This is a genomic window from Clostridium beijerinckii, assembly GCF_008705175.1.
In the GTDB taxonomy this organism is placed as follows: Bacteria; Bacillota; Clostridia; order Clostridiales; family Clostridiaceae; genus Clostridium; species Clostridium beijerinckii.
This window is the reverse complement of sequence record NZ_CP043998.1, coordinates 4592844-4823529: the sequence shown is the minus strand read 5'-3', so window position 1 is coordinate 4823529 and position 230686 is coordinate 4592844. Positions and strand designations below refer to the sequence as shown.

Here is a 230686-nt window from a genome sequence, read left to right as displayed (position 1 = left end):
ATTCATTTACTGGTCCTTTTAACATATCATATAGAATATATGCAGCTTGTGGTGAAAAAACTTTTGCTTGTTTTGGCGAAGTATTATCAAGTAAAACTTTACCTGTAGAATCAACTACTTTTGTATATAGCATAGGCTCTGTATATATACCGTTGTTACCAAAGCTGCCATATGCAGCAGCTAAGATAGATGTATTACCACCGTCCCTATCACTTGGAGAGTTATTGAATTGTCCTAAAGCAACAGCTGCCATTGATGACTTAGAAGCAGCGTTATACTTTAGACCAAGCTTTTCACCGTATTCAATACCAGTTTTCATACCGATCTTATCTTCTGTTAAAACTGCACCAGTATTCTTTGAATGCGTAAGAGCATCTCTTGAGGTCATAAGTCCTGAATATTCATTAGGGGAATTTAGAGGATTATAAGGACCATCTTTTGCTGGAGAATACTTCTTTCCGATTTCAGGAGGTATTGGTGCATCATTTATAGGTGTTGCAGCAGTTATAATTTTTTGATCTATGCCAGGACCATATACCGTTAATGGTTTTGTAGACGATCCGATAGGACGCAAATCATTATAAGCTCTATTTATTGATTGCGGACCTTGTTTACCACGTCCCCCAACCATTGCAAGAACATGACCATTTCTATAATCCATTATTGTTGCGGACGCTTGTAATAAAGGAACACCATCTTTATCGTAGCTTTCCTTGTTATTAATTCCTAAGTTTTTATAATTATCTAAAGTAGATTGGGTAAAATCTTGAAGATCTTTATCCATGGTTGTATAGATTTTAAGACCACCATTAACCATTAATTTAGATACTTCTTCATCTGAATATTTATATTTTTCCTTTAAGTCTTCTTTTACCTGAGACACAGCAGGATATACAAACCATTCATAATTTAATCTATAATCCTTTTTAATTGATTTAAATACTAGACCACCATTTTTAACATCGTTAGCGGCCTTATCATATTGAGCGTCATCAATATATTGAAGCTTATGCATCTGACTTAAAACGGTAAGTGTTCTGTTAATATAAGGACTTGGATCCTTTTGATTGTTATAAGCACTATATGAACTTGGAGCTTGAGTAATTCCGGCTAGATATGCACATTCAATCAAAGATAAATCAGGTGTGCTTTTACCAAAATATAATAAAGATGCAGCCTCTACTCCATACACATGACCACCTAGGGGGATTGTGTTCAAATAAGCTGTTAAAATTTGATCCTTTGTTAATGCTTTTTCTAAATTAATAGCTAAATAAGCTTCCTTTATCTTTCTTTCAATAGAAACATCATTAGTTAAAATTGTGTTTTTAAGTAATTGTTGAGTTAGTGTAGATGCTCCATGTAGTCCTTTTTGTCCAGTAACAAATCTCTTTGCATCTAAAAAAGCTGCACCTACAATTCTCTGAATGTCTATTCCATTATGTTGGTAGAATCTTTCATCCTCGATGGATACAAAAGCATTTTTTAAGTTAGATGGTATTTTGCTTGAATCTATAACGTAACGTTCCTCATCAGTCTGCATATTATCCATAAAGTCCCCAGCACTATCATATATACTGGAAGGTTGGTTTAAAGTTAATACAGCATCGACATTTAGAGGAGGCGTAGTTTTTATAATAGCAAAAGCATAACCTGCGCATACTACTAACATTGCAAGAAAACAAAATATAAAACCAAAACATATGCCCTTAAAAATTTTTTTTGATTTCTTTTTCTTCTTTTTAGATGGCTTTTTTTTTCGTGGGGCATTGTTTGGTTTTTTCACGTTATCATTAATTGCCATTTTATCCTCCTAAAATTACAAGGTATATAATTTAATAATATTCTATATCATTATAGCATAATTATAGTATGATTAAATAAATAACTCAATAATAAAGGTGTTGACAATGCAATATTATACAAGACGAAAAACGCATAAATACATATCATTTATAGTACTTATTATAGTTATTATTGTCATTTTAAACATAACTGTAATGTTTTTTGATCAAAGGGTCATGCCCTCTGTGACAGAAATAGCGACAATAATGGCAAAGTCCCAAACATTAGATATAATAAATAAAAAAAGTGTAGATATTTTATCAAAAGATTTTAAGTATGATGAGATGGTAAAAATTGAAAAAGACAACCAAGGCAATATAATTTTAATTCAAGCGGATACTGGAAAATTGAATTATATAGCAGCTGAATTGTCTACAGAATGTAATAAAGAATTAAGTGATATGAAGAACAATGCAATAAAAGTTCCTTTAGGCTGGATGAGTGATAAAAGTGCCTTTTATAATGTTGGCCCTAAGATAAGTGTTGAGATAGAGCCTATAGGAAATATAAGTACAAGTTATGAATCTAAATTTGAAAGTGCTGGAATTAATCAAACTAGGCATAAGATATACTTAAATGTTACAGCTAAAATCAGGCTTAGACTTCCACTAAGGAATCAAGATGCTGAGGTGAGCACACAAGTTCCGGTTTCAGACACAATCATAGTTGGAAAAATACCAAATACAACTCTTGGATTTCCTACAAATGATCAGAGCAAGAGTGGGGATACAAATTAAAGGTATAGATAAACATTATATAACCCAGACTTATGCTATAGCTTACCGAAATTATAAATGTTTTGATTCCGAAAAACTATGAAAATATCGCTGAAGGTTCTAAGTAGCAGGTTGTATCCACTTTAGCATGCTCCAACTTTAAGTGTGACAAGCTAAAATGGAACAACCTACTATTAAGAACCTTTAACAGCTCATTTTCAAATGTTTTCTTCACAAAAATATTTATAATTTCTAGTGAATATATAAACTTAGGTCTTAATTTGGATATCCATAGAAAAAAGGTTATAAGAATTCGCCTTATAACCTTTTTTCTTAAAATTAAATTGAATAGCCTTACCTATTTGTTTTTATTCCCAGTTAAATACGTAAGGAACATTTCTATAATAATCCCCGTAGTTTAATCCGTATCCAACTACAAATACATCGTCAATTTCAAAACAGCAGTAATCAGGTTGTATATGTACTTTTCTACGAGAAGGTTTATCAAGAAGAACACAAGTCTTTACAGAAGCTGGGTTCAAACCTTTTATGTAATTATAAACGAAATCCATTGTAATTCCAGTATCAACTATATCATCAACTATAAGAACGTCCCATCCTTCAATATTATCAGAGATATCATTAACTACTTTAACAGACCCAGAAGATGTTTCGCTATGTCCGTAGCTTGATGTAGTCATAAATCCTATTTTAGCATCTAAATCTATAGCTCTAGCTAAATCAGCAGCATAGATAAAACTTCCACGAAGTAAAGATAAAATGTAAAGTTTTTTACCTTTATAATCTTCAGCAATAGTTTTTCCTAATTCCTTTATTCTTGTATTAATTTGTTCTTCAGAAAAAAGAATGTTACGTTTCTTATCTTCCATGTTTAAAAAACTCCTTTTATATTTATTTTTCAAATGTACACATTTCCTTAAAAATACACAGCTTATTATTAGCATATAAGTTCTAAAATAATATAACTCATTCTATTTGGTTTACAATAACTGATAGTTTGAATTTATTTTTGATGAATTTAATTTTTTAGAATACATAATATATTATGTTGCAATTCACAATGCACATTTCACAATTCAAAATTACGGCTAAAATTCTTGCAATATTTTTAGAATTATGATGAAGAATTATTTTTGCAATATATATGATTACAGATAAAATACTCATAGGTATTTATAAATTGTTGCATATTTTTCAAGTTATGTGATAATTTACTCTAAATTTATAAAATGTATATTGTCAAGTGTAGATTATTAAAGTTATAATTAATGAATTAATAGTATAAAATTATATGAAAGTTGTCAAGATAGGGATATGAGGAAAATAGCGAGTTAAAGATGTAATGAAAAGTTCTTATGTGCAACATACAGGCTCTTTTCTAATATGTATATTTTGCGTCAGGAAAGTAGGAAGGTTTAACTTATAAAGAACTATCAAGGTAAACCTAACGATGCAGTATGACACGAGATAGATAAACATACTGGTTTGTTATTTTCTTAAATATCCCTTGGCTAATGTGAGGTGTTTATATGATATATGGAAATATTGAAGGAATTAGAAAATCTTTAATAGAAGAGTTAGAGAATATTTATTCTATAAGAAATTTAAAGGATGAAATATGTAATGAAGAAATTCTAAATATTATTTCTAGAGTTTCTAGTTTTATTGAAAGAGAAATCAGTGTAGCTATAAATAGAAAAGGTAATGTCACATCTGTTGCAATTGGAGATTCTACATCTGTTGAGGTTCCAATAATAGATATAGATGAAAAGAGATTATCAGGTGTTAGAGTTATACATACTCATCCAAATGGTTATTGTAATCTTTCAGCGCTAGATTTAACAGCTCTATTAAAATTAAAGCTAGATGCAATTATATCAGTGGCTATAACAGATGGGAATATAATAGATTTTTCTTTGGGAATGCTTAGTTTATATAACAATAAATTAGAAACAGAAGAAAAAAGTAATCTTTCTTTAAATGAAATTATGTCTATAAATATTTTAGATAGGATAAGATTTATAGAAAATTTAATTAAGAATAATGATGTCATAGAGGAAACAGAAGAAAAAGCAATATTAGTTGGTTCTGATACAAAAGAAAGTCTAGAGGAATTAGCAGAGCTTACAGAAGCCTGCAACATACCTGTTTTAAAAACTGTATTCCAAAGCAGAAGTAAAATTGATGCAGCATACTTTATTGGACGAGGTAAAGTGTTGGAAATTGCTTCTATGAGGCAGGTAGAAAGAGCTAATGTAATAATATTTGATGATGAGCTTTCAGGATCTCAAGTTAGAAATTTAGAAGCTGCATTAGGAGCCAAAGTAATAGATAGAACAACATTAATATTAGAAATATTTGCAACAAGGGCTAAAACTAAAGAATCAAAAATTCAAGTAGAGCTAGCTCAGTTGAAATATAGATTAGGTAGATTACAGGGACTCGGAACTATATTATCTAGAACAGGTGGTGGTATAGGAACTAGAGGACCTGGAGAAAAGAAGCTTGAAACAGATAGAAGACATATAATGGAAACAATATATGATTTAAAAGATGAGCTTAAGAAAATAAAAAGAACTAGAGAAGTACAAAGAGAAAAGAGAAGAAAAGAAAATATTCCTAAAGTATCTTTAGTTGGATATACTAATGCAGGAAAATCAACTTTAAGAAATACACTTTGTGATTTGGCAGCAAAAAATGAAAATAAAACTAAGGAAAAAGTATTTGAAGCAAATATGCTTTTTGCAACATTAGATACTACAACAAGAGCTGTAACTCTAAGTAAAAAAGGAGTAATAACTCTTACAGACACAGTTGGTTTTGTAAGGAAATTACCACATGATTTGGTGGAAGCATTTAAATCAACTTTAGAAGAAGTTATATTTTCAGATCTTCTATGCCATGTAATAGATGTATCTTCAGATAGTGCAATAGATCAATATAATGCTGTAAATGAAGTTTTAAGTGAGCTTGGGGCTATAGATAAAGAAACAATATTAGTTTTAAATAAAATAGATAAAGCTACTGAAGAACAAAAAGCGCGAATTAAAGAATTTGCAGTAGGAAATTTTGATGTAATAGAAATTTCGGCTAAAGAAAAAATAAATTTAGATAAATTGCTAAGTTTAATTGAGGAAAAATTGCCATATAATTATAGAAAAGTAGAGTATTTAATACCTTATGAGAAAGGCGATATTCAATCTTTCTTACATAGAAATGCTAGAATACTTGAAGAAGAATATAAAGATAATGGAACATATATGGTAGCAGAAGTAGATGATGAAGTTTTTAATAAAACTCAGGAATACGCTAAGATATAAGGTTAACTGATTAAATATAATAATAAATATAGTTCTTCCGTAATATACTTAAATAAGAATTGTTATAGGAGACTATAGTTTATGGAAACAAGTGGACCATTAAATCAATTAGATCCTAGAAGCGCAAGATCCCTAAGAACTGCTCAGAGGGCATTGAATCAGGGAAGTACAGGTGCTAATGCGACTGATGCCGCTGGTAATGAAAATGTATCATCGGATTTAAATAATGAACTAAGAGATATGCAGAATCAAGTATTAACGCAATTATCAAATATGAGTACAGCAATAGCACAAATAAGTGCAGCTCAAACTAATGTTGCTTCAATTAGAGTCGAGCAGATAAGTTTAACTTATTTTACTAGAGAGGTACGTCCTTTACTTGATGCATTATACTTTATCTCTATATCATCTTTAAATATAGCAGGAGTTGCACAGGTAATACAAAGTAATACTTTTGGTGAGAGAAAAGAACTAAGGGAATCATTGGAGCTTGTTTATGAAATGAATCACGAACTTAATCAGATATTAGAGTCATTAAGCAGGCGTTTGAAGATTTACATACATCAGATAAAGAAAATGGATAAAGATTGTCCGCCATTTGTGAATAGAACAGAAGATTCTTAGATATTATATTTAAGAATCTTTTTTTATTCGAATATTATGGATTTGAGTAGTACTGTAAAGTAGTACCTTTAAATAAATATTTCTTTACGTTATAATGTTAGTAAGTTTGTTATAAAGTAAAACTTTGATTCAGATGTGATTAAGCTTTATCTAGAATTTAATTGTACTTATGCCTTAAAAGGCAAGATCTCAAGAAGCTTGCAACTGTTATTTTTTAATTAAAATGAATAAATGCTTTAGGTGATAGCCATCTGATAAACAAAGTATACAATGTCTTAGTAAAAGAAGGTGAAATTAAGTGTCAAAATCCATATTAGAATATCAGAAATCCTCTGAAAAGTTAATAAATGTATTGAAGACCAATAAAAAAGTGTTGGCTATATTTGCATTTGGAAGCATAATTAGCGGTGATCTTTGGGAGGAATCTGACATAGATTTATTCATTGTATATAAGGATATATTTGATAATGTTAGAGACATATATTCTGAAATACTAGGGGTACCGGTACATATAAAGGTCCTAAATAAAGAAAGCTTTTTGGAACTATACGAAAGTAATGGGAATAAGGGAGTTATAAGGAACTTACTAATATCTTCTAAAATAATATTTTCAAGAGATGATGAAATTGAGAGCATTTTTAATAAAGCCAAATATAGTTTAGATAAATACAGAGAAACTTGGAACTTGGTGTATTTAGGTAATGTTATAAAAGATATTAGAGTAACTAAAAAGTATTTGCAAAACAATAGTGTTTTTACATCTTATGAAGTTTTAATAAGAGCTCTAGATAGTTTTGCTAAGTTATATTTAAATTTAAATGGATACACTGTAAGTAAAGACGCAGTAAAAATGGCTATAAACTTAAATAATAAATTTAATGTTATAGTTGATAATTTGTTTAATGATAAATGCGCAAAGGAAAATATACAAAACGCTGTAGATTATATCGAGAATTTTCTAGATGAAAATATAAATGAGGCAGCTAAGTCTTTACTAGACTATTTATATGAAAAAAATGCATTTTTAAGCTCCTTTGAGATAAAAAATAGTGATGAGTTCAAAGAATTTAATATAAAAATAGAAGATATACTAAAGGAATTATACAAGAGAAAATTGATAATGAAAGATACTAAAAATTTGGATTTGCCTTCTAATGAAAAATTAGTTAGAGAGAATGTGTATTCATACAAGAGTTATGAGGCACAATCAAAAAAATAGTCTTACAATCAATTAAAGGAGAGTTTTATGGATATTTATAAAGATTTTGCGTTTAAAGATGATGATATCCCTAAGTATATTCAAGTAGCTAATTATATAAAAAGTTTAATTGATAAAAGAAAGATAAAAGAAGGAGACAAACTTCCAACAATAAGAGAGCTGTCAAAAAAATTAGGCGTAAATAATGTTACTATAGTTAGTGCATACAATAAGCTTAAATCAGAAGGTTATGCCTATCAAAAGGTAGGAAGCGGTAGTTATGCAAAAAGAAAAGAAGTTGCTTCAAATTTTAGAAAAGAATATTCAAATGCATTAAAAAAGATATCCATGGGAGATTTAACTGATGTAATAGATTTTACTGGGGAGACTACAGGGGAAGTGCTATTCCCTATTGATGATTTAAAAGGAATTATAAATGAAGTTTTAGAAAGAGATGGAGCAAATGCATTACTTTCAGACAACAGAAATGGATATACTAATCTTATTTATACTATAAATAAAGTATTTTGGAATAATAAATTAAACAATGAAGACATAATAATTATATCAGGTGCTCAACAAGGAATTGATATTGCATCTAAAGGAATATTAAATATAAATGATAATATAATAGTTGAAAAGCCAACATATGTAGGAGCATTATCAGTATTTAAATGGAGAAAAGTTAATTTGTTTGAAGTGCCAATTGATGAAGATGGAATAAACTTAAATAAATTTGAAAAGATATTACAGAAAAACGAAATAAAGTGTTTTTATACAATGAGTTATTTTCAAAATCCAACAGGAGTAAGTTATAGTATAGAAAAGAAGAAGAGAATTTTAGACCTTGCAGAAATTTATGATTTTTACATAATTGAAGATGATTATTTATCGGAACTTATATATGAAAATTCATTAGAATATGTGCCGTTTAAATGGCTTGATAAAAATGATAGGGTAATTTATATAAAAAGTTTTTCGAAAATATTTCTTCCAGGAATAAGATTAGGATACTTAGTTGCACCAGAAGTATTCAGTGAAACTCTTCAAAATTCAAAGCACAATACAGATATAACTACTTCAAGTTTAATGCAGAGAGCCTTGGAATTATATATTTCGAGTAATAAGTGGAAAAAGAATATTAAAAATCTAAATGATGAATATATAAAAAGGTATACGCATTTAAAAACAATTCTAGATAGTGAATTTAAAGATATGTTAACCTACAATGATCCAAAAGGTGGATTGAATTTTTATATAACTTTAAAAGATGAGTTTAAGATTAATACTAAAGAACTTTTTATAAAACTTAAAAAGAAAAATGTATATATTACTCCAGGGGCTATGTTCTTTACATCACAAAATGATGGACAAGATTCTTTTAGGATAGCCTTTTATCAAACCGATAAGGAAAAGATTGAGAAAGGTATGAAAATACTTAAGGAAGAATTAATTTTGGCTAAGGAACTTAGATATGACAAGTTAAATTAACTAGTGAGAGATTTTATCGGATGTCTAGTACTGTAATATTCCCATATTCTATTAAAGTGGGAGATAACAGTGTGACACGCGACACTAGATAAGTTCAACTAACCTTCAGTGGTAGAGTTACCATCAAGGGGCACCTAAAAACTCCCTCTGAGGCTGAGTTTCACTTCATGTTAATATTCTTAAGAATTTTAGAATATATATTTTAAACAATATTAGAATATATATTCTGTACAATATATATTCTGTACAATATATATTCTTCAGAATATCCAGTGAAAATGCAGCATAGTAAGGTATCGTAATATTCTAATTATTTAAGTATGTATAAAGTTGTTTTAAATCAATATGCGTACTATATATTCTGATTTTAGATTGAAAAGGAGCTAGATTGATATGTCGTACATTACAGTAAAAGACTTTGGTGAAGATAGATTTGAAGAAAAAAAGTCAGAGTTTATTGGTTATGCAAAAAGGGTAGAAAATGAAGAGGAAGCTAAAGCTTTTATAAATGAGATAAAGAATATGCACAAGCAGGCAAGGCATAATTGCTCAGCGTATATAATCGGCAAAGACATGAATATTCAAAGATACTCAGATGATGGCGAACCACAGGGAACAGCAGGAATACCAATTCTTGAAGTGATGAAAAAAAGTAGGGTCACAGATTGTGCAGTAGTTGTTACGAGATATTTTGGCGGAATACTTTTAGGGGCAGGTGGTCTAACTAGAGCCTATACAAAAGGTGCTAGTATTGCAATAAAATCAGCTGGAGTTGTGGAAAAAGTTGAAGGCTTGAAATTAAGTTTTGAAATGGAATATGATCTTTTTGGAAAAGTTCAATATACATGCGGTCAAAATTCTTGGCATATAGAAGATACTGAATACAGCGATAAAGTAGTTGTTAATATATTAGCTGAAAAGTTAATGGCTGAAGATATAGAAAACGAGATCGTAGAAGTTACTAACGGAAAAGTAATAGTTAGAAAAAGTGAAGAGGACATATATTTTAAAGAGGGAAATAGATTATATTTGAGGATATAATTAGTATACTCATTATGGTTCGTTGCTTATATATAGACATCCAATTTTAAAATTATATTTATGCGTTAACTTACCGAAATCATAAATATTTTGATTCCGAAAAGCTATGAAAATATCGCTGAATGTTCTAAGCAGCAGGTTGTAGCCATTTTAGCATGCTCCAACTTTCAGTTTGACAAGCTAAAATGGAACAACCTGCAGCTAAGAACCTTTAACAGCTCATTTTCAAATGTTTTCTCCACAAATATATTTATGATTTCTAACGAAAGATAATCATTTATATATAGTAAATATGGAAATATGTTCACAGAATAAGTCTAATTAATAATTGCGATGTCTATAGTTACGTATTTAAAGCTCAACGAGACACTTGTAAAAGAATGAGAATACAAGCTAATTATAAAATTTATTATTCATGATTAACTACTACTGGAGGTTTTTATTTCAAAGTGAAAATGTAGTTTTAGCAATAAATTTTCTATAACATAGAACTTAGGTTTATATATGCTATAATGATAAATTTTCATTTAAATTCTAATGGATTAGATCCAAAATTGTGTTAAAAAGCTAGAGACTTGGCTGTAATATAATGTTATATTTTAATAAAGCTTATAGAAAATTATTTGGTGATAGGATAATTGTGAACTTATGTAAAATGTGGTATAATAGCTGTTGGATTTTGTATTTTAAAGAAAAAATAATTAATTAAATGAATAACTTGTAATAAGAATCGGTACAAATAGATATTATATATATTGTTAACATGAATCTATATTTAAAACTTTAGTAAGTTAAGTGCTAAAATAAGATCAAGATGTAGGGACTTAATTGCAATATATATTTATAAAAATAGAGATAATTATTACGAATAAAGTAAGGAGGAAAACATATGTCAGGACACTCAAAGTGGCATAACATTCAAGCAAAAAAGGGCAAGACAGATGCAAAAAGAGGTAAGATTTTTACTAAGATAGGTAAAGAAATTGTGATGGCTGTTAAAAATGGTGGAGCTAACCAGGATATAAATGCAAAATTGAGAGATGTAGTTGCAAAAGCCAAGGCAGCAAACATGCCTAATGATACTATTTCAAAAGCAATTAAGAAGGCATCTGGGGAATTATCATCAGTTAATTATGAAAATATAGTTTATGAAGGTTATGGACCTAGTGGAGTAGCTGTAATAGTTGAAACTCTTACTGATAATAAAAATAGATCTGCTGGAAATGTAAGAAGTGCATTTACAAAAGGCGGCGGAAACATGGGTACATCAGGTTGTGTATCATTTATGTTCCAAGAAAAAGGTGAAATTGTCATTGAAAAAGAAGATAAAGATGAAGATGAATTAATGATGATTGCATTAGATGCTGGTGCTGAAGATTTCGCATCAGAAGAAGAAGTATTTGTAGTAACAACTGCACCTGAAGAGTTCGGAACAGTTAGAGAAGCATTAGAAGCACAAGGCATTGAATTCTTAGAGGCTTCAGTTAAGATGATTCCGGATACATACACAGCAATAGATGAAGCAGATGCTAAGAAGTTCCAAAAGATGTTAGACTTACTTGATGATGACGATGACGTTCAAGAGGTTTACCACAACGCTGAATTCCCTGAAGGATGGGATGAATAATAGCTGAAGCTATTGCTATGACTTAGTTTCAGGAGTTTGTGAAAAATTGTAAAAACTGATATTGATTACGATGTACATTCAATTTTACATAATTTGATTGATGTATGTAGTATTTTAGAAACCATTTTCTATCTTAATTAGATAGGAGGTGGTTTTTTTGCTGTTAAAGGATATATTAGAGGAATTTATATTGGAATTACAGATACAAAATTATAATTTGAAACTGGTATTAGATGTTTAGAATTATGCTCAATTACAGATGGTGATGTAAAAAAACAGTTTAATTATAAGGTATGGAAAATATGGCATAAGAAATATGGAGTGATATATGATATAAGGGAAACGAGTAACAGAAAGGGGATTCCAGTAATGCAGATTTTTATTATTCGGGAGAAACGAAAACAGAAGAAGGTTCATATTGGATTGATTAGGATGAATCCTCTCCGTTTTAAAATTCACAAAACTCATAGTCCCCGATAGGAGATGTTTTTATCTAATAAAATCGATATTCTATAGTTATTAAAGGTTTAGGATAGTGAAGGGTGAACCATGCCATAGTAAAGAAGGTTTTTACTAAATTTTGATTGAATGTTTCGAGGAAAAATATACTGTAAGTGATATAAATTATTTAGATAGGACTTACTATTAAAAGTAAGTCCTTGATGCGTCTTAGCAGCTTGTTACGAATACATGTTATTCAAAAAAGCAAATTAGAGCAAAAGTTCGCCGCTTTACGATATTATTTTAATGAATTTTAAAAATAAATATCAGAAAATTCTACATTGGTAATCTCTATAAGACGGTTACCAAGTAGATCTATCATAGGTTTGTCGGTATTCTTTTCTACGAGTTTCTCGCAAGGAAGAAGGATGGTGAAGGTACTGCCCTTTCCTAATTTACTTTTAAGCGATATACTTCCACCTAAAGCTTCAACAAATCTTTTTACAAGGGATAAACCGATGCCTGCACCCTCAGCATATCTTGATATAGAACTATCAACTTGTCCAAATCTTTCAAAAATTAAATCTATCTTTTCCTCAGGTATTCCAATGCCTCTATCACTAACTTCAATGCATATGCTACCTCTTACAGAACGCATTTTCACAGTAATTGATTTTTCTTCTACTGAAAACTTAATAGCATTAGAGATAAGATTTAATAGTATTCTCTCATATTTCTCATCATCAATCCCTACTACCTTTTTAGTAATTGAAGATACAAATGTTACAGAAACACCTTTTTCCGAAGCATATATATTAACAGATTCAGTGATGGATTTTGTAAGGTGTACGATGTCGATATTTTTCTTATTTATTTTAATATTACCGGAATTGGCACGAGTAATATCAAGAAGGTTATTAACAAGCCTCATTTGTCTCAAGACATTTTGTTTTATCATTTTTACATAGTCTTTGGCTCTATCTGATAATTCATCTTTGCATATATAATTTATAGCCTGAATAGCTGAGTTAATAACATTCAAAGGAGTCCTAAACTCATGGGATATGATTGATAAGAACTCGTCTTTCATTTCTAATGATGCTTTTAGCGCTTCTGACTTCTCTCTCTCTTTTTTTAAAAGTAATTCTTGCTGTTCTTTAATAATACATTCCTTCCTAATGTCTTCTGTAATATCACGACTACGCACAATACTTAGTCGAACACTCTGGTCTAAGTTGTAAACTGGCCTACCTGAAATATTTATGTATCTAATAGTATCTCCTTGTACCATTTTTGCCTTGTAGTCATTTACAATGTGTCCTTTTTTTATCAATGGAAAAGGTCTTTCTTCTGGTGGTATTTCTGTATTATCAAAGGAAAAAAACTTTGTGTATGCATATCCATCACCATATTTTTTTAAGTTTTCACTAGGGAAGTAATCTCTCGCAGCTTTATTAAGTGTATAAAGATTTCCTTCTGTATCATAAATAAAAATTGCATCATTAATATTTTCAATTACTGCTTCAAGCTCGTCCTTTTGCTTTAGAATCTCTTTTCGATGAACAACTCTTTCAGTTACATCACAAGCATTACAAACAATGTATTTTACTCTTCCACCTTCAAATAATGGAGTTATGGTAGAGTCCCAATACGTTACACCTCTTTTATATTTATCATACATAAATTCTTTCAATACTTTAGTTTTTCCATTTGCAATTGTATCTTTCAACAAATTCTCAATAGAGCTGTCTTTAAATCCTGTAATAATATCATATATTGGCATACCCAATACATTTTCTTGCCTATTATATGGAGCCTCATAAAAATTAAGATATGTTTGATTAGCTTTTAACAGAGTAAAGTCTGGCGCACTATAAACAGCTATTCCGCTTAAATTGTCTGAGAGTATTTGGGAAAGATAACTAGACTCATCTTCAAATATTGACTTTACCTTTTCTTTAAAAATGTATATTTGTTTATCTATTTCTTTTATTACTTCAATATAAATAAATTTTACTTCAAGAGTTCTTGTAAATAAAAAATAATCAGATTTTACGTCGATATTTTCAATTTCAAAATTAGAACCAATCCTTAAAAATTTAAATAAGTCTGTAATATTTTTATTTAACAATTCATTCATTGAATACTCAGTTAAATTAGCGAAGAATTGGTTAACTTTAACAACAGTATCGTTACTAACAATTAAAAAAGATTGTTCATTCAGGTTATATAAGTGATCTTCATTATGCATAATGCTACCCCCAAGTACTAACTTCTTATGATTAGTGCTAAAGTGCACATAAGTTATATTTTAGCACATGGTATCATTATCTTCCAGTAAATATATTATTTGGGCGAGGTTTTAATACTTTATATTCAAAAATTATAATATTCTAAACAGTTTTACATTATTTTACTAGTTTGAATTAAATGTAAGGCAGAACTGGTCTGAAAAGAGAGTAAGAAATATAAATTATAAAATTGATATTTTATAGCAAGTGTATTCTTTGATTATTATAGAGACATAAGTTTAATTGTATAAAAAAGCACTATGTAATATAATACAATTAATATAATAACTGAGAGTTGAGAAAATAAAAATGGAAGAATGGAGACTTTAATAAAAGGAAAATACAAAACAAGAAGAATATATTTGCAGAATAGCAATTGTGCAAGAAAATTTATGGTTAATAGGAGATAAGGTTGTTATCTCATGTGATTTTGAAAATGAATTACCTAGAAAAGGTGGTTACGGATATGAAAAACGATAATATGAATTTAACAATTGAAGAAGCTTATAAATCAATGATAAATTTTTTAGAGAAGTATTATCAAAGAACTAATTCAGATGATATTGGTGGATTGCTAGGAGATATAATGCTTATAGATGAAGGTAGAACAGCAGACCCAGCATCTTGGCATGATTGGATTGAATCAGTGGAAAGAATGAAGAGTGAAAATAGATAAAGGAAAATGTAAGAGAACTTAGTATATACATTACTAGGTTATATTTTTATGAAGATGAATTAATGATAATTGCTTTAGATGCTGGTGCTGAAGATTCCGCATCAGAGGAAGAAGTATTTGTAGTAACAACTGCACATGAAGAGTTCGGAACAGTTAGAGAAGCATTATAAGCACAAGGTATCTAGTTATTAGAGTCTTCAGTTAAGATGATTCCAGATATATACACAGCAATATAAGAAGTAGATCCTAAGAAATTTCAAAAGATGTTAGACTTACTTTATGACGACGAAGAAGTTTACCACAATGCTGAATTACCAGAAGCAGAAGGATAGGGAGAAAAAAATATTTTAAGTTACTAAAAAATGCAAAACCACTGGATAATAATATATTCATTGAAATTATAACACTTCCGATATCGATATGCATAGTTAATTGATATTGGAGGTGTTTTTTTTGCTCACCTGTAGATTTATTAACTGTAAAGGAAAAGGATAGCTTGGCTGGTACAACAAGCTATCCCTAAACGGTTATTATATTTATTAATAGAAGGATAAATAATTAGTAAGAAATTATCTTACAAAGTTATTATAACAAACAATTATTACAAAATGATATTGAAAATGTTAATTGAGTATAAATGTTTTCTTAAATAAAATTAAGGAGTGGTAAACAATTAAATAAATAAAACGCATTTTCTTGTAAATTCAATTTTCTAATTCTTTTTAGATTGGAAACTAACATTTTTTAGTGTAGATATGTAAAACATGATTAACAATATTATTCAATAGTTGTAAAAAAATTGTAAACATGGTATTATGGAATAGAAATATATATGGCAATTATTCTAAATGCTTATATGAAAAGTGATAAAAAATATAGGATTGTCCAGTAAATAATTGCTAATAATATTTTAGAAGAAAAATTTTTGAACAAGATAGACCAAATAATGATCATTATGGTATAATTGCTATGGCATATATTGGCTACATTTAATATGTTATGCAAGAAATAAAAGAAATAACAAGTATATTTTGTCATAAGGAAACTTTGATCCATATATTTTAATTGGGCACTTTATATATGGTGAGTTAGTAGTGCAACCGACCTTTATATTTTATAAAGGCCGGTTTTTATATTTTTTAAAGAATTTGTAATATACTTACAAATATAGTAGGGATATATTGAAGAGATACTTTAGCTACCATGATTAAAATAAGAGAATGAATTTTTATTGTCTTAATGTAATTTTGATTAAATATTTTTGAAAAAATGAGAATAAAATACAAATTTGTACACAATAACGTTTACAAAAAAGTTAAATAATATTAAAATATACAATGAGAGGTGATTTTTTGGATTATACATTAATATGTATTTTAGGACTAGTTATAGGTAGTTTTTTGAATGTTTGTATTTATAGAATTCCTATAGAAAAATCAATTGCATTCCCACCCTCCCATTGTACAACTTGTAAACATAACTTAAATCCACTAGATCTAGTACCTGTATTTAGCTATATATTTCTTAGAGGAAAATGTAGGTATTGTGGCGAAAAAATCTCTATAAGATATCCTCTTATAGAAATCTTAAATGGATTGTTGTATTTAATTGTGTATGTAAAGTTTGGAGTAGATCTGATTACCTTAAAATATTGTATTTTGGTATCTCTTTTAATCGTAATTAGTGCTATAGATTTTGATACTCAGTTCGTATTTACAAGCACCACGATTTTTGGAGGAATAGTTGGCATTTTATTTATATTATTACAGTATGTTTTATATAAGAATAATGTTATAGATTTAATTCTAGGAGGAATACTAGGAGCAATAATCATAGGACTAATAGTGTTTTTAACAAGAGGAATGGGCGAAGGTGATATTGAAATAGCCGCTGTGTGTGGATTGTTCTTAGGAGTTAAAGGAATTTTATTAGGCTTATTTCTAGCAATTGTGCTAGGTGGAATAATAGGAATAATTGTTTTGATACTAAAATTAAAGAAGGCAAAAGAAAAAATAGCATTTGGGCCTTTCATAGCAATAGGAAGTTTGATTTCAATGTTCTACGGAGCAGAGATATTAAAAATGTATTGGGATTTGTTATTGTAAAGATACACTTTTTTACAATAACTTTACTTGTGAAAATCATATAGCAAACTTATACTAATTATAAGGTGCTATGCCGCATTTTATACATAATTCATAGGAAAGGTGAGACTCAGAATGGCAACTGAAAAAAGAAGACTAGGTAATATTCTTGTAAATGCGGGAAAAATTACAGGATATCAATTGCAAGAAGCATTAAAGTCTCAAAGGACACTAGGGAAGAAGCTAGGAGAAATACTACTCGATAGTAAAATTATAACTGAAGAAGACATAATAGAAGCAATAGAACAACAGACAGGAATTAAAAAAGTAGATTTAAATACAATAAATTTTGATAAAAAAGCTATAAGCATAATTCCTAAAAATTTATGTGATAAATATAATCTGATACCATTTGGATTTGAAAATAATAAAATTAAGGTTACGTTATCTGATCCTTTAAATATATATGCAATAGATGACGTTGCAATATCTACTGGGTTCGAAATAGAATCATACATATCTAAAAAAGATGACATAAAAAAGTTTATAGAAATATATTATAGCAGTCAGCAGGTTAGCTTGGCGGCTCAACAACTTTCAAAAGAAAGCTCTGAAGCAAAGAATTTAAAAGTTAATATAGATGAAATGGATAATGTTAGGAATGCACCAGTTGTAAAAATGGTAGAGTACTTATTTAAGAACTCCATAGAACTAAATGCATCAGATATCCACATAGAACCATTTGAAAATGAAGTGAGAATACGATATAGAATAGATGGTAAATTACAGACTGTAAATGTTATTAACATAGAAAGCTTAGGTCCACTAGTAACAAGAATAAAAATACTTGCAGGATTAAATATAGCAGAAAAAAGAATACCACAAGATGGAAGAATAATGACTAGTGTAGGAGGAAAAGAAGTAGACCTTAGAGTTTCAATACTTCCAGTAGTTAATGGGGAAAAAATAGTTATAAGAATACTTAACAAATCTATGGGAAATATAGGTAGAGATAAACTAGGAATGAGTAATGAAAATCTAGAGAAGATAGATAGAATTATTTCAAATCCACATGGAATAGTATTAGTTACAGGACCTACAGGGAGTGGTAAGTCTACAACATTGTATACAATTTTAAGCGAATTAAACAATGATCAAATAAATATAATTACTGTAGAAGATCCAGTTGAATATACGCTAAATGGAGTAAATCAAGTGAGTGTAAATAATAAAGCCGGATTAACTTTTGCAAGTGGACTTAGAAGTATATTAAGGCAAGATCCAGACATAATTATGATTGGTGAAATTAGAGACAATGAAACAGCGGAGATTGCTACTAAAGCGGCTATAACAGGTCACTTGGTTTTAAGTACACTTCATACAAACGATGCTCCGTCATCTATAATAAGGCTTGTTGACATGGGAATAAAACCATATTTAGTTGCTACGTCAGTAGTTGGAATAGTAGCTCAGAGATTAGTTAGAAAAGTATGTATGAATTGTAATGCTCCATATGAAGCTACGGAATATGAAAAAGAAATCCTTGGAATCGATAAGGACAAGCAGATAATTTTAAATAAAGGTAGAGGATGCGGATATTGCAATAACACAGGATATGTTGGACGAACTGGTGTGTATGAGGTTATGGAAATTACAAGGGAACATAGAGAAGCTATTAATCTAGGAAAAGATTCAGATATACTTAGGGATATATCAATAAAAAATGGAATGAATACATTAGTTGCTGAATGCAGGAAGTTAGTTATAGATGGTATAACGACAATGGATGAGCTTGCAACAATAACCATGACTAAGGAATAGACAGAAATTTATTCATACTAATTTTTGGGGGGGATAGAAGTGGCCAATTTTAAATACAGAGCAATGAATGCAGATGGAGAAAAAATTGAAGGTATGCGAGAAGCAGATTCCAAGGGGGAAGTAATAGATTTTATATCCTCAAATGGATATTACCCTTTAATGGTAGAGGAAGTAATTGAAAGCAGTAAAATAGAACTGAGCTTCAATGAGAAGGTTAAGATTAAAGATATCTCAATTTTTTGTAGGCAATTTTATACTATGCTAGATGCTGGAGTGCCTATATTAACTTGTTTAAATATATTATCTAAACAAACCCAGAAGAAAAAACTAAAGGAAGCAATTGTGGAAATTGAACAAGAAGTTCAAAAAGGTGGAGTTTTGTCTGAAGCAATGAAAAAACAAAAAAAGATATTTCCAGAACTTTTAGTTGGCTTGGTTGAAGCTGGTGAGGCTAGTGGTACATTAACTAGTATAATGCAAAGAATGGCAACTCATTACGAGAAGGAAAATAAAATAAATAATAAAGTGAAGAATGCTATGATTTATCCAATTATATTGAGCTTAGTAGCAGTAGTGGCAGTTGTGTTTATACTAACTTATGTTATGCCAACATTTAAAGGCATATTTGAACAAACAGGAACAGTATTGCCATGGTCCACAAGGCTTATACTTGGCAGCGGAGATTTCCTAAAAGAAAATTTTATATGGATTATAGTTTTTATAATATTAAGTTTTGTTGGTGTAAAATATTATTTTAATACAGAAAATGGTTCAATTGCTTTAAGTAGAATAAAGCTTAAACTTCCAATAATAAAAAAGTTTACTGAGATGGTTATAGTATCTAGGTTTACAAGAACTTTATCTACATTATTAGCAAGCGGATTATCTCTAATAAATGCAATAGATATTGTATCGCAAGTTGTGGAAAATAAAATAGCCGAAAAAGCGTTAAAAAAGGTTAAAGAAAGAGTAGTTAAAGGTGAAGAGTTAAATACTTCAATGAGGGAGTCAGGCATATTTCCAGAAATGCTTTATTCAATGATAAAAATTGGAGAAGAAACAGGATCTATTGATGAAATTTTAAATAAAACAGCGGATTTTTATGATGAGGAATTGGAAACTACAATACAGGCAACAGTTGCTTTAATGGAACCAATATTAATAGTAGTAATGGGACTTGTCATTGGATTTATTATAATGTCTGTAATGCTTCCAATGTATGATAGTTATACTAAAATTTAAAAAAGTTAAAATAATACACGTGTAAAACACAGTGCATTATAAAATATAAATTATATAAAAATTAGGAGGAATTAAGATGACTAGTTTATCAATCAGAAAAATGAATGAACTATCAAAGAAAAAGAAGAAAGGGTTTACTTTAGTAGAATTAATTATCGTTATTGCTATTATTGCAATATTAGCTGCAATTGCTATTCCAAAATTTGGTCAAATTACTAGAAATGCAAATATAAAGGCAGATATAGCTACTGCTAAGAATATTCACGGTATAGCAGCTGAGTTAGTTGCAGAGGGGACTACTCCAAGCGATACCAATATTCCTACTAAAATTGATGGAGCTGATTCAAATATGCCTCATACTAAGTTAGATCCTGATGTATCATTTCACGTTGAAGTTGAAGCAGATGGAGATATAGTAGTAACTGCTGGGACGGATGGAACAGAAATATATCCAAATTCTGAATCATACAGCTAATAGTAATATGTAGGTTAGGAAATTCAAGTTTGTTAAAAGTGTAAAGCTAAAATAAGCTTTACACTTTACTCTATACACTTAAAATATAAGGGTAAATAGGTGGGGGAAATAATGAATAGAATAAAAGAAAAAATTCATTTTAGTAATAGTAGCGAGTTTAAGAGAAAATTAGATTTTAACAAAATTAAAGAACTAATGAATCTTGACATTAAAGATATCAAATCTAAATTGTCGAAAAATAATAATAAAAATAAGAAGAAGTATTTTAAAAAGTCAGAGAAAAAGAGAAAAGTAGTGGCTTTTGATATTGGGAATAAAACTACTAAGATAGTTGAAGGAATTTATTATAAAGAGAATTTAACTATTAATAAATTTATAGAGGTTGCTACACCTAAGGGAGCAATTTTAGATGGAGCAATAGTTAATCAAGAAGCCCTTATTTCTAAGTTGAAGCAAGTTTTATCGGAAAATTCCATAACTGCTAAAGAAGGAATATGTACCAATAATTCTACTTCAATTATAAATAGAGAACTTACAATACCACAAGTAGAGAATGATGAAATTGAAACTGTAGTTAGGTATGAGATTCAACAATACTTACCTATAAATTTAGACGACTATGTTCTTCAAACTAATATTTTAGGTGAAGAAGAATTTCAGGACAATAAAAAGCTAAGTGTTCGTGCTATAGCATATCCTGAAAAAATGGCTAGGGGATATTATGAGCTTTTAGAAGCATTAAATTTAAAGCCATATGCATTAGATGTTAATTATAATGCATTAAACAAGTTAATTAATTATATAGATGCTATTAATGAATATGAATATAATTCTAAAGAATCAGTTGTTTTTATAGATATGGGAGCAACGAGTCTTGATGTTAACATATATAATGAAGGAATTTTGCAATTTACAAGAATAATAAAAACAGGTGGGACTGATCTTAACGAAATATTAGTTGAAGTGCTAAATCTTTCAGAAGATGAGATTGAACAATACAAAGAGAGAAATATAAACCTAAAAGAAGATAGGCTTGATACTCAAAATAAAGTCATAATAAACGAAATTGATGACTGGATTGATAAAATAGAAAAAGTAATACAATTTTATAAAAATAAAAATATGGGAATTGGTGTAGATAAGATATTTATTTATGGGGGTACATCTAAGATTAAAGGATTGTGCGAATATATGACATCGAAGTTATCAATAAAAGTAGTAAGAATTAAGAGTATAGCTAAAATAGATTTTAACACTACTAATGCGGCATATGAATCTATCGACAATTTTATTAATGCAATAGGTTCAATAATAAGATTGTAGAGGAGAGATTAAGAAGTGAAAGATATAAACTTTTTTAGTTATTATCAAGGAAAAAATCAAGAAAAAAAGGATGAAAAAATATACTTTTATATAGCTTACGGAATATTGACTTTAGTGATTTTAACAACAATTATTATAAATTCAGTTAAAATTTTTACTTTAAATAGTCAAATAAAAAATTATACTGAAAAATTAAATGCATCAGATATGCAGGAAAAACTTAAAGAAGCTGATGAAGTAAATGGACAAATAGAGACTTTAAGCAAATATGAAAACAAATTAGCAGATGTTGCAGGTTCTGTTGAAAAAAATGATATTGTAACAGATGATTTATTAAATGATATATGTGGAGCTATTCCAAGCGATATTTCTTTTAAAAATTTTAAAATTGAAGGATATGATGTGACTATAAGTGGAGTATCACATAGTAGGGCAGCCATCGGGGAATTTGAACATAATTTAAAGAATCTATCTAAAATAAAAAGTGTTCAAGTGGGGACAATTGGCAAAAGTAATACGGTAGGTGAAGATTACTCCTTTGAGATGACTTGTGTATTAAAGGAGGCTAAGTAATATGAAAATAAGTAAAAGAGAAAAAGTGATGTTGCTTATTTTAGGAATCTTAGGAATAGGTATTTTATATTACCAATTTGGATATACAGCCTTAGTTAAAAGTGTAGAAGAAAAAACTAAAGTTAAGAATGAAATTGAACAGAAATATAACACGGCAAGGAATACGATAGATTCTATGGAAAGCCAAAAGAGTAAGGTTAAGACATTAAAAGCAAAGATAACCGATCAAGCCGGACCCTTTTATCCAACTATAAGTCAAGAGCATATAATATTAGAACTTGATAAATTAATTAAAGAAAGTGGATTAGAAGGTGGCATGAAATTTGAGGCTACCGAGGTTAAAGGAATAGAATCAATAAAGAAATCAGAAAAAGATAAAGAGTTACCTGAAAGCTCACTCCAAGCTGATGCCGATGAGTATAATTATAAATATGGTGAAGCAAAGGGAGAAAAAAATGCTACAGCTGAAAATACTGACTCCAAAACTAATAATAGCAGTGAACAAAATTCAGCTAATGCAAGTAATACTGGCAGTAAAAAATCAACAAAGGACTCTAATTCCAATAAAGAGAATACTGTAACTCAATTAAAAGTTAATATTGATTTTAATGGAAGCTATGAAAATGTAGTTAAATTTTTAAAATCACTTGGAGATTATGAAAGGAAAATTCCAGTATATACAATTGATATGACCCAAAAAAATTTAGAAGAAGTGGCTGGGGCAGTTAATATAATAATATACTCGATTCCAAAAATTGATGATGAAACAAATAGATATTTAAAATGGGATCTTAACAATATGTATGGAAAGGCGCAACCTTTTAATGTTGGAAGTGCTGCCGGGACTGGAATAAAATCTGGTATAGATGTAAGTGACTTTATGGTTGGAGTAAAATCATCAACTTCAGAACTACCAACTTTGATGATAGGAAAGGCAAATGATGATTTGAGAACCACTTATGCTTATGGTGATGGAAATAACGAGCAAAATGCAGAGATTGTATTAACTAAAAGAGATGATAAGTATTATTATAAATATAAAACAAATATTGATAAAATTCCTGTTAGCTATAATGATCTAGGTAATGAATTTGTGCCAAACAGTGATAATATAGTTGTGAATATCTCTAGTGAAAGCAGAGTATCAGATGATGATAAATCAGGGGTGAAGTTAAAAATAATTAATAATACAGATAAATTGGTTAAGGTCAATGTAACTGGAGATGATATAAGGGATCCGAGAGTTTCAATTGATGGAGATAGTAAAAATGTGAGCGTAAATTAAAAGTGGGTGAAATTTGTGAAAATTAAATTAAAAAAACATAGAGGATTCACTTTAATAGAAATGATAATTAGTCTTGCATTATTTGCAATATTAATGACTCCAATATATTCAATGGTAATATTGACAATGAAACAGAATAATGATGGAGGAACCAAACAAACCGCCTCACTTAAAGGACAAGAACTATTTGAAAAAATTAAAAGTGGAGATATAGTTCCAGTTGAAGACAATTCAGGAAATATTACAGCCATTAAGATTGGCGATAAAGTTATCCAAGTCACATCCAATAAAATAATAGATGATCTGGGAGATGGTTATAAAGCTAAAATTGAAATTCAAAAAAATAGTTCAGTAAATCTCAATAAAGAGACAACAACAATTAGAACCAATAACTTTAATATTTCATTAAGTGGAAATAACAACCCAGTAAAAATTAAGTCGGATAATGAAAATGGGGAATTGAATTATAATAATTCAGATGACACTTTAGAACTTGTTATAAATACTAAGACAGGAGTAAATAGTAAGTTACTAGATATTAAAGACAAGTACAATAATATAATTTTACAAGATGGATGTTTTAATCTGAATGATACAGACAATGGCAGCCCAATAAAATTGATTTTGAATTTCGACGAATACAAAGTATTAAATGCATCAAATTCCAATAAATTGAAAAATGTTGATATAACTGTGTATAATCAAGATAGTATGCCTCTGAATTTATGTTTACAAAAGTCAAATGATTTGAATGTAAATATAGATGCTAAACTTGGAAATGTTAGAGTTTACGACAATCGTACAAAAAGTGACTCAAAGCTTGGAGGGTTGTATGACATAGATATCGTAGTGACTCAAACAATAGAAGGTGAAACAAAGACTATTTTTACTAGTAGAACTAGTCAAAATATAAATCAGAATTAGGCGGTGATTAAATGGTAAGAAAAAAAGAAGGATCTAGTTTAGTTACTGTGGCAATTATTTCATTTGTTTTAATCACAGTTGCAACTGCTATGGTATCTATGACAGTTGGTGATTACAAAATGAGAATGACAGAAAGTACAAGAATAAAAAATTTATATTCATCTGAATCAGGTTTAGATGTTGCTTATGATATACTGGTAAAAACTTTTGATGCAGCAACTATATATGGAACTAAGCAGACAGAAATATATAAAACATCGCCTGACATCACGGCCATAGATGATGAAATAAAAAGTATAAGAAAAGACGATTCAATCCATAACAAGGATGAACAAATAAAAAGCTTGGAGGCTCAAAAAAATGAAATGCTAGATAGCTATTTTAAAAGAATTTTTTATACTTTTATAGATGGTGGAGATCTACAGGAAAGTAGTGCCCCAAATAATGAAAATGAATTAAGAAAATCTATAAAAGGATTAAAGTATGTTGCTGTAGATAGTAATGGAAATGAGAGCTATGAAGGTGTAAGTATTAATACGGAAAATACAAGTGCAATTGATCTATTTGTTGGAGGACAAACTGTAAATGATGATGATGGAATCGGGTATGAAGAAGTACCTGCAAATCTACAGAATGGTAAGGAGTATTCAAGCAGGAACTATACAATAAAGATAACGTCACAGTATAGTACAGAAGATACTAATGGAACAACTAAAAGGAAGCTTCAGACAATTTATAACTTACTAGTTCCAGATTATAAAGATGTAGCATTTAGTGAGAGGAATACGGAACTGCCTAAGTATACATTTATGAATGATAAAGCTATTATTGTTGGAAAAAATATAAATGTAGACAATGCTAATTTTTCTGTTAAAGGTAACATCTATGTTGAAGGTGATGGTTATGAAGATTTAGATGGAAATGAAGAATCTCGAGCATATGATAAGTATATTGGAGGAGTGGTTCTAAATGCTGATTCTAATAAAGATATTGTATTTAACGGAGATGTTATTACGGGAAAAACTTTTAACATTAGAAATAATGTTAATGCAACCATAAATGGAAACTTGTATGCAATGAATGTTTATGCGGGCAATGAAAGAGCGGATGATCCACATTCTATGAATTCGACATTAGATGTTAAGGAAGTAGATGGCAATGGAGGAGAAGTTGTAGTGGATAACGACATGACTTTAAAGGCAGATAATACTGACATTACAATTGATAAATTTTATGGAGTTAATGATAAAAATATAAAGTATAATGATCAAACAGGAATTGATGGAACAAATAAAACTGACAAACCATTAGGGAGAACGTCTAGTTGCATCATAGTTAATGGAAATGAAAATTCCAATATAAAAATCAATAAGGAAGCTTATATTATGGGAGTAGCCCATATAAATACAACAAATGTATATAATACAGGTGAATCTGTAGGTGTCAAAGATAATTATATAGCATATTCAATTCCAGAAGAAGATGATGATAGCTTTAAAGAAGAGAAATTTAAGGATAAATCATCAGATACTGATGAATCATTACAATTGTTAGATGAAGATAATGTTATTAAAAAGAGTAATCATTTTGTAAAGTATTGGGGAGATAAACTAGAACTAGATAATGCAGGTGGAATTTATTTGCCAATAAAAACACCAGATCATCCAGAAAGAAATACTTATGCATTAGGAGCAATTGTATATTTATACAAAGATGGTACTTCAGAGGCGGAAGCGAAAGTTTTAGGAAGTAGTTATAGGTTAAATAATATTCCTACAATTGTAAGTGATAAGCAAAAAGAATTTGCTTCAAAAGTGTATAATGTTGGAGGAAAAAATTTAACAGAAGATCAAAAGAATAGTTTATATGAATCATTAGGAAATAACAAAGATAAAGTAAGTGAACTAATGAATATAGATGGCGTGAATGATGAATATAAGAATAAAAATAAGATTTTTTTTAAAGAATTTGATGATAGCTCAGATGAAGCACCAGATGAAGAAAGTAATAATGAGAAAGCTATATTTAGCGATAAAAATATAATAATTCAGTCTTCTAACAAAGATGAGATAGTTAAAGATGGAGAAGATATAATAATAAGTGTTAACAGTAATAATACTTTAAATGCATTTATTGCTACATCTGGAGATGTTACCATTAATGGAAATGTTGAAATTAAAGGGAATATAATTGCCGAAGGTAATATGAATATTGGTGGAGGAAGTGAACAAAAAAGTATACAGTATGATAATGAATTATCAAATAGAATACAAGCTGCGCATGTTGATCTTTTTGATTCTGTATTTGGACACATGAGGGATGATAGTAGCGAAAATCCATCAGGAGGCAATACGTCTAATTTAGTTGTGGAATATGATTTAAATAAGTTTATAAAAAATACTTTATGGAAGATAATTAAATAAAACTTGAATGAAGGTGTGAGAAAGATTTGATATTTTCTAGAAAGAAAAAAGGATTTACTGTAATAGAATTGATAATTGTGGTAGCATTAACAGTTGTTGTATTAGGAATAGTATGGCAAATGTTTGGGGTGACTAACAAAATAATTTCAGACGTAACTATCAAATCTGACTTGCAGAGAGAAGGACAATCTATTCAAGAAAAATTAAGTAATATTGGAATGCAGGCGACAGAAGTAAAAGAACTAGTTTATGCAGATGATGCGTCTGGGAGTATAAAGAAAATAAAAATTAATTCTTATGATAAAGATGGAAATAACAGGGACATTGAAGTTAATCTTAATGGTGAAATTTTAACTATAGATGGGCAAAGTGTTTCTAGTCATGTAAAAAGTATAAATGTGAATCCAGAAATTATAAGGGAAGATGATTTGAACAATGTTTCTTATATTGATTTTACAATTTTTCTAGGTGAAAAGAAGAATTATAACAGTGAAATTATAGAAAACCAAATAAAAGTAAGAACTGTATTTAGAAATAAACATTCTTAAGGAATGTGATATCAAATTGATTTTTTTAGATCCACCTTATGATTTAATTATAGAGAAGGGGGGAAATATATGATTAAGGATAAAAAGATACTTATAGGAAAATTGAGTTTTTTAATAATTATTGTTTTAATGCTCGGATGGATAAGTCTTTCTCGGTTTACTGTAAAGGCGGATGTTTCATCAAAACCAGCATTTACAGTTTCGATAGATTCATACACACCAACGAATCCAAGTGTGGGAGAAGATATAACAATACATGGAACAATAACCCCTCAGCCCTTTCAAATGGCCGTGCCAGCAAAAGAAATTGTGCTAGTTTTAGATACCTCTGGTAGTATGGCTGATCCTAAGACTGGGAATATTAATGATTCAAAAATAGAAAAACTGAAAGTTGCAGCTAAAAATTTTGTTGATACAATGAAAAACGAATCTAATTTGAAAATTGGTATAGTGACATTTTCAACAAATTCAAACATTAATGAAGCACTTATTCCGGCAAGTAATGTAACAGAATTAAATAGAGTAATTAATGGATTAAAGGCAAATGGTGGAACTAATACAGGAGAAGGATTAAGAAGAGCAGCATATCTTTTATATAGCAGTAATAATAGTGCAGCTAACAAAACAATAGTGTTTATGTCAGATGGTGAACCGACATACTATAATGGACAAACAAATAAAGGCGGATGGAAGTATGGTAATTATTCTGGAAAGTATTATGAATATTATGGATGGTATTTTTTAGGTGGTTCATACTTTATTGGCAATTATGGTTCAGATGATAATCATACACCAAGTGGATATGATTATAGAAAAGGTCCATATGAGGGAAATTATGAAGGTTACAAGTATCAAAATTCGTATAATAGTTATTATACAGATATTACAAAATCGGAAGCTGATGATAATTTATTAAAAGGAACTGGGTATTCGGATGACAATGGTTACTGTTTAGAATATGCTAAAGAAATTGGAGAAATAATTAAAGCAAGGGGATATAATGCATTTTCGATCAGTTATGGACTAGATGACTCGGGAAATGCAAAAATGCAACAAATTCATAACTCAATGAGCGGGAATAGTAGTAATTTTTTTACAACTGGTACTGATGCAATAAATGGCGTATTTAATACAATAGCGAGTACACTTAAAGATACCTACACTATTTCTAATATAAATTTTAATTTTAATTTTAATGATGGAGCAGTTATAGAAGCTGTTGGAGGAAATACAATTAGGCTTAATGATATTACTTATAAAAAAGGTCCTGAGAATAATGGCGTAAGTACCTATACATCACCACCAATACCATTTACAATAACAATAAAATCAAAAATACCTGGTGATGGAATACCAGTGCTTTCAAATTCAACTATAACATTTCCGTGGAATTCAGAAACGGTGACTACAAAAGTTCCGGCTACAACAATAAACGTGAAAGATAATAATCTTCCAGGTATAAATGTAGATTTAGCTAGTGTTGAGCAGAACCCATGCAAATTTGGAGATTCAGTTAAAATTACTTACAATATAATCCCTCAAGATTTTGTATATAGCGATATGTCATCACAATTGATTCCTAAAGATGTAGTTATATTATTAGATACTTCAGCTGGAATGAATGATGGAGATAAATTAGGTACGTTTAAAAATGCAGTATGGAACAATTTGTTAAATAATAGTATTTTTAATAATAAACCTATGAAGTATGGATTGGTAACTTATAATTCCAACGCAATAATTAATCAAGATTTGACGACTAATAAAACTCAACTTAATGATAATGTGATCAAAAATATTACCCTTTCAACTTCTAATGAGAGAAATATAGGATTAGCCTTAGAAAAGGCAAATGAGATTTTGCAAAAAGACACATCAGATGCTAAGAAATATATTATATTAATTTCATCTGGTAATGTTAATTATACTGAAACGCAAGTTAATAATATACGAAATAATGGATATAAGGTTTTGAGTCTCGCATTAGGAAACACTAATGATGTTAATACAGACCCATCACCGACTTTGAATCAATTAGCAACAAGTTTAGGTGGGACAAGTCAAGATTACTTTATTAGTGTGAAAGAGGGAAATAATAATGCAACGCAAAATTATGTGATGAACAATTTAGCAAATAGAATAAATGATGATTTTTATAAAACCTATAATTTTAGCGATATTAAATTAAATCTTGATTTAAATGGAAATTTTGATGCGGTAAGTGGGCTTTTGGGAAGTGGTGACAAAAGAAGTATTGCAGTACCTAACGTGGAATATAAAAATAATAATGGCGTTTGGCACGCAGAGTCTACAAGCATTTCATTTACTATTAAACCTAATAAACTTGGGCATTTAAGCTTTAAAGAAAATACTGATATTAATAATTTAGCAAATACCATAAGTTATACGGGAATAAATAAGGGTATAACTAGAGCGATAAATACACCAACTATTGATGTTATATCACCAATAATTGTGAATCATGGAATTTATGGTGGAATTGATAATGAGAGTAAGAATCCAATTATAGAGCCATCTAATGATAAAACATTTCCTAAAAAAGCAATTGTACCAATGGCAATAAGCTTTGATTTTTATACAAGTACAACTATAAAATTAGCATTAGATAAGAATAGATTAATTGATGGAAACATTAAGGTCTATAAAGTAAACGGTGGGACTTTATCAAAGATATCCGAGATTAATAATAATAATTCCAGCACTTATGATATACCAATTGGAGATGGACTGACAAATGGTGATAAAATACTAATATTATATAATTCCATATTACCAGATAGAGACGATTATTATACGAATTCGGTAACTGTAGGTTCAGCAAGCCCGGTTTATGCGATTCTAAATGTAAAAGGAAATCTGCCAGATTTGTTTTAGAGTAAGTTTATAAATGAGATGCATATAGAGCAGTATACAATATATAATTTAGAAATAGATATTTGGATTATATGTTGTATACTAAATTTGATTAAAAATCTTATTATGTTAAATCTAATAAAAATTTTAAATAAAGCATTATGATTATTGGGTAGCAGTTTTTAGTAAGGAATGAATTATAAAATGTAATTTAAAACATAAAAATTATATAAGGAATAGCTTAAAATTGAAAATAGAAACATAATTTTTATATATTGAAAGGCGGTTTCCTATTGGAATTAATAACTAACTTATCAAAAAAAACGCAAAAGATTTCTAGTGATATACATAAAATGAAGACAATAAGCGAACTCGTTAATTATATCCCAGAACAATTAATTGAAAGGTCAGCTCTTTTGCTACTTATTTTATGGGTATTATCACCATTAATTGTGATACTTTCTAATAATTTTGTAAATGATGTAGAGAAAACATATACACTTATGTTCAAACAACTATATTGGTATGAAATACTTCAAACGATTGGTTTCATTGGATGTATTCTGGGAATTATTACTTTTTCAAAAAGTATTTTACAAGCAAAAGTAGAGAAAGTATCTTTACAGAACTATATTAAAAGTAACCTATTTCATCTATTTTTGTTTATGATGCTTATTTGGAGCCTTATATCGTGCTTGAATTCAGATAATATTAATATTTCGCTTAATGGTACATTGTATAGAAAAGAAGGTATCATTACATATTTCACTTACTGCGGAATTTTTTGTTGTGGATATGTAGTAAGAAATAGACGATTAATAAAGATCATTTTCGAAATTTTTACTTTATGTGCAGTGGCATTATCGATATTGACTCTTGTTGATTCTAAGGAGTTAAATAATACATTGGGATTAACCTCTGATTCGTCTATCTTTTGTCAATTTAATCATTATGCATATTACTTGTGTATGTCTATAATGAGTGCATCGTTGCTATTTATTACAGAGAAAAAATCAATTCAAAAGCTGATTTTTAGAATCATAATATTTTCTGTTATCACAGCTGCCTTAATTAAAAATGGATCTTTTGGACCTTACATTGCTGTTATAGTAGGATTGATTTTTAGTATTATTTTTTCAATTCTGCTAGACAGAAAAGTTTTAAAGCGAGTAGCAATAGTTGCAAGTGTTTTTATAGCTATTACGCTAGGTATGAACATTTCAAATAGTCATACTTACAAGGATTTTTGGACATTAGGCGGAGATATATTTAAAATAGCAGAGAAATCTCCAGATGCCAATAAAGCAGGAACGGGTAGATGGATACTTTGGGTGAATGGAGTTAGATTCATTTCTGAAAGACCTTTATTTGGTTATGGAGCAGATAATCTTGGGGATCAATATGCTAAAGTTAATGTTAATACGGATCGTGCACATAACGAGATTATTCAATTTGCCGCAAGCCTAGGTATTCCAGCTGCACTTTTATATATTGCAGCGCTAGCAACTTATTTTATGTTTTTTATAAAGAAAAGGAAACAATTTTTGAGGCTAGATATCTGTATATTATGCATAGTAATTGCTTATTTAGCATCATCAATGTTTGGTAATACTATGTATTATACAAGTCCATTTTTCTTTATGATATTAGGAATTTCAAGCGGAAGACAAAAGTTACTTTTAAAAAGTTTCTCTAGTTATTCAAGAGAATCCGAGAATTTATTTTTAATAAAATCTTAATTTCCCTTTAGTAAATAATAATGATAGCAACATTGATATTGATTTTTTAAATAAAAAACTTCACTTAATTAAATGATGAGTGAAGTTTCTTATTTTAAGCAAATAGTTTATAGGATATAATATTAAAGAAAGAAAATGTAAATGAGTGGATATGTTTAGTAGGAAAGAAGGAGATTATTATTAAAAAGAAGCTGCCAATTGGAATAGATGATTTTAAAACGCTAATAGAAAATAATTATTATTTTGTAGATAAGAGCTTACTTATAAAAGAATTTATAAATAATTCTGCTAATATAATTTTAACTCCTAGACCAAGAAGATTCGGTAAGACTTTAAATATGAGCATGATTAAATACTTCTTTGATATAAATACTAAAGATGAGTCTGGAACATTATTTGATGAATTAAATATAAAAAAAGATAAGCAAATTATGGAGTTACAAGGAAAACAGCCGGTTATTTTTATAACACTTAAGGATACTAAATTTGCTAATTTTAGAGATTTTACATCAGCAATAAGAGGTCTTATGTCAGAAGTGTATAAAGAATATATATATGTTTTAGATAGTGATAATCTGTTAGATGCAGATAAAGAAGATTTCAACAAAATACTCTATAGTAAAGGTGATATTCCGCTGTTAACAAATTCAATAAAAAATTTGAGCAGGTATCTATGCAAATATCATGATAAAAAAGTAATATTACTTATAGATGAGTATGATGTGCCAATACAAGAAGCATATATAAATGGATATTATGATGAGGTAATATTATTTATGAGAAATTTATTAGGTTCGGTGCTTAAAGGTAATTTATATATAGAAAAAGCATTGCTTACTGGAATACTTCGGGTAGCCAAAGAAAGTATTTTTTCAGGACTTAATAATTTAGAGGTAGATACAATAATTAGAAACAAATTTAGTGATAAGTTTGGCTTTTTGGAAAGTGAGATAGATGAGATTTTATCATATTATGAAAATAACAATGTTAATATAGATAAGAATATGATTAAAGAATGGTACAATGGATATATTTTTGGAAACAATATCATATACAATCCATGGTCAGTACTAAATTATATTGATAATCGGGAAGAGGGATTTAAACCTTACTGGATCAATAGTAGTGAAAATGCTTTAGTTAAGAAAATTCTTTCAAATGGAAATGAGGAAATAAAGAAAGAATTTGAATATTTAATAGAAAATAAAACTATTGAAAAAGTTATAGATGATAATGTAATTATGGGAGAGATTGAAGGATCTAGTGAGAGCGTATGGAGTTTTTTACTTATGACAGGATATTTAAAGGTTGTCAAAAAAGAAAATATAGAAGGTATTTTAAAGTGTGATTTAGCAATTCCCAATAAAGAGGTTTATATATATTTTAAGAATATGATATTAAAGTGGTTTGATGATAGCTTAAGTATGTTAAAGTATAAAACTATGCTTAATGCTTTGGTAAATGGAGATATAAGGAACTTTGGAGCATTATTTAAAGGTTTTGTTATAAATAATGTAAGTTATTTTGATGTCTCAGGAAAGGAACCAGAAAAGGTTTATCATGCGTTTGTTCTTGGAATGTTAGTGTCACTTTCTGATAATTATGAAGTGAAATCAAATAAAGAAAGTGGGTATGGAAGGTATGATGTAATGATAATACCAAAGGATGCTTCAAAATATGGGATAGTAATAGAGTTTAAAAAGATAGATGAATTCTTAAGCGATACAATAGAAGAAGCAACGAAAGAAGCTTTAGAGCAAATAGAGAACAAAAAATATGCACAAGAGCTTTTAAGCAGAGGGATAAATAATATTATAAAACTTGCCATCGTATTTAAAAATAAAGAAGTAGAAATAACTCAAGGCAGTTAAAAATTTTATGAACTACTTGTTAGTCAAAATACACATTTTTTAATAAAATCTTAATTTCCCTTTACTAAATAATAATGTATAATAACCATATGTTATAAATTAATTAATATGTCGAAACATATGGGAGGAAAAATATGAATACAGTTACTTATTTAATTGATATATTCTTGCATCTTGATAAATATCTAGGATTCATAATAAACAATTATGGATTTGAAACATACTTGCTACTATTTTTTATAATATTTTTAGAAACCGGATTAGTAGTAACTCCATTTTTGCCAGGAGATTCGTTAATATTCGCTGCTGCTGCTTTTGCTGCTATGGGAATGCTTAATATATATGCATTATTAGGGCTTTTAATGGTTGCAGCAATCCTGGGAGATACAGTCAATTATGAAATAGGAAGAATTTTTGGTGATAAACTCATTAACATTGCTGGTGGGAAACTTATTAAGAAAGAGCACTTAGATAAAACTAATAAGTTTTATGAAAAGCATGGTGGAAAAACAATAATATTTGCAAGATTTATCCCAATAGTCCGTACGCTAGCACCATTCGTAGCTGGAATAGGAAAGATGCAATATAGGCACTTTATTTCATTTAATGCAATAGGCGGAATTCTATGGGTACTAGTAGTTTCAGCACTAGGATTTTTCTTTGGAAACATTCCAGTAGTTAAAAAGAACTTTGAATTTGTAATTATAGCAATCATATTTATATCTATTGTACCAGTTATCGTTGAATTCTTAAGAAGCAAGATGAAAAAGACTAATCAAACAGTATAAAAAAAGCCTAATTAGGGAGTGGAAAGACTCTTTAATTAGGCTTTTAAATTAATATTTTATAGAAAAGAACATTATTTATAGTTATAGATTAATAATTACATATTAAAATCATACATTATCAGAAAGAAGGATATACTTTTGTGGAGTGTTGTATTGAGAATGTGGCTTTAGGAGTTTCTCCATTGTTGCTTGTCCTTAGGAACTAAGGATCATGCAGGAATGGGCACAATTTCTAATGTTAGAAATCCAAAGTCATATTCTCTAGCAACCGGAACAAAAGTGTATCCTTCTTTCGGTTATATCTATTTTCTAATTAAATGCGTTATATATTGCAGCAATTCCTTTTTCAAAATCATCATTTTCTATACCAACTAGTATGTTCATTTCACTAGAACCTTGGTCTATCATTCTAATGTTGATTTCAGCATTTGAAAGAGCTGTAAATATCTTAGCAGCAGTGCCCCTTTGTTTAGCCATTCCACGTCCAACAGTAGCAATCATAGCTAAATTTGGATGGATTTCTATACTGTCTGGGTTGCATGCTCTTTTAATTTCTTCCACAACAACATCCTTTTTGTTCTTCAATTGAGTGTCTTGAATTACAAAGCATACTGTATCTATTCCAGAAGGCATATTTTCAAATGAAATATTATGCTGTTCAAGTATTGATAAAATCTTTCTACAGAAACCAAGCTCTGAATTCATTGAAGCTTTAGATATTGAAATAACTGTGAAATCTTTTTTACCAGCTATACCTGTTACAGTTGTTGGCTTCATTGAGCCATCTGTATTTTTTACGATAAAAGTACCTTCGTCTTGAGGTTTGTTTGTATTTTTTATATTTATTGGAATTCCAACTTCTCTTACTGGGAATATTGCATCTTCATGTAATACAGAAGCACCCATATAAGAAAGTTCTCTAAGTTCTGAATAAGTTATTTTGCTTATTGGTTTTGGATTATCTATTATTCTAGGATCTGCCATTAAAAATCCTGAAACATCTGTCCAATTCTCATAAAGATCAGCATTGATGCTTGAAGCAACTAAAGCTCCTGTTACATCAGAACCACCTCTTGAGAATGTGATTATATTTCCGTCTTTATCTGCTCCATAAAAGCCAGGAATTACAGCCTTAGAAATTTTAGATAATTTATAATGAAGGGCTGAATCTGTTGCTTTAGAATCTAAAGAACCGTCGCTATTAAAAACCATAACGTCTTTAGCATCAACAAATTGAAAGCCAAGATAGTTAGCAAGTATTAATCCGTTTAAGTATTCACCTCTACTTGCAGCATAATCACTTGAAGCCCCTTCTTCAAGATCTTTTTTTATGATGTTTAAATGCTCTGTAATATCAAAGTCTAAATTTAAATCTTTAACTATATTACAATATCTATCTGTTATATGATTAAAAACATCATCAAAAGATATTCCAGTAGAAACATGGGCGTGGCAAAGATATAATAAATCAGTAATCTTTGAATCTTTAGAATTTCTTTTTCCAGGTGCAGATGGCACTACATATCTTCTTTCTGGATTTGAAAAGATTATTTCTTTAACTTTTTTAAATTGAGTTGCATCTGCTAGTGAACTTCCACCAAATTTTGTTACAATTGTGTTCATAATTATAGCCCCCATATATATGTATTTTTACATATAAGATTGTAGCAATTTATCTAAAAATGTTCAAGTTAATTATTAATAATGCTAAATGATTATTTTCTCTTGAGCATTTGAGTATTATTTATAGAAAAGAACATATAATAAACTGCAAAGCAGATTAAGAAATGGATATAAAATAGATTTATTGTATAGAAGGTACTGAATTTTCCAAATATAAATCAAGTTATTTATTTCCCTATCTGTATAAAAACACATAGAATGCCTTTAAATATTAATGAAGAAAATTTGTTTAATATAATAAATTATATATACTACGAGAACTAATTCTTCATCGTGATTCTAAAAGTATTGCAATAATTTTAACCGTAATTGTGAAATGTGAATTATAAATTTTAAATTGCAATATATATATTCTATGAAAAAAATTTATCGTAGTTAAGCATATAAGTATGTTCCAATAGATAATTTACATTTAAAGTTTCAGTAAGCTGAGTTATTAGTTAAGACTAAAATTTAGAAATTTAATTTCAACATATATTATATGTAGAGAAAATAGTGAGTATTATTAATAACGTTTGACAGAGTAAATATTGATTTGTATAATAAAAATACCAAGTGAAACTTGATTATTTCTTGTTTTTAATTGAAATTCAACGTTGAATAAATCAATAAAAACAATATAGAAATAAAAAGTATGTTAACAATATGTTACTGGTAATTTATATCAAAATATTTTAATTATCAGGAGTTATATAGATAAACAAATTAAGAATTCGATTTATTAGATGAACATATTTACAAGGTTGCTAAAACCTTGAGTTAATGTCTTCACTAGAAATCATAAATATATTTGTGGAGAAAACATTTGAAAATGAGCTGTTAAAGATTCTTAAGCAGAGAACCTAAATCTTTGATTTAGTGAGAATCGCTTACTCAGCGAACGAACGTGAGTCGAGTTTCTGCTAATGGTTGTTCCATTTTAGCTTGTGAAGTGAGAGTCCAAAATTTTATTTTGGGTTCTCGAACTTCCTCAGCAAATGTAATGAGTCGAGCTTCCCTAGGAAAGTTGGAGCATGCTAAAGTGGAACAACCTGCTGCTTAGAACCTTCAGCGATATTTTCATAGTTTTTCGGAATCAAAATATTTATGATTTCGGGAAGTTACCACATAAATTTAGTTTTAAAGTTGGATATCTATATGTATTACAAATTTATATATACTTTGACAACGGAGTCATAGAATTAATAATTCAGATTGATTTCGTTTTTTTGTTATAAGTTATAAAATAATTTTCTGCAGAAGTTATTTTTTATATTTATCAATTTGATAAATATAAGCTTTAATTTTTAAAGAATATGGTATTAATTTCTTTAAAAATTAAAGTTTTTACCACAAAAATACTTACTTTTTTAAAAAATCTATTGATTTGTTAGAAACGGTGGTATATAATTTACTTATTAAATGAATTGAGCAAAGGCGTTCAATAGATGGTATACCGCTTCTATTGTGCGTCTTTTTTTAGAAAAAAAGGGGGTTTGTAAAATGGCAAAGTACACAAAGGAAGATATCATTAACTTAGTAAAGGAAAATGGAGTTAAATTTATAAGACTTCAATTTACAGATATCTTTGGAACATTAAAAAACGTAGCAATTACAGACAGACAGTTAGAAAAAGCATTAAATAATGAATGTATGTTTGATGGATCATCTATTGATGGTTTCGTTAGAATTGAAGAATCTGACATGAATTTAAGACCGAACTTAGATAGTTTTGTAATTTTCCCATGGAGACCGCAACAAGGTAAGGTTGCAAGATTAATCTGTGACGTTTATAAACCAGATGGAAAGCCATTTGAAGGTGATCCAAGATATATCTTAAAGAGAGCTATAGCAGATGCAGCTGAACTTGGATATACAATGAATGTTGGACCTGAATGTGAATTTTTCTTATTTGAAACTGATGAAAATGGTAATGCAACAACAAACACTCAAGATAAAGGTGGGTACTTTGATTTAGCACCTACAGATTTGGGAGAAAATGCAAGACGTGACATGACTTTAGCATTAGAAGAAATGGGATTTGAGATTGAAGCATCTCACCATGAAGTTGCTGAAGGACAAAATGAAATTGACTTTAAATATGGTGATGCATTAACTACAGCTGATAGTATTATGACATTCAAGCTAGTTGTTAAGTCTATTGCACAAAGACACGGATTACATGCATCATTTATGCCAAAGCCAATTTTCGGAATTAATGGTTCAGGAATGCATGTTAATATGTCATTATTCAAGGATGGAAAGAATGTCTTTGTTGATGAAAATGATAAGAATGGCTTAAGTCCAATAGCTTATAACTTTATAGCAGGATTATTAAAGAATATAAAAGGTCTTGCAGCTGTTACTAACCCATTAGTTAATTCATACAAGAGATTAGTACCAGGATATGAAGCACCAGTTTATTTAGCTTGGTCTTGTAAAAACAGAACAGCATTAATAAGAGTACCAGCAGCTAGAGGCGCAGGAACTAGAGTTGAGCTTAGATGTCCAGATCCAAGTTCTAACCCATATTTAGTATTAGCAGCTCTATTACAAGCAGGACTAGATGGTATTAAAAACAATCTACAACCACCAGCAGAAGTTGAAGCAAATATTTTTGCTATGACTGATGAGGAAAGAAAAGCTAACGGAATTGATAACTTACCTAATAACTTATATGAAGCAGTTCAATTCATGAGAGAAAGTGAGTTAGCTAAGTCAGCTTTAGGAGATCATGTATACAATAATTATCTTGAAGGTAAAGCAGCTGAGTGGGATGATTATAGAACTAAAGTACATGACTGGGAATTAGAAAACTATCTTAATAGATATTAATTTAGTAATACCAATTATTATTAATTAAGGTGGGGATTGCAATGGCTCAAGATGGAAGAATTATTATAGCTTTAAGCAATATTGAGACAGCAAAAAAATTAAAGAGTTTACTAATGCAGGAAGGCTATGAAATCATAGCATTATGTGCTTCAGGAAATGAATTAATTAGATTAGTTATGCAACATTCCCCAGACCTAGTCTTAGTAGGATATAAATTCAAGGATATGAGTTTACTAGATGTTTATGAAACACTAGTAGATGTAACTAGTTTTTTAGCTATCGTAAATGAGCCTTATAAATCATTTATAGAAGAAGATACTGATATATATTGTATTGGTACCAAAATCTCTAATGTTCTCTTAACTAATGCTATAAATTTAATTTTTCAAAGCAAAAAGAGAATCAAGAAGCTAAGGGATCAAGTTGAAAAGTTAGAACATACTCTAGAAGATAGAAAGCTTATCGAAAAGGCTAAGGGTCAACTCATGAAAACTTCAGGACTTACGGAGAATGAAGCGTTTAGATATATGCAGAAGATAAGTATGGATTCTGGGAAAAGAATGAAAGATATTGCGAGTTTAATATTAAGTGAAAATGAATAACTTGTAAAATTTAGCAAATACGCGAGTAATTATATTTCAAAAAAGGATGTATTTACTCGTTGTTTGCTACACATAAATGCAATATGATTGTTTTAAGGATAAATAGGTGCCTGATAGATAAATATTTAGGAAGGTACAAATGAATATATTATTATCTCAAGGGGGAATTTTAATGGAAAGAAATAATCCGAATGCACAGGGGTTATATAATCCATGTTTTGAACATGATGCTTGTGGAATTGGGACTATAGTAAACATTGATGGTGAGAAATCTCATGAAATATTATCAGATTGTTTAACTATCCTAGAAAAGCTAGAGCATAGAGGTGGTACAGGCGCTGATGAACATACAGGAGATGGAGCAGGAATATTATTTAATATACCACACAAATTCTTTCAGGAAGAATTGAAATCAAAAGGTATGACTCTCGGAAACGAAGGGGATTACGCTGTTGCTATGGTATTTTTACCACAAGAAGAAAAGGCAAGAAAAGAAGCTATGAGCCTTTTTGAAGATATATCAAAGGAAGAAGGACTTGAACTAATTGGGTGGAGAGAAGTTCAAACAAACCCTTCAATACTTGGAAAAGCATCGCTAGAAGCAATGCCTGCAATAATGCAAGCTTTTGTAAGAAGACCAAATGGAATAAAACCAGGAAAAGATTTCGAAAGAAATTTATATATTGTTAGAAGAAATATAGAAAAAAGAGCAGGATGGATAAGTAAATTCCTAAATGAAACTTTCTACATAGCGTCTTTTTCATCAAAGACAATAGTATATAAAGGAATGTTATTATCTACACAGCTTAGAGAATTTTATAAAGATTTAGAAGATGAAAGAGTTGAAACATCTTTGGCATTAGTACATTCAAGATATAGTACTAATACATTCCCAAGTTGGGAAAGAGCTCATCCTAATAGATTTATGATTCACAATGGTGAAATTAATACACTTCGTGGAAATGTTAATAAGGTTTATTCTAGAGAAACAAATGTTAAATCTAGAGCACTTGGAAAAGATTTAAACAGAGTGTTACCTATCATAAATAAAGAAGGATCAGACTCTGCGATATTTGATAACAATTTAGAATTCTTATATATGAACGGAATGGATTTAACTAGAGCTATTATGATGGCAATTCCAGAACCATGGTATAAGAGTAAAACTATGAGTAAAGAAATGAAAGCTTTTTATGAATATAATGCTACACTAATGGAACCATGGGATGGTCCAGCAGCTATCGTATTTACAGATGGCGAAAAAGTTGGTGCAGTTTTAGATAGAAATGGTTTAAGACCATCAAGATATTATATAACTAAAGATAGAAGACTTATTCTTTCTTCAGAAGTTGGTGCATTAGATATACCAGCTGAAATTGTTGAAAAGAAAGATAGATTAATGCCAGGTAGAATGTTACTTGTAGATACAGTTAAGAAAGAAGTTATAGATGACGAAGAATTAAAAAATTCTTATGCTAATCAATATCCTTATGGAGAATGGTTAAAAGAAAATCTGATTACTTTAGATAAAATGAATGAAAGTAAGAAGTTCAAGATTGAATATGATAAGGAAACTAGAAAGAAATTAGAAAAAGCTTTTGGATATACTTATGAGGAAGTAAAAACAACAATGCTTCCAATGGCTGAAACTGGAGCTGAACCATTAGCAGCTATGGGTGTAGACGTTCCTTTAGCAGTATTATCAAAGAATTCTCAACCGTTATTTAATTATTTCAAGCAGTTATTTGCACAAGTAACTAATCCTCCTATTGATGCTATTAGAGAAGAAATAGTTACAGCTTCTAATGTTTATCTTGGACCAGAGGGTAATATATTAGAAGATAAAGCATCAAATTGTGAGTTGATTAAACTCGATTCACCAATAATTAATGATGAAGAATTAGCTAAAATAAAGGCTTATAATAAAGGAAACTTAAAATCAAAAGTAATTGATATTGTATTTGATAAAGGTGGCTCTTTAGAGGAAGCATTAAATGAAACGTTTGAAAAAGCTCAAGATGCTTATGAAAAGGGATATACTATATTTATATTATCTGATAGAAATATAAGTGAGGCAAAAGTTCCTATTCCGTCATTACTTGCAGTATCAGCACTTCATCAATATTTGGTTAAAAAAGGAACAAGAACTTCAGTTGCTCTAATACTTGAAAGTGGAGAGCCTAGAGAGATTCACCATTTTGCTACATTGCTTGGATTTGGTGCTTCTGCTATAAATCCATATATGGCTTATGAAAGCTTAAGAGGATTAATTGAAGAAGGATTACTTGATTTAGAATATGATAAAGCTGTTTACAACTATAATAAAGCAGTGCTTAAAGGTATAATTAAAATACTTTCAAAAATGGGTATTTCAACAATACAATCTTATCAAGGAGCACAAATTTTTGAAGCTATAGGAATTGGAAAAGAAGTTATTGATAAATACTTTACTAATACTATAAGCAGAATCGATGGAATTGGACTCGCTGAAATTCAAAAAGAAGCAGAGATAAACCACAAAAATGGATTTAAAGAAAAAACTTATGCAGCAGACTTTTCGTTAGATTCTCCAGGATATGAAAAGCTTAGATCAGGAGAAGATAGTGGAGAAGAGCATTTATATAATCCATTAACTATTCATAAACTTCAAGAAGCTACTAAAACATCAAATTATGAATTATTTAAAGAATATACTTCTTTAATTGATGATGAAAAAGCTGAAATCACTTTAAGAGGATTATTAGAATTTAACTATAATTCTAAGGCAATTCCACTTGAAGAAGTTGAGCCAGTTTCAGAAATTGTTAAGAGATTTAAGACAGGAGCAATGTCTTATGGATCAATTTCTAAAGAAGCTCATGAAGCACTTGCTATTGCCATGAACAGAATTGGCGGTAAGTCTAACACTGGTGAAGGTGGAGAAGATAAGGATAGATGGACTAAAGATGCAAATGGGGATTCAAGAAGATCTTCAATAAAGCAAATTGCATCTGGTAGATTTGGAGTAACTTCAGAGTATTTAGTAAATGCAGATGAACTTCAAATAAAACTAGCACAAGGAGCAAAACCTGGTGAAGGTGGTCAATTACCTGGAACTAAGGTTTACCCATGGATTGCTAAAACTAGACATTCAACTACAGGGGTTGGTCTTATATCACCACCACCTCATCATGATATTTACTCAATAGAAGATTTAGCTCAATTAATATATGATTTAAAGAATTCAAACACTGGAGCTAGAGTATCTGTTAAGTTAGTTTCAGAATGTGGAGTTGGAACTGTTGCAGCTGGTGTTGCTAAAGGTGGAGCAGAAGTAATATTAATTTCAGGGTATGATGGAGGAACAGGTGCATCACCTAAAAACTCAATCAAAAATGCCGGACTTCCTTGGGAACTTGGACTAGCTGAAGCTCACCAAACATTACTTCTTAACGATTTAAGGGAAAGAGTTAGAGTTGAAGTAGATGGTAAGCTTATGAGTGGTCGTGATGTTGCTATAGCTGCCCTTCTTGGAGCAGAAGAATTTGGCTTTGCAACTGCACCATTAGTAACTTTAGGTTGTGTTATGATGAGAGTTTGTAATCTAGATACTTGTCCAGTTGGAGTTGCAACTCAAAATGAAGAGCTTAGAAAGAGATTTAAAGGAAAGCCAGAATATGTAGTTAACTTTATGTACTTTATAGCTCAAGAACTAAGAGAAATTATGGCAAGTCTTGGATTTAGAAATATTGATGAGATGGTTGGTAGAGTAGATAAACTTAAGCAGAGAGAAAATATTCATGGCTGGAAAGCTAAGAATGTTGATTTAAGCTCAATACTTTACACTCCAGATAAGTATAAAGGAAAAGTTGTTAAGTTTGATGAAACTAAGAAATACGACTTTAAATTAGAAAGAGTACTAGATCAAAAAGTATTCCTAAGCCAATTTAAAGACGCTATAGAAAAGAAAGAAAAAGTAAACTTTGAAATTGATATAACTAATACTGATAGAACACTTGGAACTATTCTTGGATCTGAAATAACAAGAGTAAATGGTTCAGATGGATTAACAGAAGATTCTATTACTATTAAGTGTAATGGAGCTGCAGGTCAAAGTTTTGGTTCATTCATTCCAAGTGGATTAACCTTTGAAGTTGAAGGAGATGCTAATGATTACTTAGGTAAGGGATTATCAGGTGGTAAAATTATAGTATATCCTCCAAAGAAATCAACATTTGTAGCAGAAGATAATATCTTGATTGGAAATGTTGCTTTATATGGTGCAACTTCAGGAAAAGTATTTATAAATGGTATTGCAGGTGAAAGATTCTGCGTTAGAAATTCAGGAGCGACTGCTGTTGTTGAAGGAGTTGGAGCTCACGGATTAGAGTACATGACAGGTGGTAAGGTTGTTGTTTTAGGTAAAACAGGAATTAACTTTGCTGCTGGTATGAGTGGCGGAATTGCTTACATTTATGAAGAGGATCCAAACTTTAGAATAAACTTAAATGAAGAAATGATTCTATTAGAAGAGTTAAGCTTAGAAGATGAAGAAGAATTAAAGAACTTAATTGAAGAACATGTGAAAGTTACAGGCTCTCCTAAAGGAAATAAAATATTATACAACTTTGAGACAGAAAAATCTAAATTCCACAAAATAATTCCAAAGGATTATAAGAGAGTATTGGAAACTGTTGAAAAGCATAAGAATCTTGGATGTGATGAGGATGAAGCATTAATTAAAACTTTCCAAGAAATTAAAGGAAATTAGGAGGGTTAGAAAAATGGGTAAACCAACGGGATTTTTAGAGTATGATAGAGAAGTAGGTAAAAATAGAGAACCTAAAGAAAGAATAAAAGACTATAAAGAATTTCATTTAAGTCTTCCAGCAGAAAAGCAAAGTATTCAAGGTGCAAGGTGTATGGACTGTGGTGTTCCATTCTGCCAATCAGGAGTATTATTCTCAGGTATGGTATCTGGTTGTCCACTTCATAACCTAATTCCTGAATGGAATGACTTAGTGTATAGAGGAAAATGGGATTTAGCTTATGAAAGATTAGATAAGACTAATCCATTCCCAGAATTTACAGGAAGAGTATGTCCAGCTCCATGTGAAGCTGGATGTACAGCAGGATTAAATGGGCCTTCAGTTGCTATAAAGGAAAATGAAAGAGCTATAATTGATACTGCTTTTAAAAATGGAATAGTTAAAGCTAATCCTCCAGCTAAGAGAACTGGAAAGAAAGTTGCTGTAATAGGATCAGGTCCAGCAGGACTTGCAGCAGCAGATACATTAAATAAATGTGGTCATAAAGTTACTGTTTTTGAAAGAAGTGACAGACCAGGTGGATTATTAATGTATGGTATTCCAAATATGAAGCTTGATAAAGAAGTTATATTAAGAAGAATAAATCTTATGGCGGAGGAAGGTATTAGATTTGTAACTAACGCTAATATTGGTGAAAATTATGATGCAAATGAAATATTAGATGAATATGATGCAGTAGTACTTGCAACTGGCGCATCTGAGCCTAGGGATCTTGTAGCAAAAGGTAGAGATGGAGTTAAAGGCGTACATTTTGCAGTAGATTTCTTAAAAGCTAATACAAAAAGTCTTCTAGACTCAAATCATGATGATAATAATTATATTTCAGCAAAAGATAAAAATGTAATTGTAATTGGTGGTGGAGATACAGGAACAGATTGTGTTGGAACTTCACTTAGACATGGATGTAAATCATTAGTTCAATTTGAAATAATGGGTGAACCTCTTAAAGAAAGAGGAGCTAATAATCCATGGCCAGAGTGGCCTAAAGTTCTTAAGGTTGATTATGGCCAAGAAGAATTTATAGATCTTTATGGCAAAGATCCAAGAGAATATTTAACTACAGTTACAGGTCTTAATACAGATAAAGATGGAAATCTTGAAAGTGTTGATACTGTAAAAGTTGAATGGAAGAAAGACGAAAATGGAAGATTTGGTCCAGTGCCAGTTGAAGGATCAGAAAAAACTTATCAAGCCGAACTTGTATTGCTTGCAATGGGCTTCACAGGTTCACAAAATTACATTAAAGAAGCTTTTGGTGTTGAATCAGATGCAAGAAGTAACATAAAAGCGAATGAAAAAGATTTTAAAACTAATGTACACAAAGTATTTTCAACAGGTGATGCTAGACGTGGACAATCATTAGTTGTTACAGCTATAAATGAAGGAATAAGAGCAGGAATATCTGTTAATGAATTCTTAAGAAAATAGCATATTGAAATGGGAGTGATATTCTAAGTATTTAGAAGTATCACTCCTATTTTTTGGATAAATTTAAATCTTAAATTTAGATACAGTAGGTGACAATAAGTAAGCACTAAATTCTATTAAGAATATTTTTATAACTAACATATTTATGAATAGTATGTATATTGCAAAAATAATTTTTCATAACGATTATAAAAATATTGCAAGAGTCTTAGCTGTAATTGTGAATTGTGAAATGTGCATTGTGAACTGTGAATTGTGAATTGTGAATTGTGAACTGTGAATTGTGAATTGTGAATTGAAATATATATATTAGGAAAGTAACGCCACACTCAGTATAGATTCGCATGAAATATATATTTTAATTAATAATTAAGAATATTTTCATGAATTTATATTAACTAGATATATATAATATAGAGGTGAATATTTTTTATTCTCTAGGAATTTATATTGAAGATAAATCTTCAGACATTATGCAAATTGAGGGGATAAATTATGAAAAAGGGTTGATTTAGAGATATATGTTTTAAAAGAGAATAAAATTGTAAAGAGAAATTGATTGGAGGATGTTAATGAGAATTTTTAGTAATGATCGTAAGCAAGTAAGATCTGGTTGGAAGATAATACTTGTTTTCGTATGTTTCTTTGTATCTACAACTATAATGTCGGTTGTCTTCAGTAATATATATAGTGCATTTGTTTTTATGACTAATCCAGCATTGCTGTCAAAACAAGATGAGGGTATAAGTTATATTACTGAGCAGCTCTTAAGTATGTCTTCTTTTCCAGGCGCATTTTTAAATTTGATACAATGCATACTAATGATATTCTTTGTAGTTTTATTCTGGAAAGTTCTAGATAGAAAAAAAGTGAAAGATATTGGATTAATTAATATAAGAAAAGGATGGAAAGATTTATTTTATGGCTTATTATTTGGCGCAATATCATTTACTATGGTTGCAATTATATTGTTATGTACTAAATCAGTTGAACTAGTGAATGGTTTTAATAGTCCAAACTTTTCAAGAACATTATTTTTACAGCTTATTGTTTTTATATTTGTTGGCATTAATGAAGAACTTTTTGCTAGAGGGTATTGCATGACTGTTTTAAAACAAACTAAAATAGCATGGATTCCTATTTTAGGATCATCCATAATTTTTTCACTAATGCATTCATTAAATCATGGAATCAGTTTACTTGCATACGTGAATTTGTTTTTATTCGGAATTTTTATGGGATATTTATTCATAAAGACTAAAAATATATGGATGTGTATAGGGTATCATATAACTTGGAATTATTTTCAGGGTGACATTTTTGGATTCTTGGTAAGTGGAAATATTACAGATTCTATATATACCATAAGAACTATTAATTCAAATATAGTTAATGGAGGAAGCTTTGGACCAGAAGGAGGAATAGTTGTTACAGCATTGCTTGTAGTAACGATTTTAATAACATATAGATTCATACCTTATAGAGCATAAAATGCATAAAAAACCTACACATATGAAAAGAGTGCGAAGCACAATACGGAACTTAACCAAAGTCGACTACGATTTTGTTATGTACATTGTAAATTTTATATTCATAAGGTATACTTAAGGTATGCTTTTAACTAAATGAGAAACTAAGTAATATAGAGGTTGAGTGTAATGAACAGAGAATTTAAAAGATATATGTATATTATAGGAACAATTTGTATAATATTTTTAGTAGGATCATTAATTCTACATATTCTTCCATGGCTTCTGATAGCAGGAGTAATAATATATATTGTTATGAAGATAGTGGGATTTTTTAAAGAAAAAAAGAGAAAGAAGAATTTAAATAACTATTATAATAATGATAGAGATAAGGAAGTCTACAGCACTCCTGTAGATGACTATACAACTGGAGAAATTATTGATGTTGAATATGAAGATGTAGACAAAAAAGAAAAATAATATTTTTATATTAAAGCTCAGTTTTGGTAACTGAGCTTTTTTGCTGTCTAAATAATTACGCATAACTTAGTTAGAAAATTATAATTTTGATAAAAAAATTTGTTAGAACCCTTTATATATTTCTTTTTTTGCGTATATATTAATTGGAAGGATAAATATGCACCGATAAAAAGAGCAGCTATGCACCTATAGAAAGAGCAGCTATGCTGCAATGTGGAACTTTTCTGCATATAAGAACGTTTTTTTTGAATTAATTAGTGGTATGTGAGTATGAGAGGAGATTGATGAGCATGAGAGAAAGAAAGTATGCACATTGAAAAAGAGCAGCTATGCTGCATATAATAACATTTTTGTGAATTAACTTGTTGGTATATAAATATGAAGGGAAATGATGAGTATGAAAGAGAGAAGATACGTGAGATTTAGAGTTGATATGTATGACGACACAAAATTTAAAATAATAGATAGAATGTCTAATAGAGATCTTATTCACTATGTTTGGAACAGGATGGTTGTTTTAGCTGGAAAGGTAAATCAAGAGGGAGAATTATATATGTCAAGAAATATTCCATACACAGTAGAGACCTTATCAATAGAATTTAATAGAGAGATAAGTGAAGTAAAAGCTGCGTTAGACGTTCTAGTGAATTTAGAAATGATCGAAATTGTAGATAATAATATATACAAGGTGAAAAATTTTGTAAAGCATCAAAATATCAAAGTCAAGGAAAAATCTGAAATTGTAAAAAAAGAAAATGAAATAGGAATTTTAGAAAAGACTGATATGGATAAAAATAAGAATACAGAAGTAAGTTCTAAAGATGCGACTAATATACAAGGAAAAGTAGATATTAAAGAAAATAAGAATGATGAGATAGCACTTTTAAAAGTAGATAATCCAAAACTAAATAGTGAAAATGAATCTGATAACAATAGTAATGTGACGGAAGTAAAGAAGGATGAGATTGATCAACATAATAATTCTCCTGTAATTTTTGAAGTTAAAAAAGATGTAGGTAAGAAGAGAAAAGTAAATAAAAAGAAAAATGAGAGTATTATAGAAGTGTATGATGAGGATGATTCTACAGATAATAGACATAGGGATGGTGCTATTTGCTGGCTTAGTGACGGTGATATTACTTTAGGAGAAGGAGAAACTATAATAGCTGAGTGGTCTTTTGAGTAATTGTAATATATGGCAATTCACAATTCACAATTCACAATTACGGTTAAAATTCTTGCAATATTTTTAGAAGTATCATGAAGAATTATTATATAGATTAAAATTGAGTTTCGATATTTTGCCTTAATTAAGTGCTTAGCTTATTAGAAATTTAAATGTGAATTTATTATTAAAACATATATAATAATGCTAATTGTTTGAAAATAGGGCGTTAATATTGTATAATTATTTATAGAAATTAAGATATCTAAAAGAAAAAAGAAAGTTAGTTTCTAAAGATTTTTAAAGTAAATATAAGCAATATAGGAGGCAATAAATATGGAAAAAATAAAAATGTCAACTCCGTTAGTTGAAATGGACGGAGATGAAATGACAAGAATTATTTGGGGCGCAATAAAAGAGGAATTATTAAATCCTTTTATTGAATTAAATACAGAATATTATGATCTTGGATTAGAGTATAGAAATGAAACTGACGATCAAGTTACTGTAGATGCTGCAGAAGCTATCAAAAAGTATAAAGTTGGTGTGAAATGTGCAACTATTACACCAAATGCAGCAAGAGTTAAAGAGTATAATTTAAAAGAAATGTGGAAAAGTCCTAATGGAACTATAAGAGCAATATTAGATGGAACAGTATTTAGGGCACCAATTATAGTAGAACCAGTTAAGCCATATGTTAGAACATGGAAAAAGCCTATTACGATAGCAAGACATGCTTATGGGGATGTATATAGGGATGTTGAAATGAAAATAGAAGGTAAAGGTAAATGTGAACTTGTATTTACCTCTGAGACTGGCGAAGAAAAAAGAGAGTTAGTACATAACTTTGCAGGTGATGGAGTAGTTCTTGGTATGCATAACCTTAATAAGTCTATTGAAAGTTTTGCAAGAGCTTGTTTTAATTTTGCACTAGATACTAAACAAGATCTATGGTTTGCAACTAAAGACACAATTTCAAAGAAATATGATCATACATTTAAGGATATTTTTCAAGATATTTTTGATGATGAATATAAAGCTAAGTTTGATGAGGCAGGAATTGAATATTTCTATACGTTAATTGATGATGTTGTTGCTAGAGTTGTTAAATCAGAAGGTGGAATTATCTGGGCTTGTAAGAACTACGATGGAGACGTAATGAGTGATATGGTTGCTACCGCATTTGGTTCACTTGCAATGATGACATCTGTACTTGTCTCACCAGAAGGAAACTATGAATATGAAGCGGCACATGGAACTGTTCAAAGGCATTATTATAAACACTTACAAGGTGAAGAAACATCAACAAATTCTATTGCAACAATATTCGCATGGTCTGGAGCATTAAAGAAAAGAGGAGAACTAGACAATAATGCTGATTTAGTTAATTTTGCAGACAAATTGGAAAAGGCCTCAATTAAAACAATTGAAGATGGAATAATGACTAAAGACTTATCGTTACTTGCTGAGCATGATAACATTCAAACATTAAATACATTTGACTTTATTAAAGCTATAAGAAAGACATTAGAGGAAATACTTTAATCTTATTTTGTGTGATTTAATATTTAAGAATGAGTGCACACAATGTTATATCTGTGTTTTAATAATAGATTTATATTTAAAGTCTAGCACAACAAGTGCTAAGTTATGTTGAAAATTTAGAAACTTAACTAATATATATAAAGTATAAATGAAAATAGGCTGTGCAAGATAGAATGTTTTTCTATTTTGGATAGTCTATTTTTTATATTCATTTTGAATAAAATGAATATAAAAAATATAGGAAACTTAGTTGATAACATTATGTATATATATGTTGCAATTTAGAATGTACATTTTACAATTCACAATAATTCTAAAAAAATTTTGCAATATTTTTAGAGTTATAATGAAGAATTATTTTGGTAATATATATTGAAATACACGGCATATGTTTAAGAATTCTAGTTAATAAAGTTTTTGAATAAGAGTAGATTCTATATATTTAGCTAATAAAATATATGATTCTATAGTAAGAATTCTTATTTTTTATGAAAAAGTTATTTGAATTATTGAAGTTCATAGAATCAAATAAAATATTAACAATTATAAATTTATTAAAATAATTAAGTAAATTTAACAAAAAAAGCAAAAATGCAATAATAAAACGTTACCAATTGATGAAAGCATAATTTTTAAAAAAAGTCATTGAAAATCATTTTCAATGAGAGTGAAAAGTGCTATTATTATTTATAGAGAAGTTAATTAAAATCATTATCAATTGATTGTGACTTTAATTGGCGATAAAATATAAGGAATTATACATAAATAATTTATGCAAAAATTAGTGAATCTAATTAAGGGGGAAAGCATTATGCCATTAATATTAGCTAATAAGGGAAATGAAATGAATATTAAAAAGATTACTGGAAATGATGAAACAAAAAGATTTTTAAACAGTTTAGGGTTTGTTACAGGTGAAACGGTTAAAATTATTTCTGAACTTGGAGGAAATCTAATAATAAATGTTAAGGATAGCAGAGTTGCATTAGATAAAAGAATGGCAAGTAGAATTATAGTTTAGGAGGATTTTTATAATGAACACATTAAAGGAGATTAAATGTGGACAAACTGTTAAGGTTAAAAAGGTTGATGGTTTAGGACCAGTCCGTAGACGTATTATGGATATGGGAATAACAAGAGGGTGTGAAGTGTATGTTCGTAAAGTGGCACCACTTGGAGATCCAATAGAAGTAACAGTTCGTGGATATGAATTATCACTTCGTAAAGCTGATGCAGAAATGATACTTGTAGAGTAATTCAATACAAAAAAATATATACCATAGTTCAGATTGATAAAGAAAGGTATATATAGTGATGAGGAGGAATAGAAATGTCAATTAAAATAGGGCTTGCAGGTAACCCTAATTGTGGAAAGACAACTATGTTTAATGAACTTACAGGTTCATCACAATATGTTGGTAACTGGCCAGGGGTAACTGTTGAAAAAAAGGGTGGTAAGTTAAAAGGACATAAGGAAGTTGAAATTGTCGATTTACCAGGAGTTTATTCTCTATCACCATATACACTTGAAGAAGTTGTAACACGTAATTTTATGATAAATGATAGACCAGACGCAGTAATCAATATTGTGGATGCATCTAATATAGAAAGAAATTTATATTTAACAACTCAGATTTTGGAATTAGGAATCCCTACCGTTATAGCACTTAACATGATGGATATTGTAGAGAGAAATGGGGATAAAATAGATATTAATAAATTATCAAAAACTCTAGGGTGTCCAGTAGTTGAAACTTCTGCACTTAAAGGAAATGGTGTTAAAGCAGCAGCGGAAAAGGCTATAGAAATAGCTAATTCAAAGAAAAAGCCAAATTTTCAAGTTCCATTTTCAAAAGAAGCTAGAGATGCTTTTGAAGAGATAGAAAAAATTGTCCAAGGTAATATACAAGGTAAAGATACTAATATTAATTGGCTTTCTATAAAATTATTTGAGCGTGATAAAAACATAATAGATAATTTAAAACTTCCAGAAAACATATTAAGTGATATAGAAGCAGTAATACAGAAATATGAAAATGAACTTGATGACGATAGTGAAAGTATTGTTACTTCAGATAGATATGCATTTATAGGAGATGTAGTTTCAAGTGCGATTAAAAAGAGCAGTAATGGAAGAGAAACAACATCAGACAAAATTGATAAAATTGTTACAAATCGTTTCTTGGCATTGCCAATTTTTGTGGTTATTATGTATGCAGTATATTATATTGCAATAACAATAGGGACAATAGGAACTGATTGGATTAATGATACATTATTTGGAGAGATAATTCAAGGAAGTGCTTCAGATTGGATGGCAAGTGCAAATGTAGCTGACTGGTTACAAGGATTAGTTATTAATGGAATAATTAGTGGAGTAGGTTCGGTAATTGGATTTGTACCACAGATTATACTTTTATTCTTATTCTTATCTGTACTTGAGGACTGTGGATATATGGCCCGTGTGGCATTTATTATGGATAGAATTTTCCGTAAGTTTGGTCTTTCAGGTAAGTCATTTATACCAATGCTTATTAGCTCTGGTTGTGGTGTACCTGGTATTATGGCAACACGTACAATGGAAAATGAGAGAGATAGAAAAATGACAATTATGTTAACTACATTTATTCCTTGTAGCGCTAAGTTGCCAATTATAGCTTTAATTGCATCAGCATTCTTTAATGATTCAGCTTGGGTAGCTCCATCAGCATATTTCTTGGGAATAATAATGATTGTTGTTTGTGGAATTATATTAAAGAAAACAAAATTATTTTCTGGAGATCCTTCACCATTTGTTATGGAATTACCACAATATCATATACCAAGCGCAAAAAGTGTAGTCATTCATATGTGGGATAGAGTAAAAGCATTTATAGCAAAAGCTGGAACAATAATTTTAGTTTCTTGTGCAGCAGTATGGTTCTTACAATCATTTAATTGGTCATTCGAAATGGTAGATGCAGATAATAGTATATTAGCAAGCCTAGGAAATATTATTGCACCTATATTTGCACCACTTGGCTTTGGAAATTGGCAATCATCAGTTTCAACAGTTACAGGACTTGTTGCAAAGGAAAATCTTGTTGGAACATTTGGTGTTTTATATGGAATATCAGATGCATCTGAAACTGATCCGACATTAATTAATAATGTTGGTGCAATGTTTACAGCAGCAAGCGGGTTTGCATTTATGGCATTCAATTTACTTTGTGCTCCTTGTTTCGCGGCAATTGGTACAATAAGACGTGAAATGGGAAATTGGAAATGGACATTTATTACTATAGGATTCCAGACAGCAACTGCATATATAGTGGCACTTGTTATTAACCAAGTTGGTAATTATATATTGGGGGTTGGAAGTTTAGTTGGAGCTGTAGTTTCAATTATAATTGCAGTAGCTGTAGTATTTATAGTTATAGCAACAGGAAGAAAGGGATCAAAAGAAAAAGTAGTTAATGCTAATTTAAGTTATACAAAATAATGTTTATACAACTAGATTTAAGTATAACGGTTTACTTAGATTAAGATTTGAGGAGTGATAATTATGGTGGCAACAATTATATTAGCTGGTATAATATTTGGATTTATTGCATTTGTGATAGGGAAGCAAATAAAAAAAGCTAAAAATGGAGAAAGTGGCTGCGGATGTGGATGCTCCGGTTGTTCATCAGCTAATGCATGCCACGGAATAAAAATAAAGCAAAAATAAAATGCTAATAATTAAATATGTTGCAATTATAAACCTATATTTTAGTATTAAATGAGAAATTGGCTTATTAATATATTAAATGTAAATATTGCGGCATATATGTTAAGTAGTTGTTTAAGGCAACTACTTTTTTTATTCTCCAGATTCTAAAGTCTCCTATGATTTTGTTCTTTTCTTGAAGTTTATATTTGTGGAGAGAAAACTGTGGGTACTGTGTTCTGTGTTAATAGAATTTTTTTGAATAAATGTATTGACAAAGTGAATAATATAAACTATAGTATAAATCATATAATTCCTATTGAAATAATAGGAATTAAAACAAATATCAGTATAACCAATAAAATAATACGAATTATTGATGTTGTTATAAATTCTTTAATTGAGATTTAGATAGGCAATTATAACTAAAAGCCTACTAAACATATATGATAAATAATGGATTTGAAAGGGGCAAATGTTATGAAGAAGAGAAGAATATTAAGTGTTACGCTTTCTATAGCTTTAATAATGGGGGCTTTTATAGGTTGTGGAAAGCAAGAAGCTAATAGTGAAAATTCGGACAGTAAAAAACCTGTAGAGCTTTTGAATGTATCATATGATCCAACAAGAGAATTATATACAAAATTTAATGATAGTTTTATAAAATATTGGAAGGATAAAACTGGACAAGATGTAACAATAAATCAATCTCATGGAGGCTCTGGTGCACAGGCACAATCAGTAATTGGTGGATTAGAGGCTGATATTGTAACCTTAGCACTAGGCTATGATATAGATGCTATAAGTCAAGCTGGTCTTGTAAATAGTGATTGGCAAAGTAAATTTAAAGAAAATAGTTCGCCATATACATCTACTATAGTTTTTCTTGTTAGAAAAGGAAATCCTAAGAATATAAAAGACTGGGATGATTTAACGAGGGATGGAGTTTCGATAGTAACACCAAATCCAAAAACATCAGGAGGAGCTAGATGGAACTACTTAGCAGCTTGGGCCTATGCATCGAAAAAGTATAATGGTGATGAAAAGGCTATAAAAGATTTTATGTCAAAGTTATATTCAAATGTAACAGTATTGGATTCAGGAGCTAGGGGAGCAACAACAAGTTTTGTTGAGAGAGGATTAGGAGATGTACTTATAGCATGGGAAAATGAAGCACTTTTATCACTTAATCAACTTGGAAAAGATCAGTATGAAATAGTAGTGCCATCATTAAGTATTTTAGCAGAACCTCCTGTTGCTGTAGTTGATAAAGTTGTTGATAAAAAAGGAACTAGGGAAGTTGCAGAGGGATATTTAGATTATTTATATACTAAAGAAGGACAAGAAATAGCAGCAGAAAATTATTACAGACCTAGAGATAAAGAAGTTGCTGAAAAGTATAAGAGCACATTTCCAGAAGTTAATTTAGTTACAGTAGACGGTGAATTTGGAGGATGGGCGAAAGCTCAGGAAACTCATTTCTCAGATGGAGGAACATTCGACCAAATTTATATTCCTAAAAAATAATGATTCAATAGTTAAATAATTTAATATTAATTTTATAATCATAGATACAAATTTTGGTGATTTCGAAATATAAATAATATTTTACAAAATAACAATTTCAAAAACTTACTGGATAAAATTTAACATTTTCATTTAGTAAGTTTGATTTTTGTTAAAAATTAATATTTTTGAGTTAATTTTATTGACAAAAACATAAAATTCCCTTATAGTATATTTCATATAAAGTTTATAAAATTAGTAGGAAATAAAAAACTTTATATATGATTAGCTAAACAGTGCAATCATCACATAAAGCATTATTTTATATAATAATTGAGATAAAGTTTTAATAATGTATGATTTAATTAGGTTTCTATACGAAAGTATGAAGTGGATCTTAGATTAATAAAACTTTAAGTGTAAATTTATTACTGCAACGTATACTAAAACTTGTTATTTTCTAGGATGTCATTTATTTAAAATCCTACTAAACATATATGAATATTGATTTTTTTACATATGAGCAATAAATATTTATGAAAAAAGATTGGGGAGAATATTGTGAAAAAAACTGGGATGTTATGTTTGCTGCTTTCTATTACGCTAATTACTGGGGCTTTTGTCGGCTGTGGAAAGCAAGGAACTAATGGCGATAATAGTAAGAAACCAGTGGAGCTCTTGAATGTATCATATGATCCTACAAGAGAATTATACACTAAGTTTAATGAAAGTTTCATAAAGTACTGGAAAGAAAAAACTGGACAAGATGTAACAATAGATCAATCTCATGGAGGATCTGGTTCACAAGCGCAGGCAGTTATGGGGGGATTAGATGCTGATATTGTAACCTTAGCATTGGGATATGATATTGATGCCATAAGCAAAGCTGGTCTCTTGAATAGTGATTGGCAAAGTAGTTTTAAAGAAAATAGTGCACCATATACTTCAACTATTGTTTTTCTTGTTAGAAAAGGAAATCCAAAGAATATAAAAGATTGGGATGACTTAACAAAGAATGGTGTTTCAATTGTAACACCAAACCCAAAAACTTCAGGTGGAGCTAGATGGAATTACTTAGCGGCCTGGGCTTATGCATCAAAAAAATATAATGGTGATGAAAATTCTATAAAAGAGTTTATGTCCAAGTTATATTCGAATGTAGTTGTATTAGATTCAGGATCAAGAGGAGCAACTACTAGTTTTGTTAGAAGAGGATTAGGTGATGTTCTTATAGCTTGGGAGAATGAAGCTATGTTATCACTACAACAGCTTGGAAAAGATAATTATGAAATAGTTACTCCATCTTTAAGTATTTTAACAGAGCCATCAGTTGCAGTAGTGGATGAAGTCGCTGATAAAAGAGGTACTAAAGAGGTCGCTGAAGGATACTTGGACTACTTATACACTAAAGAAGGACAAGAACTAGTAGCTCAAAACTATTACAGACCGAGGGATAAAGACGTTGCTGAGGAATATAAGGATACATTTCCTAAATTGGATCTTGTAAAAATAGATGATTCCTTATTTGGAGGATGGAAAAAAGCTCAAGAGACTCATTTTTCAGATGGGGGAACATTTGACCAAATCTATATTCCTAAAAACTGAGAATATTAGATTATAAAGTGATAATTAGCTCAAGTAGGGATATAAAAAGAAATTTTAGTTGGATCTATACCATCAAGGATAATCAAATCTGGGAGATTGCCAGTTTTATATCTAACTTAGATAAGAGGAAGATAAAAGTGGCTAGGTATCAGAGAAGTTTTTTAATATGGTAATTATTTTTTTAGAGTGGGGGATGAATATGAGCAAGACAAAAAGAGTTATTCCTGGATTTAGACTGACAATGGGTTTTTCTCTTGTTTACCTAAGCCTTATAGTTTTAATTCCTTTATCAGCTTTAGTCATAAAGTCAGGGGGAATGGGATTAGATAAATTTCTTAGTACAGTATTAAATGCTAGAACATTACACGGATACTTGGTGAGTTTTGGGGCTGCATTTATAGCAGCGATAATAAATAGCGTATTCGGGGTTATCTTGGCGTGGGTTTTAGTTAGATACGATTTTCCATTTAAAAGATTTATAGACGGAATAATTGATTTACCATTTGCACTACCAACAGCTGTTGCAGGTATCTCACTTACTACCTTATATTCTGAGAATGGTTGGATAGGAAAAATACTTTATTCATTTGGAATAAAATCATCATTTTCTATTTTAGGAATTGTTATAGCCTTAACATTTATAGGAATTCCATTTGTTGTAAGAACAATTCAGCCAGTTCTTGAAGATTTAGACGGACAATATGAAGAAGCGGCAGCAATGCTTGGAGCTAGTAGATTAAGAACTTTTTGCAAAGTAATATTTCCAGAAATATCAGCACCATTATTAACTGGATTTGGTTTAGCATTTGCAAGAGGTGTTGGTGAGTATGGAAGTGTAGTTTTTATCGCAGGAAATCTTCCAATGAAAACAGAAATTGCACCTCTTTTAATTATGTCAAGATTGGAGCAATACGATTATAGTGGTGCTACGGCTATAGCTTTAGTTATGTTAGGTGCTTCATTCTTAATATTATTCGTTATAAATGGAATTCAACTATACAATAGTAAATTAAAGCAGATATGAGGTGAATAGTAAGTGAAAAAAACATCAATGAATAGAAGTGAAAATAAATTCTTAAAATACGGTTTGATAGGTATAAGCATATTTTTTCTTATACTAATGCTTATTATTCCACTGATATCTATAATTTCTGAAGCTTTGGCTAAAGGGTTTGGTGCATATATTAAAGCAATTTCAGATGGATATACTTTTAAAGCTATGAACCTTACATTAATAGCTACGTTAATAGCAACAATCATGAATACCATATTCGGTATATGTGTTGCCTGGGCTATAACAAAATTTAAATTTAGAGGGAAGAACCTGCTAGGAACTTTAATTGATCTGCCATTTGCAATATCACCTGTTATTGCAGGATTAATATTCGTATTAACATTTGGAAAAGGGAGTTTTTTAGAAAATATTTTAGTTCAAAATAATATAAAAATAGTGTTTGCTGTACCAGGGATAATATTAGCAACAATATTTGTAACCTTTCCGTTTGTAGCGAGAGAAATAATACCTTTAATGAACGCTCAGGGAACTGATGAAGAAGAAGCAGCAGCGATGATGGGAGCTAATGGATTTAATATATTTAGAAAAATAACTCTTCCTAATATTAAATGGGGACTTATATATGGAGTAATACTTTGTGCAGCAAGAGCAATGGGAGAATTTGGGGCAGTATCAGTGGTATCTGGTCATATTAGAGGAAAGACAAATACTCTTCCATTACACATTGAAATTTTATATAACGAATATCAATTCTCAGCAGCTTTCGCAGTTGCTTCTATATTGGTAATTATTGCAGTTATGGTATTGATATTACGTAATATTGTGGAATGGAAAACTAAGAAGGGGGTCTAGTATGTATGTATGTGGAACTAAAGAATATTAATAAAAAATTCGGAGATTATAAGGCATCTGACAATGTTAGTTTTAGAATAGAGCAGGGAAAATTGATTGGCCTTTTAGGCCCAAGTGGAAGTGGTAAGACTACTATACTTAGAATGATAGCAGGTCTTGAAACTCCAGATGAAGGAGATATCATTATTAATGGAGTCAAAGTCAATGATATAGAACCAGGAAAAAGAGGAATTGGCTTCGTATTTCAAAGTTATGCTCTATTTCGTCATATGACAGTTTATGATAATGTAGCGTTTGGTCTTGTGGTACAAAAAGCTAAAAAAGATTATATACATGAGAGAGTTATGGAACTTATAGAACTTATTGGTCTTAAGGGGCTTGAAAAAAGGTATCCAGGTCAATTGTCTGGTGGACAAAGACAACGTGTAGCTTTTGCTAGAGCACTTGCCCCTAATCCACAGCTATTACTACTAGATGAGCCTTTTGCAGCAATTGATGCGAAGGTAAGAAAAGAACTTAGAAGATGGCTTAGAGAAACAATATCTAAATTAGGAATAACAAGTATCTTTGTAACCCATGACCAAGATGAAGCGGTAGAAGTAGCAGATGAAATAATAATAACGAATAGAGGGAAAATTGAGCAGAAAGGTAGTCCAGTTGAGATATATAAGAATCCAAAGACTCATTTCGTAGCGCAATTTATTGGTGAATCGAATCTAATAGATGATTATACTAAGCTAAAAGGATTTGAAGTTGTAAACCCTAAAGAAACAAAGGCAATAGTACGTCCTGAATTTATACAAATTGCTAAAAATGATAAGGAGATTTTGACTCCTCTTGCAGCAGAAAAAGGAATTGTAAAAGGTATTGCATTTAGAGGAAATAATCTTGAAATAGATGTACAGGTAGGGAATCAAATATTTTATGGATATCGTAGCCTGGAAGATGAAGAATTAAAAATTGGTGAAGAAGTTTTCGTTTTAATCCATAGAGTTTATGCATTTGATGAAAAAAGTGCAAATGTTGTGGAAAATAAGATTAAAACAGAAGAAATGTCTGTATTTATTTAAATATCATCCATGAATAAAGATTAAATATATTTGAGCTTTGTATAAATAAAAATCAGTGCTTAAAAATGCAGGGAATAATAATCTCTGTGTTTATTTAGTAAATATTGACCTTAAAAAAAGGAGATATGCTATGAGTAAGAACGTTCAAGTAAAACAATTAGAAACTGATATATTAATTATTGGAGGAGGCACTGCTGGGTGCTATGCGGCCTTAACCATACGTGAAAATTCTAATGCATCCGTACTTATACTTGAAAAAGCTAATATTAAGAGAAGTGGGTGCTTAGCAGCCGGAGTAAATGCAATCAATGCATACATAGTTAAAGGAAGAAAGCCTGAAGACTATGTGGATTACGCTAAAAAAGATGCAGATAATATTGTGCGTGAAGATCTACTTCTTACAATGTCACAAGGTTTAAATAAGGTAACAAAAAAGTTAGAGGATTTAGGGCTTGTTATCTTAAAAGATGAAAATGGCGAATATGTGGCTAGAGGAAATAGAAATATAAAAATTAACGGTGAAAATATTAAACCTATTTTAGCAGATGCAGTGCAGCAACTAAACGATGTTACTGTTATGAATCAAGTTAATGTTATTGATTATATTGTAAAAGATAATCAGATACTTGGCGCTTTTGCAGTTGGTGTAGAAGAAGAAATTCTATATGAAATTAAAGCAAAAAAAGTAATATGCGCAACTGGTGGAGCAGCAGGTCTTTATAAACCTAACAATCCAGGCTTTTCAAGACATAAAATGTGGTATCCTCCGTTCAACACTGGTGCAGGGTATGCTATGGGAATAGAAGCAGGGGCTGAAATGACTACTTTTGAAATGAGATTTATTGCTTTGAGATGTAAAGACACGATTGCACCAACGGGTACAATTGCTCAAGGTGTAGGCGCAAAGCAGGTAAATTCAAAAGGAGAAGTTTATGAAACAAAATATGGTCTAACTACATCAGAAAGAGTTTATGGAACAGTAAAGGAAAATCAAGAAGGAAGAGGGCCTTGCTATTTAAGAACGGAAGGTATTACTTCTGCTCAAGATGAAGAATTAAAGAAAGCATATTTAAACATGGCTCCTAGTCAAACTTTAAAATGGATAGAATCAGGAAAAAATCCAAGTGAGCAAAATGTAGAAATTGAAGGAACAGAACCATACATAGTAGGTGGACATACTGCTAGTGGATATTGGGTTGATACCAAAAGAGAAACTACAATAAAAGGTCTTTATGCAGCAGGTGATGTAGCTGGTGGATGTCCACAAAAATATGTTACAGGAGCACTAGTAGAAGGCGAGATTGCAGCAAAGGCAGTAGTTGAAGCAATAAATAATAGTGATAAAGATGTTGTTACTTTATCAACAACTGAAGAAGATTTACTTATAAAGAAAAAGAAATCAGAAGTTGAAAAAGTGCTAAACTCTGAAAATCAGATATTCAATTTTGAACAACTTGAAGAAGCAATGCAGAAGGTAATGGATACTTATGCAGGCGGAATTGGAAGTAGTTATCAATTTAATGAAAAGCAACTTGAACTTGCAATGGAGAAAATTGAGCAAATTGAGAAATTGAGTGAAAATCTTTATGCAGAAGATATGCATGAATTGATGTTTGTATATGAGTTAAAAGAGAGACTTACTCTTTGCAAATCTGTAATTGCCCATTTAAAAGCGAGAAAAGAAACTAGATGGCACAGCTTTGCAGAAAACCTTGATTATCCAGAGAAAAGCGATGAATGGTTAAAATATGTTAATTCGAAGCTTGTAGATGGCAAACTTAAAATGTTATATAGAGATTTAGTGGGAAGAGGTGAAACATATGAGCATAGCAATTAATAAAAATAAGTGCATAGGATGCAAAAGATGTTTAGCTGTGTGTCCAGGAAGTCTTATAAAATCAAATGAAGATGGCAAGAAAGTATATATAAAATATCCTAAAGATTGTTGGGGATGCTCTTCTTGCATAAAAGAATGCCCTACAGGTTCAATTTCATTATATCTAGGAGCAGATATGGGTGGAAGAGGAAGCAAGCTTACAGTTAAATTTAAAGATGATATTGCAGATTGGAAGATTGAAGAAACTGATGGAACAGAGCATTCTATCGAAATAAACCGTAAAGATTCAAATCAATATTAGAATCAATTCACAATGCACAATTATCAATGCACAATTAAGGAGGAAAAGCCTATAGGCTTTTCAGAAAAAATATACACATATAAAAAAAGCAGCTATGCTGCAACCAAGATCATTCATATAAAAAAAACAGCTATGCTGCAAATAAAAACACTTCACTTAGAAAAAGCCCAAAGCGTAATAAAGAACATTTGAATAAATTACGAAGTAATTTATTCCACAATTGTGCATTGCGAACTGTGAATTGTGAATTGAAAAGTATATTTAAAAATTTAAATTAGCAAATAGGGGGACTAATATATGAGCGAATTATCGCATCTTGATAAATTAGAAGCAGAAGCAATTTATATTATTAGAGAAGTAGCAGCAGAATGTGAAAAGCCAGTAATGCTATATTCAATTGGTAAAGACAGTTCAGTTATGTTACATCTTGCAATGAAAGCATTTTATCCTGAAAAGCCACCATTTCCTTTCATGCATATAGATACAACATGGAAGTTTAAAGAAATGATCGAATTTCGTGATAAGACAGCAGAAAAATTAGGAATTGAGATGATTGTCCATTCAAATGAGGAAGGTATAAAGCAAGGGATTAATCCTTTTGATCATGGCTCAGCTTATACTGATATCATGAAGACACAAGCTTTAAAACAAGGATTAAGTAAATATGGATTTACAGCAGCCTTTGGTGGAGGACGTCGTGATGAAGAAAAATCTCGTGCAAAGGAAAGAATTTTCTCTTTTAGAAATGAAGCACAAGCATGGGATCCTAAAAATCAAAGACCAGAAATGTGGAAGCTTTATAACACTAAAATAAATAAAGGTGAAAGTATGAGAGTTTTTCCAATTTCAAATTGGACTGAAAATGATATATGGCAATATATAAAGCGTGAAAATATTGATATCGTGCCTTTATATTTTGCAAAAGAAAGACCATGCATTGAGCGTGATGGCAATATCATTATGGTAGATGATGATAGATTAAAGCTATTACCTGGTGAGAAAGTTGAGCATAAAAAAATAAGATTTAGGACACTTGGATGTTATCCATTAACAGGCGGTTTTGAATCAGATGCAATTACTTTAGATGCGATTATTGAGGAAACCCTTAGTGCCGTATCATCTGAAAGAACAACTAGAGTTATAGATAGTGAAGCAGCAGGTAGTATGGAAAGAAGAAAGAGAGAGGGGTATTTCTAAGATGAAGAGCTTATTAAAGTTTATAACATGTGGTAGTGTAGATGATGGGAAATCTACTCTTATTGGGCATATTTTATATGATTCAAAGCTTTTATATGCAGACCAAGAAAAAGCTTTAGAATTAGATAGCAAAGTTGGAAGCAGAGGCGGAGCAATAGACTATTCTCTATTATTAGATGGTTTAATGGCGGAACGTGAGCAAGGAATTACAATAGACGTTGCATATCGTTATTTTACAACTGATAATAGAAGTTTTATAGTAGCAGATACTCCAGGACATGAAGAATATACTAGAAACATGGCAGTAGGTGCATCCTTTGCAGAGCTTGCTATTATATTAATAGATGCAAAGCAAGGAGTATTAGTACAAACAAGAAGACATGCAAGAATTTGTTCTTTGATGGGTGTAAAACATTTTGTATTTGCAGTTAATAAGATTGACTTAGTAGGTTACAGTGAAGAAAGATTTTTAGAAATTGAAGAGCAAATTAAAGAATTAGTAAATGAACTTTCATTAGAAAATGTTCATTTAATTCCTGTATCAGCTACGGAAGGGGATAACGTTACTAAGAAGTCAGAAAATACTCCATGGTATCAAGGGGAAGCGCTTTTACCATATCTAGAAAATGTAGAGATTGATAGTAAGTCAGAAGAAGGCTTCTATATGCCAGTTCAAAGAGTATGTAGACCTAATCATACGTTTAGAGGATTCCAAGGAGAAATTGAAGCTGGAAGTATTTCTGTAGGAGATGAAATTACAACACTTCCTAGCAATGAAAAAGCATTAGTAAAAAGTGTTCATATTACCGATAAGGAATCGCAAAGTGCTGGAAAAGGTCAATCTGTTACAATACAGCTTAATAAAGAAGTTGATGTATCAAGAGGCTGTGTACTTACAAAAGAAACTGATATTACTACAAGTAAGTTAATTAGTGCAAAGATTCTTTGGATGGATGACTCGGAATTAACGGCTGGTAAAGAGTATTTTGTAAAAGTAGGTACTAAGATGCTGACTGGTGTTGTTACAGATGTAAAATATAAAATTGATGTCAACACAGGAGAGCATTTACCAACTGGTTATTTAACAAAAAATGAAATAGCAGCATGTGATATTCTATTATCTGAAAAGATAGTTGTTGATAAGTTTGATGCACATAAAACATTAGGAGAACTTATTTTAATAGATCGTGTTACTAATATGACATCAGCTTGTGGTGTTATAGAAGATGTTCATAATAATGATACTAAAAATGCAAAATTTGCTTTTGAGTATAATGAATTAAAAGCAAGAGGAGATATTTTTGAAGAATTCTATTATGATACAGAAACTTTATCTATATTCAAATATAAACCAGAAGAAAAGACTTATACTGTAGGCGATGAGCTTCCAATAGAAGGTGATAGCTACAAATATCCAGATAACTTTGATTTACTAGTTCTTCGTGACTCAATAGTAATTGAAATACGTGATAAGAAAATTACAGATATTAAATCTATTGTCGATTATAAATATCAAGAAGTTCCAGTTATTAATGGCAGAGGATTTGAAGTTAAGGTAAATTCTAATGAAGAAGTTGTAAAATTCTTGAATGAATATAAAGAAGCTAACGAGAAAACTCTAGGAGATTTCTTAAATAGATGGGTTAGATTTGAGACTTATAGAAGAGTAGTTTTTCATAGTACTAAATAGAAAATGTATAAAGGTGTTGTCTTAAATACAGAATATAAAAAATAAATCAAAGAAGCCTTAAAAATGATTGGTAAATTATTTTTGAGGCTTCTTTTACTAACGTTTATTATTAATAAATGCAATTACTAGATTTTAAATTCGAAGTTATATAATGTATTATTATGTTATAATATTAGGAAAAATATACTATATTTATATTTGTTTTATTGAAAAAGGAATTATTTGATGATAAAGTTTAATGTAGGTAGATAGGGGTGATTAATTTTATGAAACATAAAATATTATTGTTTAATTGTAAACCTGGCATGATTTTGGCTGAGGATATAATATGTAATGGTTTAAAATTAGCGTCTAAGAATACAATACTCAATTCATATATAATAGATAAATTGATTAGTCTTGGAGAATATAGTGCTCATATCTATGTTTCGGGAGAAAACAATAGCTTGGGCAAAAGTAATATGGATAAAATTAAAGAATTTGAAGAGGATTATGATGCAAGTATATTCAATATTAAAGAATTAATAAGAGGATTGATTACAACAAATAAAATGAATTCTGAGAGTATTTCTAAAATATCTAAATCGATAATAAAGTATTTAGATGAGCCTAACATCATAATTAAGTGCTTAGTTGCGTTAAATAAAGCAGATGAGTATACTTATACGCATTGTATAAATGTAGCAATATATTCAATGCTTATAGCAAAATGGATGAATTTATCTTCAGGCACAGTTAAAGAAATTATTGAATCAGGACTTCTTCATGATATCGGCAAGATTAAAATAGATAATGAAATATTGAACAAGCCAGGTCAGCTAACAAGAGAAGAATTTGATGAAATTAAGAAACATACTATTTTAGGATATGATATAATAAATGATTATGATTATTTTAGTAGAAGTATAAAAGATGCAATACTTATGCACCATGAAAGAATTGATGGATCTGGATATCCGTTTGGAAAGTTAGGAATAGATATTACATTAAACGCAAAAATTGTTGCAGCAGCAGATACATTTGATGCAATGATATCAAATAGAGTATACAAGAAAGGCGTAACTCCACTTAAAATATTTCAAATGTTTTTGACTGAAGGAGTAAAATTGTATGATACTTCAGTTATTTTTACACTCTTAGAAAATATAAGCCCATATTATATAGGAATGAAGGCAAGGCTTGAGGATGGTAGGATAGGTGAAATTATGTATATACCTCCAAATGATATACTAAGTCCTATTGTAAAAATTAATGATGAACTTATTGATTTTTCAAGAAGAAAAGACTTGGATATAAGTGATATATTTGTATAACAGTTAGTAATATAGGAATGCGGAAATTTAAAACTTAAAAAAATACTGTTTGATATATATTGCAAAAATAATTCTTCATCATAATTCTAAAAATATTACAAGAATTATAGCTGTAATTGTGAAATGTGCATTGTGAATTCCAATATATATATAATAAAAGATATGCTAGTTAAAAATTCTATTGATTTTAAGATAAGTATAAAATAAAGTTTTAAAATTATAAAAAAACTGTGTGTATATGTCGAATCGTAATTCCATTTTTGGAAATAATATAGATAATAAAATTAGAATATTAGTATATCTAGATGAAAACTTTTATTAATGCAAAAAAAGCAAATAGAATATAAGTTTACAATTATATAGAGTATTTTTCGCCAAACATAGACTCGAAGTAGATTTTAAGCTACTTTGAGTCTGTTTTTTTGTAGAAATTTATAGAAAGGGCAAAATAAAATTTTAATATAAATAGATTATTTGATTATATAATTTAATAAAAATTATTAGATGATAATACCAATTAATGCAATATATTATTACATTAAACAATATAATATCATTATTGACAAATAAGACCAAAAATTATAATATAAAATTAATAGGAATTAATATTTTTTATAGTGAAGATAATAAAGTATTGTTTTTTAAAAAGTATATATAAAATTAAATTATAAAAAGTGAAAAAATAAAGAAATTTGTGCGTGGAGGAGTGGAGGCAAAAAGGATTCTTGGAATCTATAATTAATGGAGCTAGAGGATTCATTATAAAACCATATAAAGAAGATTACTTAGTTGATACTTTAAAAAATTATAGTGAATTTTACTAGAATGTTTGTGGAGGAAGATTATATGAATGATTTATTGGATATTCAACATATTGCTTTTGAATTAGCAAGTGAGAAGTATGCTCTTAAGATTAGTGATGTTTATGAAATTATTAGGCTGCAGCAAATATCTCCAACACATAATAGTAAATTCTTTCTGGAAGGCGTTATTAATTTAAGGGGAAAGGTAATTCCGGTAGTTAATTTACATAAAAGGTTTAAACTAATAGAATGCGCTAGAACTAAAGAAACTAGAATAATAGTGGTAAAAAGTAGAGAAGAAATGATTGGTATAATTGTGGATAAGGTTGATTCAGTCATACAATTCAATGATATTCAACCAACGCCAAAAGTTGTTGCAGGTATTGATGGAGAGTACTTTGAAGGAATAGGAATTACAGAAAATGGAGTGATAAGCTTATTGAATATAGATATAGTTCTTCATGATTAGGGGGTGTGAAATGTCTAATATATATGAAATGCCTGAAATGGTAAGTGCATTTTTGGATGAAGTGGAAGAGCAGATACAACTTTTAGAACAAGGAATTTTAGAATTAGAAAAGAAAGATGAAGTTAGCAAAGTTATACAAGATATTTTTAGGGTAGCACATACATTGAAGGGATCCTCTTCAGCTATGGGGTATGAAAAGATGAAATCGCTTACTCATGAGATGGAAAATGTACTTGATAAAATTAGGAATAATTTTATGGAAGTAACGAAGCCAATAATTAACGTTTTGTTTGAATGTACTGACTGCTTAACTTTATTAAAAAGAGATTTTATAGAGTATAAAAATGATACAGAAGTAGATATTGATGATATCATAGGAAAACTTAGGTGTATACAAAGTATTGATGTAGACAAAACTGAAGGCAATCAATTTATGGGAGTAAAAAGGGAAATTAGTCATGAAGTTGACAATAAGAGGATAGTATTTGAGCTAGATGATGATAAAAGATATACAATAGAAAATGAAAAGATAAATGGGCGCTCTTGTGTTGTTTGTGAGATTAAGATCTCAGAGGATAGTCTTATGAAAGCAACGAGAGCGTTTCTTATACTTAATTTGCTAAATGATATGGGAGAGGTCATAGGATCAAGTCCTAATGTATTAGAACTATTGGATGAAGATGAAAATATTACTACTATAAAATATTTATTAATTTCGGAATTAGGAACAAAGGAACTGGAGTCAAGAATTAAGCATGAATTAATGGATGTTGATGATGCTAATGTATTTGATTATGAATTTACAAAATTAGATAAAGAAAAGATAGATACTAAAGATATAGAAAATATAGCTAAGATAGAAGGAGAAATAGTAACGGATAAAATTGATGAGATAAATGGTAAAAAGAAAGTTATACAAGAGATTAAAAATGAAAAAAAATTATCACAAACTATTAGAGTCGATATAGAACGTCTTGAACATATGATGAATTTAGTTGGAGAAATGGTTATTGAACAGACTAGAATTGCTCAAGTAAGCAATATTTTACATAACAAATATATAGCTGATGATTCAGTTGAAGATTTAATTGGAATATCAAGTCGTGTATCAAGAGTAGTTAGTGAACTTCAAGAAAGCATAATGAAAGCTCGTATGGTGCCAGTGCAACAGCTATTTAGTAGATTCCCAAGGCTAGTAAGAGATCTTGCTAATTCATTAGGAAAAGAGGTGGAGTTGGTTCTTGAGGGCGGAGAGACAGAAATGGACAGAACTATAATTGAGGATATTACTGATCCTTTGATTCATCTTGTAAGAAATTCTCTAGACCATGGAATAGAAAAACCTAGTACTCGTATAGTCAAAGATAAGCCTTCAAAAGGAACATTGAGAATAAAGGCATTTCACCAAGAAAATCATGTCATTGTGACAATTGAAGATGATGGTGCTGGTTTAAATTTAGAAAAGATAAAGCAATCAGCAATTAAGAAAGAAGTAATTTCAGCTCAAGAAGCAGAAACATTATCAGAACAAGAGATAATAAATCTTATTTTTCAAACAGGGTTATCAACAGCTAATAATGTAAGTGACGTTTCAGGTAGAGGCGTAGGAATGGACATTGTTAGAAATCATATAGATAAACTAAATGGGATTATTGATGTAGAAACAAAAGAGGGAGAAGGAAGTAAATTTACGATTAAACTACCATTAACGCTTGCAATACTTGCAGGGTTATTAGTTAAAATTCATAATGAAATTTATGCTCTTCCAATGAGTAACATAATTGAGATAGTAAGAAAACCAAAGAATGAAATTGAATATATTAAAAATCAATCTGTTGTTGTGATTAGAGACAAAGTCCACCCCCTAGTGTGGTTGCATGACTATTTTAAGTTACCTAGAGAAAATAAAAAGAGGAATATATTTATTGTGGTTTTAGGTATTGCAGAAAAGAGATTTGGTATTGTAGTTGATGAATTAGTTGGAAATCAAGAAATAGTAGTTAAACCCTTAGGCTCTTACATAGGAAAAATTGAGGGGATATCGGGTGCAACAATACTTGGTGATGGAAGTGTTGCTCATATATTCGATGTAGTAGGAATATCAAGAATGATTAGTAACAAAAATACAAAAGATAGTGATAATTTTAGTAACAATGAGATTCAATAAGCAAAAGATCAGAAAGTGTGGAGGCGTATATAAATGGGTAGTTTTAAAAGAAATATTGGAATTAAGCTTATGGGAGGTTTAAGAAGTGTAGATAATACAGTTCTTGTATCTAAAAAACTCGATGAGAAATTAAAAGAATTATCAAGTATAAATGAACAAGTTAAAAAAGGAACAATTGATCAATCAGAAGCTGTAAAATCAGTAAATTCTCTTACAAGTGAAATGTCTAAATCTATAAATGGAGTTGTGATAAATGCAGAGCAATTAACGAATGCTGCTCAAAAGTCGCAAAGATCACTTGAAGAAATAGCTGTATCAGTAAAACAGGTCGCAGGTAATAGTGAAAGTGTATCCGGTTCAATTGAAGAAATATCAAATTCAATTGAGGAAATGGGTAAATCAATTAAAGTGGTCGCAGGAAATGCGGAAGAAATGACTGGATCAGCTAAGGAAGTTTCAGAATCAATACAAGAAATGGTGGCATCAATTCAGCAAGTAGCAGGGAATGGAGAGAGCGCATCAAAATCAGTAGAAGAAATCTCTTCTTCAGTAGAGCAAATGGGGAAATCAGTTAAAGGAGTAGCTGGAAATGCAGAAAGTTTAACTTCTTCAGCAAAAGAGGTGACTGTATCAATTCAAGAAGTAGTAGCATCAATTCAGCAAGTAGCAGGAAATAGTGAAAGCACAGCAAGTTCAGTAGAACAAATATCGGCATCTATTGAGGAAATGGGAAAATCAATACAAGGTGTTGCAAAAAATGCAGAGGGATTGAAGGATACTGCTGAAAATGCAGAAGCATCGGTGCAATCAATTGTAGTATCAATTGAAGAAGTGGCAAAAAATAGTGAAAGTACAGCAAGTTCAGTAGAACAAATATCATCATCTATAGAGCAAATGGGAAAATCAATAAAGGGAGTAGCAGGGAATGCCGAAAGTTTGAAAGGTTCTGCAGAAGAATCTACAATGGTGGTTCAAGAAGTAGTAGCATCAATTCAGCAAGTAGCAGGAAATAGTGAAAGTACAGCAAGTTCAGTAGAACAAATATCATCATCAATAGAACAAATGGGAAAATCAATAAAGGGAGTAGCAGGGAATGCCGAAAGTTTAAAAGGATCAGCAGAAGAAGCTACAGAAGCAGTACAAGAAATAGTAGCTTCAATAGAACAGGTAGCTGGAAATAGTGAAAGCACAGCAAAATCAGTAGAAGAAATATCAGTTTCAATAGAACAAATGGGAAAATCAATAAAAGGAGTAGCAGAAAATGCCGAAAGTTTAAAAGGATCAGCAGAAGAGGCTACAGCAGCAGTACAAGAAATGGTAGTTTCTATTCAACAAGTGGCAGGAAATAGCGAAAGTACGGCAAGTTCAGTAGAAGAAATATCATCATCAATTGAAGAAATAGGAGCTTCAATAAAAGGAGTAGCAGGTAATGCAGAAAATTTAAAAGGATCTACAGAAGAATCATCAGTTGCAGTTCAAGAGATGGTAGCATCAATCCAACAAGTAGCAGGAAATAGTGAAAGTACAGCAAGTTCAGTTGAAGAAATATCATCATCAATTGAAGAAATGGGTGTATCAATAAAAGGAGTAGCTACTAATACAGAAAGTTTAAAAGTTTCAACAGATGAATCAGCAGCGGCCATACAAGAAATGGTAGCATCAATCCAGCAAGTAGCAGGAAATAGTGAGAGCACAGCAAGTTCGGTAGAACAAATATCGTCATCAGTAGAACAAATGGGTAAATCAGTTAGGGGAGTAGCAGGAAATGCCGAAAGTTTAAGAGGTTCTGCAAATGAAGCTGCGGCTGCAGTTCAAGAGGTTGTAGTATCTATTCAGCAAGTAGCAGGAAATAGTGAAAGTACTACAAGATCAGTAGAAGAAATATCTGCGTCTATAGAAGAAATGGGAAAATCTATTCAAGGAGTAGCTAGTAATGCTGAAGAACTGCAAAAAGCTTCAAATGAAACTTATAAGACGGTTGAGGACATGGCGGCATCAATAAGTCAAGTGGCTCAAAATGCTCAAAATGTAAATTCATTAAGTGATGTAGTGAAATCAGATGTTAAGGATGGACAAACAGCTGTAGCTAATACATTAGTCGCTATAGGTGAAATATCGGAGGTTATCCATAAAGCAGAAAGTGTAATAACTAACTTAGGAAAGAGTTCTGATAAAATTGGAAGCATTATAGATGTAATAGATGATATAGCAGATCAAACAAATTTACTTGCTTTAAATGCTGCAATTGAAGCTGCAAGAGCAGGAGAACACGGAAAAGGATTTGCGGTAGTAGCTGATGAAGTGAGGAAACTAGCTGAGAGAACTGCTACAGCTACAAAGGAAATATCTGAACTTATAAAAGGAATCCAGGGAGAAACTACCAATGCAATTAAGGCGATAGAAGTTGGCACTGAGAAAGTTGAATATGGATCAAGATTAAGTAATGAAGTTGGGACTGTAATAGAAAAAATAGTTGGTGGAATAGAAAATGTGACTAATGAAATCAAAGAAATAACTTTGGCAACTGACAGTCAAAATAAAGGAAGTAGAGAAATACTCGAATCCATGAGAAATGTTACTAATCAAGCATCTATGGTTACACAAGCTACGAGGGAACAAGCTATAAGTGTAGAAAATGTAATAAAAGGTGTAGCAAATGCAAGAGAACAAGTAGTGCAAATTAATATAGCAATGAATGAACAATCTAAACAAGGACAAAATATTGTTGGAGCTGTCGAAAATGTAACAAATCAAGCCGATGAAGTTGCAATAGCAGTAAAAGAACAAGTTATTGGCATAGATGAAATAATAAAAGGTGTCGAAAATTCAAGAGAACAAGTAAGACAAATAACAGTAGCGGTAAAAGAACAAGCAAGTCAAGGGGGAAATATTAGTAAAGCCATAAATAACGTTGTTAATCAAACAAATGAGGTTACAATAGCAGTAAAGGAACAAGCTGCTGGCGTAGAGGAAGTAATAAAAGGTGTTGTAAATGCTAAGGAACAAGTAAGGCAAATAACAGTAGCAGTGAAAGAACAGGCAAAACAAGGAAAAAATATCGCTTTGTCTATAGAAAATGTTGTTAATCAAACAAATGAGGTCGCAGTAGCAGTAAAAGAGCAAGCAGCGGGAATTGATGAAGTAATAAAAGGTGTGGCGAATGCAAGAGAGCAGGTAAGACAAATAACAGTAGCAGTAAAAGAACAGGCAAAACAGGGACAAGATATTGTTGGATCTGTAGAAAATGTAACAAATCAAGCAGCACAGGTGACTACGGCTGTTAAAGAACAAGCAAATGGAGTAGATGAAGTAATTAAAGGCGTTGTAAATGCAAGAGAACAAGTAAGACAAGTAACGCTTGCGGTAAAAGAACAAGCAAAACAAGGTGGAGATATTGTAGCAGCGGTAGAAAATGTGACAGATCAAGCAGCTCAAATAGCTGTAGTAACTAATGAACAAACAATAGGCGTAGAAGAAATAGTTAAAGGAATAGTAAATGCAAGAGAGCAAGTAAGACAAATTACTGTGGCAGTAAAAGAACAAGCAAAGCAAGGGCAAAATATTGTTTCTTCTGTAGAAAATGTAACAAATCAAGCAACACAAGTGACTACGGCTGTAAAAGAACAAGCCAGTGGAGTAGATGAAATTATTCAAGGGGTAGTAAATGCAAGAGAACAAATTAAGCAAATAACTGATGCAATGATATCACAGACAATACAAGGAAAATCAATGACTAAGATAGTTGGAGAGGTTACAAGTCAAACTGCAGAAGTAACACAAGCTATGAAAGAGCAAGCAGGTGGAGTTGCTGAAATAGTAAAAGGAATAGAAAATGCCAGAGAACAAGTAAGACAAATAACAGTAGCAGTGAAAGAACAAGCAAAACAAGGGAAAGACATTGTGGTTTCTGTAGAAAACGTAGCAGAACAATCAGAGCAAGTGACAAGAGCAGTAAAAGAACAAGCTATAGGAGTTGAAGAAGTAGTTAAGGGAATAACTAATTCTAGAGAACAAGTAAGACAAATAGCTGTAGCAGTGAAAGAGCAGGCAAGGCAAGGAAAGAATATTGTAAATTCAGCAGAAAATGTTACAAAAGTGTCACAACAAGTTACAGAGGTATCTAAAGAGCAGGCATCAGGAGTAGAAAATATTATAAAAGGTGTAAGATGTTCTAGGGAAGATATGAAGCAGATAACTTGGGCCATGAATGAACAAACAAAATCTACTGATAGAATCACAGATAACTTTAAGAATGTTACGGAACAAGCAAATGAAGTAACAATAGCTACTAAGGTACAGGCAAGAGAAGTTGAAGAGCTTAGAAAACATATTGAAGATATAAATAATGTAGTTAACTTAAATGTAAGGGATGTTCAAAAAACTTCAAGTATTACTAGAGAACTTTCTGAGTATACATTAGAAATAAAAAAATCATTAGAGGAGTTAGTTGAATAATTTGAGAATAAATTGTGGTTTTAAATATAAGGAGGAAATTTTAAATTATGAGTATTATGGCATTAGAACAATTGGCGAGTTATATATATGAATTCTGTGGCATTGACTACTCCAAAAATCTTCCTTCACTTGAAAGTAAGATAACCTATAGAATTAAAGAACTTGGACTGAATATTTGGGAATATTGCGGATACGTTAAAATAGAAGAAAAAGAAAGAGATACATTAATTGAACTAATAACAGTAAATGAAACTTATTTCTTTAGAGAAGAAAATCTATTAAGAGAATTGCAAACTAATATTTTACCCAAATTTGAAGACTATTCAAAGGAAAAAACTTTTAGAATCTGGTGTGCGGCATGTTCAAGTGGGGAAGAACCATATACATTAGCAATGTTAATAAAAGAAACAATGCTTTTTGAAAAAAGTTCTGTTGAAATAATAGCCTCAGATATTAATAAAAAAGTATTAGATAAAGCTGAGAAGGGAGTATACAGTAGCAAATCTTTGTCCTTTAGGAAGATGCCTTATGGAATGTTAGATAAATATTTTGATAAAATTGAAGATGACTACAAGGTTAAGGATGAAATAAGAAAACTTGTAAAGTTTAAGAATTTAAATATGTTTGATAAAAATATCGAACAAGAAGTTGGAAGAGTTGATATAATACTCTGCAGGAATGTTTTGATATATTTTGATACAGAATTTACTAAAAAAGCTGCTCTTTCGTTTTACAATATTCTTAATGAAACAGGATATTTATTTTTAGGCCATGCAGAAACAGTTACTAATGTCAATCCAGGCTTTGATACTGTTTATACTCCATCGATCTTTTATTATAAGAAGGGAGAGAAAGCATGATGAAACAATATGGTGTTTTAGTTGTAGATGATTCTTCCTTTATGAGGAGATGTATAAGCCTTATTATAGAAAAAGATCCTCAATTTTTTATAATAGGAATCGCGAGAAATGGATTGGACGCAATAGAAAAGATACAAAGATTAAAACCTGATATAGTAACATTGGATGTAGAAATGCCAGAAATGGATGGAATAAGTGCCCTAAAAGAAATTATGAAAACTTGCCCTGTACCAGTTGTGATGCTGAGTAATCATACGGAAGATGGTACTAGGACAGCACTAAAGGCTTTAGAGCTTGGAGCAATCGATATTTTCTTAAAAGGTTCATTAGTAGGGGAGAACATAAAAGAGGAAACAATAAATGATTTTCTTAGTAAACTAAAAGTAATTGCAGACAGTAGTAAGGTACAAAAGAATAAAGAAGATAGTAATGCAGATTTAGAAAATATTAAATATGATAAACAGCAGATTAATTGTGGTGAAAAACTCATGAAGAGGGAGCTGCTTATTATTGGGTGCTCAACAGGAGGACCATCCGCACTTCAATCAATATTGCCAAGATTTCCAAAGGATTTATGCAGGCCAGTTATTGTAATCCAGCATATGCCTCCAGGATTTACTGGACCGCTAGCTGAAAGATTTGATACCATATGTAATCTACATGTTAAAGAAGTAGAGAATGGAGATATACTTGAGCGAGGAAAAATATATATAGCACCAGCGGGATTTCAAACACTATTAGAAAAAAGCCAGGATAATAGCATAGTTTTTAAAGTTGAGGATATGAAAAATGTAGACAGCCTATACAAGCCATCAATTAATGTTACTTTAAATTCGGCAGCGCCTATTTTTAAAGATAAGCTAGTCTCTGTAATTTTAACGGGAATGGGTAATGACGGGTTAGCAGGCTGCCAGAATGTAAAAAATAATAATGGATATGTTATAGTTGAGGCAGAAGAATCCTGTATAGTTTATGGCATGCCTAAAGTAGTGTTTGAAGCAGGTCTTGCAGATAGTCAGGTAGCACTAAGCGACATGTTTGAGACAATAATGTTAAACTTATAAATTTAGTTTAGATACATGAAAATAAATATCAAGTCCAATGTTGTCATGAATATTTTTCATTAGATACGGAGAGAAATTGACCTTATAGCGTGCATATTAGGTCAAATTACCGACGAATGATGATGGAAAATAGGTTGGTAAATGGACTTGTTATTTTTTGAATGTGAGTTACTTATTTAATGAAGTAACTTATAGCTTAATATAGAATTAAAGCAAATTTAAATGTTAATAAGCTAGTAATATATATGGCTAGCTTGCTAATATTTAAATTTATTGCTTTTAGACTTGTATATTAAAATAGGTAATTGATATAATGATTTATCAGAAGGAAAGAGTTAGTTTATAATGAATTATCATGTAAAGCACTCATATATTTAAAGTCATTTTTAGAACGGAAGGATAAAGTATTATGGAGATTATTTTTACAATAGTTGGACAAGTAAGTATCATGTACATATTAATGGCAATTGGCTTTATAGTCTACCGCAAAAAATTAATTAATGAAGATGGAGCTAAACAAATATCTAATCTTTTAGTTTGGGTTATCAATCCAATGATTATGTTAACACGCTATCAAATGGAATTTTCTATAGATAAGTTAAAGGAGCTAGGAATTTCTTTTTTTATTTCGTTATGTGCAATGTTAATAGGCTTTTTTGTGGGTAAAATTGTCTTTAAGAAAGATCAGAGAATAGATAAATTTGCAATCGGATTTGCAAATGCGGGATTTATTGGAATCCCACTAGTTACTAGCATAATGGGGATAGAAAAGGTGTTTTTTTTATCAGCATACCTAGTTTGTTTTAATATACTGAGTTACACTTATGGAATATATACAGTATCAAATAATAAAAGTTTAATTACCTTAAAAAGTGTTTTATTTAATCCTGGAATAATAGCTGTGGCATTTGGATTGCTTGTTTTTATTTCACCCGTAAAGATGCCAAAGCTTTTTTATGATGCGTTTAACTTAGTTGGACAAACCAATACGCCTATTGCTATGATTTTACTTGGTACGTATATTGCTAAGTCAAAACTAATTACATTATTTAATGATAAGCATGCTTACTTTGTAGCGTTTATAAAACTTATCGTTATTCCAGTTATAATAATGATATTATTTAAATTTTTACCACCATATTTAATAGAAATAAAAAAAGTTGTATTAATAGCTATGGCTACGCCAGTAGGTCTAACAGTACCAATGTTTTCTCAGATGTATGGAGGAGATTATGAGTATGGAGCTAAATTGGTTGGCTTAAGCACATTACTATCATTGATTACTATACCAATAATTTTGTATCTGGCAAATGCTATTTGGTAAGTGGAAATCTAATTAAGAATATTAGATTGTAGGCCGCTCTTTTATTATTTATAAAGCTATGTATTATAAAGAATTTTAATAAGGATACTGGAAGAAAGTGGCTATAAGCTTTTATGTTTATAGCTATTTTCTTTTAATATTCTTTAAAAGTGCAGCAATTAAGCTAGGGGATACAGAAATAAAAATTATAAGCAATATAACAAGTTCGAAATTATTTGAAACGAAAGGTATATTTCCAAAAAGATAGCCACCAATTATAAATAAAACTACCCAAGGTATGCCTCCAAGCATGTTATATGATATAAAGCTTATAAACTTAACATTTGCTGTTCCGGCAAGAAATGGAATAAAGGTACGTATTATCGGAATAAATTTAGCGATAATTATTGTTTTTCCACCATGAGTGTTATAAAAATTTTGTGCTCTAGTTATATGTTTCTTATTAAAAATTATAGAATTATTACTTTTGAAAATTTTAATGCCGAACTTTTTTCCAATGTAATAATTTACACATTCACCGATTATGTTCGCAATAGTTAATAATAACGTTATTTTTAAAATATCTAATAGTCCTTTTGAAGCTAATGTTCCAGCAACGAATAATAATGATTCCTCAGGGAGAAATGGCGCCATAAAAAGACCAGTTTCACAAAATACAATGGTAAATAGAAATAGGTAAGTGTAATCATTATAATTTGTTACGAAATTCGTGAGAAAAGTGTCAAGGGATAACGAAAGATTTAAACAATACAAAAACATTGCAAACTCCTTTATATTTACTTTGTTAATTTAATTAAATAAAAAGCGTATATAATTGGTATAAAAATAGAATTATAATTTATATTGTCATTATATAGTATTATACAATATAATATAAACTATATAATACAACATGTCCATATGCTAGCATTCATATTATTTTGAAAAATAATTAATGCAGATAATATATTTTATAAAAAGATACTTGGAGGAAACATGAAATATAAAAAATACCATATTCTTTCTGTTATTTCATTAATGATTATTTTGACCATTAGTGAAATATGTGATTTACTAGGCTATATTAATGATCATGGCAGATCATCAAAAATTAGTTATATATATATAATTAATTTAGTTTTATTGATAATTTCGTTTGGGTTTCTTATAAAGGGATTGCTTCAACGGTTTAGATGGGCATTGATAGTTAATATAATAATTTTATCGCTGCTGGTAGTAGCAAATCTTATGGGAGATACATACTTTGAATTCGACATATTTTTACTAAGCTATATATTATTATCTTTAATAATCCAGCGCAAATGGTTTAAAGCAAAATCTCACTTTATAAGATTGAAAATAGGGATTGGCCTAGCCTGTTTTTTGTTTGCTGTCAATATTATATTAAATGTGATTTTTATAAGTAGATTTAATGATATAAATATGCTTATAAATTTATGTTTATTTCTGATAATTATAAAGTTAACATTAAAGCCAAAGAACCTGAGAATAGAGCATACATATGAGGATAAATTAAAGGTTCAAGACTTATTAAGGAAATTTTCAACAAATCCCGTATCGGCAATAATTTTGGAAGATGATAAGCAATATTTTTTTCCTAGATTCTGTGAAGGTGTTATCGGATATACTGTAGTTAATAATATAGCAATTGTAGCAGGGGAACCGATATGTAGTGATAAAGAAATTGAGAATATTTTATCAGAATTCAAGAATTTTTGTTCAGATAATTCACTGTCAATTTGTTTTTGTCAAGTTTCTAAAAAGTGCATAAAGGCTCTGAAGAATGCTGGTTTTATTGTGCAAGAATATGGGAAAGAAGCTATTATCTACTTGGATACATATACGATAAGTGGTTCTAAAACTTCAAAAATTAGATGGGCAAATAATAAAATGGACAAACTAGGCGTTAAAACAACGGAATATAAGCCGCTTATTGAACGAAATCATCAAATTGAGGAACAAATAATGGATATTTCTAATGAATGGCTAGCTATGAAAAAAAGTGGGGAACTTTCATTTATGTTAGGAACTGTATCGTTTGATGAACCATTTGATAGAAGGTATTTTATAGCGTCTAATCAAGAAGGGGACATATTAGGTTTTGTAGTGTGTTTTCCATATGAGTCAAATAGAGGGTATTTTGTTGATATAACAAGAAGGAGTAAGGATGCTCCACTTGGGATTATGGAGAAGTTAACTATAGATATGTGCAAAATTTTAAAAGAAGATGAGGTTAAAGAAGTTAGTTTAGGATTAGCGCCTCTTGCAGATATTCAGGGGAATAGTTGTGTGGAGGGGATAATTATACATAAGATTTTTAAATTTATGTATAAATATATGAATTCCTTTTATGGATTTAAGGCATTATATGATTATAAGAAGAAATATAATCCATCGGCTTGGGATTCAAAATTTATAGCATTTTCATCTGAAGCATCTATTATATCAATAGGGTATGCTATGATAAAGGCTAAGCATCCACAGGGGGTAAGAAAACTTATATTTGACAGGTTACTGACATTTATTAAATAAGTAGTATTAGGTATTTTTATAATTAATAACTATATTAAATAGTTATTAATTATAGTCATTCGTATAGTAGTGTTGTACAGATTTATATATGAATGTGGCTTGGATGAATCAAACACTATGGAATCACCAGGAGTTAGGATATAAGTTATATTATCCACATTTAAAGATAACTCACCATCATAAACTATTATATATTCTTGAGTCTTTTCGCCATGGGAATTGGATTCATATGTGCTATTGCCATCTAGTTCTACAGTAAAAAGTTCAAAATTCCTATTTGAATTGCTTGCAAAATAGCAATAAACTCTATATTTATTATCAGGAGATTCTTGGTGCTTAGAATCTTCTTTTTTTATTAAAATATCATTTTTTATTGGCTCATCAATAAGGGATGTATATGGAACCCTAAGTCCACCAGCAATCTTCCATATTGTATTAATAGTTGGATTAGATTCACCACGTTCGATTTGCCCTAGCATTACTTTACTGACACCACAAATATCAGAAAGTTTGCTTAAGCTTAATTGTCTTTCATTTCTTAATCTTTTCAAATTCCCAGCAATAATATTATTTAAATTCATATTTTCACTCCTTGACAAATATAAAGTACAAATGTAAGATATAGCATAATATAAAGTATAACGTACAATGTATATAATATATATTACGGTTTTATACAAAAAGTATCAAGGGGGCATTTTATGGAATTGGGGAAAATACCAAATGATTCTTTAGAAATAAAGAATAAAAACAACTCGTATTATTTTATTCAGGGAGTGAAAGACTGTATTCCAACTATATTTGGGTACATAAGTTTAGGGCTTGCATGTGGAATTTTGAGTAAATCTTGTGGTTTGACAGTTTGGGAAGCAATGGGGATGAGTGCTTTTATATATGGAGGATCATCGCAATTTATAGCTTCGAGTATGATTTTATCATCCTCACCAATACCTAGTATAATATTTACTATTTTCTTTGTTAACTTTAGACATTTGTTTATGAGTGCGTCAGTAGCTCCATATTTCAAAGAAAATTCGGTCTTAAAAAACTTTTTTATAGGGATGCTTTTAACAGATGAAACTTTTGTAGTTGCATCAGCAGAGGGGTTGAGGAATAAGAAAATTAATAATTTATGGATTACGGGTTTAAACATTACTGCATATATAAATTGGATTCTTGCAACAGGAATTGGCGTTCTTATTGGCGGTTTTATTCCAGATTATAAGGCTTTAGGGTTAGACTTTGCATTAACAGCCATGTTTATAGGACTGCTAATTTCATCTGTAAAAGGAAATGTAAAGATAAGAAAAGCTTTAATAATTATTATTGTATCTTCCATAGTGTTAATAGTAAGTGCAATATATGTATCTACTAGTATTGGCATTATTATATCAGCAATTGCTGGTTCTTTAATTGGGGTGGTGATTAAAGAATGAATTCTTATGTATGGAGTGTTATCATAGGTGGTTGTATTGTAACTATGTTGCCGAGAGTTTTACCAATAACTATATTATCAAAGATAAAATTAAATAAGAAAGTGGAAGAGTTTTTAACATATATACCTATATCTATACTAGCTTCATTAATAGTGGCAGAACTTTTTATTACCGATAATAAATTTTTACTTCAAGGAAAATCTCCAGAATTGCTTGCTACAATACCAACAATACTGATTGCTCTTAAGAAAAATAATTTATTATTAACAGTATTAACAGGAGTTATTTCAATAGCAATTTTAAGATTAATATTTTAATTCGTAAAAACTTGAATTGACTTGATGATAATCTAAGCGTATTATTTTCTATAAATAAATTATAGAACAATAATGGATTTTCTTATATGGTGAAGGAACAAATATAATGATGTATAAAATTAAAATGACAGAGAGAACTAAGATTTGTTTAAAGAATAGTGTATTATTTTCTGTTCTGATAAGTATTTTTGCGCAAATATATATTTATCCATTTAATAGCAGGTTTGTTTTGGGAGTTGGAGTCATTGTAATTGGGCTTATATTTTCTACATCGGAAAATATATATCCTGTTTTAATTGGAATAATCACAGGAACTATAACTGCCTCTATTCGTAGCATTGGATTATTAATGTCATCTTCTAACTATTCAAATGATATTATAATGCAGTTTATGCCGGCAGCTATTTTTTATATTATTTATGGTATTTTAGGAACTATATTTCCACTAACTAGGAGAAATAAGTCTATAATACATTTATACTTGTCATTAATAAGCTTTGATATAATATGCAACACAGCAGAAATACTTGTTAGAAATATGTTTTCTATATCAACTATAAAAGTTATTATAGTAACAGCACTTGTTAGAGCATTTATACAATGTTCAGCTTTTTTAATATATAAATATCAAAAATTATATATTAAGACACTAGAGCATCAAAAACGTTATGCTGAATTAAATTTAATGGTGTCAAAAATATATGCGGAGGCTTTTTATTTACAAAAATCAACAAATGATTTAAATACTATAATGAGGGAAGCTTACAATTTGTATGAAATGAATAAGGATAAAGAAGAATTTTCAGTTAAGGCGTTATCACTTGCACAAAATGCTCATGAAATCCGTAAAAATAATGACCGGGTTCTTAGAGGAATCAATCAATTAGTACAAAATGTTGAGAAGGCGGAGTACATGTCTATGTCAGAGATTTTCTGCATAATATCTGATAATACAAAAAGACAAATAGATAATGTAAATTCTAATATATTTATAAAATTTAAGCTAGAAGAAGATTATTCGATAAAAAGATATTATGATATATTTGCTATTCTAAATAATTTAATTATTAACGCAATTGAGGCATGCAGTGGCGATAATATGATAAATGTGATTGGGGAAATTTCGCAAAAAGAATTACTACTTGATGTTTCAGATAATGGGACAGGTATTGATAAAGATGTACTTCCGTATATATTTAATATAGGATTTTCAACAAAATTCAATGAGGAGACAGGGGCGATGTCTACGGGGATTGGGTTATGTCATGTAAAAAATCTTTTAGAGAATTTGGGAGGAAGTATAGAAGTTGAAAGTGATATTGATAGGGGCACTAAGTTTTTAGTGAAAATACCGTTATCTAGTATATAAATTATTTTCATAATAAGGGGGCTATTTATGGAAACAACGTTTGTTATTATTGATGATGATATGGCAGTATGTAAAATATTAGAGCAAGCAATTAAAAAAAATAACTTTGGAAAAGTATTATCCATTTTAACGACAGGAAAAGATGCCAAAGATCAAATAATGAAATTAAAACCTGATATCGTATTAATTGATTTGCTACTACCAGAAGTAGATGGAATTGAAATTGTGAAAAGGACATTTAACAGTGGATATACTGGTAAGATCATAATGTTATCCCAGGTTGAAGAAGGAAAAATGATTTCAAATGCTTACAAAAGCGGAATACTTTTCTATATTAACAAGCCAATTAATATGATTGAAACAATTAGCATTATTAATAATGCTAAAAAACAGATTGAATTAGAAAAATCTATATCAATGATTAAAAGTGTAGTTTTTGAGGGCAATATTGAGAAAGATAAAAAAGTTGAGAATGAAGCGGAAATTTATTCTCAGGAAGAAAAGCTATTGCGCATATTTTCTGATATTAACATTATTGGCACCGCAGGAATAGAAGAATTAAAACTCGTAATACTGAATATCATTAATAAAAAGAAAATGAATCCATCTAAACCTTATCAGCTAAAAGAGATTTATATGGATGTGGCACGAGTTCTATATGGAGATTCATTAGCAGCTATTAATTGCAGATCTATGGAGCAACGTATAAGAAGAACTATTATGAAGGCTATGGATTCAATAGCTAGTTTGGGAAGTGAAGATAGCGATAATAGCATATATAGGGAATATTCAGCATCACTTTTTGAGATAAAGCAGGTTAAACAGGAAATCAAGCATTTAAAAAATCCAATATACAGTCAAGGAAAAATAAATACAAAAAAATTTATTGAGGGTATATTAATAAAAATTCTAGGTTAACACATATATAAACTACAGAAAACTACAGAAAACACAGTATGTTAAAATTCATTGACTAGTGAAATGGAAAAATATATAATTTAATAAAGATTTAAAAAAGCAATGGAGCTTTGGTATATATGCCAGGGCTCCTTTTTGTATTTCAAAATTTACAGAGTCGAAATCACTATTGAAATAGAAATATTAGATAAACAGAATCATCGAAAAAAATTAATAAAGCAAAAGTTGATTGATTTCTATTGAGTTAATATTGTGCCAAAATAGGGGGAGAATAAATGATTAAATTAGAGAATATAGTCAAGAACTTTGGAGATACTCATGTTTTGAAAAATGTGAATTTAAATATAAATGAAGGTGAAAAATTGGTCGTAATAGGGCCGAGTGGATCGGGAAAATCTACTTTGATTAGATGTATGAATTATCTTGAGGAGCCGACATCTGGGAAAGTAGTCATAGACGAATATGATTTAAGTCTGAAAAAAGATTTAGCTAAAGTTAGACAATCTACTGCAATGGTTTTTCAACAATTTAACTTATATCCGCATATGACAGTGCTTGAGAATCTTACTTTAGCACCAATAAAACTTCAAAAGGTAAGTAAAAAAGAAGCAGAGGAATCTGGATTGAAGTATTTAGAAAAAGTGGGATTAAAGGAAAAGGCCGATGCTTACCCTAATCAATTATCAGGAGGACAACAGCAAAGGGTAGCGATAGCAAGAGCACTTAATATGCATCCTAAAATAATGTTATTTGACGAACCAACATCGGCGTTAGATCCCGAAATGATACAAGAGGTATTGGATGTACTAATAGGATTATCTAAGGAAAATATAACAATGGTTGTCGTAACTCATGAAATGGGTTTTGCAAAGCAAGTTGCGGATAGAATTGTATTCATGGATGGAGGACAGATTATTGAAGAGGCTCATCCGGAAGAATTTTTTTCAAATCCTAAGAATGATAGGGCCAAAGCGTTCTTAAATAAAATTATAAGATAAGAAACATAATTCACGGTGCATAACGCATAATTAATGAAAAACTTCTACGAAGTTTTAAAAAAATTTAAATAGGGGGATAAATATATGAAATTGAGAAAATTATTTTTAGCGTTAGGATTAGGTGTATGTATGATGATGGCTGGATGTAGCTCATCAACACCAACAAATACAGGAGGAAATACTGCGGAAGCAAAAGAAATACAAGCAATAAAAGATAGAGGCGTATTAAAGGTTGGGGTAAAAGTTGATGTACCTAAATATGGTTACAAAAATCCACAGACAGGTGAAATGGAAGGTTTAGAAATTGATTTATCAAAAGCAATAGCGAAAAAAATATTAGGAGATGAAAGTAAAGTTGAATTTCAAGGGGTTACAGCTAAAACAAGAGGACCACTTCTTGATAATGGAGAAATAGATATGGTTGCTGCTACATTTACAATAACGGATGAAAGAAAAAAGAGTTATAATTTTTCAGATCCATATATAAAGGATGGAGTTGGATTACTTGTTAAGAAAAGCCTTGGTGCGTCTTCACTTAAAGATTTAGATGGAAAGACTATTGGAGTTGCTCAAAGTGCTACAACTAAAACTGCACTTCAAAAAGAAGCGGAAAAGGAAGGAATAACTCTTAAGTTTTCTGAGCTTGGTGGATATCCTGAACTTAAGGCAGCATTAGATTCAGGCAGAATAGATTGTTTTGCAGTTGATGCATCTATTTTGAATGGTTATGTTGATGATTCAACAGTAATATTAAATGATAGATATGATCCTCAAGAATATGGTATTGCAACTAAAAAAGATAATACTGAACTTGCGAAGGAAGTAAATGAAGTTATAAATGACATGAAGAGTTCAGGTGAAATAGATAAATTAATTGCAAAGTGGGATATTAAGTAATGAACGGACCTTTTGCAATATTTAAGTGGGAAGCACTTTTTAAAGATTTTAATATATTTCTTGAGGGATTCTTAACAACACTTGAAGTATCAATACTAGGGCTTATACTTGCCTTAATGCTTGGAATTATTTTTGGAGTACTTTCTACAAGCAAAATAAAAATTTTTAAGGTAATAAATAGAATATATGTAGAGGTGATTCAGAATACACCTCTTGTAATTCAGGTATTCTTTCTATTTAATGGATTACCATATATAAAGGTGGTATTACCGGTGTTTTTAATTGGAATACTTGGAGTAGGTGTATACCATGGAGCATATATATCAGAAGTTGTGAGAACTGGTATAACATCAATACCAAAAGGACAATTTGAGGCTGCAAAATCTCAAGGATTTTCTCATACTCAAACTATGAGGTATATAATATTACCTCAAACTGTAAAGATTATAATACCACCACTTGCGAATCAACTGGTAAATCTAATAAAGAATACTTCAGTATTAGCTATGATTGCAGGTGGAGATCTAATGTATACAGCTGACTCTTGGTCAAGTGCCAATATGTACTATGGACCAGCGTATGTTATAACTGGAGCATTATATTTTATAATGTGTTATCCATTAGCAATGATTTCAAGAAAGCTTGAACTTAGAGAGAAAAAGAAAGCATTAGTTGATATTGAAGATTCTATAACAGAACAATCCGTTGCAACAGAGGGAGGGCTATAATAATGTCAAGTGTATTTAATCAAGCAAATATGATGTTTCTTTTACAAGGAATGAAATTAACCCTAATTATAGCCATTATATCAATTGTATTGAGTATGTTTTTTGGAATAATTCTTGCCATATCAAGAAATTTCTCTAAGGGAATTATGGGGAGAATTGCAACAATATATATAGAGACATTTAGAAATACGCCTAATTTACTATGGATATTATCTATTAGGTTTTTGGTTCCAATAAAACCGATGTATTCAGGAATCTTATCTTTTACTTTATTTACTTCGGCGGTTATGGCAGAAATATTTAGAGGAGGAATGAATTCTGTAAGTAGAGGTCAATATGAGGCAGCATATTCTCAAGGTTTTACGAAGTTCCAAACATTAAGATATATAATACTACCTCAAAGCTTTAGGCGCTGCATTCCAACAGTTCTATCCCAATCAATTACGGTAATAAAAGATACATCTTTTCTATGGGCTGTTGGTATAGAAGAATTTACAGGAAAAGGTATGATTCTTATGGGAAGTTTTGTTTCATCATCTCAGATATTTTTATTGTTTGGAGCTATAGCTGCAACATATTTCATAATAAATTTTACAATATCGTGTTGCGTTAGAACAATTAAAACAGAGTACTAGATATAACCTAATTAATAGATTTGCAAATGTCTAACTTTAAATCTAGATTTATGAGTTCTAGTGAAGATATGAACTTAAAACTTTAGAAAATTTGCAAGTATTTTTTCTGATAAGTCAAAACCTTAAATTGAATAGAGATATAATTTTAGAGAATAATTTAAATTAGTCATTTAAATTATTCTCTTCTATTATTTGTATGCAAATAATGAAAACTATACTAAATAAATTAGTGCTTAGTATACATTTTTGTTATTAGGAATTTTATGCTAGAATTAGAAATAACTAAAATAAGATCTGATAATAAATTAAAGGTATTTTACAGATTATATTTAATTAACGATGAAGCAATAATTTTAAGGAGGATGTATATGCCTAAAATCATGATAATAGAAGATAATGAGAATATAAAAAAAGAGCTTGTAGAGTTTTTAAAAAGATATGGTTATGAAGCTTATGCACCAGCTAATTTTGAAAATATAGTAAAAGTAGCACTAAAGGATGAACCGGATTTAATTCTGTTAGATATAAATCTTCCATATTATGATGGCTATTATATCTGTAAGGAAATAAGGAAAGAAAAGAATATACCTATAATAATAGTAACTAGCAGAGATAGCGAGATGGATGAGATTATGAGTATGAATCTTGGGGCGGATGATTTTGTAACAAAGCCTTATAATACGCAAATACTTCTTGCAAGGATAACTGCTGTATTAAGAAGAACTCTAGGGAATAATTCAATTTCTGAGATAGTTGAACACAATGGTTTAAAGTTAAATGTCTCTAATGGAAGCGTGATATTTGGAGATGAAAAGATTGATCTTACTAAGAATGAATTTAGGATATTACTTTGCCTTATGAAAAATAAAGAGTGCATAGTTAGCAGAGAAGATCTAATGGATTATTTGTGGAATTCGGATCTTTATATTGACGATAATACTTTGTCGGTGAATGTTACTAGATTAAGAAAAAAACTTCAGGAAATTGGATTTAAAGATGGAATAGAGACTAAGAGAGGAATTGGTTATATATTACTATGAATATAAAGGAATATTCTATTTCAAAGCTGCCATACATAATAATTAATCTAATAATATACTCTTTATTTGCAGCTATAATGAGCATAGCTAAAACACCAGTTGTAATACTATTTGTAGTTTTTATTATTTGGTTTTTACCACTATCAATATATATAATCATTGAGTTTATAGCGAAAAAAAAATTCTATGATGATATTGTGGGAGTTAGTGGCAAATTAGATAAAAAGTATTTATTACCTGAAGTAATAAAAAGTCCAAATTATTATGAAGGAAAAGTTATTTATGAAGTGTTAAGCGATAGTAATAGGGATATGCATGAGCATGTTAACTTCTATAAAAATCTTCAAAAGGAGTATAGAGAGTACATAGAAACTTGGGTTCATGAGGTAAAAACACCAATATCATCTGCACGATTAATTGTAGAAAACAGCAATATTAATGAAAAGAAACCATTGGAAGATGAACTTAAGAAAATTGAAGAATATATAAATCAGGCTCTTTATTACTCGAGAAGTACAGATGTTAAGAATGATTATATTGTTAAAGAATTTGAAATAAAGAACATAATTCAGGAGGTTATTAGAAACAACAGGCGTGATTTTATTAGCAAAAAGATTTCAGTAAGTATTGATAATATTTATGGGGCAGTGGTTACGGATCCAAAGTGGGTAAAGTTTATTATAAATCAGATTATTATCAATTCAATAAAATATAGTAAAGATAAAAATGGAGAAGTGGAAATTTACACAAGTAAAGGTAAAGAGAATATAATATTAACTATTGAAGATAATGGTATAGGTATTTCAAAAAATGATTTAAATAGAGTCTTTGATAAAGGTTTTACAGGGGAAAATGGAAGAGTATATGGAAAGTCCACAGGAATAGGATTGTATTTATGTAAAAAGCTATGTGAAAAGCTAGGACTCGGGATAACTTTAGATTCAATAGCTGGCAAAGGAACTAAAGTTAACATAATATTCCCTATTGGAGGGTTTATGAGTTTTAAGTAAGACATGTGAAAGAAAATAATGATTCCAAAATGTCATAATTATTTTTCAGTAGGTAAATTGCCAGAGTAGTCTAATATAGGTTTATCAGAATTTTATGTATTTCTAAATTATATAAGACAGAAAGTCTAGGAGATTGGTTCCTAGGCTATTTTTGATAGTAGAAATAAAAATGTTTTATAAATGATATTCATTATTTGCAGTTTTTAATTAAATTCAATTAATATTTCAAATTGTTATCTACATCTTACGAAAATGTAAGTTAACTGAAAGATATTTCAATATGAGAAAAATATCAAAAGCTTTAAAATGTAGTCATGAGGTTAAATAAATTTGGACTGAATAGCGATTATAAAAGTTGCTATAAAAATAGGAGGAAGATTATGGAGAACATTTTAAACATTCAAAATGTAGAAAAATATTATGGGAATAAAGATAATGTCACAAAGGCACTTGATAATATAAGTTTTAGAGTAGAAAAAGGTGAATTTGTTGGTATAATGGGGCCTTCAGGAAGTGGGAAGACTACGCTTTTGAATTGCATATCTACAATAGATAAAGTGACTACCGGATCAATTATGATTGATGGAGAAGATATTACAAGGCTTAAAAGTAAGAAACTTGAAAGATTCAGAAGAGATAAGTTAGGCTTTATTTTTCAGGATTTTAATTTACTAGATACATTGACAGCATATGAAAATATTGCATTAGCATTAACTATTGCAGGAAAGAAAGGCAAGGAAGTCGATGAATTAGTAAGGAATTCAGCTAAAAACTTAGGAATACTCGAAGTATTAGATAAATATCCTTATCAAATGTCTGGAGGTCAAAAGCAAAGAGTAGCATCAGCAAGGGCAATAGTTAATAATCCAAAACTTATTTTGGCAGACGAACCTACAGGGGCTTTGGATTCTAAGTCAGCTAAATTACTTTTAAATTCTATTGAAACCTTAAATAAAGAATTAGAAGCAACAATTTTGATGGTTACACATGATGCGTTTACGGCAAGTTATGCACATAGGATATTATTCATAAAAGATGGAAATATATTTAATGAATTGGTAAGAGGCGAAGATTCAAGAAAAGATTTCTTTAACAAGATAATAGATATTGTTACACTACTTGGAGGTGATTCAAAAGATGTATTCTAGAATTGCTTTTAATAACGTAAAAAAGAGCTTTAAAGATTATACTATTTACTTTTTAACTTTAACTTTTGCAGTATGCATATTCTATAGTTTTAATTCAATCGATTCTCAGTCAGTAATGGCAGATATGAATTCTGGACAAACGGAATATGTTAAGATGATGGCGCAACTTATTTCGTTTATATCTATTGGCGTTTCTGTTATATTAGGCGGTTTAATAATATATGCCACAAAATTTTTGATTAGTAAAAGAAAAAAAGAATTTGGGGTATATATGATTTTAGGAATGGGAAAAAGAAAAATGTCACGGATATTGCTTTTTGAGACTTTATATATAGGCATAATATCCTTGGCAGCAGGACTTTTACTTGGAATGTTGTTTGCACAAGTTCTTTCTATATTCACAGCTAAGCTTTTTGCGGTGCAAATGACTAAATATAGTTTTTCAATTTCAATAAGTGCTATACTTAAGACTATATTATATTTTGGGATAATGTACCTATTAGTTATGATATTTAATGTGATTATAGTTTCAAAATATAAATTAATTGACTTATTGCATGCAGATAGGAAAAATGAAAAAATTAATATTAAAAATCCGTATATAGCTCTATTTATATTAATAGTTGCACTTATTGTTTTAGGTTATGCTTATTATCTTGTTAATTTAGCAGGGTTGAATTTTGATGACAGCAGATTTAAATTATCAATAGCATTAGGGATTGTTGGAACAGCATTTTTCTTCTATGGAATCGCATCGGTTACATTTTCTGCACTTAGAAAAAATAAGAATTTATATCTAAATGGCCTAAATGTTTTTAATATAAAACAAATTTCGAGTAAATTTAATACTAATTTTATTTCTATGACAATAATTTGTTTAATGTTATTTGTTACTATAGGAACTTTGTCAACTGGATTGGGTGTAAAAAATGCTTCAGAAAGCTCATTAAAAAACCAAACTCCGTTTGATGCATCAGTACAAGTATTTGATAAAAATAATAGTAATAGAATTTCAGTTTTAGATGCACTAAATCAGCTAAATTATAATGTTGATGATAATGCTGACTATGTTGTGATTAGACAATATAAGAATAATATGAGAGCTAGGGATGTATTAGCTAAATATGCACTATCTAGCGATCAAAAAGAAATGTTAAATTTTAAAGTGTTTGATACTACAGATATGATTAAAATTTCAGAATACAATAAATTAAGAAAATTGAAGGGTGAATCTAGTATAGATTTAAAAGATAATGAGATATTAGTGTGTTCTAATTATGAGCCCTTAAAGGGATTACTAGAAAGCTTTATTAAAAATGAGAATTCACTACAGATAGATAATAAGGAATTTGAAATAAAAGATAAAAAAATTGAAACTGGGGCTATTTCCACATCGCCTTCAAGTGATGCTATGTTTACCTTAGTAGTACCAGATGATTTAGTAAATGGAATAGATAAATATGATGAGGTACTAGATTTAAATTTTGTAGGTGATAATAAGGAAGATGCGAAAAAAGAATTAACTACTATATTTAATAATTTTAAGTTCAATGAAAATGAATATAAAAATTTAAACTTTAGTCTCTATGGTGGGACAAGAGAAATGGCATATGATGATAGTAGAGGATTATCTGCAATAATATTATTTGTAGCGGTGTATATGGGCATTGTATTTCTATTGTCAAGTGCAGCGGTACTTGCGCTTCAACAATTATCTCAGTGCAATGACTCTATAGGAAGGTATAGATCTTTAAGAAAGATTGGAGCAACAAAGAGCATGATTAATAAAAGTATATTCAAACAAGTTGCTGTATTTTTTGTATTGCCTCTAGCTCTTTCAATAGTTCATTCATATGTTGGAATTACTGTAGTAAATAAATACTTGATGGTATTGGGGTCTAGCAATAAAATACAACCGATTTTAATGACAGCATTAATGATGCTTATTGTTTATGGTGGATATCTGTATGCAACATATGTAGCATATAAAAACATAGTCGGAAATGAATTTAGATAGAAATAAAGTGACATTAATTGGTAAAATTATCAAATAATAAGTGTGATATTAATATTTGAAAATAATTGCTTCGGTAGACAATTATGTTAAGAGATAGTAAAATCAAATTATAATAAACTTAGCATAAAAGGGGAATACCGAAGCGATGGAAGAAAAGTATCTAGGGGAAATATATAAATCATTTTTAAGTAATATACCTTGGCCGGTTTGGATTGAAGGAATTGATACGACAATAATATTCTTTAATAGGTATTATGAAGATATGTATAATATAAAACTGGAAAGTGTTAAAGGCAAGACCAATAAAGAGGCTTTTCCTTTAGAGAAAGCAAAAATATATGATGAGCAAATAAATGAGTGCCTAAGGAAAAGGAAGACTTATGTTGTAGAAGGTATAGTAAATGACAACTGTGTTGAGTGTTTTATATTTCCCATACTAGATAATGATGGAGAGCCTAAAGCCATAGCTGGTATTATAATTGATATAAATGATAGAAAATTAAGAGAAGCAGAAATAGAAAAACAAAAAAACATATTAAGAACAATAATTGATGCAGTGCCAGAATCTATTTTTTATAAAGATAAGGAAAGCAGATTTCTTGGATTTAATAAGAAGTTTGAAGATTTTTATAAAAAGAGAGGCGTAGAAGAAATAATAGGTAAAACTGATTTGGAGATATATGGTAACTACAATGAAGCGAAAAAATTCATTGATCAGGATAATAAAATCATGGTAACAAAAAAGGCTACTTATTTTGAGCATAGGATACAAAATGAGAATGGTAGAGAAATAATTGAAGAGAATGTTAAAATACCTGTTGTAGATAAAGATGGACAAGTATGGGGATTGGTAGGGTTATCTAGAGATATAACGGAAAGAAAGATCTTAGAGGAAAGATTACGATATTTAAGTGAAATAGATATTCTCACAGGCTTATATAATAGATATAGTTTTGAAGAAAAGATTAAAGAATTAAACCATGAGCAATATTTGCCATTGGGAATAATAATGGGAGATGTAAACGGGCTTAAAATAGTAAATGATACTTTAGGACATCTAGAAGGAGATAATTTACTTAGAAGTATAGCTGGAGTTCTTAAAGAGATATGTCATCCTAATGGATATGTATTTAGATGGGGCGGAGATGAATTCATAATTCTTATACCTAATTGTGATGAATCAAAATGTGAAAAAGTTATTAGAAAAATCACAAAAAAATGCGAACAATCAGATTATAAATTTATGCAATTAAGCATTGCATTAGGTGAGGGAATAAAATATTCATTACAGGAAGATATATACGATTGCATAAACAAGGTAGAAGAAAAAGTATATCGACAAAAATTATTAGAAAAGAAAAGTATTAGAAGCTCAATTATGGATTCGTTGAAAAAAAGTCTAGAAGAGAAAAATATGGAAACAAATGAGCATACTGAAAGAGTAACAAAATATGCTTTAGAAATAGGAAAAAAATTGAGGTTAAAAATTTCAGAACTAGATGAGTTGGCATTAGTTGCAAGTTTACATGATATAGGTAAAATAGGTGTTAATGAAGATATATTATTAAAGCCAGGAAAGTTGACAAAAGAAGAATTTGAAATAATGAAGACTCATACAGAAAAAGGATACAGAATTATAAATGCATCGAGCGAGCTTGGAAATGTTGCTAAATGTGTATTAACACATCATGAGAAATGGGATGGAAATGGGTATCCTTTAGGATTAGTTGGAGAAGAAATTCCTTTAATGGCGAGAATAATTAATGTAGCGGATTCTTATGATGTTATGACTAATGACAGAGTGTATAAGAAGGCTATAGGCAAAGAAGAAGCTATAAAAGAGTTAAAAAGGTGCTCTGGGACTCAATTTGATCCCCAAATAGTAAAATGTTTTACTGATTATTTAAAAAATAAGATTCCATATTAATTATAATTACCTATGATTGGATAATATTAATTTTACCAAAAATAATAAATTAGATTTAATTAAGTAAAAAGTGTTTAGAATAAAATATGATTTAGAGGATATTTAGAGAAAAATATATCTTCTAAGTCATATTTTTTTATTTTTCGTGAATTAAAATTTTACAAAGGATGAGAGTGTCATAGAAGCTAAAAATAGTGATATTTTAAAATTTATTAATCAGAGAGAAGATTTAAATTTTGAGTTATTGGGAAATAATTACTAATATATTTATTTAAGTGTATAATGCTTATCTTTAAGCCGATTATACTAAATATTAAAATGCTGATATATATTACAAAAATAATTCTTCATGATAATTCTAAAAATATTACGAGAATTTTAGACGTAATGGTGAATTATGAAATGTGTACTATGAATTGAAATATATATAGTTTTATAGAAGTATTTAAAATAGAGGTATTAAATACTTCTAAGCTTATATTAAATCTAGGAGGGAACAATATGTATAATAGAGCTAAAAAAGAAGATATAGATGACTTATTTATTAAATCAGGAAAACATTTCATAACAGAAAGAGTTATAGGAAAACCGGTTATTTTAGAAGAAGTAATTCTTATACCTATTATAAGTGTTATGGTTAGTTGCGGAATAGTGGGAGAAAAATGTGATGGTTTTAAAGGAATGAAAGGTGTAGACATTGGCGAATGTATAGGGGTAAGTGTATCTCTAGATGCAATTTTAATAATTAGAGATGGTGAAACTACTATAATGAAACTAAGGGGACTAAATGATCTAGATGATATACTTAGCTGTATTCCTGACAGAGTTGGGAAATTTAATATTAATAAAGAAAATATAAAGGAAGAGATAAATCTTAGTTCATAAATAGGTATCGTATAGAACTAATTGATGAAATGCTATAAAGTATATTACATAAATATTTATTTAACTTAAAGGTCGGGAGGAAATACAAGGTTTGGATATATCTATTTCATTCGGTTATGAAACTAAATGTCATGAAGATGAAATGATTCAAGAAATATTTATAAAAGCAGAAGATTATATGTATAAGAGAAAGCTTTTTGAGAGTTCAAATATGAGAGGTAAAACTATTGATACAATAATAAACACTCTTAATGAGAAAAATAAAAGGGAAGAGCAACATTCTGTGAGAGTAGCTAATCTGTGTGAACTTATGGGAAAGAATATTGGAGTACCTAAAAGGAAAATCCAAGAATTAAAAAATGCCGGATTGCTACATGATATAGGCAAAATAGCAATAGAGGAAAATATTCTTAATAAGCCAGGGAGACTTACAGAGGATGAGTATAATGAAATCAAACGTCATCCAGAAATAGGGTATAGGATATTAAGTACAGTAAATGAAATGTCAGAAATTGCAAAGTATGTACTTTCTCATCATGAAATGTGGAATGGAGAAGGATATCCAAAAGGCATTAAGGATATAGATATACCTTTTGAATCTAGAATTATATCTATAGTAGATGCATATGATGCTATGACTAGTGAACGTCCTTATAGAAAAGCATTATCAGAAGAATTTGCTATAGAGGAATTAAAAAGAAATTCGGGAATTCAATTTGATCCTGAATTAGTAAATGTATTTATTGAAAAGGTATTGAATAAATAACAAAAAATAAGACATGTAAGAAATATGTAAACCGAATACAATAAACTCTTTATTTTCAATAAATTAAGATAACAATAATTAAATTATAATATATAGTACAATCATTTAATAGGCTGTCGATAAAATCGACAGCCATTAATTTTTGAACAATATTGTTACTCATATATTTGAATTTGTAAAATTATTTTTTTATTCCAGTGTATATAAAAATAGCATTTCTTAAAAAAGCGGCCAGACCAGGTTGATCCTTATCATAATAGGCAGTAAATCGTTCATCATCAACATACATTTGGGCAAGACCTGCATGGGCTTCCTTTGAGTAATCGCTCCAAGAATAAGTTAACCATTGGCGGTGCAAATCAGCAGCTTTTTGTGCAAGTTCGCTTGAAGGATCGTTAGTTTTAAAAGCGTCCTTGAGTGTATCCATAAGTTTGATACCTAACTTTTCGAATTCTTCATATTGTTCTTTACTCATACTTTGAAATTTTTTATTTGATTTATTTATAATATCATTACCATATTTGGTACGTATTTCATCACCATATTTATTTTCATTTTCATCTATCATCTTTTGTTTAAAACCTTCAAATTTTTCTTTATCGCTCATTATAATTCTCCCTTCTGATGAAGCTAGTGTCTTATCAACATTAGCTATTAATATATCTAATTGTTTGCGTTTTGCAAGAAGCTTTTCTCGATGCTCTTTGAGTGCATTGGTATTATTGAAAGCTGGTGATAACAACATACTTTTTATACTTTCAAGATCTACTCCTAATTCCTTGTAAAATAATATTTGTTGTAACCTATCTATTTCTTTTTGGCTATAAATCCGATATCCAGATGAATTAATTCTTGCCGGCTTAAGAATCCCTATCTCATCGTAATATCTAAGTGTTCTTGTGCTGATACCAGCCAGTTTGCTTAGTTTTTGCACTGTATATTCCATGTGATTGCCTCCTTACAAGATTAATTTACACCTTTACGTAGCGTTAATGTCAATAGTATTATTTGTAATTGTTTTAATAAAAAATAATATTGTACAAATTAATTTTTGGAATTTAGTGAAAAATACAAAAAATAAGTGCAAAAATGGGTAAATTATGTTAAGATTTTAATAAGAATTATTAGTTGATTACAAATATCAACAAAGGGGGAAAGCGGTGTGAGATGGTTTAATAATTTAAAAATAAAATATAAATTACAGATCAGTTTCTTTATAATATCTATATTTATTGCAGTAGTTGGAGTTATAGGAATACTTAGTGTAAGTAAAATAAATTCTAATTCTAATGCGTTATATGAAAAAGATTTCCAAGTGCTAAAAAATCTACAAGATTTTAACTCAAATACATTACATTCTAGATTAGAAATTTTGAATTTATTAAACAGTAAGGATTTTAGTGAAGTTAGCCAGACAATAAGCAATATAGATGGTTATAGAGATAAAAACAATGAGATCCTTAAAATATATGAACAATCAGACATGAATGAAGATGAAAATAAAATATATAAACAGATAAAAAGTGACTTAACAGATTATAGAAATTCATCTGATAAAATAATAAGTCTAGCAAGTGATGGAAAGTACGACGAAGCTATGAGTTTTAGCAAAGAAAGTGCAAACATAAGAGAGAAGCTAACTAATAATATTGATAAATTAGTTAAAATTACTGAACAGAAAGCATCAGATAAAAGTTCTTCAAATAATAATGTCAATAATAAGTCTTTTTATATGATGGTAATAACAATTATTTTAGGTTTTATTACTGCAGTTTTATTAGGAGTTATAATTTCTACAATTATATCAAATAATTTAAAGAAAGTATTATTATATGCACAGCACTTAGAAGAAGGAGATTTAACTCAGGAAATAGAGATAAGCTCTAAGGATGAAATTGGCAGTATGGCAAGAGCCTTAAATAAAGCTAATGAAAACATAAGAAGATTAATAAGCGTAATAATAGATGGATCCAATGATATAAGTTCATCAGGACAGGAACTATCAGCTACAACACATGAGGTCTCTTCTAAGATGAATGATATGAATGAATCAATTGAACAAATATCCAAAGGAGCCCAAGATTTGAGTGCTATAACTGAAGAAGTAAGTGCATCAGCAGAAGAAATTGGAGCGACAACAAATGAACTCGCTAATAGAGCAAACGATGCGGCTGTTTCAGTAGGGGAAATAAAGAATCGCTCTCTTGAAATAAAGAAAAAGGCTTCAGAAAATATAGAACAAGGAAACATTATTTATGAGGAAAAGAAAGCAAATATTATAAAAGCCATCGAAGATGGTAAAGTAGTAAATGAGGTGAAATTGATGGCTAATGCTATAGGAGATATAGCATCACAAACTAATTTACTTGCACTTAATGCAGCAATTGAAGCAGCAAGAGCTGGTGAAAACGGAAAAGGATTTGCTGTGGTTGCAGACGAGGTAAGAAAACTTGCAGAACAATCATCAGAGGCAGTTTCAAGTATACAGGGTATGGTTTTACAGGTGCAGGCTGCATTTGAAAATTTATCTCAAAGTGGAGAAGATATACTTAACTATATAGCTCAAAATGTAAAGCCAAGCTATGAATTACTTATGAATACTGGTATTCAATATGAAAAAGACGCTGAATTTGTTAATGAAATGACTGAAGAATTTGCATCTTCATCTAATCAGATAAATGAAGTTATAGAACAAATAAATCAAGCTATGCAAACTGTATCTGCAACAGCAGAAGAGTCAGGTGCAGGTTCTGAAGAAGTACTAAATAGTATTAGTGAAATAACATTAGCTGTTAGTGATATTGCAAAATCTTCGCAAAGTCAAGCAGAACTATCTCAAAAGCTTAATGAAGTTGTGTTAAAATTTAAGATATAATAAGATTTTGCTTCTAATATATAATTTAGAATATATGTTGTACTATATCAAAATGATAGTTTTAGGCTATTGTGAGAGAAATACATTTTACAGCATATATTCTTTCTTTATTAAATTAATGTATAAGTTTAAAATAAAGTTATAAGAAGAATTTGACAATAAATATTCTTTGCATTAAAATATTTTCTAGAAAAAATAACAGGAGGTAATATCATGATAAAAGAAAATGGTAACATATCAATTGACACAGAAAACATATTTCCTATTATTAAAAAATGGCTATACTCTGATAAGGATATATTTATCAGAGAAGTTATAAGTAATGCATGCGATGCAATTAGTAAATTTCAAAGATTAGTTTCCATAGGAGAAGCAACAACAAACGGAGATGAGCAATACAAAGTTGTTGTATCAATAAATAAGGAAAAGAAGACTCTTAAATTCATAGACAATGGTATTGGTATGACAGAGGAAGAGGTTAAAAAATATATAAATCAGGTTGCGTTTTCTGGAGCAACGGATTTTATGGAAAAATATAAAGATAAAATGGATGAAGGTAAGGATATAATTGGTCACTTCGGGCTTGGATTTTATTCAACCTTCATGGTATCTACTAAGGTAGAAATAGATACACTATCATTTAGAGAAGGCTCTGAAGCCGTTAAGTGGGAATGTACAGGTGGAACAGAATATGAAATTGGATCTTCTAGCGAAAGAACAACAAGGGGTACAACAGTAACTCTATATATAGATGATGAAAGCTCAGAATTTTTGGAAGAATATAAGGTAAGAGAAATAATCAAGAAATACTGTTCTTTCTTGCCTACAGAAATATATTTAGAAGATGAAAATAAGCCAAAAGAAGAACCTAAATATGAAACAAAGAAGAAAGAAGATGGAACTGAATATCAAGAATTAGTGGAACCAGAAGCACCAAAGCCATTAAACGATACAAATCCATTATGGGTTAAAGCGCCTAAGGATTGTACAGATGAGGAATATAAGGATTTCTATAGAAAAGTATTCATGGACTTTAATGAACCATTGTTCTGGATTCATTTAAATGTAGATTATCCATTTAATTTAAAAGGAATATTATATTTCCCTAAATTAACTCATGAATTTGAAGCAACAGAAGGTCAAGTTAAGTTATATAATAACCAAGTCTTCGTTGCAGATAACATTAAAGAAGTAATACCTGAATTCTTATTACTCTTAAAAGGTACTATTGATTGCCCAGACCTACCTTTAAATGTATCAAGAAGTTTCCTTCAAAATGATAAGGAAGTCTCAAAAATATCTAATCATATAGTTAAAAAGGTAGCAGATAAATTAGTTGACCTGTTTAAAAATAGCAGAGAAGAATTCAATAAATTTTGGCCAGATATACAAATATTTATTAAATACGGCTGCCTAAGAGATCCGAAATTCTATGATAAGATAAAGGAAATAGTAATCTTTAAGAATTTAAAAGGTGAATTCGTAACATTAAAGGATTACCTTGAAGCTAATAAAGAAAAGCATGAAAACAAGGTATTTTATGCTAATGATGAAAAACAACAATCTCAATATATAAAGATGTTTAAAGAGAATGATTTAGATGCTGTTATATTAGATTGTTCACTAGATGATCATTTTATTTCGTTCTTGGAAATGCATGAATCAGGAATTAAATTCAATAGAATTGATTCTGATATTTCAGATACATTAGGAAGTAAAGAAGATGAAAATGATGAGACTATAAAAGCTTTAAATAAGGAAATAGAGGATCTATTTAAAACTGCATTAGGAGACAAAATTAAGAATTTGTCTATTGAAGGATTGAAGAATGAAGAAATTCCAGCACTTATTTTAGTTTCAGAAGAGTCAAGAAGAATGGCTCAAATGAGTAAGATGTATGCAAAATCAGGAATGAGCTTCCCAGGTATGTTCGATGAAGAAAAAACTTTAGTTATAAACAATAAGAGTGCAATAATTAAGAGGCTTCTAGAAGTTTCTAAGAATGAAAGCAAAAAAGAAGATGTTAAATTTATCTGTGAGCATATTTTAGATTTAGCTAAAATTGCAAATAAGGAATTAGATGCAGCTGAAATGGATGAATTTATAAAGAGAAATAATATGCTTTTAAATAAAGTAGTTGCTCTTTAATATAGTGTTAATAAAGTTCCAGGTTTAAGTACTTGGAACTTTATTTTTCTTTGGGAAATTATTAATTAAGTTAAATCTGCTGATAACTTTTGAAAGTATTAGAAATACACAGTCTACGAAACAGATTTTTATATGAAGTTTAGTATAATTTTAACAGTAAAGGTTAAATTTGAAATGAGAATTTAAGTATGATAAAATATTCTAATGTAGTTTTCACATACATTTGCTTAAATGAAGGGATACTTATATATGAAAAATGAAATTTTTAGACCTAAACTATTATATAGAAAGCGCATTAATAAGCTATTGCTAGAAATTTTTCGAGTACCTGTATATTTTATATCAGCATCTATGGGTTACGGAAAATCCATTGCAGTTAGAAATTTTATAGAGAAGAATAAACGAGTGCAAACAATTTGGCTTGATATAACAAACGATGAAATTGATGATATGTGGATATGGAAAAAATTTTGTGATTTGATTAAAAATATCGATTTTAAGTTAGGTGAAATGTTATATGCCTACGGGGTTCCTAATAATAATAAAGATGTTTATAAGATAATAGATATAATTAGAAATGAGATAAGGCAAGAAACCATCATTATTATTGATGACTGGGATGAAGAAAAAATAGTTTATATTAATCATTTAATAAAAGCTATAATATTGGAAGATATAAGTAATTTGCACATAGTTATAATAAGTCGAAAAAAGCCTGCAAATGAGTATGTAGAATTTGAGCTAAAGCAAAAATGTATGATAATGCGTCAGGAGGATATTGCATTCACCTTTGATGAAACGATAGAGTTCTTTAAGATTAATGGAATAATACTCACAGAAGCAGAAAAAAAAGAACTATACGAATATACTGGTGGATGGACTTCGGCTATGTATCTTGCGTTAATTCAATATTACAGTCAAAATACATTTGATGATATACCAAAAGCAACAGAGTTAATTAAAATAGCTGTATATGATAAATTTGATGAAGTTACCAAGCAGATTTTATTAAAACTCGCATTGGTTGAGAATTTCACGATCGAACAAGCCGTGTATATTACGGAAGATGAAAGATCCAAGGAGGTAATTAGAAGAGTATGTTCCAATAATTGCTTTATAAGATACGATAAGAAGGAAAAAATATATAGACTACATTCAATCCTTAAAAATGCATTAGAAGAAGAATTAGCATTATCGAATGTAGATTTAATGAAAGTAAATAGCATTTGTGGTGATTGGTATGCTAAAAATTTTAATGACATATATGCAATGGAATACTATTATAAGGCGAAGAATTACGAGCGTATACTAGATTTAATAGAGAGAAATTATACAATAGATCTTACTAATTTATATAAAGGAATTATAAAACCAGTTTTTAACGAGCTTACTATCAGTGAGAAGATAAAAAGGCCTATAGCTTATTTAACTTATTTATTTTTTTATATTCTTTACGGAAATAGAATAGCTGGTGCTAAGTTATTGTATGAGGCTAAAGCTATCTATAAAGAAGATAAAAAGCTTAAATATAAAAATCAAATACTAGGTGAAATTGCATTTTTAGAGAGCATATTAGTCTTTTATAATGTTAGGAGAATGATAGAATATCATAAAAATGCTTACGAGCTCTTTAAAGGAGGTGTTTCAAGAATAGCAAATAATAAAATGCCAGCAACTTTTGGATCACCTCATTTTTTGTACTTATTTCACAGGAAAGTAGGTCATTTGAAAGAGTTGGTTGAATTTTTTCAACAAGGAATAAATTATTTTATTCATATATCAAATGGTGGAGCAGCAGGTGCAAATTATCTCATGATGGCTGAATATTTTTATGAAACAGGAGATTCTAAAAATGGAGAATTGTTTGCATATAAGGCATTTAATAAAGCTAAAACAAAAAAACAGACAAGCATAATAATTTGTTCATTATTTCTGTTAACAAGGATTTGTGTGAATAAAAATTATAAAAATGAGGTTAAAAATAATTTCTATAATCTGATTAAAGAGTATGAAAATCTTAATATTCCAATCTTTCTTAACGGCTCACAGATAGCTATAGGATATATTGATGGAATTACTGGTAATTTAGAAAATTTAAATAAGTGGATTAAAAATATAGAAAACCATGAATCAAAAGATATTATGCCTGTTATAGGAATGAACCATGTTATAACAGGTTTAGCGATGATACTTAAGGGGAGTTACATAGAGTTAGAAATCCAAGTAGAAATTATGTTGGAAGTTTATACGGGTAAAAAAAGTATATTTGGAATAGTATATGCATACATATTTGATTCAATCGCAAAGTACAAGCTATATGGAAAAGAAATCGCTAAAAAGTCACTGCTAAAAGCCATTGAGCTAGCAGAAAAAGACCACATTGTAATGTGTTTTGTTGAATTAGCCCCACATATATTGCCATTACTCGAATCTATTAAAAATGAAAGTGCGTATGTAAAATGTTTAATCCCAAAGTGCAAAGAATATAATCAGATATATCTAAAAAGATATTGCAATTTAGAAAAAATAGAGTTGACTCCAAGGGAAATTGAGATAATGAAATTGGTATATCGTGGATATAAGCAATCTGAGATTTCAGATAAACTAAATATTGCTTTAGTTACTGTAAAAAAACATATTGCATCTGTTTATTGCAAGTTAAATGTGAGAAACAAAACAATAGCAATTAATCAATTGAAAGAAAAAGGTATAATATAAAATGCTACAAATTAAATCAAAATTATACTTTAGTATAATACACAAATCATTTATATGTATGTATAATCATCTCATGAGATATTAATAATACTTTAAAACTGAATAGAGTTATAAAAGCCAGCAATTTTTAATATTTAATTTATTGAGTGTTGGCTATTTTTATTATAGATTGCTAATTGAAGGATGGGGGAAAAGAGAGATGATCACAGATTTTGGTAAGATAGCAAGGGAACTTTTTAATTTGGTTGGATCAGAAGAAAATATTTTGTGTGTAGAAAATTGCATGACTAGATTAAGATTGAGATTAAAGGACACTAAAAAAGTGGATGTTGGAATTTTAAAAAAGATAGAAAGTGTACGTGGCATTGTAGAGACAAGGGAACAATTTCAAATTATTATTGATGGTACTGCTGCAAGAATATTAATTAGTGAGTTTATTAATATATATAAGACAAGAAAGTAATATTGTGGTAGCAGTTTGAAGATATAGTGATTTAAATAAAAAATATGGAACAACCTCTAGCTAAGAACCTTTGATAGTTTATTTAGTATTTCTATTTATAATTTCATATAAACAGAAATATAAATAAAAAGAGGGCCAGCAAATCTTTTATACTTTAGTATATTATGATATAATAGCTAAGGATATATTTAAAATGGAGGATTTTGTAATGAAACATATAAAAACTATAAACAAAACAAACATTAAAAATAGTTTATGTAAGCCAGGATGCAAAGAATGTGCAAATTCATGTCAATCAGCTTGTAAGACATCTTGCACAGTTGCAAACTTAGAATGTGAAAACTAATAATCTTCAAGCAGTAACTATATAGTTACTGCTTACTTTATATGTTTAGGAGGAAAAAGAATTGTCTTTAATACATAAATTTAAACAAGGCGAAAATTATTTTGTTTTAGATGTGAATACAGGAGCTGTTCATGTTGTAGATGAACTAGTTTATGATATATTAGATGATAGCCAATTAAGAAATAAGAAAGAAATATTACAGGAACTTAAGGGAAAATATAATGAAGAAGAGATTTCAGAGGCTTATGATGAAATTCAAGAGTTAGCTGAAGAAGGGATTTTATATTCAGAAGATCAATATGAAGAAATAGCTCATAGCTCTATGGATGATAGAGATTACATAAAGGCTATTTGTTTAAATGTAATTCATGGATGTAACCTTAGATGTAAGTACTGTTTTGCTGACGAGGGTGAATATCATGGACATGGCGGAGTCATGAGTGCAGACACAGCAAAAAAAGCAATTGATTATGTGATTAAGAGAAGTGGACCAAGAAAAAATATAGAAATAGATTTATTTGGTGGAGAGCCAACTTTAATTATGGACACAATAAAAGAAATAATTAAGTATGCTAGGGATAACGAAGAAAAATGGGGAAAGAGAGTAAGATTTACAATGACCACTAATGCTACTCTATTAACTCCAGATATGATGGATTATATGGATAAAGAAATGGGAAATATAATTCTTTCTTTAGATGGCAGAAAAGAAGTTAATGATAATGTTAGAATTAAGCCAGACAAAAGCGGTTCTTTTGATGATATAGTTCCAAATATAAAGGAAATGATTAAGAGAAGAACTAAAGGAAAAACTTATTATGTAAGAGGAACGTTTACAAGAGAAAATACAGATTTTTATGAAGATGTAATGGCAATGGTTAATGAAGGGTTTAGAGAGTTATCTATAGAACCAGTTGTTTTAGAAAATGGACATCCACTTTCATTAAGAGAAGAAGATATAGATACAATCTTTGAAAACTATGACAAGCTATATGAAGAAATGGCAAGAAGAAAACGAGAAGGAAATGATGAATTTAAATTCTATCATTTTAATATAGACCTTCAAGGTGGACCATGTGTTTACAAGAGAATTTCTGGATGCGGTGCAGGATTTGAATATGTAGCTATAACTCCTCAAGGAGAAGTGTATCCATGCCATCAATTTGTTGGAAAAGAAGAATTTAAGTTAGGAAGTATACACGAAGATACTTATAATGGAGAATTAGCTCAAAAATTTAAGAAAGCACATATATACAATAAGCCTAAATGTAGAGAATGCTGGGCAAAATTCTACTGTAGTGGTGGATGCCAAGCTAACAATTTTAATTTTAATGGGGACATGAACATTCCTTATGAAATTGGATGCAAGATGCAAAAGAAGAGAATTGAATGTGCAATTGCGCTAAAAGCTGAAGAAAATTAATATTTATATAATAATATACTAAAAAGAAGGGGAACTCCATTGCCTTTGCTACTGAGAGAATCTTATTTGGGACATACTGATAAAAGCTTTAACAATCTGTACTTGTTTCTTAAATTAATTAAAATAAGTATAGATGAAATAGCTTCCACTTAGTAATTTCTATAGATGATTTTTTTGTCGAGCACTTCGCAAGAGGGGGTCTCTTTTTATATAATAACATTTTAAATGCACATCTTTGAATTAAATATAATATATATTGCAATTGAAGCTCACAGCATTTCAGCTCTAACTGAGAAATTTTTATCAATAAGATTTTTAATGTAAATCTACTATTGCAATGTATAAGAATGTGAGGAGAATAGATACTTGGAAGAATACATTTTGGAAAATGATTTGAGATTAATTTATAAACATACAGATTCAGAACTATCATCAATTTGTATTTCTTTAAATGCAGGAGCTGGAGTTGAGAAGGAAAAGTTTGGAGTAGCTCATGCAACTGAGCATATGGTTTATAAAGGAACAAAAAATAGAACTGAGAGAGAAATAAATGAAGAGCTAAGTAACATTTTTGGATTTAATAATGCTATGACAAACTATCCATATGTAATCTATTATGGAACTCTGCTCGGAGAAGATTTACAAAAAGGTGTGGAAATTTTAAGTGATATAATAATTAACCCGGAATTTGGAGAAAATGGATTCAAAGAAGAAATGGATGTCATAAAAGAAGAATTAAAAGAATGGGATGAGGATGTAGATCAGTATTGCGAGGATAATTTATTTTTTAACTGCTTCAATAATAGAAGAATAAAGTATCCTATAATAGGAACATTTGATGATCTTGAGAATATAACTTTAGATAATATTAAAGAATTTTATGATAAATATTATTTTCCGGGAAATACTTCAATTGTTATAATTTCATCAGTAAAGTTTGATATAGTTAAGGAAATTATATATAAGCATTTTTTCGCATGGAAGAAAAAGAATATTATTCAAGAAGGTATTAGTGGACCTGGTAATAAAAAATTAATAGAATATGAAAATCCTCAAAAGGGAACTTATAACAATGTAAGAGGTGGAATAAGGGCATGTAAAGTTGAAATGATATTTCCAATTGATGATTTGAGTGAAAAAGAAATTAAGGCACTTAGAATTTTCAATCAATATTTTGGAGAAGGGGTTAATTCAATTCTCTATGATGTTTTAAGAACTCAAAATGGTTTGGTATATGATGTACTTACTAAAATTTCACATGAGAATTATATAAAACTATATAAAATCACATTTAGTACATCAGAAGAAAATGTAAATAAAGCTATATCTTTAATAGAAGGATGTATAGCAAAGTTAGATTTATTGCAAAAGAAACTTGACAATGATCAGATAGAACGTTTAATTAAGAGTTTTAAATTAAAAAGATTATTTAGAGAAGAGCAGAGTATAATACTGGCCAAAGAGCTTGCTACATATGATTGCATGTTTAGAGATTATAAAATTTATATTAATGAGATTAAAGAAATTGAGTTACTAACAAAAGAAATGATTTTTCAAGTAGGTAGGAAAGTACTGAAGAATTTTACAACACAGATAATTGAGAGAGCATAAAAGGAGGCAGAATTATGTACAGTTTTAAAAATGATTATAGTGAAGGCGCACACTCAAGAATATTAAATGCATTAGTTGAAACAAATTTGGAACAAACCGATGGTTACGGTACTGATCAGTACACAGAAAGATCAGTTAATCTGCTGAAGAAGAAAATTGATAGAGAAGATGTAGATATACATTTACTAGTTGGTGGCACACAGGTTAACCTTACAGCTATATCAGCTTTTTTAAGACCGCATCAGGCAGCAATAGGAGCAGATACAAGTCATATAAATTGTCATGAAACCGGGGCAATTGAAGCAACTGGTCATAAAGTAATTACAATGAAAACTAACGATGGAAAACTTACTCCAAATTTAATTCAAAATGTTGTTGATTCTCATAGCGATGAGCATATGGTTCAGCCTAAATTAGTATATATATCAAATTCTACAGAACTTGGAACTCTATATACGAAAGCAGAGTTAATTGATTTACATGATTGCTGTAAGAGGAATAAACTGTTATTATATTTGGATGGTGCTAGACTTGGATCTGCACTTGTAGCGGAAGAAAATGATTTGACTTTAGCTGATATAGCAAAATTAGTTGATGCATTTTACATTGGAGGAACTAAAAATGGAGCGCTTTTTGGAGAAGCACTTGTAATATGCAATGATGAATTAAAAGAAGATTTTAGATATTTTATTAAGCAAAAAGGTGGATTATTAGCAAAAGGAAGGTTGCTTGGAATTCAATTTGAAGAATTATTCAAAGATGATTTGTATTTTGAACTTGCAAAACATGCAAATAAAATGGCACTCATGTTAAAAGGCGCAATAGTAGATGAAGAATATAAGTTTTTGACTGAATCTTTTACAAATCAACAGTTCCCTATATTCCCTAATAATTTAATTGAAAAGTTAAGTGAGAAATATTCTTTTAATATTGAAAGAGTAATTGATTCTAATTATACTGCAATTAGATTAGTGACATCATGGGCAACTAAAGAAGAAATTGTATTAGAATTTATCGAAGATCTACATCTATAAATAAGGCATGAAGTATTAATTAGAATCTTTTAAGAACAATTAAGTATTTTTAAAAAGATTAAGGAAAAAGGCATAAGTGTAGTATAGAGTATTTAATTTATGAAATAGAAAGTATGTTTTAAGCTTCATATCGTTTGATCGTCGATATGAAGCTTTTGTCCATGGTTATAGATAAACAATATATAACCTAGACTTATGCAATAATCCACCGAAAGTAAAAACATTGTTATTTCACAGGACTATGAAAATTTCGCTGAAAGTTCTAAATTGCAGGTTGCACCACTAAGGCTTGCTCCCAATTTCATTGTGACAAGCATTAGTTGAACCAACCGTTAGCGGAAACTCGACTCACATACGTTCGCTGAGTAAGTGATTCACACCGAATCAAAGATTCGGGTTCACTACTTAAGAGCTTTTAACAGCTCATTTTCAATGCATGCTGCATAAAAATGTTTCTACTTTCTAGTATGGTATTTATTGAAAAGTATAGATCAAATTCTTAAGTTGTTTATCTATAATTATATCTGAAATTAGATAGGAGCGGTATTTTTGAAGTTACCATTATTAGAAGGATTACTTAAATACAATGATGAAGAAAATCTACTTCTTTCCATGCCAGGAAACAAGGGGGGGATTGGATTTGCTAGAGATGAAATTGGGCTGGAGTTTGTTAATAGAATGGGATTTTTAGATATAACAGAGGTCGACCCATTAGATAATTTGCATTATCCAGAAGGGATAATAAAGGAAGCTCAAGAGCTATTAGCTAAAACTTATAAGGCTAAGAAAGCCTATTTTTTAGTAAATGGAAGCTCATCAGGAAACTTAGCAGCTATGTTTTCAGCATTTGATGAGGGGGATGAAGTTTTAGTTGAAAGAAACTGCCATAAGTCAATTTATAATGGATTGATTATGAGAAAGTTAAAAGTTAAATACATAGAACCTATTATTGATGATGAATTAGGACTATTTTTACCACCTAATAAAGAGAATATATATAAAGCGTTAGAGAATTGCTCAAAACCAAAGGGGATTATAATAACATATCCAAATTATTTCGGAATTACATATGATATAGAAGAGATTATATGTAATTTGAAGGAAATAGGATTAAAAGTTATAATCGACTGTGCTCATGGAGCTCATTTTGGAATAAATAAAAGATTGCCAAAGTCTCTTGCGAGTTTAGGAGATTATGTGATTTTAAGTGCACATAAAACTTTACCAGCTCTAACTCAAGGCGCATATCTCTTAGTAAATGAAGATAATGACATAATAGATTTTTACATAAAGTTATTTACTACAACTTCACCATCTTATCTGATAATGGCATCTTTAGATTATGCAAGATATTATTTAGATACATACGGGAAAGATGATTATGATAAATTAATAAATGAATCTGAAAAGTGGAAGAAAAAAATTAATAAACTAGGAAAAGTTTATATATTAAGTGAAAGTGACTTAGATAAGCATAATGATAGAATAGAAGGATACAAAATTGATCCTAGTAGATATATAGTTATTCTTCCTAAAGGATATAATGGGCATAAATTTCTAGATTATCTAAGAGATAATAAGATACAGGCTGAGATGAGTTTTTCAAGAGGAGTTGTTTTAATCCTGTCACCATTTAATACAGAAGAAGATTTTAAAATTATATACGAAACTATTTTAAATTTAGATATGAGAAATATGTCTAGAGAAATAGAGATAAAATATTCTAGAAATATACCTATTAAAAAATTTGAGCCTTATGAAACTTTTAAATTAAAAAGCAGATGGTGTGAAATAGAAAAGTGTGAAGGTTTAGTAGCTAAAGAATCAATAATACCATATCCTCCAGGAATACCTTTGGTTTGCCCAGGAGAAATAATATCAAAAGATGTTATAGCAATAGTAAGGGACTATATTATAAATAAAAAAAGTATAATTGGAGTAAATAATAATAAAATTCTGATTTTAGATATAAATTAATATAAATGATGAATCTATAATTTACTATAATCCTATTGGTATAAGCTTAAATATTGTGTTAAAATATATCTATTTAGAATAATATATATGATGATAATATGCGGGGAGGGATAGACAATTATATATGGAAACAAATATTGTAACCAAACCAAAGAATAAAGTTAATGTGAAAAAGCCTAAGAATTATAAAGTTGTTATGTATAATGATGATTATACAACAATGGAATTCGTTATTAATATACTGGTAGTTGTATTTAATAAAAAGTTAATAGATGCTGAGAAGATAATGTTAGATGTGCATGAAAGGGGTAAGGGAATAGCAGGAATATATAGTTATGATATAGCAGCTACTAAAGTTTCAACTGCAATGTCAATGGCTAAAGAAAAAGGCTTTCCGTTTAAGCTTACTGTAGAGGAGGCGTAAAATATGAAAATTACGAATGAAGTTAATTTGATATTACTTAAAGCATACCAAGAAGCAAAAGAGAAAAGCAGCGAATATATTACACCAGAGCATTTACTGTATGCTGCAACTTTTGATAAGAATGTAGAGTATGCTATTAAAGAATGTGGTGGAAGTTTAGAAAATTTAAGATATAATTTGGCAACTTACGTGAAAACATATATAAATAAAATTGGTCAAGGAGAACCACAAGAGAGCATAGAGTTTCAAAGAGTCATTTTAACAGCAAATGAACAAATTAAGTATAGCGGGAAAGATGCAATTGACGTAGATCATATACTCTCTGCAATTTTTAATCTAGAAGATAGTTATGCACGATATTATCTAGAGCAAGAAGGCGTTACAAGAAGAGATTTGCTATATTCTTTGTGTCATAGTATAGATGAAGATACTCGAAATTCTTATGATGATGAAATGCAAGAAAATTTTAAAGAAGATGAGAATGAATTTACTGAGAATGAAAGTAAAGAAAAAGTGGAGAAGAAAAAAGAAGATGCATTTCTTAATAAGTTTACAATAGACCTTATTAAGAAAGCTACAGAAGAAGAAAATGATCCATTGATAGGACGAAAAGATATTTTAGAAAGAAGTATACAGATACTCTGTAGAAGGATAAAAAATAATCCTATACATGTAGGTGAGTCTGGAGTTGGTAAAACTGCTATAACTTTAGGACTTGCAAAGTTAATAAGTGAAGACAAGGTGCCAGAAAAATTAAAAGGAAGTTCTATGTTTTCTTTAGATATTGGATCTGTTATAGCAGGAACTAAGTATAGAGGAGATTTTGAAGAAAGAATAAAAAGAGTCTTAGATTTGATTAGCAAACAAGATAAGCCAATTGTATATATAGATGAAATTCATAATATTGTAGGTGCTGGAGCGTTAAATGGTGGCGCATTAGATGCGTCCAATTTGTTAAAGCCTTATCTTACAGAAGGAAAAATTAGATTTATTGGAGCTACTACTTTTGATGAATATAAAAAGTTTTTTGAAAAAGATAAAGCATTAAGTAGAAGATTCCAAAGAATAGATGTTAAAGAACCATCTATAAAAGAAGCTATACAAATATTAGATGGACTTAAAAAGAATTATGAAGAATATCATAATGTAAGTTATACAGATGAAGCAATTGGAGATGCAGTAACTCTAAGCGATAAGTATATTAATGACAGATATCTGCCAGATAAGGCTGTAGATATTATAGATGAAGCTGGAGCTTATGTTCGTATGCATAATGAAGATATGAATGAGCAGATTATAGTTGACAGAAAAACTATTGAGGAAATAATATCAAAGATTTGTAATATTCCAAAGCAAACTGTGGAAAGTAGCGAGATAAGTTCTTTAAAGCACTTAGAAAAGGACTTAAAGGAAAATATATTTTCACAGGATAAAGCCATTGAAGAAGTTGTAAGATGTATAAAGATGTCTAGATCTGGATTAAACGATGAAGATAAGCCAGTAGCATCGATGCTTTTTGTTGGGCCTACTGGAGTTGGAAAAACAGAGATTGCTAGATGCTTATCTAAAACTCTAGGAATAGATTTGATTAGATTTGACATGAGTGAATATACTGAAAAACATTCAGCTGCAAAACTCATAGGATCACCTCCAGGATATGTAGGTTATGAAGAAGGCGGACTTTTAACTGATTCAATAAGAAAAACGCCACATTGCGTATTATTACTGGATGAAATAGAAAAGGCACACCCGGATATTTTGGGTGTATTGCTTCAGGTTATGGATTATGCCACACTTACTGATAATAAAGGCAGGAAAGCTGATTTTAGAAACTCAATAATAATAATGACCTCTAATGCTGGAGCGAGAAATATAGGTAAAAAGCTTATTGGTTTCGGAGATAGAGAAGTCAAAGGTGAAGCTATAATGGAAGAAGTTAAAAAGTTCTTCACACCTGAATTTAGAAATAGACTGGATAAAATAATAGTATTTAATGGAATGACTGATATTATGGCAGCAAATGTTGCTAAAAAGCAATTAAATAACTTTAAAGATAAATTGAATTCTAAAAATGTTGAAATAGAATTTAGTGAAGAATGTGTAAATCACATTGCTAAAATAGGAACATCAGAGGAATTTGGGGCAAGAGAAATAGCAAGAGTTATAGCTTCGAATATAAAACCATTACTTGTTGATGAAATTTTATTTGGAAAGCTAAGCGAAGGTGGAAAGTGTGTAATTGATTTTGTAAATGAAAAATTTGAGTTGAAGATCAATTAAATCTACTTAAAGTAATGTGATTCATTATTATATATGAAAAAATAAATGTAAAAGAGTCCTAGTCCTATGTAATATCATCTGGAGAGATTACATGATAATTAAATATAAACTATATAATAACATGTTTTTGAATAAAAATTATGAAGATAGACATAATATTAAATGACAAAAAGAAATTTTTAAGCAAAAAGAGGAGGTGAACTATTGCAAAGTTATTTTAACTTGAGCAATGGAACATTAGAATGGAAGATAAGACATTAATATGCAAAGATTGTGGAAGAGAGTTCGTTTTTACTGTAGGAGAACAAGAATTTTATAAGGAAAAAGGTTTTGAAAATGAACCAGTAAGATGTCCTGACTGCAGGAGAGCTAGAAAGCAACAAAACAATAGAAGATAGAAAGTAATAAATTTTCTATTGATTGAGTAAGAAGCATAAGAGTGATTAAATCTTATGCTCCTTTTTATTTCCGTATGATATAAATATATTTTTTAGGGTCAATTTTAGTTAATTCAATAGAATATTCTGCATTTAAATAAAAAAATATAAAAAATATATTGAATTTTTTATACTTTTGCTAGTATAATATAAAGAAAGATTTGAATAAAAAGTGATTTGATTTTTCGTATAATCTTTTTTATTTAAAATTTTATAGTCATATTGGATAGTAATTTTAAAAATAAAGTTTTAAAGATAGTGATAAGGAAGAGTATATAAATGGTAAACTTTTAAGAGAGCTAGAGGTCGGTGGAATCTGGTAAGTATCCTTTATAGAAGCAGCCTTTGAATTTTATAGCTGAGAAATAAAAATTTTTAGAAAATAAGAATTTTTAATTAGGCTATAACGTGTTCCTCACGTTATAGAGGTGGAGTATAATATGTACTCTAGCTGAGTGAACAATTTTTAAGTTGTTTATTAGGGTGGTACCGCGAAGTAGTTCTTTCGTCCCTTATGTGGGATGGAGGACTTTTTTTATTTAATTATATTAAAATAAGGGGGTTATTTTCAATGGAGGAAATACTTGAGATATTAGAAAAAAATAGCAGATACAGTGATGAACAAATAGCAGTTATGACAGGTAAAACTGTTGAAGAAGTTAGAGAAGCAATAAGAGATTATGAGGAAAAAAGCATTATAGCAGGTTATACAACGCTTATAAATTGGGAAAATACAGGTAGTGAAACAGTAACAGCGTTAATAGAAGTTAAGATAACACCGCAGAGAGGTGTTGGATTTGATAAAGTTGCAGAAAGAATATATAAATTTTCAGAAGTTAAAGCATGTTACTTAATGTCTGGAGGTTTTGATTTAACGGTTATTGTTGAAGGAAAGACTATGAAGGAAGTTGCTCTTTTTGTATCAGAAAAACTAGCAGTGCAAGAATATGTATTAAGTACAGGTACTCACTTTGTATTGAAGAAATATAAAGATCATGGAAAGATATTTAAAGAAAAGAAGATAGAAGATAGGGAGGCAATATTTATATGAGATTAGAAGACATGATTTTAGACAACGTAAAAAATATGCCTCCGTCAGGAATAAGAAAATATTTTGATATAATAAATGAAATGGATGACGTTATTTCTCTAGGTGTAGGAGAACCAGATTTTGTAACTCCGTGGAATGTAAGAGAAGCTGGAATTTATTCTTTAGAGCAAGGACATACTCATTATTCTTCGAATGCAGGATTTATTGAGCTTCGTAGTGAGATATCAAAGTATCTTCATAGAAGATTTAATCTTAACTATAATCCAGAAGATGAAATAATAGTTACTGTTGGCGGAAGTGAAGGAATTGATATAGCACTTAGGGCATTAGTTGGGCCTGGAGATGAGGTTATAGTTCCAGAGCCAAGCTTTGTTGCATATAAGGGATGTACTGCATTTACTGGAGCAACAGCTAAGGTTTTGAACCTTAAAGCAGAAGATGAATTTAAACTTACTCCTGAGGATTTGGAGAAAGCAATTACACCTAGAACAAAGGTAGTTATAATACCGTTTCCTAATAACCCAACAGGTGCAATAATGACTAGAGATGAACTAGCAGGAATAGTAGAAGTTCTTAAAGATAAAAATATTATTGCAATTTCAGATGAAATATACTCAGAACTCTGCTATGGAGAGAAACATGTTTCAATAGCATCTTTTCCAGAAATGAGAGATAAGACTTTAGTTATAAATGGATTTTCTAAATCATATGCTATGACAGGATGGAGACTTGGGTATATCTGTGGACATCCGATTCTAATAGAAGCGATGAAGAAAATTCATCAATATGCTCTTATGTGTTCACCAACAACTGCTCAGTATGCAGCGATTGAAGCTTTAAAAAGTGGTGATAGAAGTGTAGAAGAAATGTGTAAGGAATATAATAGAAGAAGAAGAGTTCTATTGGATGGATTTAGAAAGATGGGATTAGAGTGTTTTGAGCCTCTTGGAGCATTTTATTTATTTCCAAGTATTAAATCTACAGGTATAACATCGGATGAATTCTGTGAACAACTGCTTATAAATGAAAAAGTATTAGTTATTCCGGGAAATGCTTTTGGTGATTGTGGAGAAGGATTTATAAGAGTTTGTTATGCGTCATCAATGGAAGATATTATGGAAGCATTGAAAAGAACAAAGAGATTTCTTGATAAATTGAGAGGAAAATAATAAAAATGGAGTGGTTTAAGTATAAAAATACTTTAGATCACTCCTTTAATATATACCTAGAGAAGAGTGAAATAAAATTATATTAATAAAAAAAGTTTGTAAATATACATATCATAAATTATACTAGTATAGACATAGAATGGCTTAAACTGAAGATAAATGGCATGTAGTATTGATAAATATTATAGTGAAATCAATAAAACTATGAATATTGACATCATATTCCTAATATATTATTATAAGTGTGGAAGCGATACCATAAATAGTTCGACTTTAAAAATAACTTGGCTTAAAGCCTTAGAAATTAAGAATTTAAGTTGTAAATTAATCTGGTCTATAAATAATAGTATTTCACGATTTAGTTTTAATAATGGAATAAATTTTGATGGATTATGAAAAAAATTTGACGAGGTGGGGTGTTATGTCAGTTACTATAAATGATATTGCGAAAAGGGCTAAAGTATCCTCGGCAACAGTTTCAAGAGTTCTTAATAATTCAGGTTATGTAAAAGAAGAAACTAGGCAAAGAATATTAGTCGCAATAAAAGAAATGAATTATACACCGAGTGCAATTGCAAGAAGTTTGTCGAAATGCGAGACTAATACTATAGGAGTTATCGTTCCAGATATAACTAATGCATATTTTGGAGAAATTATAAAAGGAGTAAGTGAGAGAGCAGAAAGAAATAATCTGAATATAATTTTGTTTAATACAGATAATTATTTAGAGAAGGAAGTGCGTGCTCTTAAATTGCTTAAAGAACAAAGAATTAAAGGAATTATAATGACTCCAGGATTTGGTGAAGAAAAGTTTAATGAAAATTATATTAAAACAATAAATACTTTAAATATTCCTATAATATTAGTTTCGGCTGATGTTAAATTTACAAAGTTAAATGGAGTTTTTGTAGATAATATAAAAGGTGGATTTGAGGCAACAAACCTGCTAATTAAAGAAGGTCATACTAAGATTGGAATAATGACAGGACTATTGAGTTCAGAACCAGTAATGGATAGATTAGAGGGCTATAAAAGAGCGCTAAAAGAAAATGATATTGATTTTTGCAGTAAATATGTTTTATATGGAGATTTTAAATTAGATAAGGCATATGAATTAACTAAAAAATTACTTAAAGAAAAAGACCGTCCTACAGCATTAGTTGTTTGCAGTAACATGATGACGATGGGAGTTATAAAAGCTCTAAAAGAAGAGAATAAGGATATTCCTAGAGACTTGGCTATAGTGGGATTTGATAAAATTGACTTTTTAGATATGGTGGGATTAAATATTACATATATGGAAGATTGTCCAATTGAGCTAGGGAGATCCTCCATGGATATGCTGTTTGATATTATTAGCAGCAATGAGGATGATAGTGTAAGAAGAAGGATAATTGCACCACAAATTGTAGTTAAAGGTTCAGAGAAAAAGATATAAATTTATATATACGCTGCAAAAGTAATTCTTCATCATAATTTTAAAAAAGATTGCAAAAATTTTAGTGGTAATTATGCATTGTGAATTACAACATATATACATAGTCACAAGTTGAATACATATTCGTAATATTAAAGTCAACATATTATAAATATAATTAATTAGAAGAATATTTATAATAACTGTTTTATTAAATTTAAATCGTGGATATTATCCATGAGTTTAAATATTAATTCTTATATTTTAGGAGGAAGGTTAATGAAAAAGAGATTATTATCATTATTAGCAGTTTCAGCAATAACAGTAACGTTATTCGCTGGATGTGGATCAAGTGGAAGCGGTACTAGTACAGCTGACAAAGGAAGCAGCAATGCAAAAGAATATCAAGTTGCTATGGTAACTGATACAGGTGGGGTAAATGACCAATCGTTTAATCAATCTTCATGGGAAGGCCTACAAAACTTCGAAAAAAACAATAAGGGTGCAAAAGTTAGTTACTTAGAATCTAAGCAAGAATCTGATTATGCTACTAATCTAGATAAAGTTGTAGATAGCGGCAATAAATTAGTTTGGGGTATTGGTTTTGCAATGTCAGATGCAATAACAAAGGCAGCAAAATCAAATCCAGATGTTAACTATGCTATAGTTGATAATTCATATGGAGATGATACTCCAGCTAATGTTACAGGAGTTATGTTTAATGCACAAGAACCTTCATTTATAGTTGGATATATAGCAGCTAAAACAACAAAAACAGGTAAAGTTGGATTTGTTGGTGGTATAAAAAGTGGAATTATAGATCAATTCCAATATGGATACCAAGCTGGTGTTCAATATGCAGCAAAAGAATTAGGTAAAGATATTACTGTAGATGTTCAATATGCTGAAAGTTTCTCTGATGCATCAAAGGGGAAAGCAATTGCAAATAAAATGTTCTCTTCAGGATGTGATATTGTATTCCACGCAGCAGGTGGAGTAGGTGTAGGTGTAATTGAAGCAGCTAAAGAAGCAAATAAGTTTGCAATAGGTGTTGACCGTGACCAAGCATATTTGGCTCCTGACAATGTATTAACATCAGCATTAAAACTTGCAAATGTTGCAGTTGAAAATCTTTCAAAAGAAGCTATGAGTGGAAATAAAATCGGTGGAAAAACATATACTTATGGTTTAAAAGAAAATGCAGTAGGAATTCCAACTGAAAATAAAAACATGGATCCAGAAGTTTATAAGGCAGCTATGGCAGTTCAAGACAAAATTAAGAACGGTGAAATAGTTCCACCTTATAATGAAGATACATTTAAAAGCTTCGGTAAATAAGGATAATTAAATAATATATGTGTGACAATGATAAATTTACATTTAAAGTTCTAGGAAGCTATGTGCAATGGCTTAAGGCTAAAATGCAGAAAATGAATTGTAATATATATATGGCAGATATGAAATAGGGATGGCTTTGCTAGCTAGTGATTCACTGTTAGCAAAGCATATTATTAATTAAGGGAGGACTTGGTATGGAAATTAGCAAACAATATGCAGTGCAGATGCGTGGAATTACAAAAATGTTTGGTTCATTCTGTGCCTTAGATGATATCAATATCGATATTAAAAGAGGTACAATTCATGCACTATTAGGAGAAAATGGAGCAGGTAAGAGTACACTGATGAATATACTTTACGGATTATATCAAGCTGACCGAGGAGAAATATATCTTAATGGTGAAAAGATAAATATTAAAAACCCTAATATAGCCATTGAAAATGGAATAGGAATGGTTCACCAACATTTTATGTTAGTTGAAAATTTTACAGTAACGCAAAATATAGTATTAGGTAGTGAAATTACAAGTAAATTTGGCATATTAGACATGAAAAAAGCCCGCGCGGAAATATTAAATATTGTTAAAAAGTATGGATTAGAAGTAGATCCAGATGCAAAAATTGAAGATATTTCAGTGGGTATGCAACAACGTATTGAGATATTAAAAGCCTTATATCGTGGAGCTGATTTATTAATATTAGATGAACCGACAGCAGTGCTTACTCCTCAGGAAATTCAAGATTTAATAAAGATTATGAATAATCTTGTAGCAGATGGAAAAACAATAATTATAATTACACATAAATTAAAAGAAATAAAGGAATCTTCTGATGTCTGTACAATAATACGTAGAGGAAAATATATAGATACTGTTAATGTTAAAGAGGTAACAGGATCAGAGCTTGCCACAATGATGGTAGGTCATGCAGTTAAGTTAGTTGTTGATAAAGAGCCTGCAAAGCCAGATGAAGTTGTCTTTGAAATAGATAATTTAACTGTAAAAGATGAAAGAAAGTTAGATGCAGTTAAAAACTTATCACTTAAAGTACATAAAGGTGAAATTGTTGGTATTGCTGGAATTGATGGCAATGGACAAAAGGAATTGATCGAAGCAATTACATGCCTAACAAAATGTGAAAGCGGTACCATTAAAATAAATGGAGTAGAGATACAAAATACTACAACAGAAAATGTTATTAAGAATAAAGTATCAACAATACATGAAGATAGACAAAAGCGAGGACTTGTATTAGATTTCAGTGTTGCTGATAATGTAGTTATAGAAAAATATAAAAGCGAACCATATTGCAAAAATGGTTTCCTAAATAAAGACGAAATTATATCTCATACTAAAGATATGATAAAACAATATGATATAAGACCTGACAATTGTGAATTAATTCCTGTTAGAGGGTTATCAGGGGGAAATCAGCAAAAAGTTATAATTGCAAGAGAAGTAGCTAATGATCCAGACTTATTAATTGCAGTGCAGCCAACTCGTGGGCTTGATGTAGGAGCAATTGAATATGTTCATAAAACATTAATAAGGGAAAGAGATAAAGGCAAAGCGGTTTTGTTAGTTTCATTTGAACTTGATGAAGTTATGAATGTTTCTGATACTATAGCTGTAATTTATGCAGGGACTATTGTAGATACATTTAAGCAGGGAGATGTTGATGAAAATACAATAGGTTTATTAATGGCAGGAGGTAAAAGAAATGAAAACAGTGGCAAAGATTCTTAAAAAACCAGTTACTTCAACATTCATTGCAATATTTTTTGGTTTTATAGTTTCTGCAATAGTTCTTGGTATTGCAGGATATAACCCAATAGATGCTTTTAGTGCACTTTTTAACGGAATTTTTTCAAAACCTAAATATATATCTAATACAATTATTAAGGCCACTCCTATTATTTTAACTGGTTTAAGTGTTGCATTTGCTTTTAAAACAGGATTATTTAATATTGGAGCGGAAGGTCAATATATAGTAGGTACAATTGCATCAACTATAGTTGGAATCAAATTAAATTTGCCAGCAGTATTAGAAATTCCTTTAGTAATTTTAGCTGGTGTAGCTGCTGGAGCAGTATTTGGTGGTATTGTGGGAATTCTTAAGGCGAAATTCGGAATACATGAAGTTATAACCAGTATAATGCTGAATTGGATTGCATTATATTTATCTAATTTTGTTGTATCAACAGATGTATTTCACCAACCAGATTCAACAAGTACTTATATGATTAATGAATCTGGATTTACTACTATACTTGGCAATTGGAAGACATCTGATGCTGGAATGGAATTTCTTTCTCATCACAAATGGTTATCAGAAGTTTTGCTAAAAACAGATGTTAATATTGGAATTATCGTTGCTATTATAATGGCTGTGGTTATATCAATCTTATTATATAAATCAGCAAAAGGATACGAATTACGTGCAGTTGGATTAAATAAAGATGCAGCAGAATTTGCTGGAATAAATGTTAATCGTAATATAATTCAATCAATGGTAATTGCAGGTGCATTATCAGGTCTTGCTGGAGCATTAGCTATCACAGGCACAGCACCTCATAAGCTATCAACTATGGCTGCTTTTGAAAATAACGGATTTAATGGATTATCAGTTGCATTAATTGCAGGAAGTTCACCTATTGGATGTATATTTGGAGGATTGTTATATGGTGGATTACTATATGGAGGTCAATCTGTACAATCTGCTATAGGTGCACCATCAGAAATAATAAATATAATGATAGGTACTATTGTATTTTTCGTAGCATTAACTAAGATTGTACCTGCTTTAGCTGACAGACTTTTAAAGAGAGGTGAGAAGAATGTTAAATAGTATTGCACTATTAATAGGTATTACACTAATGTATTCAGCACCATTAATATTTGGAGCATTAGGTGGAGTTGTTTCTGAGCGTTCTGGAGTTGTAAATATCGGAATTGAAGGTATGATGACTATAGGTGCATTTACTGGTGCGGCAGTAGGATATTATTCTGGAAATGCATGGCTTGGATTTTTAGCTGCAGGAATTGCAGGGGGAATAATGGCTTTATTACATGCAGTTGCATCTATAACATTCAATGCTGATCAGACAATATCAGGTATTGCTATAAATTTATTAGGTGCAGGTTTCTCTTTATTTACATGTAGATTATTATTTGAAGGAGCTACTATGACTAAACCAGTAGCTACTAAATTACCTAAAGTATTTGGCGTAGATATTACAGTTTTTATAGCGATTTTAATTACAGTAGTCATTTGGTTTATTTTATATAAAACTAAATGGGGATTACGTATTCGTGCTGTAGGAGAGCATCCAGCAGCTGCAGATACTCTTGGAATAAGTGTAACTAGAACTCGTTACGTGTGTGTTATGATCTCTGGAATACTTGCAGGGTTTGGTGGAGCATCTATGACACTTGCAATAATAGCGCAATTCACTCCAACAGCAATCAGCGGTCAAGGCTTTATTGCATTAGCAGCAGTTATTTTTGGTAAATGGACTCCGCATGGCGCTTACGGAGCTTGTTTATTATTTGGATTTGCTCAAGCATTAACAGTTGTATTAGGTGGTGGAAACTTTGCTATTCCTTCGCAAATACTTGCAATGTTACCATATATTTTAACAATTGTAGTATTGATTCTTTTTGTTGGAAAATCAGTTGCACCAAAAGCTGATGGAGTTCCTTACGAAAAAGGTACTCGTTAATAGAAAGAAGAAAGATTGTTATTATCACAGGACTGCGAAAATTTCGCTGAAAGTGCTGATTGTTAATTCAAATTATCGTTATATATATGTTGTAGAATAATTCTACATCATAATTCTAGAAACATTGAAAGAATTTTAGCCGTAATTGTGAAATGTGCATTGTGAATTGTAACATATATAGTTATAAAATAAATTTAAGGAGTAATGAAATATGGATATAGCTAAATATATAGATCATACAATATTAAAACCAGAGGCAACAGTAGAGGATGTAAAAAAATTATGTAAGGAAGCTAAAGAATACAATTTTGCTTCAGTTTGCGTAAATGGATGTTATGCAAAATTAGTAAGTACTGAACTTATGGGGACTGATGTGAAGACATGTGTAGTTGTTGGATTTCCATTAGGTGCAATGACAAAGGAAGCTAAAGCTTTTGAAACAAATCAAGCCATTGAAAATGGAGCTACTGAAATAGATATGGTAATAAATGTTGGAGCATTAAAAGATAAAAATTATAGTTTACTTAAAGAAGATATAGAAGCAGTTGTAAATGCAGCCAAAGGAAAAGCATTAGTAAAGGTAATTATTGAAACATGTCTATTAAGTGATGAAGAAAAAGTTAAAGCTTGCGAAATAGCTAAAGAAGCTAAAGCTGATTTTGTTAAGACATCAACAGGATTTTCTAGTGGTGGAGCAACTAAAGAAGATATTGCTTTAATGAGAAAAACTGTTGGGTCAGATTTAGGTGTAAAAGCATCTGGAGGAGTAAGAGATTTTAAGACGGCTATGGATATGATAAATGCAGGAGCAAGTAGAATTGGCGCTAGTGCTAGTATATCTATAGTTAGTGAAAGCAAATAAATTATTATTATAAAATAGTTTAAATATATTGATCATTAATTGAGATGATGTGGTTAAAATTATGGAGGTAAAAAATGAGTGTTCATATTAATGCACCTGAAGGTGCTATTGCAGAAAGCGTATTATTACCAGGAGACCCTTTAAGAGCAAAGTTTATAGCAGAAAACTTTTTAGAAGATGTAGTTTGCTATAATGAAGTTAGAGGTATGTATGGGTTTACAGGAACATATAAAGGTAAGAAAATTTCAGTTCAGGGAACAGGAATGGGAATACCTTCAATTTCAATATATGCAAATGAATTGATACAAAGTTATGGAGTTAAAAATCTTATAAGAGTTGGAACATGCGGTGGATATAGCGAAAAAGTTAAGGTTAGAGATCTTATAATAGCTATGTCTGCATCAACAGATTCAAATCTTAATTTAGTAAGATTTCAAGGTAGAACATTTGCGCCAACAGCAAGTTTTGAATTATTGAAACCAGCATACGATATAGCGGTTGAAAAAGGTTTTGATCCTAAGGTTGGTAGCATATATAGCTCTGATGTATTTTATGGCGATGATGATGAAGATTGGAAGAAGTGGGCTAAGTTTGGTTGCTTAGGAGTAGAGATGGAAGCAGCAGCGTTATATACAATTGCAGCTAAATTTGGAGTTAATGCATTAGCTTTACTTACAGTAAGCGATCACTTTGTAACTGGAGAAGTTACAAGCGCAGAAGAAAGACAATTGACATTTACAAATATGATGGAAGTTGCTTTAGATACTATAGCAAAAATAGAGAATTAGTATCAAAGAGTTAAAATAGTAATTTGAAAGAGAAGATTCTTACTTGAGGTTAGAGATAATCATATGCTAGTAATTAGTATATAATTAAAAGTAAGGATTTTCTTTTGTTATAATGCAAATTTTACATTGTTAATACACAATATAAAGTCAAAATATATTTGCTTTTTGTCCATAATCAAACTATGATTTAGTCATCAATATATTGCAAAAATAATGCTTCATAATAATTCTAAATATAGTGCATGAATTTTAACCATTATTGTGAATTATGAAATGTGCATTGTGATTGCAACACATATTTTAAATCTATATATAATTTAAAATAATGCATAGATTAGAATATTGTATGAGGCGACCTAAAGAAAATTAAAATGAAAGTAAGTGAAATGGATTTATGAATATACAAGTATTTGGAACTAAGAAATGCTTTGATACTAAAAAGGCAGAAAGATTTTTTAAAGAAAGAAATATAAAATTTCAGTTTATCGATTTAAATGAAAAGCCTATGAGCAAAGGCGAATTTAATAACATAATTAAAGCGGTGAGTATTAATGAATTAATAAATACGAAGGCAAAGGAATATGTAAAATTAAACTTTAATAATATACGAAGTGCAGAGATTAAAGCAGAATTATTATTAAAAAATCAAAAAGTTATAAATACTCCTATAGTAAGAAATGGTAAAGAAGCAACAGTTGGATATAAAGCAGAAGAATGGAATAGATGGATAGAAAACAACTAAAATAATGTTTGAAGATGATGCTACTATACCAACAGTTTCTATTTAATCTCATGTATACTATAGAATTTTTTTAGAATACTAAAATTGAGATTATTTTAGAAAGGATATGAAGTAGTTATGGCAAAAGCAGGAATGAGAAGACCAGACCCAAGTGAACCACATGGAACAGAAAGCAATCATAAAACACATTATAAAAAAAATGATGTAAAAGATGTTCCAATAGAGATACAAGGAAAAGCTAAGACTGGAAATAAGAAAGCGTCTTCCATAGAATAATGTGTGTATAAATAGAGTCATAGTAGATGTGATGTAGTGTAAGGATGGAAGTTAAATTTCATCCTTATATTATATACATATATTTTCTCAATATTATGGAAGAACTACAATTCAAAATAAATTAAAACTTATTTTGACAAAATATAAAAGATATAGAATAATATAAATAATAAATAAATTTTTACTCGAATATTGTTTTATAAGTTTAATATAATCTTATTTATTATTGTTCTTATATATTTAATTAGGGGATTTTTTAATTTTTAGGTCATAGAGATAGATATATATATTCTGTCTATACTTAGAAACATAAAATTTGTTATATGATGGGTGTGAGTATTATGGAGAAGAGTACAAAAGTAATAAGCTTTAACCAGTTAAAAGAAGGAATGGTAATAGCTAAAAATGTAGAGCAAAATGGGAGTGTATTACTTAAAAAGGATATTTCGGTAACTGAACAAATTATAGAAAAAATAAAAAAGTTATATGTTATTGGGAATGTAGAGATATATTGTGAAAATATTGCTGTAAAAAGTATTGAAGTAGAATTAAAGAAAGAGACACAATGTAAAAAGATTGAAGAAGAATTCAATGAAATTTCTTTAGCATTAAGAAAAACTTTTAGACAACTTGTCAATAACAATGAAGAAGCTCTAAACGAAGTGAGGGAATTTTCTAGAAAAATTCAAAATGAGATACAGCCAGGTAGTTTGGTTATAAAGAATATAGTTCTTTATGGAAGTGGAACAGATTCAATATATAGACATGGAGTAAATGTAGCAGCACTAAGTGCACTCATAGGAAAATGGACAGGATTAGAAAAGGCGAAGTTAAATTTATTAGTATATTCAGCAATTCTTCATGATTTTGGAAAGACAAAAATAGCAAGAGAATTATTAATGAAAGAAGTAGGATTAACACAAAATGAATTTAATACAATAAAAACCCATGCTCAGAAAGGATATATGGTAATAAAAGAACTTTCGTTTTTGGACAAGGCTGTGAGCTATGGGGTACTGATGCACCATGAAAGATTAGATGGGTCTGGTTACCCGCTTGGGTTAAAGGGGGAAGCTATACATCCTTTTGCAAAAATCATCGCTATAGCTGATGTATTTGATGCAATTAATTCTAATAGAGGATATAAGAAAAAAAGGCTTCCATTTGAAGCATTGCAAATAGTTAAAAACGAAAGTTTAGGAAAACTAGATTACGAATATGTAAAGATATTTTTAGAGCATGTTATAGATTATTATACAGGTGAAGAGGTATTATTAAATACTAATGAAAAATGCAAGATAATACAGATGAATGTAAATAATTTAGAAAAGCCTCTGATTTTGAAGGGCGAAGAGTTTATAGATTTAGAAAAAGAAAAGAAATTATATATTAAAGAGATATTATTATAAAATAGAAAGTTTATGTAGTTTATAACTATTACGAAAATATAATTAGAGATTAATATAATTTAACTAGAAATAAATAAATTTAAAATAAAAATGTTATAAATAGTATATAATAAGGTAAATATTTTAAATAAAATTTCTAATAAGTAAATTTTATTTAAAATATTTACCTTATTTTTGTATGTAAATTTATAAATCGATCTATATTTTAACTTGAAATTATAATGGATTTAAAATAAGTAATTTATATTAATAGTTAAGATAAATTTTGATTCCAAAATTTATAGGTAGGGAGGGGAAGATTATGAATGAAGATAACTTAGCATTAACGGCATCTTCATACTCGAATTTTAAGGATAAGTATCTTGAAATATATATTTCACAAGATAATTATAAGGAAAAAATGATAAATATAGTTGAACCTTATCTAAAGAAGAATCTAGAAAGTGGCTATATTCTAGGAGCAAATGACTTAAAACTTTATTACGAAAAATTCATTGTAAAGAAGCCAAAAGCTAATATAGTCATTTGTCATGGATTTGGAGAATTTACTGAAAAATACAATGAACTAATTTATTATTTTATAAAGGAAAACTACTCTGTTTTTATTCTTGAACATAGAGGGCATGGTAGATCACAAAGACTTGGGATGGATAATTATCAGATTAATGTTGAAAACTTTGATTACTATGTAGAAGATTTCAAAAAGTTTATAGATGAAATTGTTATTCCAGATAGTAGGAATAAGAAGTTGTTATTATTTGCACACTCTATGGGAGGATGTATAAGTACTGTTTTTTTAGAGAAATATAATAGTTATTTTAATGCTGCAGTGTTAAGTTCGCCAATGCATGAAATTAATACTGGGAAAGCACCTAAGATTTTAGCAAATATTATTTCTAAAGCAATGAGGGTTTGCGGAAAAGGAAATTCATATCTTCCAGGTCAGAAGCCATATGTTGAAAAGAAGGATTTTTACAGTAGATCGACTAGTTGTAAGGAGCGATATCAATATCTTTTGGAAAAGATTAAAAAGAATGATAATTATCATAGTGGTGGATCATCGGCTTTATGGTATATCGAAAGTTTAAAAGCAACTAAAGAACTAATCAGAAGAAAGAATATATCAAAAATAATGGTACCAATACTATTATTTCAAGCTGAATATGATACACATGTTATCCCAAAAGCACAGAATAGGTTTGCGCATTATGCTAAAGATTGTAAGGTGGTTTATATGAAAGGCTCTAAACATGAATCGTATTTTGAAAGAGATGAAATAGCTTTTTCTTTCTTTAATAGGGTGTTGTCATTCTACGAAAATAGCATTTAATAATAATATAACGTTAAAAGAACAAATTCTATCGATTAGAGTTTGTTCTTTTATAAGCATGAGATGTAATTTATCTTAGAAATTGACTAAGTATATCTTTGGTTGAAAGTTTGTTACCATTAATAATATCTGTATAATCCTTTAATCGTTCATTTTCTTCATCTGTTAAATTCTCATTAGAACGTTTTTTTTCAACTAAACTTTTAAAATCTACATAGTCCTTATCTCCAAGTTTTCCTTTGATGATAGAATCTATAAGTGAATGTAGAGTTTTCTGTTGCTCTTCTGAAAGATCCTGACCTTTATTTTTACATTTTTTTAATTCAAGCAATTCCTTTTTTTGTTCGGCAGAAAGATATTTATAATTTTCCTCTCCAAACACATTAAAACCATTAGATTTATCTTTATGAGCATAGTAAGTTGAAATCTTTAAGCCGCCAAGTGAGTAAGAAGCTGCACTTGCAACTGTTGGTTTAGGAAGAAATGTTAGGCAATTTATTGCCAATAAGAAAGTTGTTATGTATTTTATAGCTTTTGTATTCATTCTTATACCTCCGTAGATATTTAATTTCAATATCTAGTATGTGACAAAAATGATAATAATATTTATATAAATTTTCTTATTATAGAAATAAAATATATAAACTTCCAATATGTATTTCTAATTATGGAGAGTTTTTATATAATTAGGAAGGTGATAAATATAAGGGCGTCTAAAAATCAGGTTTATTATTTATAAACTAGTGGTGTAAAAAAATGGCGGCAAAGTGGTATAATGTATATAAACTAAAGGGGATGAGATTATGAATTTATGGATTAGGGAAAGTATATTTTATCAATTCTATACACTTGGATTTTGTGGTGTTTTAGAACCAGGTAAAGTATATGATAAAAAAAATAGGTTAAACAAAATTGAAAAATGGATACCTCATTTAAAAGAAATGAGAATTAATGCTGTTTATTTTTCACCAATTTTTCAGTCGAGTTATCATGGTTATGACACCAAGGATTACTACAAAGTTGATGAAAGACTTGGAACTAATGCGGATTTTAAAGAAGTATGTGAGCAGTTACACAAGAATGATATAAGAATAATCTTAGATGGGGTATTTAATCATGTAGGAAGAGAATTTTGGGCATTTAAAGATGTTCAGATAAACGGAGTAAATTCTAAGTATTGTAGCTGGTTTGCAGATTTAAATTTCAATAGCAAAAGTCCGATGGGGGATGAATTTAATTATCAAAGCTGGAATGGCTGTTATGATTTAGTCAAACTTAATTTGAAGAATGAAGAAGTTAGAAATCATTTGTTACAGGCTGTAAGTACATGGATAGATGAATTTGATATAGATGGGTTAAGGTTAGACGCAGCTGATAGCATTGATTTTGAGTTTTTTAAAGTTTTAAAGAGATTTGTAGAAGGAAAGAAGAAGGATTTTTGGCTAATGGGTGAGGTTATTCATGGAGATTATAATAAATGGGCTAATCCTGAAAATCTCGATTCTGTGACAAATTATGAATGTTATAAGGGAATTTATTCAAGTCATAACGATAAGAACTATTTTGAAATTGCATATTCATTAAATAGATTATTTGGTTTAGGCGGAATTTATAAGAATCTATGTCTATATAACTTCGTTGATAATCATGATGTTAACAGGCTAGCAAGTACATTAAAAAAGCCAGAATATATATATAATTCATATATATTGCTTTATACAATGCCAGGTGTGCCTAGTGTATATTATGGGAGTGAATATGGTCTCAAGGGAGTTAAAGGAAATGGTACAGACTTACCTTTAAGACCAGAATTAGAATTTGGAAAAATAGATGAACAAGATGATAAGTTATTTGAATTAATTAAAAGGTTAGGTAATATTAGAATTAATAGTGAAGCATTAAGATATGGGGATTATGAACAAGTTGTTGTTAAGAATGAACAATTCATATTTTCTAGAAATACTGATAATGATAGAGTTTTTGTAATATTAAATTTATCTGATAAAGAAAGTGTTTTAGAATTTAAATTACCCTTCGAAAAAGGTATTGATTTATTAGATGAAAATGAAATAGTGATTAATGCTAATGAAACAAGCATAGTGGTCCCAGCATTTTCGGGTAAAATAATAACAGAATTAAGAAAGTAACATGGAGATAATCGGCTAGAATTTAAGAATATATGGATAGGGTAAATATTATTTACATGAAAAACATTTAATAAAACTAGTAAAAGGGGTAATAATATAATGAATTTATTAGATAATGAGTACAATAACTATGATGGGAATCTTGGTGCAGAATATTGTAAAGATGGTACAAGATTTATAGTTTGGGCACCAAATGCAAATAATGTCCGACTGGCGCTATTTGGAAAGGATGAAAAGAATTATACAAATGCACCAGAAGAAATATTAGACATGAATCGAGGAGTACAAGGAACTTGGAACATAGAGGTGAAAAGAGATCTTGAAGGTGAATTTTATAATTACTTAATAATTAATAGTGGAAATGAAAGAGAAGCTGTAGATCCATACGCAAAAGCCCTTGGGGTTAATGGAAACAGGGGAATGGTAATAGATCTTAAAAAAACAGATCCAATAAATTTTGAGGAAGATAGAAAACCAGAGCTAAGCTCCGCAACGGCAGCTGTAATATACGAGGTTCATGTAAGAGATTTTTCAATAAATGAGAATTCAGGAATAAGCTCAAATAAAAAAGGAAAGTATACCGCGTTTTGTGAGCATGGGACTACAATTCCAGGAAAATATACAAAGACAGGAATAGATTATTTAATGGAATTGGGAATAACTCATGTTCATTTACTTCCGGCATTTGATTATGAAACTGTTGACGAAAGTAAACCAGATATGCCACAATATAATTGGGGATATGATCCAAAGAATTATTTTGCGCCAGAAGGATCGTATTCAACAAATCCTTTTAATGGAGAAAAGAGAATTAGAGAATTTAAGGAAATGGTTAAAAGTATACATGAAGCTGGACTTAGAGTTGTTATGGATATGGTTTATAATCACACCTATAAAAGTCATGAATCTAATCTTAATCTGGCAGTACCAGGATATTATTATAGACAGGATCAAAATGGAAATTTTTCAAATGGATCTGGTTGTGGCAATGAATTAGCTTCAGAACGATATATGGTAAGAAAACTTATTGTTGATTCAGTAATTTATTGGGCTAAGGAATATCATATAGATGGATTTAGATTTGATTTAATGGGTTTACATGATATTGATACTATGAAGCAAATTAGAGCTGAGTTAGATAAGATTGATACATCTATACTTATGTATGGTGAAGGTTGGACTGGAGGCTGGACTCCATTAAGTGGTGAAGAGTCATCAGTAAAGCAAAATATAGTAAAATTTGATAAAATGCAAATTGCAGCATTTAGTGATGATACTAGAGATTCAGTTAAAGGACATGTGTTTAATATAAATGAAAAAGGATATGTAAATGGTAGAACAGGGATTGAAGAAAGTATTAAATTCTGTATTGTAGGAGCTACTGGTAAACAAGGCATTAACTATGATAAAGTCATATACTCACGCTTTGCATGGGCAAATGAGCCTTATCAATGTATAAATTACATTTCGGCTCATGATAATTATACATTATGGGATAAACTATATTTAACTAACAATGAGTCTTCTCAAGAAAAACGTAAGAATATGAACAAGTTAGCAGCGGCTATAGTTTTAACATCTCAAGGGATACCTTTCTTTCAAGCGGGAGAAGAATTTTTAAGGACTAAGAAAAATGATGATGGAAGCTTTAGTCATGATAGTTATAATGCTCCTGATAGCGTAAATAATTTAGAGTGGGATAGAGTTTTTGAATATAAAGAAATTGTAAATTACTATAAAGGTCTAATTAAATTAAGAAAGAAATATAAAGCGTTCAGAATGAATTCAAGTGAAGAAATTAGGAAGAATTTAACATTTTTAGAGTATGGAGAGGATTTTTACAAAGAAAATGTTGTAGCATATAAGATAGAAGATAACAGTGAGAAAAACTTGTGTAATACTATAGTTGTAATATTTAACCCAAATGATGAGGAAGCATTTATAGATTTAAAGGAATGTGGATGGAGTGTCCTTGTTAATAAGGAAAGAGCTGGAGTAGATGAAATTTACGCGATAGAAGGTAATAGTATAACTGTTCCTTCAAAGTGTGCACATGTATTAATTAAAAAATGATTTTGATGGAAGGTTTTTGGTGATATAAATGGAAAACGATAAGTATTTAGTATTTTTAAATGAAATTAATAAGGATAAGCCAAATGAATTTAAAAAAATAAATATAAAGGAATGTCCGTTTTGCAATAGAGAGACACTTACAGATGTTATTGATGAAGACGGGCCATTTGTATTACTAAAAAATAAGTATCCGACTATAAAAGATACTTATCAATTAGTTATTATAGAAACGTATAATTGTAATACTGATATGGGACAGTATTCTGCAGAGTATATGGAGGATTTAATAAGATTTAGTGTTAAACATTGGCTAAGAATAGAGGCAAGCGGAGAATATAAATCAGTAATATTTTATAAAAACCATGGTCCAAATTCTGGCGGAAGCTTAAAACATCCTCATATGCAGATAGTAGGTCTTGATGACATTGATTATAAATTAAATATAAAAGATGATTATTTTGAAGGAATAGAAATTCATAAAAGTGATAATTGTTTAGTTAATCTATCACATAAACCATTTAATGGATTTACTGAATTTAATATAATTATAAGTGATGATTTATATGCATTAAATGAGTTGGCATATAATCTTAGAAAGGTAGTTCATTACCTTTTAAATAATTATTTCGTGAAGTGTGATAGTTTTAATATATTTTTCTATCATATAAAAAATAAAATTTTATGTAAGGTCATGCCAAGATTCAGCAGTTCACCATTGCTTCTTGGATATGGAATCAGACAAATATCAAGTTGTGAAAATGAAATAGCTGATAAATTAAAAGCAATGTATTTTCAGTAAAAATATTAAGATATTATTCCATGCATATTATATATATAAATATAATTTATGGGCTTAATATCGAAATAATTTAATGATATTTAAAGACGAATATAACTATAAAAAGTAGCATTATAATTTTTAAATTATGATGCTACTTTTTAGGTTAAAATAAATTTTAAAGTTTACTTATATATTTAAAGTTAATTGTAAATAATTAAAGCATAGAATAAAAACTTTTGAGGTGTGATAATATGGAGAATAATGAAATTGGAATTAGTAAAAATAAAATCAATAAAAAAACAAAATCTAAACAAATTCCACTTAAGATAATTCCATTAGGTGGACTTGGTGAAATAGGAAAAAATATGACTGCCTTTGAATATGATAATGAAATAATAGTTATAGATTGTGGATTAGCATTCCCAGATGAAGACTTATATGGAATTGATATAGTAATTCCAGATGTAACATACCTGATTAAAAATAAGAATAAAGTTAAGGGGATCTTTATCACCCATGGACATGAAGATCATATTGGTGGACTACCATATGTATTAAAGCAAATTAATGTTCCTATATATGGAACTAGATTAACACTTGGATTAATAGAAGGTAAATTAAAAGAGCATACTATGCTTAGTGACTGTACATTAAATGTTGTTGAACCGGGAGAACTAATAAAATTAGAGCAAATAAAAATTGAATATATAAGAAATAACCACAGTATACCTGATAGCTGTTCTATTGCATTGCATACCCCAATAGGAGTTATTGTTCATAGCGGTGATTTTAAAGTGGATTTCACACCAATAGATGGGAAGGTTATGGATCTGCAAAGATATGCTCAGTTGGGGAAGAAAGGTGTACTTCTCTTAATGGCAGATAGCACTAATGCTCTTCATAAAGGCTACACAATGTCAGAAAAAACAGTTGGAGAAACACTAGAGAATCTTTTCAGTAGGGCTACTGGTAGGATTATAGTATCTACATTTGCATCAAATGTTCATAGATTACAACAAATTAGTGATTGTTCAATAAAATATAATAGAAAAATAGCTTTTAGCGGTAGAAGCATGGAAAATATATCTGAAGTTGCTATGGAACTTGGATATTTACTTATTCCAGAAGATATGATAATAAGTCTAGATGAAATAAAGAATTATCCAGATGATAAGCTAACTATTGTTACAACTGGAAGCCAGGGAGAATCTATGGCAGGATTATCAAGAATAGCTGCATCAACACATAGGCATATACAAATAATAGAAGGAGATATGGTTATTATCTCGGCAAGTCCTATACCTGGTAATGAGAAGGCGGTATCTAACTTAATAAATGATCTAATAAAGAAAGGTGCTAATGTAATCTATAAATCAATAGAGGATATACATGTTTCAGGGCATGCTTGTGAACAAGAATTAAGGCTGATTCAAGCTTTATTAAAACCTAAATTTTTTATACCAGTTCATGGTGAGTATAAGCATTTAATTACTCATGCCAAAATAGCAGAGAGTATGGGAGTAGATAAATCTAAGACATTTATTTTAGAAAATGGTGATGTTTTTGAATTAACTAGAGCTACTGGAAAAGTATCAGGAAAAGTACCATTTGGAAGAGTTCTTGTAGATGGTATGGGGGTTGGAGATATAGGAAGTATGGTTCTTAGAGATAGAAAGAATCTAGCAGAGAATGGTATAATCACAGTGGTTATAGCTATAGACATAAGAAATAAAATTATAATATCCGGTCCAGACATAGTGTCAAGAGGTTTCGTATATGTAAGAAACTCTGAAGAATTAATAGACGAAGTTAGAAATATAGTTACTAACGTTGTAGAAAAATGCTTAGATAGAAACATAACTCAATGGGCGGAAATAAAGAATGGAATAAGAAGAGAAGTTGACAATTATGTTTATACAAAAATGAAGAGAAAGCCAATGATATTACCAGTAATTGTTGAATTATAATTAGGTAGTTCCATGAAACAGGGATAATAAATAGTTAAAAGTTATTATTGTATGTAGAAAGGGCTTCTTGATTAAACAACCACCTATTTTTAGAAAAAACTAGTTTATAAATAGACTAGCTGAAAATGGTGGTTTATTTATTATTCTAAGATAAATATTTTTAACTTGACTCTTACCTAAGGGTGGAGTTTATAATAATATAAAAGAGAGTCTAATATAAAAGTTATTTTCTATAAATTACTTTTAGAGATTCTATTATATATATGTTACAAAAATAATTATTCATCATAATTCTAAAAATATTGAAAGAATTTTAGCCGTAATTGTGAATTGTGAAATGTGCATTATGGATTGCAACATATATATTAAAATTTTGTGCTTAAATTAGAGAGGATGAATTGTATGAAAAAGATACCATTTTCACCACCAGATATAACTGAAGAAGAAATAGAAGCAGTAGGTAATGTATTAAGATCTGGTTGGATTACTTCTGGACCAAAACTCGCAGAGTTTGAGGAAGGAATACAAAATTATCTAAATGTTAATAAAGCATTAGCATTAAATAGTGCGACTGCTGCAATGGAACTAGTCCTTAAAGTATTTGATATAAAAGAGGGGGATGAAATTATTTCTACTCCATATACATATACTGCTACTTCAAGCGTTGGTATTCATAGAGGGATTAAACCTATATATGTTGATGTTAAAAAAGATACTTTCGAAATGGATATAGATAAAATTGCTGATAAGATTACAGATAAAACAAAGGTAATTATGCCAGTGGATATTGCAGGAGTACCGTTTGATTATGATGCTTTAAAGAAAGTTTTGAAGGATAAAAATAGAGAAGATATTATAATACTTTGCGATTCAGCGCACTCTTTTGGTGCTAAATATAAGGGAGAACCAGTTGGATCTCAATGTGATTTTCACTCATTTTCGTTTCATGCAGTTAAAAATCTAACTACAGGAGAAGGTGGAGCCGTTACATTTAATGACAACCACTTTGGTGATCATGAGGATTTACTTAAATATATGAGATTTACTGCTATGCATGGACAATCAAAGGATGCTCTAAGTAAGCTAAAAGCAGGTGCATGGGAATATGACATTATAAATGATGGACTTAAGTGTAATTTGACAGATATAGGGGCAGCCATAGGTTTAGTTCAATTAAAAAGATATGAGAAAATGTTGGAAAAGAGAAGACAAATATTTAAGATATATAGTGATATTTTATCAAAAGAAGAATTTTCAATAATTCCATTTACAAAAGATGAGAATGGAACTGAGACATCATATCATTTATACCTTTATAGAGTTAAAGGATTTGATGAGAAAAAGAGAAACGAAGCTATTCAAAAGTTAGCAGATAGAGGAATAGCAACAAACGTTCATTACAAACCGCTTCCTATGCTAACTCTATATAAAAACCTTGGATATGATATTAAAGATTATCCTAATGCCTATGCACAATATGAAAATGAGATCACACTTCCAGTATATACTACATTATCTTTAGAAGATGCTGAATATATAGCAAAAGAAGTTATAAAAGTAGTTAAAGAATTATTATAATTATTCTTACAAATATAAAACAGCCCATACAATGAGGCGGGCTGTCTTATGTTTTTTTGAATCTGATGGAATATTTTAATATGTTTTTTAGAAGCTAAACTATAGTTTCGGTAGTTTTATTATATGGATTATTATTAGGTTCCGTATTTAAATTACTATTGGTTTTATCTTTTGAACTTTTATCTAACTTATTAGTATTATTATCTATGTCTTTTGTTTCTCCATTTAACTTATTGTCATCTTTATCTTTGATTTGTTTAAGCGCTAATTCTGTTTTAGCTTGAATGCGTTCAGCACTTTTATTTATGTCTCCAATCTTTTTAGAAATGGTCATGTTTATATTGGCTATGCTTGCGCCTATTTGCGATAAACGATTATTATCGTAGCTGTTTTCGATATTATTTGGTTTGATATATTCAGCTTCTACTTTTTGCCTGTTTTTACTATCCTTTAGTAAATGTATAGTTTTTTGTGAACCACTAATCTTAATAAGTTCACCTAAGCTAGCAGAAATTATTACATCGCCTTTTGTTTTATTATCGTCTTTGTTAGGTGTTTCCTCTTTAGCTTTTTTCTTTGAAATTTCATCTTGTTTCTTTTGAAGTTCTTCTTGTTTTTCTTGAATCTTTAGCTGTTGAATCTGAGAATCAACATCCTTTATTTTTTGATTTAATTCATCCATTTTAGCTTTTTTCTCTTTTGCGTCCATTTCTTTAGCCATCAATGCTTGTTTTTCTTCTTTAAGTTCTTGTTTTTGCTTTAGAAGATTTTGCATTAAACCGCTTTCTTTTTTATCTTGTTTATTAGTAATACTAGAATTACCATTAACAACATTTTTGTTTTTGTCATCAGTTGAATTGATATTAATATTTTTGAATAAATTGGTTCGATTTGAATTTATAGTTATACTGCTCATTGTTAATTATTCCTCCTTCAATTATTTTATCGGAATTATATGGGAAAAAATAAGAGTATAACGCATAAAATAGTTAATAATATTAATTAAAATTTATCGGAAAGGTCATGAAAGATAGTGTGTCCTTAAAATTAGAGTTGACTATACCCTAAGGTAATGGATTAGAATAATGTTATGGAGGGAAATAAATTGAAAATTGGTGAATTTGCTAAGAAATCAGGAGTGACAGTGAAAACATTACTTCATTATGACAAAATTGGATTACTTAAGCCTAGTGAAAAAACTGATTCAGGATATAGAATTTACTGTGAAGAAGACCTATTAAAGCTTCAGCAGATTACAACCTTAAAATTCATTGGGTTGTCGCTAAATGAAATAAGTCATATATTACATGAAAGTGGAGAAAACCTAGAGAATATGATAAGTATTCAAAAGAAAGCCTTGGAAGAAAAGAAGAAACATATTGAGGCTGTAATTGATGTTTTTAATAAAGCACAAAATACAGCAAAGAAAAATGGTTTTCTAGATGCAAGTAATTTGATTGATATCATAAAAGTAACTAATATGGAAAGTAGGGTTAGGGAACAATATAAAACAGATAAGAACTTAAATATTAGAAGTAATCTTCATAGCTATAATGTAAATAAAATAGATTTTGATAAATGGTGTTTTAATCAGATGAATTTTTCATTAAACGCAAATGTACTGGAACTTGGATGTGGAACAGGAAAGCTTTGGTTTAAGAATAAAGATTATATAGAGAATACTTTAAATATTACAATATCTGATTTTTCTAGAAGTATGATTAGAATCGCAAGAAATAGATTGAAAGATGTATATCATGATTTTCATTATGAAGAAATTAATGCTGAAGAAATACCTTATAATGATGAAACTTTTGATATAATCATCGCTCAACATATGATTTATTTTGTTCCAGATATAGAAAAGGCTTTAGCTGAGATACAAAGAGTACTAAAGCCTAATGGTGTATTTTATGTGACAGCTAATTCTTGTAATTCTATGAAGGAATTAAATAGACTTTCAGAAAATTTTGCGCCTAATTCTGGGTTAGATAACAATGGGTATTCAGAAAGATTTGACCTAGAGCACGGAAGAGGAATGCTTGAAAAATATTTTCATAAAGTAGATGTTGAAATTTTAGATGGTAAAATAATAGTAGATAATGCTGAACCAGTAGTATCATATAAAGCTTCAACTATTCAAGGAAGTTCAATACTTATTGGTGAAAAGAAAAAAGAATTTACGAAATATTTAGAAGAATATATTAAAAAAAATGGAGATATATCAATAACAACCCAAACATGCATGTTTAAAGCAATGAAATAAGAATATTTAGATTTCAAATTAGAGAATATATTAGAAAAGAATTAATGGATAAAATATTAATTTTATTCAATTATACGATTGACAGAAAGAATAGCACAATATATAATAAATACGATAATTGGAATGGCGTTTTATATATGGAACAGTGAGGTGAGCTTTTTGAACACAGCGATTCTAAGAGGAATAGAAATTTTAAGGTTTGTTGGGCAAAGTGATGAACCCGTAACAATTGCTGAAATAAGTAAATATCTTAATATACCTAAAACCAGTGTATTTAATATAGTTAATGCATTGGTAAGTGAAAAGTTTCTATCAATAGAAAACATGAAATTGAAGAGTTATGAATTAGGGGTAGGAGTCTTTGAACTTGGAAGCTTATATTTAAATAAGATGGAATTAACTAAGATATCTAGTGCTTTTTTAGAAAAGTTGTCTAATGATATTGGAGAAACAGTGTTTTTAGCAGTAGTAAATGATAATGAACTTGTATATTTAGATAAGCATGAATCAAAAGGCACTTTAAGAACAACTGGTAATTTGGGATCTAGAACATCAATGTATTCAACAAGTTTAGGTAAGGCTATTTTAGCAACTTATAATAGTGCGCAGTTAAATAATTATTTTGAACAGATTATATTTATTCCTAAAACTAAGAGTACAATAACGAATAAAGAATCCTTAATGGAAAACTTAAATTTAATTAGAGAAAGAGGATACTCTATTTCTGATGAGGAAAATGAGGAAGGATTATTTTGTATAGCTGTGCCTATATATAATAGGATGGGTCAAGCAATAGCAGCAGTATCTATTTCTACGTTAAAGATGAAAATTAATGATGAGCGTATTGGAGTGTGTGCAGAACTTATAACTAAAGTTGCACTGGATATTTCAAAAAAATTAGGATATAAAAAAGAAAGTTTATTTTAATTTTTGAGATGATTTTATCAATCATCTCAAAAAAATAATCAATATATAGAATGGTGTTTCAAATATGAAACACAAGGAGGCTTTATGTTTAAAGGAATTTATACACCAATAGTGACTATTTTCAATGAAGAAGGGAAGATTGATAAGAAAAGTTTAGAGATTTTGATTGAGAAATTAATAAAAGACGAAGTAAATGGGATTGTCATATTAGGATCGATTGGAGAATTTTTTAATTTTTCTTCTTTAGAAGAAAAAAAAGATTATATTAAGTTTGTATCTAAAGTTATAAATGGGAGAACAAAATTAATAGTTGGAACTGGGGATAACAATATAGAAGAAGTTATCGAATTAAATAAATGTGCTAGTGATGCAAAAGCAGATGCTGCTTTGATTATAACTCCATATTTTTTTGGTTTAGATGAAAATTATATATACGAATATTATTCAATAATAGCGAAGAATACGGAATTACCTATTATAATTTATAATTTTCCTGCTAGGACATCTATAAACGTATCATATGAATTAGTGTTAAGATTAGCAAATGAATTTAATAATATTGTTGGCATTAAAGATACTACAGATTCTATTAGCAATATTAGAAGGTTCGTCCAAAAAGTAAAGAAAGTTCGTAAAGACTTCTGTGTAATTTCTGGATTTGATGAATACTTAATACCTAACTTATTATCTGGAGGAGATGGTATTATAGGTGGATTAACTAATGTAAATGCAAAATTATTTGTAGATACGTATAAAGCTGTTCTAAATAGAGACTTTGAAAAATTATTTATACTCCAAGATAAAATAAATAGATTGACTGAATTGTATGATTTGACAAATCCATTTATAGTAGGACTAAAAGAAGCAGTTAATATATCTTTAAAGTTAGATATAAATACATCTATAAGAAATTATAATATTAAAATAAATGATGATATAAAAAATAAAATACAAGAAATCATAGAAAAATAAATAGATGATTATGTCTAGATTGCACTAAATATTTAAAGTAATAAATTATTGAAAGGAGATTACTAATGTTAGAGAATTCTATAACACCAAAAAGCATTTCAGAGCGTAAGCTTTGGTCACAATTTGATTCTCTTCAAATGGGAATGGATTGGGATGAAGAAGATATAAAAAAGCCACAAATACTTATTGATGATGTATTTGGAGATAGTCATCCAGGAAGTTCTCATCTTATGGGATTAACGCAGCAAGTAAGTATTGGTGTGTATGAAAAAGGAGGACGTCCAGGACAATTTCACGTTACAGATATTTGTGATGGATGTGCTCAAGGACATGATGGAATGAATTTTGTATTAGCTTCAAGGGAAGTTATTGCGGATATGGTAGAAATTCATGGATCATTTGTTTCATGGGATGGAATGGTTTTAATTTCTTCGTGCGATAAATCAATTCCTGCTCATCTTAAAGCGGCTGCGCGTATGGATATACCAACTATATTTGTTCCTGGTGGAAGCATGAGACCAGCTCCATATATGTCTACATCTATTAAGGCTGGAGATATTTCTTTAAGAGAAAAGAAAAAAGGTGCTATAACTGATCAAGAAGTCCGAGATTTTAAATTGACTGGCTGTCCATCTGTAGGAGCTTGCCAGTTTCTTGGTACTGCAAGCACCATGCAATGTATGGCTGAAGCACTAGGTTTAGCGTTGCCAGGAAGTGCACTTGCGCCTGCTACAATGAGAGATATAACAGCAATGTCCAGAAAAGCTGGAAGGCAAATTATGAATTTGGTTAAGGCAAATATTACAACAAAGGATATACTTACTCAAGAAGCGTTTTACAATGCAATTGTTGTACATGCGGCTATAGGTGGATCAACTAATGTAATGTTGCACCTTCCTGCTATAGCTTATGAACTTGGCATAGAATTAAAACCTGAACTATTCGATGAGATTAATCATAAGATTCCACACATAGGAAACATATATCCTAGTGGAGAGTACCCAACTGAAGCCTTTTGGTTTGCTGGAGGTATTCCTATGGTACAGTGGTTATTAAAGGATTATTTAAATCTGGATGTACTAACAGTAACAGGTAAGACCCTAAGAGAAAATCTTGAGGATATAAAAAATGATGGTTTCTTTGACAGAATAGAAGGATATCTTCATAATTATGGATTAAATCGAGATCAGTTAATAAAACCAGTTGAGACAACAAAGGAAATGGGATCTATTGCAGTTCTGAAAGGAAATTTAGCTCCAGAAGGTGCAGTTATCAAATATGCAGCAGTATCAGAAAATATGATGTATCATGTGGGAGCTGCAAGAGTATTTGATTGTGAAGAAGATTGTCATAATGCTGTAATTGAAGATAAGATTAATCCAGGAGAAGTCTTGATTATACGCTATGAGGGGCCAAGGGGATCTGGGATGCCAGAGATGCTTATGACAACAGAGGCTATAGTATGTGATAGCAGATTAAATGGATCAACAGTTTTATTAACAGATGGGCGCTTTTCAGGAGCTACAAGAGGACCATGTGTTGGACATATATCGCCTGAAGCAGCAACCGGAGGGCCAATCGCGTTAGTAAAAGAAGGAGATTTAATTGAGCTTGATATAAAGGAGAGAAAGCTAAATATTGTTGGAATCAATGGAAAATCATATAAATTGGAGGAGATAGAAAAAATATTAGAAGAACGAAAAGCAAATTGGAGTCTCCCTAAAACAGGACCAAGAAAAGGGATATTTGGACGTTATACAAGGGGAGCTGTATCAGCAATGAAAGGCGCTTATTTAGAGTAATTATATAATAATAAGCATTTTGTAAACGATTATTAATAAAAAATTAATTTAACATAAAATATCTGAATTTTATAGGGGAAAGTTAAAAATCAAGGTCTATTTACAGAGATGAATACTTATGACAAATGGAATTATATCAGAAGTTCATTAATTTTTATGATTTAGATGAAAATTATAAATAAATATTTAATTAGTTAAAGGAGAGAAGTTAATAATGAAAATTAAAAATCCAATATTAAGAGGATTTAATCCAGACCCAAGTATTTGTAGGGTAGGCGAGGATTATTATATTGCAGTATCCACTTTTGAATGGTTTCCTGGAGTACAAATTTATCATTCTAAAGATTTAATTAATTGGAATCTAGTTGCTCACCCTCTAAATAGAATTTCACAACTTGACATGAAAGGAAATGCTGATTCTGGTGGTATATGGGCTCCATGTTTAAGCTATAGTGACAATAAATTTTGGCTAATATATACAGATGTAAAAGTTACAAAAGGAATTTGGAAAGATTGCTACAACTATTTAGTTACTTGTGAAACTATTGATGGAGAGTGGAGTGAACCAGTTAAGTTAAATGGTTCAGGTTTTGACCCTTCTTTATTCCATGATAAAAATGGGAAAAAATATTTATTGAATATGCTGTTTGATAATAGGGTATATAACCATAGATTTGCAGGTATTGTAATGCAAGAATATTCTCCAGAAGAAGAAAAATTAATTGGGGAATCTAAATTAATTTTTAAGGGTACAGATCTTAAATTAACAGAAGGGCCTCACTTGTATCAGATTGGAGATTATTACTATCTTTTAACAGCTGAAGGTGGAACAAAATATGAGCATGCTGCTACAATAGCACGTTCTAAAAATATTGAAGGACCTTATGAAATACACCCAGATAATCCTATTCTTACTGCGTGGGATAAGCCTATAAATGAATTACAAAAATGTGGTCATGCATCTATTGTACACACTCATACTGATGAATGGTATTTAGTTCATTTAACAGGAAGGCCACTTCCATCAGATGAAGTTCCTGACACTGAAGTGAGAGGATATGATAAAGAAACTGGGAAACCACTTCCACATACAGCGCCAAGAGGATATTGTCCACTTGGAAGAGAAACAGCTATTCAAAAACTTGAGTGGATTGATGGATGGCCATATGTAGTAGGTGGTAAAGAAGGTTCAATAGAAATTGATGCTCCTAATATGAAAGAAGTAAAATGGGAACCTAGTTTTAAGGAATTAGATCATTTCGACAATGATAAATTGAACATTAATTTTCAATCACTACGTATTCCGTTGACTGAGGATATAATGTCCTTAACAGAAAATCCAGGAAATATGAGATTATACGGAAAAGAATCATTAATATCTAAATTTACACAGGCCTTAGTCGCTAGAAGGTGGCAATCTTTTAATTTTGATGCGGCAACAGGTGTGTCCTTCAATCCAGATACTTTTCAGCAATCAGCAGGTCTTGTATGCTACTATAACACAGAAAATTGGACAACAATTGATGTAACTTGGAATGAAGAAAAAGGAAGAGTAATTGATATTATTTCTTGTGATAACTTTGAATTTTCACAACCACTAGCTCAAAATATGATACCAGTACCAGAAAATGTTGAATACGTACACCTAAAAGTAGAAGTTAGGGTTGAAGAATATAAGTTCTTTTATTCGTTTGATGGAGTGGAATGGAAGGAAATACCTACAAGTTTTGAATCTAAAAAATTATCAGATGATTATGTAGGTGGAGGAGCGTGCTTTACAGGGGCATTTGTAGGTATGCACTGTCAGGATGTTAGCGGAAATAATAAATCTGCTGATTTTGATTATTTTATGTATAAAGAAAACCTAATATAGTTTTATTAAAATATGAATTGCTTATTAAACAGATAGAGGTAAACGATTTATTTTATGTTTTTATCAAAACAAGCTGTAAATATATGATTTTTAAAAGATTGGACTAGTTAAAGGTTGCGGAATCCCGCAACCGACTATATAAATACTAAATTATAAGGAGGATAGATATTTAGAAAATACAAAATTTTATAGAAGTGTATGAAGAAAAATATTATAAATTAAAAATGGAGGATGAATTTTAAATGAATATCAGTCAAGTAAGATCTAAGATTTCTGAAAAAATTACTATGAAAGAAAAGGTGGGGTATGCCACAGGAGATTTAGCTTGTAACTTTATTTATCAAACAGTAAGTAGCTATCTACTATTCTTCTATACAGACGTTTTTGGAATTTCGGCTGCAGCAGTTGGATTCATGTTTCTAATAGTAAGACTGTTTGATGCTGTAATGGATCCACTAATTGGGACAGTGGTGGATAAAACGAATACAAAATACGGAAGATTTCGTCCATATATCTTATATGGTGCTTTTCCCTTTGCAGGAGTAGCTATACTTTGTTTTACAACTCCAGCATTTTCAGATCCTATGAAATTAGTATATGCGTATGTTACTTATATACTATTATCAGTAACTTATTCAGTAGTTAACATTCCTTATGCAGCACTTACTTCAGCGATTACTCAAGATAACAAGGAAGTTGTAAGCCTAACTTCAATCAGAATGTTATTTTCAAATACCGGAGGATTAATTGTTTCTTTTGGTGTACCGCTTTTAGCTGGAATATTTACAAATATGACTGGAAAAACAAGCACAGGATGGCAAATTACCATGTCAATAATGGGAATTTTAGGTGCACTTCTACTAATCTTTTGCTTTTTGAATACTAAAGAGCGCGTTCAAATAGATCATTCTGAAGATGCAAAAATCAATGTTAAAGATATTTTTATTCAGTTAAAGTCAAATCGTCCACTAGTTATCATATGTATGTTCTTTATTCTTAATTTTGGCGTTAACTCAATAGTTAATTCTGTTGGGATTTATTATGTTACTTATAATGTTGCAAGACCAGATTTAGTAAAATGGTATGGTTTAATGGGAACTCTACCTGCACTAATACTTATGCCGTTAATGCCATTAATGTATAAATGGATGGGTAAGAAAAAATTATTATTTACTGCTTTATCTTTGAAAGCAATTGGATTAATAGCTTTATTTGTTATTCCTGCAACAATGGTTCCACTTGTATTTGCAGGACGATTAATCGCAGCATTGGGTACCATCACTGCAGGTGCATTCACATGGGCGCTAATTCCTGAAACTATCGATTATGGTCAATATAAGACAGGTAAACGTGCAAGTGGTGTTATTTATGCGCTAGTTGGATTCTTCTTCAAGTTTGGTATGGCGATTGGAGGAATTGTTCCTGGATTAATACTAGCGAAATTCGGTTATGTTGCAAATCACGCTCAAACTGAGACAGCATTACATGGCATTTTAATCACAATGACTGCAATTCCAGTAATATTTGTAATTATTGAACTTGTTGCAATATTCTTCTATAACTTAGATGAAAAAGAACATAAAAGAGTATTGAGTGAATTAAATACAAGAGCATAATTTATGGAAATTTATTCTATATATAAGACTAGGTGTTGAGGGAAAATATTTATGTAAAAGTAATAGTTATGTTTTAAAGATTCATAGATGTGTTTGGATAAGCACATGAAATATTGTCAGCTAATAGAAATGTCCAATTATTAGTAAAAGGAAAACCTCTCTATAGATATCAAATTTATAGTGAGGTTTTTTTGTGTTATAAAAAATCATAGAATTACTTATATTTCATATTTTTTCATATATGTCTTGAATTTGGTACATAAATTGATATAATAGTAAATGAAATTCATTATCAATTAAATGGCGAAAAGAAAAATTAATGTAATTAAAACTCATACCATCATTAATTTCGATGATTAATTAGCAAGAAAGATAAATTAATCATGATTATAAAAAGGAAAAATGTATTTTATTATTCGGGGGGAAACAGTTATGTACCAAAGATTACATGAACTTATATCAGGAGATCCAATAAATAAGAAAATAAAAAAATCATTCTTAATAATCAATATGTTTACAATAATAAGCATGATTATAATAGTAAGTATTTTATATATGTTTTCTTATAAAACCAATTTGTCATATAGGAAATCATATGCACTTTCAGATAATATATCAAATATGAGAATTAGTTTACAAAAAATAGAGAAAAATCTTTATAAAGCAATAGCTGAGGAAGATATGGAGAAAGAACAAAAATATTTAGAATTAGTAAATGAAGAAGTAAAAGAATTCGATAGTAATTCTAAAATTTTAAAAGAAACACTACCTGATTATGAGCTAATTGATGAGATTAATTCATCTGTAGAATTAGCCGCAAAAAGTAGAAGTGATATAGTGGAATTGATAAATAAGAAAGAGAAGATATCAGCCTTATCAGTAATGGAAAATACATATTCTTATCAAATAGATGGAATAGCAGATAAAGTTATAGAAGTATATAAACAGTCTCAAAAACAAACATCTAATTTTTTACATAAGGTAGATATAATTAACAATATAATATTAGGATTTATAATAATCATAATGATCAGTACACTAATAATAACGTCAACAATAAGCGGCGTGTTGACAGATATATTTATTAAAGGAATTAATAATATAAAAGAAATATCTGAAGAATTATTATATGGAAATCTCAAAGTTGAAAGTAGCTATGAATCTACAGATGAAATGGGTGAGATGGCAAGTAATTTGATTAGCGCTATTGAGATGATAGACTCATATGTAGATGATATTACAACAATTTTAGAAAAAATATCAGTTGGAAATTTGGATATAGAGTTAGAGAAAAATGTGCAATATAAATGCGATTTTATTCCTATACAAGAGTCGCTTGAGAGTATTATAAACACATTGAATAGTGATTTCTATGGTATATCAAGGACAGTAGAGTTAACATCAAATAGATCAGAACAAATATCACTAATTACAAAAGAACTATCAGATGGAGCAACAAATCAAGCAAGTATAATAGAAAAACTTTTAGACAATTTTAATAAAATATTAACTAAAGTTACTATAAACGCCCAAAATGCAGAGGAAGCTAATAAAGTATCGGAAAGTACCAAGGATATTGTATCTGAAGGAAATCACAAAATGGAAGAGTTAATGAAATCTATAGAGGAGATTGCTCAATCTTCCAATCAGATTTCAAAGATTACAAGCTCTATAGAAAATATAGCATCACAAACAAACCTTTTGGCGCTTAATGCTGCTATTGAGGCTGCGAGAGCTGGAGAAACTGGAAAAGGATTTGCGGTGGTAGCTAATGAAGTTAAGAGCTTAGCCGAACAATGCTCAAATGCAGTTAAAAATACTAATATGTTAATAGGAAATTCTTTATTTGCAGTTAAAAAAGGTGAAAGTTTAGCAAAAGAGGCTTCGAATTCATTACAAAATATAGTGGTTAATGTAGATAATAGTGCTAAATTGGTCAATGAAATATCACTAGCATCGCAAGATCAAACGAATGAGATAATGAAAATGACAACGAGAGTTAACGAAATCTCTGAAGTTATACAGATTAACACAGCTAAGGCACAAGAAACTGCGGCATCAACTGAAGAATTATCACTTCAAGCCCAAAATATAGCTGAAAAGATGTCTAAATATGATTTGAAATCAAAGTGAAAGAATAGAGATCATGAAAAATATATAAGCAATAAAAAATTAGAGAAAATAAAAGCAAATACTATGTAAGTAAAAGATAATTTAATATTATAGAAATATATAGTAAGAGAAAAAAAATAAAGGACAAAAACTGATTTTGACCTTCTTTGACCTTTTGGCTATAATTTACTTGTAAAAACAAATAATAAATATCTTAAGGAGGTCTTAGTATGTTTGGATTGATACCTTTTAGAACTAACGGATTAGACAAGAAGGGAGGCTCAATTGAAGATTTTTTCAATGGATTTTTCAATGATGATTTCTTTTCACCAATGAGTTTTGGTTTTGGAAATAACCAAAAATTTAATGCTGATATAAGAGAAACTCAAAATGAATATTTAGTTAGTGCAGAATTATCAGGTGTTAAGAAAGAAGATATAAACCTTGAATACAGAGACAATACTTTAATTATTTCTGCTCTTAGAAATGAAGAAATAAATGAAGAAAAAGATAATTATATTAGAAGAGAAAGGGCTTATGGAAAAATATCAAGGACTTTTCATGTTGAGAACGTTGATAAATCAAGAATTTCTGCAAAATTCCAAAATGGAGAATTGCAAATTATATTACCTAAATTAAACGAAACTATAAGAGACGATAGTAGAATTTTAATTCAATAGTTTATAGATTAAACAAGTATATTATATGTAATTTGATGTATAAAATATTAGACAAAAATGAAATGAATAGAGAAGTTATTTAAGAGATAGTTGGATCGTACAATTATTGCGGGTTCACGACTATCTCTTTAATTATTTCTATTGTATATAGCATTTAATCTATAGCATATTTAAAATTATATATGGTATAAATTAATCAGTATCTAATCTGGAGCAAAGAAACAATAATATATAGTGTACACGATAAAATATGCAATTTTAAATTAGTAATTAACTAGTTTAGATTTATGGTATAATTATTTAGAATTTAATACAATAGTTTTCGGGAAGGTAAATACATATATGAAAGAAGCAATACTTACAGTAAAAAAAGAATTTGTTAAGAAATATAAAAATGGATATCCTTTAATTCTTGAAGAAGCTTTTGATAATATAAAAGATTTAAAAGAGGAAGGACAAATCATAACCCTTATAGATGAAAAAAAGACTTTCTTAGGAAAGGGGTATTATGGGAAACAAAATAAAGGCTGTGGATGGATTTTAAGTAACAGTAAAAATAGCAATTTGGATTATAAATTTTTCTATGATAAGATTAGGAATGCATTTTCCAAAAGAATGAAATTTTATCATTCAAAAGACACGTCTGCATTTAGAGTATTTAATGGTGAAGGCGATGGAATAGGTGGGCTTACGATTGACTATTTCGATGAATATTATCTCATCACTTGGTATAGCAGAGGTATATATACATTTAAAGACAATATAATTAAAGCTATAAAAAGCTTAGTTTCTTTTGATGGTATATATGAAAAAAAGAGATTTGAAGAAAATGGTATGGTTGTAGATGAAGATAGCTATGTTTGTGGAAGAAAAGCACCTGAACCTCTTATAGTTAAAGAAAATAAAGTTAATTTCTCAATTTATTTAAATGATGGGGCTATGGTTGGAGTATTTTTAGACCAAAAGGAAGTAAGAAAGTCTATCAAAGATAAATACTCCAATAATAAAAAAGTTTTAAATACTTTTTCATATACAGGAGCATTTTCAATGGCAGCTGCAAAAGGTGGTGCTATTACTACAAGTGTTGATTTAGCAAGCCGAAGTCTAGAAAAAACAACTGAGAACTTTACTATAAATAATATTGATTTCACAAAACATGAAATAATTGTTGAAGACATTTTCCTATATTTTAAACGTGCAAAAAAGGAAGAATTAAAATTTGATGTGGTTATTCTTGATCCGCCAAGCTTTGCAACATCAAAAGATAATAGATTCAGTGCAGCAAAAGACTATAAAGGATTGGTTAAATCAGCTATAGATATAACAGAGGATGAAGGAGTAATTGTAGCTTCAACAAACTGTGCTACTTTTAATATGGGCAAATTTAAGAAATTTATAGATGAAGCTTTTAAAGAATCACATAGAAATTATGAAATTCTAGAAGAACATACTCTTTCAGAAGATTTTGCAGTTACAGATAAATTTCCTGAGGGAAATTATTTAAAAGTTGTGATTGTAAAAATGTACTAAAGAAAGTAACAAAAAAATTAGCAAATAAAATGAGGAAAAAGATAATTATACAAAATGAAATGACTTGAGAAGTTAGTTAAGAGATAGTTAGAGAAGCGTAAAATTATTGTGCGTTCTCGACTGTCTCTTTAATTATTTATATTGAATATAGAATTTAATGTATAGCATATTTGAAATTATATAATAGTATAAATTAATCAGTATTTAAATTATAGAAAGGAATTCTATATGAATCTAATAAATAGTCTTTATGTTAAATATTTGTCAAAATTTGATGATATACCATATAGGATTAAGTTTCAAAATAATAAAGAATTTATTATAGGGAAGGGTACGCCTCGATTCGAAATAAATATTAAGGGAGAAATAAGTAAAACAGACTTAATTAGAAGTACGTTCCTTGCTATTGGTGAAGCTTACATGAAAGGGAATATAGAGATAAAAGGAGATTTATTTGAAGTTATAAATATATTTATTAGTCAGATTGATAAAATCTCATCAGGTAGTAAGCCAGTAAAAAATACGATTTTTCAATCCAATTCTTCAAAAAAACAAAAAGGTGAGATTCAAGAGCACTATGATATAGGGAATAATTTCTATAGTTTATGGCTCGATGATACTATGACATATTCATGTGGATATTTTAAATCAAATAATGATAGTTTGCATGACGCACAAATTAATAAAATTAATCATATACTAGCAAAGTTAGACATAAAAGAAGGCATGAGCGTCTTGGATGTAGGATGTGGGTGGGGATTTTTACTTATTGAAGCAGCAGAAAAATATAGTATTCATGGTATTGGAATTACATTAAGCAAAGAGCAATATAAAAAATTTAATGAAAGAATAAAAGAAAGAAAGCTTGAAAAATTACTAGAAGTTAGACTTATGGATTACCGAAATTTAGCTGAAAGTGGATTATCATTTGATAGAATTGTAAGTGTTGGCATGGTTGAGCATATAGGAAGAGAGAATTATGAACTATTTATAAAAAATATTGATTCTGTCTTAAAACCAAAAGGGTTATGTTTATTGGATTATATCAATTCATTAAAAGAATATTCTGTAGATCCATGGATTAAAAAGTATATTCTTAAAGAAGCGGTTATTCCAAGTTTTAGAGAAATTATAGACATTTGTAGTAATTATAATTTCCATACTATCGATGTTGAAAATCTTAGAAGGCATTATGTTAAGACTTTACTATATTGGAGAGAGAATTTTAATAACAATCTAAGTGAAGTTTCTAAAATGTTTGATGAAGAATTTATAAGAATGTGGGAACTTTATCTTTGTTCATGTGCGGCAATATTTAATAATGGAGTGATAGATATTCATCAATTACTAATTTCTAAAGGAATAAATGATGATATTCCTATGACAAGAGAATATATGTACAATAAATAAAATTTATATATTATTTATTATACATATAAGTAATTCTTATGTAGCAATACAAGATACTTAATGTAATTTATTGTGAAGAGTAAGACTGACTAGATATTATTTTAAATTACGAACGAGAAAATACAACCAATGGAACAGAGTTTTATTTAATGCTAAAATAAATATGTGACTAATAGTATATATGTTGAGATAATAAATTTATATTTAAAATTATAGTAGCTCAAGAACAAGAGTTCAATTAAGATAGAAATGCAGAAACTTAATAATAACATATACAGTTATAATAATTAAAGTTAAAAAGGAATGATTAAAGTGTTACTAATGATAGATAATTATGATTCGTTTGTATATAATCTGGTCAGATATTTTGAAGAGATTGGAGAAATTGTGGATGTAGTTAGAAATGATAAAATTAATATTGAGAGCATCAGAAACAATAAATATTATGGTATAGTTATTTCACCAGGACCTAAAAATCCCAAGCAAGCAGGCTTGTGCCTAGATATTATTGATAAATTTAAAAATGAAACTCCTATATTGGGCATATGTCTTGGACATCAGTGTATAGGACATTATTTTGGCGGAGAAATAATTAAAGGCGACAGGCCTATGCATGGTAAAATAAGTGAAGTAACACATAATAATAGCGGAATATTCCATAATGTTAAAAATCCATTAAAGGTAACAAGATATCATTCTCTAATTATTGATAAGAAGAAACTCCCAAAAGAATTATTGGTTACGGCAGAAACGTCAGATGGGGTAATCATGGGAATTAGACATAATGAATTACCTATATATGGAGTTCAATTCCATCCAGAAGCAGAACTTACGGAAGAAGGGCATAAAATCTTAGAAAATTTTATTTTAGAGTGCAAGAGGTTTAGAAATGGTAGATTTTAAGATTAAAGAGTTAAATACATATTATAATCCTTTTTATACATATGATCTTTTTAAAGATAGTGAAGATTCTATATTTTTAGATAGTTCGAAAGAAGACAAATTGTTATCCAAGTATTCTTTTATTGGATTGAATCCATATAAAAAATTTATCTCTAAGGGGAGAAAAGTAACTATTGATAATGAAGAATATAATGATGTAGATCCATTTGAAAAATTGGATAAAATTATTGAGAATTATAAAATTAGTATTAATAGCAAACTTCCTTTTGTTAGTGGTGCTATTGGTTACTTTTCTTATGATATAGGAAGAGTGTTAGAGGATCTTCCAGATGAATCAAAGGAAGATTTTAGTATACCAGATAGCATTTTTATTTTCTTTGACAATCTAATAATATTTGATTTACAAAATAAAAAAACTTATATAACTTCAGTTGGACAACTTGAAGAAGCTAAAAATAGTATACTTAATATAGAAAAGTGTCTAGAGAATTATATTGAGGGGCTTCCAGTAAATTTAGAAAAAACAAATAATGAATTCTTTTCAAATTTCGATAAGGAAGAGTATAAAAAAGCTATAGCATCTCTTAAAGAATATATAAGAAGTGGAGATGTATATATAGCTAATATGACTAGAAGGATATGGTGTAATAATAATGAAAAGCCATATGAAATATATAGAAAATTGAGAAATACAAATAAAGCACCATTTTCAGCATATATGAATTTTAAGGATTTTCAAATAATAAGTTCTTCACCTGAAAGATTTTTATCAATTTTAGATGGTAAGGTTCAAACAAGGCCGATTAAAGGAACTAGACCTAGAGGAAAAGATTATGAGGAAGATGAGAGAAATAGAAATGAGTTAATGGCTTCGGAAAAAGATAAATCCGAGCTTTTAATGATTGTTGATTTAGAAAGAAATGATCTGAGTAAAGTTTGTAAACCTAAATCAGTAAAAGTTACAGAACTTTTTAAGTTAGAGGAGTATGAGACTGTATTTCATCTTGTGGCAACAATAGAAGGAAGATTAAGAGAAAATGTGTCTTCAGTAAAGTGCATAAGGGAGTGTTTTCCGGGTGGATCAATTACAGGAGCGCCTAAAATACGCGCAATGGAAATAATAGAGGAGCTTGAGAAGCTAAAAAGAAATATATATACAGGGTCTATAGGATACTTCGATTTAAGAGGAAATAGTGATTTTAATATAGTTATTAGAACTATTATAAGAAAAGGTAATAAAGCGTATTTAGGAGTTGGTGGAGGAATAACATGGGAATCTATTGAAGAAGAGGAGTGGTTAGAGACAATAGACAAAGCTAAAGCGTTGATGGAGGTATTATAGTGAGAAGGATAGTTCATAATTATGATAAAGTAATGCTTGATGATGGATTATTTTTTGGAAGAGGAATATTTGAAACAATTCTTTGTAAGGAAAAACCAATATATTTAGAAGAGCATTTACAGAGATTAAAAAAAGATATGATGGAATTAAATTTACAGCCATTAGTGGAAGAAAAATTTTTAAGAGATCATTTAAATAAGTTGGAGATAAAAAACAAAGTATTAAAAATAACTGTTACACCTTTAAACATTATAATAACCGAAAGAGAAATTGCATATAAAAATGACGATTATAAAAAAGGAATGTCGTTAACAATTTCAAAGGTAAGACGTAACAGTACTTCAAGATTGGCCTCTATCAAATCTACATGCTATATAGAAAACATAATTGAAAAAGAGAATGCTAAGAAATTAGGCTACGATGATGTGATATTTTTAAATGAAAAAGGTAATGTTACAGAAACGAGCTGTGCAAATATATTTATGATAAAAAATAATGAAATTTTTACTCCAAATAGTGAAGATGGATTATTAAAAGGTATAATAAGAGATAAGATTATGAAAAAATTTAAGGTGACTGAAAAAAGCATTACTATAGATGATTTAACACATTCAGAAGAGGTAATTATAACAAATAGTATAATGGGGGCAATGTCTATAAAACAGATTAATGAAATTAAATATAATAGTGAAAAGTTTAGACATATATTTAATGAAAATTTGAGAAATTAGAATAATACTTATAATTAAAACAAAGAACAAATTTCTGGTTTATGAAGATTTTGATATATATATTGAAATTCACAATCGCGACTAAAATCCTTACAATATTTTTAGAATTATTATGAAAAATTATTTTTGCAATATATACATTTATAAAAAACTTGAAAGAATACTTAGATATTTCTTTCAAGTTTTTATATTTGGCAAATTAATATAAGTGATTCTTAATTAATAATAAATCTGACAAGTTAAAATATATAATAGGGGTTTTTTAGCAACAACACATATTATTGTGTAGAATTTGGAAATAAAATTGTGAAATTTTTATTATTCAGTAAGTATTTGCTTAGATAAGTATGCTTAATTATGATAAGATATATTTAGGCATAATTAAAAAAACAATAAGTTCATCTGTCGAGTCCATTTTTTGCCTAATGAAAAATAATCATGGCATTTTGAATTTGTTATTTTATTTCATATGCCTTATCAGAACTATGAAAATATATAAGGAAGATATAGTATGAATTAGTATAGTTGTTATGGAGAGTTTTATGAGAAAAGATAATTACATATTGAATATAATTGATGAGATAAGAGGAGTTTTAAGTAAAAATAATTATAGAGAGAATAGATACAATAAGGATATAGCATGGTTTGAAGAACGAAAAAGTATTTATGATGATAATATAATACGAATCGCTATTATGGGGATAACTAGTAGTGGAAAATCTACTTTAGTAAATGCACTTCTTGGTGAAAAGATTTTACCAATGGCTATAAGGCCTAGTTCAAGTATTATAATTACGGCATCAAAAGGACTAAAGAGACAAGCCGTTATTTATTTTAAGGATAGTGGACCTAAAATATTAGAGACAGAAAATCTAAATGAAGATGCTATAGCAGAATATGCGGATGAGAGCAGGAATCCTGGAAATACGCTTAATGTTACTCAGATTGATATAAAAACACCTTATTTTATGTTAGATGAGAAAATACATATAATCGATAGTCCAGGATTAGATGCATGGAACTTAGAAAATCATGAAAAATTGACATTGGAGATATTACTTCCAACTATAGATATATGCATATTTGTGACTACGGTTAAGGCTAATAGTGATGCAACGAATGCTGAAAAAATTAAGATAGTAAGTGAGAAAGACAAGCAGATAATCCTAGTACAAAACATGATAGATTCAATTGAAGAAAAGATTGGCAGGAATGGAATAGTTGAAGAAGATAAAGTTACTATATTAAAAAAGTATAAAAAGAGAGCAGAGAGGCTCTTAATGGAAATTACAGATGATAAAGAAATATCGGAAGTTATTCAAATATCAGCACTTAATGGACTTTTGGGAATTGTAGATAAAGATAAGGAAAGATATGATAATTCTAATTTTGAAATGTTTATTAATGCTATAGAAAATTGTGCGGAAAATACTATTCCAAAGCTTAATGGACGGAGAGCTGAAAGTCTAATAGAAAAAATTAATAGCATAATTTCAACTGATCAAGAAATTATAAAGGGAAATAATTTAGGTGAAATAGAAGATTTAATAAAAGTAAGTAATAAAGAGCTTGATAATCTTGCAAATAAATTTGAGACTGCTCAGAATGAAATAGCTGAAAAGATTAAAGAAATTGAAAACATTACTTCAAATATAATAAAGGAAATATCATCTGTATCATCTGAAAATATTGAAGATTATTTAGACATAGTAGATAGAATTAACAATAAAAATTTATATATTGAAAGTGATATTTTAAGCACTGTTAAGAGGTGTGAAAAAGATAAAAGAAGAATATATGATAGTCTTAATTTAGATATAAGATCCTCTTATGTTTTGCCGAGTATCGAAAGTAAAAATATTGAGATTAAGCATAAATATGAAGAAAGAACTGTGTTATTTAAGAAAGAAGGGGTTCTAAATAAGGGGAAAAGATTATTGTCTAATATATTTGACAAGGACTGGGGATATAAAGAAGTAGGATATGACGAGAGAATAATTGATAAAGATGAGACTATTAAGAGGGCCCAAAAAATATGTAGTGAAAATAAGAATAAATATATAAGTATATTAAAGGAATGGAGTAATCAATATACAAAAGCAATAGATACTTTCTATGAGGAAGTATCAAGAAGAACAGAAGAATTTGAAGAAAAAAAAGAGCAAAATATAGAGCTTTATGATATAGGAGAAGTAACTAAGGATCTAATAGGTATTAAAGACAAGCTTTCTAATTTAAGAGTTGATGTGAAAAATGAGGTAGCAATAACAAGTGATAATTATGAAAAAAATATTTCATACAGTATTTCAAGGTTACATTATAACTTTTATATGCTGAGTAATAAAATTTTAGAAAAGAACTACCTATTAGTTGGAAAATATATAAATAAAAAGTGTGAAGAAAAGTCTAACAGTATGGGCCTAAAGCTTTTTTGGACATGGGATATAGATTCTTGCAGAGATTTCATTTCTAGAATGTATGGAATTGATCTAGATCTTGAAGAATGTGAATTAATAAAGAGAGAAGGTTTATATAGTTTTGAAGATATAGCTATTATCTATGAATCTGGAAAAGGTACGCTTAAATTTTATGAAAAACTTAAACAGATAAAAGATATGACTTATAGTATGTTTATTATTTTTAATGGAATACAAATTGGAAATTCTAAGAAGCAGATTTTAGAAAGCAGAAATTTAAACTATTTCTTTAAGGAAAATAGTAATTTATCAGTGAATTTAGTAATAGATTCATGCAGAGAATTTATAAATGCAAATAATATAGAGGAGCTTCTGATAGAAGTTAAAAACCTAAAAGATAAAGTTATTAGCAGGTTTAGTAGTATAAGGCCTGAATATATATTAATTAATTCCAAAAATCCAATATATAATATGGCATTAATAGAATCACAGGAAATTCATGAATTTTTGATAAGTGATTATAAAGTTATAAAAGAAAAACTGATTGAAAATCCTTTGTCAAGAGGAGTAGAAGAACAAGAAACTATTGAAAAGATTTTAAGCTATTTTTTGAATACCTCTAAAGAGGAAGGAGTATGAATGAATATATGGAAGAAAGATCAATTTTAATTCAAAGCGATGAAGTTACAAAAAATATAATGGGCGAAATACAGGATGATATGTTAAGTTTACTTACAAGAGCATCTAGAAATATGACAGAAGAGCTAACTGAAAAATTAAAGCCAGTTGAGAGAAAAATAAATGACTTGCGAGAAAATTTTCAAGAGTTTCATGAAGAAGAATTCGAAGAAAAACTTGAAGATTTAAATAAAAGCATATTAAAGATAAGAGAAATGACAGAAACGAAATTGGAAGCAGTAATACAAAAGAGTGTGGAAGAGCAAAGTAAGGTATTATTTGAATCTATAGAAGAAAGATTGGCAATATTAGGATTAAAAGTAGTAAAAGATGCGGCAAGTAATAAAGAAGCGATTTTAGATAAATTAGATAATATTAACTTAGATAAGATAGAAGAAAAAGTAGACTTGGTTGAAAAATCTATTGAAAATAAAGTTGAATCTTTAGACAAATCTATAGAATATAATCTAATTAATAATAAAAATTCAATTTTAGGAAAAATTAAGGATATTGACAGTAAAATTGAAGATAAAGATAGTATAATAGAATTAATAAGTAAATTAGAAGATGAGCTTAATAATAAGATTGATTATATACAAGAAGAGGTAGAGTGGGGAAATAAATCATTCTTTTCTAAGCTTTTTGGAAGAAGGAGATAATAGGAAATGACATATATAAATTTAATAGAAGATGAAAGGTTTTCTAACTTATTAGAAAAATATCTTAATAATGATAAGCAAGGTATAGATTATAACAGATACTTTGAACATTTTATTGAGAATTTGAATAAGAAAGAAATAATGGTTCCTGTTTTAGGGATTCAAGGTGCAGGAAAGAGTAGTTTTTTAAATGCCATACTAATGGAGGAAAATGTATTACCCACAGATGTTGATGAAACAACTTGCGTACCAGTTGAGGTTAGATATGGAGAAAATACTGATGAAGCTGTAGTATATTATCTAAACGGAAGAAAAGAGCATATACGCATAAAAGAATTGGAAAAATATGTACATAATGATTATAATGAAGCCAATAATCTTAAAGTATCGAAAATAGTATTATATAACAAGAGCGATGTTTTAAAAGATGATATAGTACTTGTAGATTTGCCTGGTGTTGGAAGTTTGACCCCACAAAATCAGAAGACTACTTTAGAATATGTAGACAAGCTAACAGCAGGAATATTTTTAATTAGGACAAATCCACCAATTACAAGATCGGAGAAAAGCTTTATAAATGCTTTGTGGCCTAAATTAGCTAATACTATTTTTGTTCAAAATAAATGGAATGATGAAAGTGTTGAAGATGCAAATGAGGCAAGAGAACATAACTCTGGCGTATTAAGTAGTATAAGTTATTCTCATAATGAAGAAAGAGATATAAAAGTTGATATAGTAAATGTTTATGAGGCTGTAAAAGGGAAATTCACTGGAGATGAAGCAGCTTATAATAATTCAGGAATAGTTAATGTAATAGAAGAAATTAAAAATATTTCAAAGGAATATAATAAAGATTTAATGAAGGTCTTAAGCCAAAGAGTTAATGAAGTTTTAGAAAACATTAATGATAGGATAAATACTTATAAAACTTTAGCATTAAATAAGGACAATCAAAATACTTTAGAAAAGGAAGAAAGAATCAAAGAGATAAAAACAATGTTATCGGAGAATAAAAGAAAATTAAGAGATTTTCGAACTTATGCAGAAGATGAAATGAATAATATTATAGATAATTCATCTAAAGTAATAAAAGAGAACATTGAAAATTTACGAGTAGAATTAAGAAGAATTATAAATAAAGGAATAGTTGATGGCAATAGACTTAGCTTAATATATAAAGAGACGTCCGATAAAGCGATAAATGATATAATGGATGAGATTTTGAACAGTATTGGTGAATTTATAAAAAATATAAATAGCAGATTTGAAAATATAAGAATAAAAGGTTTTAATGGAACCTATGAGAATATATCATTCTTTAATAAAAAGAGTTCAATAAAATATGAAAAGTCAATTCCAGCATTACTTGGGGTATCAACCGGAGTAATTGGGACAGTTGGAGCAGTAGGAATGCTTGGTGGTCCTGTAGGAATTTTGGTTGGGATGGGAATAAGTTTAGCCTTTTCTTTGATTGGAGATCATATGAGGAAAAAAATAGTTGAAAGTAGAGCTAATTATACTTTAAAAGATTTGGAGCCAATGATAGAAGATTTAGAAATATATTTAAAAGAAGAAATAACTGGAGATTTAATGGCAAAACAAAAGGAAATAGACGAATCTATAAAGGCAATGAAATCTAATTTAGAAAATGTCTTTAAACAAGATGTGGAAGACTTGGAAAAACAGTATGAAACTACTTATAACGAAGAAAGTATTTTAGAATTTGAAAAAGATTTAAAAATATTAAGGGAATTAATCGAGGAATATAAGGAGAAATAAATATTATGAATATTTTTAAAAACTGCGTTGATAGACAAAACAGGATTGATAAGGTAGTTAATATTCTTGATAATGATGAAATTACATCGAAGAATTTATTAATAAAGGATAGAATAATTAATCCAGCTCACTATATTGTCATGCTAGGGGAAACTAGCTCAGGAAAAAGTGCGTTAATAAACAGTATTTTTCAAAGGAAAATACTAGTGGAGAGTGTTAAACCAACAACTGGAATTGTCACAGAAGTTATAATAGACGAGAGTTCTGAAGAAACCTTATTTGCTATAAATAATGATTTAAGCATAGATGTTTTGGATGATGATAGTTTTTCGAATTTTACAGTAAAACCCGATGGTAATATAAATAGATTAAGATATATTGGACCATGTAAAGATTCGAGATATTCTGGAATGAGGATTTTCGATACTCCTGGATATGGATCACTTGTTGAAAGGCACGAAGAAGTTTTAAAGAATTTTATACCAGAAAGTGATTTTATAATATATGTTGTGTCGTATAAAACTGGAGTTGGAGAAGACGATTTTCAGTTTTTAAAGTATGTTAGCGAAATTATAAACAATAATGTGGAAGTTGTACTCGCAGTAAATATGTGCCCACAAAATATAGATATGGATAATAAAAGAATCAATGAAATTAGAAACAGCGTTTGTGAATGTATCCATAAAGATATAGAAACATTTCTTATTGAAAGCAGTATTGAAAAGAATCCTGACACAGATAAGCTCTGGAACTATATATACAAAAAAGTTAATGACCCAGATAAAGAAGGAGAGCTTTCAGAAACTCTAAAGAATTATCAGGATTACTTATTGCGTGAATGCGATATAAAAATCAGTTCTAGAATTGCGGAAATAGAATGTAAAAAAGAAGAGGTAGTAGAAAAAGCTAATGTAATTAAGGAATTCTTAGATAAAAAAGATGAGATACTAGATGTTATAGAAAACGGATTTGTAAAAATAAAATTAAAAGCAGTAAGGCTTATAGGAAAATCCGATATGAAAATCAAAGAGAATATTACGAACTATATATACGATGAAAGCAAATGGTCAATGAAGGAAGAAACCTTCACCTTAATGCAGCACTACTATGTTCCAAAGTTAACAAGCGAGGAAACTGAAAACTTAAATACCTATATTGAAGATGAAGTTATTAATTTAGATAGAGAAGTTGAGAACATTCTAAACGCAGAAATTATTAAGCTAAAGGAGAATGTTAAAAGAAGTACACCTTCATATAACAAGGTTGTAGAAGATATCATAGAAAAGCATAGAGGGGATTCTATTGAAAGAGCTACAGGAGAAATGTTTAGGACAGTATATAAAGGTAAATTCAATAATTCAGAAAAGGATTATGCTATTAGTAAAAATTTAAAGAAGCTTTCTAATACATTTGAAAAATCATCTGTTGGAGAAGTTAATAATAATTTAAATCATTTATTAAAAACAATAAGGGCTACATCTTTAAAGGGAATTACTGAATCTTTAAATGTTTTTACGGATTCAATATTCTTTTTATATGATTCGTTGACATGGCAGAAAAAGATAAATGAAATATCTGTAACCGCTATAGATAATTGGGCTAATAATATTGAAGGGTCTTTAAGAAAATACTTAGATGAACTGAAAGAAATAAGTAAAGAAGAAGTATTAGTTTTATTTGATGAATTAAGTGAGGAATTCACTAATACAAAGGATGAATTGAAAAATATAAGTTCCGAAGAATTAGTTAGATTAAAGAAGGAAATAGAATTTTTATTATATAAATGCCTGCTTATAAATATGACAAAGTAATGGCAGATTCAAGCAAATAAGAATATTTAATGTATTTAAAGTGGATAGAATATAGGGTTCTGAAATGAGAGTTGAACTTATATGGATATCAGCCGAAATTGAATACATATTTGTTCCATATGAATATAAAATTTCGCTGCTTGATATATTTCAAATTTTCAATAAGGAACCCTTTATAAACCTTGATCTATAGGAAGGTAGTCAATTAAAGTTATATTTTGAGGCGATATTCTCTGAAATTAGTATGCCAGAATGTTTATAGGATAAACATTGAAACTAGCAATATAAGATTTTATTAATAAATATAAATAGCGATGTATATGCATATTTACATATACATCGTTATTTGCGCTTACATAGAAGTAGCTTATTTATAACTTATTAACTAATTAGAAATAACTAAATATCAAGTTTATTTTTATAAGTAAAGTTGATTGAATCTATAGATAATTTCTTACATTAAATATTTTTCCGTTTTTAACATAAACCCTCGGGATTCTATATTTAAGCATGCAAAGTATTTCGTAATTTATTGTTCCCATTATTTCTGCGAAATTATCTGCATTAAATCTGAGTCCATTTTGTTCACCAAGGATTATAACTTCATCACCAACTTTTATATCACCATTAATATCTGTAATATCTATCATACATTGATCCATGCATATTCTTCCGACAATAGGAGCAAATTGTCCATTTATAATGACTTTAGCATTTTTAGCTAGTAATCTAGAATAACCATCTGCATATCCTATTGGTATAGTAGCTATTAAACTTTTTCGCTCAGTCTTAAAAGTTCTTCCATAACTTATAGACATACCTGCATCCATTTCTTGAACACGTGTTATAGTTGCTTTTAATGTCAATGCTGGCTTTAAAGAAAGATTTTCTTTTTTTACTTCAGGTGATGGATAATATCCGTAAAGTATGATTCCAGCACGGACAGCATCTAGGTAAGTTTCTGGCATGTCCATGATTGCACCGCTATTAGAGACGTGTTTTATAGGAATTTCTATATTAAGATTTGAAAGTTTCTTTAGCAAATACGTAAATTTTTCAAATTGTTCATTAGTATATTCTTTATCCTTCTCATCAGAAGTAGAAAAATGAGTAAATATTCCGATTACTTCTAGTCCTTCTAAAGAACAGATTTTACAAATAGCATCTATTGCTTTTTCAGTTGGTAGAAATCCTATTCTTCCCATTCCAGTATCAATCGCTATGTGAATTTTAGCTTTTTTATTAAGGCTTAATGCTGTTTTTGATAATTCTTTCGCATAATCTAAGTCGTATACAGTTTGTTCAAGATCATATTTTATTAATTCTTCATTTAGATACGAAGGGGTATATCCGAGTATCATAATAGGGGCTTTTATATTATCATTTCTGAGTTCAATTCCTTCTGTTAGTACTGCTACGGCAAGTCTTGATGCACCATTTTCAAGTAAAGTTGGAACCACATCTAAAGCTCCATGACCATAACAATCCGCTTTAACGACTGCGATTACCTCTTTATCTTTCACTAACTTCTTTATATTTTTTATATTATAAGCTATTGCATCTAAATCTATTTCTGCATATACAGGTCTAAGTATCTTTTGCATTTGCCTACACCTCACAATTATTATTTATATTAAAAACTATGTTTAGTATCTTTAATCGCTATTGATTATAAACTAATTTAAGTATTCTTACAAAATATATTTTAGTTAATAGATAGAAATAAAAAAAGAACCACTAATGTTAGAATTTATATATACAGTGGTTTTTATACTATTTTCTACCTGTTTAATTAGGAGTTTTTAATATTTTATATGTTCTTTTTGCAAAAAAATATATGGATAAATAATTGTGAAGTAACATACATTATTTTACATAGTGAGTTATTTATGTAATCAATGTTAAAACAAAGGAGAAAATGATTACATGTAGAATAATAGATACTAATAAGAGAAATCTTGACTCATAGTGGTCTTGATATAAAAGGTACCTAATTATATATAATAGGAGGGTGGATGATCATGGTAAATCAAAAGGAAATAAAAAAACTAGATGATATTTTAATTTCTAACAATTATGACAAGACACAAATTATTACTATTATGCAGGAAATTCAGAAGGAATACCGGTACCTGCCAGAAGAGGCGTTATGCTATATAGCAAAAGAACTTAAGATTAGTGAAGCTAAAGTATATGGAGTAGCAACATTTTATGAAAATTTCTCTTTAGAACCGAAAGGAAAATACGTGATTAGAATTTGTGATGGAACTGCCTGTCACGTAAGGAAATCAGATCCTATTCTTAGTGAGTTTAAGAGTGAATTAGGACTTTCAGAGAAAAAACTTACAACCGATGATATGCATTTTACAGTAGAAACAGTATCGTGTCTAGGAGCATGTGGACTAGCTCCAGTCTGCACTGTAAACGATGTAGTATATCCGTCAATGACACCAGAGAAAGCAAGAAAGCTAGTGAAGCAGTTAAAGGAGGAGTTGTCAAATGAGAATTAATACAAGAGAAGAGCTGAATGATATAAGTTCAAAATATAAGGCTGCTTTAGTTAGACAACGTAAGCAAATATTAGTATGTGCAGGTACTGGATGTGTAGCAGGTGGATCACTAAACATTTATAGAAGATTTAAGGAGATAATAAAAGAAAAGGGATTAGAGGTTACATTAGAATTAAAGGAAGAACCACATGACAACACTATAGGTTTGAAAAAGAGTGGATGTCATGGATTTTGTGAAATGGGACCTTTAATACGAATTGAACCAGAGGGATGGCTATATATAAAGGTAAGTATAGATGATTGCGAAGAAATTATTGAAAAAAGTATTATTGGGAATGAAGTAGTTACTGGTTTAAGTTATAAGGATGGAGATAAGCTTTATAGTAAGCAAGAAGATATTCCGTTTTATAAAAAGCAAACTCGTGTAGCCTTAAATAATTGTGGTCATATTAATGCGGAGTCTATTGAAGAATATTTAGCAGAAGGCGGCTATAGTGCTACTACGAAGGCTCTTTTTGACATGACTTCTGAAGAAATTATTAATGAAATGTCTGAGGCGCATTTAAGAGGGCGCGGAGGCGGAGGATTTCCCACAGGAAAGAAATGGGATCAGGTATTAAAGCAGACAGAATCAGAAAAATACATTGTATGTAATGGTGATGAAGGTGATCCTGGAGCATTTATGGATAGAAGCATGATGGAAGGAAATCCACACGGTGTTATTGAGGGGATGATTATTGCAGGAATTGCAACAAAAGCACACAATGGATATATATATGTTCGTGCAGAATATCCTCTTGCAGTAAAAAGATTGCGCATAGCTATTGAACAAGCTATGGAAAAAGGACTTTTGGGTGATAATATATTAAATTCAGGTTTTGATTTTCATATTCAGATTAATCAGGGAGCAGGAGCATTTGTATGTGGGGAAGGTAGTGCACTGACAGCTTCGATTGAGGGAAATCGAGGTATGCCTAGAGTTAAGCCTCCAAGAACTGTAGAACAAGGCTTGTTTGGTAAACCAACAGTACTGAATAATGTAGAAACATTTTGTAATGTATCCCCAATAATTAACAAAGGGGTACATTGGTATAAAACTATGGGAACTGAAAATAATTATGGAACTAAAGCATTTGCTCTTACGGGAAATGTTAATAATACAGGATTAATAGAAGTTCCTATGGGGACAACATTGAGAAAGATCATATTTGATATTGGAGGAGGAGTAAAAGGTGGAGAATTTAAGGCAGTCCAAATTGGTGGACCGTCTGGAGGTTGTCTATGCCTTCGCGAAAATCATCTTGATTTAACTTTGGATTTTGATTCGTTAAAGAAAGTAGGTGCAATGATTGGGAGTGGAGGCCTAGTCGTTATGAATGATAAAAATTGTATGGTTGAAATGGCACGTTTCTTTATGAATTTTACTCAAAATGAATCCTGCGGTAAATGTATACCATGTAGAGAAGGTACTAGAAGAATGTTAGAAATACTTAATGATATAGTAGAGGGTAAAGGGACCTTGGATGACATTGATACATTAGAAGAATTAGCAGAGACTATTTCTGATACGGCGCTTTGTGGGCTTGGAAAGAGCGCAGCATTTCCAGTTAGAAGCACATTAAGGTATTTTAGAGATGAATATATAGAACATGTTGTAGATAAGAAGTGTTCAGGGGGTGTATGCAAGTCACTAATTTCATATGAGATTGATAAGGAGAAATGCAGAGGCTGTTCAAAGTGTGCTAAGGGATGTCCTGTAGAAGCTATTACAGGAGAAATAAAGAAACCATATGTCATTGATAAGTCAAAATGCATTAAATGTGGTAATTGCATTGAAGGCTGCGTATTTAAGGCGATTAGAGTAATTTAAATATTTCTTCTATAATATTATCTCTTCTCATTATATATCATATGAAATTTATAAATTACAGAAAGGATGGTAAGAAACTATGTCAAAATATATGGTGATTGATGGCAATAGGATAGAATTTGATAAAGAAAAGAATATCTTAGATTTAGTTAGAAAAGCAGGAATTGATTTACCTACTCTTTGTTACTATACAGATTTATCAGTTTATGGGGCATGCAGAATGTGTGTGGTCGAGGATGAAAGAGGTAGCATTTTAACATCTTGTTCTACGCCACCAAAAGATATGATGTCAATTAGAACTAATACACCAAAGCTTCAAAAGTATCGTAAGGTAATTTTAGAATTGCTACTTGCAACACATTGTAGAGACTGCACTATATGTGAAAAGAATGGAAAATGTAAGCTCCAAAAATTAGCATCACGTTTTGGTTTAACAAATATTAGATTTAAAAGCATTGAGGGAAAAAAAGATTTAGATACATCATCTAAATCAATCATTAGAGATCCTAATAAATGCATTTTATGTGGAGATTGTGTTAGGATGTGTAATGAAATACAGAGTGTAGGAGCAATTGATTTTGCTAATAGAGGTTCTAATATGGTAGTAAGCCCGGCATTTGGAAAAAGTCTTGCAGAGACAGATTGTGTGAATTGTGGACAATGTGCAACTGTATGTCCTACAGGAGCAATAGTTGTCAAAAGTGATATTAAAAATGTTTGGAAAGCAATATATAACCATAAGCAGAGAGTTGTAGCACAAGTTGCTCCTGCAGTGCGAGTTGCTTTAGGTGAAGAATTCGGTATAAAACCTGGTGAAAATGTTATGGGGAAAATTGTTGCGGCTATGAGAAAATTGGGTTTTGAAAATATTTATGATACTTCTTTAAGTGCTGATTTAACGGTAATTGAAGAATCAAAAGAATTCTTAAAGAAGTTAGAGTCTGATGATAATAAATTTCCATTATTTACTTCTTGTTGTCCAGCATGGGTAAGATATGTAGAAAATAAATACCCTGAATTATTGCCGTATGTATCTAGTTGTAAATCACCAATGGAGATGTTTGGCTCTATTGTTAAGGCGTATTTCAAAGAAAAAGATTCTTTAGAGAATAGAGAAACAATATCTGTAGCAGTTATGCCATGCACAGCTAAAAAAGCAGAGGCGGCTAGAGAAGAATTTATAAGGGATAATATTCCGGATGTTGATTATGTAATTACTACAGCGGAACTATGTGCAATGATAAAAGAAATTGGAATACAGTTTGATGAAATTGAGGCAGAAGCATCAGATATACCACTATCTCTTTACTCAGGCGCAGGAGTAATATTTGGTGTTACGGGAGGAGTAACGGAAGCTGTTATCCGTGAAGTTGTTAAAGATAAATCTTCAAGAGTATTAAAGGACATAGAATTTATAGGTGTTCGAGGTATGAAAGGAGTAAAAACATGTGAACTTCAAGTTAAAGATGAATCCATTAGAATCGGTATTGTTAGTGGACTTAGAAATGCAGAAGATTTAATTGAAAAAATTAAGAGTGGGGAAGAACATTTTGACTTTATAGAAGTTATGGCATGTCCTGGAGGATGTATAGCTGGTGCGGGGCAACCTTTTGGATTAATGGAAGAGAAAAATGAAAGGGCAAAGGGACTATATAAGATAGATAAGGTTACGCAAATTAAAAGAAGCGAAGAAAATCTGGTGGTTAAATCTTTATATGAAGGATTGCTAAAGAATAGGACGAAAGAATTACTACATGTTCATTATGATAAAAGTGAACATTAAAATATGAATTCGCAGAAGGATTAATAGAAATATCAACGTATACTTGTGAAATATAATTAGGGTATATTGAGATTAGTTAGGTATTTTGGCAATCATAAAATTAAAAGCTATACATCAAGCAAGAGTATAGCTTTTTTAGACTATTACAAATAATTATTATAGTCTAATTGTTTTAGGACCACTAGAAAAAGAATTAAATGTTACAACGGCATCTTCTAGATAAAACACTTCAAAGATGTTATCGTCTAAGCTATACATTTTTTTCAAGGATGGAACTGATTCTAACATAGCTGATTTTACTTCTGTACTGGAATCAAAAACTGCTTTTCCAGTTAAACGAATCCATTCACCTTTAGGAGAAGTCGTGGATATTTCAACCTTAGGATTTGCAACTAACTGTTCAAAAACAGATTTAGTGTTATTTGTTGCAAAATATAATTTGTCATTATATTTCATTACTGCACCAAAAGGTCGTACTCTTGGTTGATCACCATCCATAGTTGCAATATAGAAGGTAGGGTTGTTAAGTAAAAATTCTAATACTTCATTCATCTTAATTGCTCCTTAAATTTTAATATGTTATAATCTCTTTGAACATAATATAGGTTATTACCGTGATTTTTTCAAGTAGGATTATTTTAAATACATAGTATCATAAATATACTAAAGGGAGTACATGATGGAGGAAGAATATAATTTATTTGGCAAATGTCCGTTTGTAACAGCACAAAAAATTATTGCAGGTAAATGGGCAATAGTAATTTTACATAATTTAAGTACAAAAACACTTCGTTTTGGAGAATTGCAAAGATTATTGCCTGAACTAAAGCAAGCTACATTAACAAAACAGCTTCGTAGTTTAGAGGAGTATGGGTTGGTAAATCGTAAGATTTTTCCCCAGGTACCGCCCAAAGTTGAGTATTCATTAACTGAGATAGGAAAAGAATTTAAATTGGTGTTGGATAGCATATCTATTTGGGGAGAAAAATATATCGATCATATAAAATCGGCTGAAGTTTCAGAAAGTTAAATATAATTATATATTAGGAATGTTATGATTTAATATTTTAAATTATAACATTCCTAATTTTTTTGAGTTTAGCTATATACCCTGAAATATGCGTCTTAAATATTTAGATCATATTAAAGGTTGTAATTTTATTAACATTAATGTCAACCTAAAACACAATAACTATAAACCTAATTAAACAAGTAAAAAAATTAATATTCATATTAATTTGACTTTTTGTATATTATTAGTAAGTTTAAGTTTAGAGAAAACTTTTTTCTAGGCTAACATATGTATAATAATTTAGACATAACTGTTGGTAAGATAAAAATACCCCAAATATAGTAAAATTGGATGGTGAGAAATATGGAAAAGAATTTTCATACTGCAAGAGGATATGAAAATATAAATTTGACAAGAAAATTGCTTACTCCTTCAATGGAAGATTATTTAGAAATGATCTATAGATGCAGCATGGAAGAAAAAGTAGTTAGGCTAAACAAAATAGCACAAATGCTGAATGTTCGCGATTCATCAGCATCTAGAATGATGAAAAAGTTTGGAGAATTATCTCTTATAAAATATGAAAGGTACGGAGTAATAATTCTTACTGAGGAAGGAATAAATATAGGTAAGTATTTGCTTGAAAGGCATAATATAGTAAAGAAGTTTTTGGAATATTTAGAGTGTAAACGGGATATTTTAGAAGAAACAGAATTGATTGAGCATATTATTAGCAGCGAAACTATTAATAATATAGATATGCTAAATATGTTCTTTGCTGAGAACATAGACGTGTTAGAAAGGTATAGAAATTTTAAAAAGAGAAATAAAGAATAGTAAATATAATTTTTTGAGGTCTTATAAAGTATGAGATAATTTGTAAATAAATTTATGTATATTGAGTATTAGGCATTACCTAGTAAGATAATATAGGATGTTTTGTAAAAGAATGAACTTGTTTAAAAATAAATGGGTAAATAAAGCATACATTATTTATTCTATACATTTGTATAATGATAACGGGGTGAGACGTTATTATGGAAATGCAGAAAAATAAACACAAAAAACTTTTAATAGGCATTATAGTTTCATGTTTTACTTTACTTGCCATATATTTGGGGCTGGCAATCTATTTTATGAACCACTTTTATTTCGGTTCTACGGTTAATTGTATTAATGTTTCGGGTAAGACTGTACACGAAGTAGATGAAGAAATGCCAAACGAAATAACAAATTATACTTTGAAATTAAAGGAAAGAGGAAATAATGAAGAACAAGTTAAAGGAAATGAGATAAATCTTAAGTATAATCCAGATGGAAAAGTTCAGGAACTAAAAGATAAGCAAAATCCATTTAATTGGCTTATGTCATTATTGGGAACCAATGATTCTACGATAACAAATGTAGTTACTTATGATGATGAGTTACTAAAAAAAAGCATTGATAATCTTTCATGTTTTAATAGTAATAACGTAAATGAACCACAAAACCCTAGTTTTGAATATACAGATGATGGATATAAAATTACTGATGAGGTATATGGTAATAAAATTGATAAGATGGCGCTACATGATAGTATTGTGAATGCAATTCTTAATGGGAAAACAACATTAGATTTGGATTCGAAGGATTGTTATGAAAAGCCTCAATATACTTCAAAATCTCAGGAGGTTATTAATACTAAAGATACCCTTAATAAATATGTATCCTCTAAAATAACATATAATTTTGGTGATAAGACCGAAGTAATAGATGGATCTATAATAAACAAATGGATTAACGTAAATAATAGTTTAGAAATTACACTTGATGAACCAAAAATCAAAGAATATCTAAACAGCATATTGAATAATTACAATACAGTTGGTAAGAGAAGAAATTTTGTTACATCGCTAGGTGCCACTGTGCAAGTTAGCGGAGGAGATTACGGTTGGTTAATTAATAATAATGATGAGGAAAAAGAATTAATTTCAAGTATAAAAGAGGGACAATCTGTAAGAAAAGAGCCTAAATATACACAATCAGCAATGTCTCCTGGGAGTAATGACATTGGCAATACTTATGTAGAAGTAAATATGAGCAAGCAGCACGTATGGTTTTATAAGAATGGTTCTTTAATAGTAGAGGGAGATGTGGTTACAGGAAATGTAAGCAATAATACGTCAACACCTACTGGGGTATATTCATTAAAATACAAGCAAAGAGATGCTACTTTAAAAGGTCAGGGATATAGCAGCCCAGTTAATTTTTGGATGCCCTTTAATGGAGGAATAGGCATTCATGATGCAAGTTGGAGATCAGTATTTGGAGGAAGAATTTATTTGACAAATGGTTCTCATGGATGCGTAAATTCTCCATATTATCTAGCTAATACTATATTTAATAATATTAATGAGGGAACGCCTGTGGTTTGTTATTATTAAATTTCTATAAAATCATCAATTTAGAACTTAATAGACTAAGATTAAAAATGAGACTAGCTTTTAGCTGGTCTTTTGCAGCTGCTAGAATAATATATTTAACTATAGTGATTTTGTTTAAAGGAGTGGCTTTATTTGCCTAGAGAAATAAATTTTATTCAACCAGATAATCCAACTGATGAAGAAAGGCATGAAATGTTAAGGATAACTTTAGAGCAAGCGAATCGTATTGAAGATTTTAATAATATAGTTGAATTATTAAGTCCACCGCAAGATATTACAACAATTTTACCGCCTGGAAGTTGCTCAGGCATTAAGGTTGGGATAATAGGAGGAGGTATTGCAGGTTTAGCCTCAGCCTTTGAACTTAGAAAACTAGGTTTTGATATTACTATTTTTGAAACAGAAGAGAAGCGAATTGGAGGTCGGGTCTATACTTATTATTTTGATGAGGAGAAAAAACTTTATGGTGAATTTGGTGCTATGCGTACACCAGTAGGTCATGAAACAACATGGCATTATATTAATACTTTTGGTATAAAAACAAGGCCATTTATTCAAAATAATAAAAATGCATTATTTTATATAAGACATAAACGTGCGAGGAATGATCCTCAAGGTAAAAGTGTAATGGAAAATATATACCCGGAATTTAACTTGACTGAGAGGGAACGAAATACTCCATGGCAGAAAATAATTGGAGATGCATTGTCAAGTAATTTATTAAAAATACCTCCCTCCATAAGAAAGGAATTATTAGAGGTAAAAGAAAATTATTCAGATATAATTAAATATGTTGGTAGTCTTGGAATAAGGGAAGTACTTGAAAAGATGGGTGTAAGTGAAGGAGCAATAGAGCTAATTTCTGGAGTTGCACCTTTTCTAGGTTCATTTTATTATAATAGTTATTCTGAAAATTTAATTGAGGAATATACTGTAGATTATGCATATAGGTACGAAATTGTTGGTGGAGCAGTAAATCTACCACTAGCTTTTTATGATTCGTTAATGTCTAAAAAACCAAAAGAATATAATAATATTAGAGATGAAGAATTGGGAAAAGTATCTTGGGAAAGTGGAAAGACAGTAAAAAGCATATATAAAATTAATGATATAGAGGATAAAGTAGTGTTAGAATATGCGGATGAGAAGTTATCTAAGCTTTATAGTCAAACTTTCGATTTCGTTGTTTGTGCAATACCTTTTTCAAGCCTTAGAGATGTGAATGTATTTCCTATGTTTAGCAATGAAAAAATGCAGTCAATAAGAGAAGTTTTTTATACATCATCTCAAAAAACTCTTTTTATGTGTAATGAACGTTTTTGGGAAAAAGGAAATGATAATGAGAAGATAGTTGGCGGAGGATCTAATACTGATTTGCCAATTCAAACCATATGGTATCCTAGTCATAGTATTAGTACTAGTTATGGTGGAGTAACAAAAAATAAGATGAATGTTTCTGTTGGAAGAAAAAGAAGTGCTAAGGATAATCAAGGAGTTCTGATAGCGTCATATAATTTAGGGTTAGACGGAATACGCGTAGGAAGCTTAGATGATAATGCACGATTTGAATTGATTAAAAGGCAAGTTGAGGATGTCCAGGGTCTTCCACGAGGATATCTTGATTATATAGTTGAAGATCATAAAACTGTTGACTGGGATAGGGAAAAAGGATTTTATGGAGCATTTTGCTACTTTATGCCTCAGCAGCAAAAACTTTTTTCTAATGCGATGGTAAAACCAGAATATAATAATAGAGTATATTTTGCAGGAGAACATGTTTCTTTGACGCATGGATGGATAGAAGGATCTGTAAGTACTGCAATGAAAGCTGCAAATAAATTAGCAGAGTACTGTAAAAGTATGTGAGAGTGAGCTACCTTTAAATAGAAATGCATTTTCTATTTATGGTGGCTTTTTTTGGTGAAAAATTATATATTAATAATTTAGATTTTTTAGTATAATAGTAGCGAAGGGAGTAGATATAATGAGAAAAAGAAGAAATAAAAGTAGTAACAAGGTTATGCCAGGGGTTATAATTTCTCTCTGTACTTTGGGTGCTATATATTTAGGTATGTCATTATATTCTATTAATCATTTTCACTTTGGAACCGTAATTGATGGGGTTAATGTTGGCGGGCAGACCGTTGAGGGAGCAGAAGAAAAGCTAGCTGCCCAAATGCAATCATATGCATTGGAATTAGACGAAAGAGGAGATGTAAAAGAACAAATTAAAGCTAGTGATATTGGATTAAAATATAATTCTGATAAAATCAAAGAATTAAAGAAGAATCAAAGTTCATTTGCTTGGCCTAGTACATTTTTTAAGAAAAATAATTCTGAAGCATCCCAGATAATTATGTATGATGAAGAACAACTAAACCAAACACTAAATAAGCTTTCTTGTGTTAGTAACAAGAAGATAACCCAACCACAAAATGCTAGCTTAAATTATAAAGATGGAGAATACGAGATAGTAGATGAAGTTTTAGGAAATAAGATAAATAAAGATGCTTTACATGATAATGTAGCTAATGCGATCCTTGATGGGAAAACATCAATAGATTTAGATTCAAGCAATTGTTATGAAAATCCTAAATACACTTCAAAGTCAGATGAAGTAACTGCAGCAAGAGATACACTTAATAAATACATAGGATTAAAAATTACGTATGATTCAAATGGCAAAAAAGAAGTTTTGGATGGATCTACTATACATAACTGGCTTGGAGTAGATGACAATATGCAAGTTACAATCAATGAAGATAAAGTTCGGAATTATGTATATAAAATATCTAGCATTTATAATACTTTTGGTAGCACAAGAGATTTTGTTACAGCAACCAAAAAAACAGTACAAGTGAGTGGCGGTAATTATGGATGGATTGTTGATAACTCTAAAGAAGTAAAAGATTTAATAGAAATTATAAGGAATGGACAAGATGTAACAAAGGAACCAAAATATGCACAAAATGCATTTGTAAAAGGAACTAACGATATAGGGAATACTTATGTAGAAGTCAATCTTACTAAGCAGCATGTATGGTTTTATAAAAATGGAGCTCTAGTTGTTGATGATGATGTTGTTACAGGAAATGTAAGTAATAATACGGGTACACCAGTAGGGACATATGTTCTAAATTACAAAGAGAAAAATGCAACATTAAAGGGTGAAGATTATAGTTCACCAGTTGATTATTGGATGCCTTTTAATGGAAATGTAGGTATTCATGATGCTAGTTGGAGAAATGGAGTGTTTGGTAAGCAGATATATTTAACAAGCGGTTCACATGGATGCGTAAATTCACCTTATAATTTAGCAAAAACAATATTTGAAAATATTGAGCCGGGAACTCCAATTATAGTATATACTGAATAATGTACTATTTAATTTATATTTGTTAATAAAATTGTAATACTATTGAAATAGTATAAATAAGTGAAGTTATGCTAATATAAAAGCAGGTTTATAGATTAAAAATCTTGAACCTGCTTTTAATTTTAACATTAGAGAAGGTGTATATTATGGATATAAAAATTCTTATAGCTGAAGATGACAATATATTTCGTGATTTAGTATGTGATATAGTAAGAAAGGAAGGGTACATGCCTATAGAAGCGTGTGATGGGGAAGAAGCTATTAATATGTTTTTTAATAATAATGATATTGATTTGGTCATATTAGATGTAATGATGCCAGTGTACGATGGGTGGGAGGTTCTTAAAGAGATAAGAGAAAAATCTGAAGTGCCAATAATTATGCTGACAGCATTAGGAGATGAAAAACATGAAGTGCTAGGGCTTAAAAAAGGTGCGGATGATTACATTGGAAAACCGTTTAGTTATGAAATATTTGTTGCACGCTTGAATAACATCGTAAAGAAAGTAAAGAAGAAATTCTCAGACGAAATAGCTGTAGGAAACTTAAGGATATATCAAAGAACTCATAAAGTAGTGATTGATGATGAAGAAATCAAATTAAATCCAAAAGAATATAATCTTTTACTGTATTTAGTTGGAAATGTTAATACAGTTCTAAGCAGAGAGCAGATATTGGATAAAGTATGGGGATATAATTTTGATGGTGATATAAGAACTATAGATACGCATATAAAAACTTTAAGGGCTAAACTTTCGGAACAAGGAGATTGGATAAAAACTATAAGAGGAAGTGGATACATGTTTGAGGTAGAAAAATATGAAAACAATTAAGACAAAATTATTTTATATATTTATGGTTCTTATGATTTCATTAGTTTTAGGTGGGATAATTTTAAATTCAGTTTTCCTAGAATCATATTATATTTATAAAAATAAAGGAGTCTTAGTGTCAGTAAGTCAGAAAATTAAGGATGAATATATGGAAGGAGAAAAAGACAATTATCAATATGTAGACACAATACAAAGTGTTGATAACATTAATACAATAATTGTTGATAATAATTATGATATAAAATACAATTCTATTCATCCTAAATCAAATGATGAAGAAAAACGTCTATCCAAGGAGATTAAGCAAACTATTATAGAAAATGAAAAAAGACTTTCGAAAAAGTATGTTTACTATATTGATGAGAAAAATAATGATCAAAGGACAAAATTAGTATTTGTTTCACAAATTGAGAATGGAGATTTTATTATTCTAAAGAAGTCTTTTAAGAGTATTCATGAGAGCGTAGTAATTGCAAATCAATTTTATATATTGGCAGGACTTATAGTAATGTTTATTGGTGCTATATTTATTATTATTTTCTCTAATAAAATAACAAAGCCAATTATAGAAATGAGTAAAATTGCTGAAAATATATCTAATCTTAAATTTGACAAGGTTGTTGATATAGATTCGAAGGATGAAATAGGAAGGCTAGGAAATAGTATAAATAAGATTTCTGACAAGCTTAACAAAAGTATAGATGAACTTAAACAAGATGTGGAGCGTAAGAAAGAACTTGTAAGGAATATGTCTCACGAATTAAAGACACCAATTGGGATAATTAAAGGGTATGCGGAAGGACTCAAATTTGGAGTGGCCAATGATAGGGAAACAATGGATAAATATTGTTCGATATTAGTTGAAGAATGCGATAGAATGGATAGCTTGGTTAAAGAACTTTTACATTATTCTATGATGGAAGGTGGAATGATTAAACTAAATGTTGTATCATTTGATATTAACAAATTTTTATGCAAAATTGTAGAACGATTTAAACCAGTAGTTGGTGAGAGAAATATTACTTTCACTTTAGATTGTGTGAAAGATTGTGAAATACATGCTGATAGAGACCTGCTTGAGAAGGCTATAAATAATTTCATTACGAATGCCATCGATCATGTGAAAGGCAGAAAAATTATTAATATAATAGGCAAGAAAGAAGAAAATAAAATAAAGATAGGTGTTTTCAATACTGGTGATAACATATGTGAGGAAGAAATGGATAAACTTTGGGATGTATGCTATAAAGTGGACAGGTCGAGATCTAGAAAGTATGGAGGTCATGGTATAGGCCTGTCATTAGTGAGATTGATTGCACAACTTCATGGTGGAATTATTAAAGTGAAAAATGTGGAAGAAGGGGTGACTTTCTATTTGGAAATACCTGAATAGATTATTGAATATAAATTTATCCCAAATATAAGAGAATATTAAAGTCATGCAAAATATATATGCATGACTTTTTTGATATAAAATATATTTATATTTAAAATACATGAAAAAGAGCAAGGGATTTTTGCAAAAGGTGTATACGATTTCGAAAAAAATGTATAAATTCATGGAATAATATTCTTGATAACAAGGACAATCTGCTGTATAATACATACTGTTAGTATGCGAACAATATGCATAAAAATAATTCGTACATGGAGGGTTAATATGAAAAAGACTATGTTAGTTTGTTTAGTTGTAGCACTAATGTTAAGTGGTTGCGGTTCGACTAATAACGGAAATACAAGCAATAATTCAAAAACTGCTGAAACTACTGCAGAGCAAGCTAAAAATAAATACATAATGGCTGGAAAAATAGAAGCAAATGATCAAGCAAATATAGCCTCAAAAATTTCAGCAAGAGTTTCAGAAGTACTAGTTGATGTTGGGTCAAAAGTAAATGCAGGGGATACTATAGTTAAGTTAGATACTCAAGACTTGCAAGCACAAGTGAATCAAGCACAGGCAGCGGTTGATACTGCAAATGCGACGTTAACTAACGCTATGAATTCTACACGTCCAGAACAAATATCTCAAGCTCAAGCAACTTTAGATAGTGCAAATGAAGCTTATGATGTTGCTAAGAAAAACTATGATCGTACTAAAGCTTTAGTTGATGCGGGAGCAAATACTCAGCAGCAACTTGAAGCTGCACATCAACAGCTTACAACTGCAGAGTCACAACAGAAATCTGCACAAGAGCAATTGAACATGCTTAATAATGGAGCAACACAAACAAGTATAGATGTTTATAAAGCTCAAGTGGCACAAGCAGAAGCTGCTTTAAAAACTGCACAAACAACATTAAATAATGGAACTCTTACAGCGCCGATTTCGGGTGTAGTAAATGCTAAAAGTATTAATGTAGGTGAGATGGCATCTCCAGGTGCAACTCTTGTTTCAATATCTAATCCGGATGCTTTAGTGGTAAATGCATATGCACCTTTAGATATTGCAGGTCAGCTTCAAGAAGGACAAGATGTGGTAGTTAAGGTATCAGAAGTAGATAATGTTGAATTTGACGGAAAGATAACTGTAATAAATTCAAAACTAAATTCGCAAAGTAGAAATATTTTGGTTAAAGTTAGTTTAGCAGACCCAAATTCACAATTAAAGCCTGGAATGTTTGCTGAAATTGGATTAAAGGAATAAGGGAAGAGGTGACTTGAATATGAAAGGAAAGCGTAAAATATTAATTATTGGAATATTGTTGGTAATTGTGGTAGCATTAGGTAGTATAGGATTCTACTATTGGTATGAAAATGCATACTATGTTTCAACTGAAGATGCAAGAGTTAATGCAGATTTTGTTAGTGTAACTCCACAAATTTCTGGTAAACTACTAGAGCTTAATGTTGATGAAGGAGATAAAGTAACAAAAAATGAAATACTAGCGCGTCAAGAAATGAATAATCTTCCAGACACAAGTGTAGAACAATCTTTAGTAAGAGCACCTATTGATGGAATTATAGTAAAGAAGCAGGGAACTGTTGGAGAACTTTTATCAACAGGTCAAACTTTAATTACGTTAGTAGATCCAACTAAGCTTTATATTTCTGCTAACATAGAAGAAACAAAACTTGAAAAAGTAAAAGTTGGACAACCAGTTGATATTACTATTGATGAATATGATTCACAAAAATTTAGTGGAAAAGTAAAAACAATAGGTGAAATATCTAATTCTGCTATATCACTATTACCATCATCAACAAGCGGAACCTTTACTAAAGTAGTTCAAAGAGTACCAATAAAAATTGAACTTGATAATTTTGATGATAAGATTCTTCCAGGAACTAATGCAGTTATTAAGATTCATATTAAATGATGAGGTGATATAATGGGAGAGAATAATAACGAATCATTAGCAAGTAGTTGGTTAGCGTTAGCTGTAGTTATTATAGGTACTTTCATGTCTATACTTGATAGTAGTATAGTAAATATTGCTCTTCCTAAAATGATGGCTGTTTTTGGAGTATCTTTAGATGATATAAAGTGGGTGTTAACAGCTTATACATTGGCGCTTGGTGCTATTATACCACTTACTGGATATTTACAAGAAATTTTAGGAGCTAAAAGAATATATGTATTTGCTTTAGCGATGTTTACAGTTGGATCTATGTTATGTGGTCTTTCTTGGAGCAATACAAGTATGATAGCATTTCGTGTCCTCCAAGCCATTGGAGGAGGAATGATAATGCCAGTAGGGATGTCAATAATATATCAAATATTTCCTCGAGAAAAGATTGGATTAGCACTTGGATTTTGGGGAATAGCTGCGATGGCAGCACCTGCAATAGGACCTACTTTGGGTGGATATATTATTGAGAAGATGGACTGGAGACTTATTTTCAATGTTAATGTCCCAGTAGGGATAGTAGGAGTAATATTGGCCTTAATTTTATTAAAGGGGACAGAAAGGAAACCTTTTAAATCCTTTGATATAATTGGATTCTTATCTTCCACTGTAGGGCTAGTAAGTATACTATATGTTCTAGGTGAAGGTTCATCAATTGATTGGTCAAAACTTGAAAATCCAATTTTGATGACCCTTGGATGTTTAAGTCTTGTATTATTTATAGTAAATGAATTAACTCATCCAGATCCATTATTAGATTTAAGAGTTTTTAAATTATTTGATTTTACAATTAGCCAAATTATAACTAGTGTATTAACTCTAGCTATGATGGGCGGTGTTTACGTATTACCATTATTTTTACAGAATATAAGAGGATATACACCTATGGAAGCCGGATTAATAATGTTGCCGGGAGCTCTGGTAATGGGAATTATGATGCCTCTTAGCGGTAATTTATTAAATAAAGTTGGCGTAAAAGCACTGGTTATACCTGGACTTATAATACTTGCAGGCGCTTCATATGAACTTGCAACAGCTATAAACATGAATTCGAGTAAAGACTATATCATACTTGTTAATTGTATAAGGTCCATTGGAATAGGATTGAGTATGATGCCGATTAGTACTACCGGGATGAACGTTGTTCCAGCACATTTAATTAGTAGAGCATCAGCTCTTTCAAATACCTTAAGACAGGTGGCTGGTTCAGTTAGCGTTACTTTAATGTCTACTCTTATACAAGGAAGAAATGATTATAATTATGCAAAGTTATCTGAACAAATTAATGTATATAATCCAACTTCTAATAGCACAATAAGTACATTAACTAAAGCATTTATGGGAATGGGAATGGATACAAATACTGCTAGAGCTTCTGCAGTATCTTATATAGTGAAAATAATTCAAGGTCAAGCGTATGTAGATGCTATGTCATATTCAGTTGTAGTAACTGTTGTTATAGTATTCGTGACTATATTCTTAGCTTTATTTATGGGTGGAAAGAAAGAGCCTAAAAAAGAAAATAAAGAAGGTGAAAAAAATGAATCTACAGGAGGGGCCCTCATCGCCGAATAATGAATTACATCAAAAACAAGCGGATGAGATTATTGGGGTATTTAGGAATATTAGAAAAGAATTAAGCTGTAAGTTTGAAAAAATTGCAAAAGATTGCGGATTTACAGCACCTCAATTAAATGTTATATTTCATTTATATATGATGCCATCGATAACTCTAAATGAATTAAGTGATCAGATAGGATTAACTAAAAGTACAGTTTCAGGAATAGTTGATCGTCTTGCAAAACAGGGAGTTGTTACAAGAGAAATACCAAAGGAAAATCGTAGAATTGTAAGATTGTCAATTTCAGCGGAATTTAGGAAAAACAATGATATTTGCAAAATGAAAAAAGAGTTTATATCAAATCTTATACTAAATTCTATAAAAAATACAGATCCAGAAGAAGTAGAAAAAATAATTTATGGATTAAAACAATTCAGTATATTACTGAATAATAATTAGAAAATTGTAAAGCGCTTTATTCATATACAATTATTTTAGGATAGTTTTTATGAGTGAAGTGTTTTTCTTTAAGAAATTTATAAAAGGCCAAAGTAAGACTGATTTTATAATTCTTTTATTTGGATCGGAATCTTTTTAAGTTTAATGTCCAGGTGAACTGTAATTGGCTAGGTGATAAATGGGAAATATGACGTTCAATGTAGTAGCCGAAATCTTGTTATTTTTATTAAAAAAAGAAGTAATATATGTGTTAATTTAATAAAGTTAAAGTGAAATTATTTGTATATTTTAATTGAGTTAGTAATATAATTAAATGAAGGCTAATTTTGTCGAAGATGTATACAAAGGTAAAAGTATATTATATTATTTTAATATAAAAATTAAAATAATATAAGTGGGAGAGAAAAGTTTATGTCTGAAAAAAACAACAAAAAAATTGTTTGGTATACCTTAGCATTTATGGCTTTTTCAACAGTTTGGGGTTTTGGTAACGTTATCAATGGTTTCTCTGAATATAATGGACTTAAGTCAGTAGTATCTTGGATCCTGATTTTTGCTATTTATTTTGTACCATACGCATTAATGGTAGGAGAGTTAGGATCAGCGTTTAAAGAATTTGGTGGTGGTGTCAGTTCATGGATAAATGAAACAATAAGTCCTAGAGTTGCCTATTATGCAGGATGGACATATTGGATTGTTCATATGCCTTATATTTCACAAAAACCATCAAACTTTATGATAGCAACAAGTTGGGCTATATTTCAAGATAAAAGAATTAGCAGTATGGATACAAAGTTACTACAAATAACATGTTTAGTAATTTTTTTGGTTGGACTTTATATAGCTTCTAAAGGATTAAATCCGTTAAAAAAATTAGCTACACTTGCAGGAACATCGATGTTTGTAATGTCAATTTTGTTTATTGTTTTAATGGTAGCTGCACCTGCTATTACTAATGCGCATTTAAATTCTATAGATTGGTCTATAAAAACGTTTATGCCCGCATTTGATATGAAGTTTTTTACAGGTCTATCTATATTAATTTTTGCAGTTGGCGGTTGTGAAAAGATTTCGCCGTATGTAAACGAAATGGATGATCCTGAAAAGGGATTCTCAAAGGGTATGATTGCATTAGCTGTTATGGTAGCTGTATGTGCAATTTTGGGAACAATTTCTCTTGGAATGATGTTTGATTCAAATAATGTGCCTAAAGACTTAATGACAAATGGAGCATACTATGCCTTCCAGAAGTTAGGGGAATACTATCATCTAGGTAATTTATTTGTTGTCGTTTATGCTATTACTAACATGATTGGACAGTTTGCGGTATTAATTATATCTATTGATGCACCTTTACGTATGTTACTTGATAGTGCGGATAAGAATTTTATTCCTGAAAAAATGTTTGTAAAAAATAAATATGGCACATATAAAAATGGTCATAAATTAATTTTAATAATTGTTTCAATTTTAATAATAGTTCCAGCCTTTGGTATTGGGAACGTAGACGAGCTAGTGAAATGGCTAGTAAAATTAAATGCTGTGTGTATGCCACTTCGTTATTTATGGGTATTTGCTGCTTATATTGCATTGAAAAAAGCAGGAGAAAAATTCAAGCCAGAATATCAATTTGTAAAAAACAGAACTGTTGGTATTATAATTGGAGCATGGTGTTTTGCATTTACTGCTTTTGCATGTATTAGTGGTATGTATACAGCTGATAAATTTCAATTAGTTCTTAATATTATAACTCCTTTTGTATTACTTGGGCTAGGATTTATAATGCCGTATTTTGCACGAAAGAACAATAATTAATTATACAATAAAATATTTGGCTCTAAGTGTTATAACTTAGGGCTGTTTTTTATTGTACAAAAAACTATGAATTTATTAAATGCTAAATGGCTTATTATATAAGGATTTAGTGATATAATTGCGTATACATCGGGGATTATGAGATTATAAAAATAAACGGAAGTGGAGGGCGGCGTAGCTAGCTTTTATAAATGAATAATAATTAATCAGAATCTTTGAAAAGTTTTAATACTAAAGCAGTGTAGATTATAGTAGATAGAGAATTTAAATACTTTATAAATAATTATGGAAAGCGTATAGGATTTTAAAGAGGAAAATTGGTGCATTAAAAATATATTTAAAAGGTCTTTTAAATTGTTGTATTTTTAAGTATTATAATAAGTGAATGCTAACATTTTAATTGTCCTCCATATTATTTATCATGCTTAACAGCGGGTGTATAACTTGGGGGATAAAACTTATTTTTTAAAATAATAAAGCGAGTTAAGTTGGCAGGGTTAGAAAATACTTTTGAAAGAACTTTTAAGCTGCAAGATAGTAGCATTTGGAGGCAATATGTCAGATATTAGAGAATTGAGTTTTAATGATACAAATAGTTCAACAAAATCACTAGGAGAGCAAACTTCAGAAAGAATTGTTCGATTGATTATAGATAATGATTGGAAATCTGGAGATAAGTTACCTAATGAATATAATCTTGCAAGTAGCCTTAATGTAGGAAGAAGCACTATAAGAGAAGCTATAAAGGCTCTGGTTTCACGGAATGTTTTAGAAATTAGACGTGGAGCTGGAACTTTTATTTCTGATAAATGTGGTATTGCTGATGATCCCCTAGGATTAACGTTTGTAAAAGATAAATATAAATTAGCGCTTGATTTATTGGAAGTAAGATTTATGATAGAACCATCAATAGCATCTATAGCTGCTACAAAAGCTACTGAGGAAGAAATCGAACAAATGTCTAGCCTGTGTGACGAAATAGAGAGCCTTATCTTGAAAAATGAACCGTATTTAGAGAAAGATATAGAATTTCATACTGCAATAGCTAAGAGTAGTAAGAATTTGGTTATTGTTAATTTAATTCCAATAATTAACAGATCTATTACTATATTTATAGATATTACAAATAGAAAATTACGTAATGAAACAATAGAGACGCATAGGGAAATTTTAAATTCAATTAAGGAACATAATGCTAATGGAGCCCATGATGCGATGCTCTTACATTTAGTATATAATCGAAGGAATATCTCAAGTATTATAGCGAAGGAAAAAAATTACTAATTGTTTTGACTTGATGAAATACATCTGCTCTTGTTTTGGAGAAAGGTGTATTTTTTTGCTGCTATTTTAAATACATCAGATGAATGTGCATGTTTTATATTGCTTTTTATAGAAAAATAAGAATTAAAACAATGAATTCAAAAAAAATTGACAAATACATCAGATGTGATATCATAAATACATCAGATGTATTTAAACGGTGTCAAATAAAGATTAAGGAGAGAAATAGTATGATTAGTCAAGAAGTAAGAAAAATTGCTCCAGAGATGGATCCACTTCGAAGAGGAATGGGATGGACAACAGAAGATTTATCAAAGCCACAAATTATAGTAGAAAGTACATTTGGAGATAGTCATCCAGGAAGTGCTCATCTATTGAAATTTGCTAACAGAGCAGTTGAGGGAATTACACAATCAGGTGGGAAAGGTGCTAGATACTTTGCAACAGATATTTGTGATGGAATGTCACAAGGGCATGATGGAATAAATTACTCATTAGCGTCTAGAGATACATTAACGTCTTTAATAGAAATCCATGCTAATGCAACACCATTCGATGGAGGCGTATTTATTTCAAGTTGTGATAAAGCAGTTCCATCACATCTTATGTCAATCGGAAGGCTAAACATACCAGCTATTATGGTTACTGGAGGAGTAATGGAAGCAGGTCCTGATTTATTGACACTAGAACAAATAGGTGCCTATAGTGCAATGTGCCAAAGAGGGGAAATTTCAGAAGAAAAATTAACTTTTTATAAAGAAAACGCATGCCCATCTTGCGGAGCTTGTTCATTCATGGGAACAGCAGCTACAATGCAAGTTATGGCAGAAGCACTTGGATTAATGCTTCCAGGTAGCTCATTGATGCCAGCAACATGTGAAGATTTAGAAGAAGTAGCGTTAAAAGCAGGAAGACAAGCTGTTGAACTAGCTAAAATGAATCTTCGTCCAAAAGATATTGTTACAATTAAATCCTTTGAAAATGCTATATTAGTTCATGCAGCTATATCGGGGTCTACTAACTCACTGTTGCATTTACCTGCTATAGCTCATGAATTTGGATTGTATATCGATGAAGAGACTTTTGATAGAATACACAAAGATGCACATTATTTACTAAACATACGTCCTGCTGGAAAATGGCCTGCGCAATATTTCTATTATGCAGGTGGTGTACCAGCAATAATGGAAGAGCTAAAGCACTTGCTTCATTTGGATGTTATGACTGTAACGGGGAAGACTTTAGGTGAAAACTTAGAAGAATTAAAAACTAACGGATATTATGAGAAGTGTAATGAGTATCTTGAAAAAGTAGGACTAAAAAAAGAAGATGTTATTCGTCCATTCAATGATGCTATTGGTACTAATGGTTCTGTATCGATATTAAAGGGAAATATAGCGCCAGAAGGTGCTGTAGTAAAACATTCTGCAGTTCCTAAAGAAATGCATGAGGCTATACTAAAAGCAAAACCTTTTGATAGTGAAGAGGAAGCTATTGATGCAGTCTTAAGAAAAATAATTCGTCCAGGGGATGCGGTTATTATAAGATATGAAGGACCAAAAGGTAGCGGAATGCCAGAAATGTTCTATACAACAGAAGCAATTGCTTCGGATGAAGAATTATCTGCTAGTATAGCGTTAATAACAGATGGTAGATTCTCAGGAGCTTCTAAAGGACCGGCAATTGGACACGTATCACCAGAGGCCGCAGTAGGAGGACCAATTGCATTAATTGAAGAAGATGATTTGATTGAAATTAGTATTCCTAATAGAGTATTACAGATCGTTGGTATAAAGGGAAAAAAATGCAGTAAAGAAGAAGTGGAGAAAGTTTTTGAAGAACGTAGAAAGAATTGGAAACCACGAAAATCAAAATACGAATCTGGAATTCTAAAGATTTTTTCAGAACATGCAGTATCACCAATGAAAGGTGGATATATGAAATAGATTAAAAACAAGGGAAAGATAAACTGTTTATTATGTAGTATACAGATTAAAATATTTCCATAATAAGTGATAATTTTATGATTTCTATTATAAATTATTAAAAGGGAAAGAATGGTTCATGTGTTAGTGAATTGTTCTTTCCCTTTATTACGCTAGATTTAAAAGATATATTATGTAAGACAAGGATGTAATGCCTTTTGGGGTAGAAAGCTGAAAAAATAATCAGATTCCTATATAGAATTTTTAAATATACAAATATAATGTTTTAGTAATGATGTGTATGAACGTATATTAGCACTAAAAAATATATACCTCAATAATAGTAAATAGAATTCTAAAGTGATATAATTTTGAAAAAGAACTATGTTCAAATGATATGTTATAGCAATTTAGGAGGAAATCTATTATGGAGAAAAGACTCTATCTATCAGCAACAGATAAAAAGTTAGCAGGGGTATGCGGTGGGATAGCTGAATACTTTGGACTTGATTCAACATTAGTCAGAATTGGGTGGGCAATTTTGATTGTTTGTGCGGGATCAGGATTACTCTTATATATAATTTGTGCATTAATTATACCAAAGCAACCGCTATTATAAGCATAAGAAAAATTAAAATTTATGGAAGTATACTAGTGAGCAAGTTTAATATAATATTAACTATCTAACTTGGGAGGAAACAAATGGATAAAGTAAATAGCTTGATAAAAAATACGCCAATACATTTAACAACAAATACTATAGTTTTAATAATAGTTGCTATTATTGCTCTTTATATATTAATTAAAGCAATAGCAGGTATCATAAGAATAGCAGCTCTTATAGGTGTGTGCTGGTTTATATTGATGTCTATTCAAAGTACAAACCTTATTAATATACCAATTATAAGAGAAGCGTATACAACGGTAGAAAAAATAATTCCTTCAAAGGAATTATGGACAGAAGCTTTGGATAAGGCAGATAAGATAAACAAAGTAGTTAATGATTTAAAATAATAAATGTTTTTTATTTTCCACCTAGGGAAAGCTAATTTCAAGATATAAAAATTGATATTTTAAAAAATTGAAAATACTTTTGAGGAGTGAAATGAATGAAGACGTCAACTCATAGAATAGCTATCCCTTCTATTTTAGAGGTAGGAAAAGGAAATATAAATAATGTAGGCAACTTGATTAAGAAAGCCATGTTTAAAAGTGTTTTAATATGCTTTGGCGAGGGTCTAGAAGAATTGTTTGGAGATTCTATATGCAACTCTTTAAAAGAAGCTAATATAGATATTTCAAGAATAGAAACAATATCAGATGTAAATTTCGAAAAGATTAGTGTAAAAGCTTTTGAAATATCAAACGACGTAGAAGCTTTAATTGGAGTAGGTGGAGGAAAGGCTATAGATGCTGTTAAGTACATGAGCTTTTTGAGAAAATTACCGTTTATTAGTATTCCAACTTCAACTTCTAATGATGGTTTTTCAAGTGCAGGTGCATCTCTTTTAGTTAATGGCAAGAGGATGTCTCTGCCAGCTAAAACTCCTTATGGAATAATTGTAGATATTGATGTTATTAAGAGTGCACCAGAAAAATTTATATATTCGGGGATAGGAGATTTAGTATCAAATATCACTGCGTTGTATGATTGGAAATTTGAAGAAGAAAATGGAAGGATAATTATTGATGATTTTGCTACTATGATTTCTAAGAAAGCAGTTAATAGTTTTATAAGAACTGAGTTTAAAAATATTAAAGATGATTTGTTTCTGAAGGAATTAGTGGATTCATTAATATTGAATGGTATTTCTATGGAAATAGCAGGTGATAGCTCGCCGGCCTCTGGTTCAGAGCATCTAATATCTCATGCATTAGATAAATTTTTAGAAATGCCTCAGCTTCATGGAATACAGGTTGGAATTGCAACATATATTATGGCGAAAGTACAAGATCATAGATTTGAAAGAATATCGAAGATATTAAAAGAAACAAACTTTTTCGAGCATGCAAAAACTTTAAAAATGAAAAAGAAAGATTATAAAAAAGCTATTGATATTGCTCCATCAATAAAACCTAATAGATATACGTATATTCATGTAGATGAAAATAGAATTCTTGCTAAAAAAATTATAGATGAGGATGAAATTCTGAACTACATATTAATATAATTTTTTCAGAAGAAGATGGAAATAAAGAAATAAAATAAAGATTGGATGCATGAAAAAAGTGATGAAGAAGCTATCATAAAAGCTGAATAAAAAAGTGTTCACAGGTAATACTAGATTTAGAGTTAGTATGAGTCGAAAGAGGAGGAACTTTAATGGAAAAATTAAGAAAAGGTGAACATGAAAAAGCCATGGAAAAAGCAAAAGAGATGCTTGATAAAGGTTGCGGAATGGGAGATATAGTGGAGGAAACAAAATTAAGCGAAGAAAACGTAATGAAGGCAAAGAGAAAATGGGAAGATAAATCGTAATATTTGTTTTTACATAAAATTAATAGAAAAGTATAGTTTATTTTATAACTACTAATTAGGTTGCTAGATAAGTGCTTAGTTGGTAGTTTTATATTTTTGTAATTTAATATAATAAAGTTTGTTCAAGATAAAAAATATATTTATTAGTATTTCTAAAGCAACATAGACCGAGAGCTATAGTTATTAAATAAAATATACAATAATAAATAAAATTGTGAATAAATATTCAATTATTATGAATATAGTGTATAATATAATTATAATAATATAGAAGTTGGGGAAGAAATATGAATAATATTACATATGAATTTATAAATTATAAAAGTAAGGAGTTTAAAGAAGTATCTGAATTAAGGTTTAAAATACTTTTTAAACCATATAATAAAATTCATAAATACGACTATGATGAATTAGATTATAGCAGTATACATTTGGTAGCATTAGATGAGGGCACTGTTGTTGCATATTCCAGAATGACTAATTATAATATGAATGGTAAAATGACAAATATAGTTGTTAGTGAAAAATATGTGGGTAAAGGCATTGGCATTGAAATGTTAAAAAGACATAAAATTAAGGCTAAAGAGTTTGGAGTTATATGTTTATATTTGAATGCAAGATTAGATACAATTAATTTTTATAAAAAGGCAGGATTCCAGTGCAAAGGAAATATATTTATATCAGAAAAAAGTGGATTAGCATTACAGCCTATGTATTTTAAAATAAACTAATATATAATAAAATTATTATAATGGGATCAAAACTTATTATCATACAAATTCAGAGTTGATAAATTATATAATTTTAGGCAATAATCTTAGTAAGATTATTGCCATTATTTTTGCACATAAAATATCTAAATATCATCCTAACAACTTTTTCGTACATGTCTTGATTTTTTTATGTCTAAATAAGAATCACCGGGAATATTCTGAATGAATTTAAGAAATTTAACTATCTTTATATCTTTCTTTAATGATTCAAGACTTCGATAGTGTGTTGCTAATTCACGATTCGTGAAAAGAGCATGAATTTGTCTATGACAGGTTGAACATAAAGAGAGTGTTTTAAATTTTTCTCCGCCTTTTTCTAAGGGAATTAAGTGATGTTTAGTAATGCTAGAAACATTTCTATTGCATAATTCACATATATGGTTTTGTGCCATAAAATCCTCCTCTTATATATTAGCTTTACAATTTGATTATATCAAAATAATGAGTAAAAGCAAAAAAGATTAAAGGTAATATCATTATTATTTTAGTAACAATTATTCCGTAAAATTACAAAAATATAGAAGTCCATTTTAGTAAGATTAACTTGTATATTTAAATTTATTAGTTTTCATGAAGTAGAATTGAGATATTTATAGAATTACTGTTTCAAAATACAAATCAAAGATTTGAAATTTGTAATAATTTTGAGTTAAATTAGGAAAACTTTAATCATACTAAATCAGAATTTCTTAATATATATTAAAATCATAAAGCTATATTTATAATTATTATAAGTCAAGTGATTAATTAAGGCTAATATGTGGAAATTAAATTGAAATACAGGTGTAATAACAAAGTTAAAAATAATTCATTAAAAGAAGAAATCAGTGATAATTATATATGTATTCGTATTCATGAGGCAAATTCTACATTTTTCTTCAATATATGCAATAATTAGAATATTGCTTTTGATTTCATTATTACATACAATATTTTTCGTATGATAATATAGGGGGAAAATAAATGCTTACAAAGTTTTTAGATGTTTTATTAGGAGAACCTTTATCAAATGAACAAGGATGTAATGAAAAGTATAATATTCCTTTTGGATTAGCAATTATGGCAAGTGATGCAATATCATCTGTTGCCTATGCTGCTCAGGAGATTCTTTTTGTTTTAATAGTTCTAGGTGTAGCAGCATATCAGTGGTTAACATGGACCTCTTTTATGATTATAGGATTATTAATAATATTAACAATTTCGTATATTCAGATTATTAGGGCTTATCCTCAAGGTGGAGGAGCTTACAAAGTAGCAAATGAAAATATAGGGAAAAAATCTGGCTTAGCAGCTGGTGCAGGTCTAATAATTAGTTATATACTTACTGTCGCAGTTAGCGCCAGCGCAGGTGCGGATGCTATTATTTCTGCATTTAGCAATTTGACAGAATATAAAGTCATGTTTGTTTTAATAATAATTATAGTTTTGACTATTTTAAATTTAAGAGGTATAAGTGAATCTTCAAAAATTTTTGCCATACCTACGTATATTTTTATTTTTAGCATGGCTTTTATGATACTTTATGGTTTGTTTAAGTACTTTATATTAAATATTCATCCAGAACCAATGTATTCTATCCCGGCAAATACTACAGAAAATGTATCGATATTTCTTATTTTAAGAGCTTTTTCATCAGGATGTTCTGCTTTAACTGGAGTGGAGGCAGTAAGTAATTCTGTTCCAAATTTTCAGGAACCGAGCCAAAAAAGTGCAAAGACTGTTATGATATTATTAGCAGCTTTAATATTTTTCATATTTGGAGGAACTTCGGTGCTTGCCATATTTTATACAGCTGTACCAATAGCAAATGGTCCTACAGTTGTTTCACAAATAGCATTTGCTATTTTCGGCAATGGCATAATGTACTATATAATTCAGTTTAGCACTGCTGTAATTTTACTTATGGCATGCAATACAGCATATACAGGATTTCCAATGCTAATGTATATAGTTGGGAAGGATGGTTTTGCACCACGACAATTCACTATTAGAGGTAAACGACTTAGTTTTTCTTTTGGAATCGTTGCATTATCATGTATAGCTTGTATTTTAGTTATTGTATTTAAGGCCGATACTCATAGGTTGATTCCGCTATATGCTATAGGAGTATTTATATCTTTTACTCTAGGACAATTTGGAATGGTGAATCATTGGAGAAAAGAAAAAGGTAAGGGTTGGGTAAAACGTGCAATAATCAACGGTATTGGTTCTGTTGTTACTTTATTAACAACGATAATAATTTTAATTGAAAAATTCAGTGAAGGTGCATTTATAGTTGCAATTTTAATTCCAATCATAATTGTAATTCAGCTAAGAATAAAAAAACACTACGATAAAGTGGCTTGTGGTTTAAGTATTAGTCAATTAAATCTGAAAAAGGTGGATTTAAGAAAGAAATATACTCATATTGTGATAGTTCCAATTGCTAGCTTAAATAAAGCAACAATAGGTGCGTTGCAATATGCTCAAAGTGTAAGCGATAATGTTATTGCTCTTAATATTTCGCCAGACAAGGAAGCTATGGAAAAATTAAAATCTAGATGGAGTGAGTTAGATACAGATATATTACTTGTCGCAAAATATTCTCCATATAGAGCTGTGGTTACTCCTTTATTAAAGAATATAGAATTGATTGCAAATTCAACAGCTAAAGATGAGAAGATAACAGTAATAGTGCCTCAATTTGTTACTAATGAAAGATTTGGTGAGGTTTTACATAATCATACAAGTTTCTTTATTAGAGAAACCTTATTGAAGAATGATAACATAATTGTATCTACTTATCCTTATCATCTGTTAGATGAGGATGTAAAGCAAAGTAAGTAATTATTAATTATAGATTTAGGATATAAAAACGTGCTATATTGTTTGATTCAGCAATATAGCACGTTTCTTAATTCCATTATTATCTTTTTACTTTAGTTCCAAATAATTGATCCCACATATTCAAAGCGTCCATGAATTTAGTTGTATCTAATTGTGTCGAATTTGGAAGTGTATTAATAGAATCTTCATAAGATTGTCTTATAGCTGGTTTTATTTTATCTTGACTTTCTTTTGGAGCCATATCAAGTGAAACATTTTTTACAGAAGGTCCAGGATAAAAATAACCGCTATCGTATGTTATTGCTTGCATCTTTGGCATCATAAGCCATGCCATTAGTTTTAAAACTACATTTTTTTGTTCATCGCTAAGTCCTTTTGGAATTGCCATATACTGAGCATCTGCAACCAATGTAGTATTGTTTAATACAAATCCTTGATAAGTTTGTGGAATACCACCTATGATTCTCTGATTCATATCCCATCCTAACTGACTTGCTATAATAGATCTTTTTCCGTCTTTTAATTCTGTGAATGTAGTACCAGTTTTAGCAGGATAATAATCTATGTATTGATTCAATTCTTTAAGATAAGCCCAAGTCTTGTCCCAAGTTTTAGGATCTTTGGGATCCTTATCTCCAAGAATATATGGTAACCCTTGAAGAAAAATTCTGCCTGGTCCTGAACCCGCGGGTCTTGCATATGTGAACTTTCCAGGATTAGCTTTAGCGAAAGCCAAAAGCTCATCAGGCGTTTTAGGTATATTTTGTACGGTATCTGGGTTATAAGTAAAGAATGGGCCGCTAGGTGAATACACATAAGTTATCGCATAACCCTTTACTAAATCATAAGTGGCTTTAGCACCAGAACTATAATTACTTTCTAAATCAGGAAATCTGCTGCCATATGCAGGCATAATATTTTCTATAACATCTCTATCAATACATGTGGAAAGACCATCAATTCCAGTAAAAATCAAATTTGTTTTCATATCTTCAGATAAAATTTGAGCTTTTAATAAAGATGGAACCTCTAATGCAGTAGATTTTTTTACTACGACATCTCCTATTAAATCAGGGTTTGCAGCTTTAAATTGATCTATGGAATCTCCGACTAATTGCATGCTTCCTGAAACATCTATTATATTTAAAGTAATAGGCTGAGTTGATTTGGAAACATTCTTTGAACCGCAGCCTGTTAATATAGTCGTCATCAAAACTATTACAAGTGTAACATTTAGAAATTTAAAATTTTTCATAATTATCCTCCATTTTAATTTAGATATAATTCTCTCTAGTTTAAAATTGCAAAATATATCTTAAGTTATATATAACAACAATTATAATTTAAATTTACTTACTTCGTTCATCATAGAGGTTGTTAAATTTGATAAAGTTTGAGCTGAAGTTGCTACATCATTAAAAGATGAATTTATTTGTTGTACTGAGGCTGCTATTTCTTCAGATGAAGCTGCATTTTCTTCTGATACTCCAGAAATATCTAACGTTTTTGAGATTATGAGATCTTTTTCAATATTTATATTTTCAATAGATTTATTTATATTATCAACTCTAGGCAATATAGTATTTATAGCCTTAAATATTAAAGCAAAAGATTTTATAGAATCTTCAATAAGGACTGATTGATTATTTAAGCTATCTTTACCTAAATCAGTAGTCTTAACCGCTATTTGGGCTTCGTTATTAATATTAGTAATCAAGCCACTTATATTACTGGCAGATACTTTAGATTGTTCCGCGAGTTTTCTGATTTCCTCTGCAACTACAGAGAATCCACGCCCCACTTCCCCTGCGCGAGCAGACTCAATTGCAGCATTTAATGCTAATAAATCAGTTTGATCAGCAATTGAATTTATAATAGTAGTTATGTTATTTACTTGTTCAACATGATTATCTAATTGAACAACTTTATTTCTTACAGTATCAAAAGATTCGTTTACATCTTTAATAGAATTAAATAAAAATTCTAACTTAGAGTTACTATCTTCGGCCATTGAACTAATATTATGTATATTTGAGTTTACATCATTAATTGATGAGGTTATTTGATCTAGTGAATCAGCAAAACTATCCAATGAAGTTTTTACATTCATTAGGTCACTAGATTGTTCAGTGGCAGCATTAGCTACTTCTTGAACAGCAGCATTAATTTCCTGTGCAGAAGAAGACATTTCGTCTGAAGCTCCTAATAAATTAGTTGCTTGTATATTTACAACATTTGCTGAATTTTGCACTTCTTCGAGCATTGAGGAGATGTTTGAAATTGTTACTTTGAGTGATTTTTTCATTCTGCCAAATTCGTTTTTTAAATTAGTGTTTATTTCGAAACTAAAGTCACCCGCAGCAACATTATCCAAATCGGACATTATTTCTTTTATAGACTTTCTTATAACCAAGATTATAGAAGAGGAAACAAGTATCTGAAGAATAAAACCAATGAAGAAAGTGATAAAAAAGATTTTAGTGCTTCTAATGTATAAACTCATATTGTCATTATGTAGAGCATTAGCAGTATTTGAACTATAAGTTACTAAATTATCAAGAAAAAGTTGCATTTCAACTCCCAATTGATTAAATTTTTCTAAATCTATACCATATAATTTATTGCCTTTTTCAAGATTCTTAATTTGTTCATAATAAGCTGAGGAGTCCTTCTTAAATTCAGATAAATTGTTTGTTTCTATAGTGCTAAGCGATAGGTTTTCGTAATCTTCCACCATTTTGTTTATGGCAGAGTAGTCATTATCTATAGCTGCTACATCATCATCATTAAATTCAGATATAGAAATTCTATTGACATTTAACCGAATATTTAAGAATGTTTGTCTAATTTCCTCAGTTTTAATAATTCTTGTTAATGCAATTGTGTACATTGATGATGAATTTGAGTTAATCGTTTTCATGTTGTTATAACCAATTATTGCGATAGATAACGATACAACCGTTGATAAGATAACCATCAAAATAACGCTATTGATAATTTTAATATTTTTCAGCATAATATTCCCCTTTCAAACATAATAAATTTCCATATTGATAATATATCTAACCAATATTATACTCAAGGCCTAAAAAATCGGCGTATATATGAAATACGCGCAATTATATTGCATTTTTCTACTGTTTTCTCATTATTGCTAACTATATTGTAAGTTGATGCATTTCAAAAAATAATTAAATATTTATCTTGACATTGTAAACGGTTATGATTATTATTAAAACATAACTACCATACAAGTATGGCAGTATCGATTAGTAATAGATTTTTTAAAATACTTATGATAAAATATAAATATAACTACCATACAAGTATGGTAGGACTTGAAAGTAAGGGAGAATATAAAAATGGCTTTAGAGGTAAATAAGAATACAACAAGTAAAACTATATATTATAAACTTAGAGATGAAATTATTAATTTATATCTTGAGCCTGGTACTAGCATTTCTGAAAAGGAACTTTCGGAAAAGTATAGTGTGAGTAGAACTCCAGTAAGAGAAGCACTTGTTAGATTAGCTCAAGAGGGGCTAGTTAATATTTATCCTCAAAAAGGCACAGTTGTTTCTTTAATTGATTTATCTGCAGTTGAAGAAGGAAGATTTTTACGTGAACATTTAGAAAGAGCAGTTGTAAAGGAAGCTTGTAAAGAATTTTCACAAGAAAATGTACTAGCTTTAGAAATGAATTTGAAACTTCAAAAAATGTATATAGAAAATAATGATTATAAAAAGTTATTTGAGGCAGATGAAGAATTTCATAAGATAATTTTCGAGGGAAGTAATAAAAAAAGAGTATGGAATAGTATTAATGATGGCAGTACTGAGTTTCAAAGAATTCGTATGCTTAGATTAGTAACTAATTCTAGCTGGGACAATATTTATCTTCAGCATAAAGAAATTTTTAATGCTATAAAAAACAAGAGCCCAGAGATAGCAGAAGACTTTATGAAGGAACATTTAAATATGGTTACTTTTGATAAAAATAAAATAAAAGAGAAGTATCCTAATTATTTTAAATAAAGATTGATTTAAGTTTTAATATGATCAAAGCTGTTAAATAATCATGTAATACTAAGATTATTATTTTAAATTAAAGGAGGTGAGGCTTATATATAAGCAGCATTAAATTTAAGTGTATTAATTTTATATATGTTTTGAGATATTATATATTGAAATTATAATTAAATGAAGTGACAGGAGGGACATTACTATGAAAATGGGTTTTAGATGGTACGGAGAAGGCAATGATACCGTTACACTTGAACAAATAAAACAAATTCCTGGAGTTGGAGGAATTGTTTGGGCTCTTCATGATATGGCAGCAGGTGAAGAATGGCCAATGGAAAAGATCCTTGAAGTAAAAAAATCAGCTGACAAGTATGGATTTAATATGGATGTTGTTGAAAGCGTTAATGTTCATGAAGACATTAAATTAGGTTTACCAACAAGAGATAAATATATAGAAAATTATAAAAAGACAATAGAAAAGTTAGCTAAGGTTGGTGTTAAAGTAATCTGCTATAATTTCATGCCTGTATTTGACTGGCTTAGAACAGATTTATTCAAGAAGGCAGAAGATGGATCAACAGCTCTTTTTTATGAAAAAGCAAAGATTAAAGATATTGATCCAATGGAGTTAGTTAACAAAATTGCGTCTAATCCAGATCTTACAATGCCAGGCTGGGAACCAGAAAGACTAAAGAATTTATCACAACTTTTTGAAGCATATAAGAATGTAACAGAAGAAGACTTATGGAATAACTTAAAATACTTCTTAGAACAAATTATTCCTGTAGCTGAAATAAATGATATTAAAATGGCAGTACATCCGGATGATCCACCTTGGCCAATATTTGGGTTACCAAGAATAGTTAAGAACAGAGATGATTTAGCAAGATTATTAAAGCTTGTTGATAATCCATATAATTGCTTAACTCTTTGCAGTGGTGCTATAGGTTCAGATCCAAATAATAATGTACCAGCTATGATAAGAGAATTCGGTAATAGGATTGCTTTTGCTCATATTAGAAATGTTAAGATTTATGAGAATGGTGATTTTATTGAAACATCTCATAGAACTTGTGATGGTTCATTAGATATATGTGATATAGTTAAAGCTTATCACGAAGTTGGATTTACTGGATATGTAAGACCAGACCATGGAAGACATATTTGGAATGAACAATGCAGACCAGGTTATGGACTTTATGATAGAGCACTTGGAATTATGTATTTATGGGGAATATGGGATTCTCTTGAAAGAAATAAATAAAAGAGATAAACTAAAATTTTGATTAAAAAAATTTTGGCTCATAGAATCTTAAGATACAAAAGATAATTAATAGTATTGACTTTATTAGCAATAGTTTTAAAGAGGTGAAAAAAATGAATAACGCCAAAATAGTATTAAGTAAAGAAAGTATCAAAAATAGTGATTTATGGGAAAAAGCTGGGATTGAAATTCCAAAGTTTGATTATGATAAGATGTCAGCATCAACTAAAGAAAATCCTACATGGGTTCATTTTGGAGCAGGAAATATATTCAGAGGATTTATAGCAATACTACAACAGGAACTTTTAAATACTGGGAAAGCGAAATCTGGTATTGTTGCTGTAGAAGGATATGACTATGAAATTATAGATGAAATTTATTCTCCTTATGATAATTTAAGCTTACTAGTAATTATGAAACCAGATGGTAGCCTAGATAAAAAGGTAGTAGGAAGTATAGGCGAAAGCTTAGCTGGTGATTACTCAAGAGAAGAAGATTGGAATAGGTTAAAAGAGATATTTTCAAATCCATCTTTACAAATAGCAAGCTTTACAATAACAGAAAAAGGTTATAGTGTTAAGAATTTATCACAACAAGATACAACAGATGGTCTAGAGCATCCTGTAAGTATTATAGCTAAAGTTGCGTCCCTAGCATATGTAAGATATCAAAACGGACAACTTCCAATAGCTTTTGTAAGTATGGATAATTGTTCAAAGAATGGTGAGAAGCTTCACAATGCAATGGAAACAATGATAAAGAACTGGGTTGAGAATGGATTAGTTGATAAAGGGTTCCTTGAATATATCAATGATACTAAAAAGGTATCTTTCCCTTGGAGTATGATAGATAAAATTACACCTAGACCATCTCAAAGTGTTAAGAATACATTAGAAGCAGTTGGTTTTGATAGCACTAAGATTGTAACAACTAGCAAAAATACTTATATTGCACCTTTTGTAAATGCAGAAGGGCCTCAATATCTTGTAATAGAAGATAACTTCCCAAATGGACGTATGCCTTTAGAAGAAGCAGGTGTATTTTTAACAAATAGAGAAACTGTGGAAAGAGTTGAAACAATGAAGGTAACTACGTGTTTAAATCCACTACATACGTCTCTAGCAGTTTTTGGATGCTTACTTGGATTTGATTTAATTGCAGATGAAATGAAAGATCCAGCTTTAAAGAAGTTAGTTGAAAAAATTGGATATGAAGAAGGAATGCCTGTTGTTGTAAATCCAGGAATATTAAATCCAGAAGATTTCATTAAAGAGGTAGTTGAAGTTAGACTTCCAAATCCATATATACCTGATACACCACAAAGAATTGCTTCAGATACATCTCAAAAAGTTGGTATAAGATTTGGAGAAACAATTAAAGCTTATAGTAAGAGAGAAGATTTAGATGCTAAAGAACTTAAATACATTCCTCTAGTTATAGCAGGCTGGTGCAGATATCTAATGGGATTAGATGATAATGGTAATGTTATGGAGTTAAGTCCAGATCCTTTATTAGATGAATTAAGAAAATATGTAGCAGATATAAAATTAGGTTCTAAAGAATCAGTAGAAAGTAGCTTAAAATCAATACTTATAAATGAAGAAATTTTTGGAGTAAATCTTTACACTATAGGTTTAGGCGAGAAAATTGAAGGTTATTTCAATGAATTGATTTCAGGTGCTGGTGCAGTTAGAGCAACTTTAGAAAAATATTTAGATTGTAAATAATCAGAGATAATGCTCGAAGATGCAAAAAAATAAACATTTTTATCATTCTTCATTTATTATATTCTGCCAAATAATATAAGTGAAGAACGATAAAGAATGTTTAAGAAAATTAATATGAAGTACATTATAACATAAGCAATGCTAATTAACAACTTTGCACTTATACTAAAAGGATGATATAAAACTTTTAGTATTATAAGGTAAGGAAGTTAAATTAGCGAATATAAGAATATAAGAATCCAAAACATAACAATAAGGTTAATATATAAAATTTAAGAAAACGTTGTGGTAAAGTATTGAGTAAATGCAAATTACAATAATGTACGTGAATTTATATACTGCGTGTTATTAACCCAAATATTCAATGCTTTACAAATATAAAATATTTATTTGAGAGAGTAGGATGAAGAATATGAAAAATTTCATGGATGAGAATTTTTTACTATCTAATCAAACAGCTATAGATTTATATCATAATTATGCTAAGAACTTGCCTATTATTGATTATCACTGTCATATTGATCCAAAAGAAATATATGAAAACAAAAAATTCAGTAATATAACTGAAGCGTGGCTTTATGGTGATCATTATAAGTGGAGAGCTATGAGAAGTAATGGTATAGATGAAAAATGCATTACAGGAGATGGAAGTGATTATGACAAATTCTTAGCTTGGTCGCAAACGATACCTATGGCTATAGGAAATCCTCTTTATCATTGGACTCATTTAGAACTTCAAAGATTCTTTGGAATATATGAACCGCTTGATGAAGATACTGCTCCTGAAATTTGGAAGAGAGCTAATGAATTATTAAATGGAGAAGGTTTTAATGTTAGAGATTTAATTATAAAATCAAACGTTGAAACTATATGTACAACAGATGATCCCATAGATACATTAGAATATCATATAAAAATTAAAGAAGATGCTAGCTTTAATGTAAATGTTTTACCCACTCTTAGACCAGATAAAGGAATTGAAATCAATTTAGATGGTTTTGTTTCTTGGGTAAAAGATTTAGAAAAAGTATCTGAAGTATCTATAAATAATTATGATGAATTTTTAAAAGCTCTTGATTCAAGAATAAGATTTTTCCATTCAGTTGGATGCAGAATAGCAGATCATGGTATAGATGGTGTAGTAGTTTATGCAGATTCATCAAAAGAAGAAGCAGAAGCAATATTTGCTAAAGCTTTAGAAGGTAAATCTATAAGCATTGATGAAGAAAAGAAGTATAAAACTTATACATTAAGACATGTATTCAAGCTTTATCATGAATTAGGGTGGACTATGCAGCTCCATATTGCAGCTCTTAGAAGTAATAATACAAAAATGCTTGAAAAAATAGGAGTAAATACAGGTTTTGATTCAATTAATGATGAAAGCATAGCTTATCCACTTTCTAGACTTTTAGATTCTGTAGACAGAGAAAATTCTCTTCCAAAAACAATTTTATATACATTAAATCCAAAGGATAACTATGTTCTTGGAACTATGATAGGAAACTTTCAAGGAGATGGTATTCCAGGAAAAATGCAATTTGGTGCAGCGTGGTGGTTCAATGATAATAAGGATGGAATGATTGAACAAATGAAGGCATTAGGAAACCTTGGATTGCTAGGACGCTTTGTTGGAATGTTAACTGATTCTAGAAGTTTCTTATCATATACTAGGCATGAATACTTTAGAAGAATTGCTTGTAATTTAATTGGAGAATGGGTAGAAAACGGAGAAGTACCTAAAAATGATAAATTACTTAAAAGAATTGTTCAGGGTATATGCTACAGCAATGCAAAAGAATATTTTGGATTTGATGAAAAATAATTCGGGAACACTTAATTGATGAAAGTGAGGAAAAATATATGTCAAATAATAATAGAAAAATCACGATAGCTAGAGGCGTTGGTTATGGACTAGTTGATTTAATGGGTGGTGGAGCATTCACCATTATTGGAGCTTTCTTACTATTTTTCTATACAACATTTGCAGGATTAACACCGATAGAAGGTGCTTCTATTATCGCTATCGCTCGTATAGTGGATGCAGTTGCTAGTTTATTTATCGGTAGTATATCTGATAACTTCTATAAAACTAAACTTGGAAAACTTTTTGGTAGACGTCGTTTCTTCTTATTAATCGGAGCTCCGTTAATGGCAGATTACGTATTACTATGGGTAACAGGAAGAAGTTATGCATTCTATTTAGTTACTTATTTGTTATTTGAAATAATTGCAGCTATGGTATTAATTCCATGGGAGACATTACCTGCTGAAATGACAAAAGATTTTACTGACAGAACTAAATTATCAGCATCGAGAATGTTTATTTCGGCAACAGGTACATTTTTAGCTACTTTTGTTCCAGGAAGATTAATAGCTTTCTTTGGTGACAAGAGCCCACAAGCATATTTCATTAATGGATTAGTTTTTGCTATTATATATGCAATATGTATACTTATATCACATAAAGTAACATGGGAAAGGGACCTTACACCTGAAATGGAACAAGAACTATTAAATGGTTCTACAAGCAAGAGCTTTGGCGAACAATTAATGACTATTGTAAAGGTTGCTGGTGACTATGTTTCAACATTTAAGATCAGAGCATTTAGACAGCATTTAGCAATTTATATATGTTCATTTACTGCTAAAGACTTATTTAATTCAGTATTTATATATTTCTGTGTATTTAATTTAGGTGTTTCATCTACTACTGCTGCGAATGTACTTTCACTTAGCATCATTGGTATTCCTGTAACAATATTAGGCGGATTCTTAATGATTAAAGTTGGACCAGGTAACTTATATAAGATGGCTTATTCTATTATGATTGTATGTTTATTAGCATTTTATGGACTTTATGTAGGAAATTTAGGATCGAATATTGTTTTATTATTTGTAATTGGTACAATTTATCAAGTAGGAAGAAGTTTATTAGAGTTTACTCCATGGAATGTATTCCCATTCATTCCTGATGTTGATGAAATGGTTACAAGACAAAGAAGAGAAGGGCTTTTTGCAGCAGTTATGACATTTACTAGAAAAAGCAGTGTGGCAATAGCTACATTTGTTATAGGTGTTGTATTGCAAGAAAGCGGATTCGTTAAAGGACAGGCAACTCAATCACCACAAGTTGTATCAACTATAGCTACTCTTTTAGCTGTTGGATGTATATCTTTACTTGTAATTGCATTAATTTGTGCGGCAACTTTCAAACTTAATAAAAGAACACATGGTATATTAGTGGATGAAGTTGAACGTCTAAAGAATAATGGTTCAAAAGAAGAAGTAACTTCAGAAACAAAAACAATTGTTGAAAATCTTACTGGATATAAGTATGAAAATGTTTGGAAAGAAACAGTAGTATAAATTAATTCTTTTGACTAATAAAATATTAAAATATAAAAATAGCTCAAAATCATCATAATCTCTAGATACGTTTCAATTTAGTTATTATAGCTGTCTTAAGATAGAAAGTAAATTGCTATTTTAAGGCAGCTAATTTTAATTTCAACTGTACTAAAATATTATTTTGATAGCTTCTATATTGTCTGTAAGAATATAAAGGTATATCCTAAATAATTAATTGTACTATTAAATATAAAAATGTTATTAATATATGTCTATAAAAAATTAGGTTAGGAGACCGAAATATGAGTAATAAAAATAATTGTCTTTATTGTGATAAGGATGAAAAACTTGATAATTTAATGATTGAAATATGTAAGCTTGAAGTGTCAACTCTTTATTTGTTCAAAGAACAAAGCCATAAAGGAAGATGCATTGTTGCGTATGATAAACATGTGAAAGAATTATTTGAATTGGATGATAAGGAATTAGAATTATATATGAAAGATGTCACTAGAGCGGCGGCTATGATTAAAAAAACTTTTTCACCTGATAAAATAAATTATGGAGCATATTCAGATACTCTCCCACATCTTCACTTTCATTTAGTTCCTAAGTATAAAGATGGATATTCATGGGGTGGTGTATTTGAAATGAATCCTCAGAAAAAATATTTAAGTGATGAAGAATATGTTAAGAGGATTAATCTTATAAAAGAAAATTTATAATTTTATATTTTGTGTTAGCTATTTCAAAATAGAGGATAGATATCTGTTTTGAAGTAGCTATTTTACAATGCAGATTTATGCCTTTATTTTGTATTGGATGTATTAATAACTATATATCCATAGAAAGTTTTGAATATAACTTTCTATTTATATTAATCAAGAAGGATTTATAAGTACAAGGGGATAATTCTACAGCATATGGAAAAGAAAATAGATTTATTTGAAACTTGGATTAAAATAAAAATTTTAGTAAAGCTTCTTCAATGATAAGTTTAGGAGGCATAGATATCGAATTATCCCCTATATATATTTATGATGTATGTTCCTTTTTAAGAAGACATAAAGCAAAAAGTTAAACATATATTATAATCTAAGAAATATACTAAGATTACATTTGGGGTTGAAATTATATTGTAAATAATAATGAATATATTTGTTTTGTAAAGAATAAGCATGATTATTCGTAATTTTTAAATTATTAGACCTTAATAAAATTAAAATAATAAATTTTCATATAATTAGTTTATGTAAAACATTGAATTTATTTCCTTATTATGTTATAATTTAGAGGTTGAAAAAAATTTGGATTCTAAAGTAGTTTTTGATTTTTACACTGTGTTGGAGACTCATCATCTAAACATTGTTAGCTATGTAAAATTCGCTAACAGAGATGTACTTTTAAAACTGTGCATGTCTATATAGAAGTGCTGTAATTAAATAAGAAAATAGTTAGAAAGAAATTTATAGAATATTTTAGATTATCTCTAGTTTTTAAAAATCGAGGGGTAGTCTCTTTTGTTAATAATAGAATATATATTTTATTTAGTTTGTTTAAGTTCAATAAAATATGTATTCTAATTAAGAAAATATAGAGAGGGTTGTATTATTATGTGGATAAAGTTCTTAATGGAATATTTTAAGTCGCCAAGAACTGTTGGAGCTGTAGCTCCTAGTTCTAAAAAGCTTGCGGAAAAAATGGCGCATGATATTGATTTTGACCATGCAAAATGTATTGTGGAGTATGGTCCTGGAACAGGAGTGTTTACTGATAGACTAATGAAAAAAATAAAGGATCATACGATGTTAATGCTCGTAGAATATAATGAAGAATTCTGCAGAGAACTAGAGGAAAAGTATGGTGAATATAATAACGTTGTAATAGTAAATGATTCAGCTGAAAATGTAGATAAATATTTAAAAGAATACAATATTAAAGAAGTAGACTATGTTGTATCAGGATTACCATTTGCTAGTTTGCCAAAGAATATGTCAAATAGTATATTGAAAAAAACAAAAGATATATTAAAAAAGAATGGATTATTCATAACATTTCAATATACATTGCTTAAAAAGGGATATATAGGAAGTTATTTTGAAGATATAAGTTTAGAAAGAGTAGTGTTAAATATACCACCAGCGTATGTTTTAAAATGTCAAAATACCTAATATGATTAACATAATTTTAAGTTATGTGAGAACTTGCTAAAATGATAGTAGTAAGTTTATTTTAGAAATTAAAGATGTTGGTATCTAGGAATATAAGTTTTGTACAAGCTTTAGAATTTCATATCAAGTTTTAAAGAAGTCTACAAATATATATTTTGAAAATAATAATTTTTAGCATTTAATTAATACAAGTGAAGGGAGTGTCGCAAAATGATTAAATTTTAATCAGGAGCGATGCTCCTTTTCGGTTTAAGCCAGCAAATCTCCAAATATTTGAAATACAATATTAATTATTTAAAGAATTCTGATTTTTAAGCACACTAAAATAAGCCTAGTTAATTTATTCCATAATTAGGCAGTAGGTTTCAATTCATGAAGATGATTCTGAGTTTTTTCATTTTGTATTTTTGAATGTAATTTGTTAATATTATAACCAAAACAAAGCAAAATAAATTCAGTTTGAACGCTATTTTTTCCACGTGTTAAAAATCTATTGAATTCATAATCACTTTTTAGAACTCCAAATGCTCCTTCGACCTGAATAGATCTATTCATTCTTAATTTAGTTCCAAATTCAGTTGTAATATTTTTATAGGATATTTCACGCTTTTCCACAAAAGTTTTTGAAACCTGCATTTTTCTATTTCCTTTTGCTTTTGTGCATTTTACTTTGTAATCGCAATTATCACAGTTTTCGCATTCATACACAGTTACTTCTGATTTGTATCCACTTGCGGATTTTCTATAAATAATAGAGGTAGGTATTAATTTTCTATTGTTATGACAAATATAAAAATCCGATTCAGCATCATACTTCATATTTTCGCGCTTACTTATATCATTTTTAAAACTTCTTTTTTTCCACTTCTCATAAGTTTGTGGTTTTATATAAGGAGTTTGCTTATTTGATTCTAAGAATAAATAGTTTTCTTCGCTTTCATAACCTGAGTCTGCAATTATATTAAGATATTTACGACCAATTTTTTCTTTCATATTATTAAGCATAGGTATTAATGTTGCTATATCATTTCTATCATCAAATATTCCGACGCCGGTTACGTATTCACTTTCAACTGCGATTTGCACATTATATGCAGGTTTTAATTGACTATTTCTCATATGATCATCTTTCATATGCATGAAAGTTGCGTCTGGATCAGTTTTAGAATAACTATTTCTTTTTGAAAATATTTTTTTACTCAAATTATATTTTTCTTCTCTCTCTTTATATTCAGATAGTTGCTCTGTCCACTTTTGAATTTTGGTTTTTCTTTTACCAATTCCATGAACAAACTCTATGTTTCTTTTCTTTTTTTCATATTCAAGCCATTGAAGAATTTTATCAATATCATCTATTAATGTTTCTTTCTGAACAGTAAATTTTTTTAATTCTCCAAGGTTAATATTTTCTAAAAGAACAAGAATTTTATCAAACATTTTTTCTTCATTTTTTAAAATAGTTTTTTTCCAAACAAATGTATAACGATTAGCATTCGCTTCGATTTTAGTACCATCAATAAATGCATTTTCAAATAGTATTTCATTTTGATTTGCTAAATAATTAACTTGTTGATAAAATAAATCTTCAATTACCTCATTTGAAATATAGTCTTTACGAAATCTACTGATTGTAGCATGATCCGGTGCCTTATAACATTGAAGTAACCACTTAAAATTTATATCTCTTTTGCATGCTTTTTCGATTTTCCTGCTTGAATAAATATTTTGAGAATAAGCATATGATATTATTTTGAACATAATTTTAGGTTCCACTGCCGGTTTTCTTCCAACGGAAGAGTACGCCTTATACAACTTCGTGTAATCTAATCCCTCCAATACATGGCTTAGCAAGCGGACTGAATCATCTGATGGTATTAAATTTTCTAGATTTAATGGTAATATAAGTTGAAAATCATCATTAATCTCAGTATAATCTTTATTGTGTAATTTGGTTTTTAGCATAAGTAAATTATACAATGAATGTGAGTTCTTCGGAATTCACATTTTTTATATCTAAAAAAATGAGCCGCTACAAAACTAACTATGTTAGTTTTGCAACAGCCCCTTTTTATTTTTAAGGTTGATGTATAAGAATAATTATTATATATACTTTACCTTAAATCTCCGAAGTAATATTATACTGTAAAAATAACATTTATTAAGAAGTATAAAATAAAGGATTTTTGAAATTATTGTAGAATTATAGAAATTATAGAAGTATTTTAATATAGTAGTGAATATAACATTACAATAAGTTTGTATTAAAAAAGATAGTTTGCAAGGGAGGAATACAAGTTGTGTAAACGTTTTTTAAGAGGCTCATATTTGTTATAAATTTAACAAATATGATATCTAAGTAGTTATTGTGTATTAAAAGGATTGAATTACTAATATGATTAGATGCTACCAAGGAGGAAAGTCAAAATGGAAATATTAAATTTTAGGTTACGCAAATTAAGTTGCATTGTATTAATAATTTTGGTTGGAAGTATTTTATCAGCTTGTTCCCAAGTAGGTAAAGTAATTGTTGATAACGAACCAAAAGAAGACAGGCAAAAAGATTATATTGAAGAAGTTCCAACACAAACTGTAACAAATGAGAAATCAGTGGATTTGGCACCGTTGTACGATCAGGTAAGAAATTTAAAAGGACAAGAGGCATTGGATTTTTTTGAAAGTCTTAAATCAAAAGGGTTATCGGATAGTGATATATTAGAATTTTTTATTAATTTACCTCTTTCAGATGCAAATAAAGAGATTACGGATATATATAAGAATGAAAAATTTGAAACTTATATGAGTACATATCCTACGGGAAAGCCTTTCGGTAACTATAAATGGACAAATGGAGATGGAACTAAGATAAAAGGAGCATTTAGCGAGCTGGATTTGAAATTACCATTTTCAAATTATGTGGCCTTAAAATCAGGACCAGTTGGAGACTTAAATAAAAAGTATAGAATTGGTGTTGCTATTCATGGATTTGATCAGCCATGGAATGTTAGTTTAGCTGATGCAGCTCAATGGGAAGCAGAAAGACATCCAAACGTCGAAGTTGATGTTAAAGATGCTCAATGGGACAACGATAGAATGGCGGATATTATAGATAGTTTTGTTTTGCAGAAAGTGGATGGGATTTTAACTTGGCCTATGGTTGAATCAGAAACAACTATTGCACCAGTGAAAAGGGCTATTGAGGCAGGTATACCAGTTGTAAGCGTTGATAGAATGACAGGACTCGAGGAGACCACGAGTAGAGTTACCGGGAATTTTCCAGCAAATGGCGCTCAATGTGGTATGTATTTAATTTGGAAACTTGCAAAAGAAGGCAGCCTAAATGCCAATGTAGTTCTTCTTAGAAAGCCTTCTGGAAGCACTGCTGATGCTAATAGAACTGGTCATTTCCTTAAAGTACTAAGTTATTTCCCTGATATTCACATATTAAAATCATATCATGATGAGGATAATACAGCAGAAGCACTTGCCAATATGCAATTAGCATTAAATGAGTATCCTTCTATTGATGTTGTATTTGGAACAGGTGATCATGAAGCTATTGCTGCTTATGATGCATCAAAGAATGCTAATAGATTAAATAGCAGAAAGGATGCTAAAAAGATGATGTTTTTATCAATTGATGATTCTAAAAAGGCAATTACATCCGTAAAAGATGGATTGTTTGAAGTGAATACACCATACACGCCTTTAATATCTGATATTGGAATGAGAACTTTACTTAATATAATCACTAAAAATGGTTCAATGCCACATGATATTATTACACCTAATATACCTATGGTGACAAAAGACGGAGATACTATATTTGGATTGAAAACTCAAACACCTGATCAATGGTATGAATATACTTTTGGAGCACCAATTAAATAATATATAGATATTATTTAGAATTTAATATTATATCTGAAAATTTTATAGAATCAATGACATAAGAGGAAGGAGAAACTTCAAGATGAAAAAAATAAGCTCAGTTCCAGGAACAATTCCCCTAACAATAAAATCAAAGCTTATTATAAGCTTCTCATTAATAATATTTTTGGTATCTGCAGTAGGAATAACATCTTATATGACTATGAGGTCTTATTTGGTGCAAGAAAATATTATGATTGAAAAAAATGTTATGGCGAATGATATAATAATTTTAATAAACTCAATTCCTCAGGATATATCAAAATATATATTAAACCCAACAGCGGATAATAAAAAAATTATAGATGATAAATTTATAAATATTAATAAAAATCAAGAGTTTATTAAAGATAATGTATCTGGAGAGAAGGCACTGAAATCTTTTGATGCCGTAAGCAGAATGTTAGAGTCTTATTCAGAGGAAAATATAAAACTTTTTGAAAGTAAGAATGCCACTGAAATGGTGGAAAAAAATAAACTTATGAACAGGTTTTCTAAACTAATTCAAAATAGCATGCAGGAATATATGTCAGTCGAATTAGATCAACAAAATAAAGCTAGAGCAGATTTGGCTAAAAAATCTAATTTTACAGGAGTGCTAATCATTGTTTTTATAGTATCCATAGGTTTTTTAAGCATAATTTTTGCTATTTTCTTTTCGATAAAGTTAGGAAAATCATTGAATAAAATTGTACTATTAGCTGATGATATTGCTAATGGAAATTTACAGGTAGAAGAATATAAAGTGAATTCTAACGATGAAGTATCTTTATTGGCAAGTTCTTTTAACGAAATGACAAAAAATCTAAGAACTATGATTAAGGGGATTATTAATAATAGCAAGGATTTATATGAATCTTCTACTATGATCAAGGATAGGGCGAAGGAAAGTGTCAAAGCAGTTAATCAGATCGCAGTATCTACTCAAGATGCTGTCGATGGTTCGCAGTATCAATTTAGTGAAGCAAAAAGGACTGAAGAAGCAGTTAATAGACTTATTAAAATGAATAGCACAATAAAAGAAAAGTCAAATAATGTTTTGTCTTCGGCTAATAAATCTCTTAAAATAGCTGAAGGTGGAAATGAGAAAGTTAGATCCATGTTAAATCAAATGAACACTATTAAAGAACAAGTTATGAATATCCAATCGGTAACTGGTATTTTAAAAGAAAATTCATCGCAAATAGAAACGATACTAGATACTATTTCTAAAATTACAGCCAGTACGGAGTTATTGGCTCTAAATGCTGCGATTGAAGCAGCTAGAGCAGGTGAATATGGAAAAGGATTTGCAGTTGTATCAGATGAAATTCGCAAACTAGCAACAAGTTCTGCAACATCTACTGTAGAGATATCTAAAATTTTAACTCAAATTCAAAATTATATTAATGTATTGATTAAAAGTATGTCCATTGCGGTTAGCGAGGTAATGAGTGGCTCGGAAAAAGTTTTGGAAGTTGAAGGAGCATTTAAGAATATTGTGGAGTCAAACAATGATGTTGACGGTGAAATAAAAAATATTTCAGATGAAATTTTAGTAATGGTTAATGAAATAAATGCAATTGAAAAAATATCTAAGAATATATGTGAAATTTCAAATAAATCACTAGAAGGAAGTACAGATATATCTGCAATAGTGGAAGAACAGCTAGCAACTCAGGAAGAATTCTTTGCATCTGCCACTACTTTGGCTAACATTTCAAGTGAGTTAGCCAACGTTGTTTCTAAGTTTAGGGTTTAAGCGAACTTTAGAAATTTTAATAGTAGTGATGCAAGATTCTTGGAGTGCCGAAGCATATGTTGAGTTAGTGAAATTTTTAGGAATAGAAATTGTGATATAATAACACTAGATTTAAATTATAAATATATTTCGTTTTAATTTAATGTAGGAAGAGGAGCGTATTATATGAAAAGTCTATGTGTAATTGGAAGTTTAAATATGGATTTAGTAACTACAGTAGAAAATTTTCCTGTGGCAGGACAGACTGTCATGGGGAAAGCGTTTAATACATTTCCAGGAGGAAAAGGTGGTAATCAAGCAATAGCACTAGGTAGGTTGGGTTCAGATGTGCTTATGGTAGGAAAAATAGGGGAAGACATGTATGGAAAAAGATATCTAGAAGTTTTAAGAAGTAATAATGTCAAGTCTGATGGAGTAAGCATTGAAAAAGGCATGTCTTCTGGAGTAGCAGTGATACAAGTAAGTAATAATGGAGAGAATAATATAATTGTTGTTCCAGGAGCTAATGCAGAAGTTGATATAAATTATATTGAAAGCAAATGGAGTTTGATTGAGAGAGCAGATATATTTTTGTTTCAATTAGAAATTCCATTAGAAACAGCAATTGCAACTATGAAAAAACTAAAGAAACAAGGTAAGACAGTAATACTTGATCCAGCACCAGCGGTGGGTCTTCCCGATGAAATTTTTAAATATGTGGATTATTTAACACCAAATGAAACAGAGTTGGAGACTTTAATTGGAAGAAAGATAAATAGTGAAGAAAACCTTTTAGAAGCAGCAAAAACATTATTTGATAAGGGAGTAAGAGTTATAGTTGCAAAGTTAGGTAGTGATGGGGCTGCAATTATTAAGAAAGATAAATGTACTAGAGTTCCAGGATTTATTGTTGATCCAATAGATACAACTGCAGCGGGAGATTCTTTTAATGCAGGATTTGCTTTTGCGCTAGCAAAAGAAAAAGAACTTAAAGAATGCGTAATATTTGGAAATGCAGTAGGTGCTATTTCAACAACTGCACTAGGAGCTCAGGAAGCTATGCCAACTTTTGAAAGAGTTGATAAATTTATTAGAGATAGATAAATTTATAAGAAAAATTAATTATAAAAATTATTTCCATTGAGATATTTATAAGTATAATGCGATAATTAATTTACCGGTAAATATAATGGAGAGGGGATGATTATATTGAAAATTAATAAGAGGTGGTTATTAGCTTAAATTTAAGATAATAACCCTGCCAATAAAATAAGGAGGATTATATCCTCCTTTGAAAGATTTTTAGACATCTCTAAAAAAGTGTATTTGTGAGTAATTCAAAAATATTTTTAGAGAATATTGACATAAAACATTATTTTAAATAATATATATTATATGGGTTATTTAGGAAAGTTAAATGACCAAAATTCAGATGAAGGAGGATATTTATATGAAAATTTTATTAAATAAAAGTGTTGAGGTTTTTTTAAAATAATTGAATATTGCTGAAAGTCATTATAGAAAACTTTATAATTATTTTTTGTGATATTTATAGAGTAATGGAAGTATGTTATGCTTACTTTTCATTCGTTGTGCTTTCAAAAGAGTATTAACCATCATCTGAAGAATTAATATATATCTAGGCAGAATACACGAGGGTTATCGTGTTTTTTTATTGCATTTTTTAAGCATAAGGAAGTACTAGACAATAGTAATTATCTAGTTTTTTATGTGTAATCCCATGGATGATTAATTAGTATCCACGGGATTTTTTTATCTGAATCTAATTATAAGGAGTAATAATCTAATTTTGATTATAGAAATTATTAGGAGGTGGTTTCAATGAGAAATTTAAAAAACGTAGCATTATTGAATATTGAAAATTTTAAGGAGGAAATCAAGGGTGTGTTACAAAAACGGAAAGGATATCCTGCCAGAAAAGCTTTTGAGAGAGCTTCAAAAGTATATTCAAGGAGAAACCATTTATATTCCTAAGACTGAAGAAAGAAAGGGCTGGGGAGAAAGTAATGGTACTAAAAGAGCAATAAGAGAAAGAAATTTAGAAATATATAAATTATATAAAAAAGGCGAAAAAGTTTTTGATATTGCAGAGGCATATAATCTTTCAGATGATAGTATAAGAAAAATTATATTTAAGTTAAATAATGAAAAATTAGAATCATCACATATAGTGCTAAAAAGTAAGGCCAAGTAAAGACGAAGTTCATATTTATAATATAAAATGATTTGCAAGGTACAGGAATCCTATAAAGAAACTGTTGTAAATAATATACAACTCAATATCTAATTAATTATTAGTTGGATATTGCGTTGAAAATTATATTCAGCAGTTTTTTGCTGATTCTAAATTAAAGAGTCGGAATTAAGAAAGTTTAATTATAATAATTTTTTACATATCATTTAATTTGTGGTAAGGGTAAACTATTATTGTGGTGCTAGTTTATTATTAAATAAGCTGTTTCAAAAACTTTAAAAATATTAAAGAAGGAGTGAGTTAAATGGAATATCATGAAGCAGAATTTAGGGAGTATTCAAGGAAAGGAATTATAAAAAATACGGAATGAAATTTGGAATTAGTAGAGGTAAGATAAATATGAAGAATAAAAATGAAATAGGAAACTTATTTGTTAAGTTAAAACGAAAGGCTAAAGCTTTTATTGTAGCAATCTTTAATTTCGCGCCTAAAGATACTATAGAGAGTTTTGATTACTACAAGTTTAGAAAGCTAAAATCTAACGATTATGAGGAATGCAGAAATAGAATTAGCATTCAGATGCAAAGAGATAGGCTCTTATTTTAGAATTATAATAATAGAATTTCAAATCTGAAAGTATTAAAAAAATACAAGTAAGTTTTAAGATATATCTAATATATTAATAGGTCAACCATAAACAATAAATAGAGATGGTTGGTCTATTTTTATTTGAAATAAATAGAACATTGAAAAGTTTCATGAGGTACACTTAGAAAGTTGATATTGATATGGTGCAAACATTAGTAATAAATGTTTGTTTATATATAGACAAAGTAAATAAAAGTCTGTAATATATTAAATAGAAAGTAATTATATTGAAAGGGAATGAGATTAATGGATATAAAATCAAATGAATTATTTTGGAATGCTACTATAAGTGAGCTTAAAGAAGGGATTCTCGAAGAAGATGATGGATATAGGTGCATAATATGTGAAGAAGAATTCCAGAGAGGAAGAATATATGAAATAAATTCAAAGCTGTATGATGCAAAGAAATCAGCAGAGTTACATCTTAAAACAAGCCACGGTTCAATGCTTGAATATTTGTTAAATATGAATTCTGGTTTTACTGGAATATCAGATGTTCAAAGAGAATTAATAAAATTGATTGCCCTGGGATTATCTGATAAAGAAATTTCAGAGAAACTTAAAGTTGCGCAATCAACAATACGAAATCACCGATATAAATTAAGAGAAAAGGAAAAGCAAGCAAAATTATTTTTAGCTATGATGGATTTGCTTTCAAGAACCACAAATAAGAAAATTAATAAAATTGGTAAAGAGACTATATGTGATGCTTATAAAACAGCAACTACTTTAGATGATAGGTATAATATAACAGATAAAGAAAAGAAGAGTGTTATTGAAACTTATATGAATGAAAATGGTGGTTTAAAGAGTTATCCAGCTAGAGAAAAGAAAAAGATTATTGTGTTAGAAGAGATATCAAGAAATTTTTCAAAAGGAAAGCAATATTCTGAAAAAGAGATAAATAGGATTCTAAAGAGAGTGTATGAGGATTACGTAACCATAAGAAGAGCTTTAATAGAGTATGGTTTTATAGAAAGAAAAAAAGATGGAAGCAGCTATTGGATTAAGGAATAAGTTTTTATGCTAAAGTGGAATTGGTTAGATGATAATAGGTCTAATTTTTGATATAATAATTTATAGAAAAATTAGTAGAGGGGGATATATATGGCAATTGGAAGAAGTAAAGTAGTAATAGTTGGAACGGGTTCTGTTGGGGCAGCGGTAGCATTTGATATGGTAATGAATCATGTTTGCGATGACTTAATACTGATTGATATAAATAAAGAAAAATCATGGGCTGAAGCAACGGATTTGCAACATTCTCTTGGATATAGCGGAAGTAAGATGAGGGTAAAAGATGGAGAGTACGAAGAATGTAATGATGCAGATATAGTTGTAATTGCAGCTGCATTACCTTATATTACAGGGCAAACAAGATTAGATATGTTAGAAAAAGCTGCAGGAATAATGAATAATATAGTCCCGAACATCATGAAAAGTGGATTTTTAGGCATAATAGTTGTAATAACAAATCCTGTTGATGTTATGTCATATTACGTGCACAAACTTTCAGGTTTGCCAGCAAGTAAAGTCATTGGAACAGGAACAGCTCTAGATTCAGCACGTTTGAAATATCATTTAGCTGATGTTATGAGTGTTGACCCACAAAGTGTTCATGCTTTGTGCATGGGAGAACATGGAGATTCACAGATAATTCCATGGAGTCAAATTACAGTTGGGGGTAAAAAGTTTTTAGATATAATCAATGACAATAAAATGAGATTAAAAGGTTTTAATTTAAATTCATTAACGGAAGATATTAAGAAAATAGCATATCGTATTGTGAATGCTAAAGGTGCAACTACTTTTGGTATTGCAGCAACTACTGTTCAGATTGTAAAAGCAATATTACGCGATGAAAATAAAGTTATTCCTGTATCAGCTATGCTTAATGGAGAGTATGGGGAAAGTGACACATATGCAGGTGTTCCGGCGGTTTTAAATAATCAAGGAGTGAAGGAACTTGTTGAATATCACTTAGTTGAAAGTGAAAAGGCAGAATTAAAAGAATCTATTGAGATTATAAAAGACTACAATAAAAGACTAAAATTATAAAATATGATATTTAATATTTTTGTATAAATGATATTTTATATAAAAAATTGAGAATGAAAGCATTTCTTTTTATAGAAATACTTTCATTCCTAAAATTTATAATCGTTCTTCAATTTATTATGTTACGATTTTAGTAAACCATATTTAATCTAAATCTATTAGTTAAATAATTCTATGATCCCGAGACTTATAAGTAAGAGTCCTGAAATTAACGGAGCAAATTTACCTAAGAACTTGCCTAAAATATGGTTTCCAGCTCTTTCGCCAAGTTTAAGTGTACAAATACTTAATATAAATGTTAATATGACTGTAAGTTCTATATTAACGCCTGTTACACTTGCAGCAACTCCTGTACCAAAGTTATTAAATGTTAATGCAAAAGCTACCAAAAAAGCTTCTTTTTTATCTATATCTCCTGATTTATCTAAATCTGATTTTTCTGCATATTCAATCATATCATTAGTATTCTTTAAAGCGAGTTCTTTTATTTTTTTATTATTTATAAGTTTAAAAATACTTTGAATTACAAAGTATAATCCTAGAATTATAATAATTCCAGCACCTAAGCTATTTGATAAAAAGCTTGGTAAAAATTTAGATACATATATGCCAAGTAACATAGATAAAAATGTTCCAGTAGAAGTTACAAGTGCTACTATAAGATTTGCAGTTGTGTCTATTCTTATTTTTTTTATTCCATATGCAATACCTATAACTAAATTATCTAAGTTAGAAGATAAACTAAATAATAAAGCAGATAAAATTAATATCATATATGTCATTCCTTCTTAATTATTACTTATATTTAATATATGGTTGTAAATTTGTGTGGTGATTAAGAATTTTTAAGAGAAATTACGTTTAATTACTAATATCTATTAAATACATAAAGATATTTAAGTTATATTTTATAAGATGTCCATACAAAAATGTGTAGATTAAATTAATAGTGGGAAGAAAACTCTTCTAAGGCTCTGGAAGACCGAAAAGAAGAGTTTTTATCTTTTAACATGTTAATAGACTTAATCACAAAACACTCCTAAAATATTACTATTAAGCTTGGCCAGTAAATGTTAAATATAAGAGAACCATATTTAGTGATATGATTATAGCTGCGATGATAATACCTAAAATTCTTACCCAATTGCGATTTGCCATAATACCCATTAAATCCTTACGTCTAGCTATAGTTAGCATTTGTATTATCGGAAATGGCAATATGAAGCTAAGTGCTACTTGGCTTAAAACAAGGGTATTCATTGGATTTATTCCAAGTGCAATTATAGCCAATGCAGGCATCATAGTTATAAGTCTTCTAATATTAATTGGTATACTTAAATTCACAAAACCCTTCATAATTGTTTGACCTGCCATAGTACCCACAGCAGATGATGACAAACCTGAGGCAAGTAATGCTATTCCAAAAGCTCCGCTAGATAATGAACCTAGTAAAGGTTGTAATGATGCATGGGCTTGCTCCATTGTATCAACAATTAATCCATTTTTATTGAATACAGCAGCGGATACAATAACCATTGCAGCATTCACTATAAAGGCAATATTCATAGCTATTGTTACATCAATTTTTTCCATTTTTAAATGTTTTAGCTTTCCTTCAATGGATGTATCAGTTCCTCTATGCTGGACCAAATGTGAATGAAGGTATATTACGTGAGGCATAACTGTTGCACCAAGCATTCCTACTGCGATTAATAATGCCTGACTATTTGGCAGTGATGGAATTATTGTATGAATTCCTACTTGAAACCAATCAGGTTTGGCAAGAAATAATTCTATTGTATATGCAATACAGATTACTGCAACAAGAATTGATATTATTATTTCTATAGTTTTTTGGCCATACTTTTCCATATAACAAATGAAGAATGTTATTATTCCTGTAATAATCCCAGCATATATCATTGGTATATGGAACAATAAATATAATCCCAAAGTTCCACCTAGAAATTCTGCTAAGTCAGTTGCCATTGCACCTATTTCTGCAACAATCCAAAATACCCAATTTGTTTTTTTAGAAAATACTTTGGCACACATTTCTGGAAGGTTATGGCCTGTGGCTATTCCTAATTTTGCAGACATTATCTGTAAAAAGATAGCCATTAAGTTACTAAATAAAATTACCCAAATTAACGCATAGCCAAATTCCGATCCTCCACTAATATTAGTTGCAAAGTTTCCAGGATCTATATATGCTACACTTACAATAAAAGCTGGACCTAAATATTTTAATAGTTGCCTAAATTTACTAATATTAGCACTCCTGTCTTTTTTAAATGGAACAAATCCAGTGACAGATACATCAGTGCTTCTTAAACCTCTTTCGTTCTCCAAGAAAATACATCACCTTTCTTACTTTATTTTTTTATGTGTCTAATTTTTTAATCTTATATGTAATTAAGATAGTTATTAACAGTTAACTTTCTTAGCCTAGTCTAAATTATTTTATATTATAAGTTATGCAATAATATTCTAAATGTTACAGTAAAGTAACTTTTTCGCCATTAAAGCATATAATTTATTAAGTAGATTATTACGGGGAGCGAGTAAGTATATGGGCAAAAATGATTTCTATACTTTTAACGAATATATGAAGAAAGAAGACAGCAAGCTAACTGCGTCCATGGAAGATTATCTTGAGATGATATATAGATTGTCATTGAATAAAGGGTATTTAAGAATTAATGAACTTTCAAATGCACTTAATGTTCAACCTCCTTCTGCCACAAGGATGGTACAGAAGTTATCAGAGGAAAGACTTGTAAAGTATGAAAAATATGGGATTATAATACTTGAAGAAAGTGGTAAAGAACTTGGCGCAGCACTTCTTAACAGGCATCATATTATTGAGAATTTTCTAAGGATACTTGATATTCCTGATAAAGAAATATTAGATGAAACAGAAAAGATAGAACATACTGTAAGTAAAGAAACATCAAAATGCTTTCAGGATTTTGTACAATTTATAGAAAGCAATCCTAGTATAGCTAAGGCTTTTAAGGAGTATAGAGAGTCTATAAAATAGAAAGATGGAGATTGTTTATTTAAACATTAATAAAGATAAATCAGATAGCAAGTTAGATCTTAATTATAAGGCTTAATTTATTATCTGATTTATTTATGTTGCTTTTATTTGAGTTTGAGTAGATATAATTAAATAGTAAATATAGTTTTTATTATTTTTTAAATAAAGATGCCTGTTGAAATTACACTATATTTAAAAAAGTGAGCCACAAATTGTATTTTTGAATGTTCTGTTTTATAAGTGGAAGAAACTTAGTTAATTGTTGTATGTCTATGTAAAAATCTTTATTACTATCTGTATACATAATAATGTGATTAATTAACATAGACTATATAAGAAATATATATTCAAAGAATAAGGGGAGAAAATTTTCGATGGTAAAATGTAAGAATCTTTTTGAAAATAAAAATATTGAAATTGTAGAATCAAGAGGGGGCGTTAAGGTTCTTGAATATAAAAAAGATTTGAGTGTAAGCACTACAACTGCAATGGCAGCATATTTTGCTTCAGAGATGAATGTTAGAAAAAGACAGGTTTTAATTGAGTTGAATGGTAATGCTTACACAATAAGTTCCGGAGTAATGCAGTGGACAGCAGGATCTGTGAGTATGGCTGCTGATATTAAGGGAATTGGTGATTTTTTTGGAAAAGCTATATCATCAAAGGTAACAAAAGAGTCTGCTATTAAACCAAAATATCAGGGAAATGGTTTATTGATGTTAGAACCAACATATAGGCATATTTTGCTTGAGGAAGTTTCGGAATGGGGAGGGATGGTTTTAGATGATGGACTTTTCTTAGCGTGTGAGTCTAAGGTTCAGCAAAAGATAGTTGCGAGGACAAATATCTCTTCGGCAATGCTTGGGAATGAAGGACTATTTAATTTGTGTCTAAAAGGTGAAGGGATAGCCGTGCTAGAAAGTCCTGTTCCAAGAAGCGAATTGATAGAATTTATATTAGATAATGATGAGGTGCGGATTGATGGGAATTTTGCAATTGCTTGGTCTAATTCTTTAGAGTTTAGAGTTGAAAAGTCTAGTAAAAGTTTAATTGGATCTGCAGTCTCAGGAGAGGGATTGGTTAACGTATATAGGGGAACAGGAAAAATACTTATGGCTCCAATATCATAGAAATACGGATGTGAATATTTAATTGTAGAAGGATTGGTAAGAAATATTATAATCACCAATCCTTTTGCTATTAAGAAATTAAAAGGTAAGTCAAAAATAATGTTTATTTGGGATTAATAGTAAACAGGATAATATAAAAAGTTAATAGAATAATAAATATAAATATTAAGATTGCTTAAAAACTAATATTCGGAATAATTTTACATGCGAGGAATTATAGCTATATTATTAGATTTTTTTTGCCCAAAACATATAAAAACACGAACATTAGATAAATAAAAATAAAAAAAATACATAAAATATTTAATTTACTATTGATTTATAGTCCAAAGTATTGTAGCATTAAGTATGTAAAATAAAGAGCTATATATTACGCACTGAATATATTACATTTTATTTATTCTATGCTTTAACATTCGATGATTGTATAGAAATTCAAAAAGTAATTTATTAGTATGTCATATATAAATAATGAAATTTTACCCGTATATGCTTGAAAATAAGGTTCAAGCGTTTCTACCGGACTACCGTAAATTGTCTGACTATGGGTGTTTATAGGTACTTGTTACTTATAAGCCCCTTTGTAAAAAAACAAAGGGGCTTATATTTTACAAGAAATCTTTAAATTCTTGTTATTATCTTTTATATTTTTTTCAACGTTAGTGCATCCTACTAACAGATGTATTATTTTGGAGTAGCAGTGTTAATTTGTGTAGCTCAAAAATAGGAGGAATCTATATTGGACAATGTATTAAAAAAATCGGTAAAAACAACGGAGGAGAACGGTATGTTAGAAAAAATATTTCACTTATCAAAAAATAAAACAACTGTTAAGACAGAAATGTTAGCGGGGTTAACAACCTTTTTAACTATGGCGTATATCTTAGTAGTAAATCCTAGTATCTTAAGTCAATCAGGTATGGATGTATCAGCTGTATTTACTGCAACTGCATTGGCTTCTTTTATTGGTACTGTAATTATGGCGCTTATTGCTAATTATCCATTTGGTATGGCACCAGGTATGGGATTAAATGCTCTTTTCACATTCACAATTTGTTTGGGAATGAAGTTCTCTTGGCAAACAGCTTTGGCGGCTTCATTAATCGAAGGATTTATATTTATGGCGCTTAACATATTTAAAATTAGACAAGTAATTATTGATAGTGTTCCGCCAACATTAAAATATGCAATTAGTATTGGTATTGGTTTCTTTATAACATTTATAGGTCTTCAAGATGCTAAGATGATTGTTGCTAATCAAGCTACATTAGTTGGAATAGGAAATTTAAAAGATCCAACAGTTCTTTTAGCTGGTCTAGGTGTTATTATAATATCGGTATTATATTATAAAAATATAAAAGGTTCATTCATTATTGGAATGTTTTCTGTATATGTATTAGGAATGATTTTTGGAGTTGCTAAGGTACCTACAGGAATAATATCTATGCCACCATCAGTTGCTCCAATATTTATGCAATTTGATTTTAAGAGTGCAATGGTGATTGGTATAATACCAGCAATTCTTTCTATGTTATTTATAGATGTTTTCGATAGTATAGGAACTCTAATTGGTTTAGCTTCAAAAGCTGGATACTTAGACGAAAAAGGTAATGTTAAAAATGCAGATAAAGTTTTAACAGCTGATGCTATTGGGTCTGTAGTAGGTGCATGTTTAGGAACATCTACACCAGTTGCATTTGTTGAGTCAGCAGCCGGTATTGCTGAAGGTGGAAGAACAGGACTTGCTGGTCTTACAATAGCTGGATTATTCTTCTTGTCATTATTCTTTTCACCAATTTTAACTGCTATACCAGGTTTTGCTACAGCGCCAGTTCTAATAGTTTTAGGTGCAGTAATGATGGAACCAATAGCAAAGGTTAATTTCTCAGATTTTACTGAAGGAATGCCTGTATTCTTGACATTGATATTAACTCTTTTAACATATTCAATTACAGATGGGTTAGCATTTGGATTTGTTTCGTATGTGTTAATAAAATTATTCACAGGTAAATCAAAAGATATTCCTGTACCAATGTATTTTATTGCATTGGCATTTGTAGGATTATTCGCGCTTATGTAATAATAGATAAGAAGAGCCTCATGGTGTAAGAAAATTCACCATGAGGCTTTTATAAATTAATTACTATTCTATTAGTAGTCTATGTTATTTGTTAAGAAATAATGGTAATAGTGCTTTGAATTATCATTTAGTTGGAAATTTTGATTTTATATTGAAGATATTTTTAAGGACGTCCGAAGATTTATAATTCCATACGTAACTTTACATACTTCTTAATATATTTTACGCATTTCTCGAAGCCGAGCTTGCTGGTATCTAGAGACAGATCATAGTTTCTTACGTCCTCCCATTTATTACCAGTGTGGTAATAGTAGTAGTCACTTCTATATTTATTTAATTTCTTAATTTCCTTAATTGCTTCTTTTTCAGAAGCGCCAAGGATATCCATTTCATGCTTAATACAGTAATCTTCTGATGCATGAATAAAAATTTTAAATATATTTGGTTTATCCTTTAAGATATAATCAGCACAACGCCCTATCACAACATAAGATTCTTTATCGGCTAATTCACGTAATACCTTAGCTTGATAATTGAACAAATTGTCATTTGAAGTAAAATCATTACTTTCAGGTGGGATTAATTCACCATTATATACTTTCTTTGAAACCTTATATAACAAACTATTTTTTACACCTTCGTCTGCATTGGCAAATAGAGCTTCATTTATACCACTGTCATCTGAAGCCAAACGTAATAACTCACGGTCATACATATTTATACCCAAATCTTTAGATAACATTTTCCCTATTGTTGTCCCACCGCTTCCACAAGTTCTTGTTATTGCAATTACAAACTTATCCATATAATCTCACTCCTTCCCTATATAGAAATTATACCACATTTTATTAAATTATTTAAGTGCGGCTTGAGCTATCTGAATATCTTCATCAATGCTTCCACCACTAACACCAATAGCACCAATGATATTTCCGTTACTAACTATTGGTATTCCTCCACCTAAAATACAAAGTTCGCCATGTCCAGTATTTTCTAAGCCATAAAGAGGTTTGCCAGGAAGCACTAGTTCATTAAATCTTTCAGTAGACATTTTTAAAGCAAGTGCAGTATATGCTTTATTAAAGGAAACTTTAATACTTATTAAGATTGAATTATCCATTCTATGCTGGGCGATAAGATTTCCACCATCATCAACTAATGCTATAACTACTGGAACATTTATTGACTCAGCTTTTCTTTCTGCTTTTTCAAGAATTTCTTTTGCCATTTTTAGTGTTAGCTTAGGCGTCTTTATAGAACTAATTAGATCACTCGATAACTTTTTTATTAAATCTTCATTTATCATATAATCGCTCCTATAAATATTATTTATATAATGTATTTAAGTTAAATTACTCCAATAATATTATATAATTTAACTAATTTTGATACAGGTAATTTACAATTGTATAATAAGTAAAGTTCAGACTATACTTAAATTTACTTATTTTTAGTTACAAAATTATTACTAATAGTCCTTAGGGATATGCTAACATTATAAACAGAGTGGTATCAAAAAAATGTATTTAAAATTACAATTTCTTCGAGAGGGTGAAAAAAATGAAGTTAAATGATTTGCAGATAAATAAAACTGATTTAATGAGAATAATTCAAGAAACCGTTCCAGGAAAACAAATTACAATGGCTCATGTAATTGCGAGCCCAGACTCAATTATTTATAAGAAGCTAGGATTAGACCCTAAAATTGATTATAACAGGGCAGCTATTGGTATTCTCACTGTTACTCCAAGTGAAACTTCTATAATAGCTGCAGATATAGCAATAAAAGCGTCGGCAATAGAGATTGGTTTTATTGATAGATTTAGTGGAACTTTGATTATTACAGGAACAATTTCAGATGTGGCAATTGCTTTAGAGTCTATCTTAAACTATGCAAAAAATACACTAGGGTTTAATGTTTGTAATCTAACAAAGGCATAGGTGGTTTTATGAGAAAGATTATGTTAGTTGGAAGGACAGGCTGTGGTAAAACTACTTTAACTCAAGCTTTAAAGGGAAAAGAGATTACATATCATAAAACCCAATATATAAATAATTTTGATGTTATTATAGATACTCCTGGCGAATATGCTGAAAATAAAAAACTAGCACGAGCGTTAATACTATACTCCTATGAAGCTGATGTAATTGGACTTCTAATGAGTTCACTTGAAGAATATTCTCTTTATAGCCCTAATATTGCAGCAGGAGCGACTAGAGAAGTAGTTGGAATTGTGACTCAGATAGATAATAAGAATGCAAGAGCAGATTTAGCAGAAGCATGGCTCAGCCTTGCCGGTTGTAAAAAAATATTTCATATAAGTTCATATACAGGAGAAGGAATACCAAATCTTTTGGATTATTTAAAAGAAGATGACGATATACTGCCTTGGGAAAAGTAGCATATAGAAAATGTCTTAAAATTACATGTAAAGGTTTAAAAAGTGCAAATTTTATTTAAGGAGAGATCTGAATATGAGAAAAATTTTGATGTTAGCTGGCGATTTTACTGAAGATTATGAAGTCATGGTACCATATCAAGCCTTGGAAATGTTAGGTTTTAAAGTTAATGTAGTTTGTCCGGAAAAGAATGCCGGGGAATATATAAAGACTTCAATACATGATTTTGAAGGACATCAAACTTATACTGAAAAGCTTGGACATAACTTTCTATTAAATATGTCTTTTGATTATTTAAAATTAGAAGAATATGATGGATTATATATAACAGGGGGAAGAGCACCAGAATACCTTAGACTTAATACACGGGTTATTGATATTGTAAAATACTTTATGGAATTAAAAAAACCAGTAGCTGCTATATGTCATGGAATTCAAATATTAACAGCGGCTGATATAATTAAAGGAAGAAAGTTAACTGCGTATCCTGCTGTTAAGCCAGAAGTAGTTATGGCTGGAGGAATATTTATAGATAAAAATCCAGATGAAACAGTGGTAGATGGTAACTTAATAACTGCACCAGCCTGGCCAGGAAATACAGCCATCTTGAAAGATTTTTTAAATGCTCTCAATGTGAAGATTCAATTATAGTTTTAATTTTACAATATTTTAGTTTGAATTGTATTACAACGATTTCATACCTCTAATATATAATGAACTTGCACGAAATAAATTTTTACGATTTTTTTGAGGAGGGAATTATAAATGATATCTAAAGGGTTTTCAAAACCAACTGAGAGGGTTGAAAGATTAAAAAGAATGATTGTGGATGCAATTCCGTATGTAGAATCAGAAAGAGCGGTTCTTGTAACAGAATCATATAAGGAAACAGAAGGTCTATCTCCTATATTAAGACGTGCTAAAGCCGTAGAAAAAATATTTAATAATCTACCTATTACTATTCGTGAAGATGAATTAGTAGTTGGTGCAATTACTAAAAATCCACGTTCTACTGAAATCTGTCCAGAATTTTCTTATGATTGGGTAGCTAAAGAATTTGACACAATGGGAGCAAGAGTTGCAGATCCATTCCAAATTCCGAAAGAAACAGCAGCGGAATTAAGTGAAGCATTTAAATATTGGGACGGTAAAACTACAAGTGCACTTGCTGACTCTTATATGTCTCAAGAAGCAAAAGACTGTATGGCAAATGGAGTATTTACTGTAGGAAATTATTTCTATGGTGGTGTCGGACACATTTGTGTTGATTATGGAAAGATTTTAAGAAAAGGGTTTAAAGGCATTATTGCTGAAGTTATTGAAGCAATGAGTAAAATGGACAAGAAGGACCCTGATTATATAAAGAAACAACAATTTTATAATGCTGTAGTAATTTCTTATAGCGCAGCAATAAATTTTGCACATAGATATGCTCAAAAAGCTAGAGATATGGCAGCTGCAGAATTAAATCCAACTAGAAAAGCAGAATTGTTACAAATAGCTGCTAACTGTGAAAGAGTACCTGAAAATGGTGCAACAAACTTCTATGAAGCTTGTCAATCATTCTGGTTTATTCAAATAATGGTTCAAATTGAATCTAATGGACACTCAATTTCGCCAGGACGTTTTGACCAATATATGTATCCTTACCTTAAAGAAGATAAAAATATTTCAAAAGAATTTGCTCAAGAGTTAGTTGATTGTATTTGGATTAAACTTAATGATATCAATAAAACTCGTGATGAAATTTCAGCTCAAGCTTTTGCAGGTTATGCTGTATTCCAAAACCTATGTGTTGGTGGACAAAATGAAGAAGGGCTTGATGCTACAAATGAAATATCTTACATGTGTATGGATGCAACAGCTCATGTTAAATTACCAGCGCCTTCATTCTCTATCCGTGTATGGCAAGGAACTCCAGATGAATTCTTGTTAAGAGCTTGCGAAGTTGCAAGATTAGGGCTTGGCGTACCTGCTATGTACAATGATGAAGTTATAATTCCAGCATTAGTTAATAGAGGTGTTACTCTTAGAGATGCACGTAACTATTGTATTATCGGCTGTGTTGAACCTCAATGTCCAAACAAGACAGAAGGCTGGCATGATGCAGCATTCTTTAATGTAGCTAAGGTATTAGAAATTACATTAAATAATGGTAAAGTAGGCAACAAGCAATTAGGTCCTATCACAGGAGATATAACAACATTTAAGAGTATCGATGATTTGTATGCAGCATTTAAGAAGCAAATGGAATACTTTGTTTACTATCTTGTTGAAGCAGATAACTGTGTTGATTATGCTCATGCTGAAAGAGCACCATTACCATTCTTATCAGCAATGGTTGATGACTGTATTGGAAGAGGCAAATCTGTTCAAGAAGGTGGAGCAATTTATAACTTTACAGGACCACAAGCTTTTGGTATAGCAGATACAGGAGATTCCGTATATGCAATTCAAAAACATGTATTTGAAGATAAAACTATTGAAATGGATCAATTAAAAGCAGCATTAGATGCAAACTTTGGACATACTGGCGTTAATACAGTTAGTACAAGCAATAACAATGCCGATGTTACTGAAATGCAGATATATGAAGCAGTTAAGAGAATATTAAGTAATTCTGGATCAATTGATATATCTGAAATTCAAAGTAGAATCTCTTCAGAATTTACTTCACCTAAAACAACAGTTTCGGGAGATTTTGATAATATAAGAAGACTTCTTGAAAGTACTCCTTGCTTTGGTAATGATATAGATGAAGTTGATATGGTTGCTCGTAAATGTGCACAAATATACTGCTTCGAAGTTGAAAAATATACTAACCCACGTGGAGGACAATTCCAAGCTGGAGTTTACCCAGTATCTGCAAATGTATTATTTGGTAAAGATGTTGCGGCATTACCAGATGGTAGATTAGCTAAGACTCCTCTTGCTGATGGTGTATCTCCTAGAGCAGGTAAAGATTGTGCAGGTCCAACTGCAGCAGCAAATTCTGTTGCTAAGTTAGATCACTTTGTAGCATCAAATGGTACACTTTATAATCAAAAATTCTTACCATCTGCAGTTGCTGGAGATACAGGATTACAAAACTTTGCTTCTGTAATAAGAAGTTACTTTGATCATAAAGGTATGCATGTTCAATTTAATGTAATTGATAAGCAATTATTATTAGATGCTCAAAAGCACCCAGAAAATTATAAAGACCTGGTTGTTCGTGTTGCAGGCTATAGTGCTCAATTTACTGTATTAGCAAAGGAAGTACAAGATGACATTATAAATCGTACTGAACATTCACTTTAAGCTTATTTGAACATAATAAGTAGGCCAAAATTTTATCCCTTATAAGTTTTATTTGAAAAAGTTACACTTTATAAGGTTAGGGGAGATGTGCATGATGGATACAATTAATTATAGTATGGAAGGAACAGTATTTGATATACAGAGATTCTCTATACATGATGGCCCAGGAATTCGTACAATAGTTTTTTTAAAAGGATGTCCTTTATCATGCTTATGGTGTAGCAATCCTGAATCACAGAAAATTAAACCTGTCATAATGTATCAATCTGCGAATTGTATTCATTGTGGAAGATGTATTTCAGCCTGCAAAATAGGTGCAATTAGTGTTAATAATAAAGGTTTTATAAATAGAGAAATTTGCACAGCATGTGGTGAATGTAGCAATGTTTGTCCAACAAGCTCTTTAGTCTTAAAAGGTAAAAAAATGACGATTGAACAAGTTATAAAAGAACTCAAAAAAGATGCTATAAATTATAGACGATCTGGTGGTGGAATCACTTTATCAGGAGGAGAACCACTAGTGCAGTCAGATTTTTCAAAAGAACTTTTTAAGGCATGTAAAGCACAAGGTTGGCATACAGCTATTGAAACTACAGGTTATGCAAATTCAGAAACTATTGAAGAAGTATTTCCTTATATAGATTTAGTGCTTATGGATATTAAGAGTACAAATCTTGAATTACACAGAAAATACACAGGAGTTTCTAACGAAATAATTCTAAATAATGCAAAGAGAATTTCTGAAATATCAAAAATGGTAATTAGAGTACCATTAATACCAAACTTTAATTCTTCAATGCAAGATATTTTGGAATTATGTAGGTTTACTAAAACGTTGAATAACATTGATACGATTCATTTGTTACCATACCATACTTATGGTGAAAATAAATATGAACTCCTTGGAAGAGATTATCTTATGAAAGACTCACGGTCATTAAAAGAAGATGAGATTGAAGTCTTAAAAAAGATTATTGAGGATCAGGGGATTAAATGTATTATTGGTGGTTAAAGATATAATTTTAGAATGGAGGAGTCAAAATGGATCAACAATTGATTGAAAAGGTAATGAAACAGGTTTCTAGCGAACTTGGAATATCTGTTAAAAATCAAAATAATGATTCTCAAAATATAAGCAAAAATACTAGTGGAGGAATAGGTGTTACTGAATTTGTAGGTACTGCAATAGGCGATACTATTGGACTAGTAATTGCAAGTGTAGATCCACTACTTACAGAAACTATGAAATTAGGAAAGTACCGTTCAATCGGTATCATAGGTGGAAGAACTGGAGCTGGACCTCAAATTATGGCTGTTGATGATGCTGTTAAAGCTACAAATACAGAAGTTATTTCTGTTGAATTACCTAGAGATACTAAAGGCGGAGCAGGTCATGGAAGTTTAATTTATATAGGAGCTGATGATGTTTCAGATGCTAGACGTGCAGTTGAAATTGCACTTTCAAGCCTAGATAAATATTTTGGAGATGTTTATGCAAATGATGCAGGACATTTAGAATTCCAATACACAGCTAGAGCGAGCTATTGTTTAGAAAAAGCTTTTGGAACACCACTAGGCAGAGCATTTGGAATGGTTTGTGCAGGACCAGCTGCAATTGGAACAGTTTTAGCTGATGTTGCTGTAAAAGCTGCTAATGTTGATGTTGTGGGTTACTGTTCACCAGGAAACGGAACAAGTTTCTCAAATGAGGTTATATTAACTTTCAGTGGTGATTCGGGAGCTGTAAGACAAGCTGTAAGAGCATCAATTGAAGTAGGTAAAAAGTTACTAGGTGCGTTAGGTGATGAACCTAAATCAACAACAACACCTTATATATAAGTAGAGAACCCAAATCTGTGATTTGGTGTGAATCACTTACTCAGCGAGTGAATACGAGTCGAGTTTCCTTATCAATATAATATATTAAATTCAATATTTTCTATATAAAGTTAAATATAAAAAAACAAAAGTTTACCTAAAATTTAAGGAGGTATTTAATATGAATTCAGATGCATTAGGAATGGTTGAAACTAAAGGGTTAGTTGCTGCAATAGAAGCAGCAGATGCTATGGTTAAAGCGGCAAATGTTAATTTAATAGGATATGAAAAGATAGGCTCAGGTCTAGTAACAGTTATGGTTCGTGGTGACGTTGGCGCTGTAAAAGCAGCAACTGATGCAGGGGCTGCATCTGCTAGATTAGTTGGAGAAGTTGTTTCTATTCATGTTATTCCACGTCCTCATATGGACACTGAAAAGATTCTTCCTAAATTCGTATAACAAGATTTTAAATTATAATGAGATAGTTATGCAAAAAGAAAATATTACAGTAATTGCTTTTAGAGCTTAGGAGGGATAACGTGGAAATA

The 230686-nt window shown here is 29.7% G+C and carries 179 protein-coding genes, 2 pseudogenes, 2 riboswitches and 1 other annotated feature (2 of these 184 only partly in view); of the genes and pseudogenes, 162 read left to right on the top strand and 19 right to left on the bottom strand.

The window, feature by feature from the left end; genetic code table 11:
• Window positions 1–1804, bottom strand: partial view of a transglycosylase domain-containing protein gene (locus tag F3K33_RS21660; RefSeq protein WP_023973255.1) — the 5' portion only. 671 nt of this gene lie to the left of the window's left edge; only the first 1804 of its 2475 coding nucleotides appear in the window; it begins with the start codon at window positions 1802–1804; the stop codon falls past the left edge of the window.
• Between the two features lie 106 nt (window positions 1805–1910).
• On the opposite strand from F3K33_RS21660, the gene yunB reads away from it, so the two are divergent.
• Window positions 1911–2582, top strand: coding sequence for a sporulation protein YunB (yunB, locus tag F3K33_RS21655; RefSeq protein WP_023973254.1), 672 nt, complete (start codon window positions 1911–1913; stop codon window positions 2580–2582).
• 347 nt (window positions 2583–2929) lie between these two features.
• On the opposite strand, the gene hpt is transcribed toward yunB, so the two are convergent.
• Complete coding sequence (gene hpt, locus F3K33_RS21650; RefSeq protein WP_023973253.1) at window positions 2930–3451, bottom strand: hypoxanthine phosphoribosyltransferase; 522 nt, start codon at window positions 3449–3451, stop codon at window positions 2930–2932.
• Window positions 3452–4111: 660 nt separating this feature from the next.
• On the opposite strand from hpt, the gene hflX reads away from it, so the two are divergent.
• From hflX to F3K33_RS21620, 6 genes are all read left to right on the top strand, one after another.
• Window positions 4112–5902 (top strand): GTPase HflX, encoded by a 1791-nt coding sequence (gene hflX / locus F3K33_RS21645; protein WP_039769539.1) that lies wholly within the window; start codon window positions 4112–4114, stop codon window positions 5900–5902.
• Between the two features lie 81 nt (window positions 5903–5983).
• Window positions 5984–6526 carry a hypothetical protein gene (locus F3K33_RS21640; protein ID WP_023973251.1) on the top strand — a complete coding sequence of 181 codons (543 nt, stop codon included), beginning with the start codon at window positions 5984–5986 and terminating at the stop codon, window positions 6524–6526.
• 298 nt (window positions 6527–6824) lie between these two features.
• Window positions 6825–7745, top strand: a complete 921-nt coding sequence (locus tag F3K33_RS21635; protein WP_023973250.1) for a nucleotidyltransferase domain-containing protein — start codon at window positions 6825–6827, stop codon at window positions 7743–7745.
• Between the two features lie 27 nt (window positions 7746–7772).
• A complete protein-coding gene (locus tag F3K33_RS21630; RefSeq protein ID WP_039769537.1) occupies window positions 7773–9215 on the top strand; it encodes an aminotransferase-like domain-containing protein in 1443 nt (480 codons plus the stop codon).
• Between the two features lie 393 nt (window positions 9216–9608).
• On the top strand, window positions 9609–10256 hold the full coding sequence (locus tag F3K33_RS21625) for a YigZ family protein (RefSeq protein ID WP_039769536.1): 648 nt from the start codon (window positions 9609–9611) through the stop codon (window positions 10254–10256).
• 889 nt (window positions 10257–11145) lie between these two features.
• Window positions 11146–11883 (top strand): YebC/PmpR family DNA-binding transcriptional regulator, encoded by a 738-nt coding sequence (locus F3K33_RS21620; protein WP_012060379.1) that lies wholly within the window; start codon window positions 11146–11148, stop codon window positions 11881–11883.
• A 754-nt stretch (window positions 11884–12637) separates the two neighbouring features.
• On the opposite strand, the gene F3K33_RS21615 is transcribed toward F3K33_RS21620, so the two are convergent.
• The gene (locus F3K33_RS21615) at window positions 12638–14575 is read right to left on the bottom strand and encodes a PAS domain-containing sensor histidine kinase (protein ID WP_039769533.1); all 1938 of its coding nucleotides are present in this window, start codon (window positions 14573–14575) and stop codon (window positions 12638–12640) included.
• 506 nt (window positions 14576–15081) lie between these two features.
• On the opposite strand from F3K33_RS21615, the gene F3K33_RS21605 reads away from it, so the two are divergent.
• The 16 genes and pseudogenes from F3K33_RS21605 (at window position 15082) to F3K33_RS21530 (ending at window position 35261) form a co-directional block, all read left to right on the top strand.
• On the top strand, window positions 15082–15291 hold the full coding sequence (locus tag F3K33_RS21605) for a hypothetical protein (protein WP_023973224.1): 210 nt from the start codon (window positions 15082–15084) through the stop codon (window positions 15289–15291).
• A gap of 50 nt (window positions 15292–15341) precedes the next feature.
• A pseudogene (locus F3K33_RS21600) lies at window positions 15342–15623 on the top strand (YebC/PmpR family DNA-binding transcriptional regulator); the annotation flags it as partial.
• A gap of 699 nt (window positions 15624–16322) precedes the next feature.
• A riboswitch (cyclic di-GMP riboswitch) is annotated at window positions 16323–16406 on the top strand.
• Window positions 16407–16643: 237 nt separating this feature from the next.
• Complete coding sequence (locus tag F3K33_RS21595) at window positions 16644–17396, top strand: prepilin peptidase (RefSeq protein ID WP_039769531.1); 753 nt, start codon at window positions 16644–16646, stop codon at window positions 17394–17396.
• A gap of 114 nt (window positions 17397–17510) precedes the next feature.
• Window positions 17511–19196 carry a GspE/PulE family protein gene (locus tag F3K33_RS21590; RefSeq protein WP_039769529.1) on the top strand — a complete coding sequence of 562 codons (1686 nt, stop codon included), beginning with the start codon at window positions 17511–17513 and terminating at the stop codon, window positions 19194–19196.
• A gap of 39 nt (window positions 19197–19235) precedes the next feature.
• A complete protein-coding gene (locus tag F3K33_RS21585) occupies window positions 19236–20438 on the top strand; it encodes a type II secretion system F family protein (protein WP_039769527.1) in 1203 nt (400 codons plus the stop codon).
• A 76-nt stretch (window positions 20439–20514) separates the two neighbouring features.
• A complete protein-coding gene (locus F3K33_RS21580; RefSeq protein ID WP_039769525.1) occupies window positions 20515–20913 on the top strand; it encodes a prepilin-type N-terminal cleavage/methylation domain-containing protein in 399 nt (132 codons plus the stop codon).
• A 111-nt stretch (window positions 20914–21024) separates the two neighbouring features.
• Window positions 21025–22236, top strand: a complete 1212-nt coding sequence (gene pilM / locus F3K33_RS21575) for a type IV pilus assembly protein PilM (RefSeq protein WP_051144775.1) — start codon at window positions 21025–21027, stop codon at window positions 22234–22236.
• Between the two features lie 15 nt (window positions 22237–22251).
• Window positions 22252–22809, top strand: a complete 558-nt coding sequence (locus F3K33_RS21570; RefSeq protein ID WP_039769522.1) for a PilN domain-containing protein — start codon at window positions 22252–22254, stop codon at window positions 22807–22809.
• Window position 22810: 1 nt separating this feature from the next.
• A complete protein-coding gene (locus tag F3K33_RS21565) occupies window positions 22811–24094 on the top strand; it encodes a hypothetical protein (RefSeq protein WP_039769520.1) in 1284 nt (427 codons plus the stop codon).
• Window positions 24095–24109: 15 nt separating this feature from the next.
• Window positions 24110–25018 carry a type IV pilus modification PilV family protein gene (locus tag F3K33_RS21560; RefSeq protein WP_084670509.1) on the top strand — a complete coding sequence of 303 codons (909 nt, stop codon included), beginning with the start codon at window positions 24110–24112 and terminating at the stop codon, window positions 25016–25018.
• A gap of 11 nt (window positions 25019–25029) precedes the next feature.
• On the top strand, window positions 25030–27441 hold the full coding sequence (locus F3K33_RS21555) for a hypothetical protein (RefSeq protein WP_039769515.1): 2412 nt from the start codon (window positions 25030–25032) through the stop codon (window positions 27439–27441).
• Between the two features lie 26 nt (window positions 27442–27467).
• Window positions 27468–27989: a type II secretion system protein gene (locus tag F3K33_RS21550; protein WP_051144774.1), complete on the top strand. Its 522-nt coding sequence runs from the start codon at window positions 27468–27470 to the stop codon at window positions 27987–27989.
• 69 nt (window positions 27990–28058) lie between these two features.
• Complete coding sequence (locus F3K33_RS21545; RefSeq protein WP_039769513.1) at window positions 28059–30884, top strand: VWA domain-containing protein; 2826 nt, start codon at window positions 28059–28061, stop codon at window positions 30882–30884.
• A 272-nt stretch (window positions 30885–31156) separates the two neighbouring features.
• Entirely contained in the window at window positions 31157–32602 is a 1446-nt protein-coding gene (locus F3K33_RS21540) for an O-antigen ligase family protein (protein ID WP_039769511.1), read from the top strand.
• A gap of 179 nt (window positions 32603–32781) precedes the next feature.
• Window positions 32782–34473, top strand: a complete 1692-nt coding sequence (locus F3K33_RS21535) for an AAA family ATPase (RefSeq protein WP_039769509.1) — start codon at window positions 32782–32784, stop codon at window positions 34471–34473.
• A gap of 134 nt (window positions 34474–34607) precedes the next feature.
• Complete coding sequence (locus F3K33_RS21530) at window positions 34608–35261, top strand: DedA family protein (RefSeq protein WP_039769507.1); 654 nt, start codon at window positions 34608–34610, stop codon at window positions 35259–35261.
• A gap of 309 nt (window positions 35262–35570) precedes the next feature.
• Here F3K33_RS21530 and F3K33_RS21525 read toward each other — a convergent pair whose 3' ends face one another.
• Complete coding sequence (locus F3K33_RS21525) at window positions 35571–36884, bottom strand: aspartate kinase (protein WP_039769505.1); 1314 nt, start codon at window positions 36882–36884, stop codon at window positions 35571–35573.
• Window positions 36885–38426: 1542 nt separating this feature from the next.
• Here F3K33_RS21525 and glnA point away from each other — a divergent pair.
• The 28 genes from glnA (at window position 38427) to F3K33_RS21385 (ending at window position 78471) form a co-directional block, all read left to right on the top strand.
• On the top strand, window positions 38427–39758 hold the full coding sequence (gene glnA, locus F3K33_RS21520; RefSeq protein WP_012060363.1) for a type I glutamate--ammonia ligase: 1332 nt from the start codon (window positions 38427–38429) through the stop codon (window positions 39756–39758).
• Between the two features lie 41 nt (window positions 39759–39799).
• Window positions 39800–40360, top strand: coding sequence for an ANTAR domain-containing response regulator (locus tag F3K33_RS21515; protein ID WP_012060362.1), 561 nt, complete (start codon window positions 39800–39802; stop codon window positions 40358–40360).
• A 172-nt stretch (window positions 40361–40532) separates the two neighbouring features.
• Window positions 40533–45110 (top strand): glutamate synthase large subunit, encoded by a 4578-nt coding sequence (gene gltB, locus F3K33_RS21510; protein WP_038457919.1) that lies wholly within the window; start codon window positions 40533–40535, stop codon window positions 45108–45110.
• A 13-nt stretch (window positions 45111–45123) separates the two neighbouring features.
• Complete coding sequence (locus F3K33_RS21505; RefSeq protein WP_012060360.1) at window positions 45124–46596, top strand: glutamate synthase subunit beta; 1473 nt, start codon at window positions 45124–45126, stop codon at window positions 46594–46596.
• A 572-nt stretch (window positions 46597–47168) separates the two neighbouring features.
• The gene (locus tag F3K33_RS21500) at window positions 47169–48086 is read left to right on the top strand and encodes a CPBP family intramembrane glutamic endopeptidase (protein WP_012060359.1); all 918 of its coding nucleotides are present in this window, start codon (window positions 47169–47171) and stop codon (window positions 48084–48086) included.
• A gap of 168 nt (window positions 48087–48254) precedes the next feature.
• Window positions 48255–48545: a hypothetical protein gene (locus tag F3K33_RS21495; protein ID WP_012060358.1), complete on the top strand. Its 291-nt coding sequence runs from the start codon at window positions 48255–48257 to the stop codon at window positions 48543–48545.
• 397 nt (window positions 48546–48942) lie between these two features.
• Entirely contained in the window at window positions 48943–49731 is a 789-nt protein-coding gene (locus F3K33_RS21490; RefSeq protein ID WP_039769564.1) for a putative phage replisome organizer, read from the top strand.
• Between the two features lie 315 nt (window positions 49732–50046).
• Window positions 50047–51255 (top strand): NADP-dependent isocitrate dehydrogenase, encoded by a 1209-nt coding sequence (locus F3K33_RS21485; RefSeq protein WP_039769499.1) that lies wholly within the window; start codon window positions 50047–50049, stop codon window positions 51253–51255.
• Window positions 51256–52066: 811 nt separating this feature from the next.
• Window positions 52067–52276, top strand: a complete 210-nt coding sequence (locus tag F3K33_RS21480; protein ID WP_012060355.1) for a FeoA family protein — start codon at window positions 52067–52069, stop codon at window positions 52274–52276.
• 13 nt (window positions 52277–52289) lie between these two features.
• Window positions 52290–52511: a FeoA family protein gene (locus F3K33_RS21475; RefSeq protein WP_012060354.1), complete on the top strand. Its 222-nt coding sequence runs from the start codon at window positions 52290–52292 to the stop codon at window positions 52509–52511.
• Window positions 52512–52585: 74 nt separating this feature from the next.
• On the top strand, window positions 52586–54736 hold the full coding sequence (feoB, locus tag F3K33_RS21470; protein ID WP_039769494.1) for a ferrous iron transport protein B: 2151 nt from the start codon (window positions 52586–52588) through the stop codon (window positions 54734–54736).
• 63 nt (window positions 54737–54799) lie between these two features.
• The gene (locus F3K33_RS21465; RefSeq protein WP_084670508.1) at window positions 54800–54964 is read left to right on the top strand and encodes a FeoB-associated Cys-rich membrane protein; all 165 of its coding nucleotides are present in this window, start codon (window positions 54800–54802) and stop codon (window positions 54962–54964) included.
• Window positions 54965–55423: 459 nt separating this feature from the next.
• On the top strand, window positions 55424–56470 hold the full coding sequence (locus F3K33_RS21460) for a sulfate ABC transporter substrate-binding protein (protein WP_012060351.1): 1047 nt from the start codon (window positions 55424–55426) through the stop codon (window positions 56468–56470).
• 555 nt (window positions 56471–57025) lie between these two features.
• A complete protein-coding gene (locus F3K33_RS21455) occupies window positions 57026–58054 on the top strand; it encodes a sulfate ABC transporter substrate-binding protein (RefSeq protein ID WP_012060350.1) in 1029 nt (342 codons plus the stop codon).
• 199 nt (window positions 58055–58253) lie between these two features.
• On the top strand, window positions 58254–59078 hold the full coding sequence (gene cysT, locus F3K33_RS21450) for a sulfate ABC transporter permease subunit CysT (RefSeq protein WP_012060349.1): 825 nt from the start codon (window positions 58254–58256) through the stop codon (window positions 59076–59078).
• Between the two features lie 27 nt (window positions 59079–59105).
• Window positions 59106–59921: a sulfate ABC transporter permease subunit CysW gene (gene cysW, locus F3K33_RS21445; RefSeq protein ID WP_023973168.1), complete on the top strand. Its 816-nt coding sequence runs from the start codon at window positions 59106–59108 to the stop codon at window positions 59919–59921.
• 5 nt (window positions 59922–59926) lie between these two features.
• Window positions 59927–60991, top strand: a complete 1065-nt coding sequence (locus tag F3K33_RS21440; RefSeq protein ID WP_023973167.1) for a sulfate/molybdate ABC transporter ATP-binding protein — start codon at window positions 59927–59929, stop codon at window positions 60989–60991.
• A gap of 130 nt (window positions 60992–61121) precedes the next feature.
• Window positions 61122–62828, top strand: coding sequence for an adenylyl-sulfate reductase subunit alpha (locus F3K33_RS21435; protein WP_023973166.1), 1707 nt, complete (start codon window positions 61122–61124; stop codon window positions 62826–62828).
• Window positions 62812–63129: a 4Fe-4S dicluster domain-containing protein gene (locus F3K33_RS21430; RefSeq protein ID WP_023973165.1), complete on the top strand. Its 318-nt coding sequence runs from the start codon at window positions 62812–62814 to the stop codon at window positions 63127–63129. The genes F3K33_RS21435 and F3K33_RS21430 overlap by 17 nt, the downstream gene beginning before the upstream one ends.
• A gap of 297 nt (window positions 63130–63426) precedes the next feature.
• Window positions 63427–64326 (top strand): sulfate adenylyltransferase subunit CysD, encoded by a 900-nt coding sequence (gene cysD, locus F3K33_RS21425; RefSeq protein WP_012060344.1) that lies wholly within the window; start codon window positions 63427–63429, stop codon window positions 64324–64326.
• Between the two features lies 1 nt (window position 64327).
• Window positions 64328–66016 carry a sulfate adenylyltransferase subunit CysN gene (locus F3K33_RS21420; RefSeq protein ID WP_069187746.1) on the top strand — a complete coding sequence of 563 codons (1689 nt, stop codon included), beginning with the start codon at window positions 64328–64330 and terminating at the stop codon, window positions 66014–66016.
• Window positions 66017–66282: 266 nt separating this feature from the next.
• Window positions 66283–67329 carry an HD-GYP domain-containing protein gene (locus tag F3K33_RS21415; protein ID WP_039769480.1) on the top strand — a complete coding sequence of 349 codons (1047 nt, stop codon included), beginning with the start codon at window positions 66283–66285 and terminating at the stop codon, window positions 67327–67329.
• 846 nt (window positions 67330–68175) lie between these two features.
• Window positions 68176–68601, top strand: coding sequence for a chemotaxis protein CheW (locus F3K33_RS21410; protein WP_023973159.1), 426 nt, complete (start codon window positions 68176–68178; stop codon window positions 68599–68601).
• Between the two features lie 10 nt (window positions 68602–68611).
• The gene (locus tag F3K33_RS21405) at window positions 68612–70768 is read left to right on the top strand and encodes a chemotaxis protein CheA (RefSeq protein ID WP_039768365.1); all 2157 of its coding nucleotides are present in this window, start codon (window positions 68612–68614) and stop codon (window positions 70766–70768) included.
• 33 nt (window positions 70769–70801) lie between these two features.
• Window positions 70802–75223, top strand: coding sequence for a methyl-accepting chemotaxis protein (locus F3K33_RS21400; protein WP_039768362.1), 4422 nt, complete (start codon window positions 70802–70804; stop codon window positions 75221–75223).
• Between the two features lie 47 nt (window positions 75224–75270).
• Window positions 75271–76083, top strand: a complete 813-nt coding sequence (locus F3K33_RS21395; RefSeq protein WP_023973156.1) for a CheR family methyltransferase — start codon at window positions 75271–75273, stop codon at window positions 76081–76083.
• Window positions 76080–77147, top strand: coding sequence for a protein-glutamate methylesterase/protein-glutamine glutaminase (locus F3K33_RS21390; protein ID WP_236892070.1), 1068 nt, complete (start codon window positions 76080–76082; stop codon window positions 77145–77147). The genes F3K33_RS21395 and F3K33_RS21390 overlap by 4 nt, the downstream gene beginning before the upstream one ends.
• A 409-nt stretch (window positions 77148–77556) precedes the next feature.
• Window positions 77557–78471 (top strand): AEC family transporter, encoded by a 915-nt coding sequence (locus F3K33_RS21385; protein ID WP_039768359.1) that lies wholly within the window; start codon window positions 77557–77559, stop codon window positions 78469–78471.
• Between the two features lie 123 nt (window positions 78472–78594).
• On the opposite strand, the gene F3K33_RS21380 is transcribed toward F3K33_RS21385, so the two are convergent.
• Window positions 78595–79230 (bottom strand): VTT domain-containing protein, encoded by a 636-nt coding sequence (locus F3K33_RS21380; protein WP_023973154.1) that lies wholly within the window; start codon window positions 79228–79230, stop codon window positions 78595–78597.
• A gap of 216 nt (window positions 79231–79446) precedes the next feature.
• Between F3K33_RS21380 and F3K33_RS21375 the strand changes: the two genes are divergently transcribed.
• Window positions 79447–81003, top strand: a complete 1557-nt coding sequence (locus F3K33_RS21375) for an MprF family protein (RefSeq protein ID WP_023973153.1) — start codon at window positions 79447–79449, stop codon at window positions 81001–81003.
• 29 nt (window positions 81004–81032) lie between these two features.
• Here the strand turns inward: F3K33_RS21375 and F3K33_RS21370 are convergent, their stop codons facing one another.
• Window positions 81033–81584, bottom strand: a complete 552-nt coding sequence (locus F3K33_RS21370) for a helix-turn-helix domain-containing protein (protein WP_039768356.1) — start codon at window positions 81582–81584, stop codon at window positions 81033–81035.
• 120 nt (window positions 81585–81704) lie between these two features.
• Here F3K33_RS21370 and F3K33_RS21365 point away from each other — a divergent pair, with 120 nt between their 5' ends.
• The 15 genes and pseudogenes from F3K33_RS21365 to F3K33_RS21295 form a co-directional block, all read left to right on the top strand.
• Entirely contained in the window at window positions 81705–82439 is a 735-nt protein-coding gene (locus F3K33_RS21365; RefSeq protein WP_023973151.1) for an AzlC family ABC transporter permease, read from the top strand.
• Window positions 82436–82756, top strand: coding sequence for a branched-chain amino acid transport AzlD family protein (locus tag F3K33_RS21360; RefSeq protein WP_012060333.1), 321 nt, complete (start codon window positions 82436–82438; stop codon window positions 82754–82756). Before F3K33_RS21365 ends, F3K33_RS21360 begins: the two co-directional genes overlap by 4 nt.
• 106 nt (window positions 82757–82862) lie before the next feature.
• A complete protein-coding gene (locus F3K33_RS21355) occupies window positions 82863–84125 on the top strand; it encodes a sensor histidine kinase (protein ID WP_023973150.1) in 1263 nt (420 codons plus the stop codon).
• A gap of 27 nt (window positions 84126–84152) precedes the next feature.
• Entirely contained in the window at window positions 84153–85043 is an 891-nt protein-coding gene (locus F3K33_RS21350) for a response regulator (RefSeq protein WP_023973149.1), read from the top strand.
• Window positions 85044–85318: 275 nt separating this feature from the next.
• Window positions 85319–86041: an amino acid ABC transporter ATP-binding protein gene (locus tag F3K33_RS21345; protein WP_012060330.1), complete on the top strand. Its 723-nt coding sequence runs from the start codon at window positions 85319–85321 to the stop codon at window positions 86039–86041.
• 84 nt (window positions 86042–86125) lie between these two features.
• Window positions 86126–86938 (top strand): transporter substrate-binding domain-containing protein, encoded by an 813-nt coding sequence (locus F3K33_RS21340; RefSeq protein WP_039768354.1) that lies wholly within the window; start codon window positions 86126–86128, stop codon window positions 86936–86938.
• On the top strand, window positions 86938–87666 hold the full coding sequence (locus F3K33_RS21335) for an amino acid ABC transporter permease (protein ID WP_012060328.1): 729 nt from the start codon (window positions 86938–86940) through the stop codon (window positions 87664–87666). Before F3K33_RS21340 ends, F3K33_RS21335 begins: the two co-directional genes overlap by 1 nt.
• Before the next feature lie 2 nt (window positions 87667–87668).
• On the top strand, window positions 87669–88301 hold the full coding sequence (locus F3K33_RS21330; protein ID WP_012060327.1) for an amino acid ABC transporter permease: 633 nt from the start codon (window positions 87669–87671) through the stop codon (window positions 88299–88301).
• A 368-nt stretch (window positions 88302–88669) separates the two neighbouring features.
• A complete protein-coding gene (locus F3K33_RS21325) occupies window positions 88670–89341 on the top strand; it encodes a response regulator transcription factor (RefSeq protein ID WP_012060326.1) in 672 nt (223 codons plus the stop codon).
• Window positions 89338–90351, top strand: coding sequence for a sensor histidine kinase (locus F3K33_RS21320; protein ID WP_023973147.1), 1014 nt, complete (start codon window positions 89338–89340; stop codon window positions 90349–90351). Before F3K33_RS21325 ends, F3K33_RS21320 begins: the two co-directional genes overlap by 4 nt.
• Window positions 90352–90731: 380 nt before the next feature.
• On the top strand, window positions 90732–91499 hold the full coding sequence (locus F3K33_RS21315) for an ABC transporter ATP-binding protein (protein WP_017211416.1): 768 nt from the start codon (window positions 90732–90734) through the stop codon (window positions 91497–91499).
• Window positions 91489–93516, top strand: a complete 2028-nt coding sequence (locus F3K33_RS21310; protein ID WP_039768344.1) for an FtsX-like permease family protein — start codon at window positions 91489–91491, stop codon at window positions 93514–93516. Before F3K33_RS21315 ends, F3K33_RS21310 begins: the two co-directional genes overlap by 11 nt.
• A gap of 145 nt (window positions 93517–93661) precedes the next feature.
• Window positions 93662–95443: a sensor domain-containing diguanylate cyclase/phosphohydrolase gene (locus F3K33_RS21305; protein ID WP_039768342.1), complete on the top strand. Its 1782-nt coding sequence runs from the start codon at window positions 93662–93664 to the stop codon at window positions 95441–95443.
• 501 nt (window positions 95444–95944) lie between these two features.
• Window positions 95945–96328: a GerW family sporulation protein gene (locus F3K33_RS21300; RefSeq protein ID WP_012060321.1), complete on the top strand. Its 384-nt coding sequence runs from the start codon at window positions 95945–95947 to the stop codon at window positions 96326–96328.
• Between the two features lie 73 nt (window positions 96329–96401).
• Window positions 96402–97094: pseudogene (locus F3K33_RS21295) on the top strand (HD-GYP domain-containing protein); the annotation flags it as partial.
• Window positions 97095–97275: 181 nt separating this feature from the next.
• On the opposite strand, the gene F3K33_RS21290 reads toward F3K33_RS21295, so the two are convergent.
• On the bottom strand, window positions 97276–98040 hold the full coding sequence (locus tag F3K33_RS21290) for a MerR family transcriptional regulator (protein ID WP_023973144.1): 765 nt from the start codon (window positions 98038–98040) through the stop codon (window positions 97276–97278).
• A gap of 216 nt (window positions 98041–98256) precedes the next feature.
• Between F3K33_RS21290 and F3K33_RS21285 the strand changes: the two genes are divergently transcribed.
• From F3K33_RS21285 to F3K33_RS21165, 25 genes are all read left to right on the top strand, one after another.
• Complete coding sequence (locus F3K33_RS21285) at window positions 98257–99969, top strand: methyl-accepting chemotaxis protein (protein ID WP_039768340.1); 1713 nt, start codon at window positions 98257–98259, stop codon at window positions 99967–99969.
• A gap of 213 nt (window positions 99970–100182) precedes the next feature.
• Window positions 100183–102117 (top strand): molecular chaperone HtpG, encoded by a 1935-nt coding sequence (gene htpG / locus F3K33_RS21280; RefSeq protein WP_039768338.1) that lies wholly within the window; start codon window positions 100183–100185, stop codon window positions 102115–102117.
• Between the two features lie 249 nt (window positions 102118–102366).
• Window positions 102367–104835, top strand: a complete 2469-nt coding sequence (locus tag F3K33_RS21275; protein ID WP_039768336.1) for a helix-turn-helix transcriptional regulator — start codon at window positions 102367–102369, stop codon at window positions 104833–104835.
• A gap of 199 nt (window positions 104836–105034) precedes the next feature.
• The gene (locus tag F3K33_RS21270) at window positions 105035–105298 is read left to right on the top strand and encodes a PTS sugar transporter subunit IIB (RefSeq protein ID WP_012060315.1); all 264 of its coding nucleotides are present in this window, start codon (window positions 105035–105037) and stop codon (window positions 105296–105298) included.
• Between the two features lie 208 nt (window positions 105299–105506).
• Entirely contained in the window at window positions 105507–105644 is a 138-nt protein-coding gene (gene scfA, locus F3K33_RS21265; protein WP_003371542.1) for a six-cysteine ranthipeptide SCIFF, read from the top strand.
• Window positions 105645–105705: 61 nt separating this feature from the next.
• Complete coding sequence (gene scfB / locus F3K33_RS21260) at window positions 105706–107067, top strand: thioether cross-link-forming SCIFF peptide maturase (protein ID WP_039768325.1); 1362 nt, start codon at window positions 105706–105708, stop codon at window positions 107065–107067.
• A 366-nt stretch (window positions 107068–107433) separates the two neighbouring features.
• On the top strand, window positions 107434–108678 hold the full coding sequence (locus F3K33_RS21255; RefSeq protein WP_023973139.1) for a M16 family metallopeptidase: 1245 nt from the start codon (window positions 107434–107436) through the stop codon (window positions 108676–108678).
• A 14-nt stretch (window positions 108679–108692) separates the two neighbouring features.
• A complete protein-coding gene (locus F3K33_RS21250; protein ID WP_039768323.1) occupies window positions 108693–109712 on the top strand; it encodes a threonine aldolase family protein in 1020 nt (339 codons plus the stop codon).
• Window positions 109713–110261: 549 nt separating this feature from the next.
• Window positions 110262–111689 (top strand): aminotransferase class I/II-fold pyridoxal phosphate-dependent enzyme, encoded by a 1428-nt coding sequence (locus F3K33_RS21245; protein ID WP_039768320.1) that lies wholly within the window; start codon window positions 110262–110264, stop codon window positions 111687–111689.
• A 124-nt stretch (window positions 111690–111813) separates the two neighbouring features.
• On the top strand, window positions 111814–112113 hold the full coding sequence (locus tag F3K33_RS21240; RefSeq protein ID WP_039768318.1) for an ATP-dependent Clp protease adaptor ClpS: 300 nt from the start codon (window positions 111814–111816) through the stop codon (window positions 112111–112113).
• 3 nt (window positions 112114–112116) lie between these two features.
• Window positions 112117–114393, top strand: coding sequence for an ATP-dependent Clp protease ATP-binding subunit ClpA (gene clpA, locus F3K33_RS21235; RefSeq protein ID WP_023973135.1), 2277 nt, complete (start codon window positions 112117–112119; stop codon window positions 114391–114393).
• Window positions 114394–114635: 242 nt separating this feature from the next.
• On the top strand, window positions 114636–114791 hold the full coding sequence (locus F3K33_RS21230; RefSeq protein WP_012060308.1) for a zinc-ribbon domain-containing protein: 156 nt from the start codon (window positions 114636–114638) through the stop codon (window positions 114789–114791).
• A 288-nt stretch (window positions 114792–115079) separates the two neighbouring features.
• Window positions 115080–115346, top strand: a binding site (T-box leader).
• 55 nt (window positions 115347–115401) lie between these two features.
• Complete coding sequence (locus F3K33_RS21225; RefSeq protein ID WP_012060307.1) at window positions 115402–115881, top strand: Lrp/AsnC family transcriptional regulator; 480 nt, start codon at window positions 115402–115404, stop codon at window positions 115879–115881.
• Complete coding sequence (locus F3K33_RS21220; RefSeq protein WP_012060306.1) at window positions 115878–117050, top strand: aminotransferase class I/II-fold pyridoxal phosphate-dependent enzyme; 1173 nt, start codon at window positions 115878–115880, stop codon at window positions 117048–117050. Before F3K33_RS21225 ends, F3K33_RS21220 begins: the two co-directional genes overlap by 4 nt.
• 421 nt (window positions 117051–117471) lie before the next feature.
• Window positions 117472–118488 carry a LacI family DNA-binding transcriptional regulator gene (locus F3K33_RS21210; RefSeq protein ID WP_017210104.1) on the top strand — a complete coding sequence of 339 codons (1017 nt, stop codon included), beginning with the start codon at window positions 117472–117474 and terminating at the stop codon, window positions 118486–118488.
• A 258-nt stretch (window positions 118489–118746) separates the two neighbouring features.
• Window positions 118747–119805, top strand: coding sequence for a BMP family lipoprotein (locus F3K33_RS21205; RefSeq protein ID WP_023973133.1), 1059 nt, complete (start codon window positions 118747–118749; stop codon window positions 119803–119805).
• A 194-nt stretch (window positions 119806–119999) separates the two neighbouring features.
• On the top strand, window positions 120000–121550 hold the full coding sequence (locus F3K33_RS21200) for an ABC transporter ATP-binding protein (RefSeq protein ID WP_023973132.1): 1551 nt from the start codon (window positions 120000–120002) through the stop codon (window positions 121548–121550).
• On the top strand, window positions 121525–122652 hold the full coding sequence (locus tag F3K33_RS21195; protein ID WP_023973131.1) for an ABC transporter permease: 1128 nt from the start codon (window positions 121525–121527) through the stop codon (window positions 122650–122652). The genes F3K33_RS21200 and F3K33_RS21195 overlap by 26 nt, the downstream gene beginning before the upstream one ends.
• Complete coding sequence (locus tag F3K33_RS21190; RefSeq protein WP_023973130.1) at window positions 122642–123526, top strand: ABC transporter permease; 885 nt, start codon at window positions 122642–122644, stop codon at window positions 123524–123526. Before F3K33_RS21195 ends, F3K33_RS21190 begins: the two co-directional genes overlap by 11 nt.
• A 211-nt stretch (window positions 123527–123737) precedes the next feature.
• Window positions 123738–124388, top strand: a complete 651-nt coding sequence (gene deoC / locus F3K33_RS21185; RefSeq protein ID WP_023973129.1) for a deoxyribose-phosphate aldolase — start codon at window positions 123738–123740, stop codon at window positions 124386–124388.
• Between the two features lie 74 nt (window positions 124389–124462).
• The gene (gene deoD / locus F3K33_RS21180; protein WP_012060299.1) at window positions 124463–125176 is read left to right on the top strand and encodes a purine-nucleoside phosphorylase; all 714 of its coding nucleotides are present in this window, start codon (window positions 124463–124465) and stop codon (window positions 125174–125176) included.
• Window positions 125177–125570: 394 nt separating this feature from the next.
• Entirely contained in the window at window positions 125571–125918 is a 348-nt protein-coding gene (locus tag F3K33_RS21175; protein ID WP_023973128.1) for an arsenate reductase family protein, read from the top strand.
• A 117-nt stretch (window positions 125919–126035) separates the two neighbouring features.
• The gene (locus F3K33_RS26520) at window positions 126036–126194 is read left to right on the top strand and encodes a hypothetical protein (protein ID WP_023973127.1); all 159 of its coding nucleotides are present in this window, start codon (window positions 126036–126038) and stop codon (window positions 126192–126194) included.
• Between the two features lie 341 nt (window positions 126195–126535).
• The gene (locus tag F3K33_RS21170) at window positions 126536–127603 is read left to right on the top strand and encodes an HD-GYP domain-containing protein (RefSeq protein ID WP_039771113.1); all 1068 of its coding nucleotides are present in this window, start codon (window positions 126536–126538) and stop codon (window positions 127601–127603) included.
• 301 nt (window positions 127604–127904) lie between these two features.
• Window positions 127905–128933, top strand: coding sequence for an alpha/beta fold hydrolase (locus tag F3K33_RS21165; RefSeq protein ID WP_039771552.1), 1029 nt, complete (start codon window positions 127905–127907; stop codon window positions 128931–128933).
• A gap of 70 nt (window positions 128934–129003) precedes the next feature.
• On the opposite strand, the gene F3K33_RS21160 is transcribed toward F3K33_RS21165, so the two are convergent.
• Entirely contained in the window at window positions 129004–129477 is a 474-nt protein-coding gene (locus F3K33_RS21160; RefSeq protein ID WP_017209115.1) for a hypothetical protein, read from the bottom strand.
• A 259-nt stretch (window positions 129478–129736) separates the two neighbouring features.
• Between F3K33_RS21160 and F3K33_RS21155 the strand changes: the two genes are divergently transcribed.
• From F3K33_RS21155 to F3K33_RS21135, 5 genes are all read left to right on the top strand, one after another.
• Window positions 129737–131080, top strand: a complete 1344-nt coding sequence (locus tag F3K33_RS21155; RefSeq protein WP_039771554.1) for an alpha-amylase family glycosyl hydrolase — start codon at window positions 129737–129739, stop codon at window positions 131078–131080.
• A gap of 99 nt (window positions 131081–131179) precedes the next feature.
• Window positions 131180–133153 (top strand): type I pullulanase, encoded by a 1974-nt coding sequence (pulA, locus tag F3K33_RS21150; protein WP_039771557.1) that lies wholly within the window; start codon window positions 131180–131182, stop codon window positions 133151–133153.
• A gap of 28 nt (window positions 133154–133181) precedes the next feature.
• The gene (locus tag F3K33_RS21145) at window positions 133182–133952 is read left to right on the top strand and encodes a DUF4931 domain-containing protein (RefSeq protein ID WP_023973123.1); all 771 of its coding nucleotides are present in this window, start codon (window positions 133182–133184) and stop codon (window positions 133950–133952) included.
• A gap of 233 nt (window positions 133953–134185) precedes the next feature.
• Window positions 134186–135901 (top strand): ribonuclease J, encoded by a 1716-nt coding sequence (locus tag F3K33_RS21140; RefSeq protein ID WP_023973122.1) that lies wholly within the window; start codon window positions 134186–134188, stop codon window positions 135899–135901.
• Between the two features lie 402 nt (window positions 135902–136303).
• Window positions 136304–137479 (top strand): DegT/DnrJ/EryC1/StrS family aminotransferase, encoded by a 1176-nt coding sequence (locus F3K33_RS21135; protein WP_031275518.1) that lies wholly within the window; start codon window positions 136304–136306, stop codon window positions 137477–137479.
• 94 nt (window positions 137480–137573) lie between these two features.
• On the opposite strand, the gene F3K33_RS21130 is transcribed toward F3K33_RS21135, so the two are convergent.
• Window positions 137574–138395, bottom strand: a complete 822-nt coding sequence (locus F3K33_RS21130; protein ID WP_023973120.1) for a FlxA-like family protein — start codon at window positions 138393–138395, stop codon at window positions 137574–137576.
• Window positions 138396–138584: 189 nt separating this feature from the next.
• On the opposite strand from F3K33_RS21130, the gene F3K33_RS21125 reads away from it, so the two are divergent.
• From F3K33_RS21125 to F3K33_RS21045, 17 genes are all read left to right on the top strand, one after another.
• On the top strand, window positions 138585–139745 hold the full coding sequence (locus F3K33_RS21125) for a MerR family transcriptional regulator (protein ID WP_023973119.1): 1161 nt from the start codon (window positions 138585–138587) through the stop codon (window positions 139743–139745).
• Between the two features lie 159 nt (window positions 139746–139904).
• Entirely contained in the window at window positions 139905–140672 is a 768-nt protein-coding gene (locus F3K33_RS21120; protein WP_023973118.1) for an IclR family transcriptional regulator, read from the top strand.
• Between the two features lie 84 nt (window positions 140673–140756).
• Window positions 140757–141644 (top strand): dihydrodipicolinate synthase family protein, encoded by an 888-nt coding sequence (locus F3K33_RS21115; protein WP_039771560.1) that lies wholly within the window; start codon window positions 140757–140759, stop codon window positions 141642–141644.
• Between the two features lie 65 nt (window positions 141645–141709).
• Window positions 141710–143446 carry a dihydroxy-acid dehydratase gene (ilvD, locus tag F3K33_RS21110; protein ID WP_039771562.1) on the top strand — a complete coding sequence of 579 codons (1737 nt, stop codon included), beginning with the start codon at window positions 141710–141712 and terminating at the stop codon, window positions 143444–143446.
• 211 nt (window positions 143447–143657) lie between these two features.
• Window positions 143658–145319 (top strand): glycoside hydrolase family 43 protein, encoded by a 1662-nt coding sequence (locus F3K33_RS21105; RefSeq protein WP_039771564.1) that lies wholly within the window; start codon window positions 143658–143660, stop codon window positions 145317–145319.
• 242 nt (window positions 145320–145561) lie between these two features.
• Window positions 145562–146935 (top strand): glycoside-pentoside-hexuronide (GPH):cation symporter, encoded by a 1374-nt coding sequence (locus tag F3K33_RS21100; protein ID WP_039771566.1) that lies wholly within the window; start codon window positions 145562–145564, stop codon window positions 146933–146935.
• A gap of 432 nt (window positions 146936–147367) precedes the next feature.
• The gene (locus tag F3K33_RS21095) at window positions 147368–149068 is read left to right on the top strand and encodes a methyl-accepting chemotaxis protein (protein WP_031275516.1); all 1701 of its coding nucleotides are present in this window, start codon (window positions 147368–147370) and stop codon (window positions 149066–149068) included.
• A gap of 209 nt (window positions 149069–149277) precedes the next feature.
• The gene (locus tag F3K33_RS21090) at window positions 149278–149727 is read left to right on the top strand and encodes an Hsp20/alpha crystallin family protein (RefSeq protein ID WP_039771568.1); all 450 of its coding nucleotides are present in this window, start codon (window positions 149278–149280) and stop codon (window positions 149725–149727) included.
• Window positions 149728–150069: 342 nt separating this feature from the next.
• Window positions 150070–151257 carry a class I SAM-dependent rRNA methyltransferase gene (locus tag F3K33_RS21085; protein WP_039771570.1) on the top strand — a complete coding sequence of 396 codons (1188 nt, stop codon included), beginning with the start codon at window positions 150070–150072 and terminating at the stop codon, window positions 151255–151257.
• 228 nt (window positions 151258–151485) lie between these two features.
• A complete protein-coding gene (locus tag F3K33_RS21080) occupies window positions 151486–152667 on the top strand; it encodes an SAM-dependent methyltransferase (RefSeq protein WP_039771572.1) in 1182 nt (393 codons plus the stop codon).
• Window positions 152668–152979: 312 nt separating this feature from the next.
• A complete protein-coding gene (locus F3K33_RS21075; RefSeq protein ID WP_012060277.1) occupies window positions 152980–153570 on the top strand; it encodes an anthranilate synthase component II in 591 nt (196 codons plus the stop codon).
• A complete protein-coding gene (gene pabB / locus F3K33_RS21070) occupies window positions 153557–154912 on the top strand; it encodes an aminodeoxychorismate synthase component I (protein ID WP_039771574.1) in 1356 nt (451 codons plus the stop codon). Before F3K33_RS21075 ends, pabB begins: the two co-directional genes overlap by 14 nt.
• Window positions 154912–155643: an aminotransferase class IV gene (locus tag F3K33_RS21065; protein ID WP_023973108.1), complete on the top strand. Its 732-nt coding sequence runs from the start codon at window positions 154912–154914 to the stop codon at window positions 155641–155643. The genes pabB and F3K33_RS21065 overlap by 1 nt, the downstream gene beginning before the upstream one ends.
• A gap of 542 nt (window positions 155644–156185) precedes the next feature.
• Window positions 156186–158699, top strand: a complete 2514-nt coding sequence (locus tag F3K33_RS21060; RefSeq protein ID WP_039771576.1) for a dynamin family protein — start codon at window positions 156186–156188, stop codon at window positions 158697–158699.
• Complete coding sequence (locus tag F3K33_RS21055; RefSeq protein ID WP_236892061.1) at window positions 158696–159397, top strand: PDDEXK family nuclease; 702 nt, start codon at window positions 158696–158698, stop codon at window positions 159395–159397. The genes F3K33_RS21060 and F3K33_RS21055 overlap by 4 nt, the downstream gene beginning before the upstream one ends.
• Window positions 159398–159403: 6 nt before the next feature.
• Window positions 159404–161176 carry a dynamin family protein gene (locus tag F3K33_RS21050; RefSeq protein ID WP_012060272.1) on the top strand — a complete coding sequence of 591 codons (1773 nt, stop codon included), beginning with the start codon at window positions 159404–159406 and terminating at the stop codon, window positions 161174–161176.
• Between the two features lie 5 nt (window positions 161177–161181).
• Window positions 161182–162987, top strand: a complete 1806-nt coding sequence (locus F3K33_RS21045; RefSeq protein ID WP_012060271.1) for a dynamin family protein — start codon at window positions 161182–161184, stop codon at window positions 162985–162987.
• 440 nt (window positions 162988–163427) lie between these two features.
• On the opposite strand, the gene alr is transcribed toward F3K33_RS21045, so the two are convergent.
• Entirely contained in the window at window positions 163428–164591 is a 1164-nt protein-coding gene (gene alr, locus F3K33_RS21040; RefSeq protein ID WP_039771579.1) for an alanine racemase, read from the bottom strand.
• A gap of 417 nt (window positions 164592–165008) precedes the next feature.
• Here alr and F3K33_RS21035 point away from each other — a divergent pair, with 417 nt between their 5' ends.
• The 3 genes from F3K33_RS21035 to F3K33_RS21025 all read left to right on the top strand — a co-directional run bounded on the left by F3K33_RS21035 (window position 165009) and on the right by F3K33_RS21025 (window position 169150).
• Window positions 165009–165497 carry an NADH-quinone oxidoreductase subunit NuoE family protein gene (locus F3K33_RS21035; protein ID WP_023973104.1) on the top strand — a complete coding sequence of 163 codons (489 nt, stop codon included), beginning with the start codon at window positions 165009–165011 and terminating at the stop codon, window positions 165495–165497.
• Window positions 165487–167367, top strand: coding sequence for an NADH-quinone oxidoreductase subunit NuoF (gene nuoF, locus F3K33_RS21030; protein ID WP_012060268.1), 1881 nt, complete (start codon window positions 165487–165489; stop codon window positions 167365–167367). The genes F3K33_RS21035 and nuoF overlap by 11 nt, the downstream gene beginning before the upstream one ends.
• Window positions 167368–167446: 79 nt before the next feature.
• Window positions 167447–169150, top strand: coding sequence for a [FeFe] hydrogenase, group A (locus F3K33_RS21025; protein WP_039771581.1), 1704 nt, complete (start codon window positions 167447–167449; stop codon window positions 169148–169150).
• A 156-nt stretch (window positions 169151–169306) separates the two neighbouring features.
• Here F3K33_RS21025 and F3K33_RS21020 read toward each other — a convergent pair whose 3' ends face one another.
• The gene (locus F3K33_RS21020) at window positions 169307–169702 is read right to left on the bottom strand and encodes a pyridoxamine 5'-phosphate oxidase family protein (RefSeq protein ID WP_023973102.1); all 396 of its coding nucleotides are present in this window, start codon (window positions 169700–169702) and stop codon (window positions 169307–169309) included.
• A 127-nt stretch (window positions 169703–169829) separates the two neighbouring features.
• Here F3K33_RS21020 and F3K33_RS21015 point away from each other — a divergent pair, with 127 nt between their 5' ends.
• The 19 genes from F3K33_RS21015 to F3K33_RS20930 all read left to right on the top strand — a co-directional run bounded on the left by F3K33_RS21015 (window position 169830) and on the right by F3K33_RS20930 (window position 190395).
• A complete protein-coding gene (locus F3K33_RS21015; protein WP_023973101.1) occupies window positions 169830–170180 on the top strand; it encodes a winged helix-turn-helix transcriptional regulator in 351 nt (116 codons plus the stop codon).
• A gap of 345 nt (window positions 170181–170525) precedes the next feature.
• Window positions 170526–170999 (top strand): metal-dependent transcriptional regulator, encoded by a 474-nt coding sequence (locus F3K33_RS21010; RefSeq protein WP_039771583.1) that lies wholly within the window; start codon window positions 170526–170528, stop codon window positions 170997–170999.
• Window positions 171000–171199: 200 nt separating this feature from the next.
• Window positions 171200–172585: a L,D-transpeptidase family protein gene (locus F3K33_RS21005; protein WP_039771585.1), complete on the top strand. Its 1386-nt coding sequence runs from the start codon at window positions 171200–171202 to the stop codon at window positions 172583–172585.
• 132 nt (window positions 172586–172717) lie between these two features.
• Entirely contained in the window at window positions 172718–174451 is a 1734-nt protein-coding gene (locus F3K33_RS21000; protein ID WP_039771587.1) for a flavin monoamine oxidase family protein, read from the top strand.
• Window positions 174452–174569: 118 nt separating this feature from the next.
• Window positions 174570–175961, top strand: a complete 1392-nt coding sequence (locus F3K33_RS20995) for a L,D-transpeptidase family protein (protein WP_017209082.1) — start codon at window positions 174570–174572, stop codon at window positions 175959–175961.
• A 146-nt stretch (window positions 175962–176107) separates the two neighbouring features.
• Window positions 176108–176794, top strand: coding sequence for a response regulator transcription factor (locus F3K33_RS20990; RefSeq protein ID WP_017209081.1), 687 nt, complete (start codon window positions 176108–176110; stop codon window positions 176792–176794).
• Window positions 176781–178187 (top strand): HAMP domain-containing sensor histidine kinase, encoded by a 1407-nt coding sequence (locus tag F3K33_RS20985; RefSeq protein WP_039771590.1) that lies wholly within the window; start codon window positions 176781–176783, stop codon window positions 178185–178187. The genes F3K33_RS20990 and F3K33_RS20985 overlap by 14 nt, the downstream gene beginning before the upstream one ends.
• A 267-nt stretch (window positions 178188–178454) precedes the next feature.
• Window positions 178455–179438, top strand: coding sequence for an efflux RND transporter periplasmic adaptor subunit (locus tag F3K33_RS20980; protein WP_012060258.1), 984 nt, complete (start codon window positions 178455–178457; stop codon window positions 179436–179438).
• A 19-nt stretch (window positions 179439–179457) separates the two neighbouring features.
• On the top strand, window positions 179458–180111 hold the full coding sequence (locus tag F3K33_RS20975; RefSeq protein ID WP_017209079.1) for an HlyD family secretion protein: 654 nt from the start codon (window positions 179458–179460) through the stop codon (window positions 180109–180111).
• Window positions 180112–180123: 12 nt separating this feature from the next.
• Window positions 180124–181716: a DHA2 family efflux MFS transporter permease subunit gene (locus tag F3K33_RS20970; protein WP_012060256.1), complete on the top strand. Its 1593-nt coding sequence runs from the start codon at window positions 180124–180126 to the stop codon at window positions 181714–181716.
• Window positions 181682–182161 carry a MarR family winged helix-turn-helix transcriptional regulator gene (locus tag F3K33_RS20965; protein ID WP_012060255.1) on the top strand — a complete coding sequence of 160 codons (480 nt, stop codon included), beginning with the start codon at window positions 181682–181684 and terminating at the stop codon, window positions 182159–182161. The genes F3K33_RS20970 and F3K33_RS20965 overlap by 35 nt, the downstream gene beginning before the upstream one ends.
• A 411-nt stretch (window positions 182162–182572) precedes the next feature.
• Window positions 182573–183976 (top strand): APC family permease, encoded by a 1404-nt coding sequence (locus tag F3K33_RS20960; RefSeq protein WP_012060254.1) that lies wholly within the window; start codon window positions 182573–182575, stop codon window positions 183974–183976.
• Window positions 183977–184531: 555 nt separating this feature from the next.
• On the top strand, window positions 184532–185260 hold the full coding sequence (locus F3K33_RS20955) for a FadR/GntR family transcriptional regulator (protein ID WP_039771594.1): 729 nt from the start codon (window positions 184532–184534) through the stop codon (window positions 185258–185260).
• 230 nt (window positions 185261–185490) lie between these two features.
• A complete protein-coding gene (ilvD, locus tag F3K33_RS20950; protein ID WP_039771596.1) occupies window positions 185491–187206 on the top strand; it encodes a dihydroxy-acid dehydratase in 1716 nt (571 codons plus the stop codon).
• Between the two features lie 406 nt (window positions 187207–187612).
• Window positions 187613–187804: a PspC domain-containing protein gene (locus F3K33_RS20945; protein ID WP_017209073.1), complete on the top strand. Its 192-nt coding sequence runs from the start codon at window positions 187613–187615 to the stop codon at window positions 187802–187804.
• A gap of 83 nt (window positions 187805–187887) precedes the next feature.
• Window positions 187888–188199: a hypothetical protein gene (locus F3K33_RS20940; protein WP_012060250.1), complete on the top strand. Its 312-nt coding sequence runs from the start codon at window positions 187888–187890 to the stop codon at window positions 188197–188199.
• 95 nt (window positions 188200–188294) lie between these two features.
• Window positions 188295–189356 (top strand): iron-containing alcohol dehydrogenase family protein, encoded by a 1062-nt coding sequence (locus F3K33_RS20935; RefSeq protein ID WP_023973089.1) that lies wholly within the window; start codon window positions 188295–188297, stop codon window positions 189354–189356.
• Between the two features lie 152 nt (window positions 189357–189508).
• Window positions 189509–189664, top strand: a complete 156-nt coding sequence (locus tag F3K33_RS26515) for a hypothetical protein (RefSeq protein ID WP_023973088.1) — start codon at window positions 189509–189511, stop codon at window positions 189662–189664.
• 287 nt (window positions 189665–189951) lie between these two features.
• Window positions 189952–190395 carry a GNAT family N-acetyltransferase gene (locus tag F3K33_RS20930; RefSeq protein ID WP_039771598.1) on the top strand — a complete coding sequence of 148 codons (444 nt, stop codon included), beginning with the start codon at window positions 189952–189954 and terminating at the stop codon, window positions 190393–190395.
• A gap of 137 nt (window positions 190396–190532) precedes the next feature.
• Here the strand turns inward: F3K33_RS20930 and F3K33_RS20925 are convergent, their stop codons facing one another.
• Window positions 190533–190829 (bottom strand): HNH endonuclease, encoded by a 297-nt coding sequence (locus tag F3K33_RS20925; protein WP_012060246.1) that lies wholly within the window; start codon window positions 190827–190829, stop codon window positions 190533–190535.
• Window positions 190830–191400: 571 nt separating this feature from the next.
• Between F3K33_RS20925 and F3K33_RS20920 the strand changes: the two genes are divergently transcribed.
• Window positions 191401–193263 carry an APC family permease gene (locus F3K33_RS20920; RefSeq protein ID WP_039771600.1) on the top strand — a complete coding sequence of 621 codons (1863 nt, stop codon included), beginning with the start codon at window positions 191401–191403 and terminating at the stop codon, window positions 193261–193263.
• 79 nt (window positions 193264–193342) lie between these two features.
• Here the strand turns inward: F3K33_RS20920 and F3K33_RS20915 are convergent, their stop codons facing one another.
• The gene (locus F3K33_RS20915; protein ID WP_039771602.1) at window positions 193343–194518 is read right to left on the bottom strand and encodes an extracellular solute-binding protein; all 1176 of its coding nucleotides are present in this window, start codon (window positions 194516–194518) and stop codon (window positions 193343–193345) included.
• 81 nt (window positions 194519–194599) lie between these two features.
• Complete coding sequence (locus F3K33_RS20910) at window positions 194600–196279, bottom strand: methyl-accepting chemotaxis protein (protein WP_039771603.1); 1680 nt, start codon at window positions 196277–196279, stop codon at window positions 194600–194602.
• A 346-nt stretch (window positions 196280–196625) separates the two neighbouring features.
• Between F3K33_RS20910 and F3K33_RS20905 the strand changes: the two genes are divergently transcribed.
• From F3K33_RS20905 to F3K33_RS20875, 7 genes are all read left to right on the top strand, one after another.
• Window positions 196626–197297 (top strand): GntR family transcriptional regulator, encoded by a 672-nt coding sequence (locus F3K33_RS20905; RefSeq protein ID WP_012060242.1) that lies wholly within the window; start codon window positions 196626–196628, stop codon window positions 197295–197297.
• Between the two features lie 190 nt (window positions 197298–197487).
• Entirely contained in the window at window positions 197488–198549 is a 1062-nt protein-coding gene (gene uxuA, locus F3K33_RS20900; RefSeq protein ID WP_023973084.1) for a mannonate dehydratase, read from the top strand.
• A 113-nt stretch (window positions 198550–198662) separates the two neighbouring features.
• Entirely contained in the window at window positions 198663–200276 is a 1614-nt protein-coding gene (locus F3K33_RS20895; protein WP_039771604.1) for a mannitol dehydrogenase family protein, read from the top strand.
• Window positions 200277–200688: 412 nt separating this feature from the next.
• Window positions 200689–202101 carry a glucuronate isomerase gene (uxaC, locus tag F3K33_RS20890; RefSeq protein WP_012060239.1) on the top strand — a complete coding sequence of 471 codons (1413 nt, stop codon included), beginning with the start codon at window positions 200689–200691 and terminating at the stop codon, window positions 202099–202101.
• Between the two features lie 38 nt (window positions 202102–202139).
• Window positions 202140–203645 carry an MFS transporter gene (locus tag F3K33_RS20885; RefSeq protein WP_039771605.1) on the top strand — a complete coding sequence of 502 codons (1506 nt, stop codon included), beginning with the start codon at window positions 202140–202142 and terminating at the stop codon, window positions 203643–203645.
• Window positions 203646–203929: 284 nt separating this feature from the next.
• On the top strand, window positions 203930–204352 hold the full coding sequence (locus F3K33_RS20880; protein WP_012060237.1) for an HIT family protein: 423 nt from the start codon (window positions 203930–203932) through the stop codon (window positions 204350–204352).
• A gap of 888 nt (window positions 204353–205240) precedes the next feature.
• Window positions 205241–205798 carry a class I SAM-dependent methyltransferase gene (locus F3K33_RS20875; protein ID WP_012060236.1) on the top strand — a complete coding sequence of 186 codons (558 nt, stop codon included), beginning with the start codon at window positions 205241–205243 and terminating at the stop codon, window positions 205796–205798.
• A gap of 351 nt (window positions 205799–206149) precedes the next feature.
• Here F3K33_RS20875 and F3K33_RS20870 read toward each other — a convergent pair whose 3' ends face one another.
• Window positions 206150–207760: an IS1182 family transposase gene (locus tag F3K33_RS20870; RefSeq protein ID WP_420808874.1), complete on the bottom strand. Its 1611-nt coding sequence runs from the start codon at window positions 207758–207760 to the stop codon at window positions 206150–206152.
• Window positions 207761–208222: 462 nt separating this feature from the next.
• On the opposite strand from F3K33_RS20870, the gene F3K33_RS20865 reads away from it, so the two are divergent.
• The 7 genes from F3K33_RS20865 (at window position 208223) to F3K33_RS20835 (ending at window position 216366) form a co-directional block, all read left to right on the top strand.
• Complete coding sequence (locus tag F3K33_RS20865; protein WP_039771828.1) at window positions 208223–209686, top strand: sugar ABC transporter substrate-binding protein; 1464 nt, start codon at window positions 208223–208225, stop codon at window positions 209684–209686.
• An 82-nt stretch (window positions 209687–209768) separates the two neighbouring features.
• On the top strand, window positions 209769–211466 hold the full coding sequence (locus F3K33_RS20860) for a methyl-accepting chemotaxis protein (RefSeq protein WP_039771826.1): 1698 nt from the start codon (window positions 209769–209771) through the stop codon (window positions 211464–211466).
• Between the two features lie 165 nt (window positions 211467–211631).
• Entirely contained in the window at window positions 211632–212549 is a 918-nt protein-coding gene (gene rbsK, locus F3K33_RS20855) for a ribokinase (RefSeq protein WP_039771824.1), read from the top strand.
• A 799-nt stretch (window positions 212550–213348) separates the two neighbouring features.
• A complete protein-coding gene (locus F3K33_RS20850) occupies window positions 213349–213660 on the top strand; it encodes a CD3324 family protein (RefSeq protein ID WP_012060232.1) in 312 nt (103 codons plus the stop codon).
• 399 nt (window positions 213661–214059) lie between these two features.
• A complete protein-coding gene (locus tag F3K33_RS20845) occupies window positions 214060–214266 on the top strand; it encodes a hypothetical protein (protein ID WP_241397492.1) in 207 nt (68 codons plus the stop codon).
• 288 nt (window positions 214267–214554) lie between these two features.
• The gene (locus tag F3K33_RS20840; RefSeq protein WP_039771822.1) at window positions 214555–215325 is read left to right on the top strand and encodes a DUF2087 domain-containing protein; all 771 of its coding nucleotides are present in this window, start codon (window positions 214555–214557) and stop codon (window positions 215323–215325) included.
• Between the two features lie 90 nt (window positions 215326–215415).
• Complete coding sequence (locus F3K33_RS20835; RefSeq protein WP_023973076.1) at window positions 215416–216366, top strand: L-lactate dehydrogenase; 951 nt, start codon at window positions 215416–215418, stop codon at window positions 216364–216366.
• 158 nt (window positions 216367–216524) lie between these two features.
• On the opposite strand, the gene ytaF is transcribed toward F3K33_RS20835, so the two are convergent.
• Window positions 216525–217139, bottom strand: coding sequence for a sporulation membrane protein YtaF (ytaF, locus tag F3K33_RS20830; protein ID WP_039771820.1), 615 nt, complete (start codon window positions 217137–217139; stop codon window positions 216525–216527).
• 280 nt (window positions 217140–217419) lie between these two features.
• Window positions 217420–218718, bottom strand: a complete 1299-nt coding sequence (locus tag F3K33_RS20825; RefSeq protein WP_023973074.1) for an Nramp family divalent metal transporter — start codon at window positions 218716–218718, stop codon at window positions 217420–217422.
• Between the two features lie 220 nt (window positions 218719–218938).
• Here F3K33_RS20825 and mntR point away from each other — a divergent pair, with 220 nt between their 5' ends.
• From mntR to F3K33_RS20810, 3 genes are all read left to right on the top strand, one after another.
• Window positions 218939–219409: a transcriptional regulator MntR gene (mntR, locus tag F3K33_RS20820; protein WP_023973073.1), complete on the top strand. Its 471-nt coding sequence runs from the start codon at window positions 218939–218941 to the stop codon at window positions 219407–219409.
• A 374-nt stretch (window positions 219410–219783) separates the two neighbouring features.
• The gene (locus F3K33_RS20815; RefSeq protein ID WP_012060225.1) at window positions 219784–220539 is read left to right on the top strand and encodes an AIM24 family protein; all 756 of its coding nucleotides are present in this window, start codon (window positions 219784–219786) and stop codon (window positions 220537–220539) included.
• Between the two features lie 463 nt (window positions 220540–221002).
• Window positions 221003–221104, top strand: a riboswitch (purine riboswitch).
• 222 nt (window positions 221105–221326) lie between these two features.
• On the top strand, window positions 221327–222619 hold the full coding sequence (locus F3K33_RS20810; protein ID WP_012060224.1) for an NCS2 family permease: 1293 nt from the start codon (window positions 221327–221329) through the stop codon (window positions 222617–222619).
• A 181-nt stretch (window positions 222620–222800) separates the two neighbouring features.
• On the opposite strand, the gene F3K33_RS20805 is transcribed toward F3K33_RS20810, so the two are convergent.
• Window positions 222801–223424: a cytidylate kinase-like family protein gene (locus F3K33_RS20805; RefSeq protein WP_039771818.1), complete on the bottom strand. Its 624-nt coding sequence runs from the start codon at window positions 223422–223424 to the stop codon at window positions 222801–222803.
• 48 nt (window positions 223425–223472) lie between these two features.
• On the bottom strand, window positions 223473–223925 hold the full coding sequence (locus F3K33_RS20800) for a GlcG/HbpS family heme-binding protein (RefSeq protein WP_023973071.1): 453 nt from the start codon (window positions 223923–223925) through the stop codon (window positions 223473–223475).
• A 254-nt stretch (window positions 223926–224179) separates the two neighbouring features.
• Between F3K33_RS20800 and F3K33_RS20795 the strand changes: the two genes are divergently transcribed.
• The 8 genes from F3K33_RS20795 to F3K33_RS20760 form a co-directional block, all read left to right on the top strand.
• The gene (locus tag F3K33_RS20795) at window positions 224180–224560 is read left to right on the top strand and encodes a BMC domain-containing protein (RefSeq protein ID WP_012060221.1); all 381 of its coding nucleotides are present in this window, start codon (window positions 224180–224182) and stop codon (window positions 224558–224560) included.
• 8 nt (window positions 224561–224568) lie between these two features.
• Complete coding sequence (locus F3K33_RS20790; protein WP_012060220.1) at window positions 224569–225021, top strand: EutP/PduV family microcompartment system protein; 453 nt, start codon at window positions 224569–224571, stop codon at window positions 225019–225021.
• A 73-nt stretch (window positions 225022–225094) separates the two neighbouring features.
• Window positions 225095–225670, top strand: a complete 576-nt coding sequence (locus F3K33_RS20785; protein ID WP_023973070.1) for a DJ-1/PfpI family protein — start codon at window positions 225095–225097, stop codon at window positions 225668–225670.
• Window positions 225671–225784: 114 nt separating this feature from the next.
• The gene (locus F3K33_RS20780) at window positions 225785–228319 is read left to right on the top strand and encodes a glycyl radical protein (RefSeq protein WP_023973069.1); all 2535 of its coding nucleotides are present in this window, start codon (window positions 225785–225787) and stop codon (window positions 228317–228319) included.
• Between the two features lie 91 nt (window positions 228320–228410).
• On the top strand, window positions 228411–229331 hold the full coding sequence (locus tag F3K33_RS20775) for a glycyl-radical enzyme activating protein (RefSeq protein ID WP_034850289.1): 921 nt from the start codon (window positions 228411–228413) through the stop codon (window positions 229329–229331).
• Between the two features lie 29 nt (window positions 229332–229360).
• A complete protein-coding gene (gene pduB / locus F3K33_RS20770) occupies window positions 229361–230158 on the top strand; it encodes a propanediol utilization microcompartment protein PduB (protein ID WP_012060216.1) in 798 nt (265 codons plus the stop codon).
• 160 nt (window positions 230159–230318) lie between these two features.
• Entirely contained in the window at window positions 230319–230597 is a 279-nt protein-coding gene (gene pduA / locus F3K33_RS20765) for a propanediol utilization microcompartment protein PduA (protein WP_012060215.1), read from the top strand.
• An 80-nt stretch (window positions 230598–230677) separates the two neighbouring features.
• A protein-coding gene (locus tag F3K33_RS20760; protein ID WP_012060214.1) for a hypothetical protein crosses the window boundary here: on the top strand, window positions 230678–230686 show its start. 765 nt of this gene lie beyond the right edge of the window; only the first 9 of its 774 coding nucleotides appear in the window; its start codon is at window positions 230678–230680; its stop codon lies off the right edge, out of view.

Excerpts from the sequence above, each read along its gene's own strand:
- yunB (WP_023973254.1), top strand. The coding sequence starts at position 1,911 with ATGCAATATTATACAAGACGAAAAACGCATAAATACATATCATTTATA.
- hpt (WP_023973253.1), bottom strand. The coding sequence starts at position 3,451 with ATGGAAGATAAGAAACGTAACATTCTTTTTTCTGAAGAACAAATTAAT.
- hflX (WP_039769539.1), top strand. The coding sequence starts at position 4,112 with ATGATATATGGAAATATTGAAGGAATTAGAAAATCTTTAATAGAAGAG.
- F3K33_RS21640 (WP_023973251.1), top strand. The coding sequence starts at position 5,984 with ATGGAAACAAGTGGACCATTAAATCAATTAGATCCTAGAAGCGCAAGA.
- F3K33_RS21630 (WP_039769537.1), top strand. The coding sequence starts at position 7,773 with ATGGATATTTATAAAGATTTTGCGTTTAAAGATGATGATATCCCTAAG.
- F3K33_RS21625 (WP_039769536.1), top strand. The coding sequence starts at position 9,609 with ATGTCGTACATTACAGTAAAAGACTTTGGTGAAGATAGATTTGAAGAA.
- F3K33_RS21620 (WP_012060379.1), top strand. The coding sequence starts at position 11,146 with ATGTCAGGACACTCAAAGTGGCATAACATTCAAGCAAAAAAGGGCAAG.
- F3K33_RS21615 (WP_039769533.1), bottom strand. The coding sequence starts at position 14,575 with ATGCATAATGAAGATCACTTATATAACCTGAATGAACAATCTTTTTTA.
- F3K33_RS21605 (WP_023973224.1), top strand. The coding sequence starts at position 15,082 with ATGAAAAACGATAATATGAATTTAACAATTGAAGAAGCTTATAAATCA.
- F3K33_RS21590 (WP_039769529.1), top strand. The coding sequence starts at position 17,511 with ATGGCAACTGAAAAAAGAAGACTAGGTAATATTCTTGTAAATGCGGGA.
- F3K33_RS21580 (WP_039769525.1), top strand. The coding sequence starts at position 20,515 with ATGACTAGTTTATCAATCAGAAAAATGAATGAACTATCAAAGAAAAAG.
- pilM (WP_051144775.1), top strand. The coding sequence starts at position 21,025 with ATGAATAGAATAAAAGAAAAAATTCATTTTAGTAATAGTAGCGAGTTT.
- F3K33_RS21565 (WP_039769520.1), top strand. The coding sequence starts at position 22,811 with ATGAAAATAAGTAAAAGAGAAAAAGTGATGTTGCTTATTTTAGGAATC.
- F3K33_RS21555 (WP_039769515.1), top strand. The coding sequence starts at position 25,030 with ATGGTAAGAAAAAAAGAAGGATCTAGTTTAGTTACTGTGGCAATTATT.
- F3K33_RS21545 (WP_039769513.1), top strand. The coding sequence starts at position 28,059 with ATGATTAAGGATAAAAAGATACTTATAGGAAAATTGAGTTTTTTAATA.
- F3K33_RS21530 (WP_039769507.1), top strand. The coding sequence starts at position 34,608 with ATGAATACAGTTACTTATTTAATTGATATATTCTTGCATCTTGATAAA.
- F3K33_RS21525 (WP_039769505.1), bottom strand. The coding sequence starts at position 36,884 with ATGAACACAATTGTAACAAAATTTGGTGGAAGTTCACTAGCAGATGCA.
- glnA (WP_012060363.1), top strand. The coding sequence starts at position 38,427 with ATGGCAAAGTACACAAAGGAAGATATCATTAACTTAGTAAAGGAAAAT.
- F3K33_RS21515 (WP_012060362.1), top strand. The coding sequence starts at position 39,800 with ATGGCTCAAGATGGAAGAATTATTATAGCTTTAAGCAATATTGAGACA.
- gltB (WP_038457919.1), top strand. The coding sequence starts at position 40,533 with ATGGAAAGAAATAATCCGAATGCACAGGGGTTATATAATCCATGTTTT.
- F3K33_RS21505 (WP_012060360.1), top strand. The coding sequence starts at position 45,124 with ATGGGTAAACCAACGGGATTTTTAGAGTATGATAGAGAAGTAGGTAAA.
- F3K33_RS21500 (WP_012060359.1), top strand. The coding sequence starts at position 47,169 with ATGAGAATTTTTAGTAATGATCGTAAGCAAGTAAGATCTGGTTGGAAG.
- F3K33_RS21495 (WP_012060358.1), top strand. The coding sequence starts at position 48,255 with ATGAACAGAGAATTTAAAAGATATATGTATATTATAGGAACAATTTGT.
- F3K33_RS21490 (WP_039769564.1), top strand. The coding sequence starts at position 48,943 with ATGAAAGAGAGAAGATACGTGAGATTTAGAGTTGATATGTATGACGAC.
- F3K33_RS21485 (WP_039769499.1), top strand. The coding sequence starts at position 50,047 with ATGGAAAAAATAAAAATGTCAACTCCGTTAGTTGAAATGGACGGAGAT.
- F3K33_RS21480 (WP_012060355.1), top strand. The coding sequence starts at position 52,067 with ATGCCATTAATATTAGCTAATAAGGGAAATGAAATGAATATTAAAAAG.
- F3K33_RS21475 (WP_012060354.1), top strand. The coding sequence starts at position 52,290 with ATGAACACATTAAAGGAGATTAAATGTGGACAAACTGTTAAGGTTAAA.
- feoB (WP_039769494.1), top strand. The coding sequence starts at position 52,586 with ATGTCAATTAAAATAGGGCTTGCAGGTAACCCTAATTGTGGAAAGACA.
- F3K33_RS21465 (WP_084670508.1), top strand. The coding sequence starts at position 54,800 with ATGGTGGCAACAATTATATTAGCTGGTATAATATTTGGATTTATTGCA.
- F3K33_RS21460 (WP_012060351.1), top strand. The coding sequence starts at position 55,424 with ATGAAGAAGAGAAGAATATTAAGTGTTACGCTTTCTATAGCTTTAATA.
- F3K33_RS21455 (WP_012060350.1), top strand. The coding sequence starts at position 57,026 with ATGTTATGTTTGCTGCTTTCTATTACGCTAATTACTGGGGCTTTTGTC.
- cysT (WP_012060349.1), top strand. The coding sequence starts at position 58,254 with ATGAGCAAGACAAAAAGAGTTATTCCTGGATTTAGACTGACAATGGGT.
- cysW (WP_023973168.1), top strand. The coding sequence starts at position 59,106 with ATGAATAGAAGTGAAAATAAATTCTTAAAATACGGTTTGATAGGTATA.
- F3K33_RS21440 (WP_023973167.1), top strand. The coding sequence starts at position 59,927 with ATGTATGTGGAACTAAAGAATATTAATAAAAAATTCGGAGATTATAAG.
- F3K33_RS21435 (WP_023973166.1), top strand. The coding sequence starts at position 61,122 with ATGAGTAAGAACGTTCAAGTAAAACAATTAGAAACTGATATATTAATT.
- F3K33_RS21430 (WP_023973165.1), top strand. The coding sequence starts at position 62,812 with ATGAGCATAGCAATTAATAAAAATAAGTGCATAGGATGCAAAAGATGT.
- cysD (WP_012060344.1), top strand. The coding sequence starts at position 63,427 with ATGAGCGAATTATCGCATCTTGATAAATTAGAAGCAGAAGCAATTTAT.
- F3K33_RS21420 (WP_069187746.1), top strand. The coding sequence starts at position 64,328 with ATGAAGAGCTTATTAAAGTTTATAACATGTGGTAGTGTAGATGATGGG.
- F3K33_RS21415 (WP_039769480.1), top strand. The coding sequence starts at position 66,283 with ATGAAACATAAAATATTATTGTTTAATTGTAAACCTGGCATGATTTTG.
- F3K33_RS21410 (WP_023973159.1), top strand. The coding sequence starts at position 68,176 with ATGAATGATTTATTGGATATTCAACATATTGCTTTTGAATTAGCAAGT.
- F3K33_RS21405 (WP_039768365.1), top strand. The coding sequence starts at position 68,612 with ATGTCTAATATATATGAAATGCCTGAAATGGTAAGTGCATTTTTGGAT.
- F3K33_RS21400 (WP_039768362.1), top strand. The coding sequence starts at position 70,802 with ATGGGTAGTTTTAAAAGAAATATTGGAATTAAGCTTATGGGAGGTTTA.
- F3K33_RS21395 (WP_023973156.1), top strand. The coding sequence starts at position 75,271 with ATGAGTATTATGGCATTAGAACAATTGGCGAGTTATATATATGAATTC.
- F3K33_RS21390 (WP_236892070.1), top strand. The coding sequence starts at position 76,080 with ATGATGAAACAATATGGTGTTTTAGTTGTAGATGATTCTTCCTTTATG.
- F3K33_RS21385 (WP_039768359.1), top strand. The coding sequence starts at position 77,557 with ATGGAGATTATTTTTACAATAGTTGGACAAGTAAGTATCATGTACATA.
- F3K33_RS21380 (WP_023973154.1), bottom strand. The coding sequence starts at position 79,230 with ATGTTTTTGTATTGTTTAAATCTTTCGTTATCCCTTGACACTTTTCTC.
- F3K33_RS21375 (WP_023973153.1), top strand. The coding sequence starts at position 79,447 with ATGAAATATAAAAAATACCATATTCTTTCTGTTATTTCATTAATGATT.
- F3K33_RS21370 (WP_039768356.1), bottom strand. The coding sequence starts at position 81,584 with ATGAATTTAAATAATATTATTGCTGGGAATTTGAAAAGATTAAGAAAT.
- F3K33_RS21365 (WP_023973151.1), top strand. The coding sequence starts at position 81,705 with ATGGAATTGGGGAAAATACCAAATGATTCTTTAGAAATAAAGAATAAA.
- F3K33_RS21360 (WP_012060333.1), top strand. The coding sequence starts at position 82,436 with ATGAATTCTTATGTATGGAGTGTTATCATAGGTGGTTGTATTGTAACT.
- F3K33_RS21355 (WP_023973150.1), top strand. The coding sequence starts at position 82,863 with ATGATGTATAAAATTAAAATGACAGAGAGAACTAAGATTTGTTTAAAG.
- F3K33_RS21350 (WP_023973149.1), top strand. The coding sequence starts at position 84,153 with ATGGAAACAACGTTTGTTATTATTGATGATGATATGGCAGTATGTAAA.
- F3K33_RS21345 (WP_012060330.1), top strand. The coding sequence starts at position 85,319 with ATGATTAAATTAGAGAATATAGTCAAGAACTTTGGAGATACTCATGTT.
- F3K33_RS21340 (WP_039768354.1), top strand. The coding sequence starts at position 86,126 with ATGAAATTGAGAAAATTATTTTTAGCGTTAGGATTAGGTGTATGTATG.
- F3K33_RS21335 (WP_012060328.1), top strand. The coding sequence starts at position 86,938 with ATGAACGGACCTTTTGCAATATTTAAGTGGGAAGCACTTTTTAAAGAT.
- F3K33_RS21330 (WP_012060327.1), top strand. The coding sequence starts at position 87,669 with ATGTCAAGTGTATTTAATCAAGCAAATATGATGTTTCTTTTACAAGGA.
- F3K33_RS21325 (WP_012060326.1), top strand. The coding sequence starts at position 88,670 with ATGCCTAAAATCATGATAATAGAAGATAATGAGAATATAAAAAAAGAG.
- F3K33_RS21320 (WP_023973147.1), top strand. The coding sequence starts at position 89,338 with ATGAATATAAAGGAATATTCTATTTCAAAGCTGCCATACATAATAATT.
- F3K33_RS21315 (WP_017211416.1), top strand. The coding sequence starts at position 90,732 with ATGGAGAACATTTTAAACATTCAAAATGTAGAAAAATATTATGGGAAT.
- F3K33_RS21310 (WP_039768344.1), top strand. The coding sequence starts at position 91,489 with ATGTATTCTAGAATTGCTTTTAATAACGTAAAAAAGAGCTTTAAAGAT.
- F3K33_RS21305 (WP_039768342.1), top strand. The coding sequence starts at position 93,662 with ATGGAAGAAAAGTATCTAGGGGAAATATATAAATCATTTTTAAGTAAT.
- F3K33_RS21300 (WP_012060321.1), top strand. The coding sequence starts at position 95,945 with ATGTATAATAGAGCTAAAAAAGAAGATATAGATGACTTATTTATTAAA.
- F3K33_RS21290 (WP_023973144.1), bottom strand. The coding sequence starts at position 98,040 with ATGGAATATACAGTGCAAAAACTAAGCAAACTGGCTGGTATCAGCACA.
- htpG (WP_039768338.1), top strand. The coding sequence starts at position 100,183 with ATGATAAAAGAAAATGGTAACATATCAATTGACACAGAAAACATATTT.
- F3K33_RS21275 (WP_039768336.1), top strand. The coding sequence starts at position 102,367 with ATGAAAAATGAAATTTTTAGACCTAAACTATTATATAGAAAGCGCATT.
- F3K33_RS21270 (WP_012060315.1), top strand. The coding sequence starts at position 105,035 with ATGATCACAGATTTTGGTAAGATAGCAAGGGAACTTTTTAATTTGGTT.
- scfA (WP_003371542.1), top strand. The coding sequence starts at position 105,507 with ATGAAACATATAAAAACTATAAACAAAACAAACATTAAAAATAGTTTA.
- F3K33_RS21250 (WP_039768323.1), top strand. The coding sequence starts at position 108,693 with ATGTACAGTTTTAAAAATGATTATAGTGAAGGCGCACACTCAAGAATA.
- F3K33_RS21240 (WP_039768318.1), top strand. The coding sequence starts at position 111,814 with ATGGAAACAAATATTGTAACCAAACCAAAGAATAAAGTTAATGTGAAA.
- clpA (WP_023973135.1), top strand. The coding sequence starts at position 112,117 with ATGAAAATTACGAATGAAGTTAATTTGATATTACTTAAAGCATACCAA.
- F3K33_RS21230 (WP_012060308.1), top strand. The coding sequence starts at position 114,636 with ATGGAAGATAAGACATTAATATGCAAAGATTGTGGAAGAGAGTTCGTT.
- F3K33_RS21225 (WP_012060307.1), top strand. The coding sequence starts at position 115,402 with ATGGAGGAAATACTTGAGATATTAGAAAAAAATAGCAGATACAGTGAT.
- F3K33_RS21220 (WP_012060306.1), top strand. The coding sequence starts at position 115,878 with ATGAGATTAGAAGACATGATTTTAGACAACGTAAAAAATATGCCTCCG.
- F3K33_RS21210 (WP_017210104.1), top strand. The coding sequence starts at position 117,472 with ATGTCAGTTACTATAAATGATATTGCGAAAAGGGCTAAAGTATCCTCG.
- F3K33_RS21205 (WP_023973133.1), top strand. The coding sequence starts at position 118,747 with ATGAAAAAGAGATTATTATCATTATTAGCAGTTTCAGCAATAACAGTA.
- F3K33_RS21200 (WP_023973132.1), top strand. The coding sequence starts at position 120,000 with ATGGAAATTAGCAAACAATATGCAGTGCAGATGCGTGGAATTACAAAA.
- F3K33_RS21195 (WP_023973131.1), top strand. The coding sequence starts at position 121,525 with ATGAAAACAGTGGCAAAGATTCTTAAAAAACCAGTTACTTCAACATTC.
- F3K33_RS21190 (WP_023973130.1), top strand. The coding sequence starts at position 122,642 with ATGTTAAATAGTATTGCACTATTAATAGGTATTACACTAATGTATTCA.
- deoC (WP_023973129.1), top strand. The coding sequence starts at position 123,738 with ATGGATATAGCTAAATATATAGATCATACAATATTAAAACCAGAGGCA.
- deoD (WP_012060299.1), top strand. The coding sequence starts at position 124,463 with ATGAGTGTTCATATTAATGCACCTGAAGGTGCTATTGCAGAAAGCGTA.
- F3K33_RS21175 (WP_023973128.1), top strand. The coding sequence starts at position 125,571 with ATGAATATACAAGTATTTGGAACTAAGAAATGCTTTGATACTAAAAAG.
- F3K33_RS26520 (WP_023973127.1), top strand. The coding sequence starts at position 126,036 with ATGGCAAAAGCAGGAATGAGAAGACCAGACCCAAGTGAACCACATGGA.
- F3K33_RS21170 (WP_039771113.1), top strand. The coding sequence starts at position 126,536 with ATGGAGAAGAGTACAAAAGTAATAAGCTTTAACCAGTTAAAAGAAGGA.
- F3K33_RS21165 (WP_039771552.1), top strand. The coding sequence starts at position 127,905 with ATGAATGAAGATAACTTAGCATTAACGGCATCTTCATACTCGAATTTT.
- F3K33_RS21160 (WP_017209115.1), bottom strand. The coding sequence starts at position 129,477 with ATGAATACAAAAGCTATAAAATACATAACAACTTTCTTATTGGCAATA.
- F3K33_RS21155 (WP_039771554.1), top strand. The coding sequence starts at position 129,737 with ATGAATTTATGGATTAGGGAAAGTATATTTTATCAATTCTATACACTT.
- pulA (WP_039771557.1), top strand. The coding sequence starts at position 131,180 with ATGAATTTATTAGATAATGAGTACAATAACTATGATGGGAATCTTGGT.
- F3K33_RS21145 (WP_023973123.1), top strand. The coding sequence starts at position 133,182 with ATGGAAAACGATAAGTATTTAGTATTTTTAAATGAAATTAATAAGGAT.
- F3K33_RS21140 (WP_023973122.1), top strand. The coding sequence starts at position 134,186 with ATGGAGAATAATGAAATTGGAATTAGTAAAAATAAAATCAATAAAAAA.
- F3K33_RS21135 (WP_031275518.1), top strand. The coding sequence starts at position 136,304 with ATGAAAAAGATACCATTTTCACCACCAGATATAACTGAAGAAGAAATA.
- F3K33_RS21130 (WP_023973120.1), bottom strand. The coding sequence starts at position 138,395 with ATGAGCAGTATAACTATAAATTCAAATCGAACCAATTTATTCAAAAAT.
- F3K33_RS21115 (WP_039771560.1), top strand. The coding sequence starts at position 140,757 with ATGTTTAAAGGAATTTATACACCAATAGTGACTATTTTCAATGAAGAA.
- ilvD (WP_039771562.1), top strand. The coding sequence starts at position 141,710 with ATGTTAGAGAATTCTATAACACCAAAAAGCATTTCAGAGCGTAAGCTT.
- F3K33_RS21100 (WP_039771566.1), top strand. The coding sequence starts at position 145,562 with ATGAATATCAGTCAAGTAAGATCTAAGATTTCTGAAAAAATTACTATG.
- F3K33_RS21095 (WP_031275516.1), top strand. The coding sequence starts at position 147,368 with ATGTACCAAAGATTACATGAACTTATATCAGGAGATCCAATAAATAAG.
- F3K33_RS21090 (WP_039771568.1), top strand. The coding sequence starts at position 149,278 with ATGTTTGGATTGATACCTTTTAGAACTAACGGATTAGACAAGAAGGGA.
- F3K33_RS21085 (WP_039771570.1), top strand. The coding sequence starts at position 150,070 with ATGAAAGAAGCAATACTTACAGTAAAAAAAGAATTTGTTAAGAAATAT.
- F3K33_RS21080 (WP_039771572.1), top strand. The coding sequence starts at position 151,486 with ATGAATCTAATAAATAGTCTTTATGTTAAATATTTGTCAAAATTTGAT.
- pabB (WP_039771574.1), top strand. The coding sequence starts at position 153,557 with ATGGTAGATTTTAAGATTAAAGAGTTAAATACATATTATAATCCTTTT.
- F3K33_RS21060 (WP_039771576.1), top strand. The coding sequence starts at position 156,186 with ATGAGAAAAGATAATTACATATTGAATATAATTGATGAGATAAGAGGA.
- F3K33_RS21055 (WP_236892061.1), top strand. The coding sequence starts at position 158,696 with ATGAATGAATATATGGAAGAAAGATCAATTTTAATTCAAAGCGATGAA.
- F3K33_RS21050 (WP_012060272.1), top strand. The coding sequence starts at position 159,404 with ATGACATATATAAATTTAATAGAAGATGAAAGGTTTTCTAACTTATTA.
- F3K33_RS21045 (WP_012060271.1), top strand. The coding sequence starts at position 161,182 with ATGAATATTTTTAAAAACTGCGTTGATAGACAAAACAGGATTGATAAG.
- alr (WP_039771579.1), bottom strand. The coding sequence starts at position 164,591 with ATGCAAAAGATACTTAGACCTGTATATGCAGAAATAGATTTAGATGCA.
- F3K33_RS21035 (WP_023973104.1), top strand. The coding sequence starts at position 165,009 with ATGGTAAATCAAAAGGAAATAAAAAAACTAGATGATATTTTAATTTCT.
- nuoF (WP_012060268.1), top strand. The coding sequence starts at position 165,487 with ATGAGAATTAATACAAGAGAAGAGCTGAATGATATAAGTTCAAAATAT.
- F3K33_RS21025 (WP_039771581.1), top strand. The coding sequence starts at position 167,447 with ATGTCAAAATATATGGTGATTGATGGCAATAGGATAGAATTTGATAAA.
- F3K33_RS21020 (WP_023973102.1), bottom strand. The coding sequence starts at position 169,702 with ATGAATGAAGTATTAGAATTTTTACTTAACAACCCTACCTTCTATATT.
- F3K33_RS21015 (WP_023973101.1), top strand. The coding sequence starts at position 169,830 with ATGGAGGAAGAATATAATTTATTTGGCAAATGTCCGTTTGTAACAGCA.
- F3K33_RS21010 (WP_039771583.1), top strand. The coding sequence starts at position 170,526 with ATGGAAAAGAATTTTCATACTGCAAGAGGATATGAAAATATAAATTTG.
- F3K33_RS21005 (WP_039771585.1), top strand. The coding sequence starts at position 171,200 with ATGGAAATGCAGAAAAATAAACACAAAAAACTTTTAATAGGCATTATA.
- F3K33_RS20995 (WP_017209082.1), top strand. The coding sequence starts at position 174,570 with ATGAGAAAAAGAAGAAATAAAAGTAGTAACAAGGTTATGCCAGGGGTT.
- F3K33_RS20990 (WP_017209081.1), top strand. The coding sequence starts at position 176,108 with ATGGATATAAAAATTCTTATAGCTGAAGATGACAATATATTTCGTGAT.
- F3K33_RS20985 (WP_039771590.1), top strand. The coding sequence starts at position 176,781 with ATGAAAACAATTAAGACAAAATTATTTTATATATTTATGGTTCTTATG.
- F3K33_RS20980 (WP_012060258.1), top strand. The coding sequence starts at position 178,455 with ATGAAAAAGACTATGTTAGTTTGTTTAGTTGTAGCACTAATGTTAAGT.
- F3K33_RS20975 (WP_017209079.1), top strand. The coding sequence starts at position 179,458 with ATGAAAGGAAAGCGTAAAATATTAATTATTGGAATATTGTTGGTAATT.
- F3K33_RS20970 (WP_012060256.1), top strand. The coding sequence starts at position 180,124 with ATGGGAGAGAATAATAACGAATCATTAGCAAGTAGTTGGTTAGCGTTA.
- F3K33_RS20965 (WP_012060255.1), top strand. The coding sequence starts at position 181,682 with ATGAATCTACAGGAGGGGCCCTCATCGCCGAATAATGAATTACATCAA.
- F3K33_RS20960 (WP_012060254.1), top strand. The coding sequence starts at position 182,573 with ATGTCTGAAAAAAACAACAAAAAAATTGTTTGGTATACCTTAGCATTT.
- F3K33_RS20955 (WP_039771594.1), top strand. The coding sequence starts at position 184,532 with ATGTCAGATATTAGAGAATTGAGTTTTAATGATACAAATAGTTCAACA.
- ilvD (WP_039771596.1), top strand. The coding sequence starts at position 185,491 with ATGATTAGTCAAGAAGTAAGAAAAATTGCTCCAGAGATGGATCCACTT.
- F3K33_RS20945 (WP_017209073.1), top strand. The coding sequence starts at position 187,613 with ATGGAGAAAAGACTCTATCTATCAGCAACAGATAAAAAGTTAGCAGGG.
- F3K33_RS20940 (WP_012060250.1), top strand. The coding sequence starts at position 187,888 with ATGGATAAAGTAAATAGCTTGATAAAAAATACGCCAATACATTTAACA.
- F3K33_RS20935 (WP_023973089.1), top strand. The coding sequence starts at position 188,295 with ATGAAGACGTCAACTCATAGAATAGCTATCCCTTCTATTTTAGAGGTA.
- F3K33_RS26515 (WP_023973088.1), top strand. The coding sequence starts at position 189,509 with ATGGAAAAATTAAGAAAAGGTGAACATGAAAAAGCCATGGAAAAAGCA.
- F3K33_RS20930 (WP_039771598.1), top strand. The coding sequence starts at position 189,952 with ATGAATAATATTACATATGAATTTATAAATTATAAAAGTAAGGAGTTT.
- F3K33_RS20925 (WP_012060246.1), bottom strand. The coding sequence starts at position 190,829 with ATGGCACAAAACCATATATGTGAATTATGCAATAGAAATGTTTCTAGC.
- F3K33_RS20920 (WP_039771600.1), top strand. The coding sequence starts at position 191,401 with ATGCTTACAAAGTTTTTAGATGTTTTATTAGGAGAACCTTTATCAAAT.
- F3K33_RS20915 (WP_039771602.1), bottom strand. The coding sequence starts at position 194,518 with ATGAAAAATTTTAAATTTCTAAATGTTACACTTGTAATAGTTTTGATG.
- F3K33_RS20910 (WP_039771603.1), bottom strand. The coding sequence starts at position 196,279 with ATGCTGAAAAATATTAAAATTATCAATAGCGTTATTTTGATGGTTATC.
- F3K33_RS20905 (WP_012060242.1), top strand. The coding sequence starts at position 196,626 with ATGGCTTTAGAGGTAAATAAGAATACAACAAGTAAAACTATATATTAT.
- uxuA (WP_023973084.1), top strand. The coding sequence starts at position 197,488 with ATGAAAATGGGTTTTAGATGGTACGGAGAAGGCAATGATACCGTTACA.
- F3K33_RS20895 (WP_039771604.1), top strand. The coding sequence starts at position 198,663 with ATGAATAACGCCAAAATAGTATTAAGTAAAGAAAGTATCAAAAATAGT.
- uxaC (WP_012060239.1), top strand. The coding sequence starts at position 200,689 with ATGAAAAATTTCATGGATGAGAATTTTTTACTATCTAATCAAACAGCT.
- F3K33_RS20885 (WP_039771605.1), top strand. The coding sequence starts at position 202,140 with ATGTCAAATAATAATAGAAAAATCACGATAGCTAGAGGCGTTGGTTAT.
- F3K33_RS20880 (WP_012060237.1), top strand. The coding sequence starts at position 203,930 with ATGAGTAATAAAAATAATTGTCTTTATTGTGATAAGGATGAAAAACTT.
- F3K33_RS20875 (WP_012060236.1), top strand. The coding sequence starts at position 205,241 with ATGTGGATAAAGTTCTTAATGGAATATTTTAAGTCGCCAAGAACTGTT.
- F3K33_RS20870 (WP_420808874.1), bottom strand. The coding sequence starts at position 207,760 with ATGCTAAAAACCAAATTACACAATAAAGATTATACTGAGATTAATGAT.
- F3K33_RS20865 (WP_039771828.1), top strand. The coding sequence starts at position 208,223 with ATGGAAATATTAAATTTTAGGTTACGCAAATTAAGTTGCATTGTATTA.
- F3K33_RS20860 (WP_039771826.1), top strand. The coding sequence starts at position 209,769 with ATGAAAAAAATAAGCTCAGTTCCAGGAACAATTCCCCTAACAATAAAA.
- rbsK (WP_039771824.1), top strand. The coding sequence starts at position 211,632 with ATGAAAAGTCTATGTGTAATTGGAAGTTTAAATATGGATTTAGTAACT.
- F3K33_RS20845 (WP_241397492.1), top strand. The coding sequence starts at position 214,060 with ATGAAGAATAAAAATGAAATAGGAAACTTATTTGTTAAGTTAAAACGA.
- F3K33_RS20840 (WP_039771822.1), top strand. The coding sequence starts at position 214,555 with ATGGATATAAAATCAAATGAATTATTTTGGAATGCTACTATAAGTGAG.
- F3K33_RS20835 (WP_023973076.1), top strand. The coding sequence starts at position 215,416 with ATGGCAATTGGAAGAAGTAAAGTAGTAATAGTTGGAACGGGTTCTGTT.
- ytaF (WP_039771820.1), bottom strand. The coding sequence starts at position 217,139 with ATGATATTAATTTTATCTGCTTTATTATTTAGTTTATCTTCTAACTTA.
- mntR (WP_023973073.1), top strand. The coding sequence starts at position 218,939 with ATGGGCAAAAATGATTTCTATACTTTTAACGAATATATGAAGAAAGAA.
- F3K33_RS20815 (WP_012060225.1), top strand. The coding sequence starts at position 219,784 with ATGGTAAAATGTAAGAATCTTTTTGAAAATAAAAATATTGAAATTGTA.
- F3K33_RS20810 (WP_012060224.1), top strand. The coding sequence starts at position 221,327 with ATGTTAGAAAAAATATTTCACTTATCAAAAAATAAAACAACTGTTAAG.
- F3K33_RS20805 (WP_039771818.1), bottom strand. The coding sequence starts at position 223,424 with ATGGATAAGTTTGTAATTGCAATAACAAGAACTTGTGGAAGCGGTGGG.
- F3K33_RS20800 (WP_023973071.1), bottom strand. The coding sequence starts at position 223,925 with ATGATAAATGAAGATTTAATAAAAAAGTTATCGAGTGATCTAATTAGT.
- F3K33_RS20795 (WP_012060221.1), top strand. The coding sequence starts at position 224,180 with ATGAAGTTAAATGATTTGCAGATAAATAAAACTGATTTAATGAGAATA.
- F3K33_RS20790 (WP_012060220.1), top strand. The coding sequence starts at position 224,569 with ATGAGAAAGATTATGTTAGTTGGAAGGACAGGCTGTGGTAAAACTACT.
- F3K33_RS20785 (WP_023973070.1), top strand. The coding sequence starts at position 225,095 with ATGAGAAAAATTTTGATGTTAGCTGGCGATTTTACTGAAGATTATGAA.
- F3K33_RS20780 (WP_023973069.1), top strand. The coding sequence starts at position 225,785 with ATGATATCTAAAGGGTTTTCAAAACCAACTGAGAGGGTTGAAAGATTA.
- F3K33_RS20775 (WP_034850289.1), top strand. The coding sequence starts at position 228,411 with ATGATGGATACAATTAATTATAGTATGGAAGGAACAGTATTTGATATA.
- pduB (WP_012060216.1), top strand. The coding sequence starts at position 229,361 with ATGGATCAACAATTGATTGAAAAGGTAATGAAACAGGTTTCTAGCGAA.
- pduA (WP_012060215.1), top strand. The coding sequence starts at position 230,319 with ATGAATTCAGATGCATTAGGAATGGTTGAAACTAAAGGGTTAGTTGCT.